This is a genomic window from Pseudomonas sp. FG86 (genome assembly GCF_057808775.1).
In genome coordinates this window covers 56,678-257,457 of record NZ_JBMDIS010000002.1, presented here as the reverse complement: position 1 = coordinate 257,457, position 200,780 = coordinate 56,678, and the positions used below count along the sequence as shown (strand labels likewise).

The window sequence follows — 200,780 nt, the reverse complement described above, 5'->3', positions numbered from 1 at the left end:
TGGGAGGGGGCTTGCCCCCGATGGCGGCCTCGGGGCCGACCAGGATGTTGGAGTGAAATGAGTACATATCCGTTGCTGCGGTAACGTCTACTTAGGGTTCCGCTCTTACAGCCTGGCCCTGAACCTTTGGCGGCTCGGGAGCCCACGACTATCTAACTGATGCTCCTCGGCTTAAATGTGGGAGGGGGCTTGCCCCCGATGGCGGCCTCGGGGCCGACCAGGATGTTGGAGTGGAATGAGTACATATCCGTTGCTGCGGTAACGGCTACTTAGGGTTCCGCTCTTACAGCGGGTCACTTTTGGAAGAGCGCCAAAAGTAACCAAAAACGCTTTGCCCCACCACTCGGCACCTCGCTCAGGCTCGGTGTGCCCGCAATCCGACATTGATTTGGGGGGCCGCCGCCACGCGCCATCCATGGCGCGGGGCGGCTAAACCGGCATCCCTGCCGGTTTACCCCCCAAATCAATATCGGATTGCGGCCAGCGTGGTTTAACGGGGCGCTTGAGATCAAGATCAAGATCAAGATCAAGAGCGAGAGCGAGAGCGAGAGCGAGAGCGGCTCGCTTCGCATCGTGAATACGTTTGCGCGACTTGGACAGGGGGGGGCAATCAGTCAGCGATCGACAATCGATTGCTGTGTGCAGCTTTACTGCCAGGCCGGATTCATGGTTGATGGTGGCAGCCACGGTCAAGACTGGCGGCACACAGCGTCAAGACATCTGCCGCTCGGAAGGGACTTAATAGCACCTGAGCGGAACAGAGCCTCTCGTCGGCTCTGCAGCGAGTTTTCTTTCACTTTTCCAGGCTGCGCCATGATCAATATTGAAACGCCTACCTATTATTCGGCGACCAAGAAATACAACCTCAGCTTCCCCACACTCGAGCAGGACGTGGAAGCGGATGTCGTGGTGATTGGCGGTGGTTTTTCGGGGATCAATACCGCACTCGAACTCGCCGAAAAAGGCATCACCAATATCGTGGTGCTGGAAGCCCGCTACCTGGGCTTCGGCGGCACGGGCCGCAACGGTGGCCAGATCATGGCGGGGATCGGCCACGACCTGGAGAAAATCAAGCAGCAGGTGGGCGAGCAAGGGCTGCGCGAGATCTTTGAAATCAGCGAGCTGGGTGCTGGCATCATCAAGGATCGCATCGCCAAGTACTCGATCGACGCAGACTTCTGCCACGGCTATGGCTACATGGGCTTCAACGCCCGCCAGGAAAAAACCCTGCGCGCCTGGGAGAAGGACTTCAAGTCGATCAATACCCAGGACGAAATCCGCTTTATGGCGGGGTCCGAGGTCAAGCAGATCATCGGTTCCGACGCCTATAGCAGCGCGCTGTTGCACATGGGCGGCGGGCATGTTCACTCACTGAATCTGTTGCTGGGCGAAGCCAAGGCGCTGGTCGGACACGGCGTGCGTATCTATGAACACAGCCCGGCCCTGGAAGTCAGCTATGGCGAGCGCATCACCGTGCGCACAGGCCGGGGCTCGGTGAAAGCCTCCAAATTGTTGTGGGCCTGCGACAGCTTCCTCAACAAACTGGAACCCGAGCTGCACAAGACCACCTTAAACACCTACGCCTTCCAGTTGATGACCGAACCGCTGTCGGACGAGATGATCCGCCGCATCAGCCCGATACGCGGCGCCTACAGCGACATTCGACCGGTGATCGACTATTACCGGGTCACCAACGAAAACCGCCTGCTGTTTGGTGCCGCCACGCCTTTTGTCGAGCACATTCCGCTGGACCTCAAAGCCTGGAACCGCAACCTGATGCTGAAGATTTTCCCGTACCTCAAGGACGTGAAAATCGACCTGGCGTGGGGCGGGCCGATGGCGACCGGGGCCAACTTGTTCCCGCAGATCGGCACGCTCAGCGGGCGCCCCAATGCCTTTTATGTGCAGGGCTACGCAGGCTTCGGGGTCACCCCCAGCCACATCATCTGCAAGGTATTGGCCGAAGGCATGAGCGAAGGCTCTTCGCGCTACGACCTGATCAGCTCGGTCAAGCATGCGCAGATTCTGGGCAAGGACCACATACGCCCGTTGCTGCTGACAGCCGGCAAAAGCCTTCATCAACTATCAGGCTATTTCAACGGTCGCCGTTGAGCCTGATGCCCGTCAGTCAAGGAGGAACACTGTAACTGTGGCAAGCGGACTTGTTGTGGCGAGCGGGCTTGCCCCGCGTTGGGCTGCGAAGCAGCCCCAATAAGGCCGCCGCATTTCTTCTGGTAGAACCGGGAGACTGGTTTTAGGGCCGCTACGCGCCCCAACGCGGGGCAAGCCCGCTCGCCACAGCAAGCCCGCTCGCCACAACAAGCCGCTTTCCACAGGTGACTGTTTGCCCGATCTATCTCTTGACTGACCGGCATTAGCCGTTAAGCCCCCTTTTTCATTCACAGGAGAACCGCCATGCCCGTTACCACCCTCAAGAAAGATGTCCAACTGTCGGACCTGGATGCCTGGGGCACGGTTGCCGACCTGGGCTCCGAGATCCTCGAAGGTGAGGTCAAGGCCTTTGGCAAAATGACCTTCGGTGCCCCCACCGACCCCGTCAGCAGCGCCTATTTCGGCACCACCCAAGGCAAGTTCCGGATGACCTACCCGTTCGCCGAGCAAGCCACGGTGGTCACCGGCGAAGTGGTCTTGACCGACGAAAGCACCGGCCAGAGCACCCGCTACAAGGCCGGCGACAGCTGGTTCGTGACCAAGGGCACGCCGGTGCTGTGGGAGGTGGTAAGCGAGAGTTTTGTGAAGCACTATTTCGCGGTAGCCTGATCGCCCCCCTCTGCCGGCTTCGGCCGGCAGCGTTTCTTCCAACCAGGTGACCGACCATGCACGCCATCCCCGCTCAGGAAGTCGCCGGCCATTGCCTGAAGGCGTTCACTCAACTGGTGCCCGCCAGCCAGGCAGCGTTCTATTGCGTCGACCGCCAGCTGCAAGCGCATGATTTCAGGCTGCAAGGCATGAGCGGTGAGATGCATCGCGACTACCTCGACAACTACCGCCAATTCGACCCGTTGCAACCGCGCAATTGCCTGTCCAGCGGGCTGGCGGTGGTACCGCTGGTTTTCGCCATGGCCCGCCAGCCGCTACGTGACAGCCGCCGCTATCAAGACTTCCTGCAACGCTACGGCGTGGTCGATGTGGTGGAGATCGTCGCCCATCGCGCCGACCAGCCTCAGGCGGCTATCTCCTTGCTGCGCACGGCGGAGCAAGGGGTGTTCACCACCGACCAACTGACTCAGCTCAACGCCTTGCAGGCCTTGTTGCAAATGGCGGTGGCCAATATGCAACCCTGCGACGATGCACTGGCCGGGCTCACGCCCAAGGAGCGCCAGATTGCCTGGTTGTTGCGTCAGGGCGCGAGCAACAAGCAACTGGCCCTGGAGCTGGATGTCGGCCTGCCCACCATCAAGACCCACCTGATCCACCTGTTCCGCAAGACGGGCGTCAGCAGCCGTACCGAACTGGTCGCCGCGCTGTTTCTCTAAGCCGCCTCAACCCTTCGGTTGATAGGCGAGCCTCGCGCGCCACCGCATGATCCGGGTTGTCTATTCCATCAACCGGAGTCATGCAATGGCCACACCCTCCAACTGGATCACCGTAGGCGCCCTCGCCGACGGTTTTGCCCCCGACGCATTTATCCTGCCCAACCTTGCCGACCTCAGCGGCAGGACCTTCATGCTGAACTTCGCCAACGGCTGGCAGATCGAACATCGTTTTGACACCGAGGCCCTGCACTGGAACGCCGCCGACGGTCATTCCAGCGGCTCGGCCGTGTACCGCGCCACGTCCGTGCGCCCCGGCCTGTATCTGGTCGATTTCATCAAGCACGAAGCCACTCAGGCCTGGTCGATCAGCCTGGTGCTGGATACCACCACGTCGTCGTTCACCGCCGTGATCGGCCGCCTGCCGGACCGCGCGCAAACCGAAGAAGGTTTGTACAGTCGCGCCCTGGCCGGCAAGGCCCTGACCTCGGTTGAAGTGGAGTTCCTGCACGGCAGCCTGGATCAGCCCTGGCAGGCAGGCCTGTGCCCCCACGGGCCCACCCAGGAACTGACGGGCCTGCGCAACCTGTATCGCTACAGCCCCAGCGAAGTGTACGAACACGTCTATCTGAACGATCAGTTCTATGCCTGGCAGTGCCTCAAGGGCGTCGAGCAAGGCCTGTGCGATACCGACCGCTGCCACGCCTACAAGATTGCCGATCAACTGTACCTGTTCGTCTGGCGCGAAAAGATCATTCCGACCCTCGGCCTGGTGTTGATCGACCTGCAACAGCACCGCAGCGACGGCAAGATCTTCGGGTATGCCGGTGCGTCCTTCGACGCCCTGTCCAATTTCCCGGTCAGTTCCTACTGCCAGGTCCTTAACCGCACGGAGTATCCCGATGCCTGATCCACGTACCGTCGTCATCACCGGTGCCGGCACGGGCATCGGTGCCGCCTGCGCCCGCCTGTACGCCGCCGAAGGTGCCAACCTGGTGTTGATCGGCCGTCGGCGCGCGCTCCTGGAGCAGGTTGCGCAGACAACCGGAGGCCTGATCCTGGTGGGCGATGCCGCCTGCCCAGACACCTGGGAGGGTTTTATCGCGCAGATTCAAGCCCACTACGGTCGCCTCGATGTGCTGCTGGCCTGCGCCGGCGGGCATGGCCTGGGCAGCGCCACCGAGACCCACCCGTCGAGTTGGGAAGCCGCGTTGCGCAGCAACCTGGACAGCGCGTTCTACAGCGCCCGGGCCTGCCTGCCGCTGCTGATCGCCAGTGCCGGCAACATCGTTCTCCTCGGCTCCCTCGCCTCGTTGGCCGCCGGCCCCGACGTGTGCGGCTACACCACCGCCAAGCACGCACTGCTCGGGCTCAATCGCTCCCTGGCCCGCGACTACGGGCCACGTGGGGTGCGCGTCAACGCGGTGTGCCCAGGCTGGGTCACCACACCGATGGCTGACGAAGAAATGCAGCCATTGATGAATTTCCATGGCGAAACACTGCAACAAGCCTACGCACGCGTATGTGCCGATGTGCCGTTGCGTCGCCCGGCCAGCGCAGAAGAAATCGCCAGGGTATGCCGCTTCCTGGCCGGCCCCGACGCCTCGATCATCACCGGTGCGAGCGTCGTCGCCGATGGCGGTTCGAGCATTGTCGATGTACCAACGCTGGCCTATGCCCGCCTGGAGCACACACATGCATGAAGCATTGGATTTCAGCGCAAAGACGGTACTGGTGACCGGTGGGGCGCAGGGTATCGGCCGCGCCATCGTCGAAGCGTTCGCCTGGCGTGGCGCGCGGGTGATGATCGCCGACCTGCGCGTCACGCAAGCCCAGGCGCTGGCCGCAGAGCTGACGGCACACACGTGCCGGGTCGAGGCCACAGGCGTTGATATGGCCGATGCGGCAGCGGTGTTCGAGTTGGTTGGGGAGATAGAACGACGCTGGGGGCGCCTGGATATCCTGGTGCACAACGCCGGCTACTTTCCGTTGACAGCGTTCGCGCAGATCACCCCGTCCATGCTGGAACGCACACTGGCAGTCAATCTTTCGGCCCTGTTCTGGTTGACTCAGGCAGCCCTGCCCATGTTTCAGCGCCAAGGGGGTGGCTGCGTGCTGGTCACTTCATCAGTCACCGGGCCAAGGGTCGCCTACCCAGGGCTCAGCCATTACGCAGCCTCAAAGGCCGGGGTGAATGGTTTCATTCGCAACGCCGCACTGGAACTGGCCACCTACCAGGTGCGCGTCAACGGTGTCGAGCCGGGGATGATCGCCACGCCGGCCATGGACAACCTTGGCGACGCACAGGTCAACGCTGACATCACCGGCCGAGTCCCCCTGGGGCGGCTCGGCGCCCCTCAGGATATTGCCGGGGCCATGCTGTTCCTGGCGTCTGACCTGGCGGCTTATATCACCGGGCAAACCCTGGTGGTGGATGGGGGCTCTACGTTGCCCGAAGTGAAATGAAACAGCGTTTGCCGAACAACTCAAGGCAGTGATGAACGTCGATCAGTGGATCCAATAACTTAAAAAATGATCGATAATCGCCCGATAAAAAGCGATTCAAGATTGACTCTCCATCCGAGCACTCATTTAATGGATCCATTAAATAAGAATAATCACTCGCCTGGAGAGTCGCCATGTACCCCAAGAACACTTGGTATGTTGCCTGCACCCCCGATGAAATCGCGCAAAAGCCGCTGGGTCGACAGATCTGCGGTGAAAAAATGGTGTTTTATCGTGGGCTGGAAGGCGCCGTCGTGGCGGTCGAGGACTTCTGTCCCCATCGCGGTGCGCCGCTCTCGCTGGGCTATGTGGAAAACGGCAACCTGGTCTGTGGCTACCACGGCCTGGTCATGGGCGGCGATGGCAAGACCGTGGAAATGCCCGGCCAGCGGGTGCGCGGCTTTCCCTGCAACAAGACGTTCGCCGCCGTCGAACGCTACGGTTTCATCTGGGTGTGGCCCGGTGATCAGGCCCAGGCCGATCCGGCACTGATCCATCATCTGGAATGGGCGGTGAGTGATGAATGGGCCTATGGCGGCGGGCTGTTCGATATCCAGTGCGACTACCGCCTGATGATCGACAACCTGATGGACCTGACCCACGAAACCTACGTCCACGCCTCCAGCATCGGCCAGAAGGAAATCGACGAAGCGCCACCTGTAACCACGGTCGAAGGCGATGAAGTGGTCACCGCGCGGCATATGGAAAACATCATGGCCCCGCCGTTCTGGCGCATGGCCCTGCGCGGCAACAACCTCGCCGATGACGTGCCGGTGGACCGCTGGCAGATCTGCCGCTTCACCCCGCCCAGCCATGTGCTCATCGAAGTCGGCGTGGCCCACGCCGGCAAGGGCGGCTACCACGCCGCGCCCGAGCACAAGGCGGCAAGCATCGTGGTCGACTTCATCACCCCGCAAACCGAGACCTCGATCTGGTATTTCTGGGGCATGGCGCGCAACTTCAACCCCCACGATGAAGCACTGACCGCCAGTATTCGCGAAGGCCAGGGCAAGATTTTCAGCGAAGACCTGGAGATGCTTGAACGCCAGCAACAGAACCTGCTGGCCCACCCGACGCGCAACCTGCTCAAACTGAATATCGATGCCGGCGGCGTGCAGTCACGCAAGATCCTGGAGCGACTGATCGCCAAGGAACGCGCCCTCGAACCGCAACTGATCGCCACGACCACCGCCTGAACGGCACAACCCCTTGCGAGGACTGAACATGATCGATGTGGTGGTGGTATCGCGCAACAACGAAGCCCAGGATATTTGCAGCTACGAACTGGCCAGCGTCGACGGCAAACCGCTGCCGGCCTTCAGTGCCGGCGCGCATATCGACGTGCACCTGCCGGATGGACAGGTGCGCCAGTATTCGCTGTGCAATCACCCTGAAGAACGCCATCGCTACCTGATCGGTGTGCTCAAGGACCCGGCTTCCCGGGGCGGCTCGCGCAGCCTGCACGAACAGGTGCACGAGGGCACACACCTGACCATCAGCGAACCACGCAACCTGTTTCCCCTGGCCCACGACGCACGGCGCAGCCTGCTGTTTGCCGGTGGCATCGGCATCACCCCGATCCTGTGCATGGCCGAGCGCCTGGCTCACGCGGGTGCCGACTTCGAATTGCATTATTGTGCCCGCGCCGAAGACCGCGCGGCGTTTGTGCAGCGCCTGAAAACATCGCCATTTGCCGAGCGGGTGTTCCTGCATTTCGATGAGCAGCCCCACACGGCCTTGAATGCCGCCCAGGTACTGGCAGCGCCCGAAGCCAACGTCCACCTGTATGTGTGCGGCCCCGGCGGTTTTATGCAGCATGTGCTCGACAGCGCTCGGGCCCAGGGCTGGCAGGAGGCATGCCTGCACCGCGAATACTTCACCGCGGCGCCGGTGGACAGCAGCCTCGACGGGGGCTTTTCGGTGAAAGTCGCCAGCAGCGGCCAGGTCTTCGAAATCCCAGCCGACAAGACGGTGGTCCAGGTCCTGGAAAGCCACGGTATCGAGATTGCCGTGTCGTGCGAACAAGGCATTTGCGGCACCTGCCTGACCCGCGTGCTGGAAGGCATACCGGAACATCGCGACCTGTTCCTCACCGAGCAGGAACAGGCGTTGAATGATCAGTTCACGCCCTGCTGCTCACGCGCGAAGACCGCGCTGCTGGTGCTCGATATCTGACAGGTGTCACGACGCGGGCAAAATTACCTTCATGCGCGCGTCGGCGGTGGCCGAGCTGAAGATCTCGGCATAGCGCAAGGTCGCATTGGCGTGCTCGCGCATGATGGCTTCGGCCCGCGCGCCCTGGCGATTGACCAGGGCATCAAAGACCGAGTGGTGTTGCATGTGGGCATAGTTGAAGCGCCGGTATTCGCGGGCCATGTCCTCGCGATCCACCGCCAGCGCGGTCACCGACGCGAACGGCAGGTGATCGTTGCGTGCCAGGGCGTCGGCGATCGCCGGGTTGTGGCTGCCTTCGACGATGACGTGGTGAAAGCGCATGTTCAGGTCGTGATAGACCTCCAGGTCGTCTTCGGTCACGTAGCCCTTGTCGAACAGTTGGTCGCCTTCTACCAGGCAGCGCTCCAGTGTCGCGCGCGCCGCAGCAGATAAACCGCGCTCGGCGGTTTGACGCGCCGCCAGGCCCTCAAGCACGCCACGCACTTCGACGGCGCCGGCAATGTCGTCCGGGCTGACCGAACGGACCTGATACCCACGCCCGCCGAACGGCACCAGCAACCCTTCCTGTTCGAGGGTACGAAACGCCATGCGCACGGGCATGCGCGACACACCGAACCGCTGCGCCGTGGGAATCTCCATCAGGCGCTCCCCCGCCGCCAGCTCCCCGCTGGCGATCATCTTGCGCAGTGCAACCAGCACCAATTGACCGGGTTTACTCATCCAGGCAACTTCCAGAAAACGTGAGTCGCCATAGTACCGCAAGCGCCCGGCGCCGTCAGACGAACGCCAGCGCTGCGCGCGCGCCGTCGATTGCCCCGAGGTGCTGCGCCAAACGCGACGGCAGGTAATCGAAAAAGAACCCGGCGCTTTGCAGCTTGGCGGCTCGCAATGGATCGTCTTCGGGCAGTGCCCTGGAGACCCGTGCGGCCCGCGCCCAGGCAAATGCCAGCAGCGCCACGCCACATAACTGGAGAAAGTCCGGCGCGGCCCGATAGGGGTACTCGCTGTCATCCAGCGCTCGTTCACCGATGGCCTCGACCACACTCGCCAACGCGTCACACAGGCTGCCCAGTGCCTGGGCAAAACCGGCACACTCGCCGCACTCCCCGCCCTGCGCGGCTTCCGTGCGCAACTCGGCCAGCAGCAGGCCAAAGGCGCGGCCCTCATCCGCCAGCACCTTGCGCAGCAGCAGGTCATTGGCCTGGATCTCGTTGCTGCCCTCATAGATCATCGCGATGCGGCTGTCGCGCAGGGTTTGCTCGATGGCGAACTCGGTGACGTAGCCGTAACCGCCGAACACCTGCAGCGCATGGCTGGCCTGGCGAAAGCCCTGTTCGGTGAAAAACGCCTTGATGATCGGCGTCAGCAACGGCGCCAACTGGGCGGCCGACGAGTGCGGGTCATGCTCGGCCTGATCAAGCAGGTGCGCAGCCCAATAGCCAATCGCGCGCATCCCCTCGCTGGTGGCGCGCAACTCCAGCAACACGCGGCGCATGGCCGGGTGATAACGGATCGGATCAGCCGCCTGGGCCGCCACTTCTTCCGGCCTTGACGGCGCGCGCATCTGCACGCGTTCGGCGGCGTATTGCCGGGCGTTCTGCCAAGCGGCCTCGACATGCCCCAGGCCTTGCAGGCCCACATGCAGGCGCGCCGAGTTCATCATCACGAACATCGCCGCCAGGCCGCGATTGACGTCGCCGATCAGCCAGCCTTGGGCGGCGTCGAACACCAGGGAGCAGGTGGCACTGCCCTTGATGCCCATCTTGTGTTCGATGCCATTGCAGTGCACACCATTGGCCTGGCCATCGTCCAGTTGCTTGGGCACCAGGAACAGCGAAATGCCTCGACTGCCCGGCGGCGCATCGGGCAGGCGCGCCAGCACCAGGTGCAGGATATTGGCCGTGAGGTCGTGCTCGCCGCCGGAGATAAACAGCTTGCTGCCGTTGAGGCGATAACTGCCATCTGCCTGGGGTTCAGCACGACAGCGCAGCAAGCCGACATCGCTGCCGGCCTGGGGCTCGGTCAGGCACATGGTGGGCAAGGCCTGGCCACTGACAATGTCGGGCAGGTAGCGCGCCTGCAACCACGGAGCAGCGTGGGCCTTGAGGCACAGGTAGGCGCCATGGGCGATCCCGGTGTACATGGCCCAGGCATGGTTGCTGGCGTAGAGCATCTCTTGCAGCGCCGCGTCGAGCAATTGCGGCAAGCCCTGCCCGCCCTGCTCCTCGGCACACGCCAGCGCCGGCCATCCGCCCTCGACATAGGCGCGATAGGCCGCGACGAAGCCGTCCGGGGTGCTGACCTGGCCCGCCTGCCAGCGGCAGCCCTGGCGATCACCGTGGCCGTTCAACGGCGCCAGCACACCCTGGCTGAAGCGTGCCGCCTCCTCCAGCACTTGTACCGCCAGCGGCAGATCCAGGGCCGCGAACGCCGGGTTACGCTGCCAGGTGGCGGGCGCCTGCAACCAGTGTTCAAGGACAAATTGCATATCGCGCAGGGGCGCCTCATAGCTCCACATCGGGACACCTCATCGACAAAAAAAGAATCGCGCACTCAAGCGCGATAGGTAGGGTTCTCGATCAGCAACGCCATGCCCTGCCCGCCGCCCACACACGCCGAGGCAATCCCGTAGCGCAGGTTGTGCTGGCGCAGTTGCCGGGCCAGGGTCATCACCAGGCGCAGGCCGGTGGCGGCCAGTGGATGCCCCAGCGCAAGCGAGCCGCCCTGGACGTTGAGGCGGGTGCTGTCCAGCTCCAGTTCCTGGGCCACCGCCAGTACTTGGCCGGCCTGGGCTTCGTTGATCTCGAAGCGGCCGATGTCGCCCAGGTGCAACCCGCTGCGTTGCAGCAGCAGGCGGATCGCCGGTGCCGGGCCGATGCCCATGAACTCGGGGGCCACACCGACCACCGCGCTGGCCAGCAGCCGGGCCAGGGGCGGATGCGTACAGGCCGAGGCGCGCCCCACCAGCGCCGCCGCCGCGCCATCGACCACCGCGCAACTGTTGCCGGCGGTTTGCACGCCGTCTGGATGCACGGTGCGCAAGCGCGCCAGGGCCGCAAGGTCGGTGGGTCGTGGGTGGCTGTCGACGCTGACGGCACCGGCCCGGCGCGCGAGGCTAATGCCCCTGGGCTGGTACCCCTCAAGCTCGAACACCTGGTTGTCGACCGTGACGATTTCTTCCGCCCAGGCGCCGTCACGTTGCGCCTGCAAGGCACGCTGATGGCTGTCGCAGGCGTGACGGTCCACGGCCTCGCGGCTCAGGCCATAACGGCGCGCCAGGTTGTCGGCGGTGGCGATCATGTCCAGGCCCGGGGCCGGGTCGTACAGGGCCTCCCAGAGGAAATCCTTGAATTGCACCTCGCCACCGAGACGAAACCCATCCCGGTGGGTGTAGGCCGCAATCGGGTTGCGCGACATGGACTCACTGGCCACGCACAACGCCAGTTGCACCTCGTCGCGCAGCTGTTCAGCGGCCTGGCGCAACAGCTCGAAACCGGTGGCGCAGATGCGCTGCACCCCCAGTGCCGGGACCGCTTGCGCCACACCGCTGTACAAGCCGATATGCCGTGGCAGCAAGTAGGCATCGAAGCTGGCCTGGGCCATGGAGCCGGCCAGTACGCTGTCCACTGCCAAGGGGTCGACGCCGGCGCGGGCCAGCACTTCACGGCCGACCTTGATCCCAAGGTCGATGGGCGACACCTGGGACAGTGCCCCGCCCAGGTCCACCCACGGCGTGCGCACTGCCTCGAAAATCGCCACGTCGGCAAACGCCGAGTACTGCCCGACGCTGTTCAAGGCTGGCGCTCGGCGCGCAGGATCGACGCGTCTTCACCGCGATACAACGCCTCGACCTTGGCCGCGCGCCATTGCAGTACCGCACGCTGGTTGATCGAGCCTTTGTCGGTGATTTCCCCACGGTCGATGGACGCGGGCTCGTCGAGCAGGGCAATCCATTCCAGGCGACTGGCATTGCCGGTGGCCTCGCGGTTGAGGCGCTGCAGCCAGTCGCGGAACCACTGGCGCACCGGCGCGCTGGCGAGCACTTCGGCGTCGCTGGCGGCCGCGTCCAGCCCCGCCAGCCGACGGCACTCGTAGAGCCGAGGGAATACCAGGGCGCCCAGGCATTCGCGGTCCGGCGCCGCAACCACCAGGTCCTGCACCAAGGGCGAGCCTTCGAGCACCGCGCGATTGCGCAACGGACCGACGCTGACAAACACCCCGGAGGACAGCTTGAAATCCTCGGCAATTCGCCCGTCGAACATCAGCCCCAGTTGCGGCTGATTCGGGTCGGCCAGCTTGATTGCATCGCCCGAGCAATAAAAACCCTGCTGGTCGAAGACCTCGGCGGTTTGCTGGGGGGCGCGCCAGTACCCGGGCATGATGTGCGGCCCGCGAAAGCGCCCTTCGAACTTGCCGTCCACCGGCACCAGGCGTACCTCGCAGCCCGGCGCGGGCAAACCGATATAACCGGCCATGGACAGTGGCCCGGTGGTGAAGGTGCAGGACGGTGCGGCTTCGGTCATGCCCAGCCCGGCCATCATGCGGATGCGTTCACCACAGTGCAGCTCGGCCACGCGGTCTAGGCGGTCCCAGACACTTTGCGAAAGGCCGGCGGCAGCGAAGAAAAACAGTTTCATGCGCGCAAAAAAACGCTCGCGCAACTCGGCGTCCTGTTCCAGGGCGTTGACCAGTTCTTCCCAACCCTTGGGCACCGTCAAATAGGCGGTGGGCGACACCTCCTTGAGGTTGCGCAGGGTCTCGGCAAAGCCCTGAGCCGTGGGCTTGCCATCATCGAGGTAAAAGGTGCCGCCGTTGTAGAGCACAATGCCGACGTTGTGGCTGCCGCCGAACGTGTGGTTCCACGGCAGCCAGTCCACCAGCACTGGCGGTTCTTCGCCGAACACTGGAAAGGTCTGCAACAGCATTTGCTGGTTGGCACAGAGCATGCGCTGGGTGGTAATCACCGCCTTGGGCAATTTGGTCGAGCCCGAGGTGAACAGGAACTTGGCGATGCTGTCGGGGCCGGTGGCCTGGAACGCCGCGTCGGCCTCGGCGCCGCCCGGCGTTTGCAGCAGGCTGGCGAAGCTGACCTGAGTGCGTCCAGGCACATGGCCGCGCACGCTGATCAGCGGGGTCTCGGCCGGCAAGACGGCGTCGATGGCGCGCTGGTAAACCGCCGCGTCGCTGACGAACACCAGCCCTGGCTGCAGCAAGCCACAGACATGGCGCAGCTTGGCGAAATCCTGGGACAGCAACGAATAGGCCGGCGATACCGGGCAGTAGGGAATACCGGCGTACATCGCGCCGAGCGCCACCTGCAAATGCTCGATGTCGTTGCCCGACAGCAGTGCCAACGGTTTATCCGCCGAGAGCCCATAGTTCAACAGGCCCTGGGCAATCGCGCGCACGCTGTCGAGCATTTCCCGGTAGCTGACCCGGCGCCAATCAGCGCCGGCCTGGCGCGCCGCGATAAATGTCTGCTCGGGGCGCACCTGGGCCCAATGCACCAGGCGATCGAGCAAGCGCGCTGGCAACTCGGCCAGGGGCTCCAGGGAGCGCATATGCAGCACGCCGTGTTCTTCAGTGACCGCCACCGGTGCGTGGCCGATGGAGACCTCGCGATAGCGCGGTGCGGGCTGGGGCTGCGGTCTGAATTCGGAACTCACAAGGGTGTCCTCCAGCAAGGCGGATCAAAGCCGCCTCGTTATTGTTATGTCGCGACGCCTGCTCAGATCGGGTAATGCCGCGGCCCGTTCTGCAAGGTCACCCAGCGCAATTGCGTGAAGTGCTCGATCGAGGCCTTGCCGCCAAAGCTGCCGTAGCCGCTGGATTTGACGCCACCGAACGGCATCTGCGCCTCGTCATGCACGGTCGGGCCGTTGATATGGCAAATGCCCGACTCGACCCGTTGCGCCAGGGCCAGTGCACGCCCGGTGTCACGGCTGAAGATCGCAGCCGAAAGGCCGAACTCGGAATCGTTGGCCAGGCGCAGCAAGGCTTCATCACCGTCACCGCGCAGCAGCACCGCCACCGGGCCGAAGGATTCTTCGCGGTACAAGCGCATGTGTTCGGTAACGCCATCGATCAGGGTCGGCTGCAGGATGCTGCCCTCCAGCTGGCCGCCCGTCACCAGGCGTGCGCCCTTGGCCAGGGCATCGTCGATCAGCGCCTTGATGCGTGTGCCGGCGCTGGCGTCCACCAGCGAACCCAGTACCGAATCCGGCGCAGCGGGGTCACCCGCGCGCAGGGTCGCGACCTTGGCCGCCAGCTTGGCGGTGAACGCATCGGCGACCTTGGCATCGACAATCAGGCGTTCGGTGGACATGCAAATCTGGCCCTGGTTGAAATAAGCCCCAAAGGCCGCCGCCGCGACCGCAGCGTCGAGGTCGGCGTCGTCGAGCACCAGCAACGGCGCCTTGCCACCCAACTCCAGCAAAGCCGGCTTGAGGTGACGCGCCGAGAGCTCGCCGACAATCCGCCCCACATGGGTCGAACCGGTAAAGTTGACCCGGCGCACGGCCGGGTTGGCGATCAGCCGCGCGACAATCGCCGCGGCATCCGCCGGGGCATTGCTGATGACGTTGACCACGCCGTCACCCAGGCCGGCATCCTGCAACACCTGGCCGATCAGGCGGTGCACTGCCGGGCTCAGCTCCGAGGCCTTGAGCACCACGGTATTGCCGCAGGCCAGCGGCATGGCGATGGCACGGGTGGCGAGGATCACCGGGGCATTCCACGGCGCAATGCCCAGCACCACGCCGCACGGCTGACGCAAGGCCATGGCGAAGCTGCCGGGCACATCGGAGGGGATCACCTCACCGGTGATCTGGGTGGTCATCGACGCGGCTTCGCGCAGCATGTTGGCCGCCAGGCGCACGTTGAAGCCATACCAGTTGGCCATGGCGCCGGTCTCGCCGGCGGCGGCAATGAATTCGGCGCTGCGCGCCTGCAATTGCTCGGCAGCCTTGAGCAAGCGGGTGCGGCGTTCGTTGGGCGCCAGCGCCGCCCACGCGGGGAACGCGGCGTGAGCGGCCGCTACGGCGGCATCGGCATCTTCCAGGGTCGCGGCGGCAACCCGCGAGACCACTTCACCGGTCACCGGGTTGCGGCGTTCGAAGGTTCGACCGTCACGGGCGGGGCACGCCTGGCCGCCGATCAACAGGGGCACGTCCAGCATGGTGATTCCTCTTTATTGTCTTTATCGGGAATACGTTCAAACAGGGTACAACGGCGCGGCCAGGTGGCCGCGCCCTTCAGCGTTTATACGCCTGCAGGCCAGGCTTGATGCTCTTGTCGTCAAGGAACTGCTTCATGCCCTGCTCGCGGCCACCTTCGGTGTCGAGCAGGCGCGACTGATCGAGCTTGGCGTAGAGGTAATCCTCGTTCTGCTCCCAGGTCAGTTCGCGGCAGCGCTTGAAGCCATGCTTGGCGGCACGCAGCACCACCGGGTTTTTCTCCAGCAGGTTGCGCGCCAGCTCAATGGTCACTTCGCGCAGTTGGGCCAGGGGCACGCTTTCGTTGACCAGGCCCATTTCGGCGGCTTTCTGCCCGCCAAACGTCTTGCCGGTCATGATGTAGTACAGCGATTGGCGATGGCCCACGGTGTCGGCCATGGCTTTGCTCACCAGGTTGCCCGGCGGGATACCCCAGTTGATTTCCGAGAGGCCGAAAGTGGCTTCGTCGGCGCAGATCGCCAGGTCGCAGGCCACCAGTGGGCTGAAGCCGCCACCGAAGCACCAGCCATTGACCATGGCGATGGTGGGCTTGGCGTACATGCGCAGCAATTTCCATTGCCATTGCGAGGCTTCGCGGCGGATTTTCTCCTGGAGGATTTCCGGGCCGGCGTCCACCTCGCGAAAGTACTCCTTGAGGTCCATGCCAGCGGTCCAGGCTTCGCCGGCACCGGTCAACACCAGCACGCCGGCGGCAGGGTCCTGCTCGAGGGTTTCCAGCACGTCGATCATTTCCCGGTTCAGGGTCGGGCTCATGGCGTTGCGCTTTTCCGGACGATTGAGAATGACCCAGGCAATGCCTTCTTCGATCTCAACCTTGACGGTGGTCCAACGGCCTTCGTAATTGCTCATGGCGGTACGCTCTTGTTCTGGGTTTGAAGATGATTCGAAATTAAACCGCAAATATAGTTATGTCAATTAACTATTAATCCGCATAACCAATATTTTTTCGCTGTAAAACCTACGCTGTGCGGGCGTTATGAAAAGCCGGCATAGCCATGGCGCTCCAACCTCGGCAAACTAGATAGCCTTCTTAACCTCCACCTTCTGAGGATTGCACTGTTAATGGCCAAGCCTTCCAACCTCGCCGACGCCAGCCAGGCCCTGCCTGATCCCAACGAGGCACGCGTGCCAATGGATTCGGCCCTGGACGACCTGATCGGTTACGCCATGCGTCGCGCCCAGCTCAAGTTGTTCCAGAACCTGATTGGCCGTCTTTCCGACCACGACCTGCGCCCCGCCCAGTTCTCGGCCCTGGCGATCATCGAGCAGAACCCTGGCCTGATGCAGGCCGACCTGGCTCGCGCCCTGGCCATCGAGCCGCCCCAGGTGGTGCCGTTGCTGAACAAGCTGGAAAGCCGTGCGCTCGCGGTGCGAGTGCGTTGCAAGCCGGACAAGCGTTCCTACGGGATCTTCCTCAGCAAGACCGGCGAAACCCTGCTCAAGGAGCTCAAGGACATTGCCGCCCAGAGCGACCTCGACGCCACGGCCGCCCTCGACGGCCAGGAACGTGAAGAGCTGCTGCGCTTGCTGAAGAAGGTCTATCAGGACTGACCGGCTTACCAGAGCGCCACGGTGTAGAGCACCAGGAACCGGGTCTGGTTTTCATCGCGAAAGGCCGCGCCGCCTGGGAAGTCATTGCGGTAGATCGACTTGCGCGCCATCAACCCGACGTTCTTCAGCGGGCCGCTCTGGATCACATAGCCCAGCTCCATCTGGAACTCGCGCTCCTTGCGATCCTCGGCGTTGAACGCTGCCAGTTCGATGTTGTCGCCACGCACATAACGCAGCCGGCTCTTCAGCCCAGGCAGGCCGGATGCCGCGAAGTCATAGTCGTAGATCGCTTGCCACGTGCGCTCCTTGGCATTGAGAAAGTCCGAACTCATGGTCAGCTCGCTCATGCCCATCAGCTCGGTGCCGGAGATATAGGGCGTGGCCGTCTCTCCACTGGAATGCATGTAGCCCAGGCTGAATCGGTGACCGCCCAGGCGGTAGCCGAATAACGCCGAGAGGTTGCGGTTATCCACATTGCCCGCCTTGGCGCTGCCGTCCTCGCGACTGAAGAAACTGCGCAGGTCGCTGGTGAGCACGCCATCGCCCACGGGCAGATTGTGCAGCAATGCCAGGGTGTCCTGCTGGTAGAGGTCCGCGATTTGCGAGTGATAGACGCGCAGGCTGAGGTCTTTGTTGACCTGGTAATCACCGCCCACGTACGCCAGGTGCGAGGTGGTGGCGGTGGGGTTGAAACGCCGGTTGGGCGAGGCGATGGTCATGGCCTGGTAGTCGGTGGAATCGCGCTTGTTGATGCGGTCGATGTAGCCGGTATTGAGGGTCAGGCCATCGATGTCCTTGGAGCTCAAGGTGGTGCCGCGAAAGGTTTGCGGCAACAGGCGCGAGGGGCTGGCAAAGGCGAACGGCAGGAAGATCGATACGTCGCCGGTCTTTACGGTGGTTTGTGCAAACCGCAACTTGGCGGTCGGTGCCAGGCGCGAGTATTCATCGGCAGCGCGCTTGTCACTGGCCGACACCGGCAACAACTCGGTGCCGCTGCGGTCTGGCGACGAGTCGAGCTTGACCCCCATCAGGCCGCGGACATCCAGGCCAAAACCCAGCGGGCCTGGGGTATATCCCGACTCCAGGTTGACGATAAATGCCTGGGCCCATTCCCGCGCGGCGGTCTTCGCACCGTCGTCCTTGTAGTCGCGGTCCAGGTAGTAATTGCGCAGGGTCAACGTGCCGTGGCTGTCGTCGACAAAGCCTGCCGCCCAAAGCGGGGTGGGCAGCACGCTCAAGGCCAGCAACGCCATGAGCAGGCACGCAGGGTTGTTCGGCACACGGGCGACGGCTACAGCGTCTTCCATAGGGAGTTCTGGCATGTTCGTTGTCCATTTTTTGTTGTTGTTTTTGGGGTGGCACAGGCTCGGCCCACTGGGCTTGGCGAACAAAGAATGGAAACAGCCGACGCTGCTCGTCAACTGCGAATGACCGATAATCGAACATTAATAAAGATATCTATTTTTAAGTCGATCACAGATACGAACCACAACTACCTGTATTTAAAGTACTTATTTATTTATTTTGGCAATTTTCATCCGCCATTCATTTTTTAGTTATCTTTGTTATCTTAATCACCAGCAGCCATTCGTGCTTGCCACCACAACAAAAACAACAATGAGGTTTGCCCATGGACAGTCCATCGCGTCGTTCGACGCTGACTATCGCGTTGTGCTTTATCGTTGCGCTGATCGAGGGGTTCGATCTGCAGGCCGCCGGAACCGCTGCCGCAGGATTGCGCCAGAGTTTTGCCCTGGACCCGAAGATGCTCGGCTGGGTATTCAGCATCGGGATCATTGGCCTGCTGCCGGGGGCGTTCTTCGGTGGTTGGGTCGCTGACCGCATCGGGCGCAAGAAAATCCTGGTGATCGCCGTGCTGCTGTTCGGCCTGTTCTCCCTGAGCACTGCGTTTGTGGAAAGCTACCCGAACCTGCTGTTGGTGCGTTTTCTCACCGGCCTGGGGCTGGGCGCCGCGCTGCCCAACCTGATCGCGCTGTGCGCCGAAGCGGTCAGCGAACGCAACCGTGGTACCGCCATCAGCGTCATGTACTGCGGCGTACCGTTGGGTGGCGCATTGGCGGCCGTGGTGGCGATGTTTTCCAGTGAACACTGGCAGACCACCTTCATCATCGGCGGCCTGGCCCCCTTGCTCGCCGTGCCGTTGATGATCCTGTTGCTGCCTGAATCCACCGCCTTTCGCCAACAGCGCGACAACACCCCCGGCGCCCGCCCCTCCACCGGCCAGGCGCTGTTCGGCGAAGGTCGCGCCCGCACCACACTGGCCTTGTGGCTCAGCTACTTCTTCACCCTGACCGTGATGTACATGCTGCTGAACTGGCTGCCGTCGCTGTTGCTGGAGCAAGGTTTCAGCAAACCCCAGGCGGGCATGGTGCAGATGCTCTTCAATATTGGCGGCGCCCTGGGTTCGCTGCTCGGTGGCGTGCTGCTGGACCGGTGCAACGCCGTCAAAGTGGTGCTGTCCGTGTATGCCGGGTTGCTGGCGGCGTTGGCAGGGGTCGGGTTGTCGGTGGGCATCGTGCCCATGGCCATTGCCGGGTTTGCCGCCGGCCTGTTCGTCATGGCCGCGCAGTTGGTGCTGTACGCGTCGGCACCGCCCTCCTACCCCACCTCGGTGCGCGCCACCGGTGTCGGTGCGGCCGTGGCCGTCGGCCGCCTGGGTTCGGTAGCCGGGCCGCTGGCGGCCGGGCAACTGCTTGCCGCTGGCGCCGGCACCGCCGGGGTACTGCTGGCGACCTCCCCCGGTGTAGTGATCGCCGCACTGACCATCATCAGTGTGATGGTGCGTACGGCGCCACTGAACCTGCCCACCCCGGCAGCGGCCGGGCACACCAAGGCCTAGAACTTGTGCAGCCAGTTGAGCACCAGCTTGTTGCCCTGCGTGCGGTTCTCAGCCTGCTGCTCGAAGTAAGCGTTCACCGACAGCACGTTCTCCTTGTTGAAGGCATAGACCAGGCCTGGGCCCATGGCCCAGACCTTCTCCCGACGCCCGCTCACGGCGTGCCCATCGACCTTGGTGTCGGTGATCTGCTTCAACCAGTAGCCGTTCACCCCCACGCTCAGTTGCTGGCTCAAGGCATATTGCAGCGTCAGGTTGGCATGCAACGCCTGGCCGGCCTGGGTATCGGAAACATCCCCAAAGCCGGCCTGCGGGTCATCATTCTTGCCATTCCACAGGTACATGAAACGCCCGCTCGCCGACCACTTCGGGTTGAACCAATACGTCGCCGCGTAATACGGGTTGAATGACCAGAAGTTGCTGCCGGGGTTGATCGAGCGCTTGCGGTCATAGGCCCCCACCGGCACCGAAATATCGGCTTCGATACGTTGGGTCAGCAGTGGGCTGCCATCGGCGCGGCTCAGGGTCGGCAGTTGCAGGAAGGGCCCCACAATCACATCACCAAAGCCAGCCCGCGAACTCAGCGCCGCATTGTTCAACCCATCGTCGACGTCCACGTGGGCCAGGGAGGTGTTGATCAGGGTGAATCCCGGCATCGCACCATTGGCCAGGGGTTGGCCGAGGTAGATGATCTGGGTGGTAGGCGCCACCACTTCCACGTCCTGCTTGGGCAATGCCAGCTTGTGGCCGTTGGCATCATTGAAGCGGCTGGCCCGGGAGTACGTCAGGTATTCCTCCAGGTACCAGCCCGGGCCGGCCGGGGCCGGTGAGCCGTCGTAGAAACTGGTGCTGCCCAGGTTGAGTCCGGGCAAATCGTAAGCGTGTGCAGTCGATGTCAGTGCGACAAAAGTCATGGCCGCAACCGCCCGCAAGATAGGCTTGAGCATCTTGTATGTCCTGTATTTTTGTTGTTGTTCAAGACCCCCGGCACGGTGGATCCGCACCGGGGTTTACCGCCGTTACAACCTTTACACGTAGGTCGCCGCCAACCCACCATCCACCGGCAGGTTGACCCCGTTGACCCAGCGCGCAGCGTCCGAGCAGAGGAAGGCGATCACCGCGGCCACCTCATCGGCCAGGGCCGGGCGGGTCATGCGCTGGTTGTCCGCGGCCACCCGCTCCGGCCCGAGCATGCTGACGAAATCGCCGAGAATCGGGGTGAACACCGGCCCCGGCGCGACGCAGTTGATACGTACCGAGTGATCACGAAACCAGCCCTGGGATTGCTGGAAGCTCCACACGATCAGCGCTTCCTTGAAGTACTGGTAACAGCTGGCCTGCTCCACCGGATTGGCCGCCAGCCACTGCTGCCCGGCCTCGAAGCTGTGCGTCGCGGCCAGGGCCTTGTGCAGTTCCAGGCGTTGCGGCCATTGCGCACCGAGGACCGAGGCGACATTGACGATGCTGCCGCCCGCCGGCATGCGTGGCAGCAGCGCTTGGGTGAGATGCCGCAACCCCAGGTAATTGACCTCGGCCACCGTTTGCACCGGCGCCGTACCGGGCACGCCGGCGATGTTGCACAGCCCATCGACGCGCGCCGGCAGGCGCGTCACCAGCGCATCGATGCTGGCCGGATCGCCCAGGTCGGCCTGGAAGAAGCCATCCAGGGTCAGTTGCGGTGCATGGCGATCGACACCGATCACCGTCGCCCCCTGGAAACGCGCGAGCCGTGCCAGCTCGGCGCCAATGCCGGAAGCGACACCGGTGACGATCAAGGTTTTGTTGTGCAGGTTCATGTTCAAGCCCTCTTGTTTTTGTATAGGCATGCGTGTTTCAACCCCATGGGCCGGGGCTTAGAAGGGATAGGTCGGCGGCGTATTTTTCACCGTGACCCATTGCCACTGGCTGTATTCGTCCCAGTCGGCCGGCCCGCCCACGCTGCCGCCATTGCCGGAGGCACCGCGCCCACCGAAAGGGTTGATGCATTCGTCGGCCACGGTCTGGTCGTTGATGTGCAGCAGGCCGCAGTCGAGCCGCTCGCCGATGGCCATGGCGCGCCCGACCGACGGCGAGATGATGGCCGCCGAGAGGCCGTACTCGGTGCGGTTGGCCAGTTCGATGGCCTCCTCGTCGGTGGTAAAACTGACGACCGTCGCCACCGGGCCGAAAATTTCATCCTCGAAGGCGCGCATGCCTGGACGCACACCACTGAGTACGGTGGGCTGGTAGAACAACCGGTCGTATTCGCCGCCCGCCTCCAACCGCGCGCCGGCCTGCAGGCTGTCGCTGACAATCTCGTGCACGCGCTGCAATTGCCGTTGATTGATCAACGGACCGAGTGCGGCTTCACCTCGCGCGGCATTGCCCACGGTCAGTGCCCGGGCCTTGTCCACCAACTTGCGCGTGAGGCGTTCGGCGATGGATTCATGGGCGAGAATCAAGCCGGTCGCCATGCAGATCTGCCCCTGGTGCAGCCAGGCGCCCCAGGCTGCGTTGCTCGCGGCCAGGTCCAGATCAGCGTCTTCAAGAACGATCAGGGGGTTTTTGCCGCCCAGTTCCAGCGCGACCTTTTTCAGATGCCGCCCGGCCACCTCGGCGACTTTGCGCCCGGCCGCCGTGGAACCGGTGAACGCGATCATCCGCACATTCGGGTCGCGGCACAGCGCTTCACCCGCCGGCGCGGCACCGGGCAATACGTGCAACAGCCCCTTGGGCAAACCCGCCTCTTCAAACAGCCGGGCGATGATAAAACCACCGCTGACCGGCGTCTGTGGATCGGGCTTGAGCACCACCGCATTCCCCGCAGCCAGGGCCGGCGCCACCGAGCGCAGCGACAGCACCAGGGGGAAATTGAACGGTGAAATCACCCCGACCACGCCATGGGGCTGACGCCGGGCGTAAGACAGGCGACCGGCCGCACTGGGCAGCACCAGCCCATGGGGTTGGGACAACAGCCCCGCCGCCTGATGCAGCAGCACAATGGCCTCGCGCACCTCGTGTTCGCCCTTGAACAGCGCGCCGCCGGTTTCCCGCGCGACGTACAGCGCCAGTTCGGCAAAGGACTGCTGAGCCAGGTCCGCCGCCTTGCGAAACACCTCGGCGCGTTCCCGTGGGCCGAGGGCGGCCCATGCCGGCTGCGCCAGGGCCGCACTCCGGCAAGCGATGGCGATATCGGCCGGGTTGGCCATGGCGCACTGCATCAACGGCTCGCCGGTGGCCGGTTCGATCACCGCGCTCAGGGCTCCCGAAGCGGGTCTCCAATCGCCGTTGAACAGGCATTCGGACTCAAGGGCCCGCTGTAGAAAATGGGTGGTTTCAGACACTGACATGGCAACTCCCGGTTCTTGTAATTGTCATCGCCTGCACACGGTGCAAACGCCGCATCAAGCCTTGAGCAAAGGCTGTGCCGCTTGCACACCCTGGCGCTGACATAACGCGCCGAAGGCTCTGGACCAAGGGTTGCCACGCACGGCCCATGGACACCCCGCAGCGCGGCGGTAAAAACCAGGCCCCTGGCACTTGTTCAATTGATAAGGTTATGTTTAATAACTATCTTCACAGTTGCTCATATCGTTCACTCGCTTTGCAGGGGCATAACAATGACTAATCCCCACAGCGCGCTGCCCGACGACCGGGTGGCCACCGCGTCTTACCATCCGAGGGGCGATAGCCGCCAACTCAGCGACAGCAGTTCACCGACGCCGGCGGAACTGACCGACTGCCTGTTCTTTTCTCCCGAAGACGGGCGGATTTGGCTCAACGATCAACGTATGTTGTTGCTGCACAGCTCGTCGTTTGGTGCCCTGCGCAGGGAGGTCATCGAGCGCCTGGGGCTGGAACAGGCGCGCGGCCTGTTCACCCGTGCCGGCTACGCGTCCGGTGCGCGGGATGCCCGGCTGATCCGCGAACGCTGGCCACAGGCGGATGCCGCTGCCGTGTTTCGCGCCGGCACACATCTGCACACCCTGGAAGGCATGACCAAGGTCGAGCCCCTGCACTTCAAGTTCGACGCCGACTCAGGCTTCTACGAAGGCGAGTTTCTCTGGCACCACTCGTGCGAGGCCGACGAACATGTGGGTGCCTATGGCGTCGGCCAGGATCCGGTGTGCTGGACAGAAACGGGCTACGCCATCGGTTTCGTCAGTGGCCTTTTCGGGCAAATGGTGATTTTCCGCGAAGTGGAGTGCCGCGGCATGGGCCACCGAAGCTGCCGGGTGATCGGCAAGACGGCCGAGCAATGGGGCGACGTCGAGCAGGACCTGCGCTACCTGAATGTGTCCCAGACCGTCACCCGCCCCGCCGCCGCCCCTACGCTCGATAGCGCGATGGGCAACCGTGCCAGCGGCAGCCAGCCTCCGCCGTTGGTGGGCGCCAGTGCCGCGTTCAACGCCGCGATGCAGGCCCTGCAACGGGTCGCGCTGACGCCCGCGACCGTGCTGATCAGCGGTGAGTCAGGGGTGGGTAAAGAGATGTTCGCTCGCCAGTTGCACCAGCTCAGCTGTCGCCGTGACAGCCCGTTCGTGGCGCTCAATTGCGCGGCCATCCCGGATAACCTGATCGAAGCCGAACTCTTCGGTGTCGAACGTGGGGCGTATACCGGCGCGACACACTCACGTCCCGGACGTTTCGAGCGAGCCCAGGGCGGGACACTGTTTCTGGATGAAATCACCAGCCTCAGCCTGACCGGGCAAAGCAAACTGCTGCGGGCCTTGCAGGAGCGCGAGATCGAACGGGTCGGCGGCGTGCGCGGCATCAAGGTGGATGTGCGGGTGGTGGCCGCTACCAACCTTGACCTGCGCAAAGCCGTCGCTGACGGTACGTTTCGCGAAGACCTGTTCTACCGGCTGAATGTCTACCCCATTGCCCTGCCGCCCCTGCGGGAACGCCGCGATGACATCCCGCTGTTGATCAACGCGTTCCTGACGCGCTTCTGCCAGGAATACGCGCGCACCCCCGTGGGCCTGACCATGCGCGCCCTGAAGGTGTTGCTGCGCTACGACTTCGCGGGCAATGTGCGCGAGCTGCAAAACCTGATCGAGCGCGGCCTGATCGCCAGTAACGAAGGCCAGGCCATCGACCTGGTGCACCTGTTTCGCAACGAGCCGATGCCGGCCGATCCCTATGGCCTGGACGATCACGGCAGCCTGTCAAACACTGGGCAAGTGCCCCGCCCTGCACTGTTGGATACGCTTGGCCAACTGGAACAGGGGTTTTCCATCGAGGGCCTGGAATCGCGCCTGATCAATGAGGCGCTGCAACAGAACGCAGGCAACCTGGCCGCTGCGGCCAGGCTCGTGGGACTGAGCCGGGCGCAATTTGCCTACCGCCTGAAGAAACATCGGCGGCAGGCGCCTTGAATGGCAATTAGAGCTTTAAAAGCTTTACCCAATTAAGTATTTTGCAGGGATACCGGGCCGACAAGCGCCTGATGCCCCTCTTTTTACTCGTGACAAGGACCTCCCGTGAGCGGACTGCGTGAACGTCAGAAAGCCGAACGCCGGCAAGCCATCAGCAAGGCGGCGATCGAACTGTTCGAGCGCCAGGGTTTCCAGAACACCACCATCGAACAGATCGCCAGCCAGGCCGGGGTGTCGCCGCCCACGGTGTTCAAGTACTTCGGCAACAAGCAGGAAATCATCCTGGAAATCCTGCACCACGCCGATCAACGCGCCATCACTGACACGCGCAGCCTGATCCGGGAAATAGAGGACCCGGTCGAGGCGCTGTGCCACCTGGAACGGCTGCTGACGGGTTATGCCTTGGAAGTCATGCACCCCAGCCTGTGGCGCGAACTGCTGCCATTGATCCTGTTCGGTGGCAGCAATGAACTGCCCGAAGGTTATCGGGCCATGAACGATGCGCTCAGGGCCGAAATCAGCGAGCTGCTGCGGGAACTGCAACGGGCCGGCAAGCTGCGCCCGCAACTCGATGTGGAGTTGGCCGCGTTCCTGCTGAACGACTATTCCCACCTGCAACTGTTCCGGCTGGTGAACCAGGAACACCCGGATATCGACGCGCACTCTACCCAGGTCAGGCGTATCACCGAGTTGCTGTTCTACGGAATGCAGGCCTGACAGCATAGGTATCTACACAAATCTTAAGGCTGACACATAACTCTGCAGTGAGCGGAGCAAGCCCTAATGCCCGTCAGTTAAGCGTACAGCGCCTTCTGTAGGAGCGAGGGGACGCCTAGTTCTTGCTCGCGAAAAACCTCAACGATGACGCGTGCCTCCTGAATGAACGCGGCGCCTGTGGGTTTTTCGCGAGCAAGCTCGCTCCTACAAAAAAAATTAACTGCCTGGCATTAGGGTCACACTGATCAGCGGTTGCTCTTGATGGCGGTCCAGGTGCGGGTACGGATGCGCTCCACGGCGGCGGGGATCGGCTCCAGGGCGAACAGGGTCTTGCGCGCGGGCTCCGGCACATACATGTTGGGGTTGTTACGGATGCTGGCGTCCACCAGCGCGGTGGCGTCCTTGTTCGGGTTGGGATAGCCGATTTTGTTGCTGATGCGCGCAATCACGTCCGGGCGCAGGATGTAATTGATGAACACATGAGCCTCTGCAAGGTCGGGCGCGTTGGCCGGGATCATCATCACATCCGACCACATCGGCGCGCCTTCCCTGGGCAATGCCATTTCGACCTTGACGCCCTTGCCAGCGGCATCCGCCAATTGCTTGGCCAGCGCGACACCGCCGGACCAGCCCACGCCCACACAGATATCACCGTTGGCCAGGTCCATGCCGTAGCGCGACGAGTTGAAGTAGGTGATGTAAGGGCGAATCTTCATCATTGCGGCCTGAGCCTGCACATAGTCCTCGCGCTTCTGGCTATTGGGGTCGAGGCCCTTGTAGTGCAAGGCAATCGGCAGGATCTCGTTGCCGGCGTCGAGGAAGCCGACCCCGCAGCTGGCGAGCTTGGCGAGGTTTTCTTCGTTGAAGATGATGTCCCAACTGTTCATCTGCACGTCGGGGCCCAGGGCTTTGCGTACCTTGTCGACGTTGTAGCCAATCAATGTGGTGCCCCACAGGTAAGGCGCGGCGTAGCGGTTGCCGGTGTCACCCACCGCTTCCAGGGATTGCATGAACTGCGGGTCCAGGTGCTGCCAGTTCGGCAACTGCTTGCGGTCCAGTGGCTGCACCGCTCCGGCGGTGATCAAGTGCCCCAGGTTGGCGGTGCCGGGGAACACCACGTCATACCCGGAGTTGCCCGTCAGCAGCTTGGACTCCATGGTTTCGGAACTGTCGAACACATCGTAAATCGGACGAATGCCGGTTTCGTCCTGGAAGCTCTTGAGCACTTCGGGCGGCAGGTATTCGATCCAATTGTAGATCCGTACCGTCCGCTCTTCAGCCAGGCAAAAACCACTGATCAGCAACGAAGTGACAGTGCCCAGCAAGGTATTACGCAAAAACCTGTTCATGATCCAAACACTCCAGCGCGGCCACGATGGCTCGCGGCACTTAATAGCGATAGGTGAAATACAGTTCCAGCGCACTGAACGTCTGGTCATCGCCGAATACCTGTTTGGCGGCGGCCAGTGGCTTGACCCAGTTGTAGGACAGCGACGTATAGAACGACGGCGTGGGCGTCCAGTCGAGGAAAACCACACTTTCGTCAGCAAAGCGCCGATCGCTGACCGGTGCGCCCATGTAGTTTTTCTCGTCCAGCCAGAACTGGTAGTGAATCGCGCCGAGGGTCAGGGTTTCGTTGAGGTGGGTCTTGAGGGAGAACTGCTGGACGTTTTCGTTGCTGTTGAACAGCAGGTAGTTGCCGACCACGTCCCCGACCAGCCATGTGCTCCAGTCGACGAAGCCTTTACTCAGCGAATCCCAGGCTTTCTGCCGGTTGTCGGTGAGGTTGTCGTCGCCGGAAAAGCTCGCGTAACGGTAGCCGAGGATCGGCGTCAGCGGCACGGTGCTGAAGGCGTAGTCGGCCTGGGCGTACCAGGCGTTGGCATCGTAGTCGACCCCCTCGCCGCTGCCGCGCTCCAGCGCGTACTCGGCATTCAGCGTCAGCGCCTGTACGCCGGGCACCTTGGCGTTGAGCGCCCGCAGGTTGTACACCTGCATGCCGTCCCGACGGCGCGGGAGCGTGCTGCCCCTGGGGCCAAGGGCATTGACCTTCATGGCCATGGCGCCGAGCGTCACCTGGTCATCGAGGTTGTAATCGAGGTTGACGCCGGTCATGCGGAAATCGCCCAAGTCATCATCGGTGCGCAAGGTGAAGGCCTGGGACTTCAGCGCGCCATGGTCCCAGGCGAGGATCGCCGAATCCTTGAACGCGGTTCGCGGGCCGAGCCAGTAGGCGCCATCCTTGTATTGGTCGAGGTTACCGTCCATGACGATGAACCCCGTACCGATCATGTAGTTCTGGCGGCCGGCGGTGAACTTCCATTCGCCGGCGCGAAAACCGCCGTAGAGTTCTTCGGCAGCGACCCTGCCGTCGGAGCTGCGGCTGAAGCCCCCCGCATCGCCATCGCCGAACGTGCTCGCGCCCACCAGGGAACCGCCCGCCAGCAGGCTGAAGTCCGGTTGCAGCGCATACTCGAGTTTGACCCCGGGTTTTACGTAGACCTCTTGCCAGTTGATCCTGGCGCCGCCGTTTTTGCCGTTGCGCGCATCGACCTGGCCGCTGCCGAAGTTGACGCCACGGGTAAACAGCGTCGCCCCGCCCACCGTGAGATTGACTTCACCCTTGAGATCGCCGTCCTCAAAGGTGTAGCCCGCCAACGCGACATGACTGGTCAGGGGTAAGCCGAGCGCTAACAGCGCTCGGGAAAAACGCTTGGTGAAAACCATAAGAAGCTCCTGTGGAATTATTGTTGTTACAGGGCAGTCAATGGCGACGCAGAGCGCCGCCAACACCTGGGCAAGCCAGGTGAATAGAACGCAAAACTCTTATTTTTTAGGCGTGGGTCAGTGACTCAGTTGCGCGGCGATCGCGCGCAGCATGCGCACGCTGTCGTTATCGAACGGGCTGACCGCATCGGTGAGCGACGATTGCTTGACGATCACCACGCCGGACGGCTTGTCGATAAACAGGTATTGGCCGTGGATGCCCCCAGCCATCAGGGCTTGGCTGTGGTCGTTGAACACGTACCACTGGCTACGATAGGACGCACCCGGCGTCCAGCTCGAGAACTCGGCATTTTGCGCGTAGACCGCAGGATCAGCGCCGGCGGCGATACGGGCCACGGTCTCGGGCGACAGCAGCTCAACGCCGTCCTGGCGACCGTCGTTGGCCAGCAGGCGGCCGAAACGTGCCATGTCTCTCAAGGTTGCGCTGAAGCCCGCCCCGGCCACGTTACGGCCCCAGGGATCGGCCATGAAATAACCGTCGCGGTCGCATCCCAGGCGAGCCCAGATATCTTCCAGCATCTGACTGCAGGCCTTGCCCGAGGCACGTTCCATGACCCATGCCAAGGCTTCGGTGGTTGCGGTCACGTAATGGAAAAAACCACCGTGGCTGCCGCGCTTCTTGAGAGACGGCAAGTACTGGTACAACGAGTCGAACTGGGCGTACTGCGCCGGTGCCGGTTGAAAGCCGCAGGCATAACCATACTGCGAGCTCTCAGAGCTGGGGTCGTCATACACCTCGCTGTAGTCGATGCCCACCGCCATATCGAACAACTGACGCACCGTGGCATCGCCAAACGCACTGCCCACCAGCTCAGGCACGTAGTACGCGACGGACAGCTCGGGCTTGAGCGTGCCGTTGGAAACCAGCTGTTCACCAAGGGTGCCGATCAGCGACTTGGTCACCGAGAACATGATGTGCCGGTCATCCGCACGCTGGCCGTTGAAGTAGCGCTCGAACAACACCGTGTCGCCCTGCAGCACCAGAAAGGCGTCGGTCTGGCTGGCGACAAGGTGTTCGATAACACTGATGCTCAACCCGCATTCGCTGTCGAAACACAGCTGATCCAGCGCGTTGGGCGCTTCCTTGAGCTGACCGGCAGGCCCTGGACCCGCCGCCACATCGATGGTGGGACGCAGCCGCGCCAGATGACGGAAGCCCCACTGGCTGAAGGGTGCGCGCATCCAGTTGTGCCACGTGACTCGGTGTTTGGGTTCGGCGGGGAAGCCCTGCATCAGCTGGGGGGTGATGCGATTGGCCGAGGGCGACTCAGTGGCCTCGATGTAAAGAGTCGCAAGAAAAGACGGGGGTGTATGACTCATCGGGATAACCCTGAAGATGACTCTGCATGAAAGCAGATGCAGGGAAATAATTACCCGATATTTTATTTTAGTCAATAAAACTTTTTATCAAGAAACGCTAATTCCACCGCCTTTGAATCCCAGCGGATTGCCGGCTGCGGAGGATGCCGCTGCCGGGCAATCTGGGCCGAAAGCCCGTGCCATAGGAAAGCCTCGACGACCCGCTACGAGTCGCCGTGACATGCTCAGACGAGGGCTGCGCCAGGCGGTTACCACACGGCAATATGGGAGTCCGCCCGCGGTTCAGTGCCTGCGCAGAGCACCCCGCTGACCGGGTCGCGCAGGATGATTTGCCCACGCCCGTAGTCGGTCAGGTCGCTGGCGATCTGCACGTGATGCCCACGCCGGGCCAGGGCATTGGCCAGGTCACGGGAGGCGCCCTGCTCGATGCCGACCTTCATGTCGCCCAGCCATTGCCAGCGTGGCGCATCCAGCGCGGCCTGGGGGTTGAGGCCGAAGTCCACCAGGTTCATCACCATCTGCACGTGGCCCTGGGGCTGCATATAGCCGCCCATCACGCCGAACGGGCCAAGGGCTTGGCCGTCCTTGGTGAGGAAGCCGGGGATGATGGTGTGGAAGGTTTTCTTGCCCGCGGCCAGGCAGTTGGCGTGGGTCGGGTCAAGGCTGAATTCCTGCCCACGGTTCTGCAGCGCAATGCCACTGTCGGGCAGCACCACGCCGGAGCCGAAGCCGTGGTAGTTGCTCTGGATGAACGAGACCATATTGCCTTCAGCGTCCGCCGTGGCCAGGTACACCGTGCCGCTGGCGTGCGGGTCACCGGGTTTGGGCGGCTGTGCCTGTTCGCCGATCTGCGCGCGGCGGCGCGTGCTGTAGTCGTCGCTGAGCAGGTCGGCGACTGCCACGCGCATATGCAGAGGGTCGGTGATGTAGTGCAGGCCGTCGCTGTAGGCGAGCTTCATCGCCTCGAGCTGGCGGTGCCAGGTCTGTTGGCTGTCGCGGTGATCAAAGGTGAAGCCTTCGAGGATTTTCAGCGCCATCAGCGCCACCATGCCCTGGCCGCTCGGTGGGATTTCCCACACGTCCACGCCACGGTAGTTGATGTGGATCGGGTCCACCCACTGCGCGCGGTAATCCTTGAGATCACTGGCGCGCAAGTAGCCACCGCTGGCCCGCGAATGGGCATCCAGGCGTGCGGCCAGGGCGCCGCGATACAGGCTTTCGCAACGGCTGGTGGCGAGTTCTTCCAGGGTGCGCGCCTGGGCCGGGTTGCGGAAGATCTCCCCTGCCCGAGGCGCGCGGCCGTCGATCAGGAAGGTATCGAACCAGGCGTCCAGCACCGGGTCGCGATGGGGGGTGAATTCATCCAGCGCGATCTGCCATTGATGGGCAACCACCGGCGACAGCGGGAAACCATCACGCGCCAGGCTGATGGCCGGTTGCAGCAGCTCGGCAAACGGCAGCTTGCCGAAGCGTTGCGACAGCTCCGCCCAGGCCGACGGGCAGCCGGGCACGGTGACCGGGGTCCAGCCGTACAGCGGCATCCGATCGTGCCCCGCGGCCTTGACCGCCTCGATACTCAAGGCGGCCGGCGCGTGGCCGTTGCCGTTCAGGCCGTGCAACTGGCCCTTGCACCACACCAAGGCAAAGGCATCGCCGCCCAGACCGCAGCCGGTGGGCTCCACCACCGTGAGCGCCGCCGCCGTGGCAATCGCCGCGTCGATGGCATTGCCGCCCTTTTGCATGATCTCGATACCCGCCTGGGCGGCCAGGGGCTGGGATGCGGCGACCATGCCGCGACGCGCGAACACGCACTGGCGTTGCGATGGATAGGGGTACTCGTGAGCAGAAAATTTCAACATGGCAAAGGCTCTTCGATTTATTGGCCGGATTTGATCCGGTTCCATTCCCGGGTCATCAGGCGCTGGATGTTTTCCGGCAGGTCGGCGGAGACAAAGGTGTGGCTGATGACGTCATCGCCGGGGTAGATCCCCGGGTTACCGCTGACCTTGGGGTCCATCAGCGGCGTGGCGTCCTTGTTCGGGTTGGCGTAGCCGACGTAGTCGCTGATCGGCGCGATCACGTCGGGACGCAGCAGGTAGTTGATCAGGGCGTGGGCATTGGCTGTGTTACCGGCGTCCTTGGGAATCGCCAGCATGTCGAACCACAGGTTCACGCCTTCCTTGGGCATCAGGTAGCGGATGTTGATGTTTTTACCGGCGTCCTTGGCCCGGCTCTGAGCCTGCATCACGTCGCCGGAATAACCGACGGCCACGCAGATATCGCCGTTGGCCAGGTCAGCGGTGTATTTCGACGAGTTGAAGTAGGTCACCGACGGCCGCAGCGCCATCAGGCGTTTGGAGGCTTGCTTGTAGTCGTCGGGCTTGACGCTGTTGGGGTCCAGGCCCAGGTAGAGCATGACCTGGGGAATGATCTTCACCGGCGCATCGAGGAAGGCCACGCCGCAACTTTTCAGCTTGGCCAGGTTGCCAGGCTCGAAGACCATCGACCACGAGTCCAGCACCACGTCCTTGCCCAGCACGGCCCGCACTTTTTCTGCGTTGTAGCCGATGCCCACGGTGCCCCACATATACGGCACGGCGTAGCGGTTGCCGGGGTCGGCGGCTTCCAGGCGTTGCATCAGGCGCGGGTCGAGGTGCTTCCAGTTATCCAGCAGCGCGCGTTGCAGCGGCTGGTAGGCGCCGGCGCGAATTTGCTTGGACAGGAACTGGCTGGACGGCACGACCACGTCATACCCCGAGTGCCCGGAAAGCAACTTGGCTTCGAGCATTTCGTTGGTGTCGAAAATGTCGTACTGCACCTTGATGCCGCTGTCTTTCTCGAAGTTCTTCACGGTGTCGGGGCCGATGTAATCGGACCAGTTATAGACCTTCACCACCGACTCGGCGGCCTGGGTCACGGGGACAAGGGCGGCACAGCACAGAGCCGCAAACAAACGTGATAAACGCATGGTGATTTTCCTTGCAAGGGTCATAACACGCGGCTGAGAAAGGCCCGGGTACGCGGGTGGCTGGGGTGGCTGAAAATCTGCTCCGGCGGGCCTTGCTCGATGAGCTCCCCCTGATCGAGCACCACCACACGGTCGGCCACTTCACGGGCAAAGCCCATTTCATGGGTGACCACCACCATGGTCATGCCCTCTTCGGCCAGCGTCTTCATGACCTGCAGGACTTCGCCGACGGTTTCCGGGTCGAGCGCGCTGGTGGGTTCGTCGAACAACATGGCCTGGGGTTTCATTGCCAGGGCACGGGCAATCGCGACCCGTTGCTGCTGGCCACCGGAAAGCATCGATGGGTAATGGCTGGCCTTGTCCGCCAGCCCGACCCGTGCCAGCAAGCCACGGGCCTGTTCCAGCGCCTCGGCACGCGGTACGCCGAGCACCTGGATCGGGGCTTCGATGATGTTTTCCAGGGCAGTCATATGGGGGAACAGGTTGAAGCGCTGGAACACCATGCCGATGTCGCGACGTTGCCGGGCGATGTTGCGCTCCGAATCGCGCACCAGGCTGCCGTCGCTGCGCTCGCGATAGCCCATGGCGCGGCCGTTGACGCGGATGCGTCCAGCCTGGATGTCTTCCAGCAGGTTGATGCAGCGGATAAAAGTGGTCTTGCCGGAACCGGAGGCGCCAATCAGCACCACCACCTCGCCGCGTCGCACCTGCAACGAAATCCCATTGAGAATCTGCAGCGTGCCGAACGATTTGTGGATATCCAGGGCTTCGATGATCAGTTCTTCACTTTGGTGCGCCATGGTTAACGTCCCCTCAGCAATTTCAGGGTGCTGCGGCCGAACATGCGGCTGGATGCCGGCGGCGGTGCGGCAGGCCGATCGGACTGGCTGAAACGCGTCTCCAGCCAGCGCTGGAAAAAGCCCCACAGGGTCGTCAGCGTCAAGAAGTAGAGCGCGACCACCAGGTACAGCTCGAATACGCGAAAGGTCGCCGAGGTGATCATCTGGGTGCTGAGCAGCAACTCTTGCACGCCAATCACACTGACCAGGGTGGTGTTCTTGAGCATCACATTGAACTCGTTGCCCAGCGGCGGCACGATCACCCGGAACGCCTGAGGCAACACGATGCGGCGCATCAGCTTGGCGAACGGCATGCCCAGGGAGCGCCCGGCTTCATACTGGCCCTTGTCCACCGCACCGATGCCGGCGCGGATGATCTCGGCCATGTACGCCCCTTCATTGAGGCCCAGGGCAATGATCGCCGCCTGGATATTGCCGGGCACGACCAGGCCGAACAGCGCAATGTCCTCAAAGCGGAAGATGCCGCCCGCCGCCAAGGCCGTGTAGAGAAAGACGATCTGCACCAGCAACGGCGTACCGCGCATCAACCACACATAAAAACGCACCGGCAGGTGCAACAGCGGGTTTTTCGACAAGCGCAGCAGCGCGGCCGCCAGCCCCAGGACACAACCGAGCGCCATCGCCAGCACGCTGATCAGGCAGGTCAGCCAGAGCCCGGTGAGGTACACCCCGCTCGGCTGCAACAGGTACTGCCAGAACACATCCCAATTGAAATTCATCGCCGGCAAACCTCAGTCGAGTGTGTCGCTGCTGACATGCCATTTGTTCAGCAATTGCCCATAGCTGCCGTCACTGCGCATATCACTGATCACCTGCTGCACGGCGGCGCTCAGTTGCGGGTCGTCCTTGCGAATCCCCAGGCCGGTAAGGATGCGACTGAAAGCCGGCACGCCCTCCTGGAACAGCTCCGGCGCCATCGCCGCGTAGTAACCGGCGGTCTCCACGGTGGTGCCGTAGGCGTCGACCTGGTTGATGCGCAGCGCCTGGAATGCATCGGTGTCGGTGTTGTAGACCACCAGCTTCATCGGTGGCTTGCCGGCCTTGGCCAGGCTTTCATTCTGGGTATCGAGCAGGGTCTTGATGGTGGAGCCGTTGAGCACGGCCACCTTGTGCCCGGACAAGTCATCCAGCGCCTTGATGCCCTTGGGGTTGCCCTTGGGGACCACCACCGACTGGCTGGAATACATGTAGTTGACGATGTCGATGACCTGCCGCCGCTCAGGCTTGTCGAACAGTTGGTCGACGATCATGTCGCACTGCTGGGCGAGCAGCGCCGGGACCAGCCCAGAGAACGGAATCACCCGCCACTGCACCGGCTTGTCACCCAGGCGCTTGGCAATTTCCAGGCCCAGGTCGACGGTGAGCCCGCGCGGTTTCTGGTTTTCGTCGAAGGACACCAGGGGCGGTGAATCCATCCCCGAGCAATACGTGAGCTTATCGACTTTCTGCAGGCGCTCCGGCACCTGGGGCGCGGCAAACGCCCCTTGCGTGCAGAGACCCAGGGTTACAGCCACCAGCAAGGCGCGGCGTTTATGCATGACCAGACACTCCAGTTCGTTGAACAACGGGGGCAGGACTCAATGTCAAAACACAGTCGGGCTTGGGCCCGCTTCTATTTTTCCGATTGCAGGAATTGAATCAGCGCCGGCACGGTGCCTTCGATGTGTTCGCGCACCACCGCTTCGGCACGGGCGGCATCCCCGGCACGAATGGCATCGAGGATCACCGCGTGCTCCTGGCGTGCGCTGAGCGGTTTGTCACCGTGCTGCAACCACAACCGCATGGGCGCCTCGACCAGCGAGTACAGCGCCGAGATCTGCTTCATCAAGCGCGGACGCCCGCTGAGGCTGCAGAGCAATTCATGGAAGGCACGGTGGCGGCTGACCCACTCGGCGCTGTCGTCGCGGTAATCGTCCATCTCGTCCAGCAGGCGCTCCAGCGCCGCCAGTTGGCGTTCGCCGATACGGCTGGTGGCAACGCGCACCGCCAGGCCTTCGAGGGCGCTGCGCATTTCAAACACTTCGTGCAATTCATCGATATCCACGCCGCTGACGACCGCGCCACGGTTGGGCCGCAGGGTCACCAGGCCCTGCGCGTCCAGGCGGCGAAAAGCCTCGCGTACCGGCATGCGGCTCATCCCGAGCTCGGTGGCAATGTCCTCTGCAATCAGGCGATCACCCTTGCGATAACGGCCGTTGCAAATGGCGTTGAGCAGAAAACTGTAGGCCTCCTCCTCGGCGGTGAGGGGCTGGCGGTCAACGTAAGCGGAGGCAAATTGCATCGGACAGCACCTTTTGAATTTTTGTATCCAATTATCCACGAATACAAAAAAAGCAGGATGCGTGCCAATTCTCCGGTTACGCGTCAAGTGATTGATTTGGCAGCAATCGCCAGAAAACCCGCGTCAGCCTGGCGCATGGGGTCAAGGCGCGGTGCTACCAAATAGCTCAAGGGGTGCGCCGTTAATGGGCACAACTGCAAGCGCAGTAACAGTCGAGTCGCAGCAGCGGCGCCGTTGCTGCGCGTCGTGAGTCCGGGTGGTGTCGGGACCGCGGCCAACTCGCCCCGCGCGTCCCGCACGTCCCGCGTACCGGCCCCCGTCAAAAATCGACGGTAGCCGAGAGTTGCAAAGTGCGCGGATACCCTGGCGAAAATGCACCATAGGAGGCCACGCCAGACCAATACTCACGGTCGAATACGTTCTGTACCGTGGCGCGGAAAGTCGTCGGCCGCCCTTCGATTTTGGTGGCATAGCGCGCGCCTGCATCAATACGGGTCCAGGCATCCAGCTTTTGGGTGTTGGCCTGGTTGACGTACTGGCTGTCGGTATAGATCGCACCGCCGGTGAGGGTAAAACCTTCCAGCCACGGGGTGTCATATTCTGCCCATAGGTTGGCCTGGATATCCGGCACTCCCACCGGTTTATTGCCGCGGTTGGCGGCAGTGGCCGAATCCGTCAACTCACCCTCCAGGAAGGTCACACCGCCCATCAAGCGCGTGCCCGGCGCCACCTCACCGAACACGCTCAGCTCGACGCCACGGTTACGCTGTTCAGCCTGTACCGAGAACAGATTGTTCGCGCCTACCTCGCCGCTGGGCTTTTCTATCTGGAACAGTGCCAGGGTGGTCATGAAGGTAGCGTGCTCGTACTTCACGCCAATCTCGTGCTGCTTGGACTTATAGGGTGCGAAGGTTTCCCCGGAGTTGTCCGCCGTGCCTGGGGCAATGTCGCCTTTGCTCAAGCCTTCCACGTAGTTGTAGTAGAAAGACACATCGTCCCACGGTTTGACCACCACGCCGACCAAAGGCGTAGTGGCATTGTCTTTATAGCGGGAGCTGACGGCGCCGGCAGCATTGTAGTTGCGCGACTCGATGTATTGGCGGCGCACGCCCAAGGTCAGTTGGAAGCGATCATCCAGAAAGCCCAGGGTGTCGGTCAGCGCCACGCCGGACAACTCCGACTCGGAGATGCGCAGCACCTTCGGGGTGCTGATGTACTGCTTGGGCGTGTCCACCGGATGGTAAATATTCGAGCGAATATCCGTGCCGTTAGTGATGCCCCGCGAGAGTTCATCCTGGTAACGGGTGGCCATCAACGTGGTGATATGGGTCACCGGGCCCGTGGCAAACAGCCCGCGGATCCCCATATCCGCAGTGGAACGATCAACATTGAATTTGTAGTAGCCAGGTATATTACTGGTGTCGCCGGCATCATTGAGGATACGTGGCACCTGGTCGGACATGCGTTTCACATCCGAGCGCCCCCCACCCGCATGGGCGAACACCGTGAGTGAATCGCTCAAGTCATATTCACCGCCCAGCAAAGCCGACTGCTCCTTGGTGTCTGACCAACCCCACTTTTGCGGCAGGCTTGTACGGCCGTCTGGGGCCGAAGGCACCTGCACACCGGGTGCGACGGTGAAGGGGCGCGAGGCGCCTTCAAAGCTCTCTTTCTGGCTGATGTAGTCGAGATTCAGGCGCAACCGCTCACCGCGGTAATCCAGGGCAATCGCACCGATCCCTACGTCGCGACTCTGGTTGTCAACGGCCGTATCCCCGCCTTGAAGGCTGCCGTTGAAACGTACGCCAAACTGGTTTTCTTCACCAAACCGGCGACTGATATCCAAGTGCCCGCCCACTTGGGAGTCCGAGGCGTAACTGCCGGTAAAACGAGTCAGGTCTTCCTCCAGCGGCCGCTTAGGCACGATATTGATGACACCACCAACCCCACTGTTGGGGGAGATGCCATACATCAAGGCGCCCGGCCCCTTGAGCACTTCGATGCGCTCGGCGTATTCGGTAAACGCCCGATAGTTAGGCGCTACGCCATAAACGCCGTCGTAGGCCAGTTCACCCAAGTTGCCTTCGCCGATGGCAAAGCCGCGAATGAAGAACGAGTCGACGATCCCGCCCGTCTGCCCCGTCGAGCGCACCGAGGGGTCGCGCTCCAGGGCATCGGCAGCGGTCACGGTTTGCAGGTCAGCGAGGGTTTTGGCGGTGTAGCTGGTGACGTTGAAAGGCGTGTCCATCACGTCTTTGTTACCCATCATGCCCAGGCGTGCACCACGCGCCACCTGCCCGCCGGCGAGCACCTCGGGCAACGCTGTCGGGCCGTTGTAGCGGCCGTCGATCGTGGTGGTGTCGAGGGTCAGGGGGGGCGTATCGGCCTCCGTGGCGACAGGCGCTTGCGTCTCAGCCCAGGCATTGGCGCCCGCGGCGACCATGACGAAATTCAACAGGGCGGTCCGAATGGCAAGGGTTAACACGCGTTCACCGCTGGGTCGACTGACAACAGGCATGACAAGAGGATCCTTTCAACGAGGGAAATAGGAATTACTCTTAATGCCAGTCGACATGGGAAAAAGTATCATCCCCGCCTGTTTTTTTTGAAAACCCAGCGAACGCAGCCTGCTGATCCGCAATGTTGGCGATAGCCGAACATGCGCTCCGCTACTGCAAGAGCGCGGTTACACCTGACAACCGCCTGTGCGGCCTGGCATCCTCCTCGCGGTACATGCCGACGCTATCGCGCCGCTGCACATGCATTGGATGCAGGACGCCAACTACCGTTGACAACACCCCCTGACTAACCCGTTCGCAGCTGTTCAACCACCGAGGCCGTCTCATGTCCCAAACCGGTGTTATCCAGGGTTCGAGTGTGAGAATCCTCATTTATCTTCTGTTCGCGATCCAACTGGTCTCCATGGGCGCGATGGAAATGAGCGGGCCGTTCTGGCCCGTGCACCTGCGTGGGCTGGCCTCTTCGGAGTCGGTGTTCAGCTTCGCCAGCATCGCCGTGTACGTCGGGCCGATGCTGGGCATCATGGTGACCAGTGCGTTCTGGGGGCGTATCGGTGATCGACATGGGCATAAATTGATGATGATCCGCGCACTCGCAGGGTTGTCCTTGACCCAGCTCGGGTTGGCGTTTTCCACTGATATCTGGGTCATCCTGGTCCTGCGTTTCCTGCAAGGTGCGTTTGCCGGCTATATCGCCCCTGCGCAAGCGTATGGGGTCAGTATCGAAGCGCCGTCACGGCGGGCCCGGCTGTTTGCGATTTTGCAGATATCGACAAATGTCGGCTCATTGCTGGGCGCGGTCGTTGGCGGCTTGATCCTCGATTACGCGACGTTCTTCTGGATCAATATCGTCGCCTCTGCACTCTGTGCCGTGTGTACCCTGATAGCCGCCGTGACCTTGCCGAACGTTCCCCCAGTGACCAAAAAACCGGCAGCGACTTCCGCCCCGCCTGCCTCGGGCACCAGCAGGGTATGGCGCGACTTTCCGCAGTTGTCTCTGCTGTGCGTCATGGGGATTCTGCTGCTGGCGCGCATGCTGCCCCAGACCTCGTTCTCGCTGTATGTCAGCGCGACATTCGAGGTCAGTCACTCAGTGGTTGGCCTGTGCTATGGCCTGCTGGCACTGGGCTTCATCCTCTCGGCGAGCGCCTGGTCGCGCTACTTTGAGCACCGGTCTCAAGCACAAACGCTACAGCGCATCACCTACATCGTCGTCGGTTGTATCGGGTTAACCGCCGTGGCGGGATTTACGCGCAATCCCGGCATATTTGTCGTCGCCTACTTCGTTTGGGGGGTACTGCTGGGCGCGACCACCCCCGTGCTGATGGCGTTGATCTCGAAAACCGCCGACAGCTCGCGCCAAGGCTACGTATTGGGTATCGCCCAAAGTACCGCGCAATTCGCTTCGATTGCCGGCATCTCCATCGGTGGCTTGCTCAACCAGGTCTACGGCCTGCAATACACCTATCTTTTCGTGTGCCTGGCCTATGCGGTAGCGCTGATGCCGATGCTGGCGTTGCGGTACAGATCGGCGGCCACGCGCTCCAGCCGTGTTGCAGACAGCAACTGAACAAGGAACTGCATGCGTGCCGACACACCCGCTGTCGAGCACCTGATCCATTTCAACAACACCGGCGCGGCGCTGATGCGTGACGCTTCACGCCTACAGCGCCGAAGCTGAAATCGATGGGTTGATTGACGCCTTGACGCGCCTGCCATGCGCCTGATTGACCGAAGATGATCGCGCTTGCGTTCCAGTCGCTTAGTCAACTAGCATTGGGAATACTTCTCAATAACATAAAACCTGCCGCCATGAGCGAAACCCTCTCCGCGAACCACCCCAACCGTCTGCGCGCAATCGAGGCCCTGTACAGCGGGCACCACGGCTGGCTGTATGCCACGCTGAAGAGAAAGCTGGGTAACGCCATGGATGCGGCGGATTTGGCGCAGGACACCTTCACCCGGATCCTGGCATCACAGGTCACGGTGATTGACCAGCCACGGGCGTACTTGAGCTGCGTGGCCAAGGGTATCCTGATCAACTGGTACCAGCGCAAGGCACTGGAACGCGCCTACCTGGAGGCACTGGCGAATGTGCCCGCCCACGAAGCGCCGTCGCCCGAGACGCACTTTCTGGTGCTGGAAACCCTGCACGAAATCGACGCCATGCTCGATACCCTGGCGCCGCAGGTCAAACGCGCATTCCTGCTGTCGCAGATCAACGGCCTCAAGTACGACGACATCGCCGAGCAACTGGGTGTATCGCTGATCACCGTCAAGCGCTACATGAAACAGGCTTTCGTACAATGCCTGATGCTGGTGGAGTGAATGCTCGGTCTGCGCAAGGAGCCGCCGCTGGACCCGCAGGTACTCGAAGAAGCCGCCGAGTGGCTGATGCGCTTGAGCGAGCGCGAACTGACGGACCACGAACGCACCGAATGGGAACGCTGGAAGATCAGCACCCCCGAGCGTAACCGCGCGTGGTCACGGGCAACATTGCTGCAGAGCAAGTTCGGCGGTTTACCACCCTCCCTGGCGATGTCGGCCCTCGATCGACCGAACAGCCCGGAACGCCGCGCCCTGCTGGGCAAACTGGCGCTCCTGTTGGCGGTGGTGCCGGTGAGTTGGGGCGGTTGGAAGCTGGCACAATCGCAGCAATGGTCAGCGGGCTACCGCACCGATGTTGGCCAGCGTCGCGAACTTACCCTGGCCGATGGTTCGCACCTCACCCTGAACACCGATACCGCCATCGACGTCGTGTTCGACGACCGCCAACGGCTTATTCACTTGCGCGAAGGCGAAATCCTGGTGCAAACCGCGGTCGACACGCCCCCCCTGCCCCGGCCGTTCCTGATCAGCACCCGCCAAGGCCGCATGCAAGCCCTGGGCACGCGCTTTACTGTACGTGAGTCAAGCCCGCGCACTCACCTGGCGGTACTCGATGGCGCGGTAAAAGTGACGCTGGCCGATAACAGCCAGGCGGCCCCGCTGATCGTCAATGCCGGGCAGCGTACCGACTTTTCCGCGCAGACGTTTGGTTCGCTGACGCAGGCTGACCGCTACGCCGGTTCATGGGCCCAAGGCATGTTGATGGCCGACAGGATGCGCCTGGCCGACTTCGTCTCTGAACTGGCGCGCTACCGCCGAGGCTTCATACGCTGCGATCCGGCCATTGCCGACCTGCGCGTTTCCGGCGCTTTCCCGATCAGCGATACCGAGCGCACCTTGAATATGCTGGTGCAGACTTACCCCGTGCTGGTGACCGGGCATTTGCGCGGTTATTGGGTGACCTTGTCTCCCGCCTGACCGTGCGCAAAATAAACGGTGGCCGGGTGATACTTTTTCCACTCTCGGCTGGCAAAGGTAGGAACAGCCTTTTTCTCTTGTCCTTTGGGTCATCCTTTCATGCTCGTAGCACGGCCCCTGCGTCCGGCCCGTCCGTTCAAACCCATGGTCCACGGCGCAGTACTCAGCGTGCTGCTGGCCTGGTCCGTGTGCGCGCTGGCTTCAGCGGCGGTGCCGGTGCAATTGGATTCGGTCGCGGTGCGTGCTTACCACATTGCCCCAGGCCCGCTCGGTGCGACGCTCTCGAACTTTGCCGTGGACGCCGGCATTGCCCTGTCATTCGAACCGTCGATCACGCAAGGCCTGACCAGCCCTGAGCTGAGCGGCACCTATTCGACACAGGCAGCCGTCACCCGCCTGCTGGACGGCAGTGGCCTGGCGATGGTGTTGCGCAGCGACGGCAGCTACACCCTGGTCCAACGCACGGTCACGTTGTCGGCCACCACCGTGACGGCCCCGGAAAAACCCGGCAGCAGCAGCCTGCCACCCGTGTACTCGGGTGGCCAGGTGGCCACCGGCGGGCGCCTCGGCTTACTCGGCAATACGGACGTGATGGACGCCCCCTTCAGCGTCAGCACCTATACCGCAGCCCTGATAAAGGACCAGCAAGCAACAACCGTGGGTGATGTGCTCGAACGCGACTCCTCGGTTCGCGCTACCGGCCAGGCAGGCGGGATTGTCGACTCCTTCTTCATCCGTGGTTTTCCAGTGGGCGAAGGCAACCTCGGCGAACTCGCGTTCGATGGGGTGTACGGCGTGGCCTCCAATTACCGCGTATTTACCGACTACGCCGAGCGCATCGAGGTAGTCAAGGGCCCCGGCGCCCTGCTCTACGGCATGTCGCCCAACAGCGCTGTCGGCGGCGTCATCAACGTAGTGCCCAAGCGTTCCCTGGACGAGGACCTGACGCGAGTGACCGTCAGTTACGCCCAGGACTTTCAACTCGGCACTCACCTCGACGTGAGCCGGCGGTTTGGCGAAGATCGGCGATTCGGGGTGCGCGTCAATGGGCGTCTACAAGCAGGTGATACCGCGATCGATGAGCAATCGCGGGATGTCGGGGTCGGTGCCATCGCCTTGGATTACCAGGGTGATCGCCTGCGTACCACCTTGGACCTGATCACCCAAAAGGAACAATTCGACGCGGCCTCACGCCCGTTCCTGATTGCAGACGGTGTGCCGATTCCCCCTGCCGCCAACGGGCGTACCAACGTGAGCCAGGCGTGGGGCTGGTCGAAAACCCTGGATGAATCGGCACTGCTGGGCGGCGAATATGACCTCAGCGACGCACTGACCCTGTTCGGCCATGCCGGCGGTGGGAAGTCTGATGTGGCACGCCTGTCCGACCAGACCCCGACCATCATCAACAGCGCCGGCGACACCTCGTCGACGCCCGGCTACTACAAGTTCAAGGTACGACGCTACACGGTCGACGTCGGTGCCCGACTGCGTTTCGACACTGGGCCGATCAGCCACAGCAGCACGCTGCAAGTCACCCGCTACCGCGATGAATTGTCGCGCGGCATCATTTCCAGCACGCCCATCCTGTCGAACATTTACCAGCCGATCGAGCGCCCCAAGGTTGACATCGCAACGCCAGCGACGCCGAAAGTCTCGGCAACCGAATTGTCCGGGGTAGCTGTTGCCGACACCTTGTCGATACTCGACCAACGCGTCCAAGTCACTGCGGGCCTGCGCAAGCAGAGCATTCGCTCCAACAACTACAACACCGCCGGCGCCGTAACCACCGCTTACGACGACGGCAAGACTACGCCGCTGTTCGGGCTGGTTGTACGGCCCTGGGAGCGGGTGTCGTTCTATTACAACTACCTCGAAGGCTTGAGCAAGGGCGATATCGCCCCGGCCACGGCCTCGAACGCAGGCCAGGTCTTTGCCCCCTACGTCTCACGCCAGCATGAAGTCGGGGTCAAACTCGACTACGGCACGGTCATGTCCACCCTTGCGTTGTTCCAGATTACGAAACCCAGCGGCGAGCTGTCAGGCGGTGCCTTTTCGGTCCAAGGCGAACAGCGCAATCGTGGACTGGAACTGAATGTCTCCGGCGAGGCCGGCCCAGGTACGCGCCTGCTCGGCGGCGTGACCCTGCTGGACGCACAACTGACCGAAACAGGCGTGGCGGCCAACAGAGGCAACAAGCCGATTGGCGTGCCCAATGTCCAGGCCAACCTCTGGGCCGAATGGGATGTGCCGCAGGTCGAGGGGCTGACGCTGACCAGCGGAGCCTTGTACACCGCCAGCCAATACGTGGACCAGGCCAACACGCAGGCGCTGGATCCGTGGACACGCTTCGACGTCGGTGCGCGCTACAGCACCCGCATCGCCCAGCGCCCGACGATATTGCGCGTCACCGTCCAGAACGTGTTCGACCGCGAGTATTGGTCGGGCGTGGCCTCCTATGGCGCGTTCTCTCAAGGTTCACCACGTACCGTTCTACTGTCGACCTCGGTCGATTTCTGAAACCTTCGGTGCCGTTCGGCAAGTTGAATCGCCCCCCGGCCCGGCCACAGCAAAGGCTCTAACCATGGGTACCATTGTTCGACGCAGCTACGCCATTGCCGCGCTGCTATTCGCTGGATTGGCAGGCTGGTCACTGGCTTCAACAGCGGCCGAGCCGGATACAGCGCGCAGCACCGTCACCGATTTGCTCGGGCGCGAGGTCAAGGTGCACCTGCCGGTCAGGCGAGTCATTCTCGGTGAGGGCCGCCAGTTGTACCTGGTCGCCGCGTTGGATACGCAAAACCCCATTGAACGCATCGTCGGCTGGCGCAAGGATTTGATCCAGTCCGACCCTGACACCTATGGCGCTTATCTGCGTAAGTTTCCCGCCATCGCCAAAATCCCCACGTTTGGCGGTTTCGAAGAGGGTACCTTCGACATCGAGCAGGCCATCTCCCTGCATCCCGATGTGATCATCCTCAACATCGAGGCCCAGCACGCCACCGAGGATGCCCGCTACATCGAGAAACTCGACGCCTTGGGGATTCCCGTGGTGTACGTTGACTTTCGCAACCACCCCATGCAGAACACCGAGCCCACCATGCGCCTGTTCGGCCAGCTGTTTGGCAAAGAAGCGCGCGCCGAAGCGTTCATCGATTTTCGCAACCAGCAGATCCGCCGCGTCACCGACGTCATCAAAGCGCAGCACCCCTCGCGCCCGCGCGTGTTCATCGAGCGCATAGGCGGCTACACCGAAGATTGTTGCCTGAGTTTCGGCAATGAAAACTTTGGTCTTTTCGTCGACATGGCCGGCGGTGACAACATTTCCAGGGACGTCATCCCCAGCACGTTCGGCCAGTTGAACCCCGAGCAGGTGATCGTCGCCAACCCGCAACACGTGGTGGTCACCAGCGCGAATTGGGAGGCCTTTGCTCCCGGTGGCCGTTGGGTCGGTGTCGGCCCCGGTGCCGACATGGCACAAGCCCGGCGCAAGCTGGCGTGGTATACCCAGCGTCCGGCCTATGCCGGGATCAAGGCGCAGGATGACCAGGCATTCCACGCCATCTGGCATCAGTTCTACAACAGCCCTTATCAATTTGTGGCCATCCAGCAATTGGCCAAATGGTTTCATCCGACACTGTTTACCGACCTGGACCCTGACGCTTCGTTTCGCGAGTTGCACGAGCGATTCCTGCCAGTGCCCTATGAGCCGGGTTACTTCGTGAGCCTCAAGCCATGACGGCGGTGATCCAGCGCGACACCTACAGGCGCCTGGTCCTGCGCAAACGCCTGATCCTCGGCGCCCTGGCCCTGCTGTTGATGGGCAGCGTGCTACTCGACCTGGCCCTGGGCCCGGCGAACTACAGCTTCAGCGACGTCCTGGGCGCGCTGATCGCGCCGGACAGTGCCCCCGCGCAGATTCGCGTAGTGATGTGGGATATCCGCCTGCCGATCGCCCTGATGGCGGTGGCGGTGGGCGCGGCGTTGTCATTGGCCGGGGCCCAGATGCAGACCATCCTCAACAACCCGCTGGCCAGCCCCTTCACCCTGGGCATTTCTGCCGCCGCCAGTTTTGGCGCGGCCATGGGGCTGGCGTTTGGTGTGGCACTGTTTCCATTGGCCGCGCAGTACATGGTGCCGCTGAACGCGTTCATCATGGCCATGCTCTCGGCATTGCTGATTCACTTCCTGAGCATGCGTCGCGGGGTCACCGCGGAAACCATCGTGCTGCTGGGTATCGCCCTGGTGTTCACGTTTAACGCGTTATTGGCCCTGGTGCAGTTTTTCGCCACCGAACAAGCCGTGGCAGCCGTGGTGTTCTGGACCATGGGCAGCTTGACCAAAGCCACCTGGCCGAAACTTGGGGTGATCTGCCTGGTGATTGTGATCACCCTGCCGATCTTTGCCAAACGCGCCTGGGCCCTGACCGCGCTGCGACTGGGCGACGATAAGGCCGCCAGTTTCGGGATCAATGTACGCAGCCTGCGCTTTCAAACGTTGATCATGGTCAGCCTGCTCGCCTCGTTCCCCGTGGCCTTTGTTGGCACCATCGGCTTTATCGGGCTGGTCGGCCCGCATATTGCGCGGATGTTGATCGGCGAGGATCAGCGCTTCTTCCTGCCGGCCTCACTGCTGACCGGCGCACTGATTCTGTCCGTCAGTTCGGTGGTGAGCAAAACCCTGATCCCGGGCGCGATCTTCCCGATCGGGGTCGTCACGTCATTGATCGGCGTGCCGTTCTTCATATCTCTGATCCTCAGCGGGAAGAAAAACGCATGGTGAAGATTCAGTTGCAAGACCTGGGCGCCCGCTATGGCCAGCGCACGATTATCCGTGGCGTTACCACTGCCGCGTTCACCGGCGGCCAGGTAGTCGCGGTGGTGGGGCCCAATGCGGCGGGCAAGTCCACCCTGTTCAAACGCATGGCCGGGCTGATCGACGGGCCTGGCCAGGTGATCCTGCAGGACTCGAAAAAGGGCCAGCAAGGCATCTGCTACATGCCCCAGGGCTTGAATGCCAGTGCGCGGTTGACGGTCTACGAATCGGTGCTCCTGGCCCGCAAGCAACTGTCGCCGCAATGGACCGTCCACGATGACGAGCTGAAGCGGGTGGACGAGATGCTCGACGCCCTTGGCATCAGCGACTTGTCCTTTCAAAACCTGGGCGAACTCAGTGGGGGCCAACAGCAACTGGTGTCCATCGCCCAGACATTGGTGCGCGAACCGGAAATCCTGTTGATGGACGAACCCACCAGCGCCCTCGATATGCATCGCCAGGTGCAAGTGCTGAAATTCATGGGCGCCTTGGCCCGTAAACAGCAGGTCATTGTGTTTATCGCCCTGCATGACCTGAACCAGGCTTTGCACTTTGCCGATCAGGTATTGGTGATTGCCGACGGCACCGCCCAGGGCAGCGGCGCGAGTCATGAGGTGATCACCGAACGCATGCTGCGCGAGGTGTACCAGGTTGAAGCGCGGATCGAGCAGTGCAGTCGGGGACAACGACATATTTTGATCGACGGTATTACGTGAAGGCGTACCCAACGCAAGCCACGGGTTCAGCCACGCACCTATCATCGACCAGCCAGATGCGCCGATTCAGTGTTCATCCCTTACTCTGCTGGGCATCAAGGGGGACATCGAGGATGAAGGTCGCGCCTTGCCCAGCCCCGTCGCTGCGCACGGTCAAGCTGCCACCCATTTCCTGCGCAGCGAGCGCGCAGCTGTGCAGGCCGAAACCGTGACCGTCCTGGCGCGTCGTGAAGCCATGGGAAAAGATGCGCACCAGATGCTCTGGCGTAATCCCGTTGCCGTTATCGGCCACCGTGATACGCAATACTGGCCCGTGCGCAACAGAGGCGTTGAACGTGATGGCCGGGCTACGATCGATCACGCCGTCCAACGCCTGCTTGGCGTTTCTGATCAGGTTCATCAGGATCAGCAGCACCCGGTGCCGGTCCAGCGACAGCAGGGGCAAGTCGGCAATCTCCTTGACCACCGTCACCTCCTGACGCCCCCGTGGTCCGGCACTCATGCGCAAGGCGTCATCGATTAATTCCGAGATCGCTATTGTCTCGACGACACTGACGGCAACGGCATAGGACTGCTGGGCCGCGACAATGGTTTTGATGTGGTCAATGCCCTTGGTGAGTTGCCCGAGTTCTTCGATGATGCCCTGTTGCTCTGCCGTCACCACTGTCGCCAGCTTGAGCAGGTAGTCGGGCAGCATCTTCCCTTTGTTGTCTCGGGTGAGGAAATCGCTCAGGTCATGGACGTGTTCGTTCATCAGCTGAGCCACCTTGCCCAGGCCCTGGGCTTTGGAGTTGCGCATCTGGCCGCTGACCAGCTCTGCCGATACGTTCACGCTGTTGAGGACATTGCCGACGTTGTGCAGCACCGTAGTGGCAATTTCGGCCATGCCCGCCTGACGGGATTTTGCGTTCAGTTCGGCTTGCACCTGGCTCATGCGCAGGGCCGCGCGTACGCGAGCCTTGAGCTCCAGCGGCGAGAAGGGTTTGGCGATATAGTCATCGGCGCCACTCTCCAGCCCGGAGACGCAGGCCTCGCTGCCGCCGCGGGCGGTCAACAGGATCACGGGCAGATGAGCGAAGCCGGCGCTGGCTTTGATTCTGGCGGTCAGGCCAAAGCCGTCGAGCTTGGGCATCATCACGTCCGAGAGAACGACATCGATGGGGCGACGCTGCAGTATTGCCCAGGCCTGTTCTCCATCGGCTGCGGTGGCGACAATGTAGTCGTCGCGCAAAAGTTCGTTGAGGTAGCTGAGCATTTCCGGGTTGTCGTCGACCACCAGTACTTTGGATCGCAAGGCGTGTTCCGGGTGGGGCTCGTCGTCTGCGACTTGCGTCGACGCCGGGTCGCCGCGACTGCCTTGGCGGCCGTCGTCGAAACGCAGGTAGCGCTGCTCGGTGGTGCTCGGTGCTGACCGCTCGTGCATCCTATTGCTGGCGTCGATCGGCACGATGCTTTGCTCGGCCCCCAGCGGAAGTCGCACAAAGAAGCATGAGCCGCGTCCAGGCTCGCTGTTGACGCCAACTTCGCCCCCCATCCGTTCGGCCAGATACTTGACCAGGGCCAGACCAATGCCTGTGCCGCTGTAATGGCGCGTGGCGGAATTGTCGATCTGGGAAAAACGCTGGAACAACAACGGCAGTTTGTCAGGCGCAATGCCAATCCCCGAGTCTTGCACCGCGAGTTCAAATCGCTCGCCATCAATCGGCGTCACGGCCACGTGCACGGTGCCGCCAGCGGGCGTGAACTTGATAGCATTGCTCACCAGGTTAAGCACGATCTTCTCGAAGTGTCGGGGGTCCAGGAACACCGTGCCGAGCGCGGCGTCGATGCTGCAGGTCAAGGTGCAGCCTTTGCCCTGCGCCACCAGCGCGGCATCCTCGGCCAGCACACCCACCGCCTTGTTCAAGTCAACGGACGTTGGAAACAACTCCACCTTGCCGGCTTCGGCCTTGGAAAAGTCGAGGATCTCATTCACCCGGCTCATCAAGCGCAGCGCATTGCGTTGGGCGCGCTCGACTTGCACACGCCAGTCCGCGGGCGGGGTGGTCACCGCCGAGAGCTGCTCCAGGGGGGCGAGAATCAGGGTCAGGGGGGTGCGCAGTTCGTGACTGACCGTGGCAACGAAATCGCTCTTGGCCCGGTTAGCCGTCTCGGCCTGGTTGCGCGCCTGAATGAGTTCGACGGCCTGCGCCTCCAACACCTCGGTCTGCCGGTGCAGCGTGTCGGTCCGTTCATCGACCATTCTCTCCAAAGAGGCCTGGACCTGCTGTCGTTCGGCTTCGGCCTCGGCCTCCAGCACCCGGATGCGCAAAGCATTCTCCTGGAACACCCGCACCGCACGGGTCATGATCCCAATCTCATCGCCGCGCCCGGCGCTGGCGATCTCGGCGCTCAGGTCACCGGCAGCGAGCCGGCGCATGACCGAGGCCAGGGCAACGATGGGCTGCGCAACAAACCGCGAGGTGCTCCAGGCGATGGCACCGGCCAGCAGGATGGCGACGGCGCCCGCGATGATCGTCGCGAGCATGCCGCGATCCTTGTGGACCAAGGCGTCTGAACGCGCTTGGCCAGCGAAGCGCGCAACCAACAGGCCTGCACTGCGGGCCTCGTTGCGAACTTGGTCGCGCGCGTCACTCAAGGCGTTGCTCGCCTGATGGAACCTGGCGAATGCGGCCCGGTAGCCGGCGATCTGATCGCTGACCGTCTGGGGCGTAGCGTCGGTCTGCGGCCCTACCGATGAAGGGAGAACGCGCGCGAGACGGGAAAGCTCATCCAGGATGGCGTCGACAGCGCTGGCGACCTCGGCCGAGGGTGCCAGGCGAAACGACAACGTCTGCGCCTCCAGGGTGGCCACACGCTCGGCGAAACGCTTGGACAATGCGGCCGCATTTTGCAGCAAACCGGTGGCGGCCTGAATGTCGCTGGCTTCGTGGGCAACGTGCTCCTCCACTTCACCCAGCATGACTTCGAGGCGTTCGGCCACATCCCCAACGGTGCCGAGATGCCGCAAAGCCTCGCCACCGCGAAGCTTGGGCGCCGCGCCAAGCTGCTCGACCGCCAGGCAGGCGTCAGCGACCGCCCTCGCCAACTGCCCCAGGGTCTCCACCTCCTGCGGCGCTCCCATCAACTCGCGCAATTGCTCGACCACGGGCGGCAATGCCGCGCAGGCGCTGCTCGCCGCAGTGGCGGCCGCCCCATCACCGGTCACCAGCACCTTGGCCACATTGGCGGTGATGATCCGTTCGCCGTTGCGCAGGATATCCAGGATACGGTGGGCACTCTCAATATTGCTCACCCGCGCCTGGTGGTCAGTGGCGCGGGCACCAAGCGCCTTCAGCCCATCGGCGATGCCCTGCTCGACGACGATCGTCGCCTCTCGCATTCGCTCGTAGTGGGCGGTCATGTTCTCCGTTTCGCCATCCATGGTCAGGGTCGCCGCCCGCAAGGCGGCGATCGCCCCGGCGAGCCGTTCCAGGCTGCCCTTGAGCGATTGCGCTTCTGCCACCGGAATGGCGGCAAGGCCGGTGATAGCCGTCGCCACCATGCCTTCGGCCTGGGACAAGCTTTCCTGATCGCGGGTGGCAATGAAGTTTTCCACCCGCCCGGTGGCGCCGTTGACCGAAGCCAGAATTTCTGCGGAATGGCTGGCGGAATCCACCGCACGCACCATGCCTCGCAGGCCGTAGAGGTTCACCAGCGATACCGCCAGCATCAAGAACACCAGTGCGGCAACTGCCAGGCCAATCCTGACGGCAATGGGCCTGGCCGTGGCCGATTTGAATGTCAACATCGGGGCCTCGCCTCCTCGCCCGCCACTACTGCTTCGTCACCTCCGGCAACGGCGCCGGCGACACCGTATTGTTGATCGCCGCGTCGATCATCGCCGCAACGGAAGCCTGGCTGTAGGAAGGATTGGCGGCGCCGCCCACCGGCATAGTGGCGAGCCAGGCGTCCAAGTCTTTTGCATCGATACGCACCAGCGGCACCTCGACGAACTTCGGCACCTGCTTGCCCGCCAGGATCTGCTGGGCTACCCAGAAACCCACCTGAGAGACGCTCGGGGAGGCAGAGACAGAGACGGTCTCATAGCCATTGGCATCGCGCTCCTGTTTCCACAGGGCGAGCTCGTCCTGACGGTTGCCCATCACGATGATCGGCAACGGACGGCCCGCCGCCTTGAACGCCATGGCCGCCCCATAACCGTCGCCCCCCTGAGTCGCCACGGCATCAATGTTGGGCAGCGATAGCAGCGCCAGCGCCACCTCCTTGCGGGCCACAGAAGCCGTCCAGTTCCCGTACACGGTCTTGGCGAATCTCAGGCCCGGATAGTCGCTGGCGGCCTTGCGAATGCCGTCGCTGATGTTTTTATCGGTGGCATCGCCGGCAATGCCACGGATCTCCAGCAACGTTCCGTTGCCCTTCAGGCGCTCGGCGATGTAATCCATTTCCACACGGCCCATGGCAGACCAGTTGTAATCCACGGTATAGACGCATTGCTCGGTGACCAGGCTGGCCATGACCACCACCACGATGCCGGCGTTGCAGGCATCGCGGATCACCCCATTGAGGGCCGTGTCAGACGCGGCCAGGATGACGATGGCATTGACGCCCTTGACGATCATGTCCTGGATATGGGCCGCTTGTTCCGACGCCGAGTTATTGGCGCTGACCACCGGAGCCTCCCGGATCAAGCCATCCTTCTGCGCCTGGAGCGCCATCGCCTGCCAATTGCTCACCATCACTTTGCGGAAATCGCTGCCCGCGTAGGAGTTGCTGAAGGCAATGCTATAGCTTGCGGTAGGGCCACCGGCGATGCCGCCGTCGGCAGCCTGGGCTGGATTGGCGGCAACCATTGCCAGCCCGGTCACGCAGCCGGCGAGGTGCCATAAGATTTTGTGGATGGGTTGAGTGTTCATACTGCTCTCCATCTTCTTAGGATTTACCCACAGCAATCCACCTGCACTTGCCGACAGCCTGGATCGACTGATTGATTTGGTTGATCTGGTTGGAGAAGCCGCCCGGCGGAATGGAGATTGACAGTCATCATAGTATCAAAGTGCCCGCTTCGCCCGCGGCCATAGAGAATTTCAACCAATGCTCGCGCTGTAGATCAAACTGGTCGGGCCTCGCCAAGCGCAGCTCGCCAGTAAGCCCCCCGTTAGCAGCAACCAGCGAAGCCCCAGGCTTGTTTTGTTTGCGCCACCGTAACGTCGAAGCACGGCCGGCCATGCAGGCAGCTCGTCCATACAAAGAAAGGGATTGTGTACGACAGATCCGCTCAGTAGGTGCGTCACGTCATGGCGATTAATGTCGTAGATAGAGCGTAGGCCGAACGTCTTTTTGAAGATTCTCAAGATCGGCGAAAATATCAGGGGTCATACCACCTCGCTATCGCCTTCTGCCATCGATGGGCATGCGCCACTACCCACCCAAGGCTCGTCAAGCATGCTATTGCGCGATACCTCCTAGCGGAAACGCTGATTGGTTCGCCAGTCCGTTCTGGTTATATATTTTATTGCTGAATAAAGTAACGCCCGAACATCGCGCATAACAAATATGCATTAAATATTCAGGACACTACATTCATTTAAAATCAGTCCAATAAACGCGAGAGCTCTCATGATTAAAATGCTAGCCGCCGTACGCCGAAAACCTGGAATGACCCATGCTGAGTTTTTGGAATATATAGAGCATCAGCACGGAAAAATCGCTCGAGCCAAACCATTGAGTGTCAAACGATACGTACAAAACCATATCATCGATGGCGCGTTCGGAATGGACTCCGATGTGACCTATACAAGAAATTTTCACCGAGACTCCATCACGGAGTTATTTTTTGATGATATGCCCGGTTTGATTCACACGTTCAGCGATCCCTATACCCAACAAACCGTAGGGCCTGATGCAAAAAACTTCGCGGACCTGTCTAACCAGGCCGCTCAGTTGATGGATGAAGTCGAAACCGTCCCTGCAAGTTCAGGGTCCCTCAACAGCAAAGTGATGATTTTTTTGAAAAAGAATCCAACGGTGCCTTTGGATTCGTTTTTCAGCGCATGGGATTCGGCGCACGAGGTAATCATCAGCCGACACCCAGACTTTCAAAGTGCACTCCGCCGGCATGTTCGTTCCAGATACCTGCCCGAAGGTGACAGGGTAACCGCCTATTTCGGACCCGACATAACGGTATATGAAGGCGCTTGCAGCATGTGGTTTGAAAGTGAAAGCGCTCTTTCCAGTTTTCGTCAGTATCAGCGCGCACTGTTCCAACAGCTTTCTGACGAAGGGATTGTGGTGTCAGCGGAGTCTTTTTTCGTATATGTCAAAGAGGTGGTGATTATGGGCCTGAACCGGTAAACACTTAATCAACGGAACTGTGCTCAACCGCGCGTCAACGCGGACTCAAGCCACTGAGTCCGCGTCCTGTGCCGCACACCATAGACATAAGTGCCAGGCACCAGAACAGCGACTCATTTATCAGATGGGCTCGGCCAACATCGCAGTAGACTCGCGCATGATCTGAGCATGCTCGTCCTTGTCACCCCCACTTTTTTCTATCTCGCACAGCCGCGCGGAGTTTTCGACCACGAGCTGGCAACGCTCCCAACGCCGCGCTTCGAACCGGTTCAGGGCAGTCTGTAGATCGGCGCTGGCGAGCAACTCTTCGGCGAGCACGATAGCGCTCTCAATACCAATTCCAGCCCCGGAAGCCAGATGTGGCGTGGTGGCATGCACCGTGTCCCCAATCATCACCATGCGGCCTTTATGCCAGGGCAACGGCACCAATAGATTGGCCAGCGGACGATAGTCGATATTGGCGTTCGGCTCATACAGTTGAGGCACCAGCGCTTGCAGGATCGGGGCGGGGAACTCACCCAGCAGCCGCGCCATTTCACCTGGCCAACTGGCCGGATCGATCCACTCGGAAAACTCGCGGCTTTCCATGAGGAACATGTACATGTGCGTTTCGGAAATCGGATTGACGCCAACCTTGGTGCGTCCGAGCCAGTGACTGGGCCGCACGATTTCCGGCGGACGCCTCAGTACAGCACGCCAGACACTCTGGTGAATGGGTTTCGGCGCAGGCGCTTCGGGGAAAAACGCCTTTCGTATCTGCGAATGCACACCATCGGCGGCAATGACCAGGTCATAGCGCCCAGAGGTGCCGTCGGTGAAAGACACTTCAAGGTCATCCGCGTGCTCGATGATGCCGTCGAACGTGATGCCGAGGCGCACATGGGTGCCTACTTCCCGTGTCTTGTCGGCAAAAATACGAGCCAGCACCGGGCGCAGAATGCCGCCGCCACAAGGAATCGCTTTATCACTGAGCGGAGGTCGAAGCGCCAACTGCACAATCAGGTCGCCTGCCGGTGAAAACACATCGAAATTGGTCGACAGATACCCTTCCGCGGCCACCTGTTCAAGAATCCCAACGGTATCAAGCGCTCGTAGCGTGGGCCCACTCAGGGTAATTCCCGCCCCTAGAGGGCACCACAAAGGATCTATTTCGACCAGGTCAACTTCCACACCCCGGCGGGCGAGCTGGATAGCCGCGGTCATACCGGAGAACCCTCCTCCGATCACCAGGACCTTATTGACTGCTGCAATCATCACGCTCTCCTAATTATTCTTATTCACCCGGCTGACAGTGCATGGCACACCGACGAGCGTTGCGGCGTCGTCGAGTCAATGCTGCAGAGTCATGAGTTTCCGACGGAAAATGTCAGATCAACGACGAGACTATCGAATTGGTTATCTGCGCTGAAATCGCTTTGCACAATCCGAGGTATCGCTTCAGCTGATGGGTCTTGGCGTTGCGACAAAACCCGGTGTTATCGGCGTGCCTACGGATAAATAAAAAAGCCGATTGATTGCAGTTCATTCGAACCGCAATCAATCGGCCTTCAACGACACGGATTCACACGCTTTCCAAGCCATCCCAGCAGAGGTATTTCACTTCAAGAAATTCGTCGATCCCAAGGTGCGATCCCTCGCGCCCAAGACCGCTCTGCTTGACGCCACCGAAGGGTGCGACCTCATTCGAAATCAGACCACAGTTGATGCCCACCATGCCCGATTCGATACGAGCGGCGTTGCGCCAGATGCGTGCCGCATCACGGCTGAACAGATACGCCGCCAAGCCAAACTCACTGTCGTTGGCCATCGCAATGGCTTCGTCATCGCTGTCGAAACGCAACAGCGGCATGACCGGGCCGAAGATCTCTTCACGAGCGATCCGCATCCCACGGGTCACATCGGCCAGCAGGGTGGGCTGGAAGAAACCTCCTCCCAGCACGTGGGGCTTGCCGCCGGACAGCAGTCGAGCCCCTTGCGCCAGCGCATCATCAACCAGGGCCTGGGACTTTCGTAGCGCCGCGTCATCGATCAACGGCCCGACCCGTACACCCGGTTCCAGGCCGTTGCCCACCTTCAGGCGTGCCATGCGCTCGACGATGCGTTCGGCCAGTGCATCATAAATCCCTGACTGCACCAGCACCCGGTTGGCACCGATGCACGACTGCCCGCCATTGCGAAACTTGGCCAACATCACCCCGTCAGCGGCGGCATCCAGATCAGCATCGTCGAAGACAATGAACGGGGCGTTGCCGCCCAACTCCATGGAGCATTTCTTCACCGTCTGCGCCGCTTGCGCGAGCAACAACCGACCCACTTCGGTGGAGCCCGTGAAGGTGAGCTTGCGCACTAACGGGTTGGCCGTGAGTTCACCGGCAATGTCGCGGGTGTCATTGCCCGTGATCACGCTGAAAACACCGGCCGGCACACCCGCGCGTTGCGCGAGTTCGGCCAGCGCCAGTGCGGTCAGGGGCGTCTGACTGGCCGGTTTCACGACCATCGTGCAGCCGGCCGCGAGGGCCGGGGCGGCCTTGCGCGTAATCATGGCAGCGGGAAAGTTCCAAGGCGTGATCGCGGCGCACACCCCGATGGGTTCGCGCAGTACAACGATGCGCTGAGTGTCCTTTACCCCGGGGATCATTTCGCCACGTACCCGCGTGGCTTCCTCGCCAAACCAGCGCACAAAAGACGCCGCGTAATCGACTTCGCCGCGCGCCTCCTCCAGGGGCTTGCCCTCCTCCAGGGTAATCAGCGTGGCAATATCCTCCCGATGTTCAACCATCAACTCATACCAACGGCGCAACACCTCGCCACGGCGTTTGGCCGTCAGGCGACGCCACGGCCCAAAGGCCTCCTGCGCCGCGTCGATGGCGTGCCGGACTTCAGTTTCGCGACAGCGTGGCAACTCGGCCAGCACCGTTTGATCCACCGGATTACGCAGCGTGTAACGACCGTGTGGCGTCTCGGTCAACCACTCTCCAGCGATGTAGGCTCCGGTACGCCACAGTGTCGGGTCCTTAAGTAAATGCTTCACGGTGCAACCCTCCTGATCAGCACGGGTGACGCCCGATCATGAAGGCGGCATCAGGGTCCGAAGTCACTGGCAGCCCCGACGCGACCAACCCTTGACGCAGAGACTTCATGAAGCGATCCGGCACACGCATCGCCGGGGCGCGGAGTGGGCCGCCGTTGAAGCCGGCGAGCCAGTCCTGGTATTTCCACATCGTGCGGTTGAGCACACCGGTGCCGCCGGCATAGCTTTGCGCAGCGGCGCCGTTGGCGCTGCGTGCCGGATTGACCTTCCAGTACAGTTCCATCGCTTCTTCGAAACGCCCCGTGCGGGCCAGCTCGAAAGCTTTCGGGTAGTAGTCGCTCATCCAGGCGGTGTTGCTGGTGCCGGAAAACTGCAGCTTCATCAGGCTCATCAAGGGGATCGCATCGCCTTCGATCGGGCAACTGATCACCACTTGGTCACGGAAGTGGTGGTACATCTCGCAAATGCCCGCCGGCAATGGGAACCCTTGCTCGGACTTGATCGCGGCGATATTCGGGCAATCGGCCAGCAGGCGACGGACCAATTCCAATGACATCCCCGCCGGATGCACGCGCTCAAAGCCCCAGAGCGGAATCGGGAAGAGCATGACCGCAAGATCCGTCGCGTCGCAGAATGCCTTGGTGTAGTCGTAGATTTCCTGCTCGCTGGTCGGCCAGAACTGTGGCGGATAGGACAGCAGGACGATGTCAGCACCGGCATTCTCGGCGAGCTTCACCGCCTCGATATTCTCGGCAAGCGTGCCAAAAGCCGCGTGGAAGAACAGGATCAGGCTTTTCCCCGACTCACGCGCCCAAGCGGTGAATTGCGCGTTTTCCTGGGCAGAGATGGCCAGCTCGCTGCACAGCAACGTGGCGCTGTAGCCCAGCCCGACCGTATGTTCGATGTCGTGGCGTATGCCACGCTCATTGAGGCGCTTCAGATCAGCACTGAAGCTTGGGAGGGTGACAGCCGAGCAGCCCACCAGGTTTTCACGCGCCCAGGCACGGGCATCTGCTTTGTTGTAAGTCGCCATGATGATTTTCCTTCGGACAGTGGAGGGGTTATTTCGAGACAGGGACAATGCTGGCAGGCAATTCGATGCCGAGGCCTTGTTGCCGGGCGCGCTCGTACAGCACTTGCGCAATGACAACGTCTTGCAAGGCCGAGCCCACCGATTTGTAGAGAACGATGTCGCTGTCGTTCTGGCGCGGGATGACACGCCCTGCCACCAGGTCCGACAGCGCGACCAATTTGTCGGCGACATAGACACCGGCAGTGATCGCCGCAATGGCATCCCCCGTATCGTGGAGTACCTCTTGCGGCATATCCGCGACGATGCACACGGCTCGCTCCATCGTGACCGGGTCAACTTCCCGTTGTTCAGGCAAGGTCGAACCCAACGATACGATTGTGGTACCCGGGCCAATCCACGCGCCTTGCAGTACTGGAGACTCGTCACGGCTGCGGGCGGCACAGATCACCACATCACAGTCCTGCACGGCCTCTTGCGCGCTGCCCACCGCGTGAATATCCAGCCCCGGCCTGAAGCTGTCGGCAAACCGTTCGCGGCTCGCAGGCGTTGGACTGAACACGCGAACATGGGCGACATCGCGCACGGATTTGAGGCAATCCAAGGCGCCACGCGCCTCGAACCCCGCGCCAATCACACCCACCCGCAGCGCACGCTGGGGCGCCAGCAAATCCACCGCCAGGGCGGCGGTTGCCGCGGTGCGCAATCCGGTTACCCGATTGCCGTCGATCAGGGCACTGAGCGCCATGGTTTGCTGGTTGAACAACGCGATCAAATAGCTGGCGCAACGTGCCCGCATGGATGCAGCAATCAGCTTGCAGCCCATATGGCCGCCAGTCGGTGGTACGGCGGTCAAACTGCGCAGCCAGATCCCATCGCCCCGCGCCATCGACCGGGGCGGCACCATGGCATCCGAGGTAGGGCTGGCATAGGCCTGGGCGAGCGCCGCGACGGCGGCGCTCCAGTCGGCGAGCGAGGCCACATCGGCATCGCTGAGAAAAAGCGTCGGGGCCACGACGTGGTGCTGTTGGGCGTGATGCATAGCGCTAACCTCGCAATCGAGTATCAGTCGGTGATTGACTGACACCCTACGAGGCACATCCCCCACCGAATACTGCTGGGGATCGAAAGCAGCTATCGCTCAAATCGATGGCATCGCCAGGCTGCCGATCAAGCGTCGCACTTCACGGGAGGCACGGGTCAAGGGGCGACGTGGCGACTCGACCAGTACCACAAAGCGCTCGAGAAGCGGCTCGACGATACGTGACGAACTCAGTCGCGGGTCCAGAGAGCCCGGTAGCACAGAGGCGATCGCATAGCCGCCACCCGCGGCGACGACTTCATATTGGAGCTGCACGGAGTCGGCTTCGACGGCAACGCATAATTCCACGCCTTGCTCGGTGGCCAGATGGTCGAGCCTGGCCCTCAACAGATGCGGTCGCCCAGGCACGACCAATGGCAACCTCGATAGATTTTTTAATGCAATATCTCGCTTGACGAACAGCGGATCGGCGGCCGGTCCTACCAGGTGCAACGGCAGCCTGGCCACAAGATGGGCCTGCCCGATGCTTGCCTCGCTCTCGCGCAGCACCAGCGCCATATCCAGACGACCATCGTGCAACTGCTCTTCGAGTTGAGCGCTCGCGCCCTCGATCAGGTGCAACCTCACACCGGGCATCTGGGCGCGTACCGCAGAAAAAAGCGTCCCGGCAAACCGACGCACCGCAGACGGCAACATGCCCACGACCACCTCCCCCACCGGCTTTCCACGCAGGTTGCGAATGTCATCGGCAAGGCCTTCAGCGTCCGCAAGAAGATCCGATATGCACGGCAGCAGTTGCTCTCCAAATTCGGTCAGGACCACCCCGCGCCCCGTGCGATGAAACAGGCGCTCGCCACATTGCGACTCGAGCAAGGCAATATTGCGACTTACCATGGACTGCGGCATATCCAGCAGTACCGCGGCTTTGCTGAGGCTTCCAGCCGCCACGACACGCACGAACAAGGTCCAGCGAGGATCGATGATGGTCAGCGCTGTTGCCGGATAGTGCGAGCCATTGCCCGGTACATCGGCATTCTGAAGGTCCTTCATGGCCTAAACTCTTGGCGAGCCTGATGCAGGTACTCGCGACTGTCCTGAAGGTGCAGGCGCATGGCCGCGCGCGCGTATTCAGCGTCCTGGTTGAGGATCGCCTGATAGATCTGTTCATGCTCGCTTTGCATGCGCTGTTCATAGTGCAACGGCTCATCATGAAACAAACGCGCAGAATCCAATCGACTGCGCGGAATGATGATCACGCCCAGGTTGGCCAGTGTGTTGGCGATGTAGTGATTACCTGTCGCCTGGGCAATGCTCAGATGGAACTGAAAATCCAACGCCGCCCTGTCATTGACACTGACGGCTGGCTGTCCGAGTTGATCGAGAAGCCCCCGCAACCCGGCCAACTGATCCGGACGACGTCGCTGGGCGCACAGCCCGGCAGCTTCCACCTCAAGACCGATTCGAAACTCCATGATCGCCAGCGAATCATCGAGGATGCCGAGGGTAGCCGGGTCGATGAATGCCGCCAGCGACAGGGCGCTGCCGCGCACAAACGTGCCGATCCCGTGGCGTGTCTCAACCATTCCAGCAGCCTGTAGACGCGACATGGCCTCGCGCACCACGGTCCTGCTGACCCCATGCTCAAGCATGAGGGCCGACTCGGTGGGCAACTGTTCACCGCCCCGCAGTCGCCCCTCCAGAATGTGCCCGGACAGCAGCGCCTCCAGCCCCTGGGACAGGCTGCTGCGTTTTTTTCCTGCGGCCGCCGGCACGTTCACGCCTCGAAAATCGCTACGGCACGGACGAAACCGGCCGACGCGTGCCGGATCTTGTAGGGGAAGCAGGACACCTGGAAACCATGGGCCGGCAGGCACTCCAGGTTGGCCAGTTTCTCCATCTGGCCGTAGCCGATGTCACGCCCGGCCTTGTGCCCTTCCCAGATGATCGAGGCATCGCCCGTGGCCGCGAAGCGTTCGCGTGTGTACTTGAACGGCGCATCCCAGCTCCAGGCATCGGTGCCGACCACACGCACACCGCGCTCGAGCAAATACAACGTAGCCTCGCGGCCCATACCGACCCCGGCATCCAGATACCCTGGCTGACCGAACAGCGCGCCGGCGCGGGTGTTGACCAGGACAATGTCCAACGGCTGCAGCACGTGGTCGATACGCGCCAGCTCCGCCTGCACTTCGGCGGCGCTGACCACATGGCCATCGGGCAAATGACGGAAATCCAGCTTCACGCCGGGTTGCAGGCACCAGTCCAACGGCAACTCGTCGATGCCGAAAGCCGGCTCGCCACCGTCGGTGGTCGAGGCATAGTGCCAGGGGGCATCCATATGCGTACCGCTGTGCGTGGTGATCTGCAGGCGCTCAGCCGCCCAGGACTCGTCGCCAGGCAGTTGCGCCTTGGACAGGCCGGGAAACATCGCAGCCATCTCCGGCCAGCCTTGCTGATGGTCCATGTAGTCGATTTTCGGCAGCAACGGCGGTGGATCGGTGTAGGGGTTGTTGTCCAGGGTAACGGACAGGTCCACCAGGCGGCGTTTAGTTGATTGCATGTTCGCTCACTCCAAGCGCCACCCGCCCACGCGCACGACGCGCCGGGGCAGCAGCATTCAAACTGTTTCGTATCAAGGCGGCAGCCGAGCCGTCATGGCGAAAGCCAAGGGCACGGGCCAGAGGGGTTTTCATGGCCGGGAAGTTGCCAAACAACGCTTGCAGCCCGGCATCCGGTGCGAAGCTGATCAGCGCACGGCGTTCCTGGCCATAGGCCGCGGCCAGGGCATCGATGACCTGGGCAATGGACAGGCGCAACAGCGGGAGTTGCCAGACGCGTGATTCGCCAAGCTCGGCGGCCGGCAGTTCGGCGGCCCGTAACAGGTTATCCACGCAACACCGCACCGACATCCACCAGGCCTGCGCCTGCGATGAAACCGGGCAGCAATACGGCTGGCCTTCGGCGAAGGCATGCAGCAGGTCGCTCATGAACGCCGAGCGCAGCCCGTTGGGTTCACGTGGACGGGCAACGATGCCGGGCAGGCGTACGGCACGGCCGTCCACCTCGCCTCGTCGGGCCAGGTCGTTGAGCGCCATCTCCACCATCGCCTTGTGCGCACCGTAACTCAACTGCGGGTGTGGCACGGCGCGCTCATCGAGGCGCGCCGGCAAGTCGCCGCCGTACACCGCCACGCTGCTGGCATACACCAGCACCGGCGCGCCAGGCTGCTCGCGCAACTGGTCAAGCAACTCCAGGCTTGCCAGCAGGTTGACCTGATAGCCCAGTGAATAATGCTGCTCGGCCGCTCCCCCGGGGATGCTGACCAGGTGAAAAACCACATCAATGCCATCGGCCAGGGCGCGACGCAATAACGCGGCATCGGTCACACTGCCGCAATGCCGACGCAGGCGTTTATCGTCAGCAAACCCCACCAACTCTTTATCCAGCAGGATCAACGCGCTGATCGAGCGGCCTTGCCATTCATTCGCCTGGAGCAATCGGTTGACCAGCGCCCGGCCGACAAAACCATTGGCCCCGGTAATCATCACGCGCATGGGAGGCCTCCGTGCACGACACGTTGGTCTATCGCCCCGAAGACCGACTGCCCGCGCAGGTCGAGAACTTCCATGCGCACGCGATCACCGAAGCGCATGAAGGACGTCTGCGGCGCCCCTTGCTCGATCATCTCGACGGCACGACGTTCGGCGATGCAGGCCGCGCCAACCGTGGGGTCGGCATTGGAAACCGTGCCAGAACCGATCACGCAGCCGGCCCTGAGGCGCCGGGTCAGCGCCGCATGGGCGATCAACTGATGAAAGCCGAAATGCATGGCGCCACCGTGGGCATGCCCGAACCACTGGCCATTCCATTCGACCCTCAGTGGCAAATGCACACGCCCGTCCCGCCAGGCCTCACCCAACTCGTCGGGAGTGATCGCCACCGGGGCAAAACTTGACGAGGATTTGGCCTGGATAAACCCGAAGCCGGTCTTCATTTCACGGGGGGCGAGCGCACGCAAGCTGACATCGTTGACTTGCACAATCAGCCGAATATGGTCGGTGGCGTCTTGCGCCGAGCAGCCCATGGGCACCTCATCGACCACCACCGCGAATTCACCTTCAAAATCGATACCGTGGCTTTCACTGGGCAGCAGGATGTCGTCGTGGGCCCCCAGGAAATCATCGCCACAGCCCTGATACATCAAGGGTGTGTGTTCAACACCTTCGATCGGATCCAGCGCGAACGCTTTCTGCATGCGCTCGCCATGACTGAGGAAGGACGAGGCATCCAGCCATTGCCAGGCACGTGGCAAGGGTGCGGCAGCGTGCTGCGGATCGAAGGCGAAGGCGCCGGCCAGGGTGCCTTCATTCAAGGCGTCGTAGCGCGCGCGTAACGCGGTTTCGACGCTCGACCATTGTTCAATGGCAACCTGCAACGTCGCCGCAATATCGCTGGCATCGGCCGCCCAGGCGAGGTCGCGCGACACCACCAGCAGGCGACCGTCGCGGCTATGATTCTTGAAGGTACTGAGCTTCATGCCTGGCCTCCTTGCAGTTCGGGCGCGAAGCGGCCATCCAGCAGGACAAACAACATGCGTGCCATCTGCTCGGTGCGATTGCTCCAGGCGTGGTTGGTACCTCGCTGCACGACGATGTCACCGCGCTTGAGATGCACCTCCTCGCCATCGAGCACCAACCAGACCTCCCCCTCCGTGACCACGCCGTAATCGAGGGTTTCGGTGCGGTGCATCAGCTTGTGTTTGGAATCTGCCTGCCCCGTGCCGGCATGGGCCTGGCCAATTTCGGCGAAGGCCGCCGCGGCATCCTCGGCGCTGACTTGGTTCTGTACGCTGTCGGGCGGGATATCCACCACACGGATAACGCTGCCCAACGGCGCCGGACTCAACTGAAGCGGCTTGCGGGTGGGGTCCTCGCCGTTGTCGAGTACGGCCGGGCTGGCGCCACTGTTCCAGATCTCATGGAACACCGTACCGGGCACGGCCTTGAGCGGGAAGCTGTTGGGTGTCGGTCCGCTGAGCGCGACCACCGCCTGGCCTTGGGCATCGTGCCCGGTGACCACGCGTTTGAAACCTGGAAGTTGTTGCATGTTCGACTCCTCAATCAGTTGGCAAAACACCGCAGCGGGTAGAGATGGATGAATGGAAAACCTTAAAGATCGAGCACCAGCCGGGCGCTCCTGGCACGCGAGCAACACGGCGTGAACTGGTCGTTGCGGGCCCGCTCGGCATCGGTCAAGAACATGTCGCGATGCTCCGGTTCGCCTTCCAGCACGCGCGTGATGCAGGTGCCACAGATGCCCTGCTCGCAAGACAAAGGGATGTCGACGCCGGCCTCCAGCAGCACCTGGGCAACGCTGAGCGTGGCCGGCACTTGGAAACACTGCCCGGTGCTGGCCAGTTGCACTTCGAACCCGCCCGCCTCACTCGCCGGGGCAGCAGCAGCGGTAAAGTACTCACGGTGCAGTTGCGTTTCGGCCCAGCCCTGCGCACGCGCAGTGCCGAGCACGTGCTCCATGAAACCATTGGGGCCACAGACGTACAGATGACGGTCACGGGTCGGCGCGGACAAAACCCCAGCGCTGTCCAGGCGCTGGCTAGCCTCGCCATCGTCCACATGAACGTGCACGCCATCGGCGAACGCCGAATGGCGCAGGTACTCGATAAAGGCCATGCGCCCGACCGAGCGGCCGCAGTAGTGCAGCTCGAAAGGCGCGCCGATCCGCGCCAGGCGCTCGGCCATGCAGAGGATCGGTGTAATGCCGATGCCGCCCGCGAACAGCACGCTGTACCCCGCCCCATGCTCCAGCGGGAACAGGTTGCGTGGCTCGCTGATCCGCAGCCGGCTGCCTTCGTGCACTTGCTCATGCATGGCCTGGGAACCGCCACGAGACCCAGGGTCAAGCAACACGCCCAGCAGGTAGCGGTGGCGGTCTTCCGGGTGATTGCACAGCGAGTACTGGCGCACCAGGCCATTGGGCAGGTGCACATCGATATGCGAGCCGGCACTGAAAGCCGGCAGCAGGGAATCCTCGGCCGGGGCCAGTTCAAAGCTGTAGATGCCTTCGGCTTCGCGACGCTTGCGGGTCACCACGACATCGATCATCTCGGGGCACTCACTGGCTGCTCAGCGGCAATCAAGCGACGCAGAACACGTCGGCAACGCACGGCCCCGGCATCGACTGGCAACAACACAGGGTTGAGGCCAAGCAGTTCAACCTCGCCAATCTGGCGCTGTTGAGCCTCGACCATGGGCTTGTCTTCACCGGCGAAAATCCCGATCAACATGTCCTGGATGAAGGTATTCAACTGCGCATTGTCCTGCTCGAAACTGCGTGTGTTGGCGAAGAAGTAATGGGTGTTCGTCGCGTCCTGCGGCGTCATCAGATGCAGGTTCCAGGTCACGGGCCCCTCTTCCCTGGGGCGCCCGGGCGGCGTGGCGCCACTGCCCAGCAGCATCAGGCCGGGGGCGTGCCAGATGACTTCGGCCCAGACGTCTGCCCGGCCCGGGTCTTCCAGATGAGCGCCGAAAGCCGGTGGGGGGACATCGTCTGGCGCCCACCAACTGATGCGCACGCGGTCGTTGGGCAACTCCTCGATGGTCGCGCGCGTGCGTGACAACGCCCCGCCACCCAGCGTATCGGGGTGCAGGAAATCAACGTGGCTCAGGTCCATGATGTTGTCGGACAGCAACTCGTAGTGCGCGCGGGTTGGCAAATACCCATGCCCCTTGGCATGGGGTGGGGCCTGTTCGAGGAAGGAAAAATCAGGGATCTGCGCCTCGTTGGCCAGGCTCGAATCGCCAGGCCAGACCCAGATCGCCCCATGCCGCTCGACGACCGCGAACGCGCGAACGCAGGCGGCCTTGGGGACGGTCCCATCGCCATGGGGGTTGTGCGTACATTGGCCACTGCCATCGAAACGCAAGCCGTGGTACGGACACTGGACGCTATCGCCGACAATTTTGCCCATGTGCAGCGGGGCAAAACGGTGCGGGCAGCGATCGGCGAGCGCCTGGATCACACCCTGGCTATTGCGAAAGAACACGATGGGTTGCTCGACGATGGTCCTGCCAAGCATCCCACCTTGCGTCAGCTCGTCTGCCCATCCAGCGATGTACCAGGTGTTGAGCAAATAACTCATGATGATCTCCTCATTGTTCTTATTTTCATGAAATGTCGAATAGACAGATCAGCGATCAGGCTCTGCGACGACCGCGCCGGCAAACGCGGCCCCGCTGCCTCGCAACCGAAGGCAGGCCAGGGCCACCACAAGTTGAAGCCCTGCGATGATTCCCAGTGCGGCAGGCAAGGCGCCGATCACCCCGCCGGTGATCGCCAGCACCACCAGTGGGCTGGCGAACTCACCGGCAAAGAACAGCGCGGTGAAGCCGCCAGCCGCGCGGCCGCGCTGCTGGAAGTCAACCTGGCTCATGATCCAGGTGAGCAGGGTCGGCATCATCAGGCCGATGCCCAAGCCGTTGATCAGCACGGCGACCACCACCAGCCCGTGACGGTCGGCCACCGCCAGCAACCCGCCGCCGATAGCGGCCGCGAAGAAAGCCAGGAGCATCTGCCGAGGCGCCGGTACACCACGCAACAGACGGAAACTCAAGGCGCCGACCAGTACGCCGAACTGACTGGCGCCCATGGTCAGGCCGATCTGCTGCGACCCTTCGACATGCAGCAGGTTGAGCAGATAACTGACTTGTACCGGCACGATGAACAGGCTCAAGCCAGCCAGGAATGCCAGGGCATACAAGGGGGCCAGGGCGCGCCAGGGGAATGCCCTGTCCGCCGTGGTTGCCGCGGTAACGGCCTGCGCGCGCGGCTCCCACAGCAACCAGGCCATCAGCGGCAGGAACACCAGCCCCAGCCCATACAGGGCAAACGGCGTGCGCCAACCGTGCTCGCCGAGCACACCGCCGACGGCAATGAAGATCGCCGCCGACAGCGAGGTCGCAACCATTTGCAGCGCGAATATGCGTTCACGTCGCGCGCCGCTGTAGTAGTCACCCATCATCGTGGTGCAACAGGTCATGATCGCCGCCTCGGCCACACCGATGCCGGCGCGGCTGATCACGATGACCTGCAGCGACTCCAGCCATAGCGGCAGCACGCCACAAACCGTGTAGAGCACCATCGCACCGATCAGCAACGGCTTGCGCCCCAGTCGGTCGGCGATGATCCCGGCGACGGGGGCCAACAGCGCAATCATCAACGCCGGCAGCGTCAGGGCGATGGGCACCAGCACCGCGACACCTGGCGTGTCGGCAAAGTGTTCCTGCATACGCGGCAGGATGGGAGCCAGCAGCACCGCACCGAGCACCGGCAGGCAACTGCCGAGCAAGAGCAACAAGGACTGCGGCAGCCGCGCCTGGCGTTCAACGTTCATCACGCACCTCCGCTGATTGGGTCGCGCAGAACGCCATGCCGAAGGCACTCAGGCCGGCGATAAGGTCAAGCCATAGAGGCTGTCGGAACAGATACATACGAGGCATCGCAACGTCCTTTCTTGTTGTTATGGCGCGACCGGATTAGCCGCCACAGAGACTGTCTTCTTGCACGATGAGTGCTGTTCCCTGGTCCTCTGCTCGGCGGTGACGGGCGTCAGCGCCGCAGTGACCAGGCAGTGGGGCTCATCCGCGACTGTGTGCCCAACCGGTTCCTTGCTCACACGCTTGCTCGGCAACAGGAAGTGAGCCAGGGCCGGCAGCAGAACCAGGGCACCGACCATGTTCCAGACGAACATGAAGGCCAGCAGCACGCCCATGTCAGCCTGGAACTTGATCGGCGAAAACATCCAGGTGGCCACGCCGATCGCCAGGGTCACCCCGGTCAGCATCACCACCTTGCCGGTGGACAGCAGTGCCCGGTAATACGCCTGCGACAGGCTTGAGCCCTGGCGCATATGCCCGAGCAGGATGCTCATCACGTACAGCGCGTAGTCAACGCCAATGCCCACGCCGAGGGCGATCACCGGCAGGGTCGCGACCTTGACGCCGATGTTCAGCCAGACCATCAGCGCCTCACAGAGTACCGAGGTGAGCATCAGCGGAATGACCGCACAAATCGTGGCGCGCCAGGAGCGGAAGGTGACCAGGCACAGCAGGATCACCGCACCGTAGACCCAGAACAGCATTTCGCGGTTGGCCTGTTTGACGACAATGTTGGTCGCCGCCTCGATCCCGGCATTGCCGGCAGCCAGGAGGAACTGGACCTCGTCGGTATTGTTCGCCGCGGCGAATTGCTCGACGTGATCCACCAGGCGGCTGAGGGTTTGCGCCTTGTGGTCGGAGAGGTAGACGTACAGCGTCAACAGGCTGCAGTCTTCGTTGTAGAGCCCGCGCGGTGCGCCGGCGGTGACCATGTTGAGCATCGCCTGGTTGTTCTGCAGCTCATACCACTTCGGGCTGCCTTCGCTGAGGCCGACCAGCATGCGGCGGTTGAGCAGCGCCAGGGAATTGGTCGAATCGACACCCGGCAACGTGCGCAACTGCCAGTCGAGGGCATCGACCTTGTTCAGGATGTCATAGCGCGAACAGGCGCTGGCGGGGGTCTTGATCATGACCGCGAACAGATCGCTGCTGGCGCCGTAATGCCGGGTCAGAAACGCATCATCCTGGTTGTAGCGCGAGTCGGCCCGCAGCTCGGGCGCGCCGGCATCCAGATCACCGACCTTCAATTGCAGGCTGACGATGAAGCCGAGCGTCGCCAGCGCCAGGCTCAGGGCGATGCACAACGCCGCCCAGCGCCGCTGGGTGAACAGGTCGAGGAAACGCCAGAACCCGTGGCGATGCTGACCGGCCTGTTCAGCGTGCTCGCTTTTCAGGCTCAATCGCGCCGCACGGCGGCTGACCCCAACGTAGGAGAGCAATATGGGTAGCAAGATCAAATTGGTGAAGATCAACACGGCCACGCCGATGCTGGCGATCATCGCCAGGTCCTGGATCACCTGGATCTTGATGATCATCAGCACCGCGAAACCGACCGCATCACAAAGCAGCGCGGTGAGCCCGGCAAGGAACAGGCGGCGGAATGTGAAGCGTGCGGCGACCACCCGGTGCATGCCGCGCCCGATGTCCTGCATGATGCCGTTCATCTTTTGCGCCCCATGGCTCATGCCAATGGCAAACACCAGGAACGGCACCAGCACCGAATAGGGGTCCAGTTGATAATTCAGTAACGGCAGCAAGCCAAGCTGCCAGACCACCGCCACCAACGAGCAGAACACCACCAGCAAGGTGCTGCGAATGCAGCGGGTGTACCAATAAAGCACGACCGTGGTGATCAGGATCGCCACGGCGAAGAAGATCAGGATCTGCCGCAGGCCGGCAATCAAGTCACCGACTTTCTTGGCAAACCCGGTGATGCGAATGTCGATGCTGTCGCTCTGGTATTGGCTACGCAACGCCTCCAGCTGTTGCGACAGCTGGGTGTAGTCCAACGCACGGCCATCCGGGGTGCGCTGCAACAGCGGTACTTGAATGATGCTCGATGCCTGGTCGAACGCCACCAACTGGCCGAGTTCATTGGACAGCTGCACATTGCGCCGCAACGCCGCAAGGCTCGCAGCGCCGCCATCGTATTTATCCGGAATGACCGGCCCACCCTCCAGGCCCGCTTCGGTCACCGCCACCCAACGTGTGGCCGGTGTCCACAGCGACTTCATGTACGCACGGTCGACACCGGGCAGCAGGTAAATCTTGTCGCTCAACGCCTGCAGGGTCTTGAGGTAGGCGCTGTCGTAGATATCGCCCCACTTGTTGACCACGGCGATGCGCACCGCATTCCCCAGCCCGCTCAGCTCCTTCTGGTGCTCAAGGTAGTTGGCGATATAAGGCTGATGGGTGGGGATCATTTTTTCAAAACTGGCATTGAGCTCTACACGACTGGACTGCCAACCCAGCACCAACGTGGTCGCCAGACACAGCAACAACACCCACAGGCGATGGTTGAACAGGGCTCGTTCGAGCACCGAGCCAGAACGCGGATCGAAGTCTTCGAACGCATTGGCTGGGGACTGGGGGAAATTACCAGGAGACGTCATAACCTCACTCCGAAGCGGCAGTGGCTGGCTGCGCAAGACGCTGCAGCCCGGTGAAACCAGCAACGATCAGGCTGCCATCGGCGGCCTCGATCACACTTGAAACAGGCTTGCCCAAGGGGTTGCCCAGTGGCAGCAGCGCCGCCCCGGTCTGCTCGCTGTTGCGAAACAGCGTGCCGCCCTGGTTGACCAGCAGCAGCTGGCCGTCGGCCAGGCGGATGGAGTCGTTGAAGGAGATGGGTATGGGAACTGACAAGCGCTGGAAACTTGCGCCGGCATCGTGGGAGACAAAGGCATTGCCCTTCAGGCCGGCGACCACCAGTGCGCCATCGGCGCGGCTCTGCAGGGTGAAGAAACTGCCTTCGTAGGGGCTGTCCAGCTGACTGAACGACAGCCCGTCGTCGTCCGAACGCGCCAGGTAACCCTGCTCGCCAGCCAGGAACCAATGTGTGCCCTGCCGACTGATGGCGTACAAGTGCAAGCCGTTCGGGTTGGCGATACGCCCCATGAGCGACTGCCAGGTGGCGCCACCATCGGTGGTCAGCAGCGCCAAACCGTAGGCACCGACGATCAACCCGCGGCGGGCATCGACGAATTCCAGGGCCAGGAAAGGTTTGTCTGGACCATCGGCGACAAGACGCTCGGCATTTTGTATCCGTACCAGTGCGGCATCCGGGTCGCCAGCCGTGGCCTGGTCCGCCTTGGCGGCGTCCAGTTCCAGCTGCGCCACGCGCACGCCGTCGAGCTGCAACGTCCAGTGCTCGCCACCATCCAGCGTCGCCAGCACCACGCCCGCGTGGCCGACCGCCCAGCCCTTTTGTGCATCAACGAAGCGTACCGCCGTCAGGCTGACCGAGACCGGCACCGACGCCTGGCGCCAGGTTTGTCCATTGTCGTCGGAGAGCAGTACCAGGCCACGCTCGCCTACGGCCACCAGGCGTGTACCGGCACGCGCCAGGTCGATCAATACGCTGTTCTGCGCAGCCGGTACCCGCATGGCCGGGGTATTGAGCGGCACGCCCACCGCAGCCTGCCCCGCCAGACACTGGCTCGTGACGAAGGGCAAATACAGGGCCAGGAGCAAAGCACCCGCCTGACTGATTCTGTTCATAACCTACCTCGGACAAACACTCGTACCCCAAGGACATGCCGACGGGCATGCCCTTCACGCTCGGTTCAGGTTTAACGCACGCCGCGCCCGGCCATCGCCGCAGGCGAGAACTCCGAGGCCTTGTAGCGATCAACCGCGCGATACTGTTCCGGCAATCCGGCGTAGACGTTCTGGATAAACCACGCCCCCGAAGTCAGGTCATAAAAACCCGAAGACAGTTGCACCAGGCCAGGCAGGTCGGGCAGTACGGACGGCAGGGACCAGAGGGTCTTGGCCAGTTGACCGCTGGCATCCCAACGGTCACCGAGCAGGGCTTGCCAGGTGTCTTCGTCGAGGTAGTAGCGGCCTTTGGGCAGTTGGTGACGCTTGCCGGCGGCCAACGTCGACTCGACGACCCAGACGCGGTGCAACTCCCAACGCACGTAGTCAGGATTCAGATGGTGCTTGGCGAACAGGTCTTGCGGCTGGGCGGCGGCCTGCACCTTGTTGGTGTTGTAGGGAACATACATTTCCTGCTTGCCCACCAGTTTCCAGTCGAACCGGTCCGTGCGCCCGCCCCACACGCTCAGCTCGTCGAACGACATGACGCCAGCGGTGGACGGCGTCGGTGTATCGCAGCAGGCGTTGGGCAACGTGCGCACCCGGCGCTGGCCGCTCAGATAGACATGGGCCTGGGATTTGTCGCCGTTGATGTTCTCACGCCCCAGGATCTGTTCGCCGGCACGAATCGCCGGGCCGAGATTGACGAAGCGCACCAGCCAGTAGTCGCCCGAGTAGTTTTCAGGGCCACCTTCCTGGAAGTAGTAAGGCATTTCCTGGGTCAACAAACCGTCGCTGGTCATCACCTGGTTGCCGTCGGCCGTCATCAGATAGTGGCGGAAATGCCCCGCCACCGAGGTGCCGCGCCAGTTCAGCAGGTGGTTCCAGATGGCTTCGGTACCGTTCTGTGGAATCGGAAACGGGATCCCGCCATAGGCACCGTCGGGGATCAGGCCGGCGCTGCTGTTGACCAGTTTGGCGCGGGTCGCATTCTTGAAGGTGTTGTCATACACCCACTGCGGCGCGGCCGCCGTGCGCCGGGTCGGATAGACATCGATGCGATAGGTGTCCGGGAAGCGCTTGAACAGCTCCTTGGTGCCGTCGCTGAGCTTGTCGGCGTACTTGGCCACGTTTTGCGCGGTGATGCTGTACAAGGGTTTGTCCGCGGCAAACGGATCGCTGCGCTTGCCCCCCGGAACGTAGGCCGGATCGACCTTGGTGTAGCCGCCGTCCCAGGCGGGAATGCTGCCATCGGCATTGCCTGCTTTCTCGGCACCAAAGGGCGTCAGGGTCTTGCCCAGTGCGGCGGCTTGTTCGGCGCTGGCGGCCAGCGTCATCGGCGCGGCAACAGCCAGCAGGGTCAAGCACAAGGCCTTTAGAGTGAACTGAATGGTCATGCGCGAATCCTCTTAGAACGTGGTCTTGACGGAGAAGGCCAGGTAATCCCGGTCCTTCAACGACTGCTTGTAAGTGAACTGGCTGGCGGCGTTGAGGCTGGTGTCCTCGGGACCGTAGTAGTGCGTGTAGGTCAGCCCCACGGTCACTTGGTCCAGGTAGGTGGCGGAGACGCCGATGTTCATGTCCCCTCCTCTATCGGGACCAAACCCGCTGATCACCGCCGACTTGCCCATGGGGAAATAGCTGATGCCCAGCGGCACGCTGATATCGATGCCGGGGAAGAACTGGCGATAGGTGGGCGTGTACACCAGCTTCAAGCCCAGGCCATCGTCGGTGGCGTTGGGGTCGAGGGCTGCGCGGTTCCGGGTCACGGCCAGCAGGCGGTTCCAGGCCACTTCCCCTGTCAGGTTGGCTTCATTGGAAACGAAGGAAGGGCCCAGCGATGCCAGGACGTTGAGGTTGACATGGGCCGTCCGGCCAACCGCGTACAAGGCGTTATCGTTGTTGTCCGCCTCAACGCCCGGCAGGACGGTCTGGGCGTTGGACACCAGCGGCATGTTCCAGCGCATCGATGCCTCGCCGGCAAAGCTGTACTCGTCCACGGAGGTCGCGAAACTGGCGCCCAGGACACGGATATCTTCCGGGTAGACCCAGGAATACTCGCCGATTTGCCCGGTACTGAAGTTCGGCCCGGTGGCATTCGGTTTCAAATACAACGTGGGCGTTTTCTCGTGATACTGCAGCGCGTACAGGCCGTAATCCGTCGTCCCGGTGTTGAACTTGAGCTGCAGGCCGCCCTGGCCGGAGTCCCTGGCTTTCTTATCCTTGCCATGGAAAAAAGCCGCCGGGCTATTGGCATTACCGCCAAGGACATCCGGGAACGGCCCGCCCGTGATCAGCCGTTCATTGCCCTCGCCGATGGTATCGCTGGTGGAGAAATAGCTGCCGGCGCCCGGCAAGCGGGTGGCCTCCCACTCCAGTTGGTAGAAGGCGCCCAATGACACACTGTCGGTCAGTTGGTAGGCGGTCGAGAGCTGGTTGACGGGCCGGGTGATTTCCTTGAACTGAGTGTTGGGCACCGATTGCGCCTTGACCACGTCCACCGGCGCCATGGCACCGGCGATGCCGTTACTACCGAAGAACAGGCTCTCGCCCCAGATAAGGCCGTGGCGCCCCGCGCGAACCGATAAGGCACGGTCGGCCAGGGTACCGTTCCAGTAGACAAAGGCATCCAGCAGTTCGCCATCGCCACCATGCAGATGACGCGTGTCACTGGTGAACTCGTCGAAGCCCACCGAACGCTGGTTGGCACTGGCCGCGTCGTGGTTGTCGTTGCGTTCCTGGTAAACGGTGTCGTACCAGGCTGCACCGCTCACCCGCGCGCCGAAGTCGCGATAACCGATGTCCAGTTCGGAAAGGATATCCAGGCGATCGGAAATCAGCCCCTTTTTGAAGTTGTGATCGCCGTCGTTCTGGTTCAGCGCCGTCTGCCCCTCGCTGAGCTTGCTGCTGGGGTCCTTCAGGCGCCAGGCCGCGCTGTACTTGAGCGTATTGTCCCAACGCAAGCTGAGATCGGGATTGCCGGTATCGATCTGAAATGCCTGGGCGGCCGTGGCGCCGAGTCCCAGGCTGGCCGCGAGGGTCAGGGTAAAGGGGACGCGCCGCGACGCAGCGATCTTACGAGTAGCCATCGAAGTAACCCTCTTTATTGTTTTTGTATGTCAGTTCTTCAGGTGAAACAGCGCCCACGGACGAACCGGGCCAAGCCTGCACAGGCATAAAGCATCCGTGGGAGCGCGAATTCGGTCTTGCCGGGCCTTAGATGGGCTCTGCCGTGACCTCGAGCATCCGCCTGACCAGGCCGATCCGGTCGAAGCCGCTGTCGTGGGTCATTTCCTTGTCACCGGCCAGCACCGAGCTTTCGCTGATGAATTTGCAGCGCTCGTATCGGCGCGCCATGAAGCGTTCGAGCTGCTGTTCGACGCTGCCGTCGGCGACCAGCTCTTCGCCGAGCACCACGGCATCTTCAATGGCCATGCCAGCGCCCTGGCCCAGGTGCGGCGTCGTGGCGTGCACCGCGTCGCCAATCAGCACGACACGGCCGCGGTACCAGGGCTCGCTGACGAACACCACCTCCAGCGGCTTGTAGACCACCTGTTCGCTGTCGAGGATCTGCTCGCGCAGTTCACCGATCAGCCCGGTGAAACCGCTCAGGCGCTGGCGCATCTGGGTCGCCAGCGTGGCGGCATCAATCCTCGGGTTGGCGGGTTCATGAGAGGTGACGAACAGGTACATCTGGTCGCGTCCCAGCGGCACCAGCCCGGCATTGCCGGCGGGGCCTTGGAAGGTCGCCAGGTGATCGATTCCAGCCGCGCGTGGGAAGTTGTAGCGCCACACCGACTGGCCGGTGAAACGCGGCCGGTACTGCTCACCGAACAGCAAACCGCGTATTCGCGAGTACAGGCCATCGGCGCCTACCACCAGATCGTAACAATCGCGACTGCCATCGGTGAGCAGCACATCAACGCCCTCGTCCACCTGCTCCAGGCTTTGCACGCTCAGGCCCAGGCGAATCGAAGCACCCAGGGCAATCGTGGTTTCGCTGAGGACTTGATGCAGGGCCAGGCGCGAGATGCCGACATTGGCCGGATACTCGGGGCCCGCCAGGCGTTGGCCGGGAATTCGCGCCAGCTGTTCACCGGCCGTGGTATTGATGGTCACATCCTCAAACGCGTAGGCAGCGTCCAGGTAACCGTCCAACACACCCAACTTGGCCATCTCACGCACAACGTTGCTCTGCTGGATGATGCCGACACCGTAGACTGTCCACTGCGTCTTGAGCTCGACCAGGTCGACTTCGATAGCCTGGCGACGCAACGCGATTGCGGCGCACAATCCACCGATACCACCACCGACGATAAGCACCTTTTTCACTGCGTTCATGCTTGTCTCACTCTTATTCTTGTTATTCACGCAAGCGTTCTGCCGGAGCGATCCGAAGCCTCACTACCGGCTGTTTCTGCACGCATTCGCTAGCGCGTTGTGCTCACTTTCTCGGCAAAGCAGGCGTTTGACTAATCGCATGTAGGGATACGATGTATCAGCAACCGCGATACGTTGACTCAGGTGCACACGCCTCCAATTGACCCGCTTCAAGCACCAGCCAATCGGCCTGCGCCTGCCATTTCAAAGCCGTCAGGTGCTCGCCCAGACACGGCCCGTAGACGCACAGGCCACTGTCCGGAAGGAAGCGGGCACCGTGGGCGTAACAGACAATCTGGCTGCCATCGACGCTGAGAAAACGGTCCTTGCGGTACTCCAGGCGCACCTCCAGGTGCGGGCAACTGTTGCGATAAACCCGCACCTCGCCGCCATGGCGCAGCGCAAACACGCTGTCCTTTCCCGTGCCCAGGGGATCGAACCCGCGGGCCTGCCCTTCGAGCAGTTCATCCAGGCGACATAGCGCAATCACGTCGTGACTCATGGACGAAATCCGCACTCAGGCCTGCTTGGGCGGCGGGCCGCTGGGGAACCATTTTTCCCGGGACGTGAACAGGAACAACTGCGAGTTATCCGCCGACAACGGCGCCTGACGCGCTTGCCAGGCGTCATCGTGCTTGTCCATGTCGGCGTCGTATTCGATGTGGCAGCCCAGCGGGCTGTTGAAGTACCAGAACCAGTTGGAGCCGAAGAGGTGACGGCCCGGCCCCCAGAAGCTGGTCCAGCCTTGCTGTTCGAAACGGCGCCCGGCCAGCAGCACTTCCGTGCCGCTGCCCATGTGAAAGGTGAAGTGCTCGCAACCCTTCATGTGCGGTGGCGTCTGGATCATGAACAGGCAATGGTGGTCATCGGAACCGGCTGGACGCATGAACGGGCCGGCGCCCACGAAGGTGTCGGTGGTCGTGAAGCCCAGGCGTTTGTAAAAGGCCTCGGCCTTGGCCGCATCCGGCACGAAATACACCACGTGGGACAGGGTGCGTGGCAGGGCCTGCATGTCGGGGGTGATGCCCGGTTGGTTGAACGGACGCTGGGGAGCATGGCCCGGCGCATTGGTCAGGTCGGCTGGCGCGCTGTAGGGGCGCCGTACACTGATCTGGAAACCCAGGGCAAACCCCATATCGTCCACACTGTGCACCGAACCATCCGCGCCACGGGTCACCAGGCGATCGCGCCCCAACTCATCGGCGATGGCCTCAAGATCAGCGACGCTGGCCACGCCATAAATGGTTTCACGAATCGAGGGCGCCGGCCCGATGGCCGCCGGCAGACGGGCATCGTCAGCACGACGGATAATCACGGCCGTGCCGTCGAGGGCTTCAAAACGGCCGCCCTCGCTGTCGACATCGACAGGTTGCAGGCCATAGTCACGCAGGCAATGGGTACAGGCTTGAATGTCGTCGACGCCAAAAATCAAGGCATCAAGGCCAATGATGTTCATTGTTACCACTCCATTTGAATTATTCAGCACACGGGCCGGACAGCAATGCCTGGCAGTGCGCTGCTGATGCTGGTTGTGGAGTCGATAGAGCGTCACGGCCAACCGACTGTGGGCCGATACTGAAGTGGCAAAAACGTACTGACTAATCGCTTGTCGGGATGCGACCTATCGGCAAACGCAATACCTGGTCGCGCAGCACCCAATGACGGGGAAAAACCCAAAGACACAGGCCGACGCCCCTCGTCAGGGGGCTTGACGGCGCGATAGGAAGGTCGGAAGGTATTTACAAAATAAATACAAGAATCGAGACCGCCATGCGTTTTAACCACTTGGATCTCAACCTCCTGGTGGCGCTGGATGTGTTACTGGAAGAGCAGAACATCACACGCGCCGCCGAACGCCTGCACATGACCCAATCCGCCACCAGCGGCGTACTGGGCAGGCTGCGCCTCTACTTCGAAGACGAACTGCTGGCGCAGGTCGGGCGCAAGATGCAACCCACGCCCTACGCCCGCGAACTGGCGGCGCCCGTGCGCCAGGTACTGCTGACGATCCAGTCCTCGATCACCGCCAAACCGGTGTTCGACCCCGCCACCAGCAAGCGCCATTTTCGCCTGATCACGTCGGACTATCTGATCAGCGTTCTGTTTGCCCGGGTGATCCAGAAGATCTCCCTGGAAGCCCCGCACATTACCTTCGAACTGCTGGGCCCTGGCGATGCCTCCACCGAGCTGCTGATGCGCGGCGAGGCCGACATGATGATCGTGCCCGAGCGCTACCTGATCGAAGGCCACCCATCGCAACTGCTGTTCGAAGAAGAGCATGTTTGCGTGGTGTGGGACGGCAACACCCAAGTGGGCGACAGCATCACCCTCGATCAGTACATCGAGATGGGCCATGTCTCGGTGATTTTCGGCCGCAACCGGCAGTTGAGCGTCGAAGAATGGCTGATGAGCCAGTACGGTTTCACGCGTCGCATGGAAGTGGTGACCCACGACTTCAACACCTTGCCGCAGTTGATCGTCGGCACCCAACGCGTGGCCACCATGCTCCAGCGCATGGCCAGGCTCTATGCCGACTACCTGCCGCTGCGCATCGTGCAACCCCCGGTGAAGATCCCGGTGATGCGTGAGTTCATGCTATGGCACCGGACCATGGAGGGGGATCCGATGCACCGTTGGCTGCGGGCGAAGATCAGTCAAATCATCAACGAGTTGGAGCAGTAGTGGCTGCTTGAAGGGCGAGTAGAGACCCTCGGGTCGACGGCGCGCATACGTTCTATCTGCGTTCGCAATACCTCCCATCCTGACTCGCGATTAGCCAAACAATGGGCCTCCCCTTAGCCTGCTTCGAACCGCCAGGTCCGGCGATCACCGCTCAAGACCTGGCCGTCTGCCTTTGCTTGCACAAGGACAATTACCCTCATGTTTCGCTACTTCCCGACCAACTACGTATGGAATCTCTCCGTCGATCTGGCCATTGAAATGGGCGCCCGCATCGGCGAAATCGAAGAGATGTGTGCGCCACTGCAAGAAGCCGCCAAGCAGCCGGACGCCGCCGGCAGCAAGGCCTTCCGTGAAACCTGGGCGAACATGGCCGACAAGCTGTGCGGCCTGGCTGAAGAAGACGAAGCCAAAGGCCGAATGTTGTCAGCCGGCGAAAAATACAACCGCGCCGCCACCTATTACCTGAGCTGCGAACGCCTGCAGGCCCACGGTGCTCCTGGCCGCACGCAGCTGTACCAACGCTTTCTGCACACCTTCCAACGCGGTATCGAGCTGGCGCGAGAAAACTGCGAGCGCGTTGAGATCCCTTACGAAGGCAAACACCTTTCCGGTCTGCTGGTTCGTGCCGAAGGCGTCAGCGGCCCGGCGCCGATTCTGGTGCAGGTCAATGGACTGGATTCCACCAAAGAAATGAAATACCGCGTCGGCCTGCCCACCTGGCTGGCCAAACGTGGCGTGTCGTCGTTGGTCATCGACCAACCCGGCACGGGCGAAGCACTGCGCCTGCATCACCTGACGGCGCGTTTCGACAGCGAGCATTGGGCCAGCCGCGTGGTGGACTGGCTGGAAACCCGCGACGATATCGACGCCAAACGTATTGGCCTGGAAGGCGTATCCCTCGGCGGCTATTACTGCCCGCGCGCGGTCGCCTTCGAACCGCGCTTCGCTTGCGGCGTAGTGTGGGGGGCCAACCATGACTGGCGTGATGTGCAGAAGCGTCGCATGGAAAAGGAAGGCAGCTTCCCGGTGCCGCATTACTGGTCGCATGTGTCGTGGGTATGGGGCGCAAAGGATACGGACGAATTCATGACCATCGCAGAGAACGTCCATCTGGACGGCATCCTGGATCGCATCAAGGTGCCCTTCCTGGTCACCCACGGTGAAAAGGACTCGCAGATTCCGCTTAAGTGGGCACACCGAACCTATGAGCAACTGGTGAACAGTCCAAAGCGCGAGCTGAAAATCTTCACCGAACGCGAAGGGGGTGTGCAGCATTCAAGTTTTGATAACAGCATCAATGCCGGTCAGTACATTGCCGACTGGGTGGCTGAAGTGCTCGGTGGTCATACCGCATGATGGGGGTCAAACGTACCAGGCCCTCGGCAAGTGTCGGCCTTGCCTGAAACTACAACTGCACGACTCGGCGATGTTATGCACAACGGGCCCGAGTCCTGTATTCAAATGTTCCAAGTGGGGCAAAGGCACAAAAAAAAAGCCACTCAAATGAGTGGCTTTTTTTAAATTTTGGAGCGGGAAACGAGACTCGCATCTGGCGTCCGACCCATTGAAATCTAAGGGGTTTCTTTTCTTGCCGAAGCAGGAAAAGACTTAATTCTGGACTCGTTTTTGGGGAATATCAAGGGCCAAGAAAGCGTGATTCCGGGCTGTGCCATTTGCTTCTACCGATAGCCAGCCGGACGGCAGCGTCCGGTCTGGACAATACTCACTGACTTCTTGGATAACTAGAGGGCGGCCTGAATCTGCTCCTACTGTAGCGACCCATCCAGCTACTCAGTTCAGTAGCCTTATAAATCGTTCTTCTGTAATGAACAGCACCGTCTGACCCAGCTCGGCCCAGATACGCAGGGTTTCTTCATTCATGCTGTTGCGGCTGATGGCATCCAGCGCGGCGACTTCGAGCCCACCGGCAAACTGCCGTCAGAAGCGGAGTTGGGCGAACGCTTTGCGGTGAGTCGCGTTACGGTGCGTCTGGCGGTGGGCAAGCTTTGCGATGACGGAGTGGTGGAACGCAAGCAAGGCAAAGGCACCTTCGTGGCGGCCAAGCAGGTTCGACATGGGCTGGATGCGTTGCGCAGCTTTCATGAAGCCTTGTTGCTGCAAGGGCTCAAACCGAGCATGCGCGTCATCAATCACGCGTTGCAGCCAGTACCGGAGGATATGCGTGGGTTGTTTGAAGCCTCGGATGATTGCCTGCTACTGGAACGACTGCATTTTGTCGACGACGACCCCATCGCACTCGGGCGCAGCTATTTGCCGGCTGAACTGGCCAACGTGGTGTGGACCGATGTCGAGCACCAACCGATTTACTCGGTTCTGGAGTCGATCACCGGCATGGCGGTCACTCGCGCCGACCTGGCGATCCGCGCGCAGGAAGCCGACAAAACCCTGGCTAATGCCCTGCACATCAAACGCGGTGCAGCACTGTTAGTCATGGAGCGCACTTCGTACTTCGCCAACGGCCGCTGCTGCGACCGCACCAGGTTTTTCATCCGGCCGGAACGCTATGCCTTTGTCCTCAGCGGGGTGTTCAAATCCCCACGCGCCCGTTGAAACGAGCGCTTGTTCGCCTTGGCGGGTTTACCCCAGAGCGGCAAATCCCCTTTGCAGATCCTCAATCAACGCCCCGACATCCTCGAGTCCAATGTGTAACCGCAAGACCGGATTCAATTGGCGATCCGAGACGCTATTGCGATCCGATGGGTCAGCAACCGTAACGAGGCTTTCGTAGCCTCCCCAGGAAGCCCCCAGACCGAATACCTGCAGCGCATCGATGAAGCGCTCGACGCCGGTGACCTCATCATTTCGCAGTTCGAAGGACAGCAATCCGTTGCTGCCAGCGAAGTCCCGCCGCCACAGTGCGTGATTGGGATGATCGGGCAACGCCGGGTGGAAGACCCGTTTCACCTGCGGCTGTGCTTGCAGCCAGTGAGCGATATCCAGGGCCTGGCGTTCGTGCACCTCCATGCGTGCCGCCAGGGTACGTGCGCCGCGCAGCACCAGATAGGCGTCGTCGGGACTGACGGCAATGCCAACGGTATCGCTCATGGATGCCAGTGGCTGCCAGACGTCTTGCCGGGTGCAGACGCTGCCCATGACCACATCACTGTGACCGCACAGGTACTTGGTCAACGCCATGATTGAGATGTCCGCGCCCAGTGCCAGTGGTCGATACAGATAGCCCGAGCCCCAGGTGTTGTCCACGGCTAACAGGATGTCCCGTGGTTTACACAGCGCCGCGATGGCCGGCAAGTCGCCGAGTTCATACAGCAATGAACCGGGTACTTCGGTGTAGACCATTTTCGTGTTGGCTTGCAGTTGCGCCTGCAAGTCGCTGCCGTCCGGCGCGAAGTAATTGACCTGGATTCCGAACGGCTCAAGCAGGTCCCGTGCCAGACGCCGCACGGGAGCGTATACCGCGTCGGTGATCAGCACATGGTCGCCGGGCCGCAGGTACGCAAGGAACGTCTGTGCCACCGCCGCCAGCCCGGTACCGAACAGGCGGGTACGGTAACCGCCCTCCAGCTCCGTCACCATATCTTCCAGGGCAAACGCCGTCGGGTTGCCCCGGGCGCCATAACTCAGAACGCGCTCGGTATCACGGCGAGCACGGGCGTCGCGCATTTGCGTCAAGTTGTCGAAAATCACCGTACTCAACCGGCTGACCGGAACGTTGACGCCCCGCCCGCCCTGGCCCTTTTCCGTCCTCGCTGCATGTACCAGGCGCGTACGGACCCGTGCATCGAGGGTGGCTTGAGGCTGCACGCGCAGCGGCTTGAGGCTGGCGATTTCGTTTGCGCTCATCTGCGCCAACAGGCCTATTTCCCACGCCAGGTACTGGCGCGCGGCGTCCTTGTTGCCAGAGTGGCGATCATGGGTAAAGAACAGAAAATCGATACACTGATGATCAGGCGGTGTGTTGGCGTCCTCTTGCACGGCGAACCCCGCCGCACGCCAGGCGTCGAGACCACCCTCCAACAAGCGAGCATGTGCGCGCTGAGTGTCCGGCAACACCTGCGCTGCGAAAGCGGCGAGGCGCGGGTCATCGGCCAGCAACACCAATGGTCGCTGATCGCCAGCCACATCGCTTGCCAGCAACGAACGGATCGACCAGCGTGAACCGGCAATGTGGGCTTTGCGATAGCTCATGCTCGGACGCAGATCAATGACTACCAGCGTATCGTCCTTGAGAGCATCGCTCAGGGACTTCGCCGATATCACGGGCAACGCTTGGTATGCAGGTGCCTGATACGCGGGCAACGCCAAGCCACTGCTCACCCCCCCTGCCAGCACATAGGCCTCATGCCCCAGCTGCCGAAGCCAACTGGCAACAATCGGTGCGCGAACGCCATCGCTGTCGATCAACACCAGCCGTGCCTGTCGCACGCCGATATACAGATCGGTTGACTGAATCAACTGGCCACCCGGTGTATGTTGCGCACCAGGCAGGCTGCCGGCGGCAAATTCTTCGGCTGTACGCACATCGCATAGGAACAGGCTGCGCGTAACATCCGCGGCCCACTGCTCGACCTGCGCGGCCAGTACGGTTTTTGCCCCAGCCTGTTCGGCCAGCTTTTGCGCGGCAAGACGCTGTTGTGCCAAGGCTTTCGATGACACGTCATCGGCATAGCGACGGGTGCTGCCATGCTCCAGCTGGAAGTCTTCCAGATACCAGCCTTGCGTGCCGTTTTCCAGGGCGTAGACCGGGTTCTTCACTCCCAGATTGATCAAGGTCTGGGCGCCAATAATGCTGCGGGTTCGCCCTGCGCAATTGACCACGACAGGCGTGTGCTCGTCCGGCACCAGATCCTGCAGGCGATAGCCCAGTTCGCCGTTCGGGCAGCAGACTGAACCGGGAATGGTCATCTTGCGGTATTCATCGAACGGCCTGCCGTCCAGCACCACCAACGGCTCGCCCCGGGCCTGCCATTCGGCCAGTTGTTGCGCCGTCACATGCGGCGTGTGGCTGGTTTCTTCCACCAACTCGCCAAAGGCCTTGGACGGCACATGCACCCCGGCAAACAGTTGCAAACCAGCGGCCTGCCAGCCATCGGCACCGCCCTCGAGAACGTGTACGTGCTCGTAGCCCAACGCTTGCAGGCGCTCGGCGGAACGTGCCGCGATATCTCCACCGTTCTGATCGTAAATCACCAAACGAACCTTCGGGTTCGGCGCCAGACGCCAGACCTCCAGCTCCAGTCGGCTATAGGGCAGGTTTACCCCGAAGAACAGATGGGCTTCGCCATACTGTCCGTGCTCGCGCACATCAAAAAGGGCAATTTCCTGCCCGTCGAACAGCCACTGCTGCAATTGCCCTGGGGTTACGGTCTGGCTCATGGAAGTCCCGCTTGATAGAAATTATTGAAGCGCCAGAGAGCGCTCGCTGGCCGCGACATCGCGGCCCTTCGCATAGGCACGCTGAACGGCCGGCCGCGCCTTGAGGCGTTCGCGCCAGGCATGGATGTGCGGGAAGTCCGCCAGGTCCTGCCCTTGTCGCTGCGGCTGAATCCACGGAAAGATCGCCATGTCGGCGATGGAGTATTCGCCCGCTACGTACGGCACTTCAGACAGACGCGTTTCCAGCACTGTATACAGCCGCGTCGCTTCGGCATTGAGCAGGTCCAGAGCGAACGGCAACGGTTGCGGCGCCTTCTCTTTGAACAGCTGCAACTGGCTCAGGTACGGGGTGATATGCCCCACCTGCCAGAACAGCCATTCCTGGACTTTCTGCCGCTCGACACTGCCCGCCGGCGGCAGAAAACGCCCCGCCTTGTCGGCCAGGTAATTGAGGATCGCTCCAGACTCGAACAGGCTCAGCGGTTCGCTCAAGCCCTCAGGCGCATGGTCGACTATCGCCGGAATTCGCCCATTGGCGCTGATCCGCTGGAACGCCGCATTTTTCTGTTCGCCCTCGCGGATATTGATCGGCAGCACGCGGTAATCCAGGCCGAGCTCTTCGACCAGGATGCCGATTTTCAAGCCATTACCTGTGGGCCAGTAGTAAAGGTCGATCATGCGTAAGCCTTGATCGACGGCGCCATTTGCGAGGCGTTGTAATTGAGGATGCGCCCGTCTTCTTCCACACCGTAGCGGCCGTTGAGGGATTCCAGCGGCAGGCCGTAGAGGTGGAAATGCAGGGTCGCTTGCTCACCTTCGACACGAATGCCGTGCAGGTCTTCACCGAGAAACGAGATCGATGTGCCGGGTTGCACGACCACTTCCTTTTCCAGGTGCAACGTGGTGAAGCCAGGCTCGCGACCCTCATCGTCACGGCTGTAAACGTAGTTGATTTCCTGCCCTTCGACGGCACTGATGATCGCCCAGGTTTCGTGGTTATGCGCGATCGTGCTTTTGCCTGGCAACAGCGAATTCAGGTACAGCGTCGGCGTGTCGCCGTCGTCATTGAGACGGTAGCGGAACGCCGTGCTGCCCTGCCCCGGCACGGGCGCGGGAAACGCGTCGAAGTTAAACAGGTCGCGGCGCTCGGCCAGGGTTTCGAGCAGGGCGACGATTTCCACCAGCGCGGCGCGGTCGACGCCCCGTTGATTGATGACGCGGATTTTCTTCAGGAAATCCTCGATGACAGCGGTACGGTTATCGGTACTCATGAACAGGCTCCTCGGTATTAAACGGACAGGCTGTAGCGACCCAGGTTGGTCAACAGGTAGGGGTCGTCGGCGATGACGGGACGGCGACCCGGATCCCCCAGGGCATGACGCAGGAATTCCCGCGTACGCTCGCTGGACGGGTGCTGGAAAATTTGTTTGGCGCTGCCGTGTTCGACGATCACGCCGTTTTCGGTGAAATAGACGATGTCGCTGATTTCTTCGGCGAAACGCATCTCGTGGGTGACCAGCACACAGGTCATGCCTTCTTCGGTCAATTCGCGAATCACCGTCAGCACCTCTCCGACGGTTTCCGGGTCAAGGGCCGAGGTCACTTCATCGAACAGGATCAACTCCGGGCGCATCGCCAGCGCCCGCGCAATCGCCACGCGCTGTTGCTGGCCACCGGACAGTTGGCCCGGATAAGCATCGGCCTTGTGCTCCATGCGCACTTTGGCCAGCAGCGCACGTGCCTCTTTTTCCGCCTCCTGGCGGCTGCGCCCCAACACCTTGCGCGGCGCAATCACCAGGTTTTCGAGCACCGACAGATGCGGGAACAGGTTGTACTGCTGAAAGACAAATCCCACTCGCTTGCGCAATTCAATGCGTTGGGCTTCCTGGGCCAGGGTGTGAACCTCGGTGGTACCGACACGGATAGTGCCGTGCTGGGGCCGCAACAGCCCGGTAATGCAGCGCAGAATCGTCGACTTACCAGAGCCGGACGGACCGATGATCGACACCGCCTGACCACGGCGCACATCGAGATCGATGCCTTTGAGCACCGGGTTGCTGCCGAACGACAGGTGCAGGTCGCGCAGGCTGACCAGAGGCTCGGCGACGGTTTCAGTAGAAGGCATAACGTCGCTCCAGGCGTTGGGTGAGACGGGAAATCGGGTAGCAATAAGCGAAGAACAGCACCAGCAGACTGAGATAAATCACCACGGTGAAGCCGGTCATGTTCACGGTGTTGCTGGCGATCTGTGCGGTGTCGATCACGTCATGCACCCCCACCAGCGAGGCCAGCGCAGTGCCCATGGTGATCACCGCATACAGGTTCATCCACGGCGGCAACATCCGTTTGAAGCACTGCGGCAGGATGATCGAGCGGAAAATCTGGCCACGGGTAAAGGCCAGCGAACGGGCCGCTTCCCATTGCGTGCTCGGGATCGAGGCGATGGCGCCGCGGAAGATTTCCGCGACATTGGCACTGGCCGGCAACGCCAGGCCAATCGTCACCTTGACCCAGTCCGGGAACGAGATGTAGGCGCTGCCGACGTGGATCTCGAACGGGAACACATAGGTGGTGAAATAGATCAATACCAGCCACGGCGCGTTGCGAAAAATCTGCACCCAGATCCGTGCCGGCAAACGCAGCACACGCAAGGGTGACAACGCCAAAGCACCCACCAGCAACCCCAGTACCGATCCCAGGGCGATGGCGACAAGACTGATCAGAATGTTCTGGCCAAAGCCCGCGGCCAGGGCCGGAGACCATTGCATTAGCGCCTTCAACACCGGGCTGTGCGGGGTGAACCACAGCAGCCAGAGCACGGCGCCGATCAGCAACACCTTGCCGACATGCCGACGCGGCCAGGCCTGCGGCGCGGTGACGGACGATTCAATGGCCATAGCCGGGCATCCTCAGGCGCGCTTCGAGGTAGCGCCCCACACAGTTGACGATAAAACTCAGCAGACCGAAAAAGCTCAGGATCAGGATCATCAACTCCAGCACGTTATCGCTCTGGGTCCAGATCATGATCGACGCATAGGTGATGTCGCCGACGGCAATCGCCGAGGCGACGGCAGTCATCTTCACCAGGTCGATCAGGTTGTTGATCAGCGATGGCAATGCAAAGCGCAGAGCCAGGGGTAATTGCACGTTCCACAACAACTGACGGCGGCTGAACGCCAGCGAACTGGCCGCTTCGAGTGTCACCGCCGGCACGGCTTCGATACCGGCGCGCAAGGCCTCGGCGTGGAAGGCGCCCTTGTGCAGCGAGATGACGATCACCACCCAGGCGAATGGCGTCAGCGGATTCGCGGCACCGACGGCCTGGGTCAGCAACATGTTCAACACCAGGAAGGCGCAATACAGCTGCACCAATGTCGGCGTGTTGCGCGTGACTTCGACGAAAAACCGTGCAGGTTTCGCCAGCCACGGGCTTGCGCTGGTCAGCATCGCCGCCAGTCCGACACCGGCGAGCAAACTGCCGACAATGGTGAACAGGCACAACAACACCGTGGTCAGCGCTCCCTGCTCCAGGCTGCCGCGCTGGTAAGCATCCAACAGAAAGCTGTAGTTCAGGCCAAATCCCGCGGTCCAGTGGACGAAAAGTTCCAGCCAATGACTCATGCTGCGCCCCGCAAATTCGCACAGGCCCGAGCGATTCGGCGTCCCGCTTCAACGACGCTGTCGGTCGCGGTGGCAATGGACAGGCGAAACCACGGCGACAAGCCATAGGCACTGCCCGCCACGCCAGCCACACCCTGCTCCAGCAAATACGCCACCACATCGGCGTCGCTATCGAGTCGTGCGCCGTCCGGACGATAGTGCCCCAGCAAACCGGCGCAGCGGATGAACACGAAGAAACCGCCCTGGGGCTCAAGCACTTCGAGGCCATCGACATCGCGCAAAGTCCTCACCAGCAAATCCCGCCTCAGTTGATAAGCCGCGACCTGCTCCGGCAAGAAATCCAGCCCGCCTTCAAAGGCTGCCAACGCGGCGGCCTGCCCGACCGAGGAGGCTCCAGAAGTGGATTGCGACTGCACGACGGCCATCGCGTTCGTGAGCACCTGCGGCCCGGCGCCGAAACCGATGCGCCAGCCGGTCATGGCGTACGTCTTGGAGACACCGCCAACCAGCAGGCAACGCGCATGCAGATCCGGCGCGACATTCAGCAGACTCTGCGCCGGCTGACCGTCAAAACGGATGTGTTCGTAGAGCTCGTCCAACAGCACCAGCACCTGAGGATGACGGCGCAGCACCTCGGCGAGGGCCTGCAACTCGGCCGCGCTGTACACCGCACCGCTGGGGTTGCCGGGACCGTTGAGGATCAGCCAGCGCGTGCGCTCACCGATGTGTTGTTCAAGCTGCGTGGCTGTGAGCTTGCAGCCCTGCTCAAGTCCGCACGCGATGAACACCGGTTCACCGCCATTGAAACGCACGCTGTCCGGAAACGACGGCCAGTACGGTGTCGGCACCAGCACTTCATCGCCGTCATCGAGGGTCGCGGCGAAGGCATTGAAGATGATCTGCTTGGCGCCGTTGGCAATCACGATGGAGGCCAGCGAATAATCCAGACGGTTCTCGCGCTGGAGCTTGCGCTGCACAGCCAGGCGCAAGGCTTTCACACCGGGCGTTGGCGTGTATTTCGTAGCACCGCCAGCGATGGCGGCACAGGCGGCTCGCTTGATGTGTTCGGGGGTATCGAAATCCGGCTCGCCGGTAGTCAGGTCGAGAATGTCGTGGCCGGCGTCCCGCAGCTCTGTGGCGCGGGATTTGGCCGCCGCGTTGGCCGACAGAGAGACGCGTTGCACGCGCTTGGAAAGACTGAGTGTCATGGCTGGATCACCTCCACGACTTTGCCCGGATTGAGCAGGTTTTTCGGGTCCAGTGCATGCTTGATGCGTCGCATCAGATCCAGCTCCACCGAGCTTTTAAAGCGTTCCAGCATGCCCACTTTGCGCTGGCCGATACCGTGTTCGGCACTGATGGAACCGCCGTGGGCATGGGCACTGTCATGCACCAGCAGACTGAGTGCCGCGTAATTGGCCATGTGCGCATCCACCGTCGAATCCAGTGGATGCGCGACGTTGTAGTGCAGGTTGCCATCGCCCAGGTGGCCGAACGTGTAGTGACGGACACCGGGAAAATGCACCTGCAACAGCGCATCCGTGGCGGCGACGAACTCCACGACTCGGGAAATCGGCACCGAAATGTCATGCTTCATGTTGCGACCAGAACGTTTCTGCGCCTCGCTCATGTTTTCTCGCAAAAGCCACAGTGCGTCGCTTTGTGGGAGGCTTTCAGCGATCAGCGCATTGACCAGAAAATCCTGTTCGAACGCTTCGCCGAGCACTGTTTCAATGGCCTGGCGGGCGTGACTTTCGCTGTGGTTATCCGACAGTTCCAAAAGCGCGAACCAGGGTTGGCTGACACCCGCGAACGGTTGTGGCCCCTCCGGAAACTGTTCGCGCAACAGCGCCAGGCAATCGGCGCTGAGCAATTCGAAGGCGGTGAGTCCGGCGCCAAATCCGGCGCGGGCATGGGACAGGCATCGCACCGCCTGCGCCAGCGAGTCGAAGGCCAGCAGCGCCGTGACTTGAGCCTTGGGCAACGGAAACAGTTTCAGGGTCGCCGCGGTGATGATGCCGAGGGTGCCTTCGCTGCCGATGTACAGGTCGCGCAGGTCGTAGCCGGAATTGTCCTTGCGTAAACCGCGCAGGCCGTTCCAGATTTCACCCTCGGCAGTGACCACCTCCAGCCCCAGCGTCAGTTCGCGAGCATTGCCGTAGCGCAGCACGGCGGTGCCGCCGGCATTGGTGCCGAGATTGCCACCAATCGTGCAGCTGCCTTCGGCGCCCAGGCTCAGGGGAAACAGGCGACCGGCGCTGCGTGCAACGTCCTGAACGGTCTGCAGGATGCAGCCCGCTTCAACCGTCAGGGTGTCGTTGTCGGTGTCCACGGCCCGCACCCGGTTCAAGCGATCGAGCAACAACAAGACGGCTCGGCCACTGGCATCCGGCGTTGCGCCGCCCATCAACCCGGTATTGCCGCCCTGCACTACCACGGGGGTGTCAACGGCCACGCAGGCACGGACCACCGCCGCGACCTCCTCGGTGTTGGCCGGGTGTACGGCGGCAATGACCTGGCCGATGTAGCGACCCTGTTTATCGGTCAGGTACGGCGCGGCCTCTTCGCCGCTCTGTACATGACTGGCGCCGAGCAACTGCTGCAAGACCGTGAACAACTGCTGACTCATTTGAGCACCGCCAGCGGCGAGGCGTTGCGATATTGCTCGTGCAAGTGACGCAAAGCCTGGGACGGCGCCATGCCCGTACGCTCGCCAAGTTCGATCAGCCAGCCACTGCGGTGCCAGTCGCGCACGATCGCATCGAGTTTCGCCTGAGTATCGTGCTCGCCTTTGCGCAACCAGATCACCGAGTTGGACGGGATCAGATCACCTGGCAACGGGATCTCATAACCAGCCCACTCGGCATCGCTCAACAAGGCGTGCATGGTCGGGCTTACATGCACCGCTGCCACGCAGCCATTGCCGCGCAGCGACAACAACGATTCGGACTGGCTGCGGAACGCCTTGATCTGCGCACCGTAGGTTTCCTGCAACGGCTTGATGAAGTTGCTACCCTGGGACACACACACCGGCTTGCCCTTGAGGTCGGCCCACTGGGTGATACCTGAGCCTTTGCGAATCAATGCTGCGCCGCCGACCTCTTCATAAGGCGTGGGCACATAATCGAGAATCTCGCCGCGCTCTTCGGTGAATTGCATGTTGGCGATGAGGATGTCGACCTTGCCCTGCTGCAGGAACTGTACGCGGTTGGGCGCCAGCACCGAGACAGTGTTGGCCTCGACGCCCAGCGCCTTGGCCACGCCCTTGGCCAGTTCGACGTTGTAACCCTGGTGTTCGCCGGTCTTCGGATCGATGGTGCCGAACGGCGGACCACTGAGCATCACCCCGATGTTGATGACGTGGCGTTGCTCGATCTTGTCCAGCGTGGCATCGGCCCGAGCCAGGCTCGCACCTGACGCGAGTGCCCCTGCCAGGCACAACGATGCCAGGGCTTTGGTGGAAAAAAGACGATTCATGCGCGACTACCTTGAACGGCCGTCGCGCGATGCGGCGGCGTGTTGAATACGATGAGGTGAATCAGGCGCCGTTGGCCTGGAACTTCTTTTGCAGTTCGACCAGCGCCGGTGACGCCGGCGTGATGTGGTTGCGGGTCTGGGCTTCGATCAACCAGCCGCTGCGGTGCAGCTCCTTGACGATCGGGTCGAGCTTGGCCTGGGTGTCGCTTTCCCCGCGACGGGTCCAGATAACCGACGGCGCCGGGTTCAGTTCCGGGGTGATGGTGCGATAGCCTTGCCATTCGGCGCTGTCGGCGATCAACGGGTTGACCAGCGTGGCGTCGTGCACCGCCGCGACGCAGTTGTTGCCGCGTAACGCCAGCAAGGATTCGGACGAGCTCTTAAACGCTTTCAACTCAACGCCCAGCTCCGTGAGCGGCTTGACATAGCTGCTGCCTTGCGAAGTGCAAACCGGTTGCCCTTTCAGGTCTTCCCAGCGAGTGATCTTGCTGTCCTTGAGCACTGCGGCGGTACCGCCTACCCGGTAAAACGGCGTCGGCACAAATCCGAGGATTTCGCCGCGTTCCGGGGTCCATTCCATGTTGGCGATCAGCAGGTCGACTTTGCCCTGCTGCAGGAACTGCACGCGGTTGGCAGGCAATACGGGAACCAGCTGCACCTCGGCCCCTAGCTGCCGGCCCAGCTCCTGGGCCAGCTCGACGTTCAACCCCCTGGGTTTCTGGGTCGCTGGATCGATCCCGCCAAAGGGACCGCCCGAGAGCAGCACACCGACCACCAGTACGTGACGCTGCTCGATCTTGTCCAGCGTCGCATCCGCCTGGGCAGCGGTGGTGCTGGCCGCCAGCAAGATCAAGGCACCCAGCATGGCAGGCAATAAACGTTTTACAGGTGTGCGCTCGAACAGCATGGTTTTTCCCCCTAATGAATGATCGGCGTCCCCCGACCTGTTGTGGTGGGATCCTAGGTAAAGCGTGCTTCTAACGGAAATTCAAATATCTAATATCGTTATAACCTGATGAGCCCGCGCAAATGACAAAAGCCTGGATAACCCCGTATATATTGAATGACACCAATAAATCGATAAAACATCACCAAAAAACACATAACGTTTATTTATGTTTATGTTTAAAGTCGTGATGTAAAAAACAGCCCTGGAAACAGCCATGTCGACCCTGCCCACGCTAGACCTCGAATTACTGCGCACCTTCATTGCCGTGGTGGACCACCACAGCTTTGCCGAAGCCGGCACGCATCTGAACCGCACGCAATCTTCGGTGACCCAACACATGCAACGCCTGGAGCAACAGGTCGGGGTGAATCTGTTCGAGAAGCACGGGCGGCAGAAGCGACTCACTGAAGCCGGGTTGCAGTTGCTGCGCCACGCCCGGCATATGCTCTCGATGAATGACGAGGCCCTGAGCTCCCTGCGTGAAAACAGCCTGAGCGGCGTGCTGCGCATCGGTTCGCCCCACGACATCGCCGACACGATCCTGCCGCCAATCCTCAGCCACATCGCCCGGTCGGCGCCGCGCTTGCGGCTTGAAATCGATGTCGGTCGCAGTCCGTTCCTGATGGAGGACCTGCACCGCGGCAAAGTCGACATGGTGATTTCCACCCGGGAGGACCCGAACCTCGAAGGCTTCGCCTTGCGTACTTCGCCTGTGTGGTGGATTTGCTCGGCGCAATACCTGCACAACCCCAGCGAACCCTTGCCGCTGATTCTGGTGGATGAACCGAGTATTTATCGTCGCTACGCCCTGGAAGCCCTGGAACGCGCAAACATTCCCTGGCGCCAGGCCTACCTGGCCTCGAATCTGATTGGCATCAAGGCTGCGACGCGTGCGGGGTTGGGTGTCACGGCCCGTAGCATGGAAATGCTCGGGCCGGACATGCGCGTACTGGGTGAAACGGACGGATTGCCACGGCTGCCGGACGTGACCTATCACTTGTGGATTCGACCCAACACCGTAAATCCGCTGGTGCGCCGAGCCTATCAATTAATCAGGAGCAGTCAGGGTCTCTGACCAGACCCACGAGCGAAGCCAGGCGCGCTGATCAGCAACAACCTGGCATGGCGATTATTCAGATGGAGCAGCTGCTGGCACCATGCTTTTCCAGGTAACGTTGCTGGTCTTCATCTGCCAGTTGAAACTCACCCAACGGCACGATGACGGTGGCCACCGGTTTACCTAATTGCCCCGAAGCATCCAGGCGTTGTTTGGCGACCAGTGCCAGCTGGGCTTGCTGGGCGGTGCCAAAAAACAGTGCAGATCGGTATTTGACCCCGACATCCGCGCCTTGACGGTCGAATGAGGTCGGATCATGCAGCGTCCAGAAGTGCTCTATCAGGCGACTGTAGGAAATGACTTTGGAATCAAAGTCCACTTGCACCACCTCGATCAACTCAGACTCGCCCCTGACCGATCGCGCAAAACCAACCCGACTGTCGAGCACGCCCGGCAACGATCTGAATGCCGCTTCAGCCCTCCAAAAACAGCCGGCACCGAACGTCGCCTGCTCAACAATCACGTCTTGGCGAAAATCAGTCATGCGCTGACAACCACTTCGTTTGGCAGCAGATGCGCATGCAACTGCGCAATATGTTCAGGCCCGATACCGCAGCATCCACCGACAATACTGGCACCCGCCGCTACCCAGGTTCTGGACCAGTGCAGGTAGGATTCAGGGCCCAGGTCGCGGCGAATCTCCAGCAGCGTGCTGTTGGCCTTTGCCTCTGTGCTGACAGGCGGAAACGCGTTTGCGTAAACCCCCAGCTCGATGCTTTGATCGAGGCGCAGAAGGACATCCCCGGCCACCGCCAGCGCAGCTGCCATGACTTCCGGCTGGCTGCAATTGAACAGCACCGCCCTCGCCCCCAATTCGACCGCTACGTGTACCGCCTGGGCGACTGACTCCGAGGAACGCAATCGCGGTGGCTCGCCGGCTTCATCAAGCAGCGTGAACGACAGCCAAAGCGGTTTCGATTCTGCGCCAAGCGCCTCGACGACTGCCCGGACTTCAGCGATGGAACTCTGGGTTTCCGCCAGCCACACATCAACGTGCGCCTGCAATCCGGCGATGAGCTCGCGATGGATCACGACCGAACGTTGATGATCAAACAAGTCAGGTCGATAAGACCCTAGCGCCGGCGGCAACGATCCGGCCACCATGACCGGTTCGGTGCTGCCGGCCGCCGCCTGACGAGCCAGGCGTCCGGCCCGCTCGGCCAGCGCACGGCCCTGCTCGGCAAAGCGCTCATCACCGATGTGAAACGGCACCACCGCGTAGCTGTTAGTGGTGATGATTCGCGCACCGGCCTCAATAAATGCCTGATGAGCCTGCAGCACATAGTCAGGCGCCTCGATCAACGCGAGGGCCGACCATTCCGGCTGGCGAAACGGTGCCCCGATACGCTGCAATTCGCGGCCCATGCCACCATCGAGCAAACGCAAGGACGCCTGGCTCATTGGATCGCGCTCACTTTCGGCGCCGAGGCGGCGAGCCATTGATCAACCGTGGCACTGTTCACCTGTACCCACGCCTTGGCCACGACGTCCGCTGGCTGTTTTTCCTTTTCGATCTTCAGGATCAGCTCATTGAGTTGCGCAGGTTCGATCGCGACATTACGCAGGAACTCGGCAATTTTCGGTGCGCGTTTCTGCAAGGCAGCGGACGCCAGGATATGTACCTTGGCATCCGGGAAGGCGCAGGTGATCTGACTCTTGTTCAGCCAGTCCGGGTCGACGGTCGGACTGATGAATTTCCAGCAACCATCAGCCTTGTAAAGCGGGTCATCTTTTTTGTTGTCCTGGGCGTAACCGTCGAATGCCGGCTCTTCCAGGCGACGCAGGTCAAAGGCCGAAAAGATCCAGTCCGGGGTGTAGGCATAGAACACCACGCCACGTTGCGCCTTGTAAGCCGAGGCGAGTTTGGCGTAGGTCACCGAGGCTTCGGTGGACACCGACTCGAATTTATCGGCAAACCCGTAATCCTTGGCCTTGATCTGGCCGATGTAAGTCGACTCCCAGCCCGCCGGCCCCACCAGCAACTCAGCCTTACCGCCGCCCAGTGGCTCAAAGAGCTTGGCCACTTCAGGTTTTTTCAGGTCGTAGATGGATTTGACCCCGTACTTGTCCTGCAAATAACCGGGAATGTAAAACCCTTGTTCGCCCGCATACGGATGAGTGTTCGGCACCAAGGACCGGGTGCCGCCCGTGACGTATTTAGCCCAGGCTGCCGACTGGTTAGGCAGCCAGATATCGGTCAGTACGTCGACCGAACCATCGCCTTTGGCGGCTGCGCTGAACAGCACCGCGACATCCCCGGCCAGATACGACACATCGCCATCCAGTCGGCTTTTGATTACCTCACCAAGGATGTGTTGAATGGCGATAGCCCCCGTCCAGTTCTGCTCGCCAATGACAATTTTGTCCTTGGCGAAGACGGTGGCCGGGAGAATCAAGGATGCCAGCAATGCGGCCGCACCGAAGGTACGCGACAGATGTGTCTTCACGATAAATCTCTCAGTTAGTTGTGCCGGTGGTCTTGCTTGCGCAAGCTCGATTGAATGATTCGGTCAGGGATCAGTGCACACAGGACGATCGCCACGCCGGCGAGCACGCCTTCGCCGCCCTTGATGTTGCGCAGCGCCGTCATCACGTCATAACCCAGGCCGCCGGCGCCGATCAGGGCAGCGACCACCACCATCGACAAGCTCATGACGATGGTCTGGTTGATCCCCAATAACAGCGAGCGGCGAGCCAAGGGCAGTTGCACCTTGATCAGGGTCTGCCAAGGACTGGCACCGTGTGCCACCGCCGCTTCGACAGCATCCTTCGCAACTTCCTGGATACCCAGCGACGTCAGACGAATCATCGGCGCCAGGGCGAAAATCACGGTCGCGATCACGGCGGGGGTCTTGCCGACAGAAAAGAACGCCACGGCAGGAATCAGGTACACAAACGTCGGCAGGGTCTGCATGACGTCCAGCAGGGGCGTAATCACCCGCCGTAAAAGCGGACGCTTCGCCAGCAGGATGCCGGTGGGTACGCCAATGACCAGGGCAATCAGTACCGAAGAACCGACCAGCGCCAGCGTGGCAATGGTTCGCTCCCAAAAGCCAAACAGGCCGATGTACAACAAGGCTGCGCTGCTGGTCAGTGCCAGCGGCAAGCCAGCTGAACGCCACGCCAGAAACACCAGCGTCAGTGCCGAAACCGGCCATGGCAACCAACCTAGGAGGTTTTCAATGCCTTCGATGACGGTGCGAACGGCAACGATCACGCCGACGAATGCACCCTCGAACGTCACCTGCGACCAGCCAATGAATTCATCAATGCTCTGTGCCGCCAGCAGCAAGGCCTGGCGATTGACCGGGAACTGCAGCAACACACCAGTGGCGTCAGGTGTGACGACGCGCCAGATCACCAGTGCCTGACTGACCACCAGCACAGCCAAAGGCAGCCCCCAACCCGATACGTTGCGTAGCACAGGCTGGCGGCTCAACGAGAGCGCTGTGAAACGACTGGCCGCGAACACCATCACCGCCGCCAGAATCGCCAGCCATGATGAAGTGGCAATGCCCTGAGCCAGTGCCGCTAGCGCTGCGAGCTCAACGGCGAAGCCGAGCCAAAACAAACCGCCCTTGCCTCTCGCAGCAAGCGCAGCAGGCCCCAGCAACAATGCCTGCCACCCGCGCAAGCCGGGCTGGACGTGCGGCCCACGAGGAGCGGTTTCTGGGGGCTGAAGGCCAACGCTGTCGACGCTGTGAAGGGGTGTATGGGTTGAATTGAAGTCCCGGAAAAAGTCCGCAACTTCGGCGTCAACCGGATGCTCGAGCAACTGTTTGGGCGTGCCCAATTGCACCAGCCGTCCTCGGCGTAGCACTGCGATGCGGTCAGCAAGGCGTATGGCTTCGGCCGGGTCATGGGTGACCAGCAATGTGCTGATACCGCGCTCATGCACCAGTGCCAGGAAATGACTTTGCAGATCGCGTCGAATGGTCGGATCCAGCGCACTGAACGGCTCGTCCATCAGTAGAATGTCGGGATCAGTCACCAATGCGCGTGCCAGGCCAACCCGTTGCTGCATGCCACCGGACAACTCATGGGGATAATGTTCGCCCCACCCCTCCAGACCTACCGCCCGCAACTGCAGAATAGCCGCAGCATGACGAATCGACTCGGGTTCACCACGCAATTCGAGGGGCAGCGCGACGTTGTCCAGCACCGTACGATGGGGCAACAGGCCAAAATGCTGGAACACCATCCCGATGCGGCGCGATCTCAAGTCGCGCAAAGCTTTGTGGCTCAAACCGCTGATGGTCTGCCCTTCGATCAAGACATCGCCGCTCGAGGGCTCAATCAAGCGATTGATATGCCGCAGCAGCGTGGATTTCCCGCTTCCTGATGTGCCCATCAGGCACAGAACTTCACCGCGCCGCACCTTCAAACTGACATTGCTGACGGCCGGCAGCACTGACGAACCTTTGCGCAGATAGGCTTTGGTGACGTCTCGCAACTCAAGCACAACATCGGCCTCATTGGCGTGATCGCTGGAGGGTTGCGCACGCTGTTGAGATGAGTCGATCCGGGCAGTTGCCAAAGAGGTTTGAATAAGTGTCACAGGAGCTCCGGGCAAGCGACCCCTGGATGCGGGCAACGCGCTCGCCCCAGAGTAGAAAATTGGCTGAGCCTCAGGCCATGATCCGAACACCGTGTCCTGAAGCAAAAAAAGCGCCGCGCAGGGAGCGCAACGCTTTCCACAGACATAAAGCTAATCGATCTTAAAAAGAACAAATAAATATCTTTTTGGAATTAACTTAAGCCTTCTCACGCCGTCTATCTGCGTCTGATTATTAAAATAAAAATAACTAAAAGGTATCAATAAGTAAAAAATATGAATTTATAGTTATAAAAGTGTCGGAGACCGCCTTTCTCGAGCATTGGGCTTTCGAAGGCGTGGCCGTGTTGTCGGCGAGCCGGAGCAAACGCCTGGTCAGCGCCAACGGTGCATTTCTCAGCTGCGCGCTTTATCAACTGAAGCCAGCTCAACCGGACGAACCTGGACGCTGATCAAGTTTTTTCATCAGCCTCTGGAACGCCGCCAGCACCTGCGCAGGCCGCTCCAACATCAATTGATGACCACACCGCTCCAACACCTCAAAGCTACCCGTTGGCAGCTGTCGGGCGAGCGCTTCACCCCCACTGGAGGGCGTCAGCCCGTCGCTGTCTCCCGCTAACACATAAGTCGGCAACGTCAGTCGGGCCAGGGCATCGGCGTCGGGCCATTGGGCGTTTTGCAGTAGAGACTTGAACACATACAGACGATTGCGACGGGTCAGGTTTTCCTCGTAGGCCACCAGCCGGGGATCGGCTGCGGAGTGCCACGCACGCTGACGAAAGCCCTTGGCCAGCAACGGCCGCAGCAGCTCCAACACCCAGGCAGGCAGAGACATCAGACCACCACGGCTCAACGGGCGATGCAGTTGTGTGCCTAGCAACAGGGCGCCATCTATGGTCACCTGCGGCAACCTGCGTGGAAGCTCCAGCAAGGCACTCAACCCCAGTCCGGTACCAAAGGAATGTGCAACCAGGATATTCCGACGTGCAGCGTAGCGGCTCAGTATTTCCAGCTGATCTGCCACCAGTTCCGACCAGGCATAGGCCTGCGGCTGGCGCGGCTTTTCACTATCGCCGTGCCCCAACAGGTCCCACGCCACCAGGCTGTATCCCTGATCGGACAACGACTGCCATAACTCGCGCCATTGATCCTTGTGACCACCACCACCATGCCCGAAGAACAAGACTGTATCTGCCTGATGCGTGCCTGGTTGATAAGCGATGCTCAGGTACCGTCCTGGACGGATTTCCACCCGCTCGCCCCGCACCAGAGGTAAATCAGAAAATGCGTGTAAATCAGTCATGAGCGGGACAAGCCTCTTTGAATTCAAGGTTTTGAGGAGTGACTGTCGAAGGGAGGACGGTTCTGGAGAAGCCACGCAATAAGGTCTGGGTATAAGCATGTTGCGGATGGACCAGTAGCGTTGCCGCTTCCCCCTGCTCCACCACATGCCCGCCCTGCATCACGGCAATGCGATCACACAGTCTGGCGGCCACTCGCAAATCGTGGGTGATGAACACAATGCTCAGCTTGAGCCGACGTTGCAGGTCTTCAAGCAACTCGAGAATCTGTACCTGGATCAGCGCATCCAGAGCGGAAACGCATTCGTCCGCGATGAGTATTTTCGGCTCCACAGCCAAGGCACGGGCGATACCGATACGTTGGCGCTGGCCACCGGAGAACTCATGGGGATAGCGCTCGAACGCCGTGGCGGGTAGCCCAACCAACGCCAAAAATGAGCGCGTGCGCCGCTCGGCCTCGGCCTTTGAGTGCCCCTGTACCAGCGGGCCGGTCATGACGATACGACCGATGGTCTGGCGCGGATTGAGCGAGGCAAACGGGTCCTGGAAAATCATCTGCACATCGCTACGCAATGCTCGCAAACGCCCTTCGGAAAGCGTCGTTACATCCTGACCCAGCCATTGAATTTGACCACTGTCAGCACGTAGCAGCCGAACAAGGCAACGCCCCAGAGTGGATTTCCCCGAGCCTGACTCCCCAACAATGCCGAGGGTTTCACCCTCGCGCAGGGTCAACTGAACCTGCGCCAGGGCCTGGGTGGCACGCTTGCGCCACCAACCGCTGTTGCTGCGAAACACTTTATTGAGTTGCTCGGCCTTGAGCACCACACTCCCGTCCACCGTCGTGCGCGGGGCCCGAGGTTGCGCCGAGACCGCTGCCAGCAGTTGCTGGGTATAAAGCGCCTGAGGCTTGCGCAATACTTGATGGGCGCTGCCCTGCTCCACCAGTTGACCTTTTTCCAGCACCAGCACGCGGTCGGCAATGGCCTCGACCACGGCGAAATCATGGGTGATGAACAACAGCGACATGCCCTTATCCTGTTGAATCTTGCGTAACAGATCGATGATCTGCGCCTGGGTGGTCACATCCAGCGCCGAGGTGGGTTCGTCGGCGATCAGTAACGAGGGATCGAACGCCAACGCCATGGCGATGACCACGCGCTGACGCTGGCCACCGGAGAGCTCAAAGGGATAGACCAGGCGCAGGCGTTCAGGCTCGGGCAGGCCGACATAACCCAGCAACTCCACAACCCGTCGGCGACGCTCCTGGGCCGATTTCACCCCGTGGGCGCGCAGGGTTTCATCGATCTGCTCACCCACGCGCAGCAGCGGGTTCAGCGCGCTCATGGGCTCCTGGAACACCATGCTTATATCTCGCCCGCGCAGCTGGCGCATCGCGGTTTCACTGAGCTTCGCCAGGTCTTCATCACGAAACACCAGTCGCCCGCTTTCCACGCTCAGCGGCGTCGGTAACTGGCGCAACAATGCCTTGGCCAACATCGACTTGCCCGAGCCGGACTCGCCCACTACACATAGGCATTCGCCGCTGCGCAATTGCAGCGACAGGTCATACAGCGCGTGACTGCGGTCGGCACCGGCCGGCAAGGCGATACGCAGGTTTTCCACACTGAGCAACGTCATAGCGACCTCCCCGGTTCAAAGGCCACGCGCAGGCCTTCGCCCACCCGGTTCACGGCCAGCACGCACAGCACAATCGCCACCCCCGGCAAGAAACTCATCCACCAGGCATCCCGCAGCAGCCCACGTGATGCGTTGATCATGTAACCCCAGCTCATGGCCTCAGGGTCGCTCAGGCCGAGAAACGCTAACGCGGCTTCGGTGAGAACTGCAGTGGCCATCACAAAGGTCATGGTCACCAACAACGGCGCCAAGGCATTGGGCAGGATTTGTTGGCTGATGATGCCTAATGGCGATTGCCCCAGCACCCGCGCCGCCTGCACAAACTCACGTTGTCGCAGGGTAAGGAATTCGCTGCGCACTAGCCGCGCGACGCCCGGCCACGCTACCAGCGAAATCGCCAGCACGATGGAACCCAGGGACGGCTCCAGCACCGCCACCAGGATCACCGCCAACACTAGCTGCGGAATGATCTGAAAGAACTCGGCGATCCGCATCAGCGCGCCGTCGAGCCATCCACCAAAATAACCGGCGACAGCGCCGACGAGCAGTCCCACCAGCAAGGTCGCCAGACTGGTCAACACCCCCACGGCCAGGGACACACGGGCGCCGTAGAGCAAGCCGCTGCCGAGGTCGCGGCCAAGCATATCGCTGCCCAGCCAGTGCGCCGAATCGTGGAACGGCGGTAGCATCGGCTGGGTGTTCATTTCCCAGGGCGAGCTACTGGTGAGCCACGGTGCGGCAGTCGCTAGTGCTGCTAACACCAGCAAAAACACCGCGCCGGCCAGCGCCGACGGCTGGTGAATAAAGCGTGTGAGCACCGCCATCAGCCCTGTCCTCCAGCGCCAATACGTGGGTCGAGCAAACGGCAAATCACATCGGTCAACACATTGAAGCCCACCACCAAAATCGAGATCACCAGAAAGCCGCCCATCAACACACCGTAGTCACGCTGGGCCAATGAGTCATACATCAAGCGGCCAATGCCAGGCCAGGAGTACACCACCTCCACCAGTAACGCACCGCTGGCCAGTTGGCCGAGTTGCAAACCAGCGAAAGTCACCACCGGCAGCAGTGCATTGCGCAACACATGTACATACAGAATCCGCCGTGGATACAGGCCTTTGGCGTGGGCAGTGCGTACGTATTCCTGACCAAGAGCATCGAGCACGGCGGCTCGGGTGAGGTGGATATACAGAGCCAGAAACAGCACGCTCAGGGATAGGCACGGCAACAACAGATGCCGCAGGCGATCCAGCAGCGAGAAGTCCCGGCCCACGGTCTCCATACCGAACGCCGGCAACCAATCCAGACTGACGGAGAACAGCAAAATCATCAGCATCGCCAGCCAGAACGGCGGCATCGCGTACAGCAACAAAGCACCATGGGAGATCACGCCGTCCAGCCAATGCCGCTTCTGCCGTGCCCGCGCCGCCAGCACACCTAAGGTCACGCCGAGCACGGAAGAAACTACAAAGGCTGAGCCCATCAATGCCAGCGTCGCCGGCAACCGCTCGGCGATCAGCGACCACACCGAGGTCTGATTTCGGTAGGAATAACCCAGGTCCAGGTGGGCGATATTGCCCAGGTATATCAGCAACTGCTGGAGCAACGGTTTATCCAGGCCCATGGTCTGGCGCAGTTGCTCGATAAACTGCACATCGTCCACTCCTGCCTCTCCGGCCAACAGCAATGCAGGATCGCCCGGCGCAAGTCGAATCAGCAGGAAACTCAGCACCAGCACCGCCACCACCATCAGCAACGCCTTGACGAGCCGCCCGCTGAAATACAACACGCCGTTCATGGCGTCAGGGCCTCGAGGTACACGCTCTCGTAGTCCTCATTAAGGCTGGTAGCGGTCTGCAGCAGGTTTTTCACCTGTTTGTGAAACAGCGTCGGGTAACGCATTTCGAAGATCGGTGCGATGGGCAGGTCGGTGTTCAGCAGGTTCTCCAGCTGGCTGTAGAGCTGTTTGCGCTCCGGGCCTTCCGGGGTATCGGCGACTTTCGCCCACAAGGCATCGGCCTCTGCGCTGTTGTAGCCGCTGACGTTGGCGAACGGAGAAGTTTTGAGTATGTAGTCGGAGCGGAACAGATAGGCGCTGGTCAGGTAGGGATCGCCGATCTGGAAGATAAAATTGTAGGTCAGGTCGAAGTCCCAGTCGCTCACGCGCTGGAACCAGGTCGCCGCGTCGGACGTCACCACCTGCACCTTGAAACCCAGGGGCTGCAAGGACTGCTTGGTGTATTCGGCCAGGCGCTCCCAGGCACCACCCTTCTCGCCATTGAGCAGGCGAATGCGCACCGCGCCGACATCAACGCCGGATTCGGCAATCAGCGCTTTGGCCTTTTTCACATCATAGGCGTACTGCGGCAACTGGGGATCGTGGTAAGGCGAGCTGGACACAAACGGCCCCTGGGCGACCTTGCCCGAGCCGAAGAAGATGTTATCGACGATGAACTGTCGGTTCAGCGCAGACAGGATCGCCTGGCGCACCTTGAGGTTGTTCAACGGTGGCTTGCGCGTGTTGATTTGCAGGAAGGCCAGACCCGAGTACAACTCCCAGCCCTTCTCCGACGACTGCACATCGGGCAAGGCGGTTAGGCGCTTAAGGTCTGAGTAATCCGCATCGCCGCTGCGCAGCACTTGCACGTCGTTACGCTCGAACGCGGCGGCACGCGAAGAGGCATCAGGAATGACGTGGAAGATGATGCTGTCGAGGTGCGGCAGGCCCTTTTTCCAGTAGTTGGGGTTCTTAGCCAGTTTGATATAGGCGCCTCGTTTCCACTCGACGAACACAAACGGCCCGGTACCCACCGGTTTTAGGTTATAGGGGTTGTTACGAAAGTCGGTGTTCTCGTAAAGGTGCTTCGGCACCACCGGGCGCAAGCCGCTGCCCAAGGCCGAAAGCAACGGTGCGAAAGGTTTCTTCAGGTGGAAGACCACCTGCAGCGTACCTTTGGCGGTGATGCTCTCGACGTACTCGGTGATGATACCGCCAAGGCGCTTGTCCACCTCGGGGTAGAAGGTCTGGAAGCTGAACACCACGTCATCGGCGGTGAACGCTGGACCGTCGTGCCAGTGCACGCCGTCCTGCAAGTCGAAGGTATAGGTGAGGCCGTCAGGGGAGATAGTCCAGGCTTTGGCCAATACCGGTTTGGGCGCAAGGTGTGTGTCGAAGGTGAGCAGGCCCTGGAGCACCTTGCCGCTCACGTATTGGGTCGACACATGGCTGACTACGCCGTGCATCAGCGAGGGCGGCTCCGGCTGGGCCACCAGGTTGAGCACCCCGCCCTCCTGGGGTTGCGCTTGAGCCTGGCCGGCCAACAACGTGGTGCACAGTGCCACGGACGTGAGGGCACGGCGGAAAGAGAATGAGCGCATGGAGTCTCCTCGAATTGAAAAATATAACGAGGGTTTTGCAAGCGTTGTGCCATGGCCGGTTGGGCGGGTATTGCTGGGGTTGGTGGTGATCGCGCTGATGAAAAAACCACAGAGCTGCGCCTGAGTGTGCAAAAAGCAGCAGCAAAGCATTTCAAATGTGGGAGGGGGCTTGCCCCCGATACCGGTCGGTCATCAATGAATGAGCCAACTGACACGCCTCTATCGGGGGCAAGCCCCCTCCCACAGAGGTTCATCGCTGGTCGATGGCACAAGGTTTGCCCCTGTAACCGTCATCTGAATAAACGAGCCTCGCCACTATGTCACTGGATTACCTGGGCAACCCCATCGACACCACCGACCCCACCACCCGCCAAGGGCTGGACGACTTCATAGGCGGCTTCCTCGGCTACCAGCCCCGTGCCGAACGCATCCTTGCCACCGCCGATGCCGATCCCGGCTCCGCGCTGGCCAATGCGTTTGCCGGCTTGCTGCTGATGTTCAGCGAGTCGCCCGAGGGCCCGGCACTGGCGGAAAAATACCACCAACGTGCGGCGCACGCCGCTCACCCGCGCGCTCAGCTGTACCTTGGCGTGCTGCAAGCCTGGATCAAGGACGACCTCGATCAGGTCCTGCATTTGAGCGAAAACCTGCTCGACCGCTACCCCCGCGACCTATTCGCCGCCAAGCTCAACCAGTACCTGGAATTCAACCGCGGCAACTGGCCCGCCCTGTTGCGCATCGGCCTAAAGGCCACCGCTGGCGCACCCGATATTGCCCACAGCCACGGTCTGCTGGCCTTCGCCTACGAGCAATGCCACCTGCTTGAAGACGCCGAAGCCAGCGCGCTGCAAGCCTTGCGCCTGCAACCCTCGGAGCCTTGGGCCCAGCACGCCCTGGCCCATGTGATGCTGACCCAGGGACGTATCGAGGAAGGCACGGTATTCCTGGAAAGCGTGACCCATCACTGGGACGGTTTGAACTCGTTCATGTACACCCACAACTGGTGGCACCTGGCGTTGTTCTACCTGGCGCGGGGCGAGAATCAGCGCGTGCTGGAGATTTACGACCAACACGTGTGGGGCATTCTCCCGGAATACTCCCAGGACCAGGTCGGCGCCGTGTCCTTGCTCGCGCGATTGGAACTGGCCGGCATCGATGTGGGCGAGCGCTGGCAGGCGCTGGCACCGTACCTGCAACGCCGGGTCTGCGATACGGTACAGCCGTTCCTGAGCGTGCAGTACCTGTATGGCTTGGCCCGGGCGGGCAAGCCGGAGGCGGATAGGTTGCTGGCGACGTTGCGCCAGTACAGCTTTGACGCACGGCCGGTGTGGGGCGAAGTGACCCTGCCGTTGGCGAAGGGCTTATTGGCCCATGCACGTGGCGACTGGCAACAGTCGCTGGCGCAACTGACGATCGCCCTTCCCCGGCTGAATGAGATTGGTGGCAGCCACGCACAGCGCGATCTGTTTGCCCTGGTGGAGCTGGATGCACGAGTGAAGGCCGGGGATTGGTTGGGGGCGCAGCAGACACTGGAATTGCGGCGCCGGTATGACGGGGGGGATGTGCCGACGAATCGGAGTTTGGTACGGGTGTATGAGGCGTTGAAGTTGCCGGAGCTGGCGGCAAAGGCACAGACGCGCCTATCACCTTTCACCTGAGCAGCAGGAGCCGGCTTGTCGGCGTTAGCGGTCTGTCAGTTAACACAGGCGCAAGCTAAACCGCCGCCGTCGCCGGCGAGCCGGTTCCTACAGTGGATAGTGGCTAGCCCCTGGCACTGAACACCCCTCTGGCGATCGCCCGCGCCACGCAATCCGCAGCCGCCGAGCCAATACAACCAATCTCCACCTGCCGCCGTGGGCCATCGGTCAACTCAACCGCCGCCGACGCCAAGGCAAATACAGTGTCCCCATCAAACGGCAAATGCGCCGGACGCACCGCACGGGCAATTCCGTCCTGAGCCATGATCGCCACGCGCTTGCACTCAGCCACAGTGAGCCGAGCGGTACTGGCGACCACCACCAGCGTCGTGTTGGCCCCGGCTTGCAGGCGGCCCATCGAATCCAGGCGTGACAACTCCGGCATCGGGTCGCTGCAGTCCATCTCGGCTTCAGGCCGCCGGCCACCGAATTCCCCCGCGACTTCCCAAGGCCAGGCCCAGAACGTTTTACCGTCGGGCATGTACACCGAGCCAATGGGGTTGGCGACGACCAGTGCGGCGACGATCAATCCGTCACCCAGGTCCAGCGAGGCGGTACCCAGCCCGCCTTTCAATACACCGGCCATGGCGCCACGGCCGGCGCCCACCGAGCCCAACTCGAAATCTTCTCCAGCATTGGCCAGCGCTTCAAAGCCCAGGCGTCGGTAAGGCGGGTCCAGGCCCCAGTCCTTGTCGCCGCCGTTGGCCAGGTCGTGCAACACGGCGGCGGGCACTATGGGGATTGCCGGGGCGCCGGGTTTCAAGTGCAGACCCACCTCGTCCTGAGACAGTTTTGCCGCCACGGCATCCGCCGCGCCCAAGCCGAACACCGAGCCGCCGGCGAAAACCAGAGCGTGGAGTTGGCCGACCATGTTTTCGGGCTCCAAGGCGGCGGTTTCACGCCCGCCAGGGCCACCGCCGCGAATGTCGATGCTGGCAGTCCAGAAACCATTGGGGCGAATCACTGTGACGCCGGTGTCGACGCGCAGGTCCGTGGCGTGGCCGACCGTGAGGCCTGGGATATCGGTGAGGGCATTGCGCGGGCCGGGTCTAGGCATACAGAAATAGCTTCCTTGGGTTCAGGGTGTTGCGTGGGGAGAGCAAGTCGTGTGCCAAGCACAACCACCCAAGCCTTACGGCTCAATACCCGGTTGCCGATGAAAGCCCCTGCACAAAAACCAACACCCTGCCCTTCGACCTGTTAAAAAAACACCAACACCCCCGCTTACTACGCAATAAGCCTATGTTTTTAAACACTTTTAACAGATGGCACAGCCCTTGCTCTCCAGCCTTCCCACCAGAGCTTGAACTCAACAAGCCGTCCTCTATCAAGGCCCAACACCTTAAACCACTGGAGTATTTCCCATCATGAATGCATCACGCGCCACAGGTCGCCGACCCAGTAAGGCCTTCGCCCACACGTTGTTGTTTATTGCCCTGTACGAAGCCGCCAGCTACAGCAGCCTGACTCTCGCCGCCGACGCGCCGGCCAGCGATAACCCCTTGGACACCGTTGTGGTGATCGGCAACCGTGGCCAGGCGCGCACCCTGGCCGAGAGCACCGCACCGGTGGATGTGATCTCGTCCAAACAACTGCTCGCTACCGGCCAGGGCGACCTGACCCGCGCCTTGAGCAGAGTGCTGCCGTCCCTCAACCAGCCGGCGTCGTCGGGCTTCGGCTCAACCTCGGTGGTGCGCCCGGTCAGCCTGCGTGGCCTCAATGGCGACCAGGTGCTAGTACTGGTCAACGGCAAGCGCCGCCATAACAGCGCGCTGCTCAACAACGGTACCTACCTCAACTCTGGCTCGCAACCGGTCGACCTGGACATGATCCCCACCGCCCTGGTGGATCACGTCGAAGTGCTGCGCGACGGCGCCTCGGCCCAGTACGGTTCGGATGCGATCGGTGGAGTGGTGAACATCGTGCTCAAGCAGACCGACCACGGCGGCAGCCTATCCACCAGCTACGGCCAGAACTATGAAAACGGCGACGGCGAAACCGCGCGGCAAACCGGCAATGTCGGCCTGGCGCTGCCCAACGACGGTTTTATCAACCTCGCCCTGGACGTGAAGAAACAGAAGATCTCCGACCGCTCCGACAACGCGCCGTATACCGACTCGGCCGGCAACACCAGCCTGCAACACACCTACTACGGCACCGGCCTGCCCGAGGCACGTAACTTCAGTTTCGGCTACAACGCCGAGCTGCCGGTGGACGATGCCCTCACGCTCTACTCATTCTCCACCTACACCCGCCGCAACTCGGAAAAACCGCTGGCTTTCCACCAACCCGCGAGTTTCAACGGCATCGCCACGCCGTTCACCGAAGGCGTCGAAGACACCCTGCGCTTTATCGAAAATGACTTCCAGGTGGCGTTCGGCGGCAAGGGCGAACTGGCCGGCTGGAACTACGACCTGTCCAGCACCTACGGCCAGGACCACGCTGAAGCCACCCTGCGCCACACTTACAACCTGAGCTATGGCCTGGATTCGCCGACCTCGGTGGACACCGGTGTGAAAACCTTCAGCCAGTGGACCAACAACCTCGACCTGACCCGCGCCTTCGACCTTGGCCTGCACAAGCCCACACAGATTTCCTGGGGCCTGGAACAGCGCTACGAGAATTACAAGATCGGCAAAGGCGACTACGCCTCCTACGCCAGCGGCCCGTTCACCACCGGCGCCAACGGGGGCCTGATCGCACCGGGCACCATCTCGGGGGCCGGCACCACGCCTGAAGATGCCGCGCAAAAAGGTCGCACCAGCTTGGCCGGCTACGGCGAGATCGGCCAGGACTTCACCGATAAATGGCACGTGGACCTGGCCGGTCGCTACGAGCACTACAACGATGGCTCGGGCACCACCACCAATGGCAAGTTCGCCACCCGCTACCAGTTGACCCCAATCCTGGCGGTACGCGGTTCCTTCAGCACCGGTTTCCGCGCGCCGTCATTGGCCCAGCAAATCTATAGCTCCACCTCGCAAACCAGCGTCAACGGCCAACTGTTCGACTACCGCAACGTCGCGGTGAACTCCGATGTCGCCAAGGCCCTTGGTGCCGAAAACCTCAAGCCTGAAAAATCCACCAACTTCGGCCTCGGGCTGACCCTGCAACCGACGGACGCCACCAGCATCACCCTCGACGCCTACCAGATCAAAATCAAGGACCGCATCGCACAAACCGGCTACCTGGGCGGCACGCCTCAGATTAGCGCGATCCTCGCCGCCGCCGGCCTCAACCCGAACCAGGCCGTCACCTACTTCACCAACGCCCTCGACACCACCACCCGCGGCGTCGACCTGGTGGGCGACTACCGCCAGAGCATCGGTGCTTACGGCAACCTGCGCTATACCCTGGGCTTCAACTGGAACACCACGCAGATCGACGACATCCACGCCTCCAGCGTGGCCCAGCAAGCCCTCGGCCCAACCGGTGGTTATGACCGCCAGCGCCAGGGCAACCTCAAGTACGGCCTGCCGCAATCCAAATTGCTGCTGGGCACCACCTGGACCTACGAAAAACTCGAACTGGGCCTGAACCTGACCCGCTACGGCGAATACACCCAGTACGGCACCGCCGAAGCCTTCGACCGCACCTTCTCGCCGGCGTGGATCACTGACCTGAACATCGACTACCACCTGACCCCGGCAATCACTCTGAATGCCGGTGCCAACAACCTGTTCAACCAGTACCCGGAGCGCACAAAGCTGGCCAGCAGCTCCGGCGCGTTCCCCTACGGCAACTTCTCGCCGTACGGCACCACCGGCGGCTATTGGTACACCGGCGTGACCTACAACTTCTGATCCCGCTCCACGGGCCGGTTCGCCGGCCCCTTGCCTGACTCAAATGGGAGCCTGTCCATGACCCGCCGTACCGATCAACTCAAACTGGGGGCCTTCCTCGCCAACAGCGGCCATCACGTCGCCGCCTGGCGCCACCCACTGGCCCAGGCCGATGCGAGCCTGGATTTCGAGCACTTCAAGCACATCGCCCAAACCGCCGAACGCGGCAAGTTCGACGCCCTGTTCATCGCCGACGTGGTTGCGCTGTGGGGACATCATCACGACGCGCTCAGCCGTACCGCCCGTGCCGAGCACTTCGAACCGCTGACCTTGATGTCGGCCTTGGCGGCCGTCACACACAAGATCGGCCTGATCGCCACCGCGACCACCACCTACAACGAGCCGTACCATATCGCGCGCAAGTTCGCCTCCCTGGACCACCTGTCCAAAGGCCGCGCCGCCTGGAACCTGGTGACCTCGGTCGTCTCCGATGAAGCCTGGAATTTCGGCCGCGAACACCATGTGGACCACGGCGACCGCTACCAGCGCGCCGAAGAGTTCCACGACGTGGTCAAGGGCCTGTGGGACAGCTGGGACGACGACGCCTTCACCCGCGACAAGGCCAGCGGCGAGTATTTCGACCCGACCAAACTGCACACCCTCAACCACCGCGGCGAGCATTTCTCCGTGCGCGGCCCACTGAATGTGGCGCGCCCGCCCCAGGGCCACCCGGTGCTGGTGCAGGCCGGTGCATCGGAGCCGGGCAAACAGCTCGCCGCCCGTGTGGCCGAGCTGATTTTTGCCCACGCCCATCATCGGCAAGACGCCCAGGCGTTCTACCAGGACATCAAGGCCCGTGCCGCCGCCCTGGGTCGTAACCCGGACCACGTCAAGATCCTGCCCGGCGTCACGCCATTTATCGCCGACACCCGCGAACAGGCCCAGGCGTTGTTCGAGGAATTCCAGGCCCTGATCGACCCAGTGCTGGGCCTGCGCCTGCTGGCCGATACCCTCGGCGATGACATCGACCTGTCCGGCCATGACCTTGACGGCCCGTTGCCGGATACACCGGTGGGCCAACGTGGCAGCCGTCGCGACAAGGTGCTGGAACTGGCGCGCACGGAAAACCTCAGCATCCGCCAACTGTACCTGCGCCTGGCGGGCGGCAACCCGGTGATAGGCACCGCCGAGGACGTGGCCGATCACTTCGAGACATGGTTCCAGGCACGCGCCTGCGATGGCTTCAATGTGTTCTTCCCCTACTTCCCTGGCGCCATCGACGTGTTCGTCGATCAGGTGATTCCGTTGCTGCAGGCGCGTGGGCTGTTTCGCCAGGAATACGAGGGCACCACCCTGCGCGAAAACCTCGGCCTGCCGCGCCCGGACAACCGCTTTACGGGAGAGAGGGCATGAAACGCAGCGCCTGGATGCTCGCCTTCGCCAGCTTGATCGCCCCCAAAGCCTTCGCCTTGAACATCTTGCTGAGCAATGACGACGGCTATCAGCATCCGAACATTCGCGCACTCTACACCCAGCTGAAAGCCCAGGGGCACACCGTGAAGATTGCCGCGCCGCAAAGTGACCAGAGTGCACGCGGCGGCGCGTTCTTTTTCGGACGCGAAGTCACAGTCGGCCACGACACCGACCCAGCCTACCCCGACAGCTACTACATCAGCACCTCCGATAAAGGCGTGTGCCAGAGTCCCGAATGCGCCGGCAAAGAGGTCCAGATCGAAATCAGCGGCACGCCGGTGATGGCCCTGCTGATGGGCCTGGACAAGGTGCTGCCCCACCCCGACCTGGTGATCGTCGGCCCCAACCCCGGCAATAATCTTGGGGCGATCAATATGGCTTCCGGCACCTTCAATGCGGCCAGCGTGGCGTTGCAATCGGGTATTCCGGCATTGGCGGTGAGCACCGACCTGAAGGAGCAAGACCCACAGCGCGCCGCCCAATTGGTGGCAAAACTGGTCGACACCCTCGACCGGCATCGCCAACCCGACGGAGCCCTGCTACCGCCGGGACTGGGCTTGAATATGAACCTGCCCAAGGACACGCAGATCAAGGGCGTGAAACTCACCCATGTGGGCAGTTACGTGGGCTTCGAAGCGCGCTACACCGATGACCTCAAGCAATTCAACCTGCCGGGCAAACCGGGCATCGGCTTCCAATACAGCCCCGCCGCGACTGCCGCGCAGCAAAACGATGAGGCGGTGTGGCTGAACAAGGGCTACCTGACCATCAGCCCGTTCAGTGGCCTGCCGGAATCCATCAACGCCGGACCCGCGTTGCAAAAGCAATTGGCCCGTGAGGTGAAGCCATGAGTGGCGGTTTTTCCCTGGGCTTTTTGAGCCGGGTCTACAGCCCGCAATTTGATCCGAGGGTATATCGCGACACCCTGGAACTGTTCAGAGTCGCTGAAGAACTGGGTTTCGACAGCGGCTGGGTGGCGCAGCACCACTTCGCCAGTGAACACGGGCGCCTGCCCGCGCCGCTGGTGTTATTGGCCGCCATTGCCCAGCGCACGCGACATATCAGCCTGGGCACCGGGATTGTCGTACTGCCCCAGGAAGTGCCGCTGCGCCTGGCCGAAGATGCGGCCGTGCTGGATGTGTTGAGCAATGGCCGGCTGGAACTGGGCCTTGGCGCGGGTTTCGATCCCGAGACATTCCTGGCGTTTGGCCGCGAACATGAGGCGCGCCATCGTGACTACGAACAGCACCTGCAACAACTGCGCAACGCCCTGGGCAATATGCCGCTGACCGACAGCGGCTCACGCCTGTTGCCACGCGCCAACGGCTTGAGACATCGCCTGTGGGAAGCCACTTCGCGGGTAGAACAGGTCGCCGAACGTGGCCACGGCCTGATCATGGCACCCAATCCGCATTTGCCTGCCCAAGCCGGTGTTGAACTGGTGAACCGCTACCGCAGCGCCTGGACCGGCGACAACGGCACGCCCGCCCGCGTCGCACGGGTGCAGGCGTTGCTCGCCGCACCGGACGACGCCACACGCCGTGATATCCAGGCCTATGTGCAACGCCAGCAAAGCATCGGCGTACTCAAGGGCACGCTGGACGCTGACTTCGACACCACCCTCAAGCGTCTCGGTGTGTTGCACGGCCCGGTGGAGCAGATCATCGAGCAATTGCAGCAAGGCCCGCCATTGACAGCCCACGACCAACTGATCCTGCAAGTCCAAACCACCAGCACGCCGTTGCGCGAGGCGATCCGTGCGCTGGAGATCATCCGCCAACACATCGCACCAGCACTGGGCTGGCAGCCCACAGGAGCCCCCTCATGACGTTCAAATTGGGTTTCCTCAGCCACGCTTTTGGTGATGACCCCCGGCAGGTCTACCGCGACCTGATCGAACAATTCGAAGTGGCTGAAGCCCTTGGCTTCGACGGTGGTTGGATTGCCCAGCACCACTTGAGCAATGGCTTTGGTCGTCTTCCTTCACCCTTGGTGCTGCTGGCGGCCGTTGCCGAACGCACGCGGCATATCGAACTGGGCACCGGGGTGATTGTGTTGCCATTCGAGGACCCGATCCGCCTGGCCGAAGACGCTAGCGTGCTGGACGCTCTGAGCAGCGGGCGCGTGCAATTGGGCCTGGGCAGTGGTGGCGCCAACCTCGATAACTTCAGCGCTTTTGATCGCGACCCAAGCAGGCGCCAGGCGGATTTTGCTGAGCGCCAGCAACGTTTGCAGCGCCTGCTGGAAGGTAAACCGCTGACCGGCGAATTAACGTTGCAACCGCCTGCAATCGGTCTGGGCGAACGCCTTTGGCATTCCCACGGCAGCACTGACGGCGCGGTCTATACCGCCCGACAAGGCAATGGACTGCTGCTGGGCACCGCCACCCATGATCCGCTCACCGTGCAAAAGCCTTTGGCGGATGCCTACCTGCAAGCCTGGTCGAGCAGTGAACGCGCACCGCGTATCGGCGTGGTTCGTGCCATTTTCCCCGCCATCGACCGCGCCAGCGCCCAGGCCGAACTGTCGGTGGATATCGAGCGGCATATCCCGCGCCTGCAACGTGAGGGCCTGATCGACGAAGCCTTGGATTTGCAGGAACACCTGCGCTTGATGAACGTGCACTACGGCCATCCCGATGAAGTGATCGAAAGCTTGCAACAGGACCCGTCGCTGCTGCCTTATGCTGACTACATGATTGCTGTGGTTCAGGCCGAAAGCTCGACCCAGGCACAAATTCTCAAACGTTTGGAAATCCTGGCCCAGGACATCGCCCCGGCCTTGGGTTGGAAAAAACGATGAATAATGGAGCTTATGCATGCCCCTGGAATTCAGCTGGTTGATGCCCTTGTGTACCCCAGACTGGGCGGCGCGGCCGGGACAATGGGTTCAATTGGCCCAGGCTGTGGAATACGCCGGGCTCGATGGCCTTTGGATTCCGGGCGGCGTGTTATGTGCCGACAGCCTGGGCGTGGCGGCAGCCTTGTGCGCGCATACACGCAGCGTGCAGTTGTCGGTGAGCGTGCCGCCGGAAGTGATGCTGCCAGCCGCGCTGGCCACTACCCTGCAAAGCCTGCAGTCGATCAGCGGCCACCGTGTGCGGCTACATTTACCCAACAGCGAACACAGTGCCTTTGGGGAGTGGCTCAACCGCGACCAACGCAGCGAACGCATTGGCGAATATCTGGAACTGTTGCAACGACTGCTGGCTTCCAACACCGGCGGGTTCGACTATCAGGGCCGTTATTTCCAACTGGAGAACGCCGGCTTCACCCGCCGCGAAATACCCGCCCCATCGTTGCTACTGGACGACACCCAGAGCCATGCGCTGGTGGCGGCACATGCCCAGACCTGCCTGTTAGCGCCTGGCCATCCACAACGACTGGCCCAGGAGATACAGCACTGGCGACAGGTCCAACCTACGCTCGACTTTGCCTGCACGTTTGGGTTGATCCTCGGCGACAGCGAAGACCTCGCCTGGGAGACCGCCGCCGCTTTATTATCGGCTCCTCAATTGCCCGAAGAACCCCTGGCCACCCTGCCCCGTGCACGCCACCCGCTGCGCCAGTGGGAAGTGCATCCCAACCTGCTGCAAAGGGAAGCCGGCCAACCGCTGATCCTGGTGGGCACCCCGCAACAAGTCGCTACACGCCTGCAAGAACTGCACGGAATTGGCTTGAATCACCTGATCCTGGAGGGCGGGCCGTCAGTCAGCGAAGTGCTGCGCTTTGGCGAACAGGTTTTACCGTTGCTTTTCCAACAGGGTTTGCGCAAGGAGCGCCTGCACCATGACTGATGATTTACGCCCACCGATCCAACTGGACTGGTTTTTACCCACCAATGGCGATGGCCGTCACCTCACCAGCAGCGGCTTGCCAAAGGTCGGATTGTTCCAGCAAGGCGAGCGTGCACCGACGCTGAACTACCTGCGCCAGATCGTACGCGCCACCGAGCAGGCCGGCTTCGACGGCATCATGGTGCCCACCGCTGCCGGGTTTGAAGACCCATGGCTGATCACTGCGGTGCTGGCCCAGGAAGTGCGCCGCCTGAAATTCCTCCTGACGCTGCGACCGGGCACCGAGCTTCCAGCCTATACCGCCCACCGCGCGGCGACGTTGCAACTGCTCAGCGAGAATCGTCTGGCGTTGCATGTGGTGACCGGCTCCAGCCGTTTTGAACAGCGCTCCCTCGGAGATTTTCTCGAACACGATGAACGTTACGCACGCACCGCAGAATTTCTGCAGGTGTTCCAGTCCGTGTGGGCAGCCCAACCGCCCGCGCATCAGGGACGTTACTACCGCAGTGGCATTCAAACGCCGATTGCGCCAGGCGCACACGTACCGCCAATTTACTTTGGCGGCGCCTCCGAAGCCGCCGAGCGTGTCGGTGCGGCCCATGGGCAAACATATCTGATGTGGTGCGAACCGCCGGTCATGATCGCCGAACGCATCCAACGCATGCGTGACCTGGCTGCCGCCCAAGGCCGTACTCTGCGCTTCGGTCTACGTCTGCACGTGTTCGCCGCTGTCACTGACGACGCGGCGTGGGCCCACGTGGAACGGCTGCTGGAAGAAATCCCAACGGATACCATTGACCATGCACAACGGCAGATGGCGGCATATGAGTCGGTGGGGCAAAGCAGGCAGACGCAGTTGATGCAGGGCCGTGGGCGCGGCGCTCGGGAACTTGAGGTGTCAGCCAATCTTTGGGCCGGGGTAGGCTTGGTACGCGGCGGCGCAGGAACAGCGTTGGTCGGCAGTTATGCGCAGGTGGCAGAGCGAATCGAGGAGTACCACCAGTTGGGGGTGGACAGTTTTATTCTGTCGGGTTTTCCCCATTTGGAGGAAGCGATTCACCTGGGCGCGCAGTTGCTGCCTCAGCTACGCCGTATAGGTAACCCACCCAGCCAGGTCAAACAAGGTTGAACGCAGATCAGGGTTTTGCTCGACCTTTGAGCATGCCGTGATTGACCAGTAAGGTGCGCATGGCGTTGCGGGTAATACCCAGCAGTTGCGCGGTGCGTAACTGGTTGAAATCGCAGTAGGCAAAAGCCTCGCGAACCATCAGCTCCTCAATATCGTGCAAGAGCGAATCACCTGGAACGTCGAACAATCGCAAAAACTGTTCGCGAAGCACTTCCTGAGGAAGCTTTTGCACCCCGTTGGAACTTGCGTCTTGCAATGCACTAAGGCCTGCCGAGAACTTCAAGTGCTCGGGGCGGACCGGTCTGTCGCCGGCCACCAATAAAGCCAAGTGAACAACGTTCTCGAGCTCTCGGATATTCCCCGGCCAGGGATAATCGAGCAGCGCCTGAGTAGCCGACTCCGAAAGCATAGGCTCATTGATTTTAAGGCGGGCGCTGTAGAGTTTCCTGAAGTGTTCCACCAACGGCAGAATGTCCAAGGGACGTGCCCTTAACGGCAGAACTTCCACTTGGGCGACGTTTATTCGATAGAACAGATCGAGCCGAAAATTGCCTGCTTCAATGGCCTGTTCCAAATTGACGTTGGTAGCCGTCACCAATCGGATGTTGATCTTGATCGGTTTGCGCGAGCCGACCCGAACCACTTCCTGTTCCTGTAGGACACGCAGCAATTTAACTTGCAAAGGCAGCGGCAGATCACCAATCTCATCGAGAAACAGTGTCCCTCCATCTGCCTCCTCGAACCAGCCGGCTCGCCGACCGACAGCTCCGGAAAACGAACCGGCCTCATGGCCAAAAAACTCGCTTTCAGCCAGGGTCTCACTGATCGCACCGCAATTGACCGCAATAAAAGCGCCAGTGCGGCCACTGCTCGAATGGATGTAGCGCGCCACCAACTCCTTACCGGTGCCCGTCTCTCCATTGATCAACACTGGCGCGTCACTGGGCGCCACCCGCTGCAGATACTCCAGCAACTGCCGAGACCGGGGGTCGGCAAATACCAGCGCTTTCGCTCGGATTGAAAGAGGATCTTTATCGCCCTGAGGCAATGTCAAAATCGGGCTGGGGTGTCCGCGCGGGATGTTCATAGACAATTTCCAATGGCGGCCATGAAGGAATTAACAGTACTTTACTGCTCGCGCCATATAACAAGAAATATTAAAAAAACATGAGGATATAACCTTGCACCATAGCGACTGAGGCGTCAGGTACAACCAATCGCCTACTCGCATGAACGATCAAAAACGACCATTGCTTTAGTTGCGGATAGATCAGTTAAATTCTCGCTGACGCTCCCAACTCACCAATCTTTTCCAGTCGTGCCCGGACAATGTTGCGACTGATATTGAGCAGGCGCCCAGTTTGCAATTGGTTGCCATGGCAGTACCGGTAAGCAGCACGAAAGATCGTCTCTTCAATATGCTCGTAAAGGTCAGGAATATTCTGTTCGAATAACGCATTGAGGGCCGTTTCCAAGTCCACGGGGCCGCTGAGGGCAGCTGGCGTATGGGTAGCCTCTTCCTGGCGAATACCCGAGGATCGCATGTCCACCAGATGAAGATCCGGCGGCTGCACCAACTGGTTGCGGCACACCAGCAAGGCGTGGTGAATGGCATTTTCAAGCTCGCGGATATTGCCCGGCCAGCTATGTTCCAACAGCTTTCGCTCAGCATCGATGCTCAACGTGGCGCGGTTGTACCCCAGTCGCTGGCAGTGCTCTTCGAGAAAAAATTCCGCCAGGGGCAGGATATCGCCCGGCCGCTCGCGCAGAGGCGGCAGTCGAATGGTGGCGACGTGCAGACGGTAGAACAAGTCTTCGCGGAAGTTACCTGCAACGACGGCATCGGCAAGGTTAACGTTAGTGGCGGCCACCAGCCGCACATTGATCGGGATCGGTGTCCGCGAGCCCAGGCGCACCACTTCGCGCTCCTGCAAAACGCGCAGCAACTTCACCTGCATGTTCAACGGCAGATCACCTATCTCATCGAGAAACAGCGTGCCGCCGTCGGCGGCTTCAAACCAACCGGCCTTCTGGGTGGTAGCGCCGGTGAACGCGCCTTTCTCGTGGCCGAACAATTCGCTTTCCACGAGGGTCTCGGCAAACGCGCCGCAGTTCACCGCCACGAAAGGTTCACGTCCGCGACGGCTCAGATGATGGATATGCCGTGCGACCAATTCCTTGCCGGTCCCGGTCTCGCCAATGATCAAGGTATTGGCTTCGCTGGGTGCCAGACGTTCAATACGTGACAGTAACTCCTGGGAGCGCGGGTCCTTGAAGACCAGCACGGTGGCACGCACCGACTTGGTCAATTCGCGAGGATTGGGATGGGTGATCAGCGACATGGTGCGTTCCTGGCAGTAAAAGCGCGTGCTCAATAGTGCATGAAGTTTTCTAGACCATTTAATTATAAATTAATATTTATATATTCCATTATCACATATACCAACAACATGACCTCCCACTGCTGCTGGAGCAGCAACGGGCCAGCACCCACGTGTTCGTCCACCAGCAGCAGATCAGACAGGCCATTGCTACCTCAAACGCGGCAGCCCACGCAGCACGCGGTCTAGAGCGATTTTTCCAGCTGCTGGCATGCAATCTGCTCTCTCCCTCCCAACACCATCCCCTGTAGGAGCCGGCAAGCCCGCGCCTACAAAGGGTTTTGAATTCAGGTAGGGAGAAACCTCATGAGAAATTTCTGGCACAGAAGCCTCATCGCTCTGTTCGGCCTACTGGCAAGCAGCGCGGCGCTCGCCGAGTCGGCTGCCCCGGCCTCGGTAAAAATCGCTATCGTGGCCTACACGCAAGGTGGCAAGCCAGTGTTTGGCGGGATTGCCGGCCGCGTGATCGAAGACGGTTGGCTGGAGGCCCAACTGCGCGAGCGCGGGGTGAAACTCGAATGGATCGCCCTACCCCACGCCGGCGCTGGCCCGCAGATCAACGAAGGGTTCAGCAACAACAGCCTGGACTTCGCCGTACGCGGAGACCTGCCCTCAGTGATCGCCGGTGCCGGCGGTGTGCCGGGCAAGCTGATCGTGCCCGGCGGCAGTGGTAACAACATTTACCTGGTGGTGCCCGAAGGCTCCAGCGCCAAGACCATCGAAGACCTCAAGGGCAAGCGCTTGGCCCTGCACCGTGGCCGGCCTTGGGAGTTCGCATTCAGCAACTTCCTCGCCAGCAAAGGCCTGAAACTCGATGACTTCAAGATCGCCAACCTCAACCCGCAGGTCGGCGCGGCAGCGGTGTCTGCCGGCAAGGTCGATGCAGCTGTGTTGCTCAGCGAGGCCTATGCCCTGGAAGACAAAGGCGTGGGCAAGATCATCTGGTCGACCAAACAGGGCAGCAATGACTGGCGCCTGATCTCCGACCTATGGGGCACCGAGTCTTTCGTGCAGCAGCATCCAGACATCACCCAATTGCTGGCGACCGCCTGGGTCAAGGCAGCGTGGTGGATTTCTCAACCGCAAAACCAGGATGCCTATTACCAACTGTCCTCCCGTGCCGGTACCGCTGAAAGCGTGCTGCGCCGCGACGACCAAAACGACCCAGTGACCTGGAAGGAACGCTGGGCGCCGAAAAGCGATGCGCAACTCAAGGCCCACTATCAGGCCCTCACCGCCTACGCCCTGGCCAACCATCTGATTCGCGACACTTATGACATCGGCCCGTCACTGGCTACCGGCTTTACCAACCAGGCTTTGATCGACCTGAAACTCACCGACTACTGGCCGGCACTGCGTGGCCAGGTCAGCACCAATCCTTGATAGGGAAATTGATAATGAAACTGCCACATTCTTTCGCCTTCGGTCTCAGCGTACTGGCCTTGTCCATGAGCGCGTTCGCCGCTGACGTATACGCCCCAAAAACGGACCCACTACAAGGTGATGGCCGCGTCTCGGCGTTCTACACCTGGGAAAAGGCCATTCCGGCCATTCCCGGAAAGCTGTTACGCAGCGAACCGCTGGACAAGACCATCAGCCTGGCAAACGCCGCCAGCGCGCAACGCATCCTCTACACCTCCACCGATGGCATCGATAATAAAACCCCAGTAGTGGTTTCCGGCGCGTTGTTCCTGCCCAAGGGCACACCGCCGGCCGGCGGTTGGCCGGTCGTAACCTGGGGACATGGCACTGTTGGCGTCGCAGATGTGTGTGCGCCGTCCTGGCAAGGTCGCTCCTACCGCGATGTGGCGTACCTCAACCGCTGGCTGGCAGAAGGGTTTGCGGTGGTCGCCACCGACTACCAAGGGCTCGGCGTACCCGGCGGCCACCCGTTGCTGAACAGCCGCATGGCCGCCTACGGCATCCTCGACGCCGCCAAGGCTGTAGTTGCAGGCGTACCTGGGTTGGCTGACAAGGTGTTGATCGTCGGCCAGTCCCAAGGCGGGGCAGGCGCGTTTGCCGCAGCGGCCTATGCCGCCACTTACGCCCCGGACCTTGGCGTCAAGGGCAGCATCGGCACCGGCGTGATCTACACCCTCGACTACGCGAAAAACCCCAGCGAGGAAGTGCGCAATAAAGTCGACCCGACCCTGGCCTACGGCTTCTATACCTTGCTCGCCGCCCAGCAATACGACCCGAGCATCAACCCGGCGGACTTCTACACCGACAAGGCGCTGCCCATCTTCGAACAGGCTCGCACTAGCTGTCTGTTCGCTCTAGAAGGCGACGTGGAGGGCCTGGGCCTGAGCATTGCCAACACCAAGAAAGATTACAAAGGCAAACAGCTCGCGCCGTGGCTCGCGCAAGTCGCCTACCCCACCCTGAAAACGTCCAAACCGGTGTTCATCGGTACCGGTGCCGAAGACGTCACCCCAGCCGCCGCGACCCAGGTCAAGCTGATGCAGGACGCCTGCAACGCCGGTTCCGTAGTCGAAGGCCACCTGTACAAAGGCCTGGGCCACAGCGCGACGGTCAATGCCTCGCTCAAGGACTCGATCCCATTCGCCCACAAAGTCATCAATGACCAGCCGATCACCCCAGTCTGCGCCCCAACCGCGCAGTAAGCAGGAGGCTTGCATGAGCATCGAATTTTTTACTCGCCTGCCGCTACACGGCGAAACCCAGTTCCTGCCGGGCGACCCGCGTAACCGTGGCGACTGGCATCGGGGCGGTCCCGACAGCACCGGGGCTGTGTCCGGGTTCAGCGTGGGCGACCACTTCACTTACATCGACTACCTGGGCCAGATCGCCAAGGCCGCCGAGATCAATAAGTTCGGCGGTGTGTTGATGGTCAACGCGCCCAGCGGCGAAGAGCCGTGGACGGTGTGCTCGCTGCTGGCCCGCGAAACTCGTACCCTGCAATTTGTCACCGCGTTCCAACCCTACCACTACACCCCATGGGTGGCCGTGCAGCAGGCGGCGACCTACCAACGCGCCACCGGCAACCGCCTGGTATGGAACATCATCAACGGCGGCTCGGACGCAATCCAGCGCCAGGTCGGCGACTACAGCGACCACGATGCACGCTACGAGCGCGCCACCGAATTCATGGACGTGGTCAAGGGCTATTGGCACAACGAGTCGTTTCACTACGATGGCAAATTTTACAAGGCCGACGGTGGGGGCTTGCGCGCGCCGCTGAAAAAGGCGCAGTTGCCGCTTATCTGCACGGCTGGCTCATCCATCGCTGCACGGGAGTTCGCCGCCAAGCACGCGGATTTCTACTTGATGCGTGCCGAGCACCCGGATGAAATCACCGCTCTGATCGCCGACCTGCGCCAACGTGCGTTGAAATGGGGGCGCACCGATATTCGCTTCGGCCTGTCGATTGATGTGATCACCCGAGAAACCGAAGAACTGGCGCGCACTGAAGCCAAGCGTTTCTTCGAGGAAGGCATCGCCCGTGGCGCGGTCAAGGCCGTCGCCGCCCACGCAGGGCTGCGCACCGCGCGCAAACTGAGCTACGAGCACGGTTTTGCCGAGAAAAACGAGGCGCAGGGTTTCGAAGACTTTTTTATCCACCCGAACGTGTGGGCTGGCTTCGGCTATATCGGCATCCCACCGGGCTGCGCGCTTGTAGGCAGTTATGAAAACGTGGTGGCGCGGATTCGCGAATACAACAACCTCGGCATCGACCTGTTCTTCCTCGCCGGCTATCCGCACCTGGAAGAAGCCTACCGACTCGGCGAGCATATCCTGCCGCACTTTCGCAGCGAACGCTCAGTGTTGAGCCGTCCCCTGGAGCCGGTGCGCGAACTGCACTCGGCCAACGGCGGAGCCTGAAACCATGACCTTACTGCTGAGCCGTCGAGACTTTCTCGGCTACAGCGCGACCGCCGGCGGCGCACTGCTGCTGGCGGGTTGCGGCCTGAATGACGCACCGGCTGCCGCCGCTGGCAGCGACCAGCCACGCTACGGCGGCCGCCTGCGCCTGGGGATTCTCGACGGCAACCAGAGCGGCAACCTGGACGCGCATAAACCGGTGGGCAGCGGCATCGTTCGCGGCTTTGCGCTGTACAGCAAGTTGTGGGAGTGGGATGAGCACATGCAGCCGCGCTTGGCACTGGCCGAGTTTGCCGAGCCCAACGCGGATGCCAGCACCTGGACCCTGCGCTTGCGTCCGGGCCTGGAGTTCCACAACGGTAAGACCATTGACGCCGACGACCTGATGTTCTCGATCCGCCGGCTCACCGATCCGCAACTGGCCTCGCCGTATGCGGCACTGTTGCACTGGGTAGACCGCGACAACCTGGTCAAACTCGACAACCGCACCGTGCGCCTGAACTTTCGCGACGGCCGCAGCTATATGCCGCTGGCCGAAACCTGGGTCAACTTCGGCGGAATCGTGCCGGTGGATTACCACCCGGTCACCAATCCGGTGGGTGCCGGCCCCTATAAACTGAAAAGTTTTACCCCTGGCCAGCGCTCGCTGTTCACGCGTTTCGAGAATTACTACAAGGAGGGCAAACCCTACGCCGACGAGCTGGAAATCATCGATTTCAAGGATCAGGTCTCACGCCTCGCCGCACTGCGCGCCGGGCAGATCGACATGGCCAACTCGATGCCCACCGAACAGCTGCCGATTCTGGAGAAGGACCCACGGTTGAAGATCATCAAATCGGTGACCGGCAACTGGCTGTCCTTCGATATGAATCTGGAAAAGCCGCCCTTCAACGACCCGCGGGTGCGCGAGGCGTTTCGCTTGCTGGCCGACCGTGAAGAACTGGTACACCGCGCACTGAATGGCCAGGGCCGAGTGGCTAATGATTTGTATGCGCCCAGTGATCCCACCTTCAACCACAGCCTTGGCCCGCGACCGTATGCCCCTCAGCGCGCAGCGCAATTGCTCAAGGACGCCGGCCAGGAAAACCTCGAGGTGGAACTGATCACCACCCCGGGCCCAGGCTTGAGTTCAGCGTTAGTGCTGGCTGAGCAGGCCAAGCGCATCGGCGTCACCCTTAAGGTCAAGCAAGTAGACCTCGCCACTTTCCAGGGCCCGCTGAAAAACGATTGGACCCTGAGCACCGGCGGCAGCATCGGTGCACCGTTCCTCGCCAGTGCAATCCACACCGACGCCCCCTTTGCGGTATCCAACAAGACCCACTTCAACGACGCGCAATTCAGCGAACTGTTCCTCGCCGCCATGGCCCAGCCCGACCTGGAAAAGCGCAAGGTTCTGGTGCATCAGGTGCAGCAGATCCAGTACGAACGCGGCGGCATGTTGATCTGGGGGTATGCCGACCTTCTGGACAGCGTTTCCACGCGCGTCGGTGGGGCCCAGGCAGAAGAGTCGCTGTTCAGCACCTGGCGCTTCGAGAAGCTCTGGCTCAAAGACACGGCCTGACACATCACTCCCCGTAGGAGCCCGGTTTGCCGGCGATGAGGCCCCAAGCCTTGCGCGGATCAACCGGACGCCTACGGGGCATCACATTGATAACAATTTTCGACAGGAGTCATTTCTGCCATGCACGCTATCGCCTTGCGTTTACCCCTGCTGCTGGCAGTCACCCTGCCGCTGCAGGCTTTTGCCACCGATACCCAACTGCAAACCGTGACCGTGCAGGCAAGTGCCAGCGAGTCGGATGACGACGCACTGCCCACCCGCCCGCCGACCTCAGTGTACGGTGGCACGGAAACCAAAGTGCTGGACACGCCGCGTTCCGTGGTGCAAATCAACGCCGAGCAATTGGCGAGCGGGGCGATCCATAGCGCCGATGACCTGGTCAAATATGCGCCCGGCATCACTCGGGGCGGCGGGCAAAACGCGGGTATCGCACCGCAGTTTCGTGGCCAGGGTTCGGAGATTTTCCAGGACGGCCAGCGTGGTTACGCCGTGCGCCACCCCGCCAACTTCAACGCCTATGAAGGTGCGGACATCGTTGCCGGCCCGTCCTCGGTGACCTACGGCTCGGTATCCGGCAGCGGCGGCTACGTCAACTACCTGAGCAAGAAACCCGACTTCAACGCGTTCAAGACCAAACTCAGCGGCGAACTGGGATCGTGGATTCCGGACGGCACCTCTCACAGTTCCAATAAATTCAGTATCGACAACACCGGGCCTCTGAGTGACAAGCTGGCCTACCGCGTGAGCATCACCAAGCAGCGCCAGGAGGACTTCTATGACAATGTCGAGAACAATTTTGACGCCTTCTATGGCGCGTTGGCCTGGCGCAACGACAACGTGCGCGTCGACTGGAACGCCAGCTACGACAATTACTACGACTACAACATCACCCACGGTTGGAACCGCGCTACTCAGGGCCTGGTAGACGACGGCAAATACTACGCCGGGCGCGCCACACCGATTATCCAGAACGGCAGTACCCTGTGGTCGCCGGTGCTGGCTTCGGGCGCCGCCGATGCGCCAACACTCGGTTGGGTAAAACGCCAACGCAACGCCCAGGGCCAATACAGTGTGGTCGACGGCAGCTTCCAGACTGCCTCACCGAATACCCAGGCCAACCCCGGCAGCCTGCGTGGCTGGGTGTATGACCCGACGCTGGCGGGCAATGGCGAGCAGTCGCTGTCATCACAGACCGGGCAGCGCAAAGAGGACGAAAGCAGCTCGCGGCGCTTCACCACGCAACTGCGTATCGAGGCCGACCTGTCGCCGACTATCACCGTAGCCAACAGCATGTTTTATGAACGTTCCAAAGACATCACCGATGCCGTGGGCGCATTCCAGGTGCAATCGAAGGACAACATTTTCGATAACCGCTTCGAGTTCCGCTCGCGCAACGAGACCCAGCTGGGCGGCTGGACCCTGCGCGATGACAGCAACAGCGGCTTGATCTACCGCCGCGAATTCAACCAGTCGATTGCTGCGAACAACAGCTTTGGCTCGACCATTAATGCCTATGACCTGACCCAAGACCCTTCCGGCAAAAACCCTGGTGACTTACTCGGCCTCAACGCCAGCAACCCTGCCGGCGGCAACGGCGCTTGGATCGGACAACCCGGCGTGCCGCAATACTCCAACTACTACGGCTGGCTCAACCTGCCGCCCATGTATGAAGCTGGGCACGGCCTGTACGCCGAATCGGTGGCGCCCTACACCGCTGAAAGCACCTGGACCACCAAAACCCTGTTCAGCCAGCACAACCTCAAGTACGGCGAGTATTTCGGCTTGAATATTGGCGCCAGCCGCAGCTGGATCGAGGCCGAGATCGACAACCCGTTCGTACTCGCCAGTGGCAACCGGCGCAAGGACAGCGACAATTACCGGCTGTTTGCTTTCCAGGTCAGCCCGTATGTAAAACCGACTGAAAACACCACGCTGTACTACACCTTCGACCGCTCGTTGGCGGTCAACACCGGGTTCTTTTCCAACGGCCTTGGCTGGGGCAGCGGCAGTGGCGCCAACCAGCTCAACCCGCTGGCGTTCCAGAGCTTGAGCGTGCTACATGAAGTCGGGGTAAAGGTCGAAGCAGTGCCTAACCAGCTGTTCATGACGTTGGCGGCGTTCAAGCAAGCCCGCGACCAGGCACCTGACAGCAATAACAACATCGCGCGGCTGATGATCAAGGGTGTGGAAGCCACCGTGCGCTATCAACCGGACGACCACCTTCGCAGCGGTCTGAACCTGTCCAAGCTCAACGCCTATAACGAGTTCACCTCCCAGGCCGGATTTGCCTCAGCGGGGTTCATTCCCGACAACGGCACAGTGTTCGGCGATAACAATAGCCTCAACCAGCGGCCGTCCGGGCGTTTCGACGCGGTGCAGATTCCTGAATACACCGCCAGCGGGTATGTCGACTACCGCTTCGACTCAGGCTTTGGCGCCGAACTTTCAGGCTGGTGGACCAGCAGTTGGTACCTGAACCTCAGCAAGACCGTAAAGATCCCGAACGAATACAACCTCGATCTCGCCGTGTACTACCGCCAACCGCAATGGAGCACCACGTTACGGGTGCTCAACCTGACCAATGAACTGAACTTCGTCAGCGGACTGGCCGGTTCCACCAACACTTTTTTGCAACCCATGCCTGGCCGCACCTTGTTGGCCCAGGTCGACTATCAATTCTGATCCGCACCAGGAGCACGTTATGTCTATCGAATTTGTCGGCATGATTTTCCCTCGCCAGTGGTCCGAAACCCGTGGCGTTCGCAGCCCGGATTTCGACCTCGACTTTATCCGTCACCATGCCCGCGCCCATGAACATGCAGGCTTCGACCGTGTGCTGATCGCCAGCGGCCCCGGCAGTGCCGACAGCCTGCAAATTGCCGCGTATGCGGCGGCGCACACTGAGCGATTGGGCTTCATGATCGCCCATCGCCCCGGCCTCACCGCGCCAACCGTCGCTGCCCGCTCGTTTGCCACGCTGGACCACACCACTGGCGGCGGGCGCATTCGGTTGCACGCGATTACCGGCATCACAGCCGAGCCACAGGAAGGCGACTTCCTGCTGGACAAGACCCAACGCTACAGGCGTACCGATGAATATCTGGAGATTGTGCGACGCACCTGGACGGCCGAAGAGCCGTTCGATTTCGAAGGTGAGTACTTCAACATCAAGGGTGCGTTTTCGCCGGTCAAACCGTTGCAACAGCCGCATATTCCAATCTCGTTTGGCGGCTCTTCCGACATTGCCTATCAGATCGCGGTGAAGCACGCGGACCTGTATGCGCTGTGGGGCGAGCCGTTAAGCGGCGTGGCTGAGCAAATTGCCAAGCTGAAGGCGGCTGCATTAACAGCGGGTGTTGAAGCGCCACGGATCAGTTTGTCGGTGCGCCTGATTTTGGGAGCGACAGAGGCATTGGCCTGGCAACGCGCCGAGCAGATCCTGGAGCAGATCAAGGCCAATCCACAGTTTGCCGCAGGCAGTCCGTGGCAGAAGCGGATCAAAGGCACCGGCTCAGAACGTCTGTTAGCAGCTGCGGCGTTGGGTGATCGTCATGATCGCGCGTTGTGGATGCCGACGGCGACTGCGGTGGGCGCTTATGGCGATACTACGGCGCTGGTGGGTACACCGGAAACAGTGGCACAGGCGCTGTTGGATTATGTGGACCTGGGCGTTACCACGTTTTTGAACCGTGGTTATGACCCGCTGTACGACACAGTGGATTATGGGCGGTGGATTATCCCCGCGGTGCGTGAAGAGGCGTTGCGGCGCAAGGCGAAAATTGCTTAACGACGGCAGATGCCATCGCCGGCAAGGCGGCTCCTACAAGGGCTTTGTGTACCTGTAGGGACCTGCTTGCCGGCGATCACTGCGCAGCAGTGCCATTCACCTCAACGATGGCGAATGCTCCAACAACGTCCGCGTATACTGCGCCTGCGGCTGATCCAAAACATCATCAACGGCCCCCTGCTCCACCACCCTTCCGACCTTCAACACCAGAACCCGATCGGCAATTGCCCGCACCACGCCCAGGTCGTGGGTGACGAATAACATCGTTAACCCTTCACGCTGTAGCTGGCGCAGCAGCTCCAGGATCGAAGCCTGTACCGATACGTCCAATGCCGAGGTGATTTCATCGCAGATCAGTAACCTGGGCTCGCACAACAGCGCACGGGCGATGGCCACTCGCTGGCGTTCGCCACCTGACAGGCTGTGGGGATAGAGGCCGGCGACTGATCCCGGCAGTGACACACGTTTGAGCACGGCTTCCACTCGCTCCCGCGCTGGCGCCCCTTTCACGCCGAAGAAATGCGCCAGTGGCGCGCTCAGAGTCTGGTACACGGTTTGCCGTGGGTTCAACGCGCGATATGGATTCTGGAAGATGTATTGAATCTGGTGGCGCAGGCCTGCATCGCGCTGGCGGGCGTGCAACGGTAAATGCCGGCCGGCGTAGTCCAGTGCCCCCTCGGCATTCTCCCCAAGGCCAGCAATAGCCCGCGCCAGGCTGGTCTTGCCCGAGCCCGACTCACCCACAATCGCCAGGCATTCACCCGGCTGCACCTGCAACGAGACATCGAACAACACTTGCCGGTCATAGGCGACGTTCAAGCCACTGACCGACAACAGTGGCAGTTCTACCCGCCCCTTCAAGGCCGCAATTGGCGCGAGTGCCCTGACCTGTAACGCCTGATCGTGAGGCGCCAGGCAAGCCACCCCACGACCGGCCGCGTTCATCTGCAATAACGGCTCAGCCACCGCGCACCCAGCCGTAAACCGCTCACAACGCGGCCCGAAACTGCACCCCTGGGGCCGACGCCCCGGCGCCGGTGCATGCCCGGCAATCGCCGTCAATTCGCGCCGTCCCGCCACATCCGGAATCGCCGCCAGCAACCCTCGGGTATAGGGATGGGACGGTCGACTGAACAACTCATCCCGCGTCGCCGTTTCAACGATGCGCCCGGCGTACATCACCATCACCCGGTCCACCAGGTCCTTGATCACCGCCAGGTCGTGGGACACATACACCGCCGCTACGCCCTGGCTTTTGCATAGCCTACGCAGCGTGGCGAGGATATGCGCCTGGGTGCTGACGTCCAGCGCAGTGGTCGGCTCGTCCAGCACGATCAGGCGCGGGCGCAGCACAAAAGCCAGCGCCAGCATCACCCGTTGCTGCTGGCCACCGGACAGTTGATGGGGAAAGCGCCGTAGAAACCCGTGATCGTCCGGCAAGCCGACGTCACGCAGGGTCTCGATGAGGCGCTGCTGTTGCGCCTCGCGGTCAAGCCCAGAAGGATGCGCCGCCAGGGTTTCACGCAACAGGTGACCGATGCGCAGTGCCGGATTGAGCGCGGTGGCCGGGTCCTGGGCGACATAACCGATCAGGCTGCCACGGGCACGGCGCAAGGCTTCGCCTTCCAGGCTCAACAATGCCTGGTCACCTACGTGCACCTGCCCGCCGACAATCCGTGCACCGCGCCGGGCATGTGCCAGCAACGCAGTCGCCAAGGTGGTCTTGCCCGAGCCCGACTCACCCACCAAACCGAGAATTTCCCCGGCAGCCAGGCTGAACGAGATGCCCGACACCACATCCACCTGCCCCGGCAATTCAACCCGCAGGTCGCGGACCTGCAACACCCCGGCGTCGATTTCGGTAATCGCATTCATGGTTGTCTGTCTCCAAGCCTTGCGCTGCTGCGGCCGATGCCTTCAGCCAAAATATTGGTGCCGTAGGCAAACACACCGATCAGCACCGCCGGAGCCAATACGGCCCAGGGTTGCACCAGCAGGCCGGCCTGGTTTTCATTGATCATCAGCCCCCAGTCAGCGGTGGGTGGCGCCACGCCGTAGCCAAGAAAGCTCAGGCCCGACAGCATGCCCACGCCCCAGGTCAGCATGTTGCCGAAATGCACCAGCAGGGGCGTGAGGATGTTCGGCAGGATCTCCTTGAACAGAATTCGGCGTCGCGAATAGCCCATCATTTGCGCCGCTTCAACGAACTCCTGCCCTGCCACTGCTACCGCACTCGCCCGCGCCAGGCGGATAACGCCCGGTATAAAGGCGATGGAGACTGTCAGCATGATCAACCACGGTGCGCGCCCCAGCATGGACACAATCAGCAGCACCAGAATCAGGTCGGGGAACGCCAGGGACACATCCGCCGACCAGGTAATAAACTGATCCAGGCGCCGACGCGACAAACCCGCCAGCAACCCCAACGTAGTACCCACCGCCAGTGCAATGATGGCGGCTGCGACCGACATCCACAGCACCGACAAACCACCGCTGAGCAACCGCGACAGCACGTCATGCCCCAGGAAGTCATACCCCAGCCACGCATCACCTGCAGGCGCGCCGTAGACAGGACCGACCATGTCCGTCGACCCGTGAGGTGCCAACCAAGGCCCGAACAGCGCCACGGCCACCACCAGTAGAGTGATCAACGCGCCCTTACGTGTTTGTGGTTCGGCCAACCATCGACGGGTACTCATGCATCACCTCGGGAGCGGCGCCACCACGGGGTGATTCCCCTCCGGTTGCGTTGAATCAGGGTCACCCGCCGGGCGGTGCGCAGCTTAGGCGTAAGCAGCACTGTCAATAGGTCGGCCAGTAGGTTGATCAGCACCACCGCGAGGGTGATCACCAGCACAATCGCCTGGATCATCGGCAGGTCGCGCATCTGGATCGCGGCGTTCAGCGCGGTGCCGATACCGGGATAGCTGAAGATGACTTCCGCCAGCACTGCGCCTCCGATCAACGTACGCAAGGTCAGCGCCACACCCTGGATCGCCGGTACCAGCGCATTGGGCAAAGTGTGGCACCAGACAATCCGCCGCTGCGGAATGCCGCGTAGGCTGGCGGCAATCACGTAATCGGACTCCTGCGCCTCGATCACCGCGGCACGCACCATGCGCGTGAGGTACGGCAATGCAGTGAGGCTCAAGGCAAATATCGGCAATACCAGCGCCTTGAGTTGGCGCAGCAGCGACAGGTCGGGATCCAGGATCGATACCGCGGGCAAGAAATCCATATGTGGCATGGAAAACAGCAATACCAGGCCAATCGCCAACAGAAACCCCGGCGTGGCTTTCAGAAAAATCAGCAACGACAGGCTCCAGCGATCCAGCCAGCTGTCGCGCCGCAACGCCAGGGCCACGCCAAGGGCCAGTGCGCCAGGCACTACCAGGGTAATCACCCCGGCCAGCAACGCCAGTGTGTAGCCCAAACGCCCCCACAGGATGTGGCTGACCGGCGCGTTGGAGTCCAGGGAAACCCCGAGGTCCCCGCTCAAGACGCTGCCGAGCCAGCGCAGGTATTGCCACAGGATTGGCTGGTCGAGCCCCAACTGGTGTTGCAGGGTAAGGATGCTTTCCAGCGGCGCGTCCGGGCCGAGGATCACCCGCGCAGGGTCGGATGGCAGTGCCTGGGTGGCGATGAATACCACCAGGCTGATCACCCAGGCCGTCAGCAGGCCGTAACCCAGGCGCCCGATAAACCATGACAACCAAGCAGGCGTGCGTGGAGGATTGGCTGACGGCTCAAGCATGCTTCAACCACAGTTCGTCAAACCGCCAGGAAGCGAAGGTGGTCTGCTCTGGCGCCAAACCGCCGACCTTGACCGAGGCGGCGTCCAGCACATCGTTGAAGCCCCAAATCAGCAATCCGCCGCGTTCGTGTTGAATCTGCTGGGCCTCGTGTACCAGGCCTTTACGCAGTTCCAGGTCTGGCTGCGCAAGGGCCTTACGGTAGAGGTCATCAAAACGCGGGTCATGGAAGTTGCTGCGGTTGTAGATCGCCAGCGGCGCGTCGTTGTGCAGTGCCGAAGCCAGGAAACCCCGCGCAGGCGTAGAACCCGGCGACACTTGCCACTGCTCACGCTGCGGGCCGTTGAACACAGCGCCATCCACTTGGGTCACGCGTATCTCGACACCGGCCTTTTTCGCTTGCTGGGCCAACACCAGCGCGGCGTTCACACCGGGCCCAGGCATGGTGGTCAGTTCCACGCGCAAATCCGTCTGCCCGGCCTGACGCAGCAGCGAGCGGGCCTGCTCCAGATCATACGGCCGCTGGGCAATCGCATGGTTGTAGGTGGGATCGTGAGGTGAATACAGGTCATTGGCAATGCGACCGAAACCGTTGAGGCCACGGTCCACCAGCTCTTGCCGATCCGCCAGCAAGCGAAACGCCTGGCGCACCCGCACATCATCGAAGGGCGGCTTGGCCAGGTTGAGATTGAAACCGGTAAACGAAGTGCTTGGCGACACGCACAACGACAAGCGTGAGTCGGCCTTGAGCAACGCACTGTGCTCGGCCTGCACACCGCTGGCCACATCGATCTGTCCGGCGCGCAACGCGGCAACACGGGAGACCTGGTCCTTGAACTCGATGATTTCCAGCTCATCAGCATAAGGCTGGCCGGGTTTGTAGTAATTCTCAAACCGCGTGTACAACGAGCGCTGGCCGGGTACGAAACGCTTGAGCCTATAAGGGCCGGCACCTACCGGATTGGTGATGGGGTCATAGTCGGTGGGGACGATGCCGCCAAAGCTGATCAGGGTTTCATCCAGAGGGAAGAAGCTCTGGCCTTGCTTGAAGCGAATTTCGATGGTGCGTTCATCCAGCTTGCGTAAGGCATTGCGATCAATGGCACCGACCAGGCCGGCAAACGGCGATGCCAGCTTAGGATCGGTAAGGCGCAACAACGAAAACAGCATGTCGTCAGCGCCGATGGTCTTGCCATGGTGAAACTCCAGGTCCGGCTTGATGCGGATGGTCCAGGCACTCGCATCGGCATTCGGTTCGGCGAACTCGGCCAGGGCCAGGCGTGTGCTGACATCGGTGTTCCATTCCCAGAACTTGCTGTACAGCGCCCAGCCACGAATGATCCCGCCGCCCACCGGTTTATGGGCATCCAGGTTGCCAGACTGATCGCCATCGATAATGCCAATGTGCAGGCGCCCACCGCTGACGGGCTTACCGCTCAGTACGGCGGCACCCTGAGTCGTCGTGCCGCTGTCGCAGCCGCCCAACAGCAAACCACCGCCGATGGCCAAGCTGTTGCCGAGAAACACCCGGCGAGAAAATCCATCACTCATGGTTCAAGCCTCTTGGCGCTGCGGCGACTTTTGGCTGACACCCAGACGCGGCGCTTCAAAGCCGTGGTCCAGGTCCAAAAGCGGGAACAGCAGGTCGGCCACGCGGTGGGCTTCATCGATCAGCGGGAAGCCAGACAGAATGAACGAGGAAGTGCCCTGGGCTTCGTATTCGCGGATGCGCTCGGCGACCTGTTCCGCGCTGCCCACCAAGTAGGTACCAGCGGCCGGCCCGAGGATATTGAAACCGAACAGGCTCGGGCCAAGCCATACGTTAGGATAGATCTCCAGATCACGCGCGGTCGGCAAACGCCCGGCGCGAATGGTTTCGACGTTACGCTGGGTCTGCGGGTCGTCGCTGTGGAAATCTTCCAGGCTCACACCGGCCGGCAACTGGCGCTCGATGGCGTTGCGCGCAGTTTGCAGCGAGGTGCGTTGCAGGAGTCTTTCGGCGTGGGCCCAGGCTTCTTCCTCGGTCTCGCGCACGATGATTTGCAGGCGTGTGCCGAAGGTCAGTTCGCGACCGATCTTCGCCGCTTCAGCGGCGACTTTGCGAAACTTGTCGCCGAGTTTTGGCGGAGTGTTGGCGAAGCTAAGGTACACGTCGAGCAATTGCACCGAATGCTCGACGCCGGGCCCTGAGGTTCCGGCGCCCCACAACGGGATGCCCGGCTTCTGGTAAGGCGGATGCCAGCCGCCCAGTGGATGGTTGGCTGCGCCCGGCGAACGCGGTGCGAGCTTGACGTACTCACCGTCATAGCCACGCGTGTCGCCGGCATAGAAACCCTGGAATGCCCGCCAGTATTCCAGACTGAAGGCGTATCGCTCGTCATGCGGGTAGTGCACCCCAAGTGTCGCCAGGCCCGCGTCATTGCCATTAACCACGTTGAACAGCAGGCGGCCATTGGAGAACTGGTCGAAGGTCAGTGCCCACTTGGCCAACACCGCTGGCGATAACTCGCCCGGGTGCTGCGCCACCAGAAAACGTAGGCGCTGGGTGGCGTCGATCAACGACGCGGCCACCGCCAGGCTTTCATTGGGGCTGGAACCGAGCAGCGAACCGTAGTAGCCCAGGCGATCACTGGCCACGGCGAGCTGCTTGAGGTGCTGGAAATCAGTGTTCCAACGGCCTTCCGGCTCCCATGGATAGGGGCCATCGGGCGTGGTCAAGTACCAAAGAATTTTTACAGCCATAAAAAACATCCTTGAAATAGAGAACCCTGTGGGAACTGGTAAGGCGTTAACGGCGGTCGATGGCCGGGACCAGGCCCAGCGCCGTGGCTTGTTCGAACAGGCCGCTCATTTTCCATTGCTGGGTCAACACGCCCGGCCCGTAGGCCCGTGAGCCACCGAGTGCATCGGCAAGCAATTGCAGTTGTGCGCCCTCCTCCAGCAACAGGATGAATTCGGCGGTAGCGCGCAGGCCTTGCTTGCCCCACACGGTGGAGCCGCCATTGGCCTCCAGGATCGCCAGGTTGAAGGGGTTCTCGGCGATCTTGTCGAGGATAAAGTCCACTTCCTGTTGGCGACGGTCGATATACACCGGCAGTTCACGGGCCAACTGGTAGCGCTGCACCGGCACGTAATGGAATGGCAAGGTGCGGTGGGTCTGGGCCCAGGCGCCCAGGTACGGCGAATGCACGTGGGACACGGTGGTCACATCCGGGTGTTGCTGGAACAGCTTGGTGTAGCGCCCCAGACCGCCCTTGCCTTTGCCAAAAACCACGTTGCCGGCAAAGTCGGTAACCGTGGCTTGCAGCGGTTTGCGGTAGTTCCACGGGCCCGCGTAGTTCACCGATACCAACAGTTCCTGGCCAGGTACGCGCTCGATAAAGCCGACCGTCCCAGCGGCGGTGATGGTGTTTGTTTCACGGAACACGGTGAAGGCTTCTTCTGCTTCCAGCAGGACCTTGTCGATGAAGGTTTGCAGTTCCTGGCTGATCGGTTGTGTGTGGGCAATGGCAGTCATGGGGATTCTCCGGATTCAGGCGCGGCGCTTGGCCAACAGTTCACGGGCAGCTTGCAGGGGGCGCGGGTCGACCCAGTCAGCGATGGCAAAATCGCGCTCCAGGAAGCCGTGCAGGTAGAGGAAATCTTTCTGGATATCGAGGAATTCCAGGCGCTGGGCAGACAGGTCCGGCGCCAGGGTGGTGTGGAAATCACCGCGATAAGCCTCGGCCACACCGGCACTGCCGGCGCGAGTTTCTTCTTCTAGAATGGCGTTCAGGCTGTCGCGGTTGTTGGCCGCCCAATCGGCGGCGCTGAGGGTTTGCGCGAGAAAGCGCACCACCAGGTCAAAGTGGTTGTCCAGCAGGCTCTGGTGAACGGTGATCGGACGCGGCGTGCCGTTGTTGACGCGGTAGCGCGGCTCGGCGATCAGGTCCAAGTCGATCCCCACCACCAGCCCCAGGCGGCGTGCGGCGTCGGCCGCCGAAGCACCCTTGACGTAAACCGCATCCACCTCTCCACGCACCAGGTAATCCAGGCCGGACCACAAGCGCTGCAAACCTTGCTGCGGGTCAGGCGCTTGTTCCTGGTCCTGCAATGCCACTTCCACCAGTTCCACATCATCAAACCCCAGTCCGGCCAGGCTCAATGCGCCCTTATAGCCATGCAGGCTCATGGCGCGGGCGATGCTGCCGGGACGGTTTTCACCCCAGGCCGGCAGGGCCAGGCGCTTGCCTTTGAGGTCTGCGGGACGGGTGATGCCGGAGTCCGGGCGGACCAGGATGGTCTGCCATTCCTCGATCCAGGTCAGCCCGATCAAGCGGCTCGGCGCACCCGCAGCACGTGCGGCCAATGCAGGGACGTTGCCGCCTTCGCGAAACAGCCCCGGCAAATCGTGATCATAGTGGTGCCGGCCCAACTGACGCGCCTCCTGCAAGGTGGACACCGGCAGACCGTCGGGGGCGAACTCCTCGGTCAACCAGCCCAGCTTATAGGCGATGCCGGACGCAGTCGGCACCGGACAACGGGTAAACCAGATCTGCTCAAGCTCAGGCGTGGGCAGGACAGCGGAAAGCGTCATGGGCAGCTCCATTAAATTGGGCAAGTCAGTGGAGGGGGTATTGCAGAGGGCGTGCCAATTGCTCAAAGCCCCGGTTTACAAGGACATGGAAACAAACATCCAAACGCGACTGCTGGCCTGCCAACAGCACTGCTGCTCTTCCAGCAGCCGTTTCACGACGCTGCTTCCCCAGCAGCAAACCGGCACGCCCCCCTCCCCCGTACAGCAGGGGTTTGCTCGTTGGCGCAGAACTTGCTCAAGCCCTCCCAACACCAACCTCCCCGCAGGAGCCGGCTTGCCGGCGATGTTCGTCAACGATGACGCACAGCCATAGAGGAACGGGGCAAACCAAAGGATGAATGAATGACAACGTATGAACAGGCGCCCGCCCGCCACCTGCAAAGCGAAACCGAGGCCATCGACGCCGCCAGAGAAATCGCCGTGGAGATCGCCAGCATTGCCGCCGACACCCAGCAAAATGGCCAACTGCCCTGGCGCCAGGCGCAATTGCTGTCCGAAAGCGGCATCACCGCCATCGGTGTACCTAAGGCCTTCGGCGGCCTGGGCGCATCGGTGCAGACCATCGTCGAAACCGTGCGCATCATTTCGGTGGCCGACGGTGGCGTCGGGCAATTGCTGCAAATCCACAATGTGATGCTGCGCGGGATTTTCAACGGTTACCCGGACGCAGTACGCGATCGGCTGGTCAGCGATGTCCTGGCTGGCAAGCGTTTCGGCAACGCCCTGGCCGAGGTAGGCGGCAAGAACAAGTTCGCCCTCAAGACCCGCGTCGAACGCCGCGAGGACGGCGCCCTCGTACTCAATGGCAGCAAGTTTTACTCCACGGGCTCTTACCTCGCCGAATGGATCTCCCTCACGGCCGCCTCGGATGACGGCGGTGCCGGCGTACTGCTCAACCGCAACACGCCAGGCCTGACCCTGGTGGACGACTGGGACGCCTTCGGCCAGAACAACTCGGTGAGTGGCACGGTGAACTTCGACAATATCGTGCTGGATGAGGATTTTGTTTCACGCCGCAAGGGCCCAATGAAGCGTACCGGGTTGACCTTCCCGCAGATCCTTCACGCGGCCATTGATACCGGTATCGCGGCCGGCGCGTTGTCGGCGGCCGTCGACTACCTCAAGCACAACGCTCGGCCGTGGGTGGAAAGCGGCGTAGACCATGCCAATGAAGAGCCGCACATCATCAAACAAATTGGCGAATACGCCGTGGCCCTGCGCGCCGCCGAATCCCTGCTGCGCGATGCGGCACGGATATTTGACCGCCATGAGCAAGACCCGGAAAACAAGGAGCTGCAAGACGAGCTGATCCTTTCGGTGGCCACCGCCCGCGCCCATTCGGACAGCGCCTCGCTGAAGATCTCCAGCGATATCTTCTCGCTGCTGGGGGCCAGTTCATCGCTGAGCAAATGGAACCTCGACCGCTTCTGGCGCAATGCCCGGGTGCACACCACCCACGACCCGATCCGCTGGCGCCTGCACCATGTAGGCAACTACTACCTCAATGGCGTGGACCCCGGCGAATACACCGCGATCCTCAACGCCAAGGAAACCCAAGGCGCTACACGCAAATAAATCACCGTTGGGTTTTGTGTGTGCCCTTATACGCCGTTTATGCCAATGAGCTTTTCATGATCGAACGACACCCTCTTCTACGCAGCCTGGCGATCTATAGGGAAATGCCCTGGCGATTCACCCTGGTGGCGGCGCTGTACGTGGCCATCAACCTGGGCCTGGTCTGGCAGCAATGGCTGATCGGCCATGCAGTCAATGACGTGAGCGCCGGGCGTGCCGTGGTACGCCTCGGCGACGGCAGCCTGGATGCCGGCCTTGGCTGGTACTGGCTGGGCCTGATGCTTGCCGTGGCCCTGGGCCGTGGCGTGCTGCAATACATCGCCAGCGTGTTGTCGCTGGTGATCAGCCAGGAACTGCTGACGCGCCTGCGCTCACGCATCCTGGCCCAGGTGCAAAGCCTGCACCTGGGCTATCACTGGCAGCACGGCATGGGTGAAATGATCACCCGCACCACCCGTGATGCCGACAAAGTGCGCGACGCATTGATCACTTTCTGGCGGCAGTTGGTAGAGACACCGCTGGTGGTGCTGGCCACGGTTGGCCTGCTGAGCTGGTACAACCCGCTGCTAGGGCTGGTGCCGCTGTTGCTGACGGTGACCGGCTTGGCGATTTTCGTGCGTCAGACCGAACAGCTGGTGAGCCTGGATCGCGCGGTCGGTAGCGCCTATGACCGGGTCAACCAGGACCTGAGCGAAGGCATTGGCGGCGTACGGGTGATCAAGTCGTTCGCCCTGGAACAGCGGCGTATCCAGGGCTTTGCAGATCAGGTGGCGGTGTTTGCTGCGTTGGCGCGCCAGGCCCTGGCTTATTCCAGCTCACGTATTCCGCTGCCCCAGGCCGTAGTGGCGCTGGGTCACGTCTGGATCCTGGTATACGGCGCGCACCTGGTGGCGACCGGTCAACTGGGAATCGGCGAATTGGTCACTTCGCTGCTGATCGCCACCACCCTGGTGTTTCGTATAGAGGGCATCGGCCGGGTAATGCAGACCTTCGCCGATGCCCGCGCCAGTGCGGAACGCATCTGGCAACTGCTGGACGCCCCGGCCGCGATCCGCAGTGGTGCTGCCACCCTACCCGCCAGCCCGCTGGGACTGAAGTTGGAACAGGTCAGCGTGACCGCGCCCGGTGGTGGCCGCGACATTTTGCACGGCTGTTCGCTGACCTTGCAGCCGGGTGAAATCGTCGCGCTGGTGGGTGCAACCGGCACCGGTAAAAGCCTGCTCGCCAGCTTATTGCCACGCCTGAGCGATGTAACCGCCGGGCGCCTGTTGCTCGGTTCGGACAACGACGGCTGGCATGACATCCGTAACCTGCAACTGGGCCCGCTGCGTCAGCGCGTGCATGTGGTACCCCAGGAGAGTTTCCTGTTTGCCGGCAGCCTGGCGGCCAACCTGCGCCTGACCGCGCCTAATGCCACTGACGAAGAACTGCGCGAAGCGTTGCATCAAGCCGCTGCTGAAGATGTCCTGCAGCGCCTGCCCCAGGGCCTTGAAACCCCTATCGGCGATAGGGGCGTGACCTTGTCCGGCGGCCAGCGCCAACGCCTGTGCCTGGCCCGCGCGCTGCTCGGCAAACCCGACATCCTATGCCTGGATGACGCTACCAGCGCCCTCGACGCCATCAGCGAGCGCCAGGTGCTGCACAACCTGCGACACCTGCGCGGCACCACGGTGCTGGTGATCTCCAGCAAGCTCTCGACCATCCTGCTGTCCGACCGCGTGCTGATGCTGGATGACGGCAGGATCACCGCCCAAGGCACCCATGCTGAACTGCAATCAACCAATGCGCACTACCGCGACCTGCTGGGGATAGACCATGGCTAACCCGCTGCCAGGCAAAGCCTTGAGCGATATCGAAATCGAAGAAATGCTGGCGAAAAAGGCCCTCGATCGTGGCATGTTCAAACGCTTGCTGCCGTTACTGCGACCGATCCGTCGGCAGATTGCGGCTGTTATCGGCATTGAGATCCTACTGGTGTTCACCGTATTCCTGCGGCCCTGGTTTGTACGCGAGCTGCTGGACCGAGGGCTGATCCGGCAAGCCGATCACTGGCTGCTGGAGGAAAACCTGGTGCTATGGCTAGGCCTGGGCCTGGCGACAAGTTGGCTGGCGCGTTTCCTGCTGGCCGGGGTCTCGCAGTTTGTTGCCGGCGGCGCGGCGATCCGCGTGTTGAATGCCTTGCGCGTGCAGGTGTTTGCCCATGTGCAGAACCTGAGCGTGAGCTACTTCGACCAGACTCGTGCAGGGCGCATCATTTCCCGGGTCGACCGCGATGTCGACGCCCTCGAACCGCTGGTGATCCAAGGCCCGCCGGAACTGCTGGGCGCCGTGCTGCGCTGCGGCCTGGCCTCGGTAATGCTCTGGCGCATCGACCCACGGTTCTTCCTCAGCCTGGTAGCGACGGTGCCATTGCTGGTGCTCGCGACATGGAGCTTCAAGCGTATTTCCCAGCGCAACTGGGCCAAGGTCGCGGAGAACCGCAGCCGCTTTACCGCGCACTTGGTGGAAAGCGTCAGCGGTGCGCGCTTGCTGCAACAGTGCGCCCAGGAGGCGCCGAACCTGCAGCGCTATCGCGTGCTGCTGAATGATTTCAACCACGCGCTGATTCGCGGCAGTTTGCGCTCGTCGTGGTTTGCACCGTTCACCGCACTGCTCAGTTCAGCAGGCATCGCGCTGTTATTGCTGGTGGGTGCGTATGGGTTGGCGGCGGGTGAAGTCAGTGTCGGCCAGGTGGCAGAAAGCCTGTTCTACGTGTTTCTGTTCCTGGGGCCGTTGCAGGAGCTGTCGGACCTGTTTGAACGCTACGCCACGGGTTCGGCGTCAGCCCAGCGGATCTTCCTGTTGCTTGACACGCGCCCGCAGATCCTCGACAGCGCTACCCCCCGCACATTGGAACGCGCTCGTGGGGAAGTGCAGTTTGACCAGGTGGAGTTCGGTTATGGTCAGGCGCCCGTAATCAAAGGCTTGAACCTGCATATTCCAGCAGGAGAAGTGCTGGCGATCGTCGGCCCGTCCGGCCACGGCAAAAGTACCCTGGTGCAACTGCTGACGCGCTTCTACGAAGTCCAAGCCGGCGCCGTGCGACTCGACGGCATCAATGTGCGCGACCTGGCGCAACATACCTTGCGTCGCCATGTGGGCGTGGTGTTGCAGGACAATGTACTGTTCAGCGGCAGCATCCTCGACAACCTGCGCCTGGCCGCGCCCCAGGCCGATGATGCAACGCTGGTCGCCGCTGCCCGTGAGCTGGGCGCCGATGAAGTGCTGGAGCGCCTGCCCCATCAATACCACACTGAAGTAGGGCCACTGGGGGCACATCTGAGCCATGGCCAGCGGCAACTGGTGTGCCTGGTGCGCGCGTACCTGGCGGACCCGGCGGTGCTGGTTCTGGATGAGGCGACGTCGGCGGTGGATATTCATACCGAACGGCGTATCCAACGGGCCTTGCGACGCCTGTGTGAGGGGCGCACGGCAATCATCATCGCCCACCGCCTGGCAACGATTCGGGATGCCGACCGGATTGCCGTCGTACGCCACGGCCAAGTGGTGGAACTGGGGCCACACCAGCAATTGATCGGACAGGCCGGGCCCTATGCAGCGCTGTACCACACCTACCTGCGCAGTGCCCATCAACCTGACGCCATCGCCCTATAGGAGCCAGCGTGCCGGCCCCCTGAAAGCCTATGTTGCGCGTCCAGCATTGGTTGCTGGGAGGCTGCTGCTACAGCAGCAGCCCTCTCATGCTGAAGTGCGGTTGCCCCCGTAGCCATTGGCCGAAGCGCCCATGGCATGCACGTTGCACAGACCTTGCGCATCAGGTCTGCGCCCCTTGCACGACTCAAATCAGGAGCACCCATGAGCACTGAATTTTTCTGGCGCCTGCCGTTGGGCACCGACGGTCCGCAACTGACCACCGACAAACACAACCGTGGCAACCCCGACTACCGACCTGGCAATATCGCCCCGGGGCGATTACCCAACGGAGAGCCGGATGACTTCACCTACATCGACTACATCGCCCAAGTGGCCAAGGCCGCCGAACTAGCAGGTTTTGAAGGCGCCTTGCTGCCCACCGGCCCCGAGCCCTGGATCGCCGCTGCAGCGCTGGCCCGCGAAACCCGGCGCATCAAGTTCCTGATCGCCTTCCAAGCCACCTGGACCCTGCCCGCCTACGCCGCGCAGCAAGCCGCGATCCTGCAGAACCTCAGCCGTGGACGCCTGGAGTGGAACATCATCACCGGAGGTAACCCCGCGAGCCAGCGCGCCAATGGCGATTTCCTCGAACATGACCTGCGCTACAAGCGCACCGGCGAATTCCTAGACATCATCCAGGGCCTGTGGAAGAACGAAAAATTCTCCTACGATGGTGAGATCTACCAACTGGAAAACGGTGCCCTGCCCACCGGCCTGCGTCATGAGCGCAAGCCAGGAGTTTATTTCTCCGGATTCTCCGATGCTGCGTTGGGCGTTGCCGCCAAACACGCCGACGTGTACCTGAATTGGGCCGAGCCCATCGACAAGCTCAAGCCGCATATCGAGCGCGTACGCGAGTTGGCCGACAAACAAGGGCGCACGGTACGTTTCGGCCTGCGGGTCGACCTGTTCGCCCGTGAGACCGAAGAGCTGGCCTGGAAAGACCTGCGACGCCAATTCGACAAACTCGAAGGCAAGACCAGTACGGTTGCCAAAGGCTTTACCAGCGGTTCGGATTCAGTCGGCGGCGCACGGCAGACCGCCTATCACCAGAACGTCGACCGCTTCGACGACCTGACCATCGGCCCCAACCTCTGGGCTGGTTTCGCCAAGGCCAAGCCGGGACCCACCGTCGGCCTGGTGGGCAGCCACGAAAACATCGCCGAGCGCCTGGTGGAATACCGCGACGCCGGCTTCTCGACCTTTATCCTTGCCGGCAACCCGCACCTTGAGGAAGCCTTGCGCATTGGCCAGGAAGTCTTGCCGCTGGTGCACCAACGCCCGGCGAGCCAACCTTTGAAAGCCAGCGCCTGAGCGCTGGGGGAGAACCTCTGATGACACAACCCCTCGACACCCTCTGGTATACCCGTTGTCCTGTGCCAACCGGGCTGGGCATCGCCGTACAAAAGGGCTGGTTGCAAGACACCGTCGGCGCCTTGGGCACCGAGGTGCAGTCCCTGCGCGAATCGAATGACAAGGCCGTGCGCGAGTCGCACTTCGACCACACCTTGCAGAACTCGGTGCGCCATGGCGGCAATATCCCGGCGATCTGGGCCCGCGCCCAAGGCCGCGAAACCCGGGTGATCGGCTTGTCCTGGGCGGATGAAGTGCAACTGATCCTGACCCGCCCGGACAGCGGTATCAAGACCATCAAGGACCTCAAGGGCCGCACCTTCGGCTTGCCGGACTGGGCCAGCGTTCAAATCGACTTCACCCGCGCCCAGGCCCTGCGCGGCCTGGAAAACGCGCTGTCGCTGGAAGGCTTGAAAGTCGGCGATATGAAGCTTGTCAACTTCCGCTACGGTGGTACCTTCAGCGACAGCGCCGTGCGCAATGTGGCCGGCACGCCGGTCAACACCCAGGTCAGCGCGCGCAACCTGGAACTGATCGGCCTGCTGCGCGGCGAGGTGGATGCAATATTCCTCAAGGGCGCCAGCGCCGCCCAGCACGCCCATGATTTCGGCCTGCATATCGTGATCGATACCGGCGCCCACCCCGACCCACTGATCCGCAGCAACAACGGCACCCCACGCACGCTGGCGGTAGACCTGAACCTGCTGGAGAACCATTTTGACGTGGCCACTGGCATCCTCGACGCGGTGCTGCGCGCCGAACAGTGGGCCCATACCCACCCGGAAGACACCCGCCGTTACCTGGCGCGGGAAACCAACAGCAGCGAGTATTGGGTGACAGCCGCCTATGGCCACGACGCGCACCTGCGCCTGCGTACCGAGCTGGATGAACAGGCGATTGCTGCCCTGCAGGACTTCACCAACTTTTTGCACCGTTGGCGCTTTATTCCACAGCGCTTCGATGTGCGTGAATGGATCGATGCACGGCCGTTGAACACTGTGCTCAACGACAACGCCAACCCTGCAGGAGCTGGGTTGCCAGCGATGGCCTCCTAATGATTACTGCATCATTCACGGGCGCCATCGCCAGCAAGCCGGGCTCCTGCAATGTGCGAACATTTCATGGATTTGAACGAAGAATTTTATGAGCAAACCACTCGATACTCTCTGGTATACCCACAGCCCGGTCCCCACCGGGCTTGGCATCGCGGTGCAGTCCGGGCGACTGGCCGAAGCCTTCCTGCCCTTTGGCACCAATATCCAATCGTTGCGCGAGTCCACCGAGCGGGAAGTGCGCGAAGCCCACTATGACCATCACCTGCAGAATTCGGTGCGCCACGGTGGCAATATCCCGGCGATCTGGGCCTACGCCAGTGGCGTCGAAACCCGCGTGCTGGGGTTGTCGTGGAGCGACGAGGTGCAGTTGATCCTCACCACCGCAGAGAGCGGAGTCAAGAACGTACGCGACCTGAAAAACCGCCGTTTCGGTCTGCCCAAGTGGGCCAACGTACAGATCGACTTCACGCGTGCCCAGGCCCTGCGTGGCCTGGAAAACGCGCTCAAGCTCGAAGGCTTGAACGTGTCGGACGTGGAACTGGTGGACTACCCCTATGGCGGGACCTACAGCGATAACCAGACCTCCTATGTGTATGGCCCCGAAATCGGACTGGGGGTCAGCCGCTTCAGTCGGCGTAACAATGAACTGATCGGCCTGCTGCGCGGCGATATCGACGCGATCTTTCTCAAGGGCGCCCACGCTGTGCACTTGGCCAATGAGTTCGGTTTGCATGTCGTGGTAGACACCGGTTCGCACCCGGACCCGTTGATCCGCAGCAACAACGGCACGCCGCGCACCCTCACCGTGGATATCAACCTGCTGCAGGAGCATTTCGATGCCAGCGTGAAAATCGTCGATACCGTGCTGCGCACCGAGCAGTGGGCCTGGGCCAACCCGGATGAAACCCGGCGCTTTCTCGCCAAAGAACTCAATACCAGCGAATACTGGGTCACGGCCGCCTATGGTGAAGATGCGCACCGTCGACTGCGGACCACGCTGGACTCGCGCTCGATCGATGCATTGCAGGATTTCACCGACTTCCTGTTCCGCTGGAACTTCATCCCGCGCCGCTTCGATGTGCGCGACTGGATCGACTTCAGCGTGCTGGAAAAAGTCATTGGCTCCACTTCGCGCGTCGCTGTTTAGTCCTACCCTACCTATTGGAGCCCGGCTTGCCGGCGATGGCAGCCGTGAAAACGCCATCGCCGGCAAGCCGAACTCCTACAATTAATGTGTGATCAGTGCCAGCTGTGTTGGCCTGGCAACACTTTCCCTGCTGCTCCAGCAACACACTGCGCGCACTTTCTGCTGAATCCTCCGCAGGTCGTTTTCACGCCTCTTGAAAGCGTTATAAAACTCAGCTTTGTATATTTTTTTTATAATTAAAATCAGAAGCTTACGCTCATGTATCAACACTGAAATCCTCTTGGCACGATCTCTGCTCTACCCCCCTTAAGGACATATTTTCCGGGGGAGACTGCAATGCATAAAATCAATCCGATCACCAAGGGCCTTTGGCTCGCTTTGCTCGTCGCCGGCAGCACGCACGCCGCTGAAGACGACGCCAGCAAGACCGAGCCGTCACTCAAGACCGTGACCGTCACCGCGCAACACCGCGAGCAAACCCTGCAAGAGGTTCCGGTGGCGGTATCGGCGGTCCAGGGCACCAGCATCGTCGCCGATGGCGTACGTAACATGGGCGACATCACCACCTTCATTCCCAACGCCTCGGCCAAGAATCCCGACGGCGACGGTCGCCCGCGCTGGTACATCCGCGGACTGGGCACTGGCGACACCGGTGCGGCCACGGTTTACCCCGTAGGCATTTATGCCGATGACGTGTACCTGAACGCACCGATTGCCGGTGGCGGCCCGCTGTGGGACCTGGAGCGCATCGAGATTCTGCGCGGGCCACAGGGCACGCTCTACGGCAAGAACACCACGGCCGGCGCGGTAAATATCATCTCGAAGAAACCGACGTTCGACACCGACGGTTTCGGCACCATCGGCTTTGGCAGCAAGAACGAACGCATCCTCAGCGGCGCCCTCGGCGGTGCTCTGGTGGATGAGAAACTCGCTGCGCGGATCTCGCTGTACTCCGAAGAGCGCGACGGTTTCCAGAAGAACCTGGTGGACGATCACACCTACGGTGACGTGAACAAAAAGGCCGTGCGCCTGCAGTTCTTCGCCCAGCTCAACGACGACCTGGACGCGCTGTGGAAAATCCATAGCCGCGAGTTCAAGAGCGACGGCGCCAACGGTGCGCTGACCCTGGGCCGCTATTACAACGTGGGCTACCAGCGGCCGGCCGGGCGCGATATCGCGCTCAATGTGAAAGACGATTCCAAGCTCAATCACGACGGTACTTCGCTGACCCTCAACTGGCACCTGGGCGACTACACCCTCACGTCCATCAGCGCCTATGACTATATTCGCGGCCAGTCCAGCAGTGACGGCGACTACACGCCGTACGAGGTCAACGGGACCTCCACTGCAGACAACAAATACGCTCAGTATTCCCAGGAAATCCGCCTGGCCTCGCCCCAGCAGGAAACCCTGCGCTGGCTGGCCGGTGCGCACTATTTCCATGAAGATCTGGATAGCACCGCCGGGCGTTTTATCCAGCCCGGCCCGACCCCCAACGGCACAGGTTCGAACCAGATTGGGGGCGCCACGGATTTTCGTGACCTGAGCTACGACCACAAGACTGACAGCTACGCGCTATTCGGCAACCTGACCTACGACTTCACCGACAACTTCAGCGTGACCGGTGGCCTGCGCTGGACCCAGGAAAAGAAAGACATCGACCTCAGCCTGACCCAGTTGACCCGCGCCACCGCCAACGGCCCATTGATCCCGCTAGCCGCCGCCGGCAGCAACGGCAATCGCCAGGAGGATAAGACCTGGGAAGCCTGGACCTACGACCTGACCCCGGAATACCGCATCAACGACAACGTGCGCGTGTTTTTCCGCTACGCCCATGGCTTCCGTTCCGGCGGTTTCAACACCGGGTTGTCCACCAGCCTGTCGCAACTGACCACGGTAGACCCGGAACAACTCGACGCCTATGAGTTCGGCGTGAAGTCCGAGTGGTTCAACCATCGCCTGACCGCCAACGCGAATATCTTCTACTACGACTATTCGGACATTCAGGTGAACCTGCTGACGGTTAACAACGGAGTACTGACAACCGCCTTGACCAACGGCGCCAAGGGTAAGGTCAAAGGTGCCGAGCTGGAACTGGAAGGCCAACTCACCGACTACTTGCACCTGCGCGCAGCGATCTCGTTCCTGGACAGCGAATACACCGATTTCAAAAACACCAACCCCACCACCGGCGCAGTCACCGGCGACTATAGCGGCAACAGCTTCGTGCGCTCGCCGCGTAATGTGGTGTCCTTGGGCGGCGACTACACCATCCCACTGGAAATCGGCGGCAAGCTGGTGGCGGGGGCGGATGTGAGTTTCCGCGACAAGGAATACTTCCTCGCCGACCGCCAGAGTAGCGCCGACAAGGACCTGAGCCAGCCTCACTACACCTTGGCTAACAGTCGCCTGACCTGGTACAGCACCGACGAAAAACTCAGCGTCACCGGCTTCGTCAACAACCTCACCGACCGCCGCTACCAAGTCCATGGCCGGCCGAACGGTGGCTTGGGCCAGTACGTGATCACCTACGGCGACCCTCGCACCGTAGGCCTGAGCGTGACCAGCCGCTTCTAACCCAACCACACCTCCACTCCCTGTAGGAGCCGGCAAGCCGGGCTCCTACATTCTGAAAGGACCTTTTTATGTTCCAACGCACTCCGTTGGCCGGCGCCATTGCGCTGGTCATGGGCAGCCTTGCCGTGCCTGTATTTGCGGCAGACGATACGCAGCCAACTGCAAAAAACGATCGCCTGGACACCGTAGTGGTACTAGGCACCCGCCGCAGCGACTTGACCGCCCTGCAAAGCGCAGCACCCGTCGACGTACTGTCTGGCGAGCAATTGCAGCAAACCGGCGCCACCGATCTGTCCGGCGCCCTCACCGCCTTGTCGCCGTCGTTCAACTTCCCACAATCACCTCAAGGAGCCTTCGGCGGCTCCATCGCCCAGGGCGCTTCGCTGCGTGGCTTGGCGTCGGACCAAGTGCTGGTGCTGGTCAACGGCAAGCGCCGTCACAGCAGCGCGAATATCACCCGTCAGAGCCTGGTGAATGGGCGTGGCGCGGCGGCGGTGGACTTGAGCCTGATTCCGTTGAGTGCGATCCAGCGCGTAGAGATCCTGCGCGACGGCGCCGCAGCCCAATATGGCTCCGACGCCATCGCGGGGGTAATCAACATTGTGCTCAAGGAAAACGACGACGGCGGCAACCTGGGCTATCGCTTTGGCGGCTATGACAAAGGCGATGGCCTGCAGCGTAAGCTCAACGGCTGGAAGGGTTTCACGCTGCCCAACGACGGCTTCCTGACCTTGAGCTTCGACGCCGGCAGCCAGGACCCGGCCAGCGACACGAACCCCGACAACCGGATCTTTTACCCCGGAGATACCAGTGTTAATACGCCCCGCGAGCAGAATAACCGCTACCGCACCTGGCGTTGGGGTGCAGGCAATGTCTCGGACCAGTACAACTTCGTGGCCAACAGCGAGGTCGGCATCGGCGAGAGCCTGACCGCCTACGGCTTCGCCACCTACTCCCACAAGAACACCGACGCCGAAGGTTTCTTCGACCCGCCTACCACCTTGCGTAACAACTACGGCAGTAACGCGTTGGCGCGCTACCCAGACGGCCGCTTGCCGATCACCCGCTACGGCCTGGAGGATTATGCGGTGACCGGCGGGCTGCGCTGGGAGAACGAGCGTCTGGGCAAGTTCGACCTGGCGCTCAACCATGGTAATAACACCCTTAAATCCACCGACCGCAATGCGATCAACCCCAGCTACGGCACCAATAGCCCATCGAAGATCTACACCGGAGAGCGCGAAAACGACCAGACCAACTTGACCCTGGACTGGGTGCGCGACTTTCCCACCGACCTGTTGTTCAAGCCGCTGACACTCTCCGCCGGGCTGGCCTGGCGCAAGGAAAACTATCAACTGAGCGCGGGTGAAGCGGCGGGCTGGCAGAACGGCCCGCTGTTCAACACGGCCGACCCGATCACCGGGCGCCGAATTCCAGGTTATTACTCAGGCATCACCCAGGTAGATGCTGCCTCGCTGGATCGCAAGGTACTGGGCGCCTACATTGACGTCGAGGGCCAGGTTACCGAGAAATTCCAGGCCGGCGTGGCGGTGCGTACTGAGCACTATTCGGACTTTGGCGACACCACCAACGGCAAACTGTCCCTGCGCTACGACTTCACTCCACAGATCGCCGCACGGGCCACTGCGAGCACCGGGTATCGCGCGCCTTCGTTGGTGCAGAGCGGCATGTCCTCGTTCAGTGTGCAGGTGGTAGAGCAACCATCGGGCAGCGGCAACTTCGTCGAGGTGCAACAACGTACGTTGCGCGCCAACAGCCCGGAAGCCCAGGCGCTTGGCGGCAAGGCGCTCAAGCCGGAGGAGTCGACCAACTATTCCCTGGGCCTGGTCTGGCGCCCACTGGAAAATGCCTCGGTCACGGTGGACGCGTACCGCATCAACATCGACAACCGCATCACCCTTTCCGACCAGTTGCCCGCCAGCGTGGTCACGCCGATCTTCGCCGGTACACCCTACGCCAATATCCAGAGCGCGGCGTTCTACACCAACGTCGCCGACACCCGCACCGACGGTATCGAGTTGACCGGCAATTACCAGTGGGACCTGCAGCAGTGGGGTCGCCTGAACCTGAGCGGCGGCTTTGCCAAGACCGACACCACCATCACTGGCTTGCGCGATGTGGGCAATATCAAGGGTTCGCAGATTGTCGGGCGCAACACACAGGGCCTGATCGAGGAAGGCACGCCGGACACCAAGCTGACCCTGAGCGCCAACTGGCTGTATGAAAACTGGGGCCTGACCGTGGCCCAGCGCCGCTATGGCGAATGGAAAAGCCTCAATGCCACCAATCCCAGCCTGGATCAAACCTACAGCCCGCAATGGGTGACCGATCTCGACCTGTCGTATACCTTCCACAAGGGCGTAAAAGTCTCGGTGGGTGCGATCAATCTGTTCGATACCCACCCTGACAAATCCGATGGTGCGCAGTTGTATGGGGTACCGAAATACTCCATCACCAGCCCGGAAGGCGCACAGGGGGCGTTTTATTACACCAGCGTGAGCTACGACTTCTGAGGCGGCTGCTGAATGGGTGCTGCCCCAGCAGCACCCCATCACCAATTGCCCGTTTGCCATGAGCTGATCTTACGGGTCTCATCGCCGGCAAGCCGGGCTCCTACAGATGGGTTGGGTTGTGGCACATGTTTTGCGATGGACACGTTGTACTTCGCTGAAAAAGACTTGCCATGCGCACCCATCGATTGTTCACCGCTCTCACCTGGCTGATCTCGCCCCTGGCTTTGCTCGCCGTCTGGACGTGGGTGGCCCACCTCGGGATTTTCCCGCGCAACCTACTAGTACCACCGGCCCAGGTGCTGCACACCTTCGAAGAACTGCTGGCCAGCGGCGAATTGCTCGAACACCTGGGTAATAGCTTGTCGCGGCTCGGCCTGGGCTTTGGCATTGGTTCACTGTGTGGCTTGGTCTTCGGCGTGCTGATGGCCTTGTCCAAGAACGTCGAGGTGTACTGCGGGCCGCTGTTCCACACCCTGCGCCAGATCCCCAGCATCGCGTTGATACCGATGTTCGTGCTGCTGTTCGGCATTGATGAAACCTTCAAGATCATTATCGTCGCCAAAACCGCGTTCTTCCCGGTGGCACTCGCTGCAGGAGAAGGGGTACGCGGCATTCCGCGCAGTTACTTCGAAGTGGCCGACGTGTACCGCTTGCGCTGGCCGACCTTTGTGCGCCTGGTGGCTCTGCCCGCCGCCGCGCCGCCGATCATCACCGGCTTTCGCATCAGCTTGACCCGTGCATGGGTGGTGCTGGTCGCCACTGAGTTGCTGGCGGCCGACAGTGGGCTGGGGCAGATGATCGAGATGGCCCGGCAGATGCTGCGCATCGATGTGGTGATGGTCGGTGTAGTGGTGACCGGGGTGATTGGGTTTGCCCTCGACTATGCCTTTCGCCGTATCGAACAGCGCCTGTTTCGCTGGCAGACCCGCTAGGAGCCTCACATGCTGCCCTTACTGAAAAAATCCCGAGGACTGCTGCTGCCACTGCTGCTGGTGCTCGCCTGGGAATACGTCTCACGCCAGGACGCTGCCGGGGCCTATGCCTTCGTGCCGTTATCGGCAATCGGCCCCGCGTTGCTGCAAATGCTCGGCAACGGCGAACTACTGGTCAACCTGCTGGCAAGCCTGGCGCGTACCAGCAGTGGCTTGCTACTGGGCATTGTGTTCGGCGTGATGCTGGGGGTGCTGATGGCACTGTCCAGCGTAGCCAACCGTTTGATCGGCCCGCTGTTCCACTCGATTCGTCAGGTACCGATGCTTGGCTGGATCCCGCTGATTGCGATGTGGTTCGGCAACGGCGAGTTTTCCAAAGTGCTGATCGTCACCCTTGCCGCGTTCTACCCGATGGTACTGAACACCTACCAGGGTTTCAGCCATGTGGAGCGCCGTTACCGGGAAGTTGGCCAGGTGCTGGTGCTCACCCCTGTTCAGCAATTCACCCAGGTGCTGCTGCCGGCGGCGTTGCCGAGTATCGCCACCGGCGTGCTGCACGCGCTGGCATTCGCCTGGGTCACCGCGATAGGCAGTGAATTGTTCCTGTCCTCCGGGGCGGGCCTGGGCAATCTGATGATGAACGCAGAGGCCGGCTCGCGCATGGAAGTGATCGTGCTCAGCGTGCTGTGCATCGGCTTGCTCGGCTACCTGATGACCCTGTTATTCACCCTGCTGAGCCGCCACCTGTTGCGCTGGCGCAACCTCCGTTGAAAGGCCCTGATATGAACGCAATCGCTTCCCCGCTATACCTGCAAACCGGTGCGCTGCAGATTCGCGGCCTGAACAAGACATACCAGATCGAAGGCCGTTCACTGCCGGTGTTGCACGACATCCAGCTCGACGTGCGCCCTGGCGAGTTTGTCAGCATTGTCGGCGCCAGCGGCTGCGGAAAATCCACTTTGCTGCGACTCATTGTCGGCCTGGAAGCCGAATACGGAGGCGATATTTTGCTGGACGGCAAGCGTATCGCCGCCACCAGCCTGGAACGCGGCATCGTGTTCCAGGACCATCGCCTGTTCCCCTGGATGACCGTCAGCCAGAACATCGCCCTGGCCCTGAAAAACCACAAGCTGGCCCAGGTGGAGAAAGACCGTCAGGTAGCTGAACACATCACGCTGGTGAACCTTGAAGGATTTGAAAATGCCTACCCCCATCAGCTCTCCGGCGGCATGGCGCAGCGCGCCGCGATCGCCAGGGCGCTGATCAACAAGCCAAAGGTGTTGCTACTGGATGAACCGCTGGGCGCCCTCGATGCCTTGACCCGCGTGCACCTGCAACGCGAGCTGCAACGCATCTGGGTACAGCAGCGTTGCACGGTGATTATGGTCACCCACGATATTGAAGAGGCGTTATACCTGGGAGATCGAGTGATCGTGATGGACGCACATCCGGGCCGGATCAAGCATGAAATCCGGGTAGACCTGCCCCATCCGAGGGATCGGACATCATCAGTGCTACAGGGGTATAAGGAGGAGTTGCTGGAAGAATTGGTAGGGCATTGAACCTGCCTCTCACAGGCTGCACCTTTCCGCTCCCTTACGTCTGAGAACATGGGCATAACCTTAGCTGTCGATATTCTTATTCCTCCCGCCCGGCCATGGGTAGATTGGTAGCCACTTACCCCATTGGAGGATGTGGCGCATGGCGGAATCAGTGGTGTGGATTGCCGGGGTCGGCGCGGTTGCCGGGCTGGGTGCAGCCTTAGCACGGCGTTTTGCCCGCGAGGACTACCGCGTAGCGGTCAGCGGCAGGAGCCAGGACAAGTTGCAGACGGTGGTGGCTGATATAGAAGCGAACGGCGGCAAAGCCAATGCAATCGTGGCCGACTTGGGTATCGAAGCCGACGTGCTCGCCGCCATCGCCCAGGTCAATGAGCTCGGCACACTCAGGGCGGCGATCTTCAACGTGGGCAATTCGGTGTCCAAGCCGGCGCTTGAGTTGAGCGCCGAGTTGTTCGAGCAAACCTGGCGCGCCTCGACATTGGGGGGCTTTTTATTCGCCCGCGAAGCCACCCGCACCTTGCTCGCCAATGGTGGCGGCAGCCTGTTGTTTACCGGCGCCACCGCCTCACTGCGCGGCAAGCCGCCGTACACCGCGTTTGCGGCAGGCAAGGCCGGGCTGCGCTCGGTAAGCCAGTCGTTTGCGCGGGAATTCGGCCCACAGAATGTGCATGTCGCCCATGTGGTCATCGACGGTTCCATCGATGGCGAGCGCGTGAAAAGCCGTGCGCCCGACTACCTGACCAAGCTGGGCGAGGACGGCGCATTGCGGCTCGAAGACATCGCCGACGCCTATTGGTATCTGCACACCCAACCGCGCAGCGCCTGGACCCAGGAGCTGGACTTGCGGCCATTCAAGGAACCGTTCTGACACCGGGAGATGGTTATGGGAACCCATCAGACACAACTCGCGCCCGCCTCCGTGCTCGGCGTGCTCAATTACCTGAAAGACACCGGCGAGCGCCCGGTGAACTACACCTACCCGCCACCCGATGGCGCGGCCCAGCGCAGCGGCGTACTTGACCCTACCCAGGTGACCATCCATAACGCGCGGTTGCTGGATACGTCTGCGAGCCTGCAGCGTGAGGGCTTCGAGAAGGTCGAGCACGCCAGCGCAGTGGTCAACCTGGAGGATGACGAACAGGTGCGCCTGCATTACTACCCGGAAACCGAAGCCCTGCTCAAACAGCAGACTGGTGCGATAAAGGTGGTGATTTTCGACCATACGATTCGCGTCGATGACCCTGGCCGTGAGGCGCGTGGCCTGCGCGAGCCGGTGCGCTACGTGCACAACGACCAGACCGAACGCTCGGCGATTCGCCGTGTGCGCGACCACCTCGACCCAGACGAAGCCGAACAGCGCCTGCTCAAACGCTTTGCGATCATCAATGTGTGGCGGCCCATCGGCGCGACAGTGCTGAGCACGCCCCTTGCCTTGTGCGATGCGCGTAGCATGGTCGATAGCGATTTGTTGCCCAGCGACCTGGTGTATCGCGACAAGGTCGGCGAAACGTTTTCGGTCAAGGCTAACCCGGCTCACCGCTGGTTTTACTATCCGCAGTTGCGACCAGACGAGGCCTTACTGTTGAAGATCCACGATTCGCGGCGGGATGTAGCCAGGCTGAGTGCACACACCGCATTTGATGACCCCACCACGCCAAAGGACGCGCCGCCACGGCGCAGCATCGAATTGCGCGCACTGGTGTTCTTCGACACGTAAATCAAGGCTTCACCCAGCAACGGATCGCGGCTAACCTTGGTCACCGGCCAAGCCTGCGATCCGCGCTTGCCGAACAAAATGATTTCGGAAGCCGCTGCCACCATGGATATTTCTTCAGCTCCTCCCCCGCCCACCAGCAGTAAGGAAAACGCCGGTGGGCGCGTTCAGGTTATCGACCGTTCGATCGTACTGTTGCGCACCCTGTCGGGCCTCAAGCATGGCGCCAGCGCGCTGGACCTGGCGCGACTGACCGGTATAGACCGCACCACCATTCATCGCCTGCTCAAGACCCTGACCCACTGGAGCCTGATCGAATCCCAGGGCGGCACCTATCGCATCGGCCCGGAATGCCTGATCTACTCGGCGGCGTACCTGAACCGCCTGAACCTGCGCAAGATCGCCCTGCCCTACGCCATCGAGTTGCAACGGGTGATCGGCGAGCGCCAGGCGATTGTGTCGTTGTCGGTGCCGGTGGGTGACCAAGTGGTGTTGATCGAGCGGATGTGGACACCGACCACGCCGCTCAACGTGATTGTCGACCTGGCCGACCAATTCCCCATCGACGGCAGCCCCAGCGGGCGTGCGGTACTCGCCACCTACAGCAAGACGGCCGCACAGGCAATCCTCGGCGAAGCGCGTTACGCCAAAGCCCTGCCGGCACTGGAGCAAATTCGCAGCCAGCAGGACTTCGCCTTCGGCCACGGCGAGTTCAAGCCGGGCCTGTCTTCGGTGGCGTTTCCGATTCGCGTGGAAGCCGGGCAAGCCATTGGCGCGGTCGTCGTTGCAGGGCTTGAGATGGAAGACGAAACCCACCCCGGCTCTTCCCTGGCCAGCCACGTGCGCCGCGCCTGTGAAGGTATCGCGGCGCAGTTGGGCAACCTTTAGGGCTTGAGGCCCAGTGCGGCGAGCAGGCGGTTTTTCTGCACCTTGCCGTAGTGGGAGCGCGGTAGTTCGTCGATGAAGTAAATGCGGCGCGGCACCTTGTAGCGCGACAAACCGGCGCGGCAGTGGTCCATCAACTGCTGTGCCGATAGCTCTCGCGAACCCTCCAATACCACGGCTGCGCATACTTGCTCGCCCCACTCCAGGTCCTCCAGGCCAAACACGTGGGCGTCCTGCACGCCGGGATGGCTCAGCAGGTTCTGTTCGACTTCACCGGGCTGCACGGATTTGCCGCCGCTGCGGATGATGTCCTTGCAACGCCCCAGCACTCGCAGCAGCCCATCGGCGCCAATGCGCCCTAGGTCACCGCTGCGCAGCCAGCCGTTGTCCAGGGTCTTAGCACTGAGCGCTTCAAGTTGCCAGTAGCCACTCATCAATTGCGGGCCGCCGAGCAGAATCTCGCCCACACCGTTTGCGTCCGGTTGATCGATACGGATCGCGGCGCTGAACAACGGTCGGCCCACCACACCTTCGCCACTGTCGCCGGCCGCGCGCACCGCCGACATTTGCGCGGGCGAGAGGTAGCAACTCCAGGGCGCTTCGGTCATGCCGTAGAGCACGCCGATGCGTTCACTGAACAAACTGCATGAGCCTTCCAGCACGTCGCCGGTCAACGCGGCAGCGCCGATATCGAGGCTCTTGAATACCGGAAGATCGGCCGCTGCAGGGCCGGTTTCGCGCAACAGACGCAGTAATTGCGTAGGCACAAGAGAGCTGAACGCCACCTGGTACTCAGTAAGCTGAGCGATGAATGCCTTGCCGTCGAAGCGACCACCCAACACCACTCGGCCGCCGCTGAGCAAATGGGCCAGCACCGCCACCGCTGCAATCGGCCATAGCGGGCGGACGTTGAGCAGTACATCGCCGACCACGGCGCCCCGCCCCATGACGATGTTTTGCAACACCGCACACAGGCTGGCATGCCGGTGCATCACGGCCTTGGGCGTGCCGGTGGTGCCGCCGGTGTAGTTGAGCGAGGCCAGCGCCTGGGGTGATTGCGCCGGGCGTGGAAGGATGTCGACGGGGTTGGAGTCGGTCACGGCTTGCAGCGGCAGGCAACGGATGCCCAAGCCTTGCGCCACACCGGCGTACTGCTCGGAAAACAGCAGCAAGGCAGCGCCCGCGTCCTGTAGCTGAGCAAGCAATTCATCAAGCGCCAGGGCCGGATCCAGCGGCACGCGCACACGGCCGCTGGCCATGCAGCCATAGTCGGCCAGCAGGTAGTCGAGGCTGGCGTCGGCCAGTAAGGCCACCCGCGCACCCACCGGGATTTGCAACCGATCCAACGCTTGTCCGACGCCACTGAGGGCGCGGTCCAATTCGTCAAACGTGAGGGTGCGAGCACTGGCCGGTTCGTGCAGTGCGATGTGGTCGGGCCATTTAAAGGCCGCCTGGCTGAGCAGCGTACTGATGTCCATGCTTACCACCCGCTCAACACAATGCGCCCATTGACCTGACGCGATTCCAGCAGCGCGTGGGCCTCGGCCACTTGGTGAAACGGCAGCACACGGTCAATCAACGGCTTGACCTGCCCGCCCTTGATCAATGCCAGCGCCAGGCGCACTTCTTCGAGGGTGGCGCTGCCGGAGCCTTGTACCCGCAGGCGTCGGCCGATCAACAGCCCTGGGTTGATCGGCACACTGACGGGCGTCACATTGCCCAATACCACCACGCGCCCTCCGAGGGCCATGCTGCGCAGAGTGTCTTCAAGGGTGCTGCCGAGGTTTTCCATGGCCACGTCCACGCCGCGTTTGCCGGTTAGTTTCCAGACCTCGGCACTGTAGCTGCCGCTGCTCACAATCACGTCATCGGCGCCCAGGCTGTGGAGAAAATCACGCTTGTCCGCACTGCCTGTGACGGCGATGACCCGCGCGCCTACCGCCTTGGCCAATTGGATCTGATGGGCGCCCAGGCCACCGCTGGCGCCATTGATCAACACGCTTTCGCCGGGTTTGAGCGCGGCCTCGCCGTGCAACGCGCGCACGCTGGTGCCGATCGGGCAGGACGCCAAGGCGGCCGGGATGTAGTCCAGACCGTCGGGCAGTTCGATGGCGGAGATCGCGGGTACTCGCAGGTATTCGGCATAGGCGCCTTCCGTGTCCACCGATGGCAGGCCCAGGGCCCGGCACAGATCCTGGCGACCGCGCAGGCAGTCACGACACTGACCGCAAAAGCGTCGCTGGTAAACCACCACCCGGGCGCCGACCGTCAAATGGTGCACACCCGCGCCCACCTCAACCACTTCACCCGCCACTTCATGGCCCAGTACCACGCCGGTATGGGCTCCCGGTAACCGCCCGGCACGATGCAAAAGGTCATGATGGCAAACCCCGGCTGCCGCGACCTGGACCAGCACTTCACCCGCGCCAACCTGCGGGGTCGGCACCTCCTCGACCTGCAATTGCTCCGGCCCGCCGAAGGCTTTTAGAACTATGGCTTTCATTTTTTATAACCGTTTTTGACCCGATAAGAATATGTTCATATAACAAACATCTTGTTTGCATTGTGCACATCAATTAAGTTTTCCTCACTTTGGCGCTGACCTCAAGGGGTAATCGCGTCTTTCTTTCACACCGGATAAAAAGCACCCCATGACAGTCGAGTATCAAAATATTGGCGAAGGAATCCTGGTGGTCACCCTCAACCGCCAGGAGCGCCTCAACGCACTGGACAGCCAGGCCAAGCACGCGCTGGCCGAGGTTTGGCAGCGCGCGCAGCAAGACACCGCCGTGCGCGCCATCGTGCTGCGCGGTGCCGGCGAGCGGGCGTTTTGCGCCGGCTCCGACCTCAAGGAGATCGACGCCACCGGCGAGACCGTCAGCAGCGAAGTCCTGGCCCGTGCCCTGCCCGGTGTCGGCAACGATTTGAGCAAGCCGGTGATTGCCGCGTTGCACGGCCACACCCTGGGCCTGGGCATCAGCCTGGCGATTCATTGCGATTTCCGTATTGCGCGGCACGACACGCGCTTTCACTTCCCCGAAGTGCAGCACGGCATGTTGTCCGGCTTCAGTGCGATCACCCTGCCCAGCCTGATAGGCGAAGCAGCGGCCCTGGACATCATGCTCAGCGCGCGCAAATTCGATGCCCAAGAGGCTTTGGCCATCGGCCTGGTCAACCAAGTGGTGGACGACGCCTACGCCAGCGCGCTGGAACTGGCCGCACGCCTGGCCAGCCATTCCTCTAAGGCCGTGGAATGGACCAAGACCTTGCTGCTGGCCGAACGCAAAGCCCGACTGACGCGGCAGATGGCACTGGTCGACCAGGCCCGCCAGGACGTGATGCTGGGGCGTTGACCTCAACCCATAACTAGAAACAGCCAACACATAAGCCTCCCCAGTACTGTCAGGAACTCCCACCACCAGGAATGGAAAGCGGCACCTAACCATCGGAGCCTCACCATGTCTCGCCCATACACTCGCTTTCGTCCCAGGTTCAGCCTGCTGACCGCCGGCATCCTCGGGCTGTGCGCCCAGCCGGCAGCCCACGCTGAAGAGAACCCGTCACGTCCGTCGGCGGCCAGTGACACCGCCCTGCAAACCGTGGTGGTCACCGGTGCCCGGGACAGCGGTCGCACCGTCGCCAAGAGCCTGGCGCCGATCGATGTGATCAGCGCCGACGACCTCGCCCGCTCCGGTAAACAGAACCTACGCGACGCCCTGGCCGCCAGTGTGCCGTCCTACACCAACGCCGCAGGCTTTACCGGCGGCACCGGGTTGTCGGTCAAGTCCGCGACTTTGCGCGGCCTGGGCGGTAACCATGTGCTGGTGCTGGTCAACGGCAAGCGCCGCCACAATACGTCGCTGATCTTTGTGCAGACCGCAGCCACCTCAAGCGGCCAGTCGCCCGCCGACCTCGACCTGATCCCCATCGCCGCGGTGGACCACGTGGAAGTGCTGCGCGACGGCGCGGCGGCGCAATACGGTTCGGACGCGATTGCCGGGGTGATCAACATCATCCTCAAGACCAACCGCTCCGGCGGCAGCGGCAGCGCCCTCTATGGGCAGTACGCCAACCGTGTGGGCGGCAAGGGTAATTTCGGTGCGCGGGGCCAGGGTCAGATCAACCAGGGCTTCGAGCTGCCCAATGACGGCTTTTTCAGCCTCAGCGCCGATATCGGCCTCCAGGAAAGCTCCAACGTGGCCGGCGCCGTGCCGGATCGCACCAGCATCTATTTCCGCCAGAACGGCCAGCCCGACCCGCGCGAAACCAGCGAAAGCCGCTACCGCCAGCAACTGGGCCAACCTCGTTCGCAAACCTATAACTTCGGCTACAACGCCGAACTGCCGCTGAACGAGGACTACACGCTGTACTCGTTCTCCACCCTCAGCCACCGCAACTCCACCAGTTGGGGCACTTACCGCACCGCCAACTCGCCGCAGAACATTGTCTCGGTGTACCCGGACGGTTTCTCGCCGCGTTTCGTCGTGGAAGAAGACGACTTCCAAAGCGTGTTCGGCGTGCGCAACGACGACCTGCTGGGCTGGGCTTGGGACCTGAGCAGCAGCTACGGCTACAACAACGCCAACACCCGCAACGAACGTTCGCTGAACCCGTCCCTGGGACCAAACAGCCCTCAGGATATGGACGGCGGCAACCTGATCGCCAGCCAATGGACCAATAACCTCGACCTGACCCGTGCGTTCGATACCGGGCTGTTTGCCAAGCCGCTGAACGTGTCGACCGGCCTTGAATTCCGCCGCGATGGGTTCGAGATCCAGGCCGGCGAATACGCCTCTTATGCCGATGGCGGCTACGTGTTCCCCACCGGCAGCCCACTCGCCGGCCAGCGCCCCAACCCCGGCGCGCCAGGGTTGGTGGGTTTCACCCCGGCCGACGCGCACAATTACTCACGCACCAACACCGCAGGCTACGTCGACTTCAGCCAAAGCCTGACCGATCAATGGGATGTGAGCCTGGCCGGGCGCTTCGAGCACTACAGTGATTTCGGCGACACCGGCAGTGGCAAGTTCTCCACGCGTTACGCGTTCACCCCGCAATTCGCCGTGCGCGGCACCGTGAGCAACGGCTTCCGCGCGCCGTCCCTGCAACAGCAGTTCTATTCGTCGTCGCTGACCGCCTGGCGCACCAGCCCGCTCACCGGGCAACTGGAGCAGGCCACCACGCGCTACGTCACCGTCAACGACGCCGCCGGCCAGGCCCTGGGCGCCAAGGAGCTCAAGCCTGAACGCTCGATGAACTACAGCCTCGGCTTTGTCGCCACACCGACCGAGAACCTGGACATTACGGTCGACCTGTACCAGATCGACATCAAGGATCGCATCCTGCAGACCAGTAACCTGCAAGGCACGGCGGTCTCCAACGTGCTGGCCGCCCAGGGCCTGAACCCGAACCAGATCGTCTCGTACTTCGGCAACCTGGCCGATACCCGCACCCGTGGCATCGACCTGGTGGCCGACTACCGCTATGACCTGGGCCGCTACGGCAAGACCAAATGGACCTTGCTCAGCAATCAGAGCCTGCAAACCATCGAGAAGATCAAGGAGCCCGCAGCACTGGCCGGCACCGGCGTCAGCGTGATGGGCCGTGACCGCCAGGGCAACCTGACCTCGGCCTACCCGAAAAACACCACGTCGCTGAATGCCGCCTGGCAACTGGGGGATTTTGAGGTGAATCTCAAGGAAACCCGCTATTCCAAGGTCACCGGGCGCAACCAGATTTCCGCCAGTCGCGATGAGGTGATCCGCCCTGCATTCATCACTGACTTGAGCCTGGGCTACTGGCTGAGCGACGCGGTGAAAGTCACCGTCGGCGGCGAAAACATCTTCGACCGTCGCCCCCAGCAACTGAATGACGAGGCCAAGCGCTTCTACTTCTTCCCCACCGACAACCCGACCTATAGCTGGTACTCGCCCTACGGCCTGGAAGGTGCTTATTACTTCGCTAAAGTCGACGTGAGCTGGTGATGACGAACTTCGAACGCCCGCAGGCGACCTTCGACCAACGCCTGTACCGCAAACTGGCGTGGCGGATCATGCCGTTCCTGTTCCTGTGCTTCGTGCTCAACTGGCTGGACCGGGTCAACATCAGCTTTGCGCATTTGCAGTTCAAGACCGACCTGAACATCAGCGACGCCACGTTCGGCATCATCGTCGGGGTGTTCTCCATCGGTTACCTGCTGTTCGAGATCCCGAGCAACCTGCTGCTGGAAAAGATCGGCGCGAAAAAAACCATGATGCGCATCATGGTGCTGTGGGGACTGGTGACCATCGCCACCGCGTTTGCCCAGACCCCGGCGCAGTTCTATGTGCTGCGGGTGTTGCTGGGCGCCGCCGAAGCCGGGTTCTTTCCGGGGGTGATCCTGTACCTCACCTACTGGTTCCCGGCCAGCCACCGCGCGCGTATCACCTCGCGTTTCATCATGGCGATTGCGGTGTGCGGGATCATCGGCGGGCCGCTGTCGACTTCGATCATGGCGCACTTCGCCGGTATCGGCGGGTTTACCGGCTGGCAATGGCTGTTCGTGATCACCGGCATACCGCCGGTGCTCGCCGGGCTGTTCGCTTGGTACTGGCTGGACGACAAACCGGCCTCGGCCAAGTGGCTGAGCGACGATGAAAAACACGCCATCGAGCAAGCCCTGGCGCGTGAACGGCTACAGCGCAAACCCGGCGGGCATACGCGCTTCGTCGAGGCATTGAAGGACCGCAAGGTGTGGTTTATCACCCTGGCCTACTGCCTGACCATCATGTGCACCGGCAACGTCACCAATATCTGGGCACCGTCGATCATTCGCGATTCGGGCGTGAGCAACCTTGGGCAACTGGGCTTGCTCTCGGCTTTGCCCTATGTGGTCGGCGTGTGCGTGATGCTGTGGGCGTGCCGCCATTCGGATGTGAATCAGGAGCGGCGCTGGCACTTCGCGCTGGGCGGCCTCACGGCGGCGCTGGCAATGCTGGTGCTGCCCAACTTTCTGTTCAGCCCGTACTCGGCAATCGCCGTACTGACCCTGATGACCAGCGGCTACCTGGTGGCCACGGCGATTTTCTGGACCATCCCCACGTATTACCTGTCGGACCACGCCAAGGCCGCAGGCCTGGCGCTGGTCAACTGCTGCGGGCAGATCAGCAGCCTGCTGACGCCCATCATGATCGGTGCGATCAAGACCTCCACCGGCAGCATCAGCCTGGCGCTTTATATCGTGGCGGCGCTGGTGGCCTGCGGCACCTTGATCCTGTTGCTCGGCGTACCGCGTAGTGCTCTGCGCGACGCTTCCTGACCTCTTTGATGGACCTTTCCATGACCGATTACCTTGCCCTCGCCCACCAACTCGCCGCGCAGATCCAACCCGGTGCCGCCGACCGCGACGCCGGCAGAATCCTGCCTTATGCGCAGCTCGACCTGATCCGCGAATCCGGCCTGGGCGCCGCCCGGGTCCCCACTGAGCTGGGCGGCGGCGACGTCAGCCAACTGCAGGTGGCACAGATTTTCATCACCCTGGCCAAGGCCGATCCGAGTGTGGCCCAGGCGCTGTTTCCGCATTTCGCCACGGTCGAGCACCTGCGCCTGATCGCCAACCCCGAACAGCAGCGTGAGTACCTCGGTGCCTTTGCCGAGCGCCAGTTGTCATCTGGCGCGATTGCCGAACGCAGCGGCACCTTTCGCGGTGAAATCCACACGCGCCTGGAGCGTCGCGGCGATCAACTGGTGCTCAATGGCAGCAAGTTCTACAGCACCGGTTGCCTGTTTGCCGACCTGCTGAAGATCCAGGCCGTGGACGAGGCCGGCAACGCGATCTACGTGATGCTGCCCGCCGACACTGCGGGCATTACGCTGCTGGATGATTGGGACGGCATGGGCCAGCGCGTCACCGCCAGCGGCAGTACCCTGCTGGAAAATGTGCCGGTGCGCCCTGGGCAAGTGATCCCGTTGGCGCAGTGGTATCAACGCCGCAACTATGTCGGCGCCAGTGCGCAATTGATCCACTGTGCCCTCGATGTCGGCATCGGCCTGGCGGCCTTGGATGACGCGGTAGCGTGGGCGCGCACGGGCTCGCGACCGGTGCGCGAAAGTGGCGTGGACCAGGCGCGCCACGACCCGTACATCCTGCACACCCTCGGTGATCTGGCCGCGCGCATCCATGGCGCCGAAGCGCTGGTGGAGAAAGCCGCCGGGGCGGTCGACCTGGCCGCGCGCACGCAGTTGCAGGGGTTGGCGCAGGGTGAGGAATTGGAAGCTATTTTGGTCAAGTCTTCGATTGCCGTGGCCGAAGCCAAAATCGCCTCAACCCGCGCCGCCCTCTTCGTGTGCGAACGCCTGTATGAAGTCGGCGGCGCAGCCACCACCCAGTCGCGCTACAACTTCGACCGTCACTGGCGTAACGCACGCACCCACACCACCCATGACGCCCTGGCGTACAAGTACAAGGCAATTGGCGATTATTTGCTGAACGCGAAAGCACCGCCGATTGCGTTTACTTATTGAGCCCTGGATATGTTGAAGCTACCGATTTCCCTGCTGCTTCTGTCCGGTTCCGTGTCGGCCGCCGAGCCTTGGGACGACCTGGACGCGCAGATCAGCCAGGCATTGCCCGGCGTGATAGAGCTGCGTCACGCGATTCACCAACAACCCGAGCTGGGCAATCGCGAGTTCCACACCGCCGAGCGCATCGCCCAACGCCTACGGGAACTGGGGCTAGAGGTGCAGACCGGCATCGCGCATACCGGTGTCATCGGCATTTTGCGTGGCGGCAAACCTGGCCCGGTGGTCGCGATTCGCGCCGAACTGGACGCGCTGCCGCTCACCGAGCAAACCGGCCTGCCGTTTGCGTCGACCGTGCGCAGCAAAGATGAAGGCGCAGACTTTCGCAGCAGAGGCAAGGACGTCGGCGTGATGCACGCCTGTGGTCATGATGCACATATGGCGATGGCGCTGGGGGTTGCCGAGGTCTTGGCGGCCCATCGCGAGCAATTGCCGGGCACGCTCAAGCTGATTTTCCAGCCGGCCGAGGAAGGGCCGCCGCTGGGCGAACAAGGTGGCGCGCAATTGATGATCAAGGAAGGCGCGCTGCAAAATCCAGCGCCAGCGGTCATTTTCGGCATCCACGTAACGGCGGGCACGGCGGGGACTTTCACGCTCAGCCGGCAACGCACCACGGCGGCGGCCGACACCTTTGTCGCGCGCATCATCGGCCGCCAGACCCATGCGGCCTTCCCCTGGACCGGCATCGACCCTGTGCCCGTCGCCGCCCAGGTGATCCTGGCCTGGCAGACCATTCCCAGTCGCCAATCCAACCTCAGCCTGTTGCCGGCGCCGGTGATTTCCGTAGGGCGTATCGAGGCCGGTGACCGCCACAACATCATCCCCGCCGAAGTGCGCCTGGAAGGTTCGATTCGCACCGTCAGCGATGAACAGCGTGAGGACGTGTTGCAGCGCATGACCCGCACCGCCGAGCACATCGCTGAAGCCTCGGGGGCCACCACCAAGGTGGACTACCTGCCGGGGAATTACCGCGCTGGCTACAACAACACTGCATTGGTTGACCAGTTGATGCCGGTGCTGCAACAGGTGTCGACCACGCCGGTGCGGATCGACAACGGTACCTACGGTGCCGATGACTTCGCTGAATACGCCCGCCAGGTTCCGGGAGTTTTCATGCGTATGGGCGTGACACCCCCCGCGCTGGAGGGCAAAACCGTGTGGCCTACCCATTCGCCGGGCTTCCAGGTGGATGACCCGAGCCTGGCAGTGGGGATCCGGGCGCTGAGTCGGATGACGTTGAGCTACATGATTGACGCTCCTCGGTCCTAGTGAAAAAACGGATCAACCCCACTTCACAACCACGCCGACCTCTACCGACTCGGCACCTCGCTGCTCAAGCGAAAGCGACAGCAGCGCAGTGACTGTACCGATTTGCACCCTCTGCGACAGGCGCCGACAGGGTATTTATATTGGTGAGGGCATATCCGCCTCATTGACCTAAGGTGTCGGCGGTGGCAGGCATGCCTATCATCGCGACCATCCAAAAATGGGTCATAAGCATATGAATTTATAATTAGTGGTTCATTCCTAAATTGCTGCTAGTTTAATTAGCGAAAGACGTCATTGTTCCTGCTGGCCAACAGAGCGGGTCATGTTTCACGGGATGAAAGTTGCACGCGGACTTCAAGGGATTAAAGTCTTCTCAGCATTCGCTACATGGCCACTGGGAAATCGCTATATCTGTTGTAAGTCCATTGACATGGATTGATAAACGGTACCTGACATGACGGCTACGCTGAATTACTCGTTTTCAAAAATTGCGCCTACGGCGCCACAGCCCCTGGATATATTCGAGCTTAAAGAATCTAACGTTCGCTCTTATTGCCGGGACTTCACCGCCACCTTCCATACCGCCGAAGGCTCAACCTTGACCAGTGAGCAAGGCCAGGTATTCATTGATTTTTTCAGTGATGCAGGAGCCTTGAACTACGGGCATAACAACCCGGTCTTGAAGGCAGCACTGCTCGATTACATCAGTAACAATGGCATCACCCATGGCTTGGATTTCAAGACCACTGCCAAGAAAGCCTTCCTCACAACGTTCGAAGAGCAGATCCTGGCACCGCGTAACCTGCACTACAAAGTGCAGTTTCCCGGCCCCACTGGCACCAACGCGGTGGAGGCCGCCATCAAACTGGCCCGCAAGTACACCGGGCGCCAGAATGTCGTGGCGTTCACAAACGCGTTCCATGGCATGTCCCTGGGCAGCCTCGCCCTGACCAGCAACCCGCGTAAACGCGCAGGGGCCGGCGTCAGTTTGAACAACGTGACGTTCATGCCCTATGACCGGTACTTCGGCGACGGTGTGGACACCTCGTTGTACCTGGCCAACATGCTGCGCAGCGGCAGCGGGGTCGACAAACCGGCGGCTATCGTACTAGAGACGGTGCAGGGCGAAGGCGGCGTGAACAGCGCTTCCGCCGCCTGGGTACGAGCCGTGCAAGCCATCGCCCATGAGCATAACGTTCTGCTGATCATTGACGATATCCAGGCCGGCTGTGGTCGCACCGGCGAGTTCTTCAGCTTCGAAGCACTGGGTGTCACCCCGGATATCGTGACCTTATCCAAATCGATCAGCGGTTATGGCTTGCCCATGTCCCTCGTCTTGTTGGCTCCCCATCTGGATGTCTGGGAGCCGGGAGAGCACAACGGCACATTTCGCGGCAACAACCTGGCATTCGTCACGGGCAAGGCGGTGATCGATCACTACTGGAGCAACGCGGGTTTTACCCAGGTGCTCAGGGACAAGGCAGAACAGTTGCATCAGGGGTTGCAGGAGTTATCCCTGGGCTTTGCCGCCAAGGCACCTAACCGTCTCAAAGGGAGGGGGTTCTTCAGGGGCATAGAGTTTGACGACTCGGCCCTAGCGCAAAAAATTGCAGCGCAGGCCTATGCTGGCGGGCTCATCATTGAAACCTCCGGCATCGACAATCAGGTACTCAAGTTCCTCCCGGCGTTAACGATCACTCCCGTGCAGATCACCCAAGGCTTGCACATACTCAAGCAAGCCTTTGCCGAGGTGACCGCGCCATGAGCGATCCGATCATCACCCGGCACGCGTCCCTAGACGACGCCGCGGCCATCGCGCCGTTGCTGGACAAATACCGCGAGTTCTATGGCGAAGCACCCGACTTGGCCCGCTCCCTGGCATTTATTCAACAGCGCTTCTTTCTGGGCGAGTCAATAATCATCGTGGCGCAAGTTAACAATGAAGTCATTGGGTTTACGCAACTCTTCCCCAGCTTTTCAAGTGTCACACTGGAGCGTCTGTGGATACTAAATGACTTATATGTCGAAGCCTCCAAACGCAGTACGGGGGTGGGCCTAGCGTTATTGAATGCTGCAAAAGCGTTCGCCCAGACAACCGGGGCCAAACAGTTATTTATTGAAGGCGCGGACGACAACCCTAAGGCACGCAACTTATACACGCGCTTCGGGTTTATCGAAAACACCGCGTACCACTATTACCATCTTCCATTGAAGCCAATCCAGGGATAGGAGCTTTTCCATGTCAGACACTGTTTTCGATATCGTGGGTATTGGTTTCGGCCCCTCAAACCTGGCGCTGGCTATAGGATTGGAAGAGTCAGCTTCTGCGCTGACCTATCGCTTTCTGGACGCCAAGCCAACGCCGGACTGGCAGGATGAAATGCTGCTCAGCGGCTCGGACATCCAGAACAACCCGTTGCGGGACCTGGTCACGCCGCGCAACCCGCGCAGCCGCTATGGCTTCGTCAATTACCTGAAAGAAACTGGCCGCCTGTTCGACTACCTCAACCTACCGCTGACATACCCGCTACGGCGCGAGTATGCGCAATACATCAAATGGGTTGCCGGGCATTTTCTCGGCAGTGTCGAATCCTCGGCGTTCGCCCAACGTGTCGAGCCGTTGCTGTTACAGGGCGAGCATGTATGGAAGGTCACCTATAACAATCAGCGGGTCATTTACGGGCGCAGCCTGGTATTGGGTACCGGGCGCACGGCGAATATCCCGGCGGTTTTCGACGGCCTGTCCGGCCCGCAGGTGTTCCACCTTAATCACTACCTTGAACGCATCAATAGGTTGCCATCGAACGTGCAGCGCATCGGTGTAGTCGGCTCCAGCCAAAGCGCCGTGGAGATTGTGCTCGACCTGACCGCCAGGTTTCCGGACAAGGAAATCTACTCGCTGCACCGCAGCTTCAGTTTCCGACTCAAGGACACCAGCCCGTTCAGCGACAAGGTGTATTTCCCGGAGTTCATCGACTACTACTTCAACCTGCCGCCAGAGGCCAAGGCGCGGGTGGATAAGCAATTGCGAGGCACCAACTACAGCTCGGCTGATGAAGATGTGATCAATGCGCTGTACGTGCGCATCCATGAGGAAAAGTTGCAAGGTAAGCAGCGCATCCACATCCTCAACAATATTGCCATCGAGCAGGCGCAGGTTAATGCCTCAGGGCATGTGCAGTTGGCGCTCAAGGAGGTCAATCAACTCACGCACTCGACCCTTGAGCTGGATGCACTGGTGCTTGCCACCGGGTTCAAGGACATTGCCGCCAAGGAAAATGGCGAGTTGTATCCGCCGTTACTGGCGCCTTATCACCGTCGGTTTCGCGCCGATGCGCACGGCGCGCTCGTGGTGAATCGCGATTACAGCCTGACCTCTTTGGATGATCTGCCCACGGTGTTCCTCAACGGTCTATGCGAAAGCTCCCATGGCCTGGGGGACGCCGGTTCATTCAGCCTGATTTCGTTGCGGGTGGAACACATTCTCTCGGCCCTGGAGGCACAGTTGGCGCAGGTCGAGGCTCCGGCGCACGCATTGGCCTGAATCAGCCCCGGTAGCAGCCCCGCGGGCTGCTGCTTCACACAAGGAGGTCACATGTTTACAGCAGCATTGATTTACATACTGGCGGTGATAAGTCCCGGGCCGAATTTCATCATCGTCAGCCGGTTCTCTTCATTAGGGTCGGTCACTACCGGCCTTGGTGCAACCTTGGGGATCTGCACCGTAGGCGTATTCTTCTCGACCATTTCCTTGCTGGGCCTGGCGGCATTGCTGCATCAGTACCCGGCCTTTTCCAAGGTCGCCACCCTGTGTGGTTCAGCGTACCTGCTGTACATCGCCTACAGCATCATCAAAAGCGTGCTGGCAAAAAACACCGGTACTGCCGAAAGCACCACACCTGGCGTCACCAGCTTCGCCAAGGCGTATCGCGTGGGGGTCATCACTAACATCAGCAACATGAAAACCATCGCCTTCATGATCAGCATCTACGCCGGCTTTCTTTCTTCGCCACGTACCGACCTCGAAAAGGTACTGGTGGTAATGTTGTGCTCTACCTTGGAAGTCATCTGGTACTCCCTGGTCTCGCTGCTCTTCGGCCAAGGCCCGATCAAGGCGCTGTTTCTCAAATACACCCGCCAGATCGATGTGGGATTGGCTGTATTTCTGGTGGCGTTCTCCCTCAACAACGCGATTCCCGTGTTGATTGCCAGTCGATGAGGCCGTGTCATGGAATGGAACGATCTGCTCAAGGACGTGAGCGCGCGCTTCAAATACCGCAGTTGGCTGCTGATCGACCTACCCCGCGATCGCTTACCACTGAACTGCCCAATACCGAACTTGTCGAGCAATTGCGAAGCCACCTTGATCCTCGACTGCGGCCTTGAAGATATCTTCCCCATCATCGATGCTTTGGGCCTGGGGGTAAGCTACGCAGCCTCGTTACAAGCGACAAGGCGCCGGATTGAAGCTTTAGTGGCAGCGCCACCGGAGGCGATGGCTTTTCACGATTTCAGATGGGCGTGTTGATACCGGTCCACGAAAAAGCCCCAGGTCAGCGAAAAGCCGGAATCGCCGGTCATTCCGGTAGGACTAAATCCAGCATAGCGGGATGTCGCCAAACAGCTGATTCCCGGGCGGCTGGTCCAAACGCTAAAGCGGCCAATTTTCAGGATAAAACGTGTACGTAAAACGAGGTTTCCACACCTGCCTAGTGGCTATCAAGGACGAAAGATAAAACCAGTTCGTTCACCGAGCGTCGTCGGGCAGCGACGGTACTGGCTGCTGGGCAAGCGTATTTAACAGGCATTGAGTAGAGCTTGCTGTTCAGTTTTAAGCGCTCCGTACCAGACTCGTCAAAACAGCCCCAAGCGGTTTGGAGTTGATACAGTTCCCACGTTTAACGCTGAGATGGATCTCATGTATTTATACCTCATACGGCACGGGGAAACCTGGGCCAATGCCGAACAGCGCTACCTCGGTTCGCTTGATCCAGGGCTGATCGAGCTGGGGCGGCAGCAGGCTGAAGCTCTCAGTCGAGATAATGGCGTGTTTCCGAGAACGGGATGTCGGGGTTTTTGAGGGTTTGACTCAAGCTGAGGCAAGAGCGTTGGTTAACTAGGATGAGATCTAATCAAATATGCCTAACACTCTCTCCAATACCGATTTCATGCAGCTTGCTCTTGCCCAAGGGCGTTTAGCCTTACCTGAATGCCTTCCAAACCCGCCAGTAGGTTGCGTACTGGTACAGGACAACATGGTGATTAGCCAAGGCTATACGCAGGCACCGGGGTTCCATCACGCGGAAGCGATGGCGTTAAGCCGATTAACGAATGAATGCTCCGCAGTGACTGCTTTTGTCACGCTTGAGCCATGCTCCTTTCATGGTCGAACGCCGTCATGTGCTCTGGCACTGATAAACAGCGGAGTCGAGACAGTGTTTGTTGGGTTGCTTGATCCCGATCCGAGAAACTCGGGAGCAGGCATAAGGATGCTGCGCGATGCAGGCATTACAGTCATTGTCGGCTTATTGGCGGAGGAAACTGCTGAGGACTTAGCTGATTTTTTGGTAAGCAAACCGCTTGGATCGTCGGATCGCAATGATCAGTAAATCGTTGACCCAAGTGCCGATCTAAAATTGCCCCACTTTACTTCGGCTTCAGCTTCTTGGCGCGCCTGCTTTCGGTGCGCGCAAGGGTTGATATTTTCGGCCAATAGCTCGCGCGCTTCGTCACGACGCTCACGTGCGTGTTTCAGGCTAACGTCAGGATACGCCCCAAAGGACATGCGTTGCTGGCGCCCTTCCCAATAGTAGCGGAACAGCCACAGCTTACCGCCCGCTTTGGTCACCCAGAGGGATAGACCGTCGAAGTCGCCGAGGGTGTAGTTTTTACCAATAGTTCGAGCATGCCGAGTGGTGAATTCTAAGAGAGGCATGGCGAGCTCCTGTTGGAGAGCCAACACCCGATGCTCGTCTGGAGGCCCGAGGGAGCGAGTTACAATACGGACTCGAACGGGCCCGTCTGTTGTACTTAATCCTGTCCTTGTTCGTACCGGATTACCCTGGTTCCCAGTGGTTTTCCGCAGAAACGAAAAAAGACGCCTAAGCGTCTATTTCGTGGACCCCAGCGTCCAGTGGACATCTGTGGATCAAATTTTGGAGCGGGAAACGAGACTGTAACCTAGCCTCTAACCACTTGATTAACAAAGGGTTTTCCGCTTTCCTACCTCAGGAATGGACGCAATTCTGGACTTGTTCGGTAGGTCTGTCAACAGCTACAGGAAAAATTATTCCATACTGCGCTACCGAGTGCCACCGATAGCCAGCCAATGCGCCCTCATCTCTTGATTTCCGACTGAGATAGGTGAACACGTTGGCGCCACATACAGAGATTCAAGTTGGGTACTGTGCTTGATCAGCTCCTTGAGGCTGGGTATGTCGATGTCCCCACCGATCGCACCCGGATCGGAATAACCCAGGTCGTCGGCAACGATAAACAGCACGTCGGGCTTCTGCGTGATCGCATACACGGGCGTGGTCAGGCACGCCGCTGCAGCTCTCCGAACTCAATGAACGAAAATCTGATAATTGAAAAGTGGATTTCTTATCTGGTGCGCATAATTCAAGATTTAGTTCACGGGTGCCAGTAGCCCCCCCCACAAGACCGAACTCGGCCTGGAGCTGCTATAAGAGCACCGGACCAAGCAGTCGAGCCATCGATAGCTACAGCGCGGGATGCACATCGGTTTCAGCCCTGTGCAGACCTCAATTTTTTACGCCAATCCAAAGTCTCTCGTGAATAACGATGGGTTATTTAAGCCTACCAAAGCGTCGATAGATATTTTCGCCAACACCTGGCAACGGCCCATCGGCGCTCTCCAGTGCACTACACTCAGCCATTCTTCAGCCTTGGCGTAGATCAACCGATAAATATTGCGGCTTAACTGCCGGACAGCGCGTCCTTCCCAGTCGCCTGGCAACAACTCGTCCGGCAATTGCAGGTCGCGCAACGTAAGCGGCTTGGCCAAGTCACCTACCTGAACAGCACGCTAAGGGCGATAAGGGTAATTGTGTCCACGAAATGTGAACCCAAATTAATCAACACCCACCATCTCCCGAGATCCTGCAAGACAGAACGAATCCTCTCCTGTCTGCATTTTTCTAGATTCTAGGCCTTGGCATGTCCTGATTCGCTATTTTAAGCCCATTCCAGCGCCCCGAGACAACGCACTCGATGCGCATGTCCAGTGATGAAGCTACGCGCAAGTCCAGACCACCACGCACCTAACGTGCTTGAGATTTTTCTCGCAGCAATGACGCTGGATAAGCGATCAGCAGAACCAGCGCGCCAATCACCATAATGACCCCGACCGCCCCCATCGCCATCCCCACGCTTCCTGTCAAACCTTTGATCCAGCCAATAAATACCGTGCTCGCAAATCCGCCGATACATCCCATGCTACTCACCAATGCGATACCGCCAGCAGCAGATGTTTTAGAGAAGTAAGCAGTAGGAATAGACCAGAAAACAGAAACGGCTCCATATAATCCAGTGGCGGCCAATGCCAACAACGAAATCGTCAGTGGTGCATTACCGTTTGCACTTCCTAACAATGCAAAGCCAATAGCCGATGCGATCAGGCAACAGGCTACATGCCAGCGGCGCTCCCCTGTCCGATCTGAATGCCTTCCGATAATCCAAAGCCCCACAGTCGCCGTCAGATACGGTATTGCTGATAACCAGCCGATTATGCGGATATCTGAAATATCCAAGCCTTTTATTAACGTGGGCATCCAAAAGCTCATCGCACCTGTGCCGCAGCAAATGGCAAAGTAAGCAAGAATGGCGGCGTACACTCTAAAATCTTTGAGCATAGGGATTTTTTGGGACTGCGTGAATGTTTCCTTCATCCGTTGTTCGGCGCGTAGATTGCCCAGCACAATTGCTTTTTCTCTATTGCTCAGCCATTTAGCATCGCCGACCCTGTCATTTAAATAGAAGAATGCGAACAAGCCTAAAAGAATGGGCGGCAAGCCTTCATAGAGGAATAGTAATTGCCAGCCCTTCATTCCATGGTTCCCAGCCAGATCATGCATGATCCAGCCGGCAAGCGGCCCACCGATCATTCCGGAAATCGGGATACCCATGATAAACAGGGACGTTATGCGGGCGCGGTAGGCTGACGGAAACCAAAATGATAAATAAAGGATAACGCAGGGGAAAAACCCTGCCTCAGCAGCGCCAAGAACAAGCCGTGCTATATACAGCTGATTTGGCGTGGTAATGAGGCTCATGGCCATCGTTACCGTTCCCCAAATCAGCATTATCCTAACGAGCGTCGCTCTTACCCCAACCCGTTGCATGTACAAGTTGCTGGGGACTTCGAACAGCACATACGTGACGTAAAACAAAGCGGCGGCAATACCGTAAACAGCTTCGCTTAAGCCAAGATCGGGTAAAAAGTGAAGTTTTGCAAAACTTAGATTAACGCGATCCAAATAGCTAACAATGTAGCAAATCAATAGCAAGGGCACTATTCGCATAGCGATCTTTCGATAGACCCTTGCTGCTTCGTGCTCGGTATGTATTACGTCGTCAAATACTTCCGAATGACTGGAAAGTTTCATGATTGCCTCCGGAATTATTAGTGAGTATTGTTTTCGGTACGCAGATCTATTTGAGATTTTCGTCAGGAATGTCAGCTGAAGAGCCAAGACATATCTAAACACAGATAGATGAGAAACCAACCATTTCGCGATGGCCACTGCTTGAAATATCCAAGCCGTTTAAATAGCTTGGACCAAAAAGGTAATAGGCTCCGAGTCACGCCCGTACTATATCACTGGTTATAAATGGCTTAAGACCACCTATAAAGGTTTTTCCATGCTCAAACCACGCCTTTCGTTTATCGGACTCCATATAAACCGCATAATCAGCCGAATCTATAAACCAGCACTCACCAATTGCGTGCACTGGCCCTACTTCCAAGTAGGGCACATGAGTATCGCTTGGATTGTCCGCTACAAGCCGGACCTCATATTTGTGCAACCCTGGGATGCCATCGCTCATCTCGAAGTGGCGCACGCACTCTTGCTTAAAAACCACATCGCTCATGGTGTGTGGTTTAACCAGCAAGTAGACAATTCTAATCATTTAAAAACTCCTTCAAGTGCGCTGCAAAGGCAACGGTTGCGGTAATGGATTGGCTTCGGTCTCTGCTGTTTCAACTTCATCAAGACGAATGCCCTTGGTTTCAGGTAGTAGCAGCAAGGCCAGGACCGCGATAGCGTAAGCGACAAGGCAAAACGCACCAACCGACTGGGACAGACCGAATTTAGCCGCGAGTAGCCCAACTCCCGTGACAGCCATTGCACCCACCGATTTACCTACGTGTACGAAAACCCCATGCAAGTGGTGCGAACCTGAGTCGGGAACAACTCGCTCAGGAAGGGACCCAACGCTGCAAACATACCGATCGCCAACGCACCGACTAAAAAGCCCATGACGTGCGCTACCAGAGGGTTGAGCGGTACGAACATATAGGCGACGGTGACAACCCAGGAAGCCAACGACAGGGTCATCAGCGTCGGGCGACGGCCTAGGCGGTCAGCCATGTAGGCAGTGGTGGCGAACCCGCAGAGACTGCCTAGCGCCATGATCAGAATCGTTAGGATAAGCGATCCGTGCACAACCCCACGCTCGGCCATCATCGCAGGCGTCCAAACCAGGATCACGTAGCAGCCCGCCTGCAATCCGATGACTAGCATGCTCGCCAGCATGCTGACCTTGATGTACTTGGTGGAAAACACGGTTCCAATCGATGCTTTATCCGTGTCTAGCTTTTGCGATTTTTTGAACGCATCCGAATCTTTGACGTTACGCCGAATAAAAATCACTATCAGCGCTGGAATCACACCAACCCAGAAAGCCAAGCGCCATGCGTACTCAGCGGGGAAATACGCCAGAATCCCGGTGACGACCAGCACGGCACCGGCCCATCCCAAGGCAAAACCGGACTGCACGAAGCCCAATGCCCTGCCACGATTTTTCGGGTTGATGACCTCGGCCATCAACGCTACACCAATAGCCCATTCGCCGCCGAACCCCAAGCCCTGAAAAGTACGGGCGACCAGCAATTGCTCAAAGTTTTGAGCAAACCCTGCAACTACGCCAAAGAAGGTAAACCAGCAAACAGTAAAGATCAGGATGCGTACCCGCCCGAAGCGGTCGCTCAGAATGCCTGCAATCCATCCGCCCAGGGCCGCCGACAGTAAAGCCGATGTCCCAACAATGCCCGCCTCGCCTTTGGTCAGCCCCCATATTCCGATCAGCGTGGGCAGCAGGAAGCTGAACATCTGCATGTCGTAGGAATCCAGGGCCCAGCCGGCGTAGCAGGCCCAGAAGGTTTTTTTCTCACGCGGAGTACCGCTTTTATACCAGGAGAACATTGGCCGATCCTTATTGTTATGGGGGTGCTTCTACGGCTCGAGCATGAACCAGCCTTGTTGATGTGCCCATTTACGTTATTGAAAGCCCATCTTTTGCTTTCGCTAAGAAGCCCTAAGTGGCGGCTTGACCCGCGGGCTGAGCTGTCGCATCGCTACGCGCCTGGGCAATCATCAGTTCGACCATGGAGTGGATCAGGTCCAAGCGGGCTCTCATCGTGAGCCTTAACGCTGGCAGCCAAGCGGGGACTTGATTGAGGAGAGTGACGATGCTTTTCGTGCAGGCTTGGCTGCACGCTGAAGGGCTAACGGCTGCGGCGATGATTTGTTCATACCGAGCACGATGGGCATCGGCATGACTAAGCCAAGGCTCACTTAAATGACGCCACTCACGTTCCAGCAGCTGAAAATGGCACGGCATGCGGTCCTGCAGATTCAAGTGCATTTCAATGATTTTACGAAGCCGTTTGGGCGCCTCGACGCGGCGCTGTATCTGCATGGCATTGCTTTGTAGTAACCCCAATAGCTCTTCAAACAACTCGTAGAGCAACGCTTCCTTGCTCTCGATGTGGTTGTAGATCGAACCGCAGTTGATCCCCAGGGCCGAGGCCAGTTCGCGCATCCCGACATTGGTGTAGCCCTTGCTTGCAAACAGCGAAAGCGCTTGTCGACGTGTAGCCAGAAATTTGTTTATAGCCGCCTGCTCCCACGAAGTCTGGTAACAGCATGATCGGCAGCGCCATTGGCCGCCATTTCAAAAATTGGAAGGCAGCGTTACACCCTGCCGGCCTTGCCTTAGGCAAAGCTTCACACCGACTTACGCAAAAGCAAATTCCCCGCCTGCGCACCACCCTTCATCCTGTTTGCAAGCGCAGCCAATAGGGGAAACACAGCATGCAAGATTTCGAACCGGGGAACTGGGTGGGCCGAACACAGGTGCGCAATGACCAGTTCAACCTCCCTTTGGTGCGGCGTATCGCAGCGATGTTCAATGCCCCTGCGCCCGCTGAGGGCCAAGAGTTACCTTGGCTGTGGCACTGGTGTTTTTTTGATGACTGTGCAGAACAACGCGAGCTTGGTCCTGACGGGCACCCTACGCTGGGTGAGTTCATGCCGCCTGCGCATGGACGTAACCGCATGTGGGCCGGCAGCCGGGTTGAATTCATCCATCCACTGCGTGTCGGTGCCAGCGCCCGCCGTCACACCACGATCAAACATATCGAGGAAAAAAAGGGCCGCACCGGATCGCTCTTGTTCGTCACGCTCGCCCATAACTATTGGCAAGACCAGCAGCTGTGCGTGAGCGAAGAGCAGGACATTGTTTATCGTGAACCGAACCCACCCAAGCTCAGCGCCGGAGAGCCACTTCCCGAATCGCAGTGGAGCGAAAATATCAGCCCCGACCCGCTGCTGCTGTTCCGGTACTCAGCCGTCACCTTCAATGCCCACCGTATCCATTTCGATTGGCCTTATGTCACCCAGACCGAGGGTTATCCCGGTCTGGTGGTCCATGGTCCGCTGACCGCTACCCTGAACCTGGCCGCTTTCGTGCGGGCAAACCCATTAGCACGCGTTCGGCAGTTTTCCTTTCGCGGCATCCGGCCGCTGATAGCGCCCTCGACTTTCAAAGTGGGTGGACACCATACCCAACACGGTTTCGCCGAGCTGTGGGCAGGCGATGAGACCGGTATCAGCCAACTTGCAAAGGTCGAATTTGACTGAGTTTTTCCTCACTTCCAAGGACTTAAGATGAACCCCAATAACAACGAAGATCTCAATGCCATCCGCGAAGGCGTACGCGCCCTGTGCGCCGAATTCGACGCTGCCTACTGGCGCAAAATTGATGAAGAAAAAGGCTTCCCGGAAGCCTTCGTCAAGGCCCTGACCGACGCCGGCTGGCTATCGGCGATGATCCCCGCCGAGTACGGCGGCTCGGGCCTGGGCCTGGCCGAAGCCTCGGTGATCCTTGAGGAAGTGAACCGCTGCGGCGGTAACTCCGGCACGGTGCACGGGCAGATGTACAACATGTTCACACTGCAGCGTCACGGCAGTGAGGCGCAGAAAAGCTATTACCTGCCGAAACTGGCCAGCGGGGAATTGCGCCTGCAATCGATGGCGGTGACCGAGCCCACCACTGGCACCGACACTACCAAAATCAAGACCACCGCCATCAAGCGCGGCGACAAGTACGTGATCAACGGCCAGAAGGTGTGGATCTCGCGGGTACAGCATTCCGACCTGATGATCCTGCTGGCGCGTACCACGCCGTTGGACGAGGTGAAGAAGAAGTCCGAAGGTATGTCGATCTTCCTGGTCGACCTGCGCGAAGCCATCGGCAATGGCCTGACCGTGCAACCGATCGCCAACATGGTCAATCATGAGACCAACGAGCTGTTTTTCGACAACCTGGAGCTGCCCCTGGACAGCCTGATCGGCGAAGAGGGCAAGGGCTTTCGCTACATCCTCGATGGGTTGAACGCCGAGCGTACGCTGATTGCCGCCGAATGCATCGGTGACGGTCGTTGGTTTATCGAAAAAGCCAGCGCATATGCCCGCGACCGCGTGGTGTTTGGCCGCCCGATCGGACAAAACCAGGGCGTGCAGTTCCCGATTGCCGAGGCCCATATCGAGATTGAGGCGGCCGACCTGATGCGCTGGCGTGCCTGCGAGGAATACGACAACGGCAAGAACGCCGGGGCCAGTGCCAACATGGCCAAATACCTGGCGGCCAAGGCGTCCTGGGAAGCAGCCAATGCCTGCCTGCAAACCCACGGCGGTTTCGGTTTCGCCTGCGAATACGACGTCGAACGCAAATTCCGCGAGACGCGTCTTTATCAGGTCGCGCCGATTTCCACCAACCTGATCCTGTCCTACGTCGCCGAGCATCTGCTTCAGCTGCCACGCAGCTTCTAAGGAACCGTAATGGACAAAAATCCAATACGCACGGCGCTGTTCGTGCCGGGAAATCGACCTGAACGATTTGCAAAGGCAGTGGCCAGCGGTGCCGACGTGGTCATCGTCGACCTGGAGGACGCCGTTCAGGAATCGGATAAGGCCCGGGCTCGGCTACATCTGAGTGACTTCCTGCACGCCGAGCCAGGCATCAATGTCTGGGTGCGGATCAATATGGCCGAACATGCACAGCACGCTGCAGATCTGGCGTTCTGTACGGCCGAACCCGGTGTCAGCGCGGTTATGCTGCCCAAGGCAGAAAGCCCTGAACAGATAGCCCGCGTCGCCACCACCGGCAAACCGGTCATCCCTATTATCGAAAGCGCAAAAGGCTTACAGGAGTTGCCAAGGATCGCAGGGGTACATGGTGTGCAGCGGCTGACCTACGGCGGGCTGGACATGAGCCTGGATCTGGGGCTCGTCACCGGTACCTGCGGCGCAGAACGCATGCTCGACCAGGTGCGTTTCGCGTTGCTGTTACACAGCCGTCAGGCTGGCTTGGCCAGCCCTTTGGAAACCGTCTTTGCCGACATCGGCGATACCGATGGTCTCAAGCAATTTATTGCCAGCGGGCAAACCATGGGCCTGACCGGCATGATGTGTATCCATCCGAGTCAAGTCGAGGTCGTGCATCAGGCGTTGGTGTCGGATCAGGCCGAACTGGACTGGGCACGTCGTGTACTACAGTCAAATGCTGAACATACCGGGGCTTTCCAATTGGAAGGGCAAATGATCGATGCTCCAGTGATAGCGCGCGCTCGCAAGATTCTGGCTGCTTCGAATAACGCCTGACCCTGATTTCACCTTAACGGACCACTGGATCGTCAGTGGTCCGTTTTTTATTCACTCAGTAATGTCGGCTCGATCATTTGAAAGCAATGGTGTAGGACAGAATCAACCGATTTTCGTCCAACTCCCCCGCCGCATCGGAACGCACCATCGCGTTGCGCCAACGCACACCGAAGTTTTTCAAGGGCCCGCTCTGCACGACATAACTCACGTCCAGGTTGCGCTCCCACTCCTTGGCATTGCTACCGGCCACTTCGAACCCGTCACCGTGCAGATAGCGCGCCAGGAATGTCAGGCCGGGTATGCCATACCCTGCCATGTTCACGTCATAACGTACTTGCCAGGAACGTTCCTGAGCACGGGTGAAATCCAGGATCTGCACCACGTTGGCAACGTTGGGATCGGCATCCTGCAAATAGGGAAATGGCGAACTGCCGCTGTTGTCCTGATAGCCAACCCGCCATGTATGTGCCCCCAGATTGGCCGATAGCAGTACGGAGGTCAGACCGTTGTCGATTTTGCCTGCACGCTGCGCGCCGACCTGCGAAGAGTCGAAATAACCAAAATTGCCGCCCAGGGTCCAGCTTCCCAGTTTGTGAGTTGCCAACAAGTTGTAGTAGTTCTGCTGGTAAACATCCTTAAGCTCCGCCCGCCAAAACGCAGCGGTCAATTGCGGGCTGATGGTGTAAGCCGCACTGGCGTAGTCAAAACGGTCGCTACTGGCCGAATAATTGCCAGTCAGGAAGTCATCGTGATTACCACTGGAGTTGCGATAGTTGACACTGCGAAATTGCCCCGCGTCGATCAACACATTGTCGATGTCCCTGGACACCAGGGTCGCGCCGTTGAAGATGGGCGGTAATAGCCGTGCATCGCTGGACAGCAGCACGGGAGACTTGGGCATGAAGCCCCCGACCTTGAACTCGGTTTTCGACACCTTGGTCTTGAATACCCCCGACAAGTCACTGTACTCGTCCGGCCCGGAGTTCCCGAACGCATTGGGCAATAATCCGGTGCCTGCACGGGCGTCGGATGAATCAAGCTTCACCCCCAAGGCCGCGTACAGGTCCACGCCAAAGCCTATCGGCCCTTCGGTGTATCCGGACTTGGCATTGAACATAAAGCCCTGCGCCCATTCCTCGCGCTTGGATTGGGGCGCATTGTCCTGGCGAAAATCACGGCTGAAATAGAAGTTGCGCATATCGAGCGTAACGCTGCTGTCACCGAGGAAATCAGCCTTGGCTATGCAAGGAAGTGCCACGATGGGCGCAATACAGGAAAGCGCGCAAGCGCGCGCCAGGGGAAGCTTTTGCATGTGGGGATTCCCGATAATTATTTTCTTATTAGGGCTTCGGGGCGTCAGGCGCCTGGAGCAGTGCCAGCATGGGCAGCGCGCAGCGTGTTGGGTATTGGGATTTGCTTAAGCGACACTTGCACTGAGGAAAACATGACCGCTGCGCAATCATCGTTAAGCAGCACGGAAGGCGGCCTTTCGCTAAACGAAATTGTCGGGCAGGCCAAGCGACGCCATGCTGGGTTCATCGCTTTGCACACGCTTACAATAAAAAGGTACCCGCGTTATGAAAGACGCTTTGATCGTCTCGCCCCTGAGAACACCTATCGGTAAATTCGGTGGTGCCCTGTCGTCACTGAGCGCCGATCATTTGGCGGCTACTGTAATTCGCACCCTGATGAGCCGCCTGGATATCGCCCCGGATTCGCTGGACGAAGTCATCGTTTCCCAGTCCTACTCAAACAGCGAAGCTCCTTGTATGGGCCGCTACGCTGCCCTCCTTGCCGACTTGCCCTTGTCAGTGCCGGGTTACACCCTGGACCGTCGGTGTGGTTCGGGCTTGCAGGCTATCGCCGACGCCGCGATGCATATACAAACAGGACATGCAGAAGCAGTGATGGTGGTCGGCGTGGAAAGCATGAGCAATATCGAGTACTACACCAACGATATGCGTTGGGGCGCTCGTGCCGGCAGTGTGAAAATGCACGACCGGCTGGAACGTGGCCGCGAGCGCTCGCAGCCCGAATCCCGCTTCGGGCGTATCTCGGGCATGCCGGAAACGGCCGAGAATCTGGCCGGCGACTACCGCATCAGCCGCGAAGACGCGGATCGCTTCGCCGTGCGCAGTCACCAGAATGCCGCTCGAGCGTGGTCCGAAGGCCGCTTTGCCGATGAAGTGATTGCGCTGGACGTTCCACGCAAACGTGGTGCCAACGAACGGGTTGAAATGGATGAAGGCATTCGGGCCGACGCCAGCCTGGAAAGTATGGCCAGCTTGCGCACCCTTCTGCCAGAGGGGGTCTGCACTGCGGGTAATTCCAGCCAGCAAAACGACGCTGCGGCTGGCTGTCTGGTGGTCTCACGCGAATACGCTGCTCGCTACAATCTGCAACCCATTGCCCGACTGGTCGACTGGTCAGCGGCCGGTTGCGACCCGGCGCGCATGGGTATCGGCCCGGTGCCCGCTGTCGCCAAACTGCTTGCGCGCACGAAGTTAAGCCTGGCCGACATGGATCTGATTGAGGTCAACGAAGCATTCGCCGCCCAGGCGCTGGCCGTGCTGCGTGCCTGGGATCTGCAAGACATCGATCGGGTCAACGTCAACGGTTCGGGCATCTCGCTCGGACACCCCATTGGTGCCACTGGCGTGCGCATCATGACCACCCTGCTCCATGAGATGCGTCGTCGCGATGTTCGTTATGGCCTGGAAACCATGTGCATCGGCGGTGGCCAGGGCATGGCCGCTTTGTTCGAGTGCATCTGAAGAGGCCTCGTCATGAATTGGATCAAAGTAAACGGTAACGTCCTGCGCTACGAACTAAGCCCCAGGAACGGTCCCACGCTGGTATTGATTCACGAAATGGGTGGCACGCTGGAGAGCTGGGACAACATCTGCACAAACCTTAATGACCGGTTCCAGACATTACGCCATGACGTTCGCGGTTCGGGGCTGTCGGAGAAAATCGTCGGCGAAACCGATATCGACGAGCAGGTCAATGACCTCTACGCACTGCTGGCGGCACTGCACATCGATGGTCCGGTCGCATTGGCCGGTGTCGCAGTCGGGGCGGCGATCGCCATTCGTTTTGCCGCTTGTTATCCGCAGCGGGTCAGCCATCTGATTGGCCTGTCGCCCGCCTGTGGCGTAGCCCCCCACGCACGACAAGCCACATTGGAGCGGGCCGCGGCGATTCGTCATGAGGGTTTGCGCGAGTTGATCCCGCAGCTCCTGGAAAAAACCTGGCCCGCGCCGTTGCGCACTGACCCGCAAGCATTCGAAAGTTTCAGCCATCGTTGGCTGAGCGCCGATCCACATAGCTTCGCCGCAATCTTCTCGATGCTGGCGCGCATGGAACTCGACGACGACCTGCCGCATTTGCCTGCCCGTACCTTGCTGGTCGCCGGTGAATATGACGGCCTGCGTCCACCCTCGGAGATCGATCGCCTGGCAGGACTGGCCAGCCATATCGAAGCACTGCACATTGCCTCGGGCCATTTCATGCCGGTGCAAAGCCCACAATGGGTCACCACCCTGCTTGAGCAATACATCCTCGACAATCGTACAGGCTACGACATTTACAAGGCATTCATGAACAACCCGCAACACCGGATCGCCCCCAGCGGCCACGCTGCCTGAATCATAAGAACAAAGGAAAACAAACCATGATGCAATCACGCATGATCGGCGATATCAAAGTCACTCGAATCCTGGAATATGCAGGTCCCACCCATGATCCGGCATTTCTGTTCCCCGATATCGATCGCAGTGTGCTTGATGAGCATAGGCAGTTGATGGCGCCCAATCATTGGGTCCCGCATATGAACAAGCTGATCGTCACTATCCAGTTCTGGGTGGTGCATGCGGGTAACAACATCATCGTGGTCGACACTGGCGTCGGTAACTTCAAGCCGCGTGCCGGCATTCCCCGGATGAACATGCTCAATACCCTGGTGCGCGAGTGGATGATCGCCGCTGGCGCGCACCCGGAAAAAGTCACCCATGTGGTATTGACCCATCTTCACGCCGATCACGTAGGCTGGAATACCACCTGGCAGGACAACCGCTGGGTACCGACTTTTCCCAACGCGCGTTACTACATCCCCAAGGAAGATTTCATCTTTTGCAAAGAAGGTAAAAACAAGGAGCCGGGTGTCATTGATGTGTTTGGCGACTCGTTCTTCGACAGCGTCATGCCGATCATCGACGAAGGCCTTGGGGTGATGATCGAACCTCCGCAGGAAATCGCCGACTGCCTGGTGGTCGAGCCCGCACCGGGGCACAGCCCTGGGCAAGTGGCTTTTCGCGTGCGCTCGCGAGGCGAAGAAGGGTTGTTCTGTGGCGATATTTTTCACAGTCCGCTGCAGATCGTGCGCCCGGACGTTAACTCCGGTTATTGCATCTGGGCCGAGACCGCCCGCAAGACACGCCTGGATTTCCTCAATCGCGCCGCTGATCGGGAAGCACTGCTCATGCCGGTACATTTCGGCGAGCCACATTGCGGTTATATTCGCCGCGAAGGCGATGGCTTCCGTTTCGAACCGGCGCAGTGGTAAGCCTGCGGGTCAGGTAGCGCCCAGCGTATGGACAGGGGTGGCGTGCGCCACTACCGTGGGCCATCCCTGTAAAAGAAGTGAATAATAATGGCGATGCATTTTGATATCACTGATTTCCGACTATTCATCAACATCGCGGAGACCAGCAGCCTGACACGCGGCGCCGAGCGTTCATTTCTCTCGGTACCCGCGACCAGCAATCGCATCAAGAACCTGGAAGACAACCTGGGCATGCGTTTACTCGAAAGATCGCCTCAAGGGGTGACGCTGACCAATGCTGGCAAAACCTACCTGCAACATGCACGCGTCATCCTCGCCCAGCTGGAACTGCTCACCGGCGATTTGCAGGAGTACGCCATCGGCCTTAAAGGGCAGTTACGTCTTCTGGCCAATACCACGGCCATTACCGAATACCTGCCACCGGTGGTGGGCGAATACCTCAAAACCCATCCGGATGTGCATATCGACATGCGCGAACGCTTGAGCGACGACATCGTGCGCAGTATTCGCGATGGTGGTGCTGATCTGGGCATTGTTTCCGGCAGCGTAGTGACCGATGGACTGCAAAGTGTGCCGCTGGTATCCAGTCGCCTGATGGTCATCGCCCCGCTCGGCCATCCGGTGCTGGCCAACGGCGAAGTGTTTTTCAAGGAAGCCTTGCAATACGCCTTCGTCTCATTGCTCGAAGGCAGCGCAATTCATGTGTTTCTCAGTCGTGCAGCCGCCGCGCTGCATACGCCGTTAACGATCCGCGTACAAGTCGCCAGCTCCGATGCGATTTTGCGCATGGTCGAAGCCGGTGCAGGAATAGCCATCGTGCCTCAGGCGGGTTTCACCCGGCTCAAGGGTCAACAAAAGATTGGCTCATGCACGCTGCTCGACCCTTGGGCGGTGCGCACTTTTCAGTTATGCGCCCAGGATTTCGACGGGCTTTCATCTTTCGGCCGGGATTTCGCCAATAGCCTGATCGACTGGTGCCGCACTTGTGCAACGAACAGCCAGCCGCTTTAAGCAACGCTTAAGCCAGCGTTTGAAAAAGCAAAATTGTCTGCGCCTTTCTCCTCTGAGAGCCTGACCGTCAGGAATTCTAGACTTCGCGAGCTCTTAGTACCCATAAAAAAACAGGAAAGCCTCATGACTCAACAGCGTTGGAAACATCGCCCTGAAGGCTCGAACTGGGGTGATTTCGGCCCCGATGACCAGAAAGGCCGGCTTAATCTACTGACCCCCGACAAAGTGCTGCAGGGCATTGCCGAAGTTCGCGAAGGCCTGGCTTTCTGCCTGAGCCTGCCGTTGGACTATCCAGGTGGCAATGCGATGAACGTCAATCGCCTGCCACCGATTCTGCGGCCTTTGCTGCGCAAGGGCGGGGTCAACATGAACTATCAATATGACCGCATCGAGGCCGGACGCCCGGACGTACTCAGTGACGATCTGGCAATCCTGCACTTGCAATATTCCACCCAATGGGATGCCCTTTCCCATGTGGGTGCCCTGTTCGATGCTGACGGCGACGGAGTGGCCGAACCGCTTTACTACAACGGCTTTGCCGCCAATATCGACGTGGTCGGCCCCAGTGATATTGCCGATTGCGGCCTGCACGGAGAAATTGCCCCGCACAGTACCTCCTGTGCCCATACATTGGGCATCGAACGCATGGCCGAAACCTGCGTGCAAGGCCGCGGAGTGATGATCGACTTGCATCATCACTATGGCGATGCCCGAACGCATATCGGTTATGAAGAACTGATGCGGGTGCTGGAGGCTGATAACGTGCAGGTCGAGCCTGGCGATATCGTCTGCCTGCACACCGGTTACGCCGAAGCAGTGCTTGGCATGAACAAGCAGCCAGATGCCAAGGCACTGGAAAGCCTCGGTGCGGTGCTCGACGGCAATGACCGGCGCTTGTTGCAATGGATCACCGATTCGGGACTGGTCGCGATTGCCGCCGACAACTACTCGGTAGAAATTTTCCCCAACGGGCGCGGTGACGACTGTTGCTCGGTGATGCCCTTGCATCATCACTGCCTGTTCAAGCTTGGCGTACACCTGGGCGAGTTGTGGCATCTCACGCCTCTGGCCCGCTGGCTACGGGCCAACAAGCGTAATCGTTTCCTGCTGACCGCCCCGCCCTTGCGTCTACCGGGCGCAGTGGGCGCGCCACTCAATCCTGTCGCCACTGTCTAACTCCCACCCCAGGAGACACACCTGTGTCCAAAGAACGTGTATTGATTACCGGAGGTGCCTCCGGTATTGGCGCCGCTATTTCCGAGCGTTGCTTCGAAGAGGGCTATGAGCCCGTCATTATCGACCGAATAGGCAGCGGCCTGATTGCCGACCTGAGCGATTTGAAGGCCACTGCCCAAGTCTTGCAGCAAGCCTTGGCCAAGGGCCCGATCACCCGTTTGGTCAACAATGTCGGCATGGTCTGCCCCAATAGTGCCGAAGAACAGAGCTTCGAAGAACTGGAGCGGGTCTGGACACTCAACCTGCGTTGCTCGCTGCAATGCATGCAGGCGTTGTTGCCCGGCATGAAAGAGGCAGGTTTCGGTCGCATCCTCAACATGTCCTCGCGCGCGGCTCTGGGCAAGGAGCTGCGCAGTGCCTATGCAGCGACCAAGGCCGGCTTGCTGGGCATGACCCGCGTCTGGTCACTGGAGCTGGGGCGCTTCGGTATCACCGCCAACGCCATCGGGCCAGGGCCGATCCGTACACAGTTATTCGAAAAAGCCAATCCGCCGGACAGCCCTCGCACCCAGGCAATAATCGACTCAATCCCGGTCAAGCGTCTCGGCGTGCCCGATGATATAGCCCAGGCTGCGTCGTTTTTCCTGGATGCCCGCAGCGGTTTCGTTACGGGTCAGGTGCTGTACGTCTGCGGCGGCATGACGGTCGGCGTAGCCGGCGTTTAACCGCCTCATGGTACCGCCGTTAATCGCTGGTTAATCGAGTCTTCCGAAGACTGAAATTGTGACACTGGCCACCCTTGGGCAAGCTGATCCGACCAGCAAGGGTGATGCATCGAGGCCACGCACCCGACGCATCATCTTTGCTGGATTGCCATCGCTCATACCGGTGTTCCGGACGATGACGGTGGATGAATTCAAAACAAGGACAAGAGCCATGATCGACAAGCTTTCCTCCAGCGCACAGGCGGCGCTGGCCGAGATTCCCGATGGGTCGACCATCGCCGTGGGCGGATTCGGCGGCGCCGGTATGCCGGACGACCTGATCAATGCGCTGATCGACCAGGGCGCGCGCAACCTGACGCTGGTCAGCAATAACGCAGGCCAGGGCGATACCGGCCTCGCAGCGCTGCTCAAGGCCGGCCGGGTGCGCCGCATTCTCTGCTCCTATCCGCGCATGACAGGCTCCCATGTCTTCGAAGCGTTGTACCGGGCCGGTCAGATCGAACTGGAGATTGTGCCCCAGGGAAACCTCGCCGAACGCCTGCGTGCCGCCGGTTGCGGCCTCGGCGCCTTCTACACCCCCACTGCTTTTGGCACCTTACTGGCCGAAGGCAAAGAAACCCGCAACATCAATGGCCGTAACTACGTGCTGGAATACCCGATTCACGTCGATTACGCGCTGATCAAGGCCGAGGCTGGCGACCGCTGGGGCAATTTGGTGTTTCGCAAGACCGCGCGCAACTTCGGCCCGGTCATGGCGATGGCCGCAAAAAATACCATTGCCTCTATCCAGCACCTCTATGAATTGGGGGGGCTGGACCCTGAATCTGTGGTGACACCGGGGATATTCGTCAAACACCTCGTCTTGCGCGAAAAATCGACTGATGCATCAGTCTCTCTGAACCAGGCGGGATAAATTTATGGATAAGAACGTACGCATTGCCATGGCTCAACGGGTGGCACGGGATATCCCCGAAGGATCCTATGTCAATCTCGGCATCGGCCTGCCGACACTGGTCGCAAACCATTTGCCACTGGATAAGGATTATTTCCTGCACAGCGAAAACGGTGTGCTGGGACGCTGGCAGGCGGCAGCCCCGGGTAAAGAGGATTGGGACATGATCAACGCTGGCAAGGAACCTATCGAGCTGGCCCCCGGTGCTGCATTTTTTCATCACGCAGACTCATTCGGTATCATGCGCGGTGGTCATCTGGACATCTGTGTACTCGGTGCTTTTCAGGTATCTGCCAGCGGTGACCTTGCCAACTGGCACACCGGCGCTCCCGATGCGATTCCTGCCGTGGGCGGGGCGATGGATTTAGCCATCGGCGCCAAGCGGGTCTTCGTCATGATGGAGCACCTGGGCAAGGACGGGCGCAGTAAGTTATTGGCTGACTGCACCTATCCAGTGACCGGGCTGGCCTGTGTCAGCCGCGTTTATACCGAGCTTGCAACCCTGGACATCACGCCTGACGGGGTGAAGGTCGTCGAGCTGATCGGTGACGTCACTCCCGGGCGCCTGCAAGAGATCACCAGCGTGCCATTGGATTTTTCGGCCGTCGTCTCCTCTGAATCGTCCCGTGCTGAAAAACCGTCCGGTCAAGGCACGCTGGCGGTCATACGCAGATGAAAAGCGACTGGAGCTGGGACCAGCGTGATCTCACCGAGTTACTGACGCTTGAGCCAGCAGGCCAGCAAAACTGGCGCAGTTGCGTATGCGACACCAACGCCAACGGCCGGGTATATGGAGGGCAACTGCTCGGCCAAACCTTATGGGCAGCAGGACAAACCGCAGATGGACGCCATCCCAGCATGTTGCAGATGACCTTCCTGCAAGGTGCTCGCCCGCAAGAATCCATCGAGTACAGCGTCGAGCCATTGCAAGACGGTCGACGCCTTTGCACCCGTCACGTGTATGGCGTGCAGGGCACGGGGCTGGTTATCAGTGCAAACGCCAGCTTTCAGGTGGCGCAGACCGATCCGGGTGATCCGCATCGCCTGCGGCACCAGGTACCGCCACCGGAAAGCCTGCCGACCCTGACCGAACTGGCCGCGCGTTATCCGCACGATAGCGAAGCTGTGCAGTTGCGTTTCAGTGCCCGGCCAGTACTGGATATTCGACCGATTCATCCCGAAGGCTATTTTGACCACCCCGCCGAACAACGGGAAATCAGCTACTGGATACGCCTGAACCAGTCGCTACCCCCCGAAGGCTGCCTGCACCATGCCGCCCTAGCCTACCTTTCCGACAGTTGGCTGAACGCCAGCCTGGCACCACGGCAAGGCATGCTGGAGCTGTGGCAAAACTATTACGTCAGCAATCTCAACCATACGCTGTGGTTCCACAGCCTGGATATCAACGTTAACGAGTGGCTGCTGTTCGTCAACGACGCGGTGCGCAGTCTCTCGGGTCGTGGCCTGGCGATGACTCAGATCTATCAGCGTGATGGCCGACTGGTTGCCAGTATGGCGCAAGACCTGTTGATTTCACCGCGTAACACCTAGGACGCGCGCTCAATGAGTTTCTACTCCGCAGAAACTCATTGAGAGCAGCCCCTAAGCTTTAGTCAGGTTGGAAGACGACCTTTTGCAAAGGCAAATGGGCGATACGCGCAAAGTGTCGCATGCTCCTGATCAAGGCCCGCAGATTCAGACCGTGGAAAAACCTGACGATTGAAGGCGAGACAGTTCGCCAGGCGCAATGGTTTTTACGCAGTTTGAACCGAGGGTCATTCCAATAACAAGAGTCAATACAAGAAGGGCAGAGACATGTTCGAGTGGTATAAAACCGGCTCCTCGCAAGAGCGCAAGACTTTCTGGGCCTGCTTTTCCGGATGGGCGCTGGATACCTACGATGCGCAAATGTTCAGCTTTCTGCTACCCACGCTAATGGCTGTCTGGCAAATCTCCAAGGGCGAGGCCGGAGTACTCGGCACCGCCGCCCTGCTCTCCGCTTCATTGGGTGGCTGGATCGCCGGCATTCTCAGCGACCGTTACGGTCGGGTACGCATCCTTATTTTTACCATTTGCTGGTTCACCCTGTTCGGTGCTCTGGCAGGCTTCACCCAGACCTACGAGCAAATGCTGATAGTACGAACATTGCAAGGCCTGGGCTTTGGCGGTGAGTGGGCGGTGGGCGCGGCATTGATGGCCGAGGTCATCCGCCCGGAACACCGGGGCAAGGCAATGGGTTTTGTGCAAAGCGGCTTCTCTGTGGGTTGGGCGCTGTCGGCAGTGGTGATGACCGGTCTGCTGGCCTATCTGCCAGCGGAAATAGCCTGGCGTGTCGCGTTCTGGGTCGGAGTCATTCCTGCCTCGTTCGTGCTGTTCATCCGCCGCAACGTCAAGGACGCCCGGATATTCAACGAAGCCAAGGCCAAGACCGAGGAAAAAGCCTCGTTATTGTCCGCATTCCGCCCTTCAGTCATTCGCCTTACATTACTGGGCGCCATGCTGGTGACCGGCTTGCAGGCTGCGGCCTACACCATCATGGCCTGGCTACCGACCCTGATGGTCCAGGTTCGTGGACTCAAGCCTGGGCCCGTGGTCGTGACGATGTTGATCATGTGTGCGGGTGCATTCGCAGGCTTCGTGCTCACCTCATACCTGGCCGATCGTTTTGGCCGGCGTCCGGCGCTGTTGGTGTTCTGCGTCGGCGCATGGATTTTTACCGTGGTCTACATGCTGGTTCCCATGAACCCGACCCTGCTGATGCTGATGAGTTTTCCTGTCGGCGCGTTCGCAACCGGAATCTTCGCGGTGCTTGGTCCGTTTCTCAGCGAGTTGTTTCCAACCCACATTCGTACCACCTGCATGGGTTTTTCCTACAACCTGGGTAAATCTCTCGGCGCCTTGTCCATCGCGGGCGTGGGTGTGCTGTCCGAGCGTTTCGGCCTGGCCCAGGCGATTGGCGGTTTCTGCCTGGTCGCCTACGCCCTTTCGATCATCGCCGTGTGCTTGCTGCCTGAAACCCGTGGTGTGCGCCTGGAAGATGTGGACGCAAAGTTGGGGAGTGAGCCTGAAGAAGAACCCACTCAGGTTTCAGCCACTCGTTAAGCCATAGCAAAAACCAAGCTGGAGTAGAACCGATGCTTTATCACGTAAAAATGGACGTCAAAATCCCCCGCGATATTCCCGTAGAAGTCGTGGACGCAATCAAGGCTGCCGAAAGGAAACGTGCAACCGAACTGCAAGAAGCCGGGAAATGGCCACACCTGTGGCGCATCGTCGGACAGTATTCAAACATCAGCATCATCGATGTCGCCAGCAATGACGAATTGCACGATCTGCTGTCATCCCTGCCGCTGTTCCCGTTCATGACTATTGAAGTCACGCCTTTGGCCAAGCACCCCTCTTCGATCGTGTAACGACCACGGCGGCTTCAGGCCGCCGTTTTCCCCCACCAATCCTTTCTGTTTACCGTGAGCTACCTGACCCGGGCTTGACGGGCAGGTGTTGTCGAGAATTTGCCATGCCTCAGCTATTGCAGCTCAACTCGCTGAACCTGACCGCCCTTATCCGCCCCGGCGATACCGTAATGTGGGGTCAGGCCAACGCCGAACCCTTGCCACTGACCCAGGCATTGATGGCCCAGCGCAAAAATATTGGCCAGTTCAAGGTCATGCTGGGTATCACCAACAGTCCCACGTGCCTGCCGCAGCATGCAGACTGTGTCGAATTCATGTCTTATTGCGGTGCCGGTGCCAATCGCGACCTGGCCAGCGCGGGACTGCTGGACATTCTGCCCAGCCATTATTCCGAATTGCCGGAGTTGATCGCCAGCGGTGCGCTGCGCATCGACGTACTGCTCCTGCAACTGGCACCCGCCGATGCCAAAGGCCGCTACAGCCTGGGAATCGCCAGCGAATACCTGTTGCCGGCTCTGGAGCACGCCCGCGTAGTGATCGCCGAGGTCAACCGTCAGGCGCCCTGGACCTACGGAGAACGCAGCCTGGGCGTAGATGATTTACACGCCATCCTCCACACCGACCGTGCCCCGCTGGAAAACCCTGCCAGCCGCCTCCGCGACAGCGATCAGCGTATTGCCAGACATATCGCAGGCTTGATCGAAGATGGATCAACCCTGCAGATGGGCATTGGTGCGATTCCCGATGCTGTATTGAGCGCGCTGGGCGATCACCGTGATTTGGGCGTGCATTCCGGCAGTCTGGGCGATGGCGTTGCGCGCCTGATGCGTAGCGGGGTAATCACCAATCAGCGCAAGACACGGGACCGTGGCATCAGTGTCGGCGGCATCCTGATGGGCAGCCGCCTGCTGCATGATTTCGCCTCCAACAATCCGGCCATCGAGCTGCGCTCCACGCGCTACACCCATGATGCTCAAGTGCTGGCGAGTATCGAGCGGCTGGTGGCGATCAACTCGGCGGTCGAGGTCGACCTGACCGGACAGATCAATTCAGAAGTCGCTGCTGGCAGCTACGTGGGTGCCGTGGGTGGCGCACTGGATTTTATTCGCGGCGCGCGGCATTCCAAGGGAGGGTTGCCGATTATCGCCCTGCCCTCCACCGCCGGCAGTCACAGCAGGATTGTCGCAAGATTGAGCGGCCCGGTGACCATCGCGCGCAGCGATGCCGGGATTATCGTCACGGAATTTGGTGTGGCCGACCTTCGCGGCCTGACCCTGAAGCAACGCATGATCAGGATGCTCGATATTGCCCACCCCGATCACCGCCCCCTGATCCAGGCACAACTGGAACCTACTGGCTACACAGGATTTCCCTAGACCTGTTGCCGCTACCAACGGTAGCACGCAAGCCATGGCTATAAGTGCCAGGATGACGTTGACGGTTTAGTCGACGTTGATCATGACCTTCCATACCCGCAATTTTTGCTGCCACAGGACTGCACTCTATCTGTGCGCCCTGAGCGACACTCTCTTTATTTGGTGCAGTTTCGCCGCTGCAGCCCGAGCTTTTTTGCCCTCCAATCATCCGATAACACCAGGATCGACAAGCCTGCTGGGGCAGCGTCGGCCTTCTGGCACAGGATGTGCTTACGATGACATATCATATATCAATCTCGCTTTGGATTGACCTACGTAACACAAGGGCCAGTACATGACATACGAATTTCCTCGCTTCTACCCAGGAGCAGACCGTTACATCGAGGTCGAACTTGGGAATGGCATGAGCTTCGAATTGAACATGCTCGTGCATCAGTTTGCCCTGGTGATAAGGCAGGCCGCGATCAAAGGCATCGTCGAGTTGATACCCGCGCTGTCCTCGTTGCAGATTTCCTACGACCCTGAGGTGATTGTCTACGAAGACGTGGTGCAGGAAGTGGGTGGGCTGTTTGTGCTGGCCAGTCAGTCCCAGGACATGGAAATGCCCAGTCGCCTGTTCAACATCCCGGTGATGTATTTCGACCCTTGGACAGACGCGTGTATTGCGGATTATCGGGCAAGTCATCCAGACAAACAGCCGGATCCGGAATTGATCTGTGCCGCCAACGGGCTGGCCGGGCGAGACGCGCTGCGCCGCCTGCATTGCACAACGGAACACTGGGTAGCCGCCCTGGGTTTCTGGCCCGGACTGTGTTCCCTGATGGCGCTGGATGATCGCGCAAGGATCGTCGCGCCCAAGTACAACCCGCCCCGCACCTGGACACCAAAGGGGGCCATTGGCCTGGGGGGAGCGCTGACCTGTATTTACCCCGATCGCACGCCGGGAGGTTATCAATTGCTGGGGCGTACCCCTCTGCCAACGTTCGACCGCGAACAGCGGCTCAGCGCATTCAAGGACAATATCGTTCTGTTTCGCCCGGGGGATCGCGTTCGTTTCGTACCCATCGATCAGTATGAATTCGAGTGGATCGAGCAATCGGTTGAAGCCGGTCACTATGAACATGAGTGCATCGAGTACCAGACATTTTCGATGGCCCGTTACCGACAATGGAAACAGCGCCTCCAGGCCCTTGGCGCGGGAGAAACAGCATGAGTGCACCTCGACACTTGACCGTTCTCAAGCCTGGCCTGGAAACAACCGTTCAGGAGTTGCCCGGCCGATTGGGTTTCTGGGAACAAGGAATCCCGCCCTCGGGGCCGGTGGATTTCTGGTCCTTTCGCCTGGCCAACTTGCTGGTTGGCAATGACAGGGACATGGCCGCGCTGGAGTGCCAGGTCATGGGGCCGACGTTGCGCCTGGAGTGCGACACGTTACTGGCCATCACCGGTGCCGATATGGCGCCTGTCCTGGACGATGTACCGGTGCCCATGTGGCGCACTGTCTCGGCCAAGGCAGGTCAGGTGCTCGCCCTGCGGGGGGCCAGGGTCGGCATGCGCAGCTATATCGCCTTCTCGGGCGCCATCTGTACGCCCCCGGTGCTGGGTTCTCGCGCGGTGTTCCACATGGCCGGGATTGGTGGTCATGCGCTCAAGGCACAACAGGCGCTGCCGCTTGGTCCGAGCCCGGCAATCGGTACGCTGCACGAAGTACCACAGGAGGCAAGGCCTGCAATCGGCAGTGAACACAGCCGCAGCGTGGAATGTGTGGCCGGCCCGAACGATGACTGGCTGAGCAGCGCCTCGGTAGCCGATTTTTTCAGCACCCCATGGAAAGTACAGGCGCAAAGCAATCGCACCGGCCTGCGCCTCAGCGGCCCGGTCTTCACATTTTCACAACGGGCGCTGAACAAACCGGCGGAGCACGGACAAGATCCCTCGAACATCATCGACCATGGTTATCCGCTCGGCGCCGTCAACCTCGCAGGGCAAACACCGATCATCCTGATCAACGATGCGCCCAGCACGGGTGGTTTCATAAACCCCTTCACGGTACCCAGTGGCGAATTCTGGAAGTTGGGGCAACTGCGCCCGAACGAACATTTGCAGTTTCGTCAGGTATCGCGAGAACAAGCGCAGCGTTCGCGCCATGAGCTCGACCTGATGATTACCGAGTCGGTATTGAGACCGCAATAAACCCTTTTCAACACGCCCCTTCACTTCCCACGGAGCTGTAGATGTCTGTCACTGATTTTCTGGTCGACTCGCTGCTGTCCAATCCACCGCCCAAGGTGTCGCTGGATCAAGCCACTGAACTGGTGCATCGGCATTACGGCCTGGTCGTGGAGGCGCAATCGCTCGGCGGCGAGCGTGATGCCAACTTCCGTGTGTCGACTGCACAAGGCACCTCGTTCGTATTGAAATTCGCCAACCCCGACGAATCCGCGCAGGTGACTAATCTGAGCAGCGCAGCGTTCGAGCACATCGCTCTGCGCGATCCGGAGATTCCGTTGCAGCGTATCGTTCCCGCACTGGAGGGCGACGTCGACATCAGGGTGAAGGTGGGTGAAGGTGTCAATGTGGTCATGCGTCTGTTTACCTGGCTGGAGGGTGTGCCGTTGTACACCGTCGCCCGCTGTCAGGCGCAACGTACCGAGATTGCGCGGTTAGCGGCACGCATGGATCTGGCGCTGGCCGACTTCAGCCATCCGGCCACTGAAAACCATGTGCTGCTCTGGGACCTCAAGCAGTTTGCGCACCTGAGGTCGTTGATCACAACCATCGACGACGCGGGCCAGCGGGCCAGGCTCAATGCGGTGTTTGATCGCTATGACGCAGTGGTTGCCCCTCACCTTGCAACATTGCGCAGCCAACTGATCCACAACGACCTCAACCCGCACAATCTGCTGGTGTTCCCCGAAGCGCCCTCAACAGTGAGCGGCATCCTCGACTTGGGGGACGCCGTGCATACGGCATTGATTCATGAGGTCGCGGTGGCCTGTTCCTACCAACTGGAACGCGAGGCTGTCGATCCGTTGCAAAACATTGTCGAGTTCATTTCGGCTTACCACCGCGTCCTGCCCTTGCAGCCCCTGGAACTGGAGCTGTTGCTGGACCTGATCAGGGCCCGATTGGCAACCACGGTGCTCATTACCAGTTGGCGTGCTCAGCGATACCCGGAAAACCGTGCGTACATCGTGCGTAACGCCGCCTCTGCATGGGCAGGGCTGGAATGTCTTGAAGGAATATCGGTCGAGACTGCAACCGACTGTTTCATGGCGGCCTGTGGGCATGCCTACCTACCACACAAGGAATCTGACATGCACGATCATGTGATGCCCAATGCCTACCGGCCCGGCGGTGCCGAACTCAGCGACGAAGACCAGCATCTCATCGAGCGCCGCGAACGCCTACTTGGCCCCGCCTATCGTTTGTTCTACCAGAACCCCTTGCATGTGGTACGGGGCGAAGGCGTGTGGCTGTACGACAATGCCGACAACGCTTATCTGGATGTCTACAACAACGTCGCTTCGGTGGGACATTGTCACCCACGCGTGGTCGCTGCCATCGCCAAGCAGTCCGCGACGCTGTCCACGCATACACGTTACCTGAGCGAGAGCATCCTCGACTTCGCAGAGAGCCTGCTGGCGACATTTCCGGATGAGCTGTCGCAACTCATGCTCACCTGTACGGGTAGTGAGGCCAATGATCTGGCGCTTCGCACCGCATGCTCCTACACCGGCGGTACAGGCGTGATCGTGACTGAATGCGCGTACCACGGCGTCACCAAGGCTATCGCCGAGATCTCGCCATCAATGGGCATTGGAGTCGCCTCGCACGTCAGAACCGTGCCGGCTCCCAACAGCTATCGCAACGCTGGGGAAGATGTCGGGGCTCAGTTGCGCAAGCATGTGGAAGAGGCGCTTGCGGATATGAAACGACATGGCATCAAACCTGCTGCGTTTATCTGTGACGGGATTTTTTCCAGTGATGGCGTGTTCACTGAGCCCGCAGGCTTTCTGACTGGCGCGGTCGAGGCAGTCAGGGCCGAGGGTGCGCTGTACATCGCCGATGAGGTGCAATCCGGTTTTGGCCGCACTGGTACAAACATGTGGGGTTTCCAGCGCCACGGCTTGATCCCGGACATCGTCACCATGGGCAAACCCATGGGCAACGGTTATCCGGTCGCAGGAGTGGTTTTTCGCCCGCAGGTGCTCAAGGAGTTCGGCGCCAAAGTGCGCTACTTCAATACCTTTGGCGGCAACACAGTGGCGGTCGCGGCCGCGCACGCCGTCCTGCGGGTCATTCAGGAAGAAAAGCTGATGGACAATTCCAGGGTAGTCGGTGATTACCTGGCGAATGGCCTGCGCTCACTCATGGCTGATCACCCGGTCATTGGCGACGTGCGGCACGCAGGGCTATTTGTCGGCGTTGAAATCGTCGACGCCGACAAACAGCCGGATGCCGCCCTGACGGCCACTCTAGTCAACAAACTGCGCGAGCGCCGCGTACTGATCAGTGCCACCGGCCCGGATGCGAACATTCTTAAAATCCGGCCACCACTGGTGTTCAACCACGACAACGCAGACTTCTTCCTCGATCAACTGCAGGCGGTGATTGCCGCTGCCAGCCACTAGGAGTTCAGTCATGGCAATTATCAAATCGCCAGTGCCCGGTGTGTTCTATCGCTGCCCAAGCGCCGATGCTCCGCCCTACAAGCAGATCGGCGATGTCGTCGAGGCTGGCGACACCATCGGTCTGGTGGAAATCATGAAATCGTTCATGCCGGTCATCGCCGAAGAGAGCGGCGTCCTGTTGCGCTTTCTGGTCGAGACGGAAGAGGCGATCGAGATGGATCAGCCGCTTTGTGAGATAGAACCGAAATCATAGCCGGCGGGCTTCGCCAACACAGAACCGACCCCAAACAGGCCACGCATCGTTAAAGACGAGGACGACATGAGCAAGCTGACGATCAATTGCGACATGGGTGAATCTTTCGGCATCTACCATCTGGGGGATGACGAAGCCTGCATGCCCTTCATTACCCACGCCAATATCGCGTGTGGTTTCCACGCCTCCGACCCCACCACTATGTGGCGCACTGTTCGGGCCGCCAAGCTCCATGGCATCGCTATTGGTTCCCATCCCGGCCTGGCGGATCGCGAAGGGTTCGGCCGCCGGGAAATGAAGTTGAAACGCGAAGAAGTCGCCGCCCTTGTGCTTTACCAGACTGGCGCGCTGAAGGCGTTCCTGAGTGCCGAAGGGGTGCCGATATCGCACATCAAACCGCACGGTGCGTTGATGGGGATGGCGCAACGGCTTGAGCACGTTGCCCAGGGCATTGCCGACGCGGCGCTGGCGTTGGATCTGCCTGTGATTGGCTGTGCCAATAGCCAGATGACCGAGGTGTTCACCCGCCGGGGCGTGGCGTTCCAATGCGAGTTTTATGCCGACCTGGATTACGACGACGACGGCAACCAGATCATTTCCATGACTCACGACGCGGTCGATGAATCAGTGGTCGCCGAGAAAGTGCGGCGCGCCGTGGCCCATGGAGTGACTCGGTCGGTCAACGGCAAGGACGTCAACGTCGTTGCCGATTCGGTCTGCGTTCACTCCGATACACCCAACGCGGTGCAGATTGCCCGAGTGGTCTACAACACGTTGAAAGATCAACTTTAAGTCCATCGAGCGATGAATATGGCGACGATTGTCAGTGCCGACGACAGTACAGCAGCAAGGCTGGTGGCCTCCCTGGCGCCTGTCTGTCATGCCATCGGCCTGGCCTATGGTCCCGAGGGCGGGCAGGTATGGGCTGAGATTGCCAATCACCCGTGCAGCGCTGCCAGTGGGCTGGAGATCGCGCGCCATATGTTGAGAATGCCGGGCTTTCCGAGTGCCGCCCATCAATTGCTGCGCGATGACTTGCAGGCGTTTGAGCGTGAATTTGGCGACGGTACCGCACGACTGGCGATGCTGATCGGCCTGCTGCTCGAGGCTGGCATACGTCATGGCGGTTACGGCGCGAACCTGACCGCGATTGGCCGGTGCTACAACGGCATCGCGCTGCAGATACGGGATGCTTTGCGGGCGCAGACGGTAGCATTCGATGCGTTGCAGGTTGCACGCAGCGCAGGCGCCACGCCGGAGCAGGCAGAGGTACTGGCCCAGGCGTTGGAACTGGCCGGTGAAGGCAGTGCTGTGGAGATCACGAGTACTACCCGCCATGAAGGGATTCGCGTCAATCGAACCGAGGGCTATGTCTACGAGGCGCAGCTGGCGGGATTGCCATCGACGGCGACGCAAGTGTTGCAACTGAGCGTTCCCAGCGTGCTGGTCGTGGATGAAGTGATCGATGATTTCGGCGCCTTGATACCGGTGATCGAAGGCTTCATTGCGCGCCAGAAGTCCTTGGTCATCGTTGCCCGCGGTTTCGGCCCCAAGGCATTGGCGTTGTTGCGGGCCAACCAGACCACCGAGCACTTTTCCTTGATCGCGCTATCCCCGACTGAAGCCGGGCCACGCGCCGCCATCGGCCTGGAAGACCTCGCCGCCGCATGCGGCGCCACACTGGTGGCTGACCGGGTGGCTATCGGGCTGGACGCTGTGCGACCGGCCATGTTGGGAAGCAGCAGTGAACTGCGTTACTCCTTAGGCCGTGCGGTGTTCTTTGCGCCCCAGGGCACACAGTACGAATTGCAGATGCGGCGTGCGGCCATTGCGGCGGATATTCGCGCCAGCCGCTACCTGTCTTTCGATCTGGAACACGCCCGGCGCCGGCTCGCCCGCCTGAACGGAACGTGGACGCAAATCGTCGTTGGTGCAGCCTTCAGCCAGTCAGCCGATGCGCAAGCCGCGCAACTGCGCCGGGTGCTTGCCTCAGTGACCCTGGCGCAAAAAAGAGGAACGGTTGCCGGCGGTGGCGGCGCGCTTGCGGCGGCCGCGTACCGGCTCACAGCCGACCCGTCGCAGCCGGCGATCCTGGCGGCCAGATCAGCATTGCTGGCCTTCGCGGCGCAACACCCACGGCACCCGACAACACTCCCATCGGCCGGGCTGCAAGACCCGCTGGTGCTGATTGAACAGGCGGTGCTCAACGCCTTTTCCTTTGCTGGCTCCATTTTGCAGACCAACACCGTAATCAGCCCTGCCGAGTACAGGTGATGGCCCATGAACGCTTCGAGGCTAGAGATATGAATATGGCAGCAAAGGCTCCTATCCTGGAGATTCAGGATGCAGTGCATCACTACGGTTCGCTATTGGCCCTGGACCATGTTTCGTTGCGCGTGGAGCAAGGCGAGTTCCTGTCGATCCTGGGCGAAAGCGGATCGGGCAAGACCACCATTCTGCGGCTGATATCTGGGCTGGAGCAGGCCCAGTCAGTGGTGAAGCTGGAGATCGGCGGGCAAAGCGTCGTCGGCAAGCCGCCAGCACAGCGCAGCTGCACGACGGTGTTCCAGAACTATGCCCTGTTCCCGCACATGACCGTCGAGGAAAACGTTGCTTACGGCTTGAAGGTGCGCGGTATCAATCGCACGGATGCATTGCGCCAGGCACACGAGGCCCTCGCGCTGGTACGGCTCGCCGCCAAGGCGGGCAATAGCATCACGCAATTGTCCGGCGGCGAAAAACAGCGTGTGGCGCTCGCTCGCGCAATTGTCATCAAGCCTTCCCTGCTGCTATTGGATGAACCGCTGGCAGCGCTGGACGAGAAGTTGCGCATTGATATGCAATCGGAGCTGGTCGAAATACAGCGCTCATTGGGTATGACGTTCATCTTCATCACCCATAGCAAAGAGGAGGCCCTGACCATGAGCGATCGGGTCGTCCTCATGCGCAAGGGGCGCATTGAACAGGTGGGTCCTCCCGTCGAGTTGTTCGACAGCCCGGACAACCTCTTCGTGGCCGAATTCATGGGCTTTGAGAACACCCTCACAGGACAGGTGCTCTCGATCAATGCCGATCTCGCGACCGTGCAATTGAGTAACGGCACGCAGGTTCATACCCGCATGGGCAAGGGAGCCTTGAACGCCGGGATGGCGGTGGGCGTGGCCATTCGTGCAGAACGATTGCGCCTGGCCGATAGCAGCGAGGCGTCGGGTTCGGTGAATTCGATCCCCTGCACGGCGACACCATCCACCTATCGCGGAAAGTATTCCGAGCGCATCGCCGAAACACCGATCGGACGCCTCAAGTTACGCAACTGGGACGGTAGGGCCAGTGATCCTGCCCAGGCCTGTGCCGTTGTCTGGGACGCCCGGGATTCCATCGCATTCCCGCTTTAATCAATCCGCCAGCAAACCGAGGTGCTTGTCATGCCAGATAAATACTCCAGCAGTTCGCAATTAGAATGGTCGCGTCGTGATTTTCTGAAGGTCGCGGCAGTGAGCACCGGTGCGCTTGCGTTACCCGCGTTGTCAGGATGGGGCGGTATGGCCCAGGCGGCGTCCGCCGTGGTAAGAGGTTACGGCGTGACCACGGCACAGCTGCGTGACTGGTCGGTGATGACCAAGTCCATCGGCGTGCAAATGGACTTCAAGGGTACCGGCAACGACGTTGGCGTGTTTTTGCGTGACGTGGTCGCGTCGAGCCTGGGCGATCAGTCGGATATCTTCATCTTTGAAGCTGGCACCCAGGACGTTTTAGGGCCGCGCGGCGTGTACCTGCCGATCGATATCGCACACCCGGAGCTGACGCTGTGGAATCGAACGGCCGACGAATGGAAACACAGCCGCGTGGTGCAGGATGCCGAAGGCAAACAGTGGGGTGTACCGGTTATCGGTAACGCTGACAGCTTCGGCTACGTTCCAGAGAAGCTGGGCCTGACGCCCACCGACGAGCGAGACCTGTCATGGTCGTTGGTTTTCGACGACGACAAGACTCACGGCCGAGTGGCATACGACCGCACCTGGGGCTATTCGCTGCCCATGGCGGCGTTGTACCTGCAAAGCAAGACCGGTAAACCCTTCAGCAATCCGGCAGATCTCAAACCGGAAGAAACCCGCCAAGTGGTCGACTTCCTGGTACAGCGCAAAAAAGCCGGCCAGTTCCGAACCTTGCACTCATCCTTCGAAGAACAAGTGCAGTTGCTTTCCAACGGTGAAGTCGATGTCATCAACTGCTGGGAGCCGGCCGTCAAGGAAGTCAATGCCAAACG

At 60.9% G+C, this 200,780-nt stretch carries 164 protein-coding genes and 7 pseudogenes (1 of these 171 cut by a window edge); 88 read left to right on the top strand and 83 right to left on the bottom strand.

Annotated features, from left to right (window positions below):
• Positions 1–813 precede the first annotated feature (813 nt).
• The 8 genes from ACODSV_RS02350 to ACODSV_RS02315 all read left to right on the top strand — a co-directional run bounded on the left by ACODSV_RS02350 (position 814) and on the right by ACODSV_RS02315 (position 8,174).
• A complete protein-coding gene (locus tag ACODSV_RS02350) occupies positions 814–2,112 on the top strand; it encodes an NAD(P)/FAD-dependent oxidoreductase (RefSeq protein ID WP_024074628.1) in 1,299 nt (432 codons plus the stop codon).
• 303 nt (positions 2,113–2,415) lie between these two features.
• On the top strand, positions 2,416–2,781 hold the full coding sequence (locus ACODSV_RS02345; protein ID WP_024074627.1) for a cupin domain-containing protein: 366 nt from the start codon (positions 2,416–2,418) through the stop codon (positions 2,779–2,781).
• Positions 2,782–2,837: 56 nt separating this feature from the next.
• Positions 2,838–3,497 (top strand): response regulator transcription factor, encoded by a 660-nt coding sequence (locus tag ACODSV_RS02340; protein ID WP_102623781.1) that lies wholly within the window; start codon positions 2,838–2,840, stop codon positions 3,495–3,497.
• Between the two features lie 85 nt (positions 3,498–3,582).
• Complete coding sequence (locus ACODSV_RS02335; RefSeq protein ID WP_150054489.1) at positions 3,583–4,404, top strand: molybdenum cofactor biosynthesis F family protein; 822 nt, start codon at positions 3,583–3,585, stop codon at positions 4,402–4,404.
• Entirely contained in the window at positions 4,397–5,197 is an 801-nt protein-coding gene (locus ACODSV_RS02330) for an SDR family NAD(P)-dependent oxidoreductase (RefSeq protein ID WP_150095543.1), read from the top strand. The genes ACODSV_RS02335 and ACODSV_RS02330 overlap by 8 nt, the downstream gene beginning before the upstream one ends.
• Positions 5,190–5,960, top strand: a complete 771-nt coding sequence (locus ACODSV_RS02325; RefSeq protein WP_150054491.1) for an SDR family oxidoreductase — start codon at positions 5,190–5,192, stop codon at positions 5,958–5,960. The genes ACODSV_RS02330 and ACODSV_RS02325 overlap by 8 nt, the downstream gene beginning before the upstream one ends.
• A 173-nt stretch (positions 5,961–6,133) precedes the next feature.
• The gene (locus tag ACODSV_RS02320; protein WP_024074622.1) at positions 6,134–7,195 is read left to right on the top strand and encodes an aromatic ring-hydroxylating oxygenase subunit alpha; all 1,062 of its coding nucleotides are present in this window, start codon (positions 6,134–6,136) and stop codon (positions 7,193–7,195) included.
• A gap of 28 nt (positions 7,196–7,223) precedes the next feature.
• Entirely contained in the window at positions 7,224–8,174 is a 951-nt protein-coding gene (locus ACODSV_RS02315) for a PDR/VanB family oxidoreductase (RefSeq protein WP_102623778.1), read from the top strand.
• Between the two features lie 6 nt (positions 8,175–8,180).
• Here ACODSV_RS02315 and ACODSV_RS02310 read toward each other — a convergent pair whose 3' ends face one another.
• The 6 genes from ACODSV_RS02310 to ACODSV_RS02285 form a co-directional block, all read right to left on the bottom strand.
• Positions 8,181–8,894 (bottom strand): GntR family transcriptional regulator, encoded by a 714-nt coding sequence (locus ACODSV_RS02310; RefSeq protein ID WP_024074620.1) that lies wholly within the window; start codon positions 8,892–8,894, stop codon positions 8,181–8,183.
• Between the two features lie 55 nt (positions 8,895–8,949).
• Entirely contained in the window at positions 8,950–10,692 is a 1,743-nt protein-coding gene (locus ACODSV_RS02305; protein ID WP_150054492.1) for an acyl-CoA dehydrogenase, read from the bottom strand.
• A gap of 35 nt (positions 10,693–10,727) precedes the next feature.
• Positions 10,728–11,969, bottom strand: coding sequence for a thiolase family protein (locus ACODSV_RS02300; protein WP_150054493.1), 1,242 nt, complete (start codon positions 11,967–11,969; stop codon positions 10,728–10,730).
• Positions 11,966–13,840 (bottom strand): feruloyl-CoA synthase, encoded by a 1,875-nt coding sequence (locus ACODSV_RS02295; protein ID WP_150054494.1) that lies wholly within the window; start codon positions 13,838–13,840, stop codon positions 11,966–11,968. The genes ACODSV_RS02300 and ACODSV_RS02295 overlap by 4 nt, the downstream gene beginning before the upstream one ends.
• Positions 13,841–13,902: 62 nt before the next feature.
• Complete coding sequence (locus ACODSV_RS02290) at positions 13,903–15,351, bottom strand: aldehyde dehydrogenase (RefSeq protein WP_024074616.1); 1,449 nt, start codon at positions 15,349–15,351, stop codon at positions 13,903–13,905.
• Between the two features lie 76 nt (positions 15,352–15,427).
• A complete protein-coding gene (locus ACODSV_RS02285; RefSeq protein ID WP_010567568.1) occupies positions 15,428–16,258 on the bottom strand; it encodes a p-hydroxycinnamoyl CoA hydratase/lyase in 831 nt (276 codons plus the stop codon).
• Between the two features lie 213 nt (positions 16,259–16,471).
• On the opposite strand from ACODSV_RS02285, the gene ACODSV_RS02280 reads away from it, so the two are divergent.
• Positions 16,472–16,960, top strand: a complete 489-nt coding sequence (locus ACODSV_RS02280) for a MarR family winged helix-turn-helix transcriptional regulator (RefSeq protein WP_024074615.1) — start codon at positions 16,472–16,474, stop codon at positions 16,958–16,960.
• A 5-nt stretch (positions 16,961–16,965) separates the two neighbouring features.
• On the opposite strand, the gene ACODSV_RS02275 is transcribed toward ACODSV_RS02280, so the two are convergent.
• Positions 16,966–18,282 (bottom strand): OprD family porin, encoded by a 1,317-nt coding sequence (locus ACODSV_RS02275; RefSeq protein WP_024074614.1) that lies wholly within the window; start codon positions 18,280–18,282, stop codon positions 16,966–16,968.
• 308 nt (positions 18,283–18,590) lie between these two features.
• Here ACODSV_RS02275 and mhpT point away from each other — a divergent pair, with 308 nt between their 5' ends.
• The gene (gene mhpT, locus ACODSV_RS02270; protein WP_069076179.1) at positions 18,591–19,820 is read left to right on the top strand and encodes a 3-(3-hydroxy-phenyl)propionate transporter MhpT; all 1,230 of its coding nucleotides are present in this window, start codon (positions 18,591–18,593) and stop codon (positions 19,818–19,820) included.
• On the opposite strand, the gene ACODSV_RS02265 is transcribed toward mhpT, so the two are convergent.
• The 3 genes from ACODSV_RS02265 to ACODSV_RS02255 form a co-directional block, all read right to left on the bottom strand.
• The gene (locus ACODSV_RS02265) at positions 19,817–20,764 is read right to left on the bottom strand and encodes a SphA family protein (RefSeq protein WP_150095542.1); all 948 of its coding nucleotides are present in this window, start codon (positions 20,762–20,764) and stop codon (positions 19,817–19,819) included. The two genes, mhpT and ACODSV_RS02265, sit on opposite strands and share 4 nt — an antisense overlap.
• 81 nt (positions 20,765–20,845) lie before the next feature.
• Complete coding sequence (locus ACODSV_RS02260; protein ID WP_150054495.1) at positions 20,846–21,613, bottom strand: coniferyl-alcohol dehydrogenase; 768 nt, start codon at positions 21,611–21,613, stop codon at positions 20,846–20,848.
• A 57-nt stretch (positions 21,614–21,670) separates the two neighbouring features.
• A complete protein-coding gene (locus tag ACODSV_RS02255) occupies positions 21,671–23,146 on the bottom strand; it encodes a benzaldehyde dehydrogenase (RefSeq protein ID WP_150054496.1) in 1,476 nt (491 codons plus the stop codon).
• Between the two features lie 270 nt (positions 23,147–23,416).
• Here ACODSV_RS02255 and ACODSV_RS02250 point away from each other — a divergent pair, with 270 nt between their 5' ends.
• Together ACODSV_RS02250 and ACODSV_RS02245 are read left to right on the top strand one after the other, a co-directional pair.
• Entirely contained in the window at positions 23,417–25,174 is a 1,758-nt protein-coding gene (locus ACODSV_RS02250) for a sigma-54-dependent Fis family transcriptional regulator (protein WP_150054497.1), read from the top strand.
• 105 nt (positions 25,175–25,279) lie between these two features.
• Positions 25,280–25,891 carry a TetR/AcrR family transcriptional regulator gene (locus ACODSV_RS02245; RefSeq protein WP_024074607.1) on the top strand — a complete coding sequence of 204 codons (612 nt, stop codon included), beginning with the start codon at positions 25,280–25,282 and terminating at the stop codon, positions 25,889–25,891.
• Between the two features lie 245 nt (positions 25,892–26,136).
• Here the strand turns inward: ACODSV_RS02245 and ACODSV_RS02240 are convergent, their stop codons facing one another.
• The 10 genes from ACODSV_RS02240 to ACODSV_RS02195 form a co-directional block, all read right to left on the bottom strand.
• On the bottom strand, positions 26,137–27,240 hold the full coding sequence (locus ACODSV_RS02240) for a polyamine ABC transporter substrate-binding protein (RefSeq protein WP_150056082.1): 1,104 nt from the start codon (positions 27,238–27,240) through the stop codon (positions 26,137–26,139).
• Between the two features lie 40 nt (positions 27,241–27,280).
• The gene (locus ACODSV_RS02235) at positions 27,281–28,618 is read right to left on the bottom strand and encodes an alginate export family protein (RefSeq protein WP_150056081.1); all 1,338 of its coding nucleotides are present in this window, start codon (positions 28,616–28,618) and stop codon (positions 27,281–27,283) included.
• Positions 28,619–28,735: 117 nt separating this feature from the next.
• Positions 28,736–29,998, bottom strand: coding sequence for a serine hydrolase domain-containing protein (locus tag ACODSV_RS02230; protein ID WP_150056080.1), 1,263 nt, complete (start codon positions 29,996–29,998; stop codon positions 28,736–28,738).
• Between the two features lie 248 nt (positions 29,999–30,246).
• Positions 30,247–31,857 (bottom strand): gamma-glutamyltransferase family protein, encoded by a 1,611-nt coding sequence (locus ACODSV_RS02225; RefSeq protein WP_150056079.1) that lies wholly within the window; start codon positions 31,855–31,857, stop codon positions 30,247–30,249.
• A 17-nt stretch (positions 31,858–31,874) separates the two neighbouring features.
• Positions 31,875–32,966: a polyamine ABC transporter substrate-binding protein gene (locus tag ACODSV_RS02220; RefSeq protein WP_150056078.1), complete on the bottom strand. Its 1,092-nt coding sequence runs from the start codon at positions 32,964–32,966 to the stop codon at positions 31,875–31,877.
• 20 nt (positions 32,967–32,986) lie between these two features.
• Positions 32,987–33,766, bottom strand: a complete 780-nt coding sequence (locus ACODSV_RS02215) for an amino acid ABC transporter ATP-binding protein (protein ID WP_454843864.1) — start codon at positions 33,764–33,766, stop codon at positions 32,987–32,989.
• 2 nt (positions 33,767–33,768) lie between these two features.
• Complete coding sequence (locus ACODSV_RS02210) at positions 33,769–34,545, bottom strand: amino acid ABC transporter permease (RefSeq protein ID WP_024074599.1); 777 nt, start codon at positions 34,543–34,545, stop codon at positions 33,769–33,771.
• 12 nt (positions 34,546–34,557) lie between these two features.
• Positions 34,558–35,364 (bottom strand): ABC transporter substrate-binding protein, encoded by an 807-nt coding sequence (locus tag ACODSV_RS02205; protein WP_150053858.1) that lies wholly within the window; start codon positions 35,362–35,364, stop codon positions 34,558–34,560.
• A gap of 74 nt (positions 35,365–35,438) precedes the next feature.
• Positions 35,439–36,107 carry a GntR family transcriptional regulator gene (locus ACODSV_RS02200; protein ID WP_024074597.1) on the bottom strand — a complete coding sequence of 223 codons (669 nt, stop codon included), beginning with the start codon at positions 36,105–36,107 and terminating at the stop codon, positions 35,439–35,441.
• A gap of 319 nt (positions 36,108–36,426) precedes the next feature.
• A complete protein-coding gene (locus tag ACODSV_RS02195) occupies positions 36,427–38,625 on the bottom strand; it encodes a TonB-dependent receptor (RefSeq protein WP_150053857.1) in 2,199 nt (732 codons plus the stop codon).
• Positions 38,626–38,951: 326 nt separating this feature from the next.
• On the opposite strand from ACODSV_RS02195, the gene ACODSV_RS02190 reads away from it, so the two are divergent.
• From ACODSV_RS02190 to ACODSV_RS02160, 7 genes are all read left to right on the top strand, one after another.
• Positions 38,952–40,196: an MFS transporter gene (locus ACODSV_RS02190; protein ID WP_150053856.1), complete on the top strand. Its 1,245-nt coding sequence runs from the start codon at positions 38,952–38,954 to the stop codon at positions 40,194–40,196.
• Positions 40,197–40,438: 242 nt separating this feature from the next.
• Positions 40,439–40,954 carry a sigma-70 family RNA polymerase sigma factor gene (locus tag ACODSV_RS02185; protein ID WP_024074593.1) on the top strand — a complete coding sequence of 172 codons (516 nt, stop codon included), beginning with the start codon at positions 40,439–40,441 and terminating at the stop codon, positions 40,952–40,954.
• Positions 40,955–41,932, top strand: coding sequence for a FecR domain-containing protein (locus tag ACODSV_RS02180; protein WP_150053855.1), 978 nt, complete (start codon positions 40,955–40,957; stop codon positions 41,930–41,932). It abuts the gene before it with no gap.
• A 144-nt stretch (positions 41,933–42,076) separates the two neighbouring features.
• A complete protein-coding gene (locus ACODSV_RS02175) occupies positions 42,077–44,449 on the top strand; it encodes a TonB-dependent siderophore receptor (protein ID WP_411741553.1) in 2,373 nt (790 codons plus the stop codon).
• A 64-nt stretch (positions 44,450–44,513) separates the two neighbouring features.
• Positions 44,514–45,668 (top strand): ABC transporter substrate-binding protein, encoded by a 1,155-nt coding sequence (locus ACODSV_RS02170; protein ID WP_150053853.1) that lies wholly within the window; start codon positions 44,514–44,516, stop codon positions 45,666–45,668.
• The gene (locus tag ACODSV_RS02165) at positions 45,665–46,711 is read left to right on the top strand and encodes a FecCD family ABC transporter permease (RefSeq protein ID WP_150053852.1); all 1,047 of its coding nucleotides are present in this window, start codon (positions 45,665–45,667) and stop codon (positions 46,709–46,711) included. The genes ACODSV_RS02170 and ACODSV_RS02165 overlap by 4 nt, the downstream gene beginning before the upstream one ends.
• On the top strand, positions 46,705–47,460 hold the full coding sequence (locus ACODSV_RS02160) for an ABC transporter ATP-binding protein (RefSeq protein WP_150053851.1): 756 nt from the start codon (positions 46,705–46,707) through the stop codon (positions 47,458–47,460). The genes ACODSV_RS02165 and ACODSV_RS02160 overlap by 7 nt, the downstream gene beginning before the upstream one ends.
• Positions 47,461–47,533: 73 nt before the next feature.
• Here ACODSV_RS02160 and ACODSV_RS02155 read toward each other — a convergent pair.
• The 4 genes and pseudogenes from ACODSV_RS02155 to ACODSV_RS02140 form a co-directional block, all read right to left on the bottom strand.
• Positions 47,534–47,875: pseudogene (locus ACODSV_RS02155) on the bottom strand (ATP-binding protein); the annotation flags it as partial.
• Positions 47,876–48,394: 519 nt separating this feature from the next.
• Positions 48,395–48,730, bottom strand: a pseudogene (locus tag ACODSV_RS02150) (response regulator transcription factor); the annotation flags it as partial.
• A gap of 207 nt (positions 48,731–48,937) precedes the next feature.
• Positions 48,938–49,987, bottom strand: a pseudogene (locus tag ACODSV_RS02145) (sensor histidine kinase); the annotation flags it as partial.
• Between the two features lie 1,288 nt (positions 49,988–51,275).
• Complete coding sequence (locus ACODSV_RS02140; protein ID WP_150095232.1) at positions 51,276–52,376, bottom strand: ABC transporter substrate-binding protein; 1,101 nt, start codon at positions 52,374–52,376, stop codon at positions 51,276–51,278.
• Between the two features lie 703 nt (positions 52,377–53,079).
• On the opposite strand from ACODSV_RS02140, the gene ACODSV_RS02135 reads away from it, so the two are divergent.
• Positions 53,080–53,814, top strand: a complete 735-nt coding sequence (locus ACODSV_RS02135) for an EthD domain-containing protein (RefSeq protein WP_150053849.1) — start codon at positions 53,080–53,082, stop codon at positions 53,812–53,814.
• A gap of 120 nt (positions 53,815–53,934) precedes the next feature.
• Here the strand turns inward: ACODSV_RS02135 and ACODSV_RS02130 are convergent, their stop codons facing one another.
• The 20 genes from ACODSV_RS02130 to ACODSV_RS02035 all read right to left on the bottom strand — a co-directional run bounded on the left by ACODSV_RS02130 (position 53,935) and on the right by ACODSV_RS02035 (position 76,965).
• A complete protein-coding gene (locus tag ACODSV_RS02130; RefSeq protein WP_150053848.1) occupies positions 53,935–55,068 on the bottom strand; it encodes an FAD-dependent oxidoreductase in 1,134 nt (377 codons plus the stop codon).
• A 307-nt stretch (positions 55,069–55,375) separates the two neighbouring features.
• The gene (locus ACODSV_RS02125; RefSeq protein ID WP_150095233.1) at positions 55,376–56,845 is read right to left on the bottom strand and encodes an NAD-dependent succinate-semialdehyde dehydrogenase; all 1,470 of its coding nucleotides are present in this window, start codon (positions 56,843–56,845) and stop codon (positions 55,376–55,378) included.
• A 16-nt stretch (positions 56,846–56,861) separates the two neighbouring features.
• Positions 56,862–57,878, bottom strand: coding sequence for a dihydrodipicolinate synthase family protein (locus tag ACODSV_RS02120; RefSeq protein WP_024074563.1), 1,017 nt, complete (start codon positions 57,876–57,878; stop codon positions 56,862–56,864).
• Positions 57,879–57,906: 28 nt separating this feature from the next.
• Entirely contained in the window at positions 57,907–58,917 is a 1,011-nt protein-coding gene (locus tag ACODSV_RS02115; RefSeq protein WP_102623755.1) for an ornithine cyclodeaminase family protein, read from the bottom strand.
• 99 nt (positions 58,918–59,016) lie between these two features.
• A complete protein-coding gene (locus tag ACODSV_RS02110) occupies positions 59,017–59,967 on the bottom strand; it encodes a LysR family transcriptional regulator (protein ID WP_240968764.1) in 951 nt (316 codons plus the stop codon).
• Positions 59,964–60,695: a FadR/GntR family transcriptional regulator gene (locus tag ACODSV_RS02105; RefSeq protein WP_150053846.1), complete on the bottom strand. Its 732-nt coding sequence runs from the start codon at positions 60,693–60,695 to the stop codon at positions 59,964–59,966. The genes ACODSV_RS02110 and ACODSV_RS02105 overlap by 4 nt, the downstream gene beginning before the upstream one ends.
• Positions 60,692–61,477 carry a cyclase family protein gene (locus tag ACODSV_RS02100; protein ID WP_150053845.1) on the bottom strand — a complete coding sequence of 262 codons (786 nt, stop codon included), beginning with the start codon at positions 61,475–61,477 and terminating at the stop codon, positions 60,692–60,694. The genes ACODSV_RS02105 and ACODSV_RS02100 overlap by 4 nt, the downstream gene beginning before the upstream one ends.
• Positions 61,464–62,471 carry an NAD-dependent epimerase/dehydratase family protein gene (locus ACODSV_RS02095; protein WP_150053844.1) on the bottom strand — a complete coding sequence of 336 codons (1,008 nt, stop codon included), beginning with the start codon at positions 62,469–62,471 and terminating at the stop codon, positions 61,464–61,466. Before ACODSV_RS02095 ends, ACODSV_RS02100 begins: the two co-directional genes overlap by 14 nt.
• Complete coding sequence (locus ACODSV_RS02090; RefSeq protein ID WP_150053843.1) at positions 62,462–63,454, bottom strand: fumarylacetoacetate hydrolase family protein; 993 nt, start codon at positions 63,452–63,454, stop codon at positions 62,462–62,464. The genes ACODSV_RS02095 and ACODSV_RS02090 overlap by 10 nt, the downstream gene beginning before the upstream one ends.
• Complete coding sequence (locus ACODSV_RS02085; protein WP_150053842.1) at positions 63,451–64,023, bottom strand: cupin domain-containing protein; 573 nt, start codon at positions 64,021–64,023, stop codon at positions 63,451–63,453. Before ACODSV_RS02085 ends, ACODSV_RS02090 begins: the two co-directional genes overlap by 4 nt.
• Before the next feature lie 62 nt (positions 64,024–64,085).
• Positions 64,086–65,039: a PDR/VanB family oxidoreductase gene (locus tag ACODSV_RS02080; protein ID WP_150053841.1), complete on the bottom strand. Its 954-nt coding sequence runs from the start codon at positions 65,037–65,039 to the stop codon at positions 64,086–64,088.
• Entirely contained in the window at positions 65,036–66,076 is a 1,041-nt protein-coding gene (locus tag ACODSV_RS02075; protein WP_150053840.1) for an aromatic ring-hydroxylating oxygenase subunit alpha, read from the bottom strand. Before ACODSV_RS02075 ends, ACODSV_RS02080 begins: the two co-directional genes overlap by 4 nt.
• Positions 66,077–66,124: 48 nt before the next feature.
• Positions 66,125–67,327, bottom strand: a complete 1,203-nt coding sequence (locus tag ACODSV_RS02070; RefSeq protein ID WP_024074553.1) for an MFS transporter — start codon at positions 67,325–67,327, stop codon at positions 66,125–66,127.
• A 126-nt stretch (positions 67,328–67,453) separates the two neighbouring features.
• Positions 67,454–69,982, bottom strand: a complete 2,529-nt coding sequence (locus ACODSV_RS02065; RefSeq protein ID WP_150053839.1) for an efflux RND transporter permease subunit — start codon at positions 69,980–69,982, stop codon at positions 67,454–67,456.
• Between the two features lie 4 nt (positions 69,983–69,986).
• On the bottom strand, positions 69,987–71,090 hold the full coding sequence (locus ACODSV_RS02060) for a WD40/YVTN/BNR-like repeat-containing protein (RefSeq protein ID WP_150053838.1): 1,104 nt from the start codon (positions 71,088–71,090) through the stop codon (positions 69,987–69,989).
• A gap of 71 nt (positions 71,091–71,161) precedes the next feature.
• Positions 71,162–72,526 (bottom strand): DUF1329 domain-containing protein, encoded by a 1,365-nt coding sequence (locus ACODSV_RS02055; RefSeq protein WP_150053837.1) that lies wholly within the window; start codon positions 72,524–72,526, stop codon positions 71,162–71,164.
• A gap of 12 nt (positions 72,527–72,538) precedes the next feature.
• Entirely contained in the window at positions 72,539–74,218 is a 1,680-nt protein-coding gene (locus tag ACODSV_RS02050; protein ID WP_069076211.1) for a DUF1302 domain-containing protein, read from the bottom strand.
• A 127-nt stretch (positions 74,219–74,345) separates the two neighbouring features.
• A complete protein-coding gene (locus ACODSV_RS02045; protein ID WP_150053836.1) occupies positions 74,346–75,470 on the bottom strand; it encodes an FAD-dependent oxidoreductase in 1,125 nt (374 codons plus the stop codon).
• Positions 75,471–75,627: 157 nt separating this feature from the next.
• Entirely contained in the window at positions 75,628–76,011 is a 384-nt protein-coding gene (locus ACODSV_RS02040) for a Rieske (2Fe-2S) protein (protein ID WP_150053835.1), read from the bottom strand.
• 15 nt (positions 76,012–76,026) lie between these two features.
• Complete coding sequence (locus ACODSV_RS02035) at positions 76,027–76,965, bottom strand: VOC family protein (RefSeq protein ID WP_150053834.1); 939 nt, start codon at positions 76,963–76,965, stop codon at positions 76,027–76,029.
• A 314-nt stretch (positions 76,966–77,279) separates the two neighbouring features.
• Here ACODSV_RS02035 and ACODSV_RS02030 point away from each other — a divergent pair, with 314 nt between their 5' ends.
• On the top strand, positions 77,280–78,191 hold the full coding sequence (locus ACODSV_RS02030; protein WP_024074544.1) for a LysR family transcriptional regulator: 912 nt from the start codon (positions 77,280–77,282) through the stop codon (positions 78,189–78,191).
• Between the two features lie 198 nt (positions 78,192–78,389).
• Entirely contained in the window at positions 78,390–79,547 is a 1,158-nt protein-coding gene (locus ACODSV_RS02025) for an alpha/beta hydrolase family protein (protein WP_150053833.1), read from the top strand.
• A gap of 459 nt (positions 79,548–80,006) precedes the next feature.
• Here ACODSV_RS02025 and ACODSV_RS02020 read toward each other — a convergent pair.
• Positions 80,007–80,102: pseudogene (locus tag ACODSV_RS02020) on the bottom strand (ABC transporter ATP-binding protein); the annotation flags it as partial.
• Here ACODSV_RS02020 and ACODSV_RS02015 point away from each other — a divergent pair.
• Positions 80,091–80,762 (top strand): annotated as a pseudogene (locus tag ACODSV_RS02015) (GntR family transcriptional regulator); the annotation flags it as partial. The pseudogenes ACODSV_RS02020 and ACODSV_RS02015 overlap by 12 nt on opposite strands.
• Before the next feature lie 27 nt (positions 80,763–80,789).
• Here the strand turns inward: ACODSV_RS02015 and metC are convergent.
• The 10 genes from metC to ACODSV_RS01965 all read right to left on the bottom strand — a co-directional run bounded on the left by metC (position 80,790) and on the right by ACODSV_RS01965 (position 91,551).
• A complete protein-coding gene (metC, locus tag ACODSV_RS02010; protein ID WP_150095413.1) occupies positions 80,790–83,546 on the bottom strand; it encodes a cystathionine beta-lyase in 2,757 nt (918 codons plus the stop codon).
• A 21-nt stretch (positions 83,547–83,567) separates the two neighbouring features.
• Positions 83,568–84,224: a glutathione binding-like protein gene (locus ACODSV_RS02005; RefSeq protein WP_150053830.1), complete on the bottom strand. Its 657-nt coding sequence runs from the start codon at positions 84,222–84,224 to the stop codon at positions 83,568–83,570.
• Positions 84,221–84,817 carry a cysteine dioxygenase family protein gene (locus tag ACODSV_RS02000; protein WP_150053829.1) on the bottom strand — a complete coding sequence of 199 codons (597 nt, stop codon included), beginning with the start codon at positions 84,815–84,817 and terminating at the stop codon, positions 84,221–84,223. Before ACODSV_RS02000 ends, ACODSV_RS02005 begins: the two co-directional genes overlap by 4 nt.
• 17 nt (positions 84,818–84,834) lie before the next feature.
• On the bottom strand, positions 84,835–85,671 hold the full coding sequence (locus ACODSV_RS01995; protein ID WP_012723469.1) for an amino acid ABC transporter ATP-binding protein: 837 nt from the start codon (positions 85,669–85,671) through the stop codon (positions 84,835–84,837).
• A complete protein-coding gene (locus ACODSV_RS01990; protein ID WP_012723468.1) occupies positions 85,658–86,443 on the bottom strand; it encodes an amino acid ABC transporter permease in 786 nt (261 codons plus the stop codon). The genes ACODSV_RS01995 and ACODSV_RS01990 overlap by 14 nt, the downstream gene beginning before the upstream one ends.
• The gene (locus ACODSV_RS01985) at positions 86,433–87,167 is read right to left on the bottom strand and encodes an amino acid ABC transporter permease (RefSeq protein ID WP_150053828.1); all 735 of its coding nucleotides are present in this window, start codon (positions 87,165–87,167) and stop codon (positions 86,433–86,435) included. The genes ACODSV_RS01990 and ACODSV_RS01985 overlap by 11 nt, the downstream gene beginning before the upstream one ends.
• Positions 87,164–88,375 (bottom strand): aminotransferase class I/II-fold pyridoxal phosphate-dependent enzyme, encoded by a 1,212-nt coding sequence (locus ACODSV_RS01980; RefSeq protein ID WP_012723466.1) that lies wholly within the window; start codon positions 88,373–88,375, stop codon positions 87,164–87,166. Before ACODSV_RS01980 ends, ACODSV_RS01985 begins: the two co-directional genes overlap by 4 nt.
• On the bottom strand, positions 88,372–89,796 hold the full coding sequence (locus ACODSV_RS01975; protein WP_012723465.1) for an FAD-binding oxidoreductase: 1,425 nt from the start codon (positions 89,794–89,796) through the stop codon (positions 88,372–88,374). Before ACODSV_RS01975 ends, ACODSV_RS01980 begins: the two co-directional genes overlap by 4 nt.
• A complete protein-coding gene (locus tag ACODSV_RS01970) occupies positions 89,793–90,644 on the bottom strand; it encodes a transporter substrate-binding domain-containing protein (protein WP_150053827.1) in 852 nt (283 codons plus the stop codon). The genes ACODSV_RS01975 and ACODSV_RS01970 overlap by 4 nt, the downstream gene beginning before the upstream one ends.
• Before the next feature lie 61 nt (positions 90,645–90,705).
• Positions 90,706–91,551, bottom strand: coding sequence for a transporter substrate-binding domain-containing protein (locus ACODSV_RS01965; protein ID WP_012723463.1), 846 nt, complete (start codon positions 91,549–91,551; stop codon positions 90,706–90,708).
• Between the two features lie 256 nt (positions 91,552–91,807).
• Here ACODSV_RS01965 and ACODSV_RS01960 point away from each other — a divergent pair, with 256 nt between their 5' ends.
• Positions 91,808–92,668: a LysR substrate-binding domain-containing protein gene (locus tag ACODSV_RS01960; RefSeq protein WP_012723462.1), complete on the top strand. Its 861-nt coding sequence runs from the start codon at positions 91,808–91,810 to the stop codon at positions 92,666–92,668.
• Between the two features lie 58 nt (positions 92,669–92,726).
• Here the strand turns inward: ACODSV_RS01960 and msrA are convergent, their stop codons facing one another.
• Genes msrA through ACODSV_RS01940 form a run of 4 tightly spaced genes read right to left on the bottom strand, consistent with a single transcriptional unit; the run spans position 92,727 to position 97,232 of the window.
• Positions 92,727–93,194 (bottom strand): peptide-methionine (S)-S-oxide reductase MsrA, encoded by a 468-nt coding sequence (msrA, locus tag ACODSV_RS01955; protein ID WP_012723461.1) that lies wholly within the window; start codon positions 93,192–93,194, stop codon positions 92,727–92,729.
• Positions 93,191–94,111, bottom strand: coding sequence for a homocysteine S-methyltransferase family protein (locus tag ACODSV_RS01950; RefSeq protein ID WP_012723460.1), 921 nt, complete (start codon positions 94,109–94,111; stop codon positions 93,191–93,193). Before ACODSV_RS01950 ends, msrA begins: the two co-directional genes overlap by 4 nt.
• Positions 94,108–95,157 carry an ABC transporter substrate-binding protein gene (locus ACODSV_RS01945; protein WP_012723459.1) on the bottom strand — a complete coding sequence of 350 codons (1,050 nt, stop codon included), beginning with the start codon at positions 95,155–95,157 and terminating at the stop codon, positions 94,108–94,110. The genes ACODSV_RS01950 and ACODSV_RS01945 overlap by 4 nt, the downstream gene beginning before the upstream one ends.
• 14 nt (positions 95,158–95,171) lie before the next feature.
• The gene (locus ACODSV_RS01940; RefSeq protein ID WP_043206189.1) at positions 95,172–97,232 is read right to left on the bottom strand and encodes an ATP-binding cassette domain-containing protein; all 2,061 of its coding nucleotides are present in this window, start codon (positions 97,230–97,232) and stop codon (positions 95,172–95,174) included.
• A gap of 323 nt (positions 97,233–97,555) precedes the next feature.
• On the opposite strand from ACODSV_RS01940, the pseudogene ACODSV_RS01935 reads away from it, so the two are divergent.
• Positions 97,556–97,705 (top strand): annotated as a pseudogene (locus ACODSV_RS01935) (helix-turn-helix domain-containing protein); the annotation flags it as partial.
• Here ACODSV_RS01935 and ACODSV_RS01930 read toward each other — a convergent pair.
• From ACODSV_RS01930 to ACODSV_RS01910, 5 genes are read right to left on the bottom strand one after another with little or no spacing between them, the layout of a single operon-like run.
• On the bottom strand, positions 97,693–98,568 hold the full coding sequence (locus ACODSV_RS01930) for an alpha/beta fold hydrolase (protein ID WP_150053826.1): 876 nt from the start codon (positions 98,566–98,568) through the stop codon (positions 97,693–97,695). The pseudogene ACODSV_RS01935 and the gene ACODSV_RS01930 sit on opposite strands and share 13 nt — an antisense overlap.
• Entirely contained in the window at positions 98,561–100,207 is a 1,647-nt protein-coding gene (locus ACODSV_RS01925) for a dipeptide ABC transporter ATP-binding protein (RefSeq protein ID WP_150053825.1), read from the bottom strand. Before ACODSV_RS01925 ends, ACODSV_RS01930 begins: the two co-directional genes overlap by 8 nt.
• Positions 100,204–101,031, bottom strand: a complete 828-nt coding sequence (locus ACODSV_RS01920; protein ID WP_012723455.1) for an ABC transporter permease — start codon at positions 101,029–101,031, stop codon at positions 100,204–100,206. Before ACODSV_RS01920 ends, ACODSV_RS01925 begins: the two co-directional genes overlap by 4 nt.
• Positions 101,031–102,008 carry an ABC transporter permease gene (locus tag ACODSV_RS01915; RefSeq protein WP_093545177.1) on the bottom strand — a complete coding sequence of 326 codons (978 nt, stop codon included), beginning with the start codon at positions 102,006–102,008 and terminating at the stop codon, positions 101,031–101,033. Before ACODSV_RS01915 ends, ACODSV_RS01920 begins: the two co-directional genes overlap by 1 nt.
• A complete protein-coding gene (locus ACODSV_RS01910) occupies positions 102,005–103,588 on the bottom strand; it encodes an ABC transporter substrate-binding protein (protein WP_150053824.1) in 1,584 nt (527 codons plus the stop codon). The genes ACODSV_RS01915 and ACODSV_RS01910 overlap by 4 nt, the downstream gene beginning before the upstream one ends.
• A 317-nt stretch (positions 103,589–103,905) precedes the next feature.
• Between ACODSV_RS01910 and ACODSV_RS01905 the strand changes: the two genes are divergently transcribed.
• Positions 103,906–105,246 carry a tetratricopeptide repeat protein gene (locus ACODSV_RS01905; RefSeq protein ID WP_150054147.1) on the top strand — a complete coding sequence of 447 codons (1,341 nt, stop codon included), beginning with the start codon at positions 103,906–103,908 and terminating at the stop codon, positions 105,244–105,246.
• Between the two features lie 103 nt (positions 105,247–105,349).
• Here the strand turns inward: ACODSV_RS01905 and ACODSV_RS01900 are convergent, their stop codons facing one another.
• Positions 105,350–106,342 carry a P1 family peptidase gene (locus ACODSV_RS01900; protein ID WP_150054148.1) on the bottom strand — a complete coding sequence of 331 codons (993 nt, stop codon included), beginning with the start codon at positions 106,340–106,342 and terminating at the stop codon, positions 105,350–105,352.
• A 310-nt stretch (positions 106,343–106,652) separates the two neighbouring features.
• On the opposite strand from ACODSV_RS01900, the gene ACODSV_RS01895 reads away from it, so the two are divergent.
• The 7 genes from ACODSV_RS01895 to ACODSV_RS01865 are packed head-to-tail and all read left to right on the top strand — an operon-like array spanning position 106,653 to position 115,465.
• Positions 106,653–109,088, top strand: a complete 2,436-nt coding sequence (locus ACODSV_RS01895) for a TonB-dependent receptor plug domain-containing protein (protein WP_150054149.1) — start codon at positions 106,653–106,655, stop codon at positions 109,086–109,088.
• 57 nt (positions 109,089–109,145) lie between these two features.
• Positions 109,146–110,480 (top strand): LLM class flavin-dependent oxidoreductase, encoded by a 1,335-nt coding sequence (locus tag ACODSV_RS01890; protein WP_150054150.1) that lies wholly within the window; start codon positions 109,146–109,148, stop codon positions 110,478–110,480.
• Positions 110,477–111,391 (top strand): 5'/3'-nucleotidase SurE, encoded by a 915-nt coding sequence (locus tag ACODSV_RS01885; protein WP_150095155.1) that lies wholly within the window; start codon positions 110,477–110,479, stop codon positions 111,389–111,391. The genes ACODSV_RS01890 and ACODSV_RS01885 overlap by 4 nt, the downstream gene beginning before the upstream one ends.
• Entirely contained in the window at positions 111,388–112,368 is a 981-nt protein-coding gene (locus ACODSV_RS01880; RefSeq protein ID WP_012723447.1) for an LLM class flavin-dependent oxidoreductase, read from the top strand. The genes ACODSV_RS01885 and ACODSV_RS01880 overlap by 4 nt, the downstream gene beginning before the upstream one ends.
• Complete coding sequence (locus ACODSV_RS01875; RefSeq protein ID WP_150054152.1) at positions 112,365–113,342, top strand: LLM class flavin-dependent oxidoreductase; 978 nt, start codon at positions 112,365–112,367, stop codon at positions 113,340–113,342. The genes ACODSV_RS01880 and ACODSV_RS01875 overlap by 4 nt, the downstream gene beginning before the upstream one ends.
• Positions 113,343–113,358: 16 nt before the next feature.
• Entirely contained in the window at positions 113,359–114,336 is a 978-nt protein-coding gene (locus tag ACODSV_RS01870; protein ID WP_093545150.1) for an LLM class flavin-dependent oxidoreductase, read from the top strand.
• The gene (locus ACODSV_RS01865) at positions 114,329–115,465 is read left to right on the top strand and encodes an LLM class flavin-dependent oxidoreductase (RefSeq protein WP_150054153.1); all 1,137 of its coding nucleotides are present in this window, start codon (positions 114,329–114,331) and stop codon (positions 115,463–115,465) included. Before ACODSV_RS01870 ends, ACODSV_RS01865 begins: the two co-directional genes overlap by 8 nt.
• A 7-nt stretch (positions 115,466–115,472) precedes the next feature.
• Here ACODSV_RS01865 and ACODSV_RS01860 read toward each other — a convergent pair whose 3' ends face one another.
• Together ACODSV_RS01860 and ACODSV_RS01855 are read right to left on the bottom strand one after the other, a co-directional pair.
• Positions 115,473–116,552, bottom strand: coding sequence for a sigma-54 interaction domain-containing protein (locus tag ACODSV_RS01860; RefSeq protein ID WP_043205148.1), 1,080 nt, complete (start codon positions 116,550–116,552; stop codon positions 115,473–115,475).
• A 187-nt stretch (positions 116,553–116,739) separates the two neighbouring features.
• The gene (locus tag ACODSV_RS01855; protein ID WP_093545144.1) at positions 116,740–117,807 is read right to left on the bottom strand and encodes a sigma-54 interaction domain-containing protein; all 1,068 of its coding nucleotides are present in this window, start codon (positions 117,805–117,807) and stop codon (positions 116,740–116,742) included.
• Between the two features lie 345 nt (positions 117,808–118,152).
• Between ACODSV_RS01855 and ACODSV_RS01850 the strand changes: the two genes are divergently transcribed.
• The 6 genes from ACODSV_RS01850 to ACODSV_RS01825 all read left to right on the top strand — a co-directional run bounded on the left by ACODSV_RS01850 (position 118,153) and on the right by ACODSV_RS01825 (position 127,037).
• Complete coding sequence (locus tag ACODSV_RS01850; protein WP_150054154.1) at positions 118,153–119,229, top strand: ABC transporter substrate-binding protein; 1,077 nt, start codon at positions 118,153–118,155, stop codon at positions 119,227–119,229.
• 14 nt (positions 119,230–119,243) lie between these two features.
• Positions 119,244–120,470, top strand: coding sequence for an alpha/beta hydrolase family protein (locus tag ACODSV_RS01845; RefSeq protein ID WP_150054155.1), 1,227 nt, complete (start codon positions 119,244–119,246; stop codon positions 120,468–120,470).
• 13 nt (positions 120,471–120,483) lie between these two features.
• On the top strand, positions 120,484–121,689 hold the full coding sequence (locus ACODSV_RS01840) for an LLM class flavin-dependent oxidoreductase (RefSeq protein WP_093545135.1): 1,206 nt from the start codon (positions 120,484–120,486) through the stop codon (positions 121,687–121,689).
• 4 nt (positions 121,690–121,693) lie between these two features.
• Positions 121,694–123,250, top strand: a complete 1,557-nt coding sequence (locus tag ACODSV_RS01835) for an ABC transporter substrate-binding protein (RefSeq protein WP_150054156.1) — start codon at positions 121,694–121,696, stop codon at positions 123,248–123,250.
• Between the two features lie 120 nt (positions 123,251–123,370).
• On the top strand, positions 123,371–125,932 hold the full coding sequence (locus ACODSV_RS01830; RefSeq protein ID WP_150054157.1) for a TonB-dependent receptor plug domain-containing protein: 2,562 nt from the start codon (positions 123,371–123,373) through the stop codon (positions 125,930–125,932).
• Positions 125,933–125,951: 19 nt separating this feature from the next.
• Positions 125,952–127,037: an LLM class flavin-dependent oxidoreductase gene (locus ACODSV_RS01825; protein ID WP_150054158.1), complete on the top strand. Its 1,086-nt coding sequence runs from the start codon at positions 125,952–125,954 to the stop codon at positions 127,035–127,037.
• Positions 127,038–127,133: 96 nt separating this feature from the next.
• Here ACODSV_RS01825 and ACODSV_RS01820 read toward each other — a convergent pair whose 3' ends face one another.
• From ACODSV_RS01820 to ACODSV_RS01790, 7 genes are read right to left on the bottom strand one after another with little or no spacing between them, the layout of a single operon-like run.
• On the bottom strand, positions 127,134–128,912 hold the full coding sequence (locus tag ACODSV_RS01820) for a dipeptide ABC transporter ATP-binding protein (protein WP_150054159.1): 1,779 nt from the start codon (positions 128,910–128,912) through the stop codon (positions 127,134–127,136).
• Positions 128,909–129,736 carry an ABC transporter permease gene (locus ACODSV_RS01815; protein WP_150054160.1) on the bottom strand — a complete coding sequence of 276 codons (828 nt, stop codon included), beginning with the start codon at positions 129,734–129,736 and terminating at the stop codon, positions 128,909–128,911. The genes ACODSV_RS01820 and ACODSV_RS01815 overlap by 4 nt, the downstream gene beginning before the upstream one ends.
• Entirely contained in the window at positions 129,733–130,791 is a 1,059-nt protein-coding gene (locus tag ACODSV_RS01810; RefSeq protein ID WP_093545117.1) for an ABC transporter permease, read from the bottom strand. Before ACODSV_RS01810 ends, ACODSV_RS01815 begins: the two co-directional genes overlap by 4 nt.
• Complete coding sequence (locus ACODSV_RS01805) at positions 130,784–132,340, bottom strand: ABC transporter substrate-binding protein (protein ID WP_150054161.1); 1,557 nt, start codon at positions 132,338–132,340, stop codon at positions 130,784–130,786. Before ACODSV_RS01805 ends, ACODSV_RS01810 begins: the two co-directional genes overlap by 8 nt.
• Positions 132,341–132,343: 3 nt before the next feature.
• A complete protein-coding gene (locus tag ACODSV_RS01800; RefSeq protein WP_093545111.1) occupies positions 132,344–133,531 on the bottom strand; it encodes an LLM class flavin-dependent oxidoreductase in 1,188 nt (395 codons plus the stop codon).
• A gap of 46 nt (positions 133,532–133,577) precedes the next feature.
• Positions 133,578–134,306 carry a class II aldolase/adducin family protein gene (locus ACODSV_RS01795; RefSeq protein WP_065927638.1) on the bottom strand — a complete coding sequence of 243 codons (729 nt, stop codon included), beginning with the start codon at positions 134,304–134,306 and terminating at the stop codon, positions 133,578–133,580.
• 15 nt (positions 134,307–134,321) lie between these two features.
• On the bottom strand, positions 134,322–135,365 hold the full coding sequence (locus ACODSV_RS01790) for an ABC transporter substrate-binding protein (RefSeq protein WP_150054162.1): 1,044 nt from the start codon (positions 135,363–135,365) through the stop codon (positions 134,322–134,324).
• Positions 135,366–135,707: 342 nt separating this feature from the next.
• On the opposite strand from ACODSV_RS01790, the gene ACODSV_RS01785 reads away from it, so the two are divergent.
• From ACODSV_RS01785 to ACODSV_RS01720, 14 genes are all read left to right on the top strand, one after another.
• Positions 135,708–136,940, top strand: a complete 1,233-nt coding sequence (locus tag ACODSV_RS01785; RefSeq protein ID WP_150054163.1) for an acyl-CoA dehydrogenase family protein — start codon at positions 135,708–135,710, stop codon at positions 136,938–136,940.
• 56 nt (positions 136,941–136,996) lie between these two features.
• Entirely contained in the window at positions 136,997–138,763 is a 1,767-nt protein-coding gene (locus ACODSV_RS01780; RefSeq protein WP_150054164.1) for an ABC transporter ATP-binding protein, read from the top strand.
• Positions 138,756–140,594: an ABC transporter ATP-binding protein gene (locus ACODSV_RS01775; protein ID WP_150054165.1), complete on the top strand. Its 1,839-nt coding sequence runs from the start codon at positions 138,756–138,758 to the stop codon at positions 140,592–140,594. Before ACODSV_RS01780 ends, ACODSV_RS01775 begins: the two co-directional genes overlap by 8 nt.
• Before the next feature lie 201 nt (positions 140,595–140,795).
• Positions 140,796–141,947: an LLM class flavin-dependent oxidoreductase gene (locus tag ACODSV_RS01770; RefSeq protein ID WP_150054166.1), complete on the top strand. Its 1,152-nt coding sequence runs from the start codon at positions 140,796–140,798 to the stop codon at positions 141,945–141,947.
• A 20-nt stretch (positions 141,948–141,967) separates the two neighbouring features.
• Positions 141,968–143,041: an ABC transporter substrate-binding protein gene (locus tag ACODSV_RS01765; RefSeq protein ID WP_150054167.1), complete on the top strand. Its 1,074-nt coding sequence runs from the start codon at positions 141,968–141,970 to the stop codon at positions 143,039–143,041.
• 88 nt (positions 143,042–143,129) lie between these two features.
• Positions 143,130–144,188 carry an ABC transporter substrate-binding protein gene (locus ACODSV_RS01760; protein WP_065941389.1) on the top strand — a complete coding sequence of 353 codons (1,059 nt, stop codon included), beginning with the start codon at positions 143,130–143,132 and terminating at the stop codon, positions 144,186–144,188.
• A 336-nt stretch (positions 144,189–144,524) separates the two neighbouring features.
• Positions 144,525–146,765: a TonB-dependent receptor gene (locus ACODSV_RS01755; RefSeq protein WP_150054168.1), complete on the top strand. Its 2,241-nt coding sequence runs from the start codon at positions 144,525–144,527 to the stop codon at positions 146,763–146,765.
• A 68-nt stretch (positions 146,766–146,833) separates the two neighbouring features.
• A complete protein-coding gene (locus ACODSV_RS01750; protein WP_150095159.1) occupies positions 146,834–149,299 on the top strand; it encodes a TonB-dependent receptor plug domain-containing protein in 2,466 nt (821 codons plus the stop codon).
• Positions 149,300–149,469: 170 nt separating this feature from the next.
• A complete protein-coding gene (locus ACODSV_RS01745) occupies positions 149,470–150,231 on the top strand; it encodes an ABC transporter permease (RefSeq protein WP_150054170.1) in 762 nt (253 codons plus the stop codon).
• Between the two features lie 9 nt (positions 150,232–150,240).
• A complete protein-coding gene (locus tag ACODSV_RS01740) occupies positions 150,241–151,002 on the top strand; it encodes an ABC transporter permease (protein ID WP_150054171.1) in 762 nt (253 codons plus the stop codon).
• A gap of 11 nt (positions 151,003–151,013) precedes the next feature.
• Positions 151,014–151,793 (top strand): ABC transporter ATP-binding protein, encoded by a 780-nt coding sequence (locus ACODSV_RS01735; RefSeq protein ID WP_093545081.1) that lies wholly within the window; start codon positions 151,014–151,016, stop codon positions 151,791–151,793.
• A 139-nt stretch (positions 151,794–151,932) separates the two neighbouring features.
• A complete protein-coding gene (locus tag ACODSV_RS01730) occupies positions 151,933–152,661 on the top strand; it encodes an SDR family NAD(P)-dependent oxidoreductase (protein ID WP_093545079.1) in 729 nt (242 codons plus the stop codon).
• Positions 152,662–152,676: 15 nt separating this feature from the next.
• Positions 152,677–153,510: a CmcJ/NvfI family oxidoreductase gene (locus ACODSV_RS01725; RefSeq protein ID WP_043205147.1), complete on the top strand. Its 834-nt coding sequence runs from the start codon at positions 152,677–152,679 to the stop codon at positions 153,508–153,510.
• Positions 153,511–153,612: 102 nt separating this feature from the next.
• On the top strand, positions 153,613–154,395 hold the full coding sequence (locus ACODSV_RS01720) for an IclR family transcriptional regulator (RefSeq protein WP_150054173.1): 783 nt from the start codon (positions 153,613–153,615) through the stop codon (positions 154,393–154,395).
• Here the strand turns inward: ACODSV_RS01720 and ACODSV_RS01715 are convergent.
• The gene (locus ACODSV_RS01715) at positions 154,392–155,870 is read right to left on the bottom strand and encodes a class I adenylate-forming enzyme family protein (protein WP_150054174.1); all 1,479 of its coding nucleotides are present in this window, start codon (positions 155,868–155,870) and stop codon (positions 154,392–154,394) included. The genes ACODSV_RS01720 and ACODSV_RS01715 overlap by 4 nt on opposite strands.
• A gap of 2 nt (positions 155,871–155,872) precedes the next feature.
• Positions 155,873–156,895, bottom strand: coding sequence for an alcohol dehydrogenase catalytic domain-containing protein (locus ACODSV_RS01710; protein ID WP_012723438.1), 1,023 nt, complete (start codon positions 156,893–156,895; stop codon positions 155,873–155,875).
• Positions 156,896–157,043: 148 nt separating this feature from the next.
• Between ACODSV_RS01710 and ACODSV_RS01705 the strand changes: the two genes are divergently transcribed.
• From ACODSV_RS01705 to ACODSV_RS01650, 12 genes are all read left to right on the top strand, one after another.
• Entirely contained in the window at positions 157,044–157,745 is a 702-nt protein-coding gene (locus ACODSV_RS01705) for an enoyl-CoA hydratase/isomerase family protein (protein ID WP_012723437.1), read from the top strand.
• Positions 157,746–157,850: 105 nt separating this feature from the next.
• Positions 157,851–160,376, top strand: coding sequence for a TonB-dependent receptor plug domain-containing protein (locus tag ACODSV_RS01700; protein ID WP_454843866.1), 2,526 nt, complete (start codon positions 157,851–157,853; stop codon positions 160,374–160,376).
• On the top strand, positions 160,376–161,689 hold the full coding sequence (locus tag ACODSV_RS01695) for an MFS transporter (protein WP_043205144.1): 1,314 nt from the start codon (positions 160,376–160,378) through the stop codon (positions 161,687–161,689). The genes ACODSV_RS01700 and ACODSV_RS01695 overlap by 1 nt, the downstream gene beginning before the upstream one ends.
• Before the next feature lie 20 nt (positions 161,690–161,709).
• Positions 161,710–162,894, top strand: coding sequence for an acyl-CoA dehydrogenase family protein (locus ACODSV_RS01690; RefSeq protein WP_043205142.1), 1,185 nt, complete (start codon positions 161,710–161,712; stop codon positions 162,892–162,894).
• A gap of 9 nt (positions 162,895–162,903) precedes the next feature.
• Positions 162,904–164,220 (top strand): amidohydrolase, encoded by a 1,317-nt coding sequence (locus ACODSV_RS01685; RefSeq protein ID WP_012723433.1) that lies wholly within the window; start codon positions 162,904–162,906, stop codon positions 164,218–164,220.
• A gap of 511 nt (positions 164,221–164,731) precedes the next feature.
• Positions 164,732–165,985: a diaminobutyrate--2-oxoglutarate transaminase gene (gene ectB / locus ACODSV_RS01680; protein ID WP_489044683.1), complete on the top strand. Its 1,254-nt coding sequence runs from the start codon at positions 164,732–164,734 to the stop codon at positions 165,983–165,985.
• Positions 165,982–166,449 (top strand): GNAT family N-acetyltransferase, encoded by a 468-nt coding sequence (locus ACODSV_RS01675; RefSeq protein ID WP_071495048.1) that lies wholly within the window; start codon positions 165,982–165,984, stop codon positions 166,447–166,449. The genes ectB and ACODSV_RS01675 overlap by 4 nt, the downstream gene beginning before the upstream one ends.
• 10 nt (positions 166,450–166,459) lie before the next feature.
• On the top strand, positions 166,460–167,764 hold the full coding sequence (locus ACODSV_RS01670) for a SidA/IucD/PvdA family monooxygenase (protein WP_093545053.1): 1,305 nt from the start codon (positions 166,460–166,462) through the stop codon (positions 167,762–167,764).
• A 51-nt stretch (positions 167,765–167,815) separates the two neighbouring features.
• Positions 167,816–168,439 (top strand): LysE family translocator, encoded by a 624-nt coding sequence (locus tag ACODSV_RS01665; protein WP_012723429.1) that lies wholly within the window; start codon positions 167,816–167,818, stop codon positions 168,437–168,439.
• A 9-nt stretch (positions 168,440–168,448) separates the two neighbouring features.
• A complete protein-coding gene (locus tag ACODSV_RS01660) occupies positions 168,449–168,748 on the top strand; it encodes a hypothetical protein (protein ID WP_043205140.1) in 300 nt (99 codons plus the stop codon).
• Between the two features lie 381 nt (positions 168,749–169,129).
• On the top strand, positions 169,130–169,300 hold the full coding sequence (locus ACODSV_RS01655; RefSeq protein ID WP_317845851.1) for a histidine phosphatase family protein: 171 nt from the start codon (positions 169,130–169,132) through the stop codon (positions 169,298–169,300).
• 58 nt (positions 169,301–169,358) lie between these two features.
• A complete protein-coding gene (locus ACODSV_RS01650; protein ID WP_012723428.1) occupies positions 169,359–169,829 on the top strand; it encodes a bifunctional diaminohydroxyphosphoribosylaminopyrimidine deaminase/5-amino-6-(5-phosphoribosylamino)uracil reductase RibD in 471 nt (156 codons plus the stop codon).
• On the opposite strand, the gene ACODSV_RS01645 is transcribed toward ACODSV_RS01650, so the two are convergent.
• The 6 genes and pseudogenes from ACODSV_RS01645 to ACODSV_RS01620 form a co-directional block, all read right to left on the bottom strand.
• On the bottom strand, positions 169,823–170,155 hold the full coding sequence (locus tag ACODSV_RS01645; protein ID WP_052308644.1) for an Arm DNA-binding domain-containing protein: 333 nt from the start codon (positions 170,153–170,155) through the stop codon (positions 169,823–169,825). The genes ACODSV_RS01650 and ACODSV_RS01645 overlap by 7 nt on opposite strands.
• Before the next feature lie 874 nt (positions 170,156–171,029).
• A pseudogene (locus ACODSV_RS01640) lies at positions 171,030–171,241 on the bottom strand (PaaX family transcriptional regulator C-terminal domain-containing protein); the annotation flags it as partial.
• Positions 171,242–171,503: 262 nt separating this feature from the next.
• Positions 171,504–172,847, bottom strand: coding sequence for an MFS transporter (locus ACODSV_RS01635; protein ID WP_489044626.1), 1,344 nt, complete (start codon positions 172,845–172,847; stop codon positions 171,504–171,506).
• 196 nt (positions 172,848–173,043) lie between these two features.
• Complete coding sequence (locus ACODSV_RS01630) at positions 173,044–173,373, bottom strand: EthD domain-containing protein (protein ID WP_489044624.1); 330 nt, start codon at positions 173,371–173,373, stop codon at positions 173,044–173,046.
• A gap of 233 nt (positions 173,374–173,606) precedes the next feature.
• Complete coding sequence (locus ACODSV_RS01625; protein WP_489044622.1) at positions 173,607–174,668, bottom strand: MFS transporter; 1,062 nt, start codon at positions 174,666–174,668, stop codon at positions 173,607–173,609.
• Positions 174,669–174,780: 112 nt separating this feature from the next.
• Positions 174,781–175,320 (bottom strand): TetR/AcrR family transcriptional regulator, encoded by a 540-nt coding sequence (locus ACODSV_RS01620; RefSeq protein WP_489044681.1) that lies wholly within the window; start codon positions 175,318–175,320, stop codon positions 174,781–174,783.
• 239 nt (positions 175,321–175,559) lie between these two features.
• On the opposite strand from ACODSV_RS01620, the gene ACODSV_RS01615 reads away from it, so the two are divergent.
• The 3 genes from ACODSV_RS01615 to ACODSV_RS01605 are packed head-to-tail and all read left to right on the top strand — an operon-like array spanning position 175,560 to position 178,409.
• Positions 175,560–176,387 (top strand): HTD2 family dehydratase, encoded by an 828-nt coding sequence (locus ACODSV_RS01615; RefSeq protein ID WP_489044620.1) that lies wholly within the window; start codon positions 175,560–175,562, stop codon positions 176,385–176,387.
• Between the two features lie 27 nt (positions 176,388–176,414).
• Entirely contained in the window at positions 176,415–177,578 is a 1,164-nt protein-coding gene (locus ACODSV_RS01610; protein WP_489044618.1) for an acyl-CoA dehydrogenase family protein, read from the top strand.
• Positions 177,579–177,587: 9 nt separating this feature from the next.
• Positions 177,588–178,409, top strand: a complete 822-nt coding sequence (locus ACODSV_RS01605; RefSeq protein ID WP_489044616.1) for an HpcH/HpaI aldolase/citrate lyase family protein — start codon at positions 177,588–177,590, stop codon at positions 178,407–178,409.
• Between the two features lie 73 nt (positions 178,410–178,482).
• On the opposite strand, the gene ACODSV_RS01600 is transcribed toward ACODSV_RS01605, so the two are convergent.
• Positions 178,483–179,721: an OprD family porin gene (locus ACODSV_RS01600; protein ID WP_489044614.1), complete on the bottom strand. Its 1,239-nt coding sequence runs from the start codon at positions 179,719–179,721 to the stop codon at positions 178,483–178,485.
• A 265-nt stretch (positions 179,722–179,986) separates the two neighbouring features.
• Between ACODSV_RS01600 and ACODSV_RS01595 the strand changes: the two genes are divergently transcribed.
• From ACODSV_RS01595 to ACODSV_RS01500, 20 genes are all read left to right on the top strand, one after another.
• Positions 179,987–181,183 (top strand): acetyl-CoA C-acetyltransferase, encoded by a 1,197-nt coding sequence (locus tag ACODSV_RS01595; protein WP_489044612.1) that lies wholly within the window; start codon positions 179,987–179,989, stop codon positions 181,181–181,183.
• Positions 181,184–181,195: 12 nt separating this feature from the next.
• Complete coding sequence (locus ACODSV_RS01590) at positions 181,196–182,056, top strand: alpha/beta fold hydrolase (protein ID WP_489044610.1); 861 nt, start codon at positions 181,196–181,198, stop codon at positions 182,054–182,056.
• Positions 182,057–182,082: 26 nt separating this feature from the next.
• Entirely contained in the window at positions 182,083–182,973 is an 891-nt protein-coding gene (locus ACODSV_RS01585; RefSeq protein ID WP_489044608.1) for an MBL fold metallo-hydrolase, read from the top strand.
• A gap of 87 nt (positions 182,974–183,060) precedes the next feature.
• Positions 183,061–183,984 (top strand): LysR family transcriptional regulator, encoded by a 924-nt coding sequence (locus tag ACODSV_RS01580; RefSeq protein WP_489044606.1) that lies wholly within the window; start codon positions 183,061–183,063, stop codon positions 183,982–183,984.
• A 123-nt stretch (positions 183,985–184,107) separates the two neighbouring features.
• On the top strand, positions 184,108–185,160 hold the full coding sequence (locus ACODSV_RS01575; protein WP_489044604.1) for a cyclase family protein: 1,053 nt from the start codon (positions 184,108–184,110) through the stop codon (positions 185,158–185,160).
• A 23-nt stretch (positions 185,161–185,183) separates the two neighbouring features.
• A complete protein-coding gene (locus ACODSV_RS01570; protein ID WP_489044602.1) occupies positions 185,184–185,885 on the top strand; it encodes an SDR family oxidoreductase in 702 nt (233 codons plus the stop codon).
• 211 nt (positions 185,886–186,096) lie between these two features.
• Complete coding sequence (locus ACODSV_RS01565; protein ID WP_489044679.1) at positions 186,097–186,798, top strand: 3-oxoacid CoA-transferase subunit A; 702 nt, start codon at positions 186,097–186,099, stop codon at positions 186,796–186,798.
• A 4-nt stretch (positions 186,799–186,802) separates the two neighbouring features.
• The gene (locus tag ACODSV_RS01560) at positions 186,803–187,513 is read left to right on the top strand and encodes a 3-oxoacid CoA-transferase subunit B (RefSeq protein ID WP_489044600.1); all 711 of its coding nucleotides are present in this window, start codon (positions 186,803–186,805) and stop codon (positions 187,511–187,513) included.
• On the top strand, positions 187,510–188,388 hold the full coding sequence (locus ACODSV_RS01555; RefSeq protein WP_489044598.1) for an acyl-CoA thioesterase: 879 nt from the start codon (positions 187,510–187,512) through the stop codon (positions 188,386–188,388). Before ACODSV_RS01560 ends, ACODSV_RS01555 begins: the two co-directional genes overlap by 4 nt.
• Before the next feature lie 264 nt (positions 188,389–188,652).
• Positions 188,653–189,939 (top strand): MFS transporter, encoded by a 1,287-nt coding sequence (locus ACODSV_RS01550; protein WP_489044596.1) that lies wholly within the window; start codon positions 188,653–188,655, stop codon positions 189,937–189,939.
• A 32-nt stretch (positions 189,940–189,971) separates the two neighbouring features.
• Entirely contained in the window at positions 189,972–190,250 is a 279-nt protein-coding gene (gene catC / locus ACODSV_RS01545; RefSeq protein ID WP_489044594.1) for a muconolactone Delta-isomerase, read from the top strand.
• Between the two features lie 104 nt (positions 190,251–190,354).
• Positions 190,355–191,626 carry an acetyl-CoA hydrolase/transferase family protein gene (locus tag ACODSV_RS01540; protein ID WP_489044592.1) on the top strand — a complete coding sequence of 424 codons (1,272 nt, stop codon included), beginning with the start codon at positions 190,355–190,357 and terminating at the stop codon, positions 191,624–191,626.
• 334 nt (positions 191,627–191,960) lie between these two features.
• Complete coding sequence (locus ACODSV_RS01535; RefSeq protein WP_489044590.1) at positions 191,961–192,839, top strand: 5-oxoprolinase subunit B family protein; 879 nt, start codon at positions 191,961–191,963, stop codon at positions 192,837–192,839.
• Complete coding sequence (locus ACODSV_RS01530) at positions 192,836–193,819, top strand: 5-oxoprolinase subunit C family protein (RefSeq protein WP_489044588.1); 984 nt, start codon at positions 192,836–192,838, stop codon at positions 193,817–193,819. Before ACODSV_RS01535 ends, ACODSV_RS01530 begins: the two co-directional genes overlap by 4 nt.
• A gap of 41 nt (positions 193,820–193,860) precedes the next feature.
• Positions 193,861–196,260, top strand: a complete 2,400-nt coding sequence (locus ACODSV_RS01525; RefSeq protein ID WP_489044586.1) for an aminotransferase class III-fold pyridoxal phosphate-dependent enzyme — start codon at positions 193,861–193,863, stop codon at positions 196,258–196,260.
• Between the two features lie 10 nt (positions 196,261–196,270).
• Positions 196,271–196,513: an acetyl-CoA carboxylase gene (locus ACODSV_RS01520; protein ID WP_489044584.1), complete on the top strand. Its 243-nt coding sequence runs from the start codon at positions 196,271–196,273 to the stop codon at positions 196,511–196,513.
• A gap of 66 nt (positions 196,514–196,579) precedes the next feature.
• Positions 196,580–197,305 carry a 5-oxoprolinase subunit PxpA gene (pxpA, locus tag ACODSV_RS01515; RefSeq protein WP_489044582.1) on the top strand — a complete coding sequence of 242 codons (726 nt, stop codon included), beginning with the start codon at positions 196,580–196,582 and terminating at the stop codon, positions 197,303–197,305.
• A gap of 18 nt (positions 197,306–197,323) precedes the next feature.
• Entirely contained in the window at positions 197,324–198,787 is a 1,464-nt protein-coding gene (locus ACODSV_RS01510) for a hypothetical protein (protein WP_489044580.1), read from the top strand.
• Positions 198,787–199,908, top strand: a complete 1,122-nt coding sequence (locus tag ACODSV_RS01505) for an ABC transporter ATP-binding protein (protein WP_489044578.1) — start codon at positions 198,787–198,789, stop codon at positions 199,906–199,908. The genes ACODSV_RS01510 and ACODSV_RS01505 overlap by 1 nt, the downstream gene beginning before the upstream one ends.
• A 30-nt stretch (positions 199,909–199,938) precedes the next feature.
• Positions 199,939–200,780, top strand: the 5' portion of a protein-coding gene (locus tag ACODSV_RS01500) for an ABC transporter substrate-binding protein (RefSeq protein WP_489044576.1). Its footprint extends 364 nt past the window's final position; the window shows 842 of its 1,206 coding nt (coding positions 1–842); its start codon is at positions 199,939–199,941; the stop codon falls past the right edge of the window.

Bases quoted from the DNA above. Each gene is read 5' to 3' on its own strand.
- ACODSV_RS02350 (WP_024074628.1), top strand. From the start codon at position 814: ATGATCAATATTGAAACGCCTACCTATTATTCGGCGACCAAGAAATAC.
- ACODSV_RS02345 (WP_024074627.1), top strand. From the start codon at position 2,416: ATGCCCGTTACCACCCTCAAGAAAGATGTCCAACTGTCGGACCTGGAT.
- ACODSV_RS02340 (WP_102623781.1), top strand. From the start codon at position 2,838: ATGCACGCCATCCCCGCTCAGGAAGTCGCCGGCCATTGCCTGAAGGCG.
- ACODSV_RS02335 (WP_150054489.1), top strand. From the start codon at position 3,583: ATGGCCACACCCTCCAACTGGATCACCGTAGGCGCCCTCGCCGACGGT.
- ACODSV_RS02330 (WP_150095543.1), top strand. From the start codon at position 4,397: ATGCCTGATCCACGTACCGTCGTCATCACCGGTGCCGGCACGGGCATC.
- ACODSV_RS02325 (WP_150054491.1), top strand. From the start codon at position 5,190: ATGCATGAAGCATTGGATTTCAGCGCAAAGACGGTACTGGTGACCGGT.
- ACODSV_RS02320 (WP_024074622.1), top strand. From the start codon at position 6,134: ATGTACCCCAAGAACACTTGGTATGTTGCCTGCACCCCCGATGAAATC.
- ACODSV_RS02315 (WP_102623778.1), top strand. From the start codon at position 7,224: ATGATCGATGTGGTGGTGGTATCGCGCAACAACGAAGCCCAGGATATT.
- ACODSV_RS02310 (WP_024074620.1), bottom strand. From the start codon at position 8,894: ATGAGTAAACCCGGTCAATTGGTGCTGGTTGCACTGCGCAAGATGATC.
- ACODSV_RS02305 (WP_150054492.1), bottom strand. From the start codon at position 10,692: ATGTGGAGCTATGAGGCGCCCCTGCGCGATATGCAATTTGTCCTTGAA.
- ACODSV_RS02290 (WP_024074616.1), bottom strand. From the start codon at position 15,351: ATGCTGGACGTGCCCCTGTTGATCGGCGGCCAGGCGTGCCCCGCCCGT.
- ACODSV_RS02285 (WP_010567568.1), bottom strand. From the start codon at position 16,258: ATGAGCAATTACGAAGGCCGTTGGACCACCGTCAAGGTTGAGATCGAA.
- ACODSV_RS02280 (WP_024074615.1), top strand. From the start codon at position 16,472: ATGGCCAAGCCTTCCAACCTCGCCGACGCCAGCCAGGCCCTGCCTGAT.
- ACODSV_RS02275 (WP_024074614.1), bottom strand. From the start codon at position 18,282: ATGCCAGAACTCCCTATGGAAGACGCTGTAGCCGTCGCCCGTGTGCCG.
- mhpT (WP_069076179.1), top strand. From the start codon at position 18,591: ATGGACAGTCCATCGCGTCGTTCGACGCTGACTATCGCGTTGTGCTTT.
- ACODSV_RS02265 (WP_150095542.1), bottom strand. From the start codon at position 20,764: ATGCTCAAGCCTATCTTGCGGGCGGTTGCGGCCATGACTTTTGTCGCA.
- ACODSV_RS02260 (WP_150054495.1), bottom strand. From the start codon at position 21,613: ATGAACCTGCACAACAAAACCTTGATCGTCACCGGTGTCGCTTCCGGC.
- ACODSV_RS02255 (WP_150054496.1), bottom strand. From the start codon at position 23,146: ATGTCAGTGTCTGAAACCACCCATTTTCTACAGCGGGCCCTTGAGTCC.
- ACODSV_RS02250 (WP_150054497.1), top strand. From the start codon at position 23,417: ATGACTAATCCCCACAGCGCGCTGCCCGACGACCGGGTGGCCACCGCG.
- ACODSV_RS02240 (WP_150056082.1), bottom strand. From the start codon at position 27,240: ATGAACAGGTTTTTGCGTAATACCTTGCTGGGCACTGTCACTTCGTTG.
- ACODSV_RS02235 (WP_150056081.1), bottom strand. From the start codon at position 28,618: ATGGTTTTCACCAAGCGTTTTTCCCGAGCGCTGTTAGCGCTCGGCTTA.
- ACODSV_RS02230 (WP_150056080.1), bottom strand. From the start codon at position 29,998: ATGAGTCATACACCCCCGTCTTTTCTTGCGACTCTTTACATCGAGGCC.
- ACODSV_RS02225 (WP_150056079.1), bottom strand. From the start codon at position 31,857: ATGTTGAAATTTTCTGCTCACGAGTACCCCTATCCATCGCAACGCCAG.
- ACODSV_RS02220 (WP_150056078.1), bottom strand. From the start codon at position 32,966: ATGCGTTTATCACGTTTGTTTGCGGCTCTGTGCTGTGCCGCCCTTGTC.
- ACODSV_RS02215 (WP_454843864.1), bottom strand. From the start codon at position 33,766: ATGGCGCACCAAAGTGAAGAACTGATCATCGAAGCCCTGGATATCCAC.
- ACODSV_RS02210 (WP_024074599.1), bottom strand. From the start codon at position 34,545: ATGAATTTCAATTGGGATGTGTTCTGGCAGTACCTGTTGCAGCCGAGC.
- ACODSV_RS02205 (WP_150053858.1), bottom strand. From the start codon at position 35,364: ATGCATAAACGCCGCGCCTTGCTGGTGGCTGTAACCCTGGGTCTCTGC.
- ACODSV_RS02200 (WP_024074597.1), bottom strand. From the start codon at position 36,107: ATGCAATTTGCCTCCGCTTACGTTGACCGCCAGCCCCTCACCGCCGAG.
- ACODSV_RS02195 (WP_150053857.1), bottom strand. From the start codon at position 38,625: ATGCCTGTTGTCAGTCGACCCAGCGGTGAACGCGTGTTAACCCTTGCC.
- ACODSV_RS02190 (WP_150053856.1), top strand. From the start codon at position 38,952: ATGTCCCAAACCGGTGTTATCCAGGGTTCGAGTGTGAGAATCCTCATT.
- ACODSV_RS02185 (WP_024074593.1), top strand. From the start codon at position 40,439: ATGAGCGAAACCCTCTCCGCGAACCACCCCAACCGTCTGCGCGCAATC.
- ACODSV_RS02180 (WP_150053855.1), top strand. From the start codon at position 40,955: ATGCTCGGTCTGCGCAAGGAGCCGCCGCTGGACCCGCAGGTACTCGAA.
- ACODSV_RS02175 (WP_411741553.1), top strand. From the start codon at position 42,077: ATGGTCCACGGCGCAGTACTCAGCGTGCTGCTGGCCTGGTCCGTGTGC.
- ACODSV_RS02170 (WP_150053853.1), top strand. From the start codon at position 44,514: ATGGGTACCATTGTTCGACGCAGCTACGCCATTGCCGCGCTGCTATTC.
- ACODSV_RS02165 (WP_150053852.1), top strand. From the start codon at position 45,665: ATGACGGCGGTGATCCAGCGCGACACCTACAGGCGCCTGGTCCTGCGC.
- ACODSV_RS02160 (WP_150053851.1), top strand. From the start codon at position 46,705: ATGGTGAAGATTCAGTTGCAAGACCTGGGCGCCCGCTATGGCCAGCGC.
- ACODSV_RS02140 (WP_150095232.1), bottom strand. From the start codon at position 52,376: ATGAACACTCAACCCATCCACAAAATCTTATGGCACCTCGCCGGCTGC.
- ACODSV_RS02135 (WP_150053849.1), top strand. From the start codon at position 53,080: ATGATTAAAATGCTAGCCGCCGTACGCCGAAAACCTGGAATGACCCAT.
- ACODSV_RS02130 (WP_150053848.1), bottom strand. From the start codon at position 55,068: ATGATTGCAGCAGTCAATAAGGTCCTGGTGATCGGAGGAGGGTTCTCC.
- ACODSV_RS02120 (WP_024074563.1), bottom strand. From the start codon at position 57,878: ATGGCGACTTACAACAAAGCAGATGCCCGTGCCTGGGCGCGTGAAAAC.
- ACODSV_RS02115 (WP_102623755.1), bottom strand. From the start codon at position 58,917: ATGCATCACGCCCAACAGCACCACGTCGTGGCCCCGACGCTTTTTCTC.
- ACODSV_RS02110 (WP_240968764.1), bottom strand. From the start codon at position 59,967: ATGAAGGACCTTCAGAATGCCGATGTACCGGGCAATGGCTCGCACTAT.
- ACODSV_RS02100 (WP_150053845.1), bottom strand. From the start codon at position 61,477: ATGCAATCAACTAAACGCCGCCTGGTGGACCTGTCCGTTACCCTGGAC.
- ACODSV_RS02095 (WP_150053844.1), bottom strand. From the start codon at position 62,471: ATGCGCGTGATGATTACCGGGGCCAATGGTTTTGTCGGCCGGGCGCTG.
- ACODSV_RS02090 (WP_150053843.1), bottom strand. From the start codon at position 63,454: ATGAAGCTCAGTACCTTCAAGAATCATAGCCGCGACGGTCGCCTGCTG.
- ACODSV_RS02085 (WP_150053842.1), bottom strand. From the start codon at position 64,023: ATGCAACAACTTCCAGGTTTCAAACGCGTGGTCACCGGGCACGATGCC.
- ACODSV_RS02080 (WP_150053841.1), bottom strand. From the start codon at position 65,039: ATGATCGATGTCGTGGTGACCCGCAAGCGTCGCGAAGCCGAAGGCATC.
- ACODSV_RS02075 (WP_150053840.1), bottom strand. From the start codon at position 66,076: ATGAGTTATTTGCTCAACACCTGGTACATCGCTGGATGGGCAGACGAG.
- ACODSV_RS02070 (WP_024074553.1), bottom strand. From the start codon at position 67,327: ATGAACGTTGAACGCCAGGCGCGGCTGCCGCAGTCCTTGTTGCTCTTG.
- ACODSV_RS02065 (WP_150053839.1), bottom strand. From the start codon at position 69,982: ATGACGTCTCCTGGTAATTTCCCCCAGTCCCCAGCCAATGCGTTCGAA.
- ACODSV_RS02060 (WP_150053838.1), bottom strand. From the start codon at position 71,090: ATGAACAGAATCAGTCAGGCGGGTGCTTTGCTCCTGGCCCTGTATTTG.
- ACODSV_RS02055 (WP_150053837.1), bottom strand. From the start codon at position 72,526: ATGACCATTCAGTTCACTCTAAAGGCCTTGTGCTTGACCCTGCTGGCT.
- ACODSV_RS02050 (WP_069076211.1), bottom strand. From the start codon at position 74,218: ATGGCTACTCGTAAGATCGCTGCGTCGCGGCGCGTCCCCTTTACCCTG.
- ACODSV_RS02045 (WP_150053836.1), bottom strand. From the start codon at position 75,470: ATGAACGCAGTGAAAAAGGTGCTTATCGTCGGTGGTGGTATCGGTGGA.
- ACODSV_RS02040 (WP_150053835.1), bottom strand. From the start codon at position 76,011: ATGAGTCACGACGTGATTGCGCTATGTCGCCTGGATGAACTGCTCGAA.
- ACODSV_RS02035 (WP_150053834.1), bottom strand. From the start codon at position 76,965: ATGAACATCATTGGCCTTGATGCCTTGATTTTTGGCGTCGACGACATT.
- ACODSV_RS02030 (WP_024074544.1), top strand. From the start codon at position 77,280: ATGCGTTTTAACCACTTGGATCTCAACCTCCTGGTGGCGCTGGATGTG.
- ACODSV_RS02025 (WP_150053833.1), top strand. From the start codon at position 78,390: ATGTTTCGCTACTTCCCGACCAACTACGTATGGAATCTCTCCGTCGAT.
- metC (WP_150095413.1), bottom strand. From the start codon at position 83,546: ATGAGCCAGACCGTAACCCCAGGGCAATTGCAGCAGTGGCTGTTCGAC.
- ACODSV_RS02005 (WP_150053830.1), bottom strand. From the start codon at position 84,224: ATGATCGACCTTTACTACTGGCCCACAGGTAATGGCTTGAAAATCGGC.
- ACODSV_RS02000 (WP_150053829.1), bottom strand. From the start codon at position 84,817: ATGAGTACCGATAACCGTACCGCTGTCATCGAGGATTTCCTGAAGAAA.
- ACODSV_RS01995 (WP_012723469.1), bottom strand. From the start codon at position 85,671: ATGCCTTCTACTGAAACCGTCGCCGAGCCTCTGGTCAGCCTGCGCGAC.
- ACODSV_RS01990 (WP_012723468.1), bottom strand. From the start codon at position 86,443: ATGGCCATTGAATCGTCCGTCACCGCGCCGCAGGCCTGGCCGCGTCGG.
- ACODSV_RS01985 (WP_150053828.1), bottom strand. From the start codon at position 87,167: ATGAGTCATTGGCTGGAACTTTTCGTCCACTGGACCGCGGGATTTGGC.
- ACODSV_RS01980 (WP_012723466.1), bottom strand. From the start codon at position 88,375: ATGACACTCAGTCTTTCCAAGCGCGTGCAACGCGTCTCTCTGTCGGCC.
- ACODSV_RS01975 (WP_012723465.1), bottom strand. From the start codon at position 89,796: ATGAGTCAGCAGTTGTTCACGGTCTTGCAGCAGTTGCTCGGCGCCAGT.
- ACODSV_RS01970 (WP_150053827.1), bottom strand. From the start codon at position 90,644: ATGAATCGTCTTTTTTCCACCAAAGCCCTGGCATCGTTGTGCCTGGCA.
- ACODSV_RS01965 (WP_012723463.1), bottom strand. From the start codon at position 91,551: ATGCTGTTCGAGCGCACACCTGTAAAACGTTTATTGCCTGCCATGCTG.
- ACODSV_RS01960 (WP_012723462.1), top strand. From the start codon at position 91,808: ATGTCGACCCTGCCCACGCTAGACCTCGAATTACTGCGCACCTTCATT.
- msrA (WP_012723461.1), bottom strand. From the start codon at position 93,194: ATGACTGATTTTCGCCAAGACGTGATTGTTGAGCAGGCGACGTTCGGT.
- ACODSV_RS01950 (WP_012723460.1), bottom strand. From the start codon at position 94,111: ATGAGCCAGGCGTCCTTGCGTTTGCTCGATGGTGGCATGGGCCGCGAA.
- ACODSV_RS01930 (WP_150053826.1), bottom strand. From the start codon at position 98,568: ATGACTGATTTACACGCATTTTCTGATTTACCTCTGGTGCGGGGCGAG.
- ACODSV_RS01925 (WP_150053825.1), bottom strand. From the start codon at position 100,207: ATGACGTTGCTCAGTGTGGAAAACCTGCGTATCGCCTTGCCGGCCGGT.
- ACODSV_RS01920 (WP_012723455.1), bottom strand. From the start codon at position 101,031: ATGGCGGTGCTCACACGCTTTATTCACCAGCCGTCGGCGCTGGCCGGC.
- ACODSV_RS01915 (WP_093545177.1), bottom strand. From the start codon at position 102,008: ATGAACGGCGTGTTGTATTTCAGCGGGCGGCTCGTCAAGGCGTTGCTG.
- ACODSV_RS01910 (WP_150053824.1), bottom strand. From the start codon at position 103,588: ATGCGCTCATTCTCTTTCCGCCGTGCCCTCACGTCCGTGGCACTGTGC.
- ACODSV_RS01905 (WP_150054147.1), top strand. From the start codon at position 103,906: ATGTCACTGGATTACCTGGGCAACCCCATCGACACCACCGACCCCACC.
- ACODSV_RS01900 (WP_150054148.1), bottom strand. From the start codon at position 106,342: ATGCCTAGACCCGGCCCGCGCAATGCCCTCACCGATATCCCAGGCCTC.
- ACODSV_RS01895 (WP_150054149.1), top strand. From the start codon at position 106,653: ATGAATGCATCACGCGCCACAGGTCGCCGACCCAGTAAGGCCTTCGCC.
- ACODSV_RS01890 (WP_150054150.1), top strand. From the start codon at position 109,146: ATGACCCGCCGTACCGATCAACTCAAACTGGGGGCCTTCCTCGCCAAC.
- ACODSV_RS01885 (WP_150095155.1), top strand. From the start codon at position 110,477: ATGAAACGCAGCGCCTGGATGCTCGCCTTCGCCAGCTTGATCGCCCCC.
- ACODSV_RS01880 (WP_012723447.1), top strand. From the start codon at position 111,388: ATGAGTGGCGGTTTTTCCCTGGGCTTTTTGAGCCGGGTCTACAGCCCG.
- ACODSV_RS01875 (WP_150054152.1), top strand. From the start codon at position 112,365: ATGACGTTCAAATTGGGTTTCCTCAGCCACGCTTTTGGTGATGACCCC.
- ACODSV_RS01870 (WP_093545150.1), top strand. From the start codon at position 113,359: ATGCCCCTGGAATTCAGCTGGTTGATGCCCTTGTGTACCCCAGACTGG.
- ACODSV_RS01865 (WP_150054153.1), top strand. From the start codon at position 114,329: ATGACTGATGATTTACGCCCACCGATCCAACTGGACTGGTTTTTACCC.
- ACODSV_RS01860 (WP_043205148.1), bottom strand. From the start codon at position 116,552: ATGAACATCCCGCGCGGACACCCCAGCCCGATTTTGACATTGCCTCAG.
- ACODSV_RS01855 (WP_093545144.1), bottom strand. From the start codon at position 117,807: ATGTCGCTGATCACCCATCCCAATCCTCGCGAATTGACCAAGTCGGTG.
- ACODSV_RS01850 (WP_150054154.1), top strand. From the start codon at position 118,153: ATGAGAAATTTCTGGCACAGAAGCCTCATCGCTCTGTTCGGCCTACTG.
- ACODSV_RS01845 (WP_150054155.1), top strand. From the start codon at position 119,244: ATGAAACTGCCACATTCTTTCGCCTTCGGTCTCAGCGTACTGGCCTTG.
- ACODSV_RS01840 (WP_093545135.1), top strand. From the start codon at position 120,484: ATGAGCATCGAATTTTTTACTCGCCTGCCGCTACACGGCGAAACCCAG.
- ACODSV_RS01835 (WP_150054156.1), top strand. From the start codon at position 121,694: ATGACCTTACTGCTGAGCCGTCGAGACTTTCTCGGCTACAGCGCGACC.
- ACODSV_RS01830 (WP_150054157.1), top strand. From the start codon at position 123,371: ATGCACGCTATCGCCTTGCGTTTACCCCTGCTGCTGGCAGTCACCCTG.
- ACODSV_RS01825 (WP_150054158.1), top strand. From the start codon at position 125,952: ATGTCTATCGAATTTGTCGGCATGATTTTCCCTCGCCAGTGGTCCGAA.
- ACODSV_RS01820 (WP_150054159.1), bottom strand. From the start codon at position 128,912: ATGAATGCGATTACCGAAATCGACGCCGGGGTGTTGCAGGTCCGCGAC.
- ACODSV_RS01815 (WP_150054160.1), bottom strand. From the start codon at position 129,736: ATGAGTACCCGTCGATGGTTGGCCGAACCACAAACACGTAAGGGCGCG.
- ACODSV_RS01810 (WP_093545117.1), bottom strand. From the start codon at position 130,791: ATGCTTGAGCCGTCAGCCAATCCTCCACGCACGCCTGCTTGGTTGTCA.
- ACODSV_RS01805 (WP_150054161.1), bottom strand. From the start codon at position 132,340: ATGAGTGATGGATTTTCTCGCCGGGTGTTTCTCGGCAACAGCTTGGCC.
- ACODSV_RS01800 (WP_093545111.1), bottom strand. From the start codon at position 133,531: ATGGCTGTAAAAATTCTTTGGTACTTGACCACGCCCGATGGCCCCTAT.
- ACODSV_RS01795 (WP_065927638.1), bottom strand. From the start codon at position 134,306: ATGACTGCCATTGCCCACACACAACCGATCAGCCAGGAACTGCAAACC.
- ACODSV_RS01790 (WP_150054162.1), bottom strand. From the start codon at position 135,365: ATGACGCTTTCCGCTGTCCTGCCCACGCCTGAGCTTGAGCAGATCTGG.
- ACODSV_RS01785 (WP_150054163.1), top strand. From the start codon at position 135,708: ATGACAACGTATGAACAGGCGCCCGCCCGCCACCTGCAAAGCGAAACC.
- ACODSV_RS01780 (WP_150054164.1), top strand. From the start codon at position 136,997: ATGATCGAACGACACCCTCTTCTACGCAGCCTGGCGATCTATAGGGAA.
- ACODSV_RS01775 (WP_150054165.1), top strand. From the start codon at position 138,756: ATGGCTAACCCGCTGCCAGGCAAAGCCTTGAGCGATATCGAAATCGAA.
- ACODSV_RS01770 (WP_150054166.1), top strand. From the start codon at position 140,796: ATGAGCACTGAATTTTTCTGGCGCCTGCCGTTGGGCACCGACGGTCCG.
- ACODSV_RS01765 (WP_150054167.1), top strand. From the start codon at position 141,968: ATGACACAACCCCTCGACACCCTCTGGTATACCCGTTGTCCTGTGCCA.
- ACODSV_RS01760 (WP_065941389.1), top strand. From the start codon at position 143,130: ATGAGCAAACCACTCGATACTCTCTGGTATACCCACAGCCCGGTCCCC.
- ACODSV_RS01755 (WP_150054168.1), top strand. From the start codon at position 144,525: ATGCATAAAATCAATCCGATCACCAAGGGCCTTTGGCTCGCTTTGCTC.
- ACODSV_RS01750 (WP_150095159.1), top strand. From the start codon at position 146,834: ATGTTCCAACGCACTCCGTTGGCCGGCGCCATTGCGCTGGTCATGGGC.
- ACODSV_RS01745 (WP_150054170.1), top strand. From the start codon at position 149,470: ATGCGCACCCATCGATTGTTCACCGCTCTCACCTGGCTGATCTCGCCC.
- ACODSV_RS01740 (WP_150054171.1), top strand. From the start codon at position 150,241: ATGCTGCCCTTACTGAAAAAATCCCGAGGACTGCTGCTGCCACTGCTG.
- ACODSV_RS01735 (WP_093545081.1), top strand. From the start codon at position 151,014: ATGAACGCAATCGCTTCCCCGCTATACCTGCAAACCGGTGCGCTGCAG.
- ACODSV_RS01730 (WP_093545079.1), top strand. From the start codon at position 151,933: ATGGCGGAATCAGTGGTGTGGATTGCCGGGGTCGGCGCGGTTGCCGGG.
- ACODSV_RS01725 (WP_043205147.1), top strand. From the start codon at position 152,677: ATGGGAACCCATCAGACACAACTCGCGCCCGCCTCCGTGCTCGGCGTG.
- ACODSV_RS01720 (WP_150054173.1), top strand. From the start codon at position 153,613: ATGGATATTTCTTCAGCTCCTCCCCCGCCCACCAGCAGTAAGGAAAAC.
- ACODSV_RS01715 (WP_150054174.1), bottom strand. From the start codon at position 155,870: ATGGACATCAGTACGCTGCTCAGCCAGGCGGCCTTTAAATGGCCCGAC.
- ACODSV_RS01710 (WP_012723438.1), bottom strand. From the start codon at position 156,895: ATGAAAGCCATAGTTCTAAAAGCCTTCGGCGGGCCGGAGCAATTGCAG.
- ACODSV_RS01705 (WP_012723437.1), top strand. From the start codon at position 157,044: ATGACAGTCGAGTATCAAAATATTGGCGAAGGAATCCTGGTGGTCACC.
- ACODSV_RS01700 (WP_454843866.1), top strand. From the start codon at position 157,851: ATGTCTCGCCCATACACTCGCTTTCGTCCCAGGTTCAGCCTGCTGACC.
- ACODSV_RS01695 (WP_043205144.1), top strand. From the start codon at position 160,376: ATGACGAACTTCGAACGCCCGCAGGCGACCTTCGACCAACGCCTGTAC.
- ACODSV_RS01690 (WP_043205142.1), top strand. From the start codon at position 161,710: ATGACCGATTACCTTGCCCTCGCCCACCAACTCGCCGCGCAGATCCAA.
- ACODSV_RS01685 (WP_012723433.1), top strand. From the start codon at position 162,904: ATGTTGAAGCTACCGATTTCCCTGCTGCTTCTGTCCGGTTCCGTGTCG.
- ACODSV_RS01675 (WP_071495048.1), top strand. From the start codon at position 165,982: ATGAGCGATCCGATCATCACCCGGCACGCGTCCCTAGACGACGCCGCG.
- ACODSV_RS01670 (WP_093545053.1), top strand. From the start codon at position 166,460: ATGTCAGACACTGTTTTCGATATCGTGGGTATTGGTTTCGGCCCCTCA.
- ACODSV_RS01665 (WP_012723429.1), top strand. From the start codon at position 167,816: ATGTTTACAGCAGCATTGATTTACATACTGGCGGTGATAAGTCCCGGG.
- ACODSV_RS01660 (WP_043205140.1), top strand. From the start codon at position 168,449: ATGGAATGGAACGATCTGCTCAAGGACGTGAGCGCGCGCTTCAAATAC.
- ACODSV_RS01655 (WP_317845851.1), top strand. From the start codon at position 169,130: ATGGATCTCATGTATTTATACCTCATACGGCACGGGGAAACCTGGGCC.
- ACODSV_RS01650 (WP_012723428.1), top strand. From the start codon at position 169,359: ATGCCTAACACTCTCTCCAATACCGATTTCATGCAGCTTGCTCTTGCC.
- ACODSV_RS01645 (WP_052308644.1), bottom strand. From the start codon at position 170,155: ATGCCTCTCTTAGAATTCACCACTCGGCATGCTCGAACTATTGGTAAA.
- ACODSV_RS01635 (WP_489044626.1), bottom strand. From the start codon at position 172,847: ATGAAACTTTCCAGTCATTCGGAAGTATTTGACGACGTAATACATACC.
- ACODSV_RS01630 (WP_489044624.1), bottom strand. From the start codon at position 173,373: ATGATTAGAATTGTCTACTTGCTGGTTAAACCACACACCATGAGCGAT.
- ACODSV_RS01625 (WP_489044622.1), bottom strand. From the start codon at position 174,668: ATGTTCTCCTGGTATAAAAGCGGTACTCCGCGTGAGAAAAAAACCTTC.
- ACODSV_RS01615 (WP_489044620.1), top strand. From the start codon at position 175,560: ATGCAAGATTTCGAACCGGGGAACTGGGTGGGCCGAACACAGGTGCGC.
- ACODSV_RS01610 (WP_489044618.1), top strand. From the start codon at position 176,415: ATGAACCCCAATAACAACGAAGATCTCAATGCCATCCGCGAAGGCGTA.
- ACODSV_RS01605 (WP_489044616.1), top strand. From the start codon at position 177,588: ATGGACAAAAATCCAATACGCACGGCGCTGTTCGTGCCGGGAAATCGA.
- ACODSV_RS01600 (WP_489044614.1), bottom strand. From the start codon at position 179,721: ATGCAAAAGCTTCCCCTGGCGCGCGCTTGCGCGCTTTCCTGTATTGCG.
- ACODSV_RS01595 (WP_489044612.1), top strand. From the start codon at position 179,987: ATGAAAGACGCTTTGATCGTCTCGCCCCTGAGAACACCTATCGGTAAA.
- ACODSV_RS01590 (WP_489044610.1), top strand. From the start codon at position 181,196: ATGAATTGGATCAAAGTAAACGGTAACGTCCTGCGCTACGAACTAAGC.
- ACODSV_RS01585 (WP_489044608.1), top strand. From the start codon at position 182,083: ATGATGCAATCACGCATGATCGGCGATATCAAAGTCACTCGAATCCTG.
- ACODSV_RS01580 (WP_489044606.1), top strand. From the start codon at position 183,061: ATGGCGATGCATTTTGATATCACTGATTTCCGACTATTCATCAACATC.
- ACODSV_RS01575 (WP_489044604.1), top strand. From the start codon at position 184,108: ATGACTCAACAGCGTTGGAAACATCGCCCTGAAGGCTCGAACTGGGGT.
- ACODSV_RS01565 (WP_489044679.1), top strand. From the start codon at position 186,097: ATGATCGACAAGCTTTCCTCCAGCGCACAGGCGGCGCTGGCCGAGATT.
- ACODSV_RS01560 (WP_489044600.1), top strand. From the start codon at position 186,803: ATGGATAAGAACGTACGCATTGCCATGGCTCAACGGGTGGCACGGGAT.
- ACODSV_RS01555 (WP_489044598.1), top strand. From the start codon at position 187,510: ATGAAAAGCGACTGGAGCTGGGACCAGCGTGATCTCACCGAGTTACTG.
- ACODSV_RS01550 (WP_489044596.1), top strand. From the start codon at position 188,653: ATGTTCGAGTGGTATAAAACCGGCTCCTCGCAAGAGCGCAAGACTTTC.
- catC (WP_489044594.1), top strand. From the start codon at position 189,972: ATGCTTTATCACGTAAAAATGGACGTCAAAATCCCCCGCGATATTCCC.
- ACODSV_RS01540 (WP_489044592.1), top strand. From the start codon at position 190,355: ATGCCTCAGCTATTGCAGCTCAACTCGCTGAACCTGACCGCCCTTATC.
- ACODSV_RS01535 (WP_489044590.1), top strand. From the start codon at position 191,961: ATGACATACGAATTTCCTCGCTTCTACCCAGGAGCAGACCGTTACATC.
- ACODSV_RS01530 (WP_489044588.1), top strand. From the start codon at position 192,836: ATGAGTGCACCTCGACACTTGACCGTTCTCAAGCCTGGCCTGGAAACA.
- ACODSV_RS01525 (WP_489044586.1), top strand. From the start codon at position 193,861: ATGTCTGTCACTGATTTTCTGGTCGACTCGCTGCTGTCCAATCCACCG.
- ACODSV_RS01520 (WP_489044584.1), top strand. From the start codon at position 196,271: ATGGCAATTATCAAATCGCCAGTGCCCGGTGTGTTCTATCGCTGCCCA.
- pxpA (WP_489044582.1), top strand. From the start codon at position 196,580: ATGAGCAAGCTGACGATCAATTGCGACATGGGTGAATCTTTCGGCATC.
- ACODSV_RS01510 (WP_489044580.1), top strand. From the start codon at position 197,324: ATGGCGACGATTGTCAGTGCCGACGACAGTACAGCAGCAAGGCTGGTG.
- ACODSV_RS01505 (WP_489044578.1), top strand. From the start codon at position 198,787: ATGGCCCATGAACGCTTCGAGGCTAGAGATATGAATATGGCAGCAAAG.